204 protein-coding genes, 5 tRNA genes and 2 pseudogenes (2 of these 211 running past the window's edge) are annotated in these 225,586 nt (G+C 67.1%); 109 read left to right on the forward strand and 102 right to left on the reverse strand.

From position 1 onward, the window contains the following. The 4 genes in view from OVA13_RS00260 to OVA13_RS00275 are tightly spaced (at most 35 nt apart) and all read left to right on the forward strand, a layout consistent with a single transcriptional unit that may run on beyond the window. Positions 1-129: the 3' end of an HlyD family secretion protein gene (locus OVA13_RS00260; RefSeq protein WP_267791860.1), read on the forward strand. It extends 831 nt beyond the left edge of the window; the window shows 129 of its 960 coding nt (coding positions 832-960); the start codon falls outside the window, past its left edge; the stop codon is at positions 127-129. A 13-nt stretch (positions 130-142) separates the two neighbouring features. Next, entirely contained in the window at positions 143-1,069 is a 927-nt protein-coding gene (locus tag OVA13_RS00265) for an ABC transporter ATP-binding protein (protein WP_267793579.1), read from the forward strand. Next, entirely contained in the window at positions 1,066-2,151 is a 1,086-nt protein-coding gene (locus tag OVA13_RS00270; RefSeq protein WP_267791861.1) for an ABC transporter permease, read from the forward strand. Before OVA13_RS00265 ends, OVA13_RS00270 begins: the two co-directional genes overlap by 4 nt. Positions 2,152-2,186: 35 nt before the next feature. Further along, positions 2,187-2,618, forward strand: a complete 432-nt coding sequence (locus OVA13_RS00275; RefSeq protein ID WP_267791862.1) for a hypothetical protein — start codon at positions 2,187-2,189, stop codon at positions 2,616-2,618. Between the two features lie 6 nt (positions 2,619-2,624). Here the strand turns inward: OVA13_RS00275 and miaB are convergent, their stop codons facing one another. Continuing rightward, on the reverse strand, positions 2,625-4,061 hold the full coding sequence (gene miaB, locus OVA13_RS00280) for a tRNA (N6-isopentenyl adenosine(37)-C2)-methylthiotransferase MiaB (RefSeq protein WP_267791863.1): 1,437 nt from the start codon (positions 4,059-4,061) through the stop codon (positions 2,625-2,627). 206 nt (positions 4,062-4,267) lie between these two features. On the opposite strand from miaB, the gene OVA13_RS00285 reads away from it, so the two are divergent. The 6 genes from OVA13_RS00285 (at position 4,268) to OVA13_RS00310 (ending at position 9,335) form a co-directional block, all read left to right on the forward strand. Further along, complete coding sequence (locus OVA13_RS00285) at positions 4,268-5,194, forward strand: lytic transglycosylase domain-containing protein (protein ID WP_267793580.1); 927 nt, start codon at positions 4,268-4,270, stop codon at positions 5,192-5,194. Between the two features lie 169 nt (positions 5,195-5,363). Continuing rightward, entirely contained in the window at positions 5,364-5,975 is a 612-nt protein-coding gene (gene petA, locus OVA13_RS00290) for a ubiquinol-cytochrome c reductase iron-sulfur subunit (protein ID WP_267791864.1), read from the forward strand. Positions 5,976-5,978: 3 nt separating this feature from the next. Continuing rightward, positions 5,979-7,238: a cytochrome b gene (locus OVA13_RS00295; protein ID WP_267791865.1), complete on the forward strand. Its 1,260-nt coding sequence runs from the start codon at positions 5,979-5,981 to the stop codon at positions 7,236-7,238. Continuing rightward, on the forward strand, positions 7,231-7,977 hold the full coding sequence (locus tag OVA13_RS00300; RefSeq protein WP_267791866.1) for a cytochrome c1: 747 nt from the start codon (positions 7,231-7,233) through the stop codon (positions 7,975-7,977). Before OVA13_RS00295 ends, OVA13_RS00300 begins: the two co-directional genes overlap by 8 nt. A 180-nt stretch (positions 7,978-8,157) precedes the next feature. Continuing rightward, a complete protein-coding gene (locus OVA13_RS00305) occupies positions 8,158-8,793 on the forward strand; it encodes a glutathione S-transferase N-terminal domain-containing protein (protein ID WP_267791867.1) in 636 nt (211 codons plus the stop codon). A 98-nt stretch (positions 8,794-8,891) separates the two neighbouring features. Then, positions 8,892-9,335: a ClpXP protease specificity-enhancing factor gene (locus OVA13_RS00310; RefSeq protein ID WP_267791868.1), complete on the forward strand. Its 444-nt coding sequence runs from the start codon at positions 8,892-8,894 to the stop codon at positions 9,333-9,335. 27 nt (positions 9,336-9,362) lie between these two features. On the opposite strand, the gene OVA13_RS00315 is transcribed toward OVA13_RS00310, so the two are convergent. The 3 genes from OVA13_RS00315 to OVA13_RS00325 are packed head-to-tail and all read right to left on the reverse strand — an operon-like array spanning position 9,363 to position 10,841. Then, positions 9,363-9,698: a DUF3301 domain-containing protein gene (locus tag OVA13_RS00315; protein WP_267791869.1), complete on the reverse strand. Its 336-nt coding sequence runs from the start codon at positions 9,696-9,698 to the stop codon at positions 9,363-9,365. A 10-nt stretch (positions 9,699-9,708) separates the two neighbouring features. Further along, positions 9,709-10,575, reverse strand: coding sequence for a carboxylating nicotinate-nucleotide diphosphorylase (gene nadC / locus OVA13_RS00320; protein ID WP_267791870.1), 867 nt, complete (start codon positions 10,573-10,575; stop codon positions 9,709-9,711). Next, positions 10,572-10,841, reverse strand: coding sequence for a Trm112 family protein (locus tag OVA13_RS00325; protein WP_267791871.1), 270 nt, complete (start codon positions 10,839-10,841; stop codon positions 10,572-10,574). The genes nadC and OVA13_RS00325 overlap by 4 nt, the downstream gene beginning before the upstream one ends. A gap of 67 nt (positions 10,842-10,908) precedes the next feature. Between OVA13_RS00325 and purE the strand changes: the two genes are divergently transcribed. Next, complete coding sequence (gene purE, locus OVA13_RS00330; RefSeq protein WP_267791872.1) at positions 10,909-11,412, forward strand: 5-(carboxyamino)imidazole ribonucleotide mutase; 504 nt, start codon at positions 10,909-10,911, stop codon at positions 11,410-11,412. Continuing rightward, a complete protein-coding gene (locus OVA13_RS00335; protein ID WP_267791873.1) occupies positions 11,409-12,551 on the forward strand; it encodes a 5-(carboxyamino)imidazole ribonucleotide synthase in 1,143 nt (380 codons plus the stop codon). The genes purE and OVA13_RS00335 overlap by 4 nt, the downstream gene beginning before the upstream one ends. A gap of 68 nt (positions 12,552-12,619) precedes the next feature. Here the strand turns inward: OVA13_RS00335 and OVA13_RS00340 are convergent, their stop codons facing one another. Both OVA13_RS00340 and OVA13_RS00345 read right to left on the reverse strand, forming a co-directional pair. Continuing rightward, positions 12,620-13,045: a hypothetical protein gene (locus OVA13_RS00340; protein ID WP_267791874.1), complete on the reverse strand. Its 426-nt coding sequence runs from the start codon at positions 13,043-13,045 to the stop codon at positions 12,620-12,622. 167 nt (positions 13,046-13,212) lie between these two features. Continuing rightward, a complete protein-coding gene (locus OVA13_RS00345) occupies positions 13,213-13,806 on the reverse strand; it encodes a superoxide dismutase (protein WP_267791875.1) in 594 nt (197 codons plus the stop codon). A 160-nt stretch (positions 13,807-13,966) separates the two neighbouring features. Here OVA13_RS00345 and grxD point away from each other — a divergent pair, with 160 nt between their 5' ends. From grxD to ppnN, 5 genes are all read left to right on the forward strand, one after another. Then, positions 13,967-14,287: a Grx4 family monothiol glutaredoxin gene (gene grxD / locus OVA13_RS00350; RefSeq protein WP_267791876.1), complete on the forward strand. Its 321-nt coding sequence runs from the start codon at positions 13,967-13,969 to the stop codon at positions 14,285-14,287. Next, on the forward strand, positions 14,284-15,030 hold the full coding sequence (locus OVA13_RS00355) for an SDR family NAD(P)-dependent oxidoreductase (protein ID WP_267791877.1): 747 nt from the start codon (positions 14,284-14,286) through the stop codon (positions 15,028-15,030). Before grxD ends, OVA13_RS00355 begins: the two co-directional genes overlap by 4 nt. Next, positions 15,027-15,629, forward strand: coding sequence for a YhgN family NAAT transporter (locus tag OVA13_RS00360; RefSeq protein WP_267791878.1), 603 nt, complete (start codon positions 15,027-15,029; stop codon positions 15,627-15,629). The genes OVA13_RS00355 and OVA13_RS00360 overlap by 4 nt, the downstream gene beginning before the upstream one ends. 299 nt (positions 15,630-15,928) lie before the next feature. After that, positions 15,929-19,342: a TonB-dependent receptor gene (locus OVA13_RS00365; RefSeq protein WP_267791879.1), complete on the forward strand. Its 3,414-nt coding sequence runs from the start codon at positions 15,929-15,931 to the stop codon at positions 19,340-19,342. 124 nt (positions 19,343-19,466) lie between these two features. After that, a complete protein-coding gene (gene ppnN / locus OVA13_RS00370; RefSeq protein ID WP_267793581.1) occupies positions 19,467-20,855 on the forward strand; it encodes a nucleotide 5'-monophosphate nucleosidase PpnN in 1,389 nt (462 codons plus the stop codon). A 31-nt stretch (positions 20,856-20,886) separates the two neighbouring features. Here ppnN and OVA13_RS00375 read toward each other — a convergent pair whose 3' ends face one another. After that, on the reverse strand, positions 20,887-21,909 hold the full coding sequence (locus tag OVA13_RS00375) for a sensor histidine kinase (RefSeq protein ID WP_267791880.1): 1,023 nt from the start codon (positions 21,907-21,909) through the stop codon (positions 20,887-20,889). Between the two features lie 165 nt (positions 21,910-22,074). On the opposite strand from OVA13_RS00375, the gene OVA13_RS00380 reads away from it, so the two are divergent. From OVA13_RS00380 to OVA13_RS00405, 6 genes are read left to right on the forward strand one after another with little or no spacing between them, the layout of a single operon-like run. Further along, complete coding sequence (locus OVA13_RS00380) at positions 22,075-22,629, forward strand: GspH/FimT family pseudopilin (RefSeq protein WP_267791881.1); 555 nt, start codon at positions 22,075-22,077, stop codon at positions 22,627-22,629. Between the two features lie 29 nt (positions 22,630-22,658). Beyond that, on the forward strand, positions 22,659-23,138 hold the full coding sequence (gene pilV / locus OVA13_RS00385; protein ID WP_267793582.1) for a type IV pilus modification protein PilV: 480 nt from the start codon (positions 22,659-22,661) through the stop codon (positions 23,136-23,138). A gap of 38 nt (positions 23,139-23,176) precedes the next feature. Then, positions 23,177-24,130: a PilW family protein gene (locus tag OVA13_RS00390; RefSeq protein ID WP_267791882.1), complete on the forward strand. Its 954-nt coding sequence runs from the start codon at positions 23,177-23,179 to the stop codon at positions 24,128-24,130. Then, positions 24,127-24,648, forward strand: coding sequence for a pilus assembly PilX family protein (locus tag OVA13_RS00395; protein WP_267791883.1), 522 nt, complete (start codon positions 24,127-24,129; stop codon positions 24,646-24,648). Before OVA13_RS00390 ends, OVA13_RS00395 begins: the two co-directional genes overlap by 4 nt. Before the next feature lie 12 nt (positions 24,649-24,660). Further along, the gene (locus OVA13_RS00400; protein WP_267791884.1) at positions 24,661-28,047 is read left to right on the forward strand and encodes a pilus assembly protein; all 3,387 of its coding nucleotides are present in this window, start codon (positions 24,661-24,663) and stop codon (positions 28,045-28,047) included. A gap of 3 nt (positions 28,048-28,050) precedes the next feature. Continuing rightward, on the forward strand, positions 28,051-28,503 hold the full coding sequence (locus OVA13_RS00405) for a type IV pilin protein (RefSeq protein ID WP_267791885.1): 453 nt from the start codon (positions 28,051-28,053) through the stop codon (positions 28,501-28,503). Positions 28,504-28,706: 203 nt separating this feature from the next. Here OVA13_RS00405 and OVA13_RS00410 read toward each other — a convergent pair. Beyond that, positions 28,707-28,783: transfer RNA gene (locus OVA13_RS00410), tRNA-Asn, on the reverse strand. Between the two features lie 128 nt (positions 28,784-28,911). Then, positions 28,912-29,481 carry a GspH/FimT family pseudopilin gene (locus OVA13_RS00415; RefSeq protein WP_267791886.1) on the reverse strand — a complete coding sequence of 190 codons (570 nt, stop codon included), beginning with the start codon at positions 29,479-29,481 and terminating at the stop codon, positions 28,912-28,914. A gap of 158 nt (positions 29,482-29,639) precedes the next feature. On the opposite strand from OVA13_RS00415, the gene uvrB reads away from it, so the two are divergent. From uvrB to OVA13_RS00480, 13 genes are all read left to right on the forward strand, one after another. Continuing rightward, positions 29,640-31,655, forward strand: a complete 2,016-nt coding sequence (uvrB, locus tag OVA13_RS00420; RefSeq protein WP_267791887.1) for an excinuclease ABC subunit UvrB — start codon at positions 29,640-29,642, stop codon at positions 31,653-31,655. 142 nt (positions 31,656-31,797) lie between these two features. Continuing rightward, positions 31,798-31,872, forward strand: a tRNA-Val gene (locus OVA13_RS00425). A gap of 258 nt (positions 31,873-32,130) precedes the next feature. Continuing rightward, on the forward strand, positions 32,131-34,035 hold the full coding sequence (thrS, locus tag OVA13_RS00430) for a threonine--tRNA ligase (RefSeq protein ID WP_267791888.1): 1,905 nt from the start codon (positions 32,131-32,133) through the stop codon (positions 34,033-34,035). Positions 34,036-34,085: 50 nt separating this feature from the next. Next, positions 34,086-34,610 carry a translation initiation factor IF-3 gene (gene infC / locus OVA13_RS00435; RefSeq protein ID WP_324288293.1) on the forward strand — a complete coding sequence of 175 codons (525 nt, stop codon included), beginning with the start codon at positions 34,086-34,088 and terminating at the stop codon, positions 34,608-34,610. Between the two features lie 327 nt (positions 34,611-34,937). Then, positions 34,938-35,135 (forward strand): 50S ribosomal protein L35, encoded by a 198-nt coding sequence (gene rpmI / locus OVA13_RS00440; protein WP_162110557.1) that lies wholly within the window; start codon positions 34,938-34,940, stop codon positions 35,133-35,135. A 10-nt stretch (positions 35,136-35,145) separates the two neighbouring features. After that, on the forward strand, positions 35,146-35,505 hold the full coding sequence (gene rplT, locus OVA13_RS00445; protein WP_055936072.1) for a 50S ribosomal protein L20: 360 nt from the start codon (positions 35,146-35,148) through the stop codon (positions 35,503-35,505). Positions 35,506-35,632: 127 nt separating this feature from the next. After that, positions 35,633-36,628 carry a phenylalanine--tRNA ligase subunit alpha gene (gene pheS, locus OVA13_RS00450; RefSeq protein ID WP_267791890.1) on the forward strand — a complete coding sequence of 332 codons (996 nt, stop codon included), beginning with the start codon at positions 35,633-35,635 and terminating at the stop codon, positions 36,626-36,628. Between the two features lie 130 nt (positions 36,629-36,758). Further along, the gene (gene pheT / locus OVA13_RS00455; protein WP_267791891.1) at positions 36,759-39,137 is read left to right on the forward strand and encodes a phenylalanine--tRNA ligase subunit beta; all 2,379 of its coding nucleotides are present in this window, start codon (positions 36,759-36,761) and stop codon (positions 39,135-39,137) included. A 55-nt stretch (positions 39,138-39,192) separates the two neighbouring features. Beyond that, positions 39,193-39,492, forward strand: a complete 300-nt coding sequence (locus OVA13_RS00460) for an integration host factor subunit alpha (RefSeq protein ID WP_055936063.1) — start codon at positions 39,193-39,195, stop codon at positions 39,490-39,492. Further along, positions 39,473-39,829: a MerR family transcriptional regulator gene (locus OVA13_RS00465; protein WP_056878218.1), complete on the forward strand. Its 357-nt coding sequence runs from the start codon at positions 39,473-39,475 to the stop codon at positions 39,827-39,829. Before OVA13_RS00460 ends, OVA13_RS00465 begins: the two co-directional genes overlap by 20 nt. 88 nt (positions 39,830-39,917) lie before the next feature. Next, positions 39,918-39,994 (forward strand) — tRNA-Pro (locus tag OVA13_RS00470). Positions 39,995-40,090: 96 nt separating this feature from the next. Then, positions 40,091-40,561 (forward strand): cupin domain-containing protein, encoded by a 471-nt coding sequence (locus OVA13_RS00475; protein WP_267791892.1) that lies wholly within the window; start codon positions 40,091-40,093, stop codon positions 40,559-40,561. 102 nt (positions 40,562-40,663) lie between these two features. Next, positions 40,664-41,710 carry a TraB/GumN family protein gene (locus tag OVA13_RS00480; protein WP_267791893.1) on the forward strand — a complete coding sequence of 349 codons (1,047 nt, stop codon included), beginning with the start codon at positions 40,664-40,666 and terminating at the stop codon, positions 41,708-41,710. 45 nt (positions 41,711-41,755) lie between these two features. Here the strand turns inward: OVA13_RS00480 and dxs are convergent, their stop codons facing one another. From dxs to OVA13_RS00500, 4 genes are all read right to left on the reverse strand, one after another. Beyond that, complete coding sequence (dxs, locus tag OVA13_RS00485) at positions 41,756-43,663, reverse strand: 1-deoxy-D-xylulose-5-phosphate synthase (RefSeq protein ID WP_267791894.1); 1,908 nt, start codon at positions 43,661-43,663, stop codon at positions 41,756-41,758. Between the two features lie 234 nt (positions 43,664-43,897). Continuing rightward, a complete protein-coding gene (locus OVA13_RS00490; protein ID WP_267791895.1) occupies positions 43,898-44,551 on the reverse strand; it encodes an HNH endonuclease in 654 nt (217 codons plus the stop codon). Positions 44,552-44,663: 112 nt separating this feature from the next. Beyond that, positions 44,664-46,454 (reverse strand): acyl-CoA dehydrogenase C-terminal domain-containing protein, encoded by a 1,791-nt coding sequence (locus OVA13_RS00495; protein ID WP_267791896.1) that lies wholly within the window; start codon positions 46,452-46,454, stop codon positions 44,664-44,666. Positions 46,455-46,515: 61 nt separating this feature from the next. Beyond that, positions 46,516-46,995, reverse strand: a complete 480-nt coding sequence (locus tag OVA13_RS00500) for an LEA/WHy family protein (protein WP_267791897.1) — start codon at positions 46,993-46,995, stop codon at positions 46,516-46,518. A 553-nt stretch (positions 46,996-47,548) separates the two neighbouring features. On the opposite strand from OVA13_RS00500, the gene OVA13_RS00505 reads away from it, so the two are divergent. Then, a complete protein-coding gene (locus OVA13_RS00505) occupies positions 47,549-50,083 on the forward strand; it encodes a glycoside hydrolase family 3 protein (protein WP_267791898.1) in 2,535 nt (844 codons plus the stop codon). A gap of 139 nt (positions 50,084-50,222) precedes the next feature. Continuing rightward, on the forward strand, positions 50,223-51,677 hold the full coding sequence (locus OVA13_RS00510) for an MFS transporter (protein WP_267791900.1): 1,455 nt from the start codon (positions 50,223-50,225) through the stop codon (positions 51,675-51,677). A gap of 143 nt (positions 51,678-51,820) precedes the next feature. Here OVA13_RS00510 and OVA13_RS00515 read toward each other — a convergent pair whose 3' ends face one another. Beyond that, on the reverse strand, positions 51,821-52,531 hold the full coding sequence (locus OVA13_RS00515; RefSeq protein WP_267791901.1) for an rRNA pseudouridine synthase: 711 nt from the start codon (positions 52,529-52,531) through the stop codon (positions 51,821-51,823). A 97-nt stretch (positions 52,532-52,628) separates the two neighbouring features. Here OVA13_RS00515 and OVA13_RS00520 point away from each other — a divergent pair, with 97 nt between their 5' ends. Continuing rightward, positions 52,629-53,483, forward strand: coding sequence for a PA4780 family RIO1-like protein kinase (locus tag OVA13_RS00520; RefSeq protein WP_267791902.1), 855 nt, complete (start codon positions 52,629-52,631; stop codon positions 53,481-53,483). A 37-nt stretch (positions 53,484-53,520) separates the two neighbouring features. Here OVA13_RS00520 and OVA13_RS00525 read toward each other — a convergent pair whose 3' ends face one another. After that, a complete protein-coding gene (locus OVA13_RS00525; RefSeq protein WP_267791903.1) occupies positions 53,521-53,955 on the reverse strand; it encodes a hypothetical protein in 435 nt (144 codons plus the stop codon). A 93-nt stretch (positions 53,956-54,048) separates the two neighbouring features. Here OVA13_RS00525 and OVA13_RS00530 point away from each other — a divergent pair, with 93 nt between their 5' ends. Next, entirely contained in the window at positions 54,049-55,008 is a 960-nt protein-coding gene (locus OVA13_RS00530) for a GAF domain-containing protein (protein WP_267791904.1), read from the forward strand. Between the two features lie 10 nt (positions 55,009-55,018). On the opposite strand, the gene OVA13_RS00535 is transcribed toward OVA13_RS00530, so the two are convergent. Together OVA13_RS00535 and OVA13_RS00540 are read right to left on the reverse strand one after the other, a co-directional pair. Then, positions 55,019-56,740 carry a diguanylate cyclase domain-containing protein gene (locus OVA13_RS00535; protein ID WP_267791905.1) on the reverse strand — a complete coding sequence of 574 codons (1,722 nt, stop codon included), beginning with the start codon at positions 56,738-56,740 and terminating at the stop codon, positions 55,019-55,021. 197 nt (positions 56,741-56,937) lie between these two features. Beyond that, positions 56,938-57,013: transfer RNA gene (locus OVA13_RS00540), tRNA-Phe, on the reverse strand. 173 nt (positions 57,014-57,186) lie between these two features. Here OVA13_RS00540 and OVA13_RS00545 point away from each other — a divergent pair. Continuing rightward, on the forward strand, positions 57,187-57,636 hold the full coding sequence (locus OVA13_RS00545) for a DUF6491 family protein (protein ID WP_267791906.1): 450 nt from the start codon (positions 57,187-57,189) through the stop codon (positions 57,634-57,636). A gap of 53 nt (positions 57,637-57,689) precedes the next feature. On the opposite strand, the gene OVA13_RS00550 is transcribed toward OVA13_RS00545, so the two are convergent. The 3 genes from OVA13_RS00550 to ftsY all read right to left on the reverse strand — a co-directional run bounded on the left by OVA13_RS00550 (position 57,690) and on the right by ftsY (position 60,317). Continuing rightward, complete coding sequence (locus OVA13_RS00550; protein WP_267791907.1) at positions 57,690-57,959, reverse strand: oxidative damage protection protein; 270 nt, start codon at positions 57,957-57,959, stop codon at positions 57,690-57,692. 3 nt (positions 57,960-57,962) lie between these two features. After that, positions 57,963-59,039, reverse strand: a complete 1,077-nt coding sequence (mutY, locus tag OVA13_RS00555; protein ID WP_267791908.1) for an A/G-specific adenine glycosylase — start codon at positions 59,037-59,039, stop codon at positions 57,963-57,965. 93 nt (positions 59,040-59,132) lie between these two features. Continuing rightward, entirely contained in the window at positions 59,133-60,317 is a 1,185-nt protein-coding gene (gene ftsY, locus OVA13_RS00560; protein WP_267791909.1) for a signal recognition particle-docking protein FtsY, read from the reverse strand. Between the two features lie 123 nt (positions 60,318-60,440). On the opposite strand from ftsY, the gene OVA13_RS00565 reads away from it, so the two are divergent. The 7 genes and pseudogenes from OVA13_RS00565 (at position 60,441) to OVA13_RS00595 (ending at position 65,839) form a co-directional block, all read left to right on the forward strand. Beyond that, positions 60,441-60,740 (forward strand): hypothetical protein, encoded by a 300-nt coding sequence (locus tag OVA13_RS00565; RefSeq protein WP_267791910.1) that lies wholly within the window; start codon positions 60,441-60,443, stop codon positions 60,738-60,740. A 75-nt stretch (positions 60,741-60,815) separates the two neighbouring features. Continuing rightward, positions 60,816-61,454, forward strand: a complete 639-nt coding sequence (rsmD, locus tag OVA13_RS00570) for a 16S rRNA (guanine(966)-N(2))-methyltransferase RsmD (protein WP_267791911.1) — start codon at positions 60,816-60,818, stop codon at positions 61,452-61,454. Then, a complete protein-coding gene (coaD, locus tag OVA13_RS00575) occupies positions 61,451-61,960 on the forward strand; it encodes a pantetheine-phosphate adenylyltransferase (protein ID WP_267791912.1) in 510 nt (169 codons plus the stop codon). Before rsmD ends, coaD begins: the two co-directional genes overlap by 4 nt. A 42-nt stretch (positions 61,961-62,002) precedes the next feature. Continuing rightward, positions 62,003-62,497 carry a hypothetical protein gene (locus OVA13_RS00580; protein ID WP_267791913.1) on the forward strand — a complete coding sequence of 165 codons (495 nt, stop codon included), beginning with the start codon at positions 62,003-62,005 and terminating at the stop codon, positions 62,495-62,497. Between the two features lie 225 nt (positions 62,498-62,722). Then, entirely contained in the window at positions 62,723-62,971 is a 249-nt protein-coding gene (locus tag OVA13_RS00585) for a YfhL family 4Fe-4S dicluster ferredoxin (RefSeq protein ID WP_267791914.1), read from the forward strand. 148 nt (positions 62,972-63,119) lie between these two features. Then, positions 63,120-64,769 (forward strand): annotated as a pseudogene (gene ggt / locus OVA13_RS00590) (gamma-glutamyltransferase); the annotation flags it as partial. Positions 64,770-64,948: 179 nt separating this feature from the next. Beyond that, a complete protein-coding gene (locus OVA13_RS00595; RefSeq protein ID WP_267791915.1) occupies positions 64,949-65,839 on the forward strand; it encodes an MBL fold metallo-hydrolase in 891 nt (296 codons plus the stop codon). Between the two features lie 105 nt (positions 65,840-65,944). Here OVA13_RS00595 and upp read toward each other — a convergent pair whose 3' ends face one another. Both upp and OVA13_RS00605 read right to left on the reverse strand, forming a co-directional pair. Beyond that, on the reverse strand, positions 65,945-66,577 hold the full coding sequence (gene upp / locus OVA13_RS00600; protein WP_267791916.1) for a uracil phosphoribosyltransferase: 633 nt from the start codon (positions 66,575-66,577) through the stop codon (positions 65,945-65,947). Between the two features lie 109 nt (positions 66,578-66,686). Continuing rightward, positions 66,687-69,062, reverse strand: coding sequence for a TonB-dependent receptor plug domain-containing protein (locus OVA13_RS00605; protein WP_267791917.1), 2,376 nt, complete (start codon positions 69,060-69,062; stop codon positions 66,687-66,689). 199 nt (positions 69,063-69,261) lie between these two features. Between OVA13_RS00605 and OVA13_RS00610 the strand changes: the two genes are divergently transcribed. From OVA13_RS00610 to OVA13_RS00620, 3 genes are all read left to right on the forward strand, one after another. Further along, positions 69,262-70,395 (forward strand): phytase, encoded by a 1,134-nt coding sequence (locus tag OVA13_RS00610; protein ID WP_267791918.1) that lies wholly within the window; start codon positions 69,262-69,264, stop codon positions 70,393-70,395. Between the two features lie 20 nt (positions 70,396-70,415). Then, complete coding sequence (locus tag OVA13_RS00615) at positions 70,416-71,780, forward strand: purple acid phosphatase family protein (protein ID WP_324288237.1); 1,365 nt, start codon at positions 70,416-70,418, stop codon at positions 71,778-71,780. Positions 71,781-71,845: 65 nt separating this feature from the next. Continuing rightward, positions 71,846-72,430 (forward strand): inorganic diphosphatase, encoded by a 585-nt coding sequence (locus tag OVA13_RS00620; RefSeq protein ID WP_267793583.1) that lies wholly within the window; start codon positions 71,846-71,848, stop codon positions 72,428-72,430. A 72-nt stretch (positions 72,431-72,502) separates the two neighbouring features. Here OVA13_RS00620 and OVA13_RS00625 read toward each other — a convergent pair whose 3' ends face one another. Continuing rightward, positions 72,503-73,999, reverse strand: coding sequence for an aminotransferase class III-fold pyridoxal phosphate-dependent enzyme (locus OVA13_RS00625; RefSeq protein WP_267791919.1), 1,497 nt, complete (start codon positions 73,997-73,999; stop codon positions 72,503-72,505). A 119-nt stretch (positions 74,000-74,118) separates the two neighbouring features. Between OVA13_RS00625 and OVA13_RS00630 the strand changes: the two genes are divergently transcribed. The 7 genes from OVA13_RS00630 (at position 74,119) to secF (ending at position 80,919) form a co-directional block, all read left to right on the forward strand. Then, positions 74,119-74,550: an Lrp/AsnC family transcriptional regulator gene (locus OVA13_RS00630; protein ID WP_267791920.1), complete on the forward strand. Its 432-nt coding sequence runs from the start codon at positions 74,119-74,121 to the stop codon at positions 74,548-74,550. Positions 74,551-74,637: 87 nt separating this feature from the next. After that, on the forward strand, positions 74,638-75,699 hold the full coding sequence (queA, locus tag OVA13_RS00635; protein ID WP_267791921.1) for a tRNA preQ1(34) S-adenosylmethionine ribosyltransferase-isomerase QueA: 1,062 nt from the start codon (positions 74,638-74,640) through the stop codon (positions 75,697-75,699). Beyond that, a complete protein-coding gene (locus OVA13_RS00640) occupies positions 75,689-76,297 on the forward strand; it encodes a flavin reductase family protein (protein ID WP_267791922.1) in 609 nt (202 codons plus the stop codon). Before queA ends, OVA13_RS00640 begins: the two co-directional genes overlap by 11 nt. Before the next feature lie 44 nt (positions 76,298-76,341). Continuing rightward, entirely contained in the window at positions 76,342-77,490 is a 1,149-nt protein-coding gene (gene tgt / locus OVA13_RS00645) for a tRNA guanosine(34) transglycosylase Tgt (RefSeq protein ID WP_267791923.1), read from the forward strand. A 131-nt stretch (positions 77,491-77,621) separates the two neighbouring features. Further along, entirely contained in the window at positions 77,622-77,963 is a 342-nt protein-coding gene (gene yajC, locus OVA13_RS00650; protein WP_267791924.1) for a preprotein translocase subunit YajC, read from the forward strand. Positions 77,964-78,022: 59 nt separating this feature from the next. Next, positions 78,023-79,921, forward strand: coding sequence for a protein translocase subunit SecD (gene secD / locus OVA13_RS00655; RefSeq protein ID WP_267791925.1), 1,899 nt, complete (start codon positions 78,023-78,025; stop codon positions 79,919-79,921). A 14-nt stretch (positions 79,922-79,935) separates the two neighbouring features. Then, positions 79,936-80,919 (forward strand): protein translocase subunit SecF, encoded by a 984-nt coding sequence (gene secF, locus OVA13_RS00660; RefSeq protein ID WP_267791926.1) that lies wholly within the window; start codon positions 79,936-79,938, stop codon positions 80,917-80,919. Between the two features lie 238 nt (positions 80,920-81,157). Here the strand turns inward: secF and OVA13_RS00665 are convergent, their stop codons facing one another. Beyond that, entirely contained in the window at positions 81,158-81,979 is an 822-nt protein-coding gene (locus OVA13_RS00665; protein WP_267791927.1) for an inositol monophosphatase family protein, read from the reverse strand. A 95-nt stretch (positions 81,980-82,074) separates the two neighbouring features. Between OVA13_RS00665 and OVA13_RS00670 the strand changes: the two genes are divergently transcribed. The 3 genes from OVA13_RS00670 to OVA13_RS00680 all read left to right on the forward strand — a co-directional run bounded on the left by OVA13_RS00670 (position 82,075) and on the right by OVA13_RS00680 (position 85,978). Beyond that, entirely contained in the window at positions 82,075-82,869 is a 795-nt protein-coding gene (locus OVA13_RS00670) for an RNA methyltransferase (protein WP_267791928.1), read from the forward strand. Between the two features lie 110 nt (positions 82,870-82,979). Further along, complete coding sequence (locus tag OVA13_RS00675) at positions 82,980-83,861, forward strand: phosphate/phosphite/phosphonate ABC transporter substrate-binding protein (protein WP_267793584.1); 882 nt, start codon at positions 82,980-82,982, stop codon at positions 83,859-83,861. Beyond that, the gene (locus OVA13_RS00680) at positions 83,858-85,978 is read left to right on the forward strand and encodes a putative bifunctional diguanylate cyclase/phosphodiesterase (RefSeq protein ID WP_267791929.1); all 2,121 of its coding nucleotides are present in this window, start codon (positions 83,858-83,860) and stop codon (positions 85,976-85,978) included. Before OVA13_RS00675 ends, OVA13_RS00680 begins: the two co-directional genes overlap by 4 nt. 103 nt (positions 85,979-86,081) lie before the next feature. On the opposite strand, the gene OVA13_RS00685 is transcribed toward OVA13_RS00680, so the two are convergent. Beyond that, positions 86,082-86,705: an exopolysaccharide biosynthesis protein gene (locus OVA13_RS00685; protein WP_267791930.1), complete on the reverse strand. Its 624-nt coding sequence runs from the start codon at positions 86,703-86,705 to the stop codon at positions 86,082-86,084. A 1-nt stretch (position 86,706) separates the two neighbouring features. Further along, entirely contained in the window at positions 86,707-88,014 is a 1,308-nt protein-coding gene (locus tag OVA13_RS00690) for a hemolysin family protein (RefSeq protein ID WP_267791931.1), read from the reverse strand. A gap of 280 nt (positions 88,015-88,294) precedes the next feature. Here OVA13_RS00690 and OVA13_RS00695 point away from each other — a divergent pair, with 280 nt between their 5' ends. Together OVA13_RS00695 and OVA13_RS00700 are read left to right on the forward strand one after the other, a co-directional pair. Then, positions 88,295-88,921 (forward strand): DUF47 domain-containing protein, encoded by a 627-nt coding sequence (locus tag OVA13_RS00695; RefSeq protein WP_267791932.1) that lies wholly within the window; start codon positions 88,295-88,297, stop codon positions 88,919-88,921. A 12-nt stretch (positions 88,922-88,933) separates the two neighbouring features. Further along, positions 88,934-90,055 (forward strand): inorganic phosphate transporter, encoded by a 1,122-nt coding sequence (locus OVA13_RS00700; protein ID WP_267791933.1) that lies wholly within the window; start codon positions 88,934-88,936, stop codon positions 90,053-90,055. Between the two features lie 185 nt (positions 90,056-90,240). Here OVA13_RS00700 and OVA13_RS00705 read toward each other — a convergent pair whose 3' ends face one another. Then, entirely contained in the window at positions 90,241-90,651 is a 411-nt protein-coding gene (locus tag OVA13_RS00705) for a hypothetical protein (RefSeq protein WP_267791934.1), read from the reverse strand. A gap of 41 nt (positions 90,652-90,692) precedes the next feature. On the opposite strand from OVA13_RS00705, the gene OVA13_RS00710 reads away from it, so the two are divergent. Next, a complete protein-coding gene (locus OVA13_RS00710) occupies positions 90,693-91,031 on the forward strand; it encodes an MGMT family protein (protein WP_267791935.1) in 339 nt (112 codons plus the stop codon). 43 nt (positions 91,032-91,074) lie between these two features. Continuing rightward, entirely contained in the window at positions 91,075-91,719 is a 645-nt protein-coding gene (locus OVA13_RS00715; RefSeq protein ID WP_267791936.1) for a rhomboid family intramembrane serine protease, read from the forward strand. Positions 91,720-91,814: 95 nt separating this feature from the next. On the opposite strand, the gene OVA13_RS00720 is transcribed toward OVA13_RS00715, so the two are convergent. The 3 genes from OVA13_RS00720 to OVA13_RS00730 form a co-directional block, all read right to left on the reverse strand. After that, positions 91,815-93,833: a M13 family metallopeptidase gene (locus OVA13_RS00720; protein WP_267791937.1), complete on the reverse strand. Its 2,019-nt coding sequence runs from the start codon at positions 93,831-93,833 to the stop codon at positions 91,815-91,817. A 166-nt stretch (positions 93,834-93,999) separates the two neighbouring features. Further along, positions 94,000-95,256 carry an aminopeptidase gene (locus OVA13_RS00725; protein WP_267791938.1) on the reverse strand — a complete coding sequence of 419 codons (1,257 nt, stop codon included), beginning with the start codon at positions 95,254-95,256 and terminating at the stop codon, positions 94,000-94,002. 182 nt (positions 95,257-95,438) lie between these two features. Beyond that, the gene (locus OVA13_RS00730) at positions 95,439-97,523 is read right to left on the reverse strand and encodes a M13 family metallopeptidase (RefSeq protein WP_267793585.1); all 2,085 of its coding nucleotides are present in this window, start codon (positions 97,521-97,523) and stop codon (positions 95,439-95,441) included. Positions 97,524-97,781: 258 nt separating this feature from the next. On the opposite strand from OVA13_RS00730, the gene OVA13_RS00735 reads away from it, so the two are divergent. After that, positions 97,782-99,155, forward strand: coding sequence for an MBL fold metallo-hydrolase RNA specificity domain-containing protein (locus tag OVA13_RS00735; protein WP_267791939.1), 1,374 nt, complete (start codon positions 97,782-97,784; stop codon positions 99,153-99,155). A gap of 15 nt (positions 99,156-99,170) precedes the next feature. Here OVA13_RS00735 and OVA13_RS00740 read toward each other — a convergent pair whose 3' ends face one another. From OVA13_RS00740 to trxA, 7 genes are all read right to left on the reverse strand, one after another. After that, positions 99,171-100,877, reverse strand: coding sequence for a CHASE2 domain-containing protein (locus OVA13_RS00740; protein ID WP_267791940.1), 1,707 nt, complete (start codon positions 100,875-100,877; stop codon positions 99,171-99,173). Then, entirely contained in the window at positions 100,874-102,487 is a 1,614-nt protein-coding gene (locus tag OVA13_RS00745) for a FecR domain-containing protein (protein ID WP_267791941.1), read from the reverse strand. Before OVA13_RS00745 ends, OVA13_RS00740 begins: the two co-directional genes overlap by 4 nt. 264 nt (positions 102,488-102,751) lie before the next feature. After that, positions 102,752-104,563: a DUF885 domain-containing protein gene (locus OVA13_RS00750; RefSeq protein ID WP_267791942.1), complete on the reverse strand. Its 1,812-nt coding sequence runs from the start codon at positions 104,561-104,563 to the stop codon at positions 102,752-102,754. A 102-nt stretch (positions 104,564-104,665) separates the two neighbouring features. Next, positions 104,666-105,442 carry a queuosine precursor transporter gene (locus OVA13_RS00755; RefSeq protein WP_267791943.1) on the reverse strand — a complete coding sequence of 259 codons (777 nt, stop codon included), beginning with the start codon at positions 105,440-105,442 and terminating at the stop codon, positions 104,666-104,668. A 3-nt stretch (positions 105,443-105,445) separates the two neighbouring features. Continuing rightward, positions 105,446-106,117 (reverse strand): DUF502 domain-containing protein, encoded by a 672-nt coding sequence (locus OVA13_RS00760; protein WP_267791944.1) that lies wholly within the window; start codon positions 106,115-106,117, stop codon positions 105,446-105,448. 52 nt (positions 106,118-106,169) lie between these two features. Beyond that, positions 106,170-106,631: a DUF4442 domain-containing protein gene (locus tag OVA13_RS00765; protein ID WP_267791945.1), complete on the reverse strand. Its 462-nt coding sequence runs from the start codon at positions 106,629-106,631 to the stop codon at positions 106,170-106,172. A gap of 51 nt (positions 106,632-106,682) precedes the next feature. Further along, positions 106,683-107,537, reverse strand: coding sequence for a thioredoxin (gene trxA, locus OVA13_RS00770; protein ID WP_267791946.1), 855 nt, complete (start codon positions 107,535-107,537; stop codon positions 106,683-106,685). 230 nt (positions 107,538-107,767) lie between these two features. On the opposite strand from trxA, the gene OVA13_RS00775 reads away from it, so the two are divergent. Both OVA13_RS00775 and OVA13_RS00780 read left to right on the forward strand, forming a co-directional pair. Continuing rightward, positions 107,768-107,968, forward strand: coding sequence for a helix-turn-helix transcriptional regulator (locus tag OVA13_RS00775; protein WP_343228639.1), 201 nt, complete (start codon positions 107,768-107,770; stop codon positions 107,966-107,968). A gap of 38 nt (positions 107,969-108,006) precedes the next feature. Beyond that, entirely contained in the window at positions 108,007-108,552 is a 546-nt protein-coding gene (locus tag OVA13_RS00780) for a DUF998 domain-containing protein (protein WP_267793587.1), read from the forward strand. A 48-nt stretch (positions 108,553-108,600) separates the two neighbouring features. On the opposite strand, the gene OVA13_RS00785 is transcribed toward OVA13_RS00780, so the two are convergent. Beyond that, the gene (locus OVA13_RS00785) at positions 108,601-109,935 is read right to left on the reverse strand and encodes a metal-dependent hydrolase family protein (protein ID WP_267791947.1); all 1,335 of its coding nucleotides are present in this window, start codon (positions 109,933-109,935) and stop codon (positions 108,601-108,603) included. Positions 109,936-110,044: 109 nt separating this feature from the next. On the opposite strand from OVA13_RS00785, the gene leuS reads away from it, so the two are divergent. From leuS to rsfS, 5 genes are all read left to right on the forward strand, one after another. Beyond that, complete coding sequence (gene leuS, locus OVA13_RS00790; protein ID WP_267791948.1) at positions 110,045-112,684, forward strand: leucine--tRNA ligase; 2,640 nt, start codon at positions 110,045-110,047, stop codon at positions 112,682-112,684. A 108-nt stretch (positions 112,685-112,792) separates the two neighbouring features. After that, positions 112,793-113,344, forward strand: coding sequence for an LPS-assembly lipoprotein LptE (gene lptE, locus OVA13_RS00795; protein ID WP_267791949.1), 552 nt, complete (start codon positions 112,793-112,795; stop codon positions 113,342-113,344). Further along, positions 113,344-114,378: a DNA polymerase III subunit delta gene (gene holA, locus OVA13_RS00800; RefSeq protein WP_267791950.1), complete on the forward strand. Its 1,035-nt coding sequence runs from the start codon at positions 113,344-113,346 to the stop codon at positions 114,376-114,378. Before lptE ends, holA begins: the two co-directional genes overlap by 1 nt. A gap of 70 nt (positions 114,379-114,448) precedes the next feature. Further along, positions 114,449-115,123, forward strand: a complete 675-nt coding sequence (gene nadD, locus OVA13_RS00805) for a nicotinate-nucleotide adenylyltransferase (protein WP_267793588.1) — start codon at positions 114,449-114,451, stop codon at positions 115,121-115,123. A 31-nt stretch (positions 115,124-115,154) separates the two neighbouring features. Beyond that, positions 115,155-115,571 (forward strand): ribosome silencing factor, encoded by a 417-nt coding sequence (rsfS, locus tag OVA13_RS00810; RefSeq protein ID WP_267791951.1) that lies wholly within the window; start codon positions 115,155-115,157, stop codon positions 115,569-115,571. Positions 115,572-115,643: 72 nt separating this feature from the next. Here rsfS and OVA13_RS00815 read toward each other — a convergent pair whose 3' ends face one another. Beyond that, complete coding sequence (locus OVA13_RS00815; protein WP_267791952.1) at positions 115,644-117,179, reverse strand: alkaline phosphatase PhoX; 1,536 nt, start codon at positions 117,177-117,179, stop codon at positions 115,644-115,646. 121 nt (positions 117,180-117,300) lie between these two features. Here OVA13_RS00815 and rlmH point away from each other — a divergent pair, with 121 nt between their 5' ends. After that, on the forward strand, positions 117,301-117,771 hold the full coding sequence (rlmH, locus tag OVA13_RS00820) for a 23S rRNA (pseudouridine(1915)-N(3))-methyltransferase RlmH (RefSeq protein WP_267791953.1): 471 nt from the start codon (positions 117,301-117,303) through the stop codon (positions 117,769-117,771). 211 nt (positions 117,772-117,982) lie between these two features. Here rlmH and OVA13_RS00825 read toward each other — a convergent pair whose 3' ends face one another. Together OVA13_RS00825 and OVA13_RS00830 are read right to left on the reverse strand one after the other, a co-directional pair. Then, positions 117,983-118,648 carry an energy transducer TonB gene (locus OVA13_RS00825; protein WP_267791954.1) on the reverse strand — a complete coding sequence of 222 codons (666 nt, stop codon included), beginning with the start codon at positions 118,646-118,648 and terminating at the stop codon, positions 117,983-117,985. Between the two features lie 209 nt (positions 118,649-118,857). Then, complete coding sequence (locus OVA13_RS00830; protein WP_267791955.1) at positions 118,858-119,601, reverse strand: SIMPL domain-containing protein; 744 nt, start codon at positions 119,599-119,601, stop codon at positions 118,858-118,860. A 167-nt stretch (positions 119,602-119,768) separates the two neighbouring features. Here OVA13_RS00830 and OVA13_RS00835 point away from each other — a divergent pair, with 167 nt between their 5' ends. The 4 genes from OVA13_RS00835 to tldD all read left to right on the forward strand — a co-directional run bounded on the left by OVA13_RS00835 (position 119,769) and on the right by tldD (position 127,310). Further along, positions 119,769-120,365 carry a Maf family protein gene (locus OVA13_RS00835; RefSeq protein ID WP_267791956.1) on the forward strand — a complete coding sequence of 199 codons (597 nt, stop codon included), beginning with the start codon at positions 119,769-119,771 and terminating at the stop codon, positions 120,363-120,365. A gap of 8 nt (positions 120,366-120,373) precedes the next feature. After that, positions 120,374-121,867 carry a ribonuclease G gene (rng, locus tag OVA13_RS00840; RefSeq protein WP_267791957.1) on the forward strand — a complete coding sequence of 498 codons (1,494 nt, stop codon included), beginning with the start codon at positions 120,374-120,376 and terminating at the stop codon, positions 121,865-121,867. A 108-nt stretch (positions 121,868-121,975) separates the two neighbouring features. Then, a complete protein-coding gene (locus tag OVA13_RS00845) occupies positions 121,976-125,812 on the forward strand; it encodes a YhdP family protein (protein ID WP_267791958.1) in 3,837 nt (1,278 codons plus the stop codon). A gap of 55 nt (positions 125,813-125,867) precedes the next feature. Beyond that, on the forward strand, positions 125,868-127,310 hold the full coding sequence (gene tldD, locus OVA13_RS00850) for a metalloprotease TldD (RefSeq protein ID WP_267791959.1): 1,443 nt from the start codon (positions 125,868-125,870) through the stop codon (positions 127,308-127,310). Positions 127,311-127,473: 163 nt separating this feature from the next. Here tldD and yjgA read toward each other — a convergent pair whose 3' ends face one another. Continuing rightward, positions 127,474-128,022 carry a ribosome biogenesis factor YjgA gene (yjgA, locus tag OVA13_RS00855; RefSeq protein ID WP_267791960.1) on the reverse strand — a complete coding sequence of 183 codons (549 nt, stop codon included), beginning with the start codon at positions 128,020-128,022 and terminating at the stop codon, positions 127,474-127,476. Positions 128,023-128,127: 105 nt separating this feature from the next. Between yjgA and pmbA the strand changes: the two genes are divergently transcribed. Continuing rightward, positions 128,128-129,489: a metalloprotease PmbA gene (pmbA, locus tag OVA13_RS00860; protein ID WP_267791961.1), complete on the forward strand. Its 1,362-nt coding sequence runs from the start codon at positions 128,128-128,130 to the stop codon at positions 129,487-129,489. A gap of 155 nt (positions 129,490-129,644) precedes the next feature. Further along, positions 129,645-130,025 (forward strand): DUF4870 domain-containing protein, encoded by a 381-nt coding sequence (locus tag OVA13_RS00865; protein ID WP_267791962.1) that lies wholly within the window; start codon positions 129,645-129,647, stop codon positions 130,023-130,025. Positions 130,026-130,087: 62 nt separating this feature from the next. Here OVA13_RS00865 and OVA13_RS00870 read toward each other — a convergent pair whose 3' ends face one another. The 7 genes from OVA13_RS00870 to OVA13_RS00900 all read right to left on the reverse strand — a co-directional run bounded on the left by OVA13_RS00870 (position 130,088) and on the right by OVA13_RS00900 (position 138,140). Then, positions 130,088-130,966, reverse strand: coding sequence for a polyprenyl synthetase family protein (locus OVA13_RS00870; protein WP_267791963.1), 879 nt, complete (start codon positions 130,964-130,966; stop codon positions 130,088-130,090). Then, positions 130,956-131,216 carry an exodeoxyribonuclease VII small subunit gene (locus OVA13_RS00875; RefSeq protein ID WP_267791964.1) on the reverse strand — a complete coding sequence of 87 codons (261 nt, stop codon included), beginning with the start codon at positions 131,214-131,216 and terminating at the stop codon, positions 130,956-130,958. The genes OVA13_RS00870 and OVA13_RS00875 overlap by 11 nt, the downstream gene beginning before the upstream one ends. A 45-nt stretch (positions 131,217-131,261) precedes the next feature. Then, positions 131,262-132,569 (reverse strand): tRNA lysidine(34) synthetase TilS, encoded by a 1,308-nt coding sequence (gene tilS, locus OVA13_RS00880; protein WP_267791965.1) that lies wholly within the window; start codon positions 132,567-132,569, stop codon positions 131,262-131,264. Between the two features lie 46 nt (positions 132,570-132,615). Then, a complete protein-coding gene (locus tag OVA13_RS00885; protein ID WP_267791966.1) occupies positions 132,616-132,804 on the reverse strand; it encodes a hypothetical protein in 189 nt (62 codons plus the stop codon). Positions 132,805-132,925: 121 nt separating this feature from the next. Continuing rightward, entirely contained in the window at positions 132,926-133,675 is a 750-nt protein-coding gene (locus OVA13_RS00890; protein ID WP_267791967.1) for a tetratricopeptide repeat protein, read from the reverse strand. A 138-nt stretch (positions 133,676-133,813) separates the two neighbouring features. Further along, entirely contained in the window at positions 133,814-136,372 is a 2,559-nt protein-coding gene (locus OVA13_RS00895) for a TonB-dependent receptor plug domain-containing protein (RefSeq protein WP_267791968.1), read from the reverse strand. Positions 136,373-136,688: 316 nt separating this feature from the next. After that, on the reverse strand, positions 136,689-138,140 hold the full coding sequence (locus tag OVA13_RS00900; RefSeq protein WP_267791969.1) for a MocR-like transcription factor YczR: 1,452 nt from the start codon (positions 138,138-138,140) through the stop codon (positions 136,689-136,691). Positions 138,141-138,200: 60 nt separating this feature from the next. Between OVA13_RS00900 and OVA13_RS00905 the strand changes: the two genes are divergently transcribed. After that, complete coding sequence (locus OVA13_RS00905; RefSeq protein ID WP_267791970.1) at positions 138,201-138,893, forward strand: membrane protein YczE; 693 nt, start codon at positions 138,201-138,203, stop codon at positions 138,891-138,893. Continuing rightward, positions 138,893-139,726 carry a PhzF family protein gene (locus OVA13_RS00910; protein WP_267791971.1) on the forward strand — a complete coding sequence of 278 codons (834 nt, stop codon included), beginning with the start codon at positions 138,893-138,895 and terminating at the stop codon, positions 139,724-139,726. The genes OVA13_RS00905 and OVA13_RS00910 overlap by 1 nt, the downstream gene beginning before the upstream one ends. 109 nt (positions 139,727-139,835) lie before the next feature. Here OVA13_RS00910 and OVA13_RS00915 read toward each other — a convergent pair whose 3' ends face one another. The 4 genes from OVA13_RS00915 to OVA13_RS00930 form a co-directional block, all read right to left on the reverse strand. Further along, complete coding sequence (locus tag OVA13_RS00915) at positions 139,836-140,795, reverse strand: acetyl-CoA carboxylase carboxyltransferase subunit alpha (RefSeq protein WP_267791972.1); 960 nt, start codon at positions 140,793-140,795, stop codon at positions 139,836-139,838. Positions 140,796-140,903: 108 nt separating this feature from the next. Beyond that, entirely contained in the window at positions 140,904-144,461 is a 3,558-nt protein-coding gene (gene dnaE / locus OVA13_RS00920) for a DNA polymerase III subunit alpha (RefSeq protein WP_267791973.1), read from the reverse strand. A 188-nt stretch (positions 144,462-144,649) separates the two neighbouring features. Then, a complete protein-coding gene (locus OVA13_RS00925; RefSeq protein ID WP_267791974.1) occupies positions 144,650-145,048 on the reverse strand; it encodes a hypothetical protein in 399 nt (132 codons plus the stop codon). A 193-nt stretch (positions 145,049-145,241) separates the two neighbouring features. Beyond that, the gene (locus OVA13_RS00930) at positions 145,242-145,898 is read right to left on the reverse strand and encodes a DUF1232 domain-containing protein (protein WP_267791975.1); all 657 of its coding nucleotides are present in this window, start codon (positions 145,896-145,898) and stop codon (positions 145,242-145,244) included. 139 nt (positions 145,899-146,037) lie between these two features. On the opposite strand from OVA13_RS00930, the gene OVA13_RS00935 reads away from it, so the two are divergent. Both OVA13_RS00935 and OVA13_RS00940 read left to right on the forward strand, forming a co-directional pair. Next, on the forward strand, positions 146,038-148,215 hold the full coding sequence (locus OVA13_RS00935; RefSeq protein ID WP_267791976.1) for a tetratricopeptide repeat protein: 2,178 nt from the start codon (positions 146,038-146,040) through the stop codon (positions 148,213-148,215). Between the two features lie 56 nt (positions 148,216-148,271). Beyond that, positions 148,272-148,790 (forward strand): hypothetical protein, encoded by a 519-nt coding sequence (locus OVA13_RS00940; RefSeq protein ID WP_267791977.1) that lies wholly within the window; start codon positions 148,272-148,274, stop codon positions 148,788-148,790. Here OVA13_RS00940 and rnhB read toward each other — a convergent pair. From rnhB to OVA13_RS01010, 14 genes are all read right to left on the reverse strand, one after another. Next, on the reverse strand, positions 148,787-149,401 hold the full coding sequence (gene rnhB, locus OVA13_RS00945) for a ribonuclease HII (RefSeq protein ID WP_267791978.1): 615 nt from the start codon (positions 149,399-149,401) through the stop codon (positions 148,787-148,789). The two genes, OVA13_RS00940 and rnhB, sit on opposite strands and share 4 nt — an antisense overlap. Then, positions 149,398-150,597 (reverse strand): lipid-A-disaccharide synthase, encoded by a 1,200-nt coding sequence (gene lpxB, locus OVA13_RS00950; protein ID WP_267791979.1) that lies wholly within the window; start codon positions 150,595-150,597, stop codon positions 149,398-149,400. The genes rnhB and lpxB overlap by 4 nt, the downstream gene beginning before the upstream one ends. Then, entirely contained in the window at positions 150,594-151,382 is a 789-nt protein-coding gene (gene lpxA, locus OVA13_RS00955) for an acyl-ACP--UDP-N-acetylglucosamine O-acyltransferase (protein ID WP_267791980.1), read from the reverse strand. Before lpxA ends, lpxB begins: the two co-directional genes overlap by 4 nt. Next, positions 151,379-151,843 (reverse strand): 3-hydroxyacyl-ACP dehydratase FabZ, encoded by a 465-nt coding sequence (fabZ, locus tag OVA13_RS00960; protein ID WP_267791981.1) that lies wholly within the window; start codon positions 151,841-151,843, stop codon positions 151,379-151,381. Before fabZ ends, lpxA begins: the two co-directional genes overlap by 4 nt. A 2-nt stretch (positions 151,844-151,845) precedes the next feature. Beyond that, positions 151,846-152,862, reverse strand: coding sequence for a UDP-3-O-(3-hydroxymyristoyl)glucosamine N-acyltransferase (gene lpxD, locus OVA13_RS00965; RefSeq protein ID WP_267791982.1), 1,017 nt, complete (start codon positions 152,860-152,862; stop codon positions 151,846-151,848). Positions 152,863-152,979: 117 nt separating this feature from the next. After that, on the reverse strand, positions 152,980-155,460 hold the full coding sequence (gene bamA, locus OVA13_RS00970; RefSeq protein WP_267791983.1) for an outer membrane protein assembly factor BamA: 2,481 nt from the start codon (positions 155,458-155,460) through the stop codon (positions 152,980-152,982). Between the two features lie 122 nt (positions 155,461-155,582). Next, complete coding sequence (rseP, locus tag OVA13_RS00975; RefSeq protein ID WP_267791984.1) at positions 155,583-156,944, reverse strand: RIP metalloprotease RseP; 1,362 nt, start codon at positions 156,942-156,944, stop codon at positions 155,583-155,585. A 12-nt stretch (positions 156,945-156,956) separates the two neighbouring features. Beyond that, on the reverse strand, positions 156,957-158,141 hold the full coding sequence (gene dxr / locus OVA13_RS00980; protein ID WP_267791985.1) for a 1-deoxy-D-xylulose-5-phosphate reductoisomerase: 1,185 nt from the start codon (positions 158,139-158,141) through the stop codon (positions 156,957-156,959). A 1-nt stretch (position 158,142) separates the two neighbouring features. Then, positions 158,143-159,003, reverse strand: a complete 861-nt coding sequence (locus OVA13_RS00985; protein ID WP_267791986.1) for a phosphatidate cytidylyltransferase — start codon at positions 159,001-159,003, stop codon at positions 158,143-158,145. Beyond that, positions 159,000-159,758 carry a polyprenyl diphosphate synthase gene (uppS, locus tag OVA13_RS00990; protein ID WP_267791987.1) on the reverse strand — a complete coding sequence of 253 codons (759 nt, stop codon included), beginning with the start codon at positions 159,756-159,758 and terminating at the stop codon, positions 159,000-159,002. Before uppS ends, OVA13_RS00985 begins: the two co-directional genes overlap by 4 nt. Before the next feature lie 8 nt (positions 159,759-159,766). Then, the gene (gene frr, locus OVA13_RS00995) at positions 159,767-160,324 is read right to left on the reverse strand and encodes a ribosome recycling factor (RefSeq protein WP_267793589.1); all 558 of its coding nucleotides are present in this window, start codon (positions 160,322-160,324) and stop codon (positions 159,767-159,769) included. 77 nt (positions 160,325-160,401) lie between these two features. Then, positions 160,402-161,319: a cation diffusion facilitator family transporter gene (locus OVA13_RS01000; RefSeq protein WP_267791988.1), complete on the reverse strand. Its 918-nt coding sequence runs from the start codon at positions 161,317-161,319 to the stop codon at positions 160,402-160,404. A 103-nt stretch (positions 161,320-161,422) separates the two neighbouring features. Next, the gene (gene pyrH, locus OVA13_RS01005; protein WP_267791989.1) at positions 161,423-162,148 is read right to left on the reverse strand and encodes a UMP kinase; all 726 of its coding nucleotides are present in this window, start codon (positions 162,146-162,148) and stop codon (positions 161,423-161,425) included. 51 nt (positions 162,149-162,199) lie between these two features. Beyond that, the gene (locus OVA13_RS01010) at positions 162,200-162,556 is read right to left on the reverse strand and encodes a cupin domain-containing protein (RefSeq protein ID WP_267791990.1); all 357 of its coding nucleotides are present in this window, start codon (positions 162,554-162,556) and stop codon (positions 162,200-162,202) included. A 66-nt stretch (positions 162,557-162,622) separates the two neighbouring features. Here OVA13_RS01010 and OVA13_RS01015 point away from each other — a divergent pair, with 66 nt between their 5' ends. Continuing rightward, the gene (locus OVA13_RS01015) at positions 162,623-163,318 is read left to right on the forward strand and encodes an AIM24 family protein (RefSeq protein WP_267791991.1); all 696 of its coding nucleotides are present in this window, start codon (positions 162,623-162,625) and stop codon (positions 163,316-163,318) included. A 20-nt stretch (positions 163,319-163,338) separates the two neighbouring features. Here OVA13_RS01015 and OVA13_RS01020 read toward each other — a convergent pair whose 3' ends face one another. The 9 genes from OVA13_RS01020 to OVA13_RS01060 all read right to left on the reverse strand — a co-directional run bounded on the left by OVA13_RS01020 (position 163,339) and on the right by OVA13_RS01060 (position 173,205). Beyond that, the gene (locus tag OVA13_RS01020) at positions 163,339-164,838 is read right to left on the reverse strand and encodes a GGDEF domain-containing protein (RefSeq protein ID WP_267791992.1); all 1,500 of its coding nucleotides are present in this window, start codon (positions 164,836-164,838) and stop codon (positions 163,339-163,341) included. Positions 164,839-165,030: 192 nt separating this feature from the next. Beyond that, positions 165,031-165,909 (reverse strand): translation elongation factor Ts, encoded by an 879-nt coding sequence (gene tsf, locus OVA13_RS01025; RefSeq protein WP_267791993.1) that lies wholly within the window; start codon positions 165,907-165,909, stop codon positions 165,031-165,033. A gap of 196 nt (positions 165,910-166,105) precedes the next feature. Then, positions 166,106-166,918 (reverse strand): 30S ribosomal protein S2, encoded by an 813-nt coding sequence (rpsB, locus tag OVA13_RS01030; protein WP_267791994.1) that lies wholly within the window; start codon positions 166,916-166,918, stop codon positions 166,106-166,108. Between the two features lie 248 nt (positions 166,919-167,166). Further along, entirely contained in the window at positions 167,167-167,889 is a 723-nt protein-coding gene (locus OVA13_RS01035; protein ID WP_267791995.1) for a fimbrial biogenesis chaperone, read from the reverse strand. Positions 167,890-167,898: 9 nt separating this feature from the next. Next, a complete protein-coding gene (locus OVA13_RS01040) occupies positions 167,899-168,285 on the reverse strand; it encodes a hypothetical protein (RefSeq protein WP_267791996.1) in 387 nt (128 codons plus the stop codon). 150 nt (positions 168,286-168,435) lie between these two features. After that, entirely contained in the window at positions 168,436-169,473 is a 1,038-nt protein-coding gene (locus tag OVA13_RS01045) for a Csu type fimbrial protein (protein ID WP_267791997.1), read from the reverse strand. Next, positions 169,470-171,866: a fimbria/pilus outer membrane usher protein gene (locus OVA13_RS01050; RefSeq protein ID WP_267791998.1), complete on the reverse strand. Its 2,397-nt coding sequence runs from the start codon at positions 171,864-171,866 to the stop codon at positions 169,470-169,472. The genes OVA13_RS01045 and OVA13_RS01050 overlap by 4 nt, the downstream gene beginning before the upstream one ends. Positions 171,867-171,894: 28 nt before the next feature. Beyond that, complete coding sequence (locus tag OVA13_RS01055) at positions 171,895-172,689, reverse strand: fimbrial biogenesis chaperone (protein ID WP_267791999.1); 795 nt, start codon at positions 172,687-172,689, stop codon at positions 171,895-171,897. Positions 172,690-172,695: 6 nt separating this feature from the next. Continuing rightward, complete coding sequence (locus OVA13_RS01060) at positions 172,696-173,205, reverse strand: Csu type fimbrial protein (protein WP_267792000.1); 510 nt, start codon at positions 173,203-173,205, stop codon at positions 172,696-172,698. A 404-nt stretch (positions 173,206-173,609) separates the two neighbouring features. Between OVA13_RS01060 and map the strand changes: the two genes are divergently transcribed. The 7 genes from map (at position 173,610) to OVA13_RS01095 (ending at position 181,744) form a co-directional block, all read left to right on the forward strand. Next, the gene (gene map, locus OVA13_RS01065; protein ID WP_267792001.1) at positions 173,610-174,404 is read left to right on the forward strand and encodes a type I methionyl aminopeptidase; all 795 of its coding nucleotides are present in this window, start codon (positions 173,610-173,612) and stop codon (positions 174,402-174,404) included. Positions 174,405-174,439: 35 nt separating this feature from the next. Next, entirely contained in the window at positions 174,440-177,043 is a 2,604-nt protein-coding gene (gene glnD, locus OVA13_RS01070) for a [protein-PII] uridylyltransferase (protein WP_267793590.1), read from the forward strand. Next, complete coding sequence (gene dapD / locus OVA13_RS01075; RefSeq protein ID WP_267793591.1) at positions 176,940-177,914, forward strand: 2,3,4,5-tetrahydropyridine-2,6-dicarboxylate N-succinyltransferase; 975 nt, start codon at positions 176,940-176,942, stop codon at positions 177,912-177,914. The genes glnD and dapD overlap by 104 nt, the downstream gene beginning before the upstream one ends. Positions 177,915-177,921: 7 nt before the next feature. Continuing rightward, the gene (locus tag OVA13_RS01080) at positions 177,922-178,281 is read left to right on the forward strand and encodes an arsenate reductase (protein ID WP_267792002.1); all 360 of its coding nucleotides are present in this window, start codon (positions 177,922-177,924) and stop codon (positions 178,279-178,281) included. Continuing rightward, the gene (gene dapE / locus OVA13_RS01085; RefSeq protein WP_267792003.1) at positions 178,278-179,420 is read left to right on the forward strand and encodes a succinyl-diaminopimelate desuccinylase; all 1,143 of its coding nucleotides are present in this window, start codon (positions 178,278-178,280) and stop codon (positions 179,418-179,420) included. Before OVA13_RS01080 ends, dapE begins: the two co-directional genes overlap by 4 nt. A 255-nt stretch (positions 179,421-179,675) precedes the next feature. Beyond that, on the forward strand, positions 179,676-181,379 hold the full coding sequence (asnB, locus tag OVA13_RS01090; protein WP_267792004.1) for an asparagine synthase B: 1,704 nt from the start codon (positions 179,676-179,678) through the stop codon (positions 181,377-181,379). Next, positions 181,376-181,744: a nuclear transport factor 2 family protein gene (locus tag OVA13_RS01095; protein WP_267792005.1), complete on the forward strand. Its 369-nt coding sequence runs from the start codon at positions 181,376-181,378 to the stop codon at positions 181,742-181,744. The genes asnB and OVA13_RS01095 overlap by 4 nt, the downstream gene beginning before the upstream one ends. Positions 181,745-181,763: 19 nt before the next feature. Here OVA13_RS01095 and OVA13_RS01100 read toward each other — a convergent pair whose 3' ends face one another. Then, positions 181,764-184,163: a penicillin acylase family protein gene (locus OVA13_RS01100; RefSeq protein ID WP_267792006.1), complete on the reverse strand. Its 2,400-nt coding sequence runs from the start codon at positions 184,161-184,163 to the stop codon at positions 181,764-181,766. Between the two features lie 158 nt (positions 184,164-184,321). Here OVA13_RS01100 and bfr point away from each other — a divergent pair, with 158 nt between their 5' ends. Continuing rightward, entirely contained in the window at positions 184,322-184,807 is a 486-nt protein-coding gene (gene bfr / locus OVA13_RS01105) for a bacterioferritin (RefSeq protein ID WP_267792007.1), read from the forward strand. A 9-nt stretch (positions 184,808-184,816) separates the two neighbouring features. Here bfr and OVA13_RS01110 read toward each other — a convergent pair whose 3' ends face one another. The 5 genes from OVA13_RS01110 to OVA13_RS01130 all read right to left on the reverse strand — a co-directional run bounded on the left by OVA13_RS01110 (position 184,817) and on the right by OVA13_RS01130 (position 190,296). Next, positions 184,817-185,473, reverse strand: coding sequence for a thiopurine S-methyltransferase (locus OVA13_RS01110; protein ID WP_267793592.1), 657 nt, complete (start codon positions 185,471-185,473; stop codon positions 184,817-184,819). Between the two features lie 60 nt (positions 185,474-185,533). Then, on the reverse strand, positions 185,534-185,818 hold the full coding sequence (locus OVA13_RS01115; RefSeq protein ID WP_267792008.1) for a hypothetical protein: 285 nt from the start codon (positions 185,816-185,818) through the stop codon (positions 185,534-185,536). Positions 185,819-185,926: 108 nt separating this feature from the next. Next, complete coding sequence (gene parC, locus OVA13_RS01120; RefSeq protein ID WP_267792009.1) at positions 185,927-188,170, reverse strand: DNA topoisomerase IV subunit A; 2,244 nt, start codon at positions 188,168-188,170, stop codon at positions 185,927-185,929. A gap of 57 nt (positions 188,171-188,227) precedes the next feature. Further along, entirely contained in the window at positions 188,228-190,048 is a 1,821-nt protein-coding gene (locus OVA13_RS01125) for an SLC13 family permease (RefSeq protein ID WP_267792010.1), read from the reverse strand. 163 nt (positions 190,049-190,211) lie between these two features. After that, positions 190,212-190,296: transfer RNA gene (locus OVA13_RS01130), tRNA-Leu, on the reverse strand. 93 nt (positions 190,297-190,389) lie between these two features. Between OVA13_RS01130 and rnr the strand changes: the two genes are divergently transcribed. From rnr to OVA13_RS01145, 3 genes are all read left to right on the forward strand, one after another. After that, complete coding sequence (gene rnr, locus OVA13_RS01135; RefSeq protein ID WP_267792011.1) at positions 190,390-192,876, forward strand: ribonuclease R; 2,487 nt, start codon at positions 190,390-190,392, stop codon at positions 192,874-192,876. Positions 192,877-192,967: 91 nt separating this feature from the next. Beyond that, on the forward strand, positions 192,968-193,711 hold the full coding sequence (gene rlmB / locus OVA13_RS01140) for a 23S rRNA (guanosine(2251)-2'-O)-methyltransferase RlmB (protein WP_267792012.1): 744 nt from the start codon (positions 192,968-192,970) through the stop codon (positions 193,709-193,711). Positions 193,712-193,721: 10 nt separating this feature from the next. Next, the gene (locus OVA13_RS01145) at positions 193,722-194,927 is read left to right on the forward strand and encodes a DmpA family aminopeptidase (protein WP_267792013.1); all 1,206 of its coding nucleotides are present in this window, start codon (positions 193,722-193,724) and stop codon (positions 194,925-194,927) included. Between the two features lie 12 nt (positions 194,928-194,939). On the opposite strand, the gene OVA13_RS01150 is transcribed toward OVA13_RS01145, so the two are convergent. After that, positions 194,940-195,479: a type II toxin-antitoxin system RelB family anti-toxin gene (locus OVA13_RS01150; protein ID WP_267792014.1), complete on the reverse strand. Its 540-nt coding sequence runs from the start codon at positions 195,477-195,479 to the stop codon at positions 194,940-194,942. 111 nt (positions 195,480-195,590) lie between these two features. Between OVA13_RS01150 and rhtA the strand changes: the two genes are divergently transcribed. After that, the gene (gene rhtA / locus OVA13_RS01155; protein WP_267792015.1) at positions 195,591-196,481 is read left to right on the forward strand and encodes a threonine/homoserine exporter RhtA; all 891 of its coding nucleotides are present in this window, start codon (positions 195,591-195,593) and stop codon (positions 196,479-196,481) included. 1 nt (position 196,482) lies between these two features. Here the strand turns inward: rhtA and OVA13_RS01160 are convergent, their stop codons facing one another. The 11 genes from OVA13_RS01160 to pstS (OVA13_RS01210) all read right to left on the reverse strand — a co-directional run bounded on the left by OVA13_RS01160 (position 196,483) and on the right by pstS (OVA13_RS01210) (position 205,856). Beyond that, positions 196,483-196,983, reverse strand: coding sequence for an O-acetyl-ADP-ribose deacetylase (locus OVA13_RS01160; RefSeq protein WP_267792016.1), 501 nt, complete (start codon positions 196,981-196,983; stop codon positions 196,483-196,485). A 22-nt stretch (positions 196,984-197,005) separates the two neighbouring features. Continuing rightward, the gene (gene rnt, locus OVA13_RS01165) at positions 197,006-197,638 is read right to left on the reverse strand and encodes a ribonuclease T (protein ID WP_267792017.1); all 633 of its coding nucleotides are present in this window, start codon (positions 197,636-197,638) and stop codon (positions 197,006-197,008) included. A gap of 211 nt (positions 197,639-197,849) precedes the next feature. Next, a complete protein-coding gene (locus OVA13_RS01170) occupies positions 197,850-198,620 on the reverse strand; it encodes an HvfC family RiPP maturation protein (RefSeq protein ID WP_267792018.1) in 771 nt (256 codons plus the stop codon). Further along, positions 198,613-199,461 (reverse strand): HvfB family MNIO-type RiPP peptide maturase, encoded by an 849-nt coding sequence (locus OVA13_RS01175; RefSeq protein ID WP_267792019.1) that lies wholly within the window; start codon positions 199,459-199,461, stop codon positions 198,613-198,615. Before OVA13_RS01175 ends, OVA13_RS01170 begins: the two co-directional genes overlap by 8 nt. A gap of 66 nt (positions 199,462-199,527) precedes the next feature. Beyond that, entirely contained in the window at positions 199,528-199,914 is a 387-nt protein-coding gene (locus tag OVA13_RS01180; RefSeq protein ID WP_267792020.1) for an EF-hand domain-containing protein, read from the reverse strand. A gap of 149 nt (positions 199,915-200,063) precedes the next feature. Further along, positions 200,064-200,774, reverse strand: a complete 711-nt coding sequence (gene phoU, locus OVA13_RS01185) for a phosphate signaling complex protein PhoU (RefSeq protein ID WP_267792021.1) — start codon at positions 200,772-200,774, stop codon at positions 200,064-200,066. A 9-nt stretch (positions 200,775-200,783) separates the two neighbouring features. Then, positions 200,784-201,602 (reverse strand): phosphate ABC transporter ATP-binding protein PstB, encoded by an 819-nt coding sequence (pstB, locus tag OVA13_RS01190; protein ID WP_267792022.1) that lies wholly within the window; start codon positions 201,600-201,602, stop codon positions 200,784-200,786. Then, a complete protein-coding gene (pstA, locus tag OVA13_RS01195; protein ID WP_267792023.1) occupies positions 201,595-202,446 on the reverse strand; it encodes a phosphate ABC transporter permease PstA in 852 nt (283 codons plus the stop codon). Before pstA ends, pstB begins: the two co-directional genes overlap by 8 nt. Further along, positions 202,446-203,417: a phosphate ABC transporter permease subunit PstC gene (gene pstC / locus OVA13_RS01200; protein WP_267792024.1), complete on the reverse strand. Its 972-nt coding sequence runs from the start codon at positions 203,415-203,417 to the stop codon at positions 202,446-202,448. The genes pstA and pstC overlap by 1 nt, the downstream gene beginning before the upstream one ends. Positions 203,418-203,527: 110 nt before the next feature. Further along, entirely contained in the window at positions 203,528-204,622 is a 1,095-nt protein-coding gene (gene pstS / locus OVA13_RS01205) for a phosphate ABC transporter substrate-binding protein PstS (RefSeq protein ID WP_267792025.1), read from the reverse strand. Between the two features lie 220 nt (positions 204,623-204,842). Further along, a complete protein-coding gene (pstS, locus tag OVA13_RS01210) occupies positions 204,843-205,856 on the reverse strand; it encodes a phosphate ABC transporter substrate-binding protein PstS (RefSeq protein ID WP_267792026.1) in 1,014 nt (337 codons plus the stop codon). A gap of 439 nt (positions 205,857-206,295) precedes the next feature. Between pstS (OVA13_RS01210) and OVA13_RS01215 the strand changes: the two genes are divergently transcribed. Continuing rightward, complete coding sequence (locus tag OVA13_RS01215) at positions 206,296-207,594, forward strand: OprO/OprP family phosphate-selective porin (RefSeq protein ID WP_267792027.1); 1,299 nt, start codon at positions 206,296-206,298, stop codon at positions 207,592-207,594. 189 nt (positions 207,595-207,783) lie between these two features. On the opposite strand, the pseudogene OVA13_RS01220 reads toward OVA13_RS01215, so the two are convergent. The 4 genes and pseudogenes from OVA13_RS01220 to OVA13_RS01235 all read right to left on the reverse strand — a co-directional run. After that, positions 207,784-207,930 (reverse strand): annotated as a pseudogene (locus OVA13_RS01220) (hypothetical protein); the annotation flags it as partial. A 67-nt stretch (positions 207,931-207,997) separates the two neighbouring features. Beyond that, positions 207,998-208,660, reverse strand: coding sequence for an endonuclease III (nth, locus tag OVA13_RS01225; RefSeq protein ID WP_267792028.1), 663 nt, complete (start codon positions 208,658-208,660; stop codon positions 207,998-208,000). After that, entirely contained in the window at positions 208,657-209,043 is a 387-nt protein-coding gene (locus OVA13_RS01230) for a hypothetical protein (RefSeq protein WP_267792029.1), read from the reverse strand. Before OVA13_RS01230 ends, nth begins: the two co-directional genes overlap by 4 nt. Before the next feature lie 21 nt (positions 209,044-209,064). Continuing rightward, a complete protein-coding gene (locus OVA13_RS01235) occupies positions 209,065-209,847 on the reverse strand; it encodes an enoyl-CoA hydratase/isomerase family protein (protein WP_267792030.1) in 783 nt (260 codons plus the stop codon). A gap of 168 nt (positions 209,848-210,015) precedes the next feature. On the opposite strand from OVA13_RS01235, the gene OVA13_RS01240 reads away from it, so the two are divergent. From OVA13_RS01240 to OVA13_RS01250, 3 genes are all read left to right on the forward strand, one after another. After that, positions 210,016-210,717, forward strand: a complete 702-nt coding sequence (locus tag OVA13_RS01240; protein ID WP_267792031.1) for an FKBP-type peptidyl-prolyl cis-trans isomerase — start codon at positions 210,016-210,018, stop codon at positions 210,715-210,717. Between the two features lie 167 nt (positions 210,718-210,884). Continuing rightward, positions 210,885-211,685, forward strand: coding sequence for a CoA pyrophosphatase (locus OVA13_RS01245; protein ID WP_267792032.1), 801 nt, complete (start codon positions 210,885-210,887; stop codon positions 211,683-211,685). After that, positions 211,685-212,542, forward strand: coding sequence for a sulfurtransferase (locus tag OVA13_RS01250; protein WP_267792033.1), 858 nt, complete (start codon positions 211,685-211,687; stop codon positions 212,540-212,542). Before OVA13_RS01245 ends, OVA13_RS01250 begins: the two co-directional genes overlap by 1 nt. A gap of 34 nt (positions 212,543-212,576) precedes the next feature. Here the strand turns inward: OVA13_RS01250 and OVA13_RS01255 are convergent, their stop codons facing one another. Beyond that, positions 212,577-213,353, reverse strand: coding sequence for an enoyl-CoA hydratase/isomerase family protein (locus tag OVA13_RS01255; protein ID WP_267792034.1), 777 nt, complete (start codon positions 213,351-213,353; stop codon positions 212,577-212,579). Positions 213,354-213,391: 38 nt separating this feature from the next. On the opposite strand from OVA13_RS01255, the gene OVA13_RS01260 reads away from it, so the two are divergent. Further along, the gene (locus OVA13_RS01260; RefSeq protein ID WP_267792035.1) at positions 213,392-213,838 is read left to right on the forward strand and encodes a copper chaperone PCu(A)C; all 447 of its coding nucleotides are present in this window, start codon (positions 213,392-213,394) and stop codon (positions 213,836-213,838) included. 89 nt (positions 213,839-213,927) lie between these two features. Here OVA13_RS01260 and OVA13_RS01265 read toward each other — a convergent pair whose 3' ends face one another. Both OVA13_RS01265 and uvrA read right to left on the reverse strand, forming a co-directional pair. Then, positions 213,928-214,356 (reverse strand): acyl-CoA thioesterase, encoded by a 429-nt coding sequence (locus OVA13_RS01265; protein ID WP_267792036.1) that lies wholly within the window; start codon positions 214,354-214,356, stop codon positions 213,928-213,930. Beyond that, complete coding sequence (gene uvrA, locus OVA13_RS01270; RefSeq protein WP_267792037.1) at positions 214,353-217,298, reverse strand: excinuclease ABC subunit UvrA; 2,946 nt, start codon at positions 217,296-217,298, stop codon at positions 214,353-214,355. Before uvrA ends, OVA13_RS01265 begins: the two co-directional genes overlap by 4 nt. A gap of 442 nt (positions 217,299-217,740) precedes the next feature. Here uvrA and rplU point away from each other — a divergent pair, with 442 nt between their 5' ends. From rplU to cgtA, 3 genes are all read left to right on the forward strand, one after another. Beyond that, positions 217,741-218,049: a 50S ribosomal protein L21 gene (rplU, locus tag OVA13_RS01275; protein WP_055935657.1), complete on the forward strand. Its 309-nt coding sequence runs from the start codon at positions 217,741-217,743 to the stop codon at positions 218,047-218,049. Positions 218,050-218,061: 12 nt separating this feature from the next. Beyond that, positions 218,062-218,322 carry a 50S ribosomal protein L27 gene (rpmA, locus tag OVA13_RS01280; protein ID WP_142123858.1) on the forward strand — a complete coding sequence of 87 codons (261 nt, stop codon included), beginning with the start codon at positions 218,062-218,064 and terminating at the stop codon, positions 218,320-218,322. Between the two features lie 155 nt (positions 218,323-218,477). Continuing rightward, positions 218,478-219,533, forward strand: a complete 1,056-nt coding sequence (gene cgtA / locus OVA13_RS01285; RefSeq protein WP_267792038.1) for an Obg family GTPase CgtA — start codon at positions 218,478-218,480, stop codon at positions 219,531-219,533. A 124-nt stretch (positions 219,534-219,657) separates the two neighbouring features. On the opposite strand, the gene rpsT is transcribed toward cgtA, so the two are convergent. Beyond that, positions 219,658-219,927, reverse strand: a complete 270-nt coding sequence (gene rpsT / locus OVA13_RS01290; RefSeq protein ID WP_267792039.1) for a 30S ribosomal protein S20 — start codon at positions 219,925-219,927, stop codon at positions 219,658-219,660. Positions 219,928-220,040: 113 nt separating this feature from the next. Between rpsT and murJ the strand changes: the two genes are divergently transcribed. The 4 genes from murJ to lspA all read left to right on the forward strand — a co-directional run. Further along, a complete protein-coding gene (gene murJ / locus OVA13_RS01295) occupies positions 220,041-221,654 on the forward strand; it encodes a murein biosynthesis integral membrane protein MurJ (RefSeq protein ID WP_267792040.1) in 1,614 nt (537 codons plus the stop codon). 86 nt (positions 221,655-221,740) lie between these two features. Next, entirely contained in the window at positions 221,741-222,706 is a 966-nt protein-coding gene (locus OVA13_RS01300) for a bifunctional riboflavin kinase/FAD synthetase (RefSeq protein WP_267792041.1), read from the forward strand. Beyond that, complete coding sequence (gene ileS, locus OVA13_RS01305; protein WP_267792042.1) at positions 222,703-225,534, forward strand: isoleucine--tRNA ligase; 2,832 nt, start codon at positions 222,703-222,705, stop codon at positions 225,532-225,534. Before OVA13_RS01300 ends, ileS begins: the two co-directional genes overlap by 4 nt. Next, a protein-coding gene (gene lspA, locus OVA13_RS01310; RefSeq protein ID WP_267792043.1) for a signal peptidase II crosses the window boundary here: on the forward strand, positions 225,534-225,586 show its 5' end (the start). 451 nt of this gene lie beyond the right edge of the window; only the first 53 of its 504 coding nucleotides appear in the window; it begins with the start codon at positions 225,534-225,536; its stop codon lies beyond the right edge, outside the window. Before ileS ends, lspA begins: the two co-directional genes overlap by 1 nt.

A 225,586-nucleotide genomic window follows, 5' to 3' on the forward strand; every position in this document is an offset into this window, starting at 1 on the left:
CCGTACTTCGCGCTGACCGGCCAGGACGCCGAGCGGTTGAGCTATCTGGCGGAAATCAGCCTGGGCAGGGATGCCGCCGATCTGCCGGTGGGTGCGCCGCTGCAGGTGGTGTCCGATGGCGACGAATGACGACGGCCTCGCGATCCGCGTCCGCGGGCTGACCAAGCGCTTCGGCGCGCTGGTGGCGGTGAACGACGTCGACCTCGACGTGCCGCGGCGCCATGTCTACGGCTTCCTTGGCCCGAACGGGTCAGGCAAGTCGACGACCATCCGCATGCTGTGCGGGCTGCTGACGCCCAGCGCGGGCGACATCGAAGTGCTCGGCCTGCGCATTCCCGAGCAGGCCGAGCAGCTGCGCACGCGCATCGGCTACATGACCCAGAAGTTCTCGCTGTTCGAGGACCTGACCGTGCGCGAGAACCTGGAATTCCTCGCCGCCGTCCAGGGCATGGCCCGCGCGCAGGCGAAGCGGAGGATCGACGAGCTCGTCGAGCAGTACCACTTCCATGACCGGCAGAAGCAACTCGCGGGCACGATGAGCGGCGGACAGAAGCAGCGCCTGGCGCTGGCCGGCGCGGTGATCCACTCGCCGGAACTGCTGTTCCTCGACGAGCCCACCAGCGCAGTGGACCCGGAGTCGCGCCGCGACTTCTGGGAGAAGCTGTTCGAGCTCGCCGACGCCGGCACCACGCTGTTGGTGTCCACGCACTACATGGACGAAGCCGAGCGCTGCCACCGCATCGCCATCCTTGATCGCGGCGTACTGGTGGCCGACGGCACGCCCGACATGCTGACCGGCGAGCTCGCCGGCCGCACGCTGGTGGTGGAAGCCCCGGAACCCCGACGGGCGCAGAAAGCGCTGGTCGGACTGCCGGGGGTTCTCAGCGTGGCGCAGATCGGCAATGTGCTGCGCGTACTGCTGGCCGGGGCCGAACAGGCGACGGAGCGAGTCGCGCAGGGTCTGCGCGCAGCCGGCATCGAGGCGGACGTGTCCGCCGTGTCGCCCAACCTCGAGGACGTCTTCGTTTCCGCCACGCGCGACCAGCCGGCGCGCGAGGAGGCCGCATGAAATTCCAGCGCCTGATGGCCGTGATGGTGAAGGAGTTGCGGCAGATGCGCCGCGACCGCATCACCCTGGCGATGATCGTCGGCATCCCGGTGATGCAGCTGCTGCTGTTCGGCTACGCCATCAATACCAACCTGCGCGACCTGTCCGCCGGCATCGCCGACCAGTCGCGCACCGCCGCCTCGCGCGCGCTGGTAATGGACATCGTCGCCACCGGCGTGGTCGCGCCGACGCAGGAAGCCGCGACGCCGCAGGAACTGGTGCAGGCGATGCGCCGCGGCGAGATCAGCATCGGCATCGTCATCCCGCCGGACTACGAACGCCGCCTTGCCGAGGGGCGCGAAGCGGTGCAGATCTTCGTCGATGGCAGCGACAACGCGGTGCAGAGCGCCGCCGCGCAGCTGGCGCAGATGCCGCTGAATGGCAGCACGAGTCCGCTGGCGACGCGCGCGATCAGCGTGGTCGGCTTCTACAACCCGCAACGGCGCTCGGCGGTGAACATCGTGCCGGGGCTGATCGGCGTGATCCTGACGATGACGATGGTGCTGTTCACCGGCGTGGCCATCGTGCGCGAACGCGAGCGCGGCAACATGGAGCTGCTGATCGCCACGCCGGTGAGCAGCGCCGAACTGATGATCGGCAAGGTGCTGCCCTACGTGGCCATCGGCCTGGTGCAGACGACGGTGGTGCTGGCGCTGGGCATGTGGCTGTTCAACGTGCCGCTCGGCGGCAGCCTGCTGCATGTCTACATCGCCGCCTGCCTGCTGATCGTGGCCAACCTGACGCTGGGCCTGCTGATCTCGACCCGCGCGCAATCGCAGTTCCAGGCCATGCAGATGACGTTCTTCGTCTTCCTGCCCTCGATCCTGCTGTCGGGCTTCATGTTCCCGTTCGCCGGCATGCCGAAGGTCGTGCAGTGGATCGCCGAGGCACTGCCGCTGACCCACTTCCTGCGCCTGATCCGCGGCGTGATGCTGCGCGGCGCGAACCTGTGGGAGCTGTGGCCCGACGTGCTGGCCCTGCTGGCCTTCACCACGGTGATGATGACGGCGGCGATCCTGCGCTTCCGCAAGCGGCTGGACTGATAGGCTGACGCTCAATCCCGGACATGGAGTGGGCGATGGACGAAGCAGCGATCGGTGCCGTGGTGGACGCGATGTACGCCATGATCTCGGGCCCCGCGGGGCCGCGTGACTGGTCCACCCAGGACGCCGTCTTCCATCCCGACTGCCGGCAGATCCGCACGGGCGTCGATGCACAGGGCGCGCCGTGGCGCCTGTCTTTCTCGCTGGCGGAGTACCGCACCAACGCCGACGCGCTGTTGGCGGAGATGGACTTCTTCGAGGTCGAGACCGGCCGCGAAGTGCGCGTGTTCGGCAACATCGCCCACGTATGGAGCGCGTACGAAGCCCGCACGTCGCTCGACGACGCCGTGCCGGAGCGGCGAGGCATCAACAGCATCCAGCTCTACCGTGGAGAGGAAGGCTGGAAGATCATCCACATGATCTGGGACAACGAGCGCGACGGCGTGCCTCTGCCCGCCGTCGGCTGAGCGGCGTCAGTCGGCGCCGGCCACCCGCCCCCGCAGCGAGTTGGTCAGTGCCTCGGTGATCACCACGTCGACGAACTGGCCCACCAGGCGCGGATGGCCGGGGAAGTTCACCGGGCGCATGTTCTCTGTCTTGCCGGTGAGCTCGTTGGGATTCTTCTTCGACGGGCCTTCCACCAGCACGGACTGCACCGTGCCCACCATCGCCTGCGAGATCGATGCGGCGTGGGCGTTGATGTGCGCCTGCAACCGTTCCAGCCGCACATGCTTGACGGCATCCGGCGTATCGTCTTCCAGGTCCGCGGCCGGGGTGCCCGGGCGGCGCGAATAGATGAAGGAGAAGCTCTGGTCGAAGCCTACGTCCTCGATCAGCTTCATGGTCTTCTCGAAGTCCGCGTCGGTCTCCCCCGGGAAGCCGACGATGAAGTCCGAGCTGATCGAGATGTCCGGCCGCACCGCGCGCAGCTTGCGGATCTTCTGCTTGAACTCCAGTGCCGTGTAGCCGCGCTTCATCGCGGAGAGGATGCGGTCGCTGCCGGCCTGCACCGGCAGGTGCAGGAAATTGGCCAGTTGCGGCACGTCGCGATAGGCGTCCACCAGCGAGTCGCTGAACTCCAGCGGGTGCGAGGTGGTGAAGCGGATGCGGCCGATGCCGTCGATCTCCGCGATGGTGCGGATCAGCAGGCCCAGATCCGCGATCTCGCCTTCGCCATAGGGGCCGCGATAGGCATTGACGTTCTGGCCGAGCAGGTTGATCTCGCGCACGCCCTGGGCGGCCAGCTGCGCCACTTCCACCAGCACGTCCTCGAACGGGCGGCTGACTTCGGTGCCGCGGGTGTAAGGGACCACGCAGAACGAGCAGTACTTCGAGCAGCCTTCCATGATCGACACGAACGCCGAGGGACCTTCGGCGCGCGGCTCCGGCAGCCGGTCGAACTTCTCGATCTCGGGGAAGCTGATGTCCACCTGCGGCCTGTTCTGCTCGCGGCGGGCGCGGATCAGTTCCGGCAGGCGGTGCAGGGTCTGCGGGCCGAACACCAGGTCGACGTACGGCGCGCGCTTGACGATGGCTTCGCCTTCCTGGGAGGCCACGCAGCCGCCCACGCCGATGATGACGTCACGGCCACCGGCCTTGAGCGCCTTCCACCGGCCCAACTGGCTGAAGACCTTCTCCTGCGCCTTCTCGCGGATGGAGCAGGTGTTGACCAGCACCACGTCCGCTTCCTCGGGGTTGTCGGTCAGCTCCAGCCCATCGGAAGCGGCGAGCACGTCGGCCATCTTGGCCGAGTCGTACTCGTTCATCTGGCACCCGTGGGTCTTGATGTACAGCTTTCCGCGGACCTGGTCGGGCGCACGGGGGCGACCGACGGGCAGCGGAACGAGGGCGGGGTCGGTCACGGCAGGGCCGGCCGTGGTCGGCAGTGCGGGGGCTTGCGTCCCGGTCATGGCGCTTATTCCAGTCGGGTGGGCGGGCAGGACGCGTAGTTTACGCGCTGGGCGACGGCCGGTCCCGGTCATGGCCAGCGTTGATAGGGGACAACAGCCCGGCATGAAGGGGCCGGCGTCCGGCAGTCGGAACTCCGACCGGCCGCACAGATTGGAGGAAACCTTTGTTGGACAAGGACTTGGCAACCGCTGGCGAATTGGGGACACTGCGCGGCATGAGGGGGACTCTGACGCTTCTGGCCGCACTGGCCGCGTTGACCGCACTGCCGGCCAGCGCGGGCACGCTGTACAAGTGCACCGGCCCCGACGGCGTGCCGAACTACGTCAGCAAGCGCATCAGCGGCGCCACCTGCCAGGTGGTCAGCCAGTACACGCCGGATCGTAGCCGGCCTGCGCAGGTGTCTTCGGTTTCCCGCCCGACGGTCGCCTCCGCGGCACCCGCCGCCAGCGCGATGGGGGCGGCCACCACGCCGTCGCTTTCCGATTCCGCCACCGCCGTGGTCCCTGCCGCCGTGCCGACCGCGGCGTCCGCCCCGCCTGCCGCCAACACGCGCCGCGTGGTCAGCGGGCAGGTCTACTCCTACATCAAGGATGGCGTGCGCCACTACACCAGCAGCCGCCCGCGCGGCGGCACCCAGGTGGCCAGCCTGCGCACCATCAAGTACAGCTACATCGAGACCTGCTTCGCCTGCGGCAACCCGGGCGTGGATTTTGGACGGCTGCGGTTGAATACCGCCGCCTACCAGGCCGAAATCGCCGCGGCCTCGCGCGAGTTCGGCGTCGAAGAGGCCATCCTGCGCGCGATCATGCACGCCGAATCGTCCTACAACCCGATGGCGCTCTCGCATGCCGGCGCGCAGGGCCTGATGCAGCTGATGCCGGCCACCGCGCGGCGGTTCGGGGTCACCGATTCGTACAACCCCGGGCAGAACATCCGCGGCGGCGCGCAATACCTGGCGTGGCTGCTGAAGCGCTTCAACGGCAACCTGACCCTGGCCGCCGCCGGCTACAACGCCGGCGAGGGTGCCGTCGATCGCCACGGTGGCGTGCCGCCGTACAAGGAAACCCAGCGCTACGTGCAACGCGTCGCCGTGCTGGCCGACCGTTATCGTCAGGCCGTGTCCGCGCGCTGAAGCCCCTCGCGGCGTCGCCAGGCACGCCGCAAGCCCTTGATTTCACGGCGCCCGTTGTCGGTCGATTAAGCCATCCGTTACACTTTGCCGTCTTTTGCGGCCCGCACCGGTAACAGGGGTGCGGCCTTGGCAGCCTTTTTTGCTACCTGATTGTTTTGCGGAGTGCCGGATGGCCATCGATGGGGTCAATGGGCCTGTGAATACGGGCCGACGCCGGTTCCTGACTGCGACCACCGCTGTGGTGGGTGCAGTAGGAGCGGGCATTGCAGCTGTACCTTTTATCAAGTCGTGGAATCCGAGTGCGCGGGCCAAGCTGGCCGGCGCCCCGGTGACTGCCGACCTGACCGGCCTGCAGGAAGGCCAGCGCCTGATCCTGGAATGGCGCGGCCAGCCGATCTGGATCGTGAAGCGTTCCAAGGCGATCCTGGACGCGCTGCCCACGCTGGACGCCAACCTGCGCGATCCGCTGTCGCAGAACCTCGACCAGCAGCCTTCCTACATCAAGGGTGAGACGCGCTCGCTGAAGCCGGAGATCTCCGTGCTCGTGGGCCTGTGCACGCACCTGGGCTGCTCGCCGGAAATGGCGGCCGAGATCAAGCCCGAGCCGTACGATCCGGACTGGAAGGGCGGCTACTTCTGTCCCTGCCACAAGTCGCGTTTCGACATGGCCGGCCGCGTGTTCCAGGGCGTCCCGGCGCCCACCAATCTGGTGGTGCCGCCGCACTACTACCAGGATGAAAACACCCTCGTGATCGGTGTCGACCCGCAGGGGGCCGCGTAAGCCATGAGCAACGTAATTACCCGTACCGCCACGGGCGTGATGGACTGGGTCAACGCGCGCGCACCGGGCATGATGCCTGCGTACCGCAAGCACATGACCGAGTACTACGCGCCGAAGAACTTCAACATCTGGTACATCTTCGGTGTGCTGTCGATCGTGGTGCTGGTCAACCAGATCCTGACCGGCATCTTCCTGACGATGCACTTCAAGCCGAGCGCGGCGGAAGCCTTCGCCTCGGTCGAATACATCATGCGCGACGTGGAGTGGGGCTGGCTGATCCGCTACATGCACAGCACCGGCGCCTCGCTGTTCTTCATCGTCGTCTACATCCACATGTTCCGCGGCCTGATGTACGGCTCTTACCAGAAGCCACGCGAGCTGGTGTGGATCCTGGGCATGCTGATCTACCTGGTGCTGATGGCCGAAGCCTTCCTGGGCTACGTGCTGCCGTGGGGCCAGATGTCGTTCTGGGGCGCCAAGGTCATCATCTCGCTGTTCGGCGCCATCCCGGTGATCGGCAACGGCCTGACCGAGTGGATCATGGGCGACTACCTGCCCAGCGACGCCACGCTGAACCGCTTCTTCGCGCTGCACGTCATCGCGCTGCCGCTGGTGCTGCTGCTGCTGGTGGTGCTGCACATCTTCGCGCTGCATGAAGTGGGTTCGAACAACCCCGATGGCGTCGAGATCAAGAAGGGTCCGAAGGGCAACCGCTGGTCGCCGACCGCGCCTGCCGACGGCGTGCCGTTCCACCCGTACTACACGGTGAAGGATGGCTTCTACGTCGGTGGCTTCCTGATCCTGGCCGCCTTCATCATCTTCTTCGCCCCGGCGATGGGCGGCTGGTTCCTGGAGCACGACAACTTCACCGAGGCCAACAAGCTGGTGACCCCCGCGCACATCAAGCCGGTGTGGTACTACACCCCGTACTACGCAATGTTGCGCGTGGTGCCGGACAAGCTGGGCGGCGTGCTCGTGATGTTCGGCGCCATCGCGATCCTGTTCCTGGTGCCGTGGCTCGACCGCGCCAAGGTCAAGTCCTACCGCTACCGCGGCGTTCTGTCGAAGGTGCTGCTGGGCGTGTTCGCGATCTGCTTCGTGTGGCTGGGCAAGATCGGCGCCGGTCCGGGTACCGATCCGGTGGAAACCATCATCGGCCGCTTCCTGACCGCCTTCTACTTCCTGTTCTTCCTGACGATGCCGATCTGGACCAAGATCGACAAGACCAAGCCGGTGCCGGATCGGGTGACGACGCATGACTAAGACTTTCGCCTCTCGCCTAGCTGTCTTCGCCAGCGGGTTGCTGATCTCGATCTCCGTGTTCGCCGCCGAGGGTGGCGACAAGCTGCAGGCCGGCAACGACCTCGGCGACCGCGCTTCGCTGCAGCGCGGTGCGCAGCTGTACATGAACAACTGCTCCGGCTGCCACTCGCTGAAGTACATGCGCTATTCGCGCATGGCCGAAGACCTGGGCCTGACCGAAGACGAGGTGATGAAGAACCTCAACTTCACCGGCGCCAAGTTCGGCGAACAGATCCAGGTGTCCATGCCCACCGCCGCTGGCGAGAAGTGGTTCGGCAAGATGCCGCCGGACCTGAGCGTCATCTCGCGCGTGCGCGGCAGCGACTGGATCTATACCTACCTGAAGTCGTTCTACCTGGACGAGTCGCGCCCGCTGGGCTGGAACAACAAGCTGTTCCCGAATGCGTCGATGCCCAACCCGTTGTGGGAAATGCAGGGCCTGCAGCACGCCGAGTTCGGCAAGCTGGACGAAGCGACGGGCGAGCGCCCGGTGGTGGGCCTGAAGGTCACCCAGCCCGGCACCCAAACCGCGCAGGAGTTCGACCAGACCGCGCGCGACATCACCAACTTCCTGGAGTATGTCGGCGAGCCGGCGGCCCTGAAGCGCCAGAGCATGGGCGTGTGGGTGATCCTGTTCCTGGCAGCGCTGACGTTCCTGGCCTACCTGCTGAAGCAGGAGTACTGGAAAGACGTCCACTAAGGCGTCGCGCGTCTTCCGCCACGGTGCGGGCCAGCGGCCCGCACCGTAGTCGGCATCGCCGGGCATGGGGTTGCTTGGCTTTTCCCGGCGGGGATTGCACACTCAGGGACCGTGGCGACCGTCAGCAAGGGGCTGGCGGCGTCGGTGCGATCGGCGGATTCCGATCGTCGGAGAGCCGTGATGGCTGCGAGTCCACGTATGCGCAATACACTGACTTTGTTTTCCTCCACCGATGATGTGCTCTGCCACCGCGTGCGCCTGGTGCTGGCCGCCAAGGGCGTCAGCTACGACCTGGTGCCGGTGGATCCGCAGAACCCGCCCGAAGACCTCATCGATCTGAATCCCTACCACTCGGTTCCCACCCTGGTGGAACGCGACCTGGTGCTGTACGCCGCCTCGGTGGTCAGCGAATACCTCGACGAACGCTATCCGCATCCGCCGCTGATGCCGGTCGATCCGCTGTCGCGTGCGCGCCTGCGCCTGGCGATGCTGCGCATCGAGCACGACTGGGTGCCGCAGGTGCAGGCCATCCAGCTGGGCAACAAGGCCCAGGCCGAAGCCGGCCGCAAGCGCCTGAAGGAACTGCTGACGGCCTCGGTGCCGCTGTTCAAGGCGAGCAAGTTCTTCCTCAATCCCGAGATGAGCCTGGCCGACTGCGCCATGGCGCCGATCATCTGGCGCCTGCCGTCGCTGGACGTCCCGCTGCCCAAGGACGGCAAGGCCATCGAGGATTACGGCAACCGCATCTTCCGCAATCCCGGCTTTGTGCGCAGCCTGACCGATGCGGAAAAGAAGTTGCGCGAAATCCCGGCCTGACGACCGGGATCTGCGATCCGGCAAGGCGCGCATCGGACGGAATTCGTGGCGATCCTTTTCCATCGCATCCCCCATCACGAAGCGCGAACCCTTGCCCCATGAGCGACTCCACGCCCCGCATGACCAGCCATCGTCCGTACCTGCTGCGGGCGTTGAATGAGTGGATTGCCGACAATGGCATGACGCCGCACCTGCTGGTGGATGCGACCCTGGCAGGCGTGCAGGTGCCTGCCAGTGCGGTGAAGGAAGGCAAGGTGGTGCTGAACATCGCCGAGCGGGCGGTGGTGCGATTGATGATCGACAACGAGGCCGTCAGCTTCACCGCCCGCTTCGGTGGCGTGAGCTATCCGGTGCACGTGCCGATCAGTGCGGTGCTGGCGATCTACTCGCGCGAGACCGGGCAGGGGATGGCGCTGCCGGATGACATCGGGCCCACGCAGGAGCCCGATGGCGACGATGAACCTCCCTCACCCGAGACGCCGCCGACCGATGATGCGCCTGCCCCCGGGAAGCGCCCGTCCTTCCTGCGCGTGGTGAAGTAAGCCGCGCGCGACGCGGCGCCCGAGACCTCAATGCAGGTCGAGCGACCTGGCCGAAGGCATCACCGGGCCCACGAACGACACCAGTTCGCCCTTCCGCAGCACCAGCTTGCCGATGTGGCGGTCGATGCCATCGTGCGAGTACTCGAAGCGGAAGCTGCGTTCGAATCCCAGCCAGCCATCCTCGCCACGGCATACGCGCAGCCCGCTGGCATGCACGCTCTGGTCCAGCCAGATGACGCCGGCCGCCGTGCATGCATTGCGGCCGAGCGCACCGGCCCGTTCGGCGGCGGCACGCGCGGCGTTCCAGTAGGCGAAGAAGGCGCCGGCGGCGATCAGTGACAGGAGGGCGGTCAGCGGCGACATGGGCGGTGGCTCACGGCGCGGGGCCGAGTTTCATCGACAGGTCGATGGCGCGGACATGCTTGGTCAGGCCGCCGATCGACACGAAGTCCACGCCGTCCTCGGCGATGCCACGCAACGTGGTCAGGTCGACGCCACCGGATACTTCCAGCGGAATGCGACCGTTGAACGGCGCGGATTTCGCGCGACGGACCGCCTCGCGCCGCGTGGCGGCATCGAAATCGTCGATCAGGATGCGCTCGCAGCCCTCGCCGAGAGCCTCGTCGAGTTGCGCCAGTGTTTCCACTTCCACGATCAGCGGCAGCATGGGCTGGGCCTGCCGTGCGGCGCGGATGGCTGCGGTCAGCGACCCGGCGGCGCGCACATGGTTCTCCTTCAGCATCACCGTATCGAACAGGCCGATGCGATGGTTGTGTCCGCCGCCGCAGCGAACGGCGTACTTCTGCGCCAGGCGCAGGCCGGGCAGGGTCTTGCGCGTGTCCAGGATCACGCAGCCGGTGCCGCGCACGGCGTCGACGTAGGTGGCGGTGGTCGTGGCGGTACCCGACAGGGTCTGCATGAAGTTCAGTGCCGAACGCTCGGCGGTCACCAGCGCGCGGGCGCGCCCCGACAGCGTGGCCAGCACGGTACCCGCCGCGACGTGGTGGCCGTCGTGCACTCGCCAGTCGATGCGTACGTCCGGGTCCAGCGCGCGGTGGCAGGCGTCGAACCACGGCTGCCCGGCAACGACCGCCTCTTCCTTGCACAGCAGGTAGGCGATGTCGGCGATGTCCGGCAGCAGTGCCGCGGTCACGTCGCCGGACCCCACGTCCTCGGCCAGGGCACGGGCGACGTCCTGGTCGATCAGGCCGGCAGGCGGCGGGACAGGACGTCCGCTCATCGTTCGGGGAAATCGCCGACCTGGGTGGTGGCGATGGCTTCCTCGGCCAGCAGCACCGGGATGCCGTCGTCCACGCGATAGACGGTCTTGCGGTCGCGGGTCAGCAGCGCTTCGCGCAGCGGCTCGGACTGGGTGCTGTCATCCGTGCGCTTGATGCCGCCACCGGCGATGGCGCGGTTCAGGGCATCCAGTCCGCGCGCGTCGAGCAGCGACAGTGGCTGGCGGGTGGTGGGGCAGCAGAGGATGTCCAGCAGTTTGCGGTCCATGGGAAGGGGGACTCGGTCAGCCGTTCGGCGAGGAGGGTAGAATACGTCTTTGCGACCGAGGACGGCCATGACCGCCACCGTTTCCAGCCCCGTCGTGGGCATCGTGATGGGTTCCCGCTCCGACTGGGAGACCATGCAGCACGCCGCGCAGAAACTCGATGCGCTGGGTGTTCCCTACGAAGTGAAAGTGGTGTCCGCGCACCGCACACCGGACGTGCTGTTTTCCTATGCCGAATCCGCCGGCGGGCGTGGCCTGCGCGCGATCATCGCCGGCGCCGGAGGCGCGGCGCACCTACCGGGCATGCTGGCAGCCAAGACGGCGGTTCCCGTGCTAGGCGTGCCGGTGCAGTCGAAGGCGCTCAACGGCATGGATTCGCTGCTGTCCATCGTGCAGATGCCGGCCGGCATTCCCGTGGCCACGTTCGCGATCGGCAATGCCGGCGCCGCCAACGCGGCCCTGTTTTCCGCGGCGCTGCTGGCGCCCGAATATCCCGCCATCGGTGCCGCGCTGGCTGCCTTCCGCGCGCGCCAGACCGAAGACGTGATGGCCCACGACGACCCGCGCCAATGACCACGGTCGGCATCCTCGGTGGCGGGCAGCTGGCCCGCATGCTCGCGTTGTCCGGCGCGCCGCTGGGCCTGCGCTTCCTGGTGATGGACACCGCGGCGGATGCCTGTGCGGGACAGTTCGCGCCGCTGCTGGTCGGCGATTACCGTGACGAAGCGGCACTGGCCGAATTCGCATCGAAGGTCGACGTGGCCACGTTCGATTTCGAGAACGTGCCCGCGGAAAGCGCCGAGTGGCTGGCGCAGCGCGTCCCGGTGTTCCCGAACCCGCGCGCGCTTGCCGTCGCGCAGGATCGCCTGGTGGAGAAGACGCTGTTCCGCGAGCTGGACATCCCGGTCGGCGCCTTCGCCGATGTCGCTTCGCGCGAGCAACTGCAGGCCGAAGTCGAACGCCTCGGTGGCGCCTGCATCCTCAAGACGCGCCGGCTGGGTTACGACGGCAAGGGCCAGTTCCGCCTGCGTTCCGTGGACGACGTGGAGGCGGCATGGGCCGCGCTGGGTGCGCAGGCGGCGACCGTCGGCCTGATCGTCGAGGCGTTCATCCCGTTCGAACGCGAGCTGTCGGTCGTGGCCGTGCGCGGGCGCGATGGCGAGTTCCGCACGTGGCCGCTCACCGAGAACTGGCACGTCGACGGCGTGCTGTCGGCCAGCCTGGCACCGGCGCGCATCGATGAAGCGTTGGCCCACGCGGCGCGTGAGCATGCGCGCAAGCTGGCCGAAGCGTTGGACTATGTGGGCGTATTCGCGCTGGAACTCTTCCACCGTAATGGCCAGTGGCTGGCGAACGAGATGGCCCCGCGCGTGCACAACTCGGGGCACTGGTCGATCGAGGGTGCGGAAACCTCCCAGTTCCAGAACCACCTGCGCGCCGTGCTCGGCCTGCCGCTCGGCGATACCCGCGTGCTGGGACATGCCTGCATGTTGAACTGGATCGGCGACATGCCTGCCGCCGCGCCCGTGCTGCAGGAAGCCGGCGGTCACTGGCACGACTACGGCAAGGAGCCGCGCGCCGGACGCAAGGTGGGCCATGCCACGCTTCGGGACGACGACGCGACGTCGCTTGCGCACGCGCTCGCGCGGGTCGGGGTGGCGCTTGATCGGCAGGCGCAGGTGGCCCCCGTCATCGCGCGCCTGACGGACTGACGCGATACGCCGATCCCGCAAGGGAACGGCCGGGTCGACCGGCCGTTCTTCGTTGCACCTCCGCCACGTCAGCGGCAGCGACCGAAGCGGTCGGGCGACGCGCCCGGCCCACCCTTCGGGCCCGGTGGGTTCTCCCAGTTCGTGCCCCGGCCACCCCGCGGCCCCGGCGGATTGTTGTCCAGGTCGAACCAGCAACGCTTGGCCTGATTCCACAAGCCGTAGCGGGGATGCCAGTAGCCGTACTGGGGATTGAAGTAGTAGCCGTTCCTCACCACGACGAACTCATGACGCTTGCCGCCGTGCCGGTACCAGCGGCGGTCGGGCGATGCGCCGGGGCCGCCTTTCCAGCCCGGCGGATTCTCCCAGTTGGTGCCGCGGCCACCTGCCGGGCCCGGTGGATTGTGGTCGCGGTCGCGCGGTGCTGCGCTCGCCGTCGCGGACAGTGCCAGCAGGGCGGCGAGCAGGGAAACGGTCAAGCCAATGCGTGGTGCCATGTCGTGCTCCTCGGTGTGGGACTACGCCACCGGAAAGTGCTGGCGGCGGTCTTCGTTGACGAGGGCGCGAAGGGGGTTCATCCGGGGTCAAGGCGGGTGAAGTGTCCGCGCAAAAGAAAACGGCCGGGTTTCCCCGGCCGTTTCCGTGGTGCGTCGGTGCGGAGGGATCAGCGCAGGTTGCCGGCAACGAAATCCCAGTTGACCAGCGCCCAGAACGATTCCACGTACTTCGGGCGCGCATTGCGGTAGTCGATGTAGTAGGCGTGTTCCCACACGTCGATGGTCAGCAGCGGCTTGTCTTCGCCGGTCAGCGGGGTGGCGGCGTTGGAGGTGCTGGCCAGCGCCAGCGAACCGTCCGGGCGCTGCACCAGCCAGCCCCAGCCGGAACCGAAGGTGCCGATCGCGGTCTTGGTGAACTCTTCCTTGAACTTGGCGAAATCGCCGAAGGTCTTGTTGATCAGGTCGGCCAGCGCGCCGGTCGGCTCGCCGCCGCCAGCATTCTGACCCGAAGCCGGCTTCAGGCAGTTCCAGTAGAACGTGTGGTTCCACACCTGCGCGGCGTTGTTGAACATGCCGCCCTGCGACTTGCGCACGATCTCTTCAAGCGATGCATCGGCGAACTCGGTGCCTTCGATCAGCTTGTTGAGGTTGTCGACATAGGTCTTGTGGTGCTTGCCGTAGTGGAAGTCGATCGTCTCGCCGGAGATGTGCGGTTCCAAGGCGGTACGGTCGTAGGGCAGGGGGGGCAGTTCGATGGCCATGGCTCGATTCCTTACGCTAGGCGGGTCAAAAGCGGGTGGTGGTGCGCCGGCGGGGCGACGCGAGGGCTTACAATGGGCTTTCCGTCGGCAAGTGCCGGCGGAACGGACCGAAAGTGTACCCGACGGCGGTTGTCGTACCGTCAAGGAAGGAGAAATCAGCATGCCGGTGATGGAACGCATCCAGGCCGAAGTGGAAGGCCACCCCATCGTCCTTTTCATGAAGGGCACGCCGCAGTTCCCCATGTGCGGTTTCTCGAGCCGTGCCGTGCAGGCATTGCGCGATGCCGGCGCCGAACAGGTCTACACCATCAACGTGCTCGAGGAGCCGGAGATCCGCGCCAACCTGCCGCGGTTCTCCAACTGGCCCACCTTCCCGCAGCTCTTCATCCAGGGCGAGCTGATCGGTGGCTGCGACATCACGCTGGAACTGCATGAGTCCGGCGAGCTGCAGCGCATCGTCAGCGAGGCGCTGTCGCAGTGAGCCTGATCGGATTGCCGACCCGCGCACCGCGTGCGCTGGACCAGCGCGTCATTCTGGTCAGTGGCGCCCATGGCGGGTTGGGAAGCGCGGCGGCGCGCGCCTGCGCCGAAGCGGGCGCCACGCTGGTACTGCTGGGCCGCAAGGTGCCCAAGTTGAACCGTGTCTACGATGCGGTGGCGCAGGTCGGTGCCGAGCCGCTGCTGTATCCGCTGGATCTTGAAGGCGCCACGCCCGACGACTATGCCGAGCTGGCGGACCGCATCCGCGCCGAGCTGGGGCGCCTGGACGGCGTGCTGCACTGCGCAGCCGAGTTCAAGGGGCTGACCCCGCTGGAACATACCGACCCGGCCGCCTTCGCGCGGGTCATGCATGTCAACCTGACCGCGCCGTGGTGGCTTTCGCAGGCGTGCCTGCCGTTGCTCAAGCAATCGGGCGATGCGGCGCTGGTGTTCGCACTCGACGACCTGGAACGCGTGTCGCAGGCGTACTGGGGCGCGTACGGCGTGGCCGAGCACGGGCTGGCGTCGCTGGTCGGCATGCTGCATGCCGAGCTCGCATCCACCAGCGTGCGGGTGTCCGCGCTGCAGCCCGGTCCGATGCGCACCGGCCTGCGCGCACGCGCGTATGCCGATGACAACGACGCGCATGCCCGCGACGCCGGCGATTACGCGGCCGCGTGTGTCACGCTGCTGTCATCTGACGGCGTTGCGCACAGGGGGCGGACGTGGAAGGTTCGGGCATGACCGTCCTGTCGGCGGCGCTGCTGCTGTTCCTGATCCTGGATCCCCTGGGCAACATCCCGGTGTTCCTGAGCGTGCTGAAGCCGCTGCCCCCGCGCCGGCAGCGCATCGTGGTGATCCGCGAGCTGCTGATCGCGCTGGCCGTGCTGATGGGCTTCCTGTGGGGCGGCAAGTACGCGCTGGAAATGATGCACCTGCGGCAGGAGTCGGTGGCCATCGCGGGGGGCATCGTGCTGTTCCTGATCGGCGTGCGGATGATCTTCCCCCGGCCGGAAGGCCTCATGGGGGAGACCCCGGGCGGTGAGCCCTTCATCGTGCCGCTGGCCATCCCGCTGGTCGCCGGGCCGTCCGGCATGGCGGCCGTGATGCTGATGGGCAGCAATGACCCGTCCCGCCTGGCTGACTGGAGCCTGGCGCTGATGCTGGCCTGGGGCGCGACGGCGGCCATCCTGTTTTCGGCCACCGTCCTTTACAAGTGGCTGGGCCGCAGCGTGCTGACCGCCCTTGAGCGCCTGATGGGCATGCTTCTGGTCGCCATCTCGGTGCAAATGGTGCTGGATGGCATAGGCACCTACCTCAAGCTGACCCCTCCCAACATCTGACCGGACCCGCTGTGCCGCAGGGCGGATCGCCGCCTGCCGGACGGCGCTTGCGGCACTTCCACGTGCCTGCCCGGCCTTGCCGGACCACGTGCCTGCACCGTCATGTTGCGGTGCGGAAGATTGTCATGCCGCGGTCACAAAATGGTCCTATCGTGTTAACCTGTTATTAACCTCCGCGGACGCCGCGTGGGGCCATGGGAACCCGTAGCTCGCCCCCTCCGAATGGACCTGACCGGTCCTTCCTGCGTTCGCCTTGCCAGCCTGTTTCGCCACATAACTCCCGTACCGAGGTTTATCCAATGAACCAATCCCGCCGTCTCCGGATGTCCAAGCTCACCCTTGGACTTGTCGCCGCGCTCGCCGCCGCCCCCGTGTTCGCACAGAGCACCTCCGCCGGTGTCGGCGGTCTGGTCACCGACAACGGCGGCCAACCGGTCGTCGGCGCGGAAGTGACCATCACCCACGTCGAATCCGGCACGGTCAGCCGCGCCACCACCGACGCCAGCGGCCGCTACAACGCCCGCGGCCTGCGCGTGGGTGGCCCTTACCAGGTCAACATCACCAAGGCGGGCGCCGGTACCAAGACCGAAGACAACGTGTTCCTGCAGCTCAACCAGACCAGCACCATCAACGCCGCGCTGACCGGCGACCTGACCACGCTGGAAACGGTCACGGCGGTGGGCTTCTCCGGTGGTTCGGAAGTCTTCAGCGCGACCAAGATGGGTTCGGGCACCAGCGTCGACCGCGTCACCATCGAGAACCTGCCGTCGGTCAACGGCAACATCCAGGACTACATGCGCCTCGATCCGCGCGTGACCTTCAGTGACCGTGCCTCGGGCAGCATCACCGCCGGCGGTCAGAACCCGCGCTTCAACAAGATCACCATCGACGGCGTTTCGGCCAGCGACACCTTCGGCCTGGAAGGCAACAACATGCCGACCCAGCGCCAGCCGGTCTCGATGGAAGCCATCGAAGCCATCGACATCAACCTGTCCAACTACGACGTGACGATGGCCGGTGCCGCCGGTGCCAACGTCAACGCCGTCACCAAGTCGGGCACCAACGAATTCCACGGCTCCGTGTACGGCAGCTACCGCGACGGCGACTGGTTCGGCGATTACCCGGCGCGTATCGCCGGCAGCTCGCTCGACGTGACCGGCCTGCCCTTCGACGAATACGACGACGAGACCACCTGGGGCGTGACCATGGGCGGCCCCATCGTCAAGGACAAGCTGTTCTTCTTCGCCAACTACGAGAAGTTCAAGCAGACCAACATCGGCCCGGCCGGCAAGAGCCAGGGCACCAACCCGCTGGCGGCCGGCACCTCCGACTTCAGCGCCGCCGACCTGGCCGCCGTGCAGGACATCGCGCGCGACGTGTGGGGCTTCGAGCCGGGCGACCTGACCGGCGCGGGCGACACCGAACTGGAAGAGTACGCGCTGAAGCTGGACTGGAACATCAGCGACGCGCACCGCGCCAGCCTGCGCTACAGCAAGCTGGAGCAGAACCGCGTGCGTCCGGAAGCCTCGACCGCCAACGTGCTGTCGCTGAGCTCCAACTGGTACAACCACGTCAAGACCGTGGAAAGCTACGTGGGCCAGCTGTTCAGCGACTGGTCCGACACGTTCTCGACCGAGTTCAAGGTGTCCTACCGCGATTACTCGGCGGTCCGCGTCAACCCGACCACTGCGCCGACCATCCAGGTGTTCTTCGATGACGGCGTTACCGGCAACGGCAACGACAGCCCGATCGGCACCAACAACAACAGCTTCGCCGGCCTGGACGCGATCCGCCTGGGTACCGAGCGCAGCTCGATGGGCAACGCCCTGCTGACCGAGACCTGGAACTACTTCGGCTCGGCCACCTGGACGGTGGGCGACCACGACATCAAGTTCGGCGCCGAGTACAGCGAGAACGAGATCTACAACTTCTTCCTGCAGGACTACTGGGGCAACTACAGCTTCTACGTGCCGCGTCCGCTGGTGGGCGGCGTGCGCGTGTCCGATTTCAGCAGCTTGATCGGCGGTCGCTACTTCGACTACGACCTGCAGACCAATCCGACCAATGCGGACATGATCGCCGCGCGCTACAAGAACAAGAGCCTCGGCTTCTTCGTGCAGGACACCTGGTACGTCACGCCCAACCTGACGCTGACCTTCGGCGTGCGCGCCGACAAGCCCACCGCCAGCCCCGATGCCCCGTTCAACGAGTGTTTCTCGGCCGCACCCGGCACCGTCAATGCAGCCTGCGGCACGGGCTACACCGGTGGCTTCGGCATCGCCAACAACAACACCTACAACGGTGACTACATCATCCAGCCGCGCTTCGGCTTCAACTACACCTTCGACTGGGAGCGTCCGGCCCAGCTGCGCGGTGGCATCGGCCTGTTCCAGGGCGACGCGCCGCAGGTGTGGGTGGGTAATGCCTACAGCAACACGGGCATGAACTACATCTCGTACCAGAACTACACCAACCCCACGCTGGTTCCGTTCAGCGCCGATGGCCTGAACCAGAACGTGCCGCCGGGCGGCGCGGGCGTGCGCAACGTCAATGCCATCAGTGACGACTTCGAGCTGCCGTCGGTGTGGAAGGCCAACCTGGCGATCGACGTCGAGACGCCGTGGGACGGCATCGTGGCGTCGGCCGAGCTGCTGCTGACGGATGTCGAGAACGGCCTGTTCTACCGCACGCTCAACGTCGGCCCCGGCTACGTCGGCCCCGATGGCCGCGTGCTGTACTGGAACCCGAACAGCGCTCGTCCGTTCGGCAACACCAGCGCCGGTACCGGCGCGCTGGCACCCAATGGCGCGCGCACCGGCCGCAACACCTACTTCGGTGATGTCTTCCTGCTGGAGAACACCAACAAGGGCAAGGGCCAGCAGCTGACGGTCTCGCTGAGCAAGCCGGTGTCGGAAGACAGCGACTGGTCGTGGACCGTGGGCTACACCCGCACCAACGCCGAGGAAGTCTCCGCACTGACCAGCTCCACCGCGGGTTCGGGCTATGGTTCGCAGCTGGGCGCCAGCATCAACGAGCCGACCAGCAGCACGGCGCGTTACGAGATCAAGGACCGCTTCAGCGGTTCGCTGAACTGGTCGCACAAGTTCTTCGGTGATTACGCCACCCAGGTGGGCCTGTTCTACGAAGGCCGCAGCGGCCGTCCGTACAGCTACATCTTCAACGGCGACGCCAATGGCGACAACCGCACCTTCAACGACCTGTTCTACGTGCCGGCGGGCCCGGGCGACGTGCTGTTTGGCAACCTGAGCGCCACCGGCCAGTTCACGGCCGATCCGGTCATGGAGCAGGCGTTCTGGACGTGGCTGGAGCAGCAGGATGGCCTGAGCCGTTACGCCGGTACCTACGCGCCGGAGAACGGGTTCACCTCCAGCTGGGTCAACACGTTCGACATCCGCATCAGCCAGGAACTGCCGGGCTTCATGAAGGGCCACAAGTCCAAGATCTGGCTCGACATCCAGAACGTCGGCAATCTGATCAACGACGACTGGGGCCACATCATCGACTACGGTTTCAACGCCAACAATGCGGTGGCGTCCGTGCGCGGCATCTACAACGGCAAGTACGTGTACGGCTACCGCAGCGGCACGGAATTCGGCCAGTCGACGGCCCTGGGCATTCCGACCAACTCCGACAGCCAGACCAACGGCATCTCGCAGTGGTCGCTGTCGGTGGGTCTGAAGTACGAGTTCTGATCCGCAGGACGCCTGCGGCAAGCGATGCAGAACGGCCGGGGAAACCCGGCCGTTCTTTTTTGGGCGGGCTCCTCTTGTCCCCGGGACTGCGCTAAAGTCCCGCCTCTGACGACGAAGACAGGAAATTCCCATGAGTGAAACGGCATCGAGGGCGTTGCCGGTGCAGGACGCGCGGATCTACCCGCGTGGTGGCCTGGACGTGCTTTCCCGCGCCGAAGTGGCGCGCCTGCGTGACGCTTCCGCAGGCGGCATGCATGAACTGTTGCGCCGTTGCGCGCTGGCCGTGCTGACCAGCGGCAGCGCCTCGGACGACCCGCGCGCGGCGCGCGATCTTTACCCGGACTTCGACATCCAGGTGCTGCAGCAGGACCGCGGCGTCCGCATCGACCTGATCAATGCGCCGGCGGTGGCGTTCGTGGATGGCGAGATCATCCGCGGCATCGCCGAACTGCTGTTCGCTGTGGTGCGCGACCTAGCCTACACCGCGATCGAACTGGGCCCGGAGTATGCCGCCGACCTGGAATCCTCCGGCGGCATCACCAACGCCGTGTTCGGCCTGCTGCGCAATGCGCGCATCCTGCGCCCGGCCGATCCCAACCTGGTGGTCTGCTGGGGTGGCCACTCGATTTCGCGCGACGAATACCTCTACACCAAGCAGGTCGGCTACGAGCTGGGCCTGCGCGGACTGGACATCTGCACGGGCTGCGGCCCGGGTGCCATGAAGGGCCCGATGAAGGGCGCCACCATCGCCCATGCCAAGCAGCGCCGGCGCACCACGCGCTACATCGGCGTCACCGAGCCGGGCATCATCGCCGCCGAATCGCCCAACCCTATCGTGAACCACCTGGTCATCATGCCGGACATCGAGAAGCGCCTTGAGGCCTTCGTCCGCATCGGCCACGGCATCATCGTCTTCCCCGGCGGCGTGGGCACCGCCGAGGAGATCCTCTACCTGCTGGGCATCCTGCTGCACGAAGACAATGCCGGCCTGCCGTTCCCGCTGATCCTCACCGGCCCGACCATCGCGGCGCCGTACTTCGAGCAGATCGACCGCTTCATCCGGCTGACGCTGGGCGACGAAGCCGCCTCGCGCTACGAGATCATCATCGGCGACCCGGCAGCGGTGGCGAAGAAGATGATTGCCGGCATCAAGCGCGTGCGTGAATACCGCATCGAGCACAAGGATTCCTTCTTCTTCAACTGGGCCATCCAGATCCCCGAGGATTACCAGCAGCCCTTCATTCCCAGCCACGAGGCCATGGCGGCGCTGCAGCTGCGCCCCGGCCGCGTCGTGCACGACCTGGCCGCCGACCTGCGCCGCGCGTTCTCCGGCATCGTTGCCGGCAACGTCAAGGAGGACGGCATGCGCCGCATCGAGGAATTCGGCCCGTTCGAGATCCACGGCGACCCGGCGATGATGCAGGCCTTGGACGAACTGCTGCGCGCCTTCGTCGAACAACGACGCATGAAGATCGCGGGCGAGTACCAGCCCTGCTATCGCGTGGTGACCTGACAAAGCAGGGCTGCCCCGCGATGCCCCGGGTTCAAGTGGTCAGCGGTATCTTCACCGTGGCCAGGTAATGGCCGTCGGCGATGCGTGTTTCCACGCTGCCACGGCCTTGCGTCATGGCGTGCACGCGCGCGCGCACGGAGTTCAGGCCGACCTGGTGACCGGTGGTGGGGCGTACGGGCGCCGTGGGCAACGCGTTCCGGATGACGATCCATGCAGCATCATCGGTCTGTCCGACCTCGATGTGCACATCGCCGCCGGTGGAGGAAGGCTCCACGCCATGCCTGATGGCGTTTTCCACCAGCGGCTGGATCGAAAGGGCCGGCACTTTCACCGCCGGTAGCGCGTCCGGCAGTCGCCAGCCGACGCGGAGCCGGTCGCCGAAGCGCAGGCTCTCGATTTCCAGGTAGCGCCTTGCCAGCGCCAGTTCCTCCGTCAACGGTATCTCGCGCGGACCCGCCAAGGCGGCGCGGAAGAGATCCGCCAGATCCAACAGCAGGCGTTCGGCCTCGCCTGGCCGTTGGTGCACCAGGGCAGCCCCGGTATTGAGCGTGTTGAACAGGAAGTGCGGACGGATGCGAGCCTGCAGGGCTTCCAGCTCCGACTGCTTGGCGCGCACAGCCAGTTGGCGCGTGCGCCAGTGGTTCTGGAAAGCCGCCAACCCCAGCAAGCCGACTGTGATGGCGATCGCGGTGTAGCGCAGGAACATGCCCTGCCAATCAGTGGAGGCATCGCCGAAAAGCCCACGCATCAGCCACCAGGCCAGCAGGAAGATCGTCCATGCGGCGAGCAGGAGGAGGCCTAGCGCCGCGTAGGCCACGCGTTGTGGCCTTACCGACGAAAGGGGTCGCCTAAGCACGTACAGGCCACCCAAGGTAAGCAGGAGCACCCACTGCACGAGCAGTGAAGCCAAGCCGAAATAGGCCCAGCGATCGCTCTGTACGCCGGGAGCGAGCGCCAGCACCGTCGCCAGACCCTCCCCCGCGAGCATCGTCCAGATGATGACGGGTGCCTGCCAGAGCGCGTCCAGCGGGGTGGTGGGGGAGGCGGGGGCCATGCGTTTCCCATTGGAAGAGGGGGAGCCATGATGCCTTGCTTGTTGGCGCCGTGGCACGTATCTGGGCCGCTGGTGCCGGTTGTCTGGCCGTCCATCGGCTCCGGACTGGCGCTGGCATCCGCTTGCGCCTAGGGTTGCATCCACGCTCACTTGGGGATGCGGCGAATGCGTGTTGGCGACAATCCGAAGCGGTCTTCCATCGGCCTGCATGGCTGGCAGGCGGGCTTCAGCATGATCGAGCTGATGGTCACGTTGGCGGTCTTGGCCATCCTTATCGCGATGGCGGTCCCCAGCTTTACCTCCATCATCAACAACAATCGGCTGGCAGCCCAGGCGAATGAAGTGATCACCTCCCTGCAGGTGGCCCGGACAGAAGCGATCCGCCGCAATGAGCGTGTCGCTGTCTGTCGCTCCACTGACGGAGCTACGTGCAGCGCCGCCGCGGGTCCGTGGGATACGTGGATTACCCTGATTGTTCGGAACAACGAGGTGCTGCGTGTCAACACAGCGCGCGCTCCGGTCCTGGTGAACAGCCAGGATCTTGCGGTCACTTACGCAGCGGACGGGCTTGCCTATGAAGCAACTGGCATGCTGGCGGCCAATGCTTTTTCCGTCTGCATTCCGACTGATCAGCCCGCCACCAATCGTCGCTGGGTGAATCTCAACAGTGGCAGTCGTATCGAAACAGTCACCGACGGTAACGCCGGCGCCTGCCCTTGACGCATGATGACATCAAGATCATGAAGACTATGCGCCCCAGTTTCCGGTCATCTCCCTCCCGCCAGCGTGGTGCGGGCCTCATTGAAGTGCTGGTTGCCGTCCTCGTGATGGGCGTCGGCCTGTTAGGCATCGCCGCCATGCAGACCACGGCGTTGCGCAACAGCCAGAGTTCGTTGGAGCGCAGCCAGTCGGTGGTGCAGACCTATTCCATCCTCGAGGCGATGCGGGCCAACCGGGCCGACGCGTTGGCGGGCGCCTACAACACCAATGGTTGGATGTGTGCGGTGCCTGCGGGCGGCACTCCCGCAAACAACGATCGCGCTGCGTGGATCGCATCCTTGAAGGCGACGATGGGTGTTGCCGGCGACACCACCACCTGCGGACAGATCGTCTGCCAGAACACCGGCGCATGCACCATCACCGTGCGTTGGGACGACCAGCGCGCATCGGACGGTCCTGCAGCAGCAGGTTCGGCAACCCGCGACACCGTGACCCAGACCCAGCTGTGAGGACTGTTCGAATGCGGATTCCTTCTTCGCCCCGACACATGCAGGGCCTCAGCCTGATCGAGCTGATGATCGCGCTGGTGCTGGGCCTGCTGGTGGTGGGTGCCGCCATCGGTATCTTCATGTCCAACCGCCAGGCCTATCGCGCCACCGAAAGCGTTGGCCGCGTGCAGGAAGCCTCCCGCGTCGCTTTTGAAATGATGTCGCACGACATCCGCGAAGCGGGTGGCAACCCGTGCGACAAGGGCACTCCCGTCGCCAATGTGCTGAACGGCGCGGGCGCCGCGTGGTGGAGCAATTGGGTAGACGGCATCCGGGGCTACGACAATGGCGTCGCTGCACCGTTCGGCAACGCACCCACGCCCGTGCGCGTGGCCGGCACCGATGCCATCGAGTTGAAGTCGGGCGCGTCGGGCGGCGTCAATGTCACGGCACACGCGACGGGCGGCACGCCGCAGTTCACGGTCAACACGATCAACCACGGGTTCGAGACCGGCGACATCGCGATGGTGTGCGATGGTCGCCAGGCGGCCATTTTCCAGGTATCCAGTGCGGACTCGGGCACAAGCAACACGGTGCAACACGCCGAAGGCGGCGCCTCCCCCGGGAACTGCACTAGCGGCCTTGGCGTGCCCCTGCTCTGCGCCGCGGGATCCGTAAAAAAGACTTTCGGCCCCAACTCCACGATGGTGCGCATGTACGCCACCGCTTGGTATGTCGGCACCAATGCCCGGGGCGGCAGTTCGCTCTACCAGGTACGCCTGAACGGTGGCGCGCCCCAGGCGCAGGAGATCACCGACGGCGTCACCAACATGCAGATCACCTATCGCGAAGGTGGCGCCTATGTCGCGGCGGGTGCCGTGGCCAACTGGGCCAATGTGACCGCGGCGCAGATCACCATCACGCTGGAGAGTCTGGACAACGTCGGCCCTAATGGCCAGCGCGTGCAGCGTCAGCTCATCCACACTGTTTCGTTGCGGAACCGGAACGCATGAAGACCACCTCGTTTCCCTCGCGGCACCAACAGCAGGGTGCTTCCCTGATCGTGGTGCTGATTCTCCTTCTGGTGATGACGTTGCTGGGCCTGGCCGTGCTGCGCAGCACGTTGCTTGAGGAACGCATGACCGCCAACCTGCTGGACCGCAGCTGGAGTTTCCAGGCCGCGGAGGCAGCCTTGCGGAACGGTGAGGCGCTGGCGGCCACGCGTCCTGTCGTGCCTGGCGCCGGCTGTGCCGGCGGGGTCTGCTCGACGCCCGTCGCCACCGATACGGAGCGCTGGCGCACGGCCGGATTCAATGGCTGGGTCAACGCCGACGAGCAGGGCGACTGGACGAGCAGGCCGCAGTACTTCATCGAATACATGGGGGATGTCCCCACATGGCCGGGTTGCGACCTGCTGGACGAAGCAAATCGTTCGCCGCTCTGCCTGGCGCCTCGTTACCGCATCACGTCCACCAGCAGCGCCGCTGATCGCGCGCAGGTCGTGTTGCAGTCCAATTTCCTTGTGCAGTAAGCGGAGCCTGTCATGCACAGCACAAAATCCACCCCTCCTGTGCCGTCCCGCAAAGGCATGATGCAGCGCATCTCGCCGGGGCTGCTCGCATTCCTTGCTACCTTGTTGGCGCTGCCCGTCAACGCCGGTATCCAGATCCCTACTGATCCATTGACCACCGGTACGCGCGTGCCACCGAACATCCTGTTCGTTCTCGATGACTCCGGCTCCATGGGCGATACGTTCATGCCGGATGGGTTGGCAACAGGCTGGCCACGCCAGGCCTATACCCGCAACACTATTTATTACAATCCGGCGACCACCTATTTGCCGTGGCTCGACGCTGCCGGCAATCCGATGACCGGTGGGGTGAGCTATAACGCGGCGTACAGCAGCGTCGAGTTTGCGTCCGGCGGCACCACTGATCTACTGGCTGCGACCCAGACGTTCTATGTCCCCAAGAACTTGGCAGACACGTCGGCAACGTATTTGAACAACGAAGCTAACTATTATCGTTATCAGATCATAGCCACGACGGGGCGCGTGGTACGCAGCGAACTACTCAATAATGTTACCGGCAGTGCTGGCGTCACGGGCGTCGGCTGTACCAACAGCAACAATGGCTGGCAGTGGAAGAACTGTACTTATGCGCTGCCCACGACGGTGCGGAACACCGAAGCACTGGAACGAGCGAATTTCGCGACCTGGTATTCCTACCACCGCTCCCGCGGCAAGGTAGCGAAGGCCGGCGCTGGTCGTGCCTTCGCGCAGATCGGCAAAGACGTGCGTATGGGCTTCCGTACCATCCACAAGCGTTACAACGCGAGTATCACGGGCAACCCGATCACGCAGGCCAAACCGATCCCGGTGCTCTCAGCGCAAAATATCGGCCTGTTCATCGATGATCCCGCCGCTGCCGGCGGAGCAATCCGCAACCGCACATTCTGGTACGACCGGCTTTACAGCACCACTGCCAGCGATAACACGCCGCTGCGCGACGCGTTGAATCAGGCGGGCGTGTACTTCGAGACGGATACCACCGCTACCGGTCCTTGGGGGCCGCAGACGGGGGTCTCACAATATGCCTGCCGCCAGAATTTCACGATTCTAACCACGGACGGCTACCGTAACGATTCTTTCGGCAATGTCGTGGGCGAACAGGACAATGTTGCCGGCGCGCTGATCACTAATGATGCGGGTGCCAGTTACCAATATCAGCCTGCACTTCCTTATTCCAGTGCGTACTCCAACAACCTCGCCGACATCGCGATGCGCTATTGGAAGACCGACATGCGCACCGATCTCGACAATATCGTTGCCCCTTCCACCGAGAATCCCGCTTTCTGGCAGCACATGGTGACGTTCGCGATCTCCATCGGTGCGGGTGGCACGCTCAATCCGAAGACGGATCTGCCCTCCATCACTGCGGGCACGCGCAGCTGGCCAAATCCCGGCACGAATCTGACGCCGGAAACCATCGACGACCTGTGGCACGCGGCGGTCAATGGTCGGGGTGATTTCGTCGTCGCGAACAATCCCGATGAGTTCAGTGCCGCGCTCAACGAATCCCTTGCCGCCATTGTGCGTCGCACGGGTTCATTCTCGAACGTGGCCGCAAACTCGGCCCGTCTGCAAGCGGGTACCCGGCTATTCCAAGCGAGTTATGTGTCCGGTGTCTGGACCGGTGAACTGGTGGGGTTCGATCGACTGAATCCTCCTGAGCGCGGGTTTTCTGCCACGCCTGCATGGCGGGCCTCCACCGCCATGCCCGCCGCCGCGGATCGCAATATCTTCACGTCCAACGGTACCGCTGGCCTGGAGTTCCCCGCGTCCGCTACGGCGGCCCAGATTGCGGCGTTGACCCGCACTGGCGTGCTTAACTATCCGGTCACCGGAGCGCAGAATGCCGCCTATCTCGCCGGCGATCAATCGCTCGAGAAGGCGCGTGGTATCGGTGTGTTGAGGGACCGCACCCAGTTGCTGGGCGACATCGTTTCTTCGTCTCCCGCCTACGTGGATGACACGGGCACCATCTATGTCGGTGCTAATGACGGTATGCTGCATGCATTCAGTGCCGCAAATGGTCAGGAACTCTTCGGCTATATCCCGAATCTGGTCAACTGGTCGAGCTTGGGGAACCTGAGTAGGCCGGACTACGCGCACCAGTATTCTGTTGACGGTGCGGTCGTGGTATCGAGCCGCAAGCAGACACCTGGGCAGAACATCCTGGTCGGCGCATTGGGGCGTGGCGGCAAGGGCATCTACGCGTTGGACGTGACCAACCCAGCTTCGTTCGGGATCGGCAACTTCAAGTGGGAGCGTGCCGAAACCACCAACAATCTCATGGGGCAGGTGCTCAGCCGCCCGATCATCGCCAAGCTCAACAACAATGTCACCGCCGTCATCGTGGCTAATGGTCCGAATAGCACTGCCGAACGTGCGGCCCTTCTGATTTACAACCTCGACACCGGTGCCCTCATCGGTGAGATTGATACCGGTGCGGGCAGTGCGGCAGCGCCCAATGGGCTGTTCGCGCCCGTGGGTATCGACCAGGACTCGAGCGGCACGCTTGACTACGTGTATGCCGGCGACATGCTCGGCAATGTCTGGAAGTTCGATCTCTCCGCGGCAACCCGTGCCACCTGGGAAAACGCGGCGAGCCGGACCCGTCTGTTCACTGCGACGTCGCCGACCGGCACGGTGCAGCCGATCACAGGTGGCCTGACGCTTGGCATGAATCCGAGCACCTACAAGACGTGGGTGTTTTTCGGCACGGGCCGGTTCATCACCACCGGTGATGTGGCGGACAGGTCGGTACAAAGCCTGTATGGCATCGAAGACAGCTCCACCACGTTGACGCGTGCGGTGCTGACATCGCGCAAGACCGTCGTTGCGACCACCAAGGATGGGCAGCGTGTACGGGGATTCGAGGCCACGCAGGCGCTGCCCGTCACCTCGAAGGGGTGGTATATCGACCTCGTGCCTCCCAGCCCGCCCGGTGCTACGGAAGGTGAGCGTGTGGTGACGCCGCCGCAGATGGACGGCTCCGTGCTGGAAGTAAGCAGTATCATTCCCACCTCTACGAACGCCTGCCAGGCGGACGGGAGAGGCTATCTGAATGCATTGGATGCCTTCACGGGCACCAGTGCGAAGAAACCCTATTTCGATGTCGATGGAGACGGCGATTTCAGCGATGAAACGGTTTCCTATACTGATTCCAGCGGCCGAACCGTGGTCGTACCGATCGGCTCCGTCGATCTTGGGGTTGGTATGGTGACGCAGGGAAGTCTGTTCTCCGGCAATCCCGATGCCTTAGGTCTGATCTGTGCTGGCGGCTCCGCGGGTGGTGTCGGCTGCAGAGGCAAGAATGATCCGCGTAATGTGGGCCGGGTTTCCTGGCGCGAAATCAGACAGGAGTAATGGATGAAAACCGAATGTTTGGATCATGCCCACCAACGCGGCGCACCGCGCACTGATGCGGCGGGCTTCACGTTGATCGAACTGTTGATCGTGATCGCCATCGTGGCGATCCTGGCGACGATCGCCTACTCGACTTATCAGGACCAGATCGTCAAATCCCGGCGGTCTGCTGCAGCGGTGTGCTTGCAGGAGCGCGCCCAGTTCATGGAGCGGTTCTATTCCGCCAACATGACCTATGCAGGAGCGCCGAATCCCCCGGCCCAATGCGACGCAGAGGTCGCGCCGCACTACACGCTGCAGTTCCAGGCGGCGCCTACGGCGAAAGCGTACACCTTGCAGGCCGTGCCCCAGGCGGCCCAGGCCACGCGGGACACGCTCTGCGCGACCATCAGCCTTAACGCACAGGGCGTTCGTGGCGAGACTGGCACCGCTACTTCTGCCGCAGATTGCTGGTGAGGCGGGTGCACTTACGCGCGGCGTTGATCTGAAAAGGGGCCGAGAAATCGGCCCCTTTCGTCGTTCGATCTTGTAAGCGCGGCGATGACAGGGATCGACGCAGATCACGATCGGGGATGCAGCAGTGAAGATTCCGGATCGTTTCGTCCGCTCAGCACGAAAAAAAGGCCTGCATCGCTGCAGGCCTTTTCTTTGATCGTGTCTGGCGCCCGAAGTTGGACTCGAACCAACGACCCCCTGATTAACAGTCAAGTGCTCTAACCGGCTGAGCTATTCGGGCGGGGCGCGTATTGTAGCGGCCCGGTGAGCGGATCGGCAAGCCATCCAGCACTCGCGCCGGAACGGAACGCAGCCGGATGTACCATCGCGGCCGGAAGGTCCTTGAATCCGCTGGGAAAAGGCGCGCCGTCAGGGTGTGCAGGGCGTGTTTTCCTGTGCCCGCGAACTGCGGATCCTCCCGGTGTTGTTCACCACCACCAGCCCCTCCACCTTGCCGTCGTAGCAGATGCGCAGGGTCAGGTTGTTTCCCCCGCTCAGTCCATTGGGCTGGTAGCGCACGTGGCGCCGGCCTGCCGTGGACAGGATCTGCAGCGCCGGATGGCGGGGTGCGGGATCATTGCGGTACTGGTCGATGCTCTCGTCGGGCTGGCGGTTTCCGTCCGGGTCGCGGAATGTCAGCCAGCCGACACTCCAGTCGCTGTCTTGCCGACAGATCCCGTCGCCGTTGGAAGGGCAGACCACGGTAGGCGTGTTGTAGGTGATGGCGCTCACGCGGGCCGAGGCCAGGTGCGAGGTCAGCAGGTGCATGGCAGCATCCACGCGCTGGCGCTTCATCAGGCCGTGGTAGGACGGCACCGCCAAAGCGCTCAGCACGGCCACTACCGCCAGCGTGACGCTGAGTTCGATCAGCGTCAGGCCTCTGCTGTTGACTGAAACAGAACACCTCCCGTCGCGGGGAGGCAATGGCATCCTTGCCATGATGTCGCTCCTCTGTATCCCTTGATGGGACGGGTTCAGCTTCGCGGGCATTGCGGGCGGCTTCCATCGGAATTGACCGCGAACCCGCGTAGGAATTTGCCGCACCTGGCGGTCACGCGCGCGGCGATATACTGCCCAGTCGCCACCGGATCGCCCCCATGACCGACCGCTTCCAGCTTGTCTCCCCCTATTCGCCTGCGGGCGATCAGCCCCGCGCCATCGAGAAACTGGTGGCGAATTTCGAAGCCGGACTGGCCAAGCAGACGCTGCTGGGCGTCACCGGTTCGGGCAAGACCTACACCATCGCCAACGTCGTGCAGCAGATCCAGAAGCCCACGCTGGTGATGGCACCCAACAAGACGCTAGCCGCGCAGCTGTATGGCGAGTTCAAGGCGTTTTTCCCGCACAACGCGGTGGAATATTTCGTCAGCTACTACGACTACTACCAGCCCGAGGCCTACGTGCCCTCGAGCGATACCTTCATCGAGAAGGACAGCTCCATCAACGAGCACATCGAGCAGATGCGGTTGGCGGCGACCAAGACGCTGCTGTCGCGACCCGATGCGCTGGTGGTGGCCACGGTATCGGCCATCTACGGCCTGGGCGCGCCGGAAGACTACCTGTCGCTCCGCCTGATCCTATCCCTCGGCGAGCGGATCGACCAGCGCGAGCTGATCCGGCACCTGACCCAGTTGCAGTACACCCGCAACGAATACGAACTGCAGCGCGGCACGTTCCGCGTGCGCGGCGAGATCATCGATGTGCATCCCGCGGAAAGCGACAGCGAGGCGCTGCGCATCGAACTGTTCGATGGCGAGGTGGAGGGGCTCTCCCTGTTCGATCCGCTGACCGGCGAGACGATGCGCAAGCTGCAGCGCTACACGGTCTACCCGAAGACCCATTACGCCACGACCCGCGAGCGCGTGCTGGCCGCCATCGAAACGATCAAGGTTGAGTTGAAGGATCGCCTGGAAAACCTCTATGCGCAGAACAAGCTGGTCGAAGCGCAGCGACTGGCCCAGCGCACCCAGTTCGACGTGGAGATGATGGCCGAAGTGGGTTTCTGCTCGGGCATCGAGAATTACTCGCGCCACCTGACCGGCAAGGCGCCCGGTGAACCGCCCCCGACCCTGTTCGACTACCTGCCGGCCGATGCGCTGCTGGTCATCGACGAGTCGCACGTGACCATCCCGCAGATCGGCGCCATGTACAAGGGCGACCGCTCCCGCAAGGAGACGCTGGTGGAATTCGGGTTCCGCCTGCCGTCGGCGCTGGACAACCGCCCGCTGCGCTTCGAAGAGTGGGAAGCGCGCTCGCCCCGCAGCATCTATGTATCCGCCACGCCGGGCCCGTATGAGCTGCGGGAGTCCAACGGCGAAATCACCGAACTGGTCGTGCGTCCCACCGGCCTGATCGATCCGGAGGTCGAGATCCGGCCCGTCGGTACGCAGGTGGATGATCTCCTGTCGCAGATCAATGAGCGCGTGTCCTGGGGCGATCGCGTACTGGTGACCACGCTGACCAAGCGCATGGCCGAAAACCTGACCGAATACCTGGGCGAGCACGGCATCAAGGTGCGCTACCTGCATTCGGACGTGGATACGGTGGAGCGCGTGGAAATCATCCGCGACCTGCGCCTCGGCAAGTTCGACGTGCTGGTCGGCATCAACCTGCTGCGCGAGGGCCTGGACATGCCGGAGGTCTCGCTGGTGGCGATCCTGGACGCGGACAAGGAGGGCTTCCTGCGTTCAACCGGTTCGCTCATCCAGACCATCGGCCGCGCCGCCCGCAACCTGCGCGGCAAGGCCATCCTCTATGCGGACCGCATGACCCGGTCGATGCAGGCCGCCATCGACGAAACCGGCCGGCGCCGCGAGAAACAGGTGGAATACAACCTGGAGCACGGCATCACCCCGAAGTCCGTCGCGCGCCCGATCGTCGACATCCTGGAGGGCGCACGCAGCGAGGGCGAGGGGAAGTCCGGCCGCGGCAAGTCACGCCGCGTGGCCGAAGAGCCGGCCGAGTATGCGGTGATGGATCCGGCGCAGGCGGTGACCAAGATCAAGGCGCTGGAGCAGCAGATGTACCAGCACGCCCGCGACCTGGAATTCGAGGATGCGGCGCGCCTGCGCGACCAGATCCGGCGCCTGAAGGAGGCCAGTCTGGGCGGATGACGGATGGCGGCCGTTGCGCGGTTTGCCTCGCCCCCGGCGCGCGCCGGCATGTCGGCACCCCTGTCCGCGGGCATTTGGGGCGACCAGGTTGTCGGCGACCGCGCTTCCGGGCTAGAATTCGCGCCCCTGCAAAGGGCAGACCGGGCGGTTAGCTCAGCGGTAGAGCACTACCTTGACATGGTAGGGGTCACAGGTTCGAACCCTGTACCGCCCACCACGCTTCCACAGCGTGGCATCGTTTCCCTTTGTCGCCATCCGCAGCATCACGAGGTGGCCCGCGGAAACGCCGGCCGAGCGTGCGACATGAGCACTACCAACGCCTGAACCTGGTCCTGCCCGAGGCACTGCATCCCGTAGGCGCCCTCGTGGCGCTTTTTTCATGTCATTCGTTCATCCCTGAACAAGCGCCCGGCCATCCATGGCCGGACTTTCCAATGCCAGAGCCCTGTTCGCAGGCAACCGGATAGCCCTACCGATGATCACCATCACGCTCCCCGACGGCAGCCGCCGCGAGTTCGAAAACCCCGTGTCCGTCATGCAGGTGGCGCAATCCATCGGTGCCGGGCTGGCCAAGGCCACCGTCGCCGGTGCCGTCGATGGCGTGCTGGTCGATGCCAGCGACGTCATCGACCGGGACGCCAGCCTGCGTATCATCACGCCGAAGGACGAGGAGGGCCTGGAGATCATCCGGCATTCCAGTGCGCACCTGGTCGGCCACGCGGTGAAGCAGCTGTACCCGGACGTGAAGATGGTCATCGGTCCGGTCATCGCCGAAGGCTTCTACTACGACATCTACAGCGAGCGCCCCTTCACGCCGGAAGACCTCGCCGCGGTCGAGCAGCGCATGCAGGAGCTCATCGCGCAGGATTACGACGTCATCAAGAAGATGACGCCGCGCGCCGAGGTGGTGGAGGTCTTCAAGGCCCGTGGCGAAGACTACAAGCTGCGCCTGATCGACGACATGGGCCCGGAAGTGACGGCCATGGGCCTGTACTACCACCAGGAATACGTGGACATGTGCCGCGGCCCACACGTGCCCAACACGCGCTTCCTGAAGGCGTTCAAGCTGACGCGCATCTCCGGCGCCTACTGGCGCGGCGATGCCAAGAACGAGCAGCTGCAGCGCATCTACGGCACGGCCTGGGCCGACAAGAAGCAGCTGGACGCCTACATCCAGCGGATCGAAGAAGCCGAGAAGCGTGACCACCGCAAGATCGGCAAGCAGCAGGAACTGTTCCACCTGCAGGAAGAGGCGCCGGGCCTGGTGTTCTGGCACCCCAAGGGCTGGGCCATCTGGCAGGTGGTCGAGCAGTACATGCGCAAGGTCTACCGCGACAGCGGCTACCAGGAAGTACGCTGCCCGCAGATCCTCGACGTTGCCTTGTGGAAGAAGTCCGGCCACTGGGACAACTACAAGGAAAACATGTTCTTCAGCGAGTCGGAGAACCGCACCTACGCGGTCAAGCCGATGAACTGTCCGGGCCATGTGCAGGTCTTCAACCAGGGCCTGCACAGCTACCGCGACCTGCCGATCCGCTACGGCGAGTTCGGCGCCTGCCACCGCAATGAGCCCTCGGGCGCGCTGCATGGCATCCTGCGCGTGCGCGGCTTCACCCAGGACGACGGGCACATTTTCTGCACGGAAGACCAGATCGAGGCCGAGGTCACGGCGTTCCACCAGCAGGCGCTGAAGGTCTACGCCGACTTCGGCTTCGAGGACATCCAGATCAAGATCGCCCTGCGCCCTGAATCGCGCCTCGGCGACGACGCCACCTGGGACAAGGCCGAGACCGCCCTGCGCGCCGCCCTCCGCAGCTGCGGGGTGGAATGGCAGGAACTGCCGGGCGAAGGCGCCTTCTACGGCCCGAAGATCGAGTACCACCTGAAGGACGCCATCGGCCGCACCTGGCAGCTGGGCACGATGCAGGTGGACTTCATGATGCCGGGCCGCCTGGGGGCGGAGTACGTGGACGAGAACAGCCAGCGGCAGCAGCCGGTGATGCTGCACCGTGCCATCGTGGGCTCGATGGAGCGGTTCATCGGCATCCTGATCGAGCACCATGCCGGTGCATTCCCGTCCTGGCTGGCCCCCCAGCAGGCCGTGGTGATGAATATTACCGACGCCCAGGCCGATTACGTGGCCGAAGTCCGGAAAACCCTTGCAAATCAAGGGTTCAGGGTCTCGGCCGATTTGCGGAACGAGAAGATCGGCTATAAGATTCGCGAGCACACGCTGCAGCGGGTGCCGTACCTGCTGGTGGTCGGAGACCGCGAGAAGGAAAATGGCGCCATCGCCGTACGTACGCGATCGGGAGAGGATCTGGGCACCATGTCCGTTGACGCCTTCGCCGAACGTTTGCGGAATGAGCACGCCGCGTAGGCCAGCACCGGTCCTGAAGGACCGGCTTGATACCCTTTGGAGACTGCAACATCAGCATCCCTGACAACAAGCAAAACCGCAAGAATCACGAGATCCGCGTGCCGCGCGTGCGCGTGATCGGTTCGGATGGCGAAATGATCGGCGTGCTCACGCGCGACGAGGCATTGGCCATGGCCGAAGACGAGGGCATGGACCTGGTCGAGATCCAGCCGCAGGCGGACCCGCCGGTCTGCCGCATCATGGACTTCGGCAAGTTCAAGTTCGAGATGCAGAAAAAGGCCAACGCGGCCAAGAAGAAGCAGAAGCAGGTCGAGATCAAGGAACTCAAGTTCCGCCCCGTCACCGACGAGGGCGACTACCAGATCAAGATGCGCAACATCCGCCGCTTCCTGGAAGAAGGCGACAAGGTCAAGGTCAACATCCGCTTCCGTGGCCGCGAGATGAGCCACCAGGAGCTGGGTCGCGAGATGGCCGCGCGCATCGAGGCCGAGCTGGGCGACGAGATCGTCATCGAGTCCCGCCCGCGCCTGGAAGGCCGCCAGATGGTCATGATGATCGCGCCGAAGAAGAAGTGATGTCGGCAGCGTAGCTGCCGGTGCCACCCGCCTCCTTCGCCCCCGCGTTCGGGACGAGGCAGCGGGCGAGGGGAGGGCGCCGGAAGGCGCCTTTCGCTTTTCCGCCTGCAGCGCTAAGTGGCCGGATTTGCAAGAGAATTCGGCAGCGGGCATAATACGCGGCCCGGTACGCCGGGAGGCTGCTCGCAGCCGACGGACCCGTCGATGTTTCGTTTATGATTCAACGACTTACAAGCAGATTTGGGCAAGGATGGAAAGCGTGGCCGCATCCCATGGATGCATTGCTGCCGCCCGGATCAGTGACATAAACCCATCAAGGACATTGCAATGCCCAAGATCAAGACCCACCGGGCGGCGGCCAAGCGTTTCCGCAAGACCGCCTCCGGCAAGTTCAAGGCTGGCCACGCCAACCGTAGCCACATCCTCACCAAGAAGGCGACCAAGCGTAAGCGCGGCCTGCGTGCGACGAACATTGTTCGCGCCGAGGACAGCGGCCGTTTGAACCGCATGCTTCCCTACCTCTGAGGATTGAACAATGGCACGAGTTAAGCGTGGCGTGACGGCGCGTCGTCGTCACAAGAAGGTTCTCCACCTGGCCAAGGGCTACTACAACGCCCGCCGCAAGGTGTTCCGCGTCGCCAAACAGGCGGTGATCAAGGCGGGTCAGTACGCCTACATCGGCCGCAAGCAGAAGAAGCGCAATTTCCGTTCGCTGTGGATCACCCGCATCAATGCGGCGGCCCGCATCAACGGCCTGAGCTACAGCCGTTTCATGAACGGCCTGCTGAAGGCCGGCATCACCCTGGACCGCAAGGTGCTGGCGGATATCGCCGTGCACGACGCGACGGGTTTTGCGGCCCTGGCTGAAAAGGCGAAGGGCGCACTCGCGGCGTAAGCTGCGATCTCCACCGTAAACGCTGTACCGGCAGACCATCGCCGAACACGTGGGGAAGGGCGCGAGTCCTTCCCCATTGTTTTTTGTGGCCCCGGAAGACGAGGCCGGCACATCATCAGGACCTTCCATGAGTGACATCGACTCCCTGTCCACGCAGGCGCTGGCCGACATCGCCGCCGCGCCTTCGCCCGATGCGCTGGAACACCTGCGCGTGGCGCTGCTGGGCAAGAGCGGCAGCATCACCACGCAGTTGAAACAGCTGGGCGCCCTTCCGGGCGACCAGCGCAAGGCCGCGGGCGAGGCGATCAACCGCGCGCGCGACGCCATCTCCGATGCGCTCTCCGCACGCAAGGCGGTGCTGGACGACGCAGCGCTGCATGCGCGCCTGGCCGGCGAAACCCTCGATGTCACCCTGCCGGGCCGCAATCCCGGGCGGGGCGGCATCCACCCGATCAGCCGCACGCTGGAGCGCATCGCCGACATCTTCGGCCGCCTTGGCTACGAACTGGCCGACGGTCCGGAGATCGAGGACGACTGGCACAACTTCGAGGCGCTGAACTTCCCGCCGCACCACCCGGCGCGCGCCATGCACGACACGTTCTACTTCGGCGATGGCCGCCTGCTGCGCACGCATACCTCGGGTGTGCAGGTGCGCTACATGGATGCCCACCAGCCCCCATTGCGCATGATCGCGGCGGGCAAGGTCTACCGCAGCGACAGCGACCAGACGCATTCGCCGATGTTCCACCAGGTCGAAGGCCTGCTGGTCGATGAGCATTCCACGTTCGCCGACCTGAAGGGCACGCTGGCCGAGTTCGTGCGTGCGTTCTTCGAGCGCGATTTCGAGATGCGTTTCCGCCCGAGCTACTTCCCGTTCGTGGAGCCCGGCGCGGAAGTCGATATCGCCTGGCAGCAGCCCGATGGCAGCACGCGCTGGCTGGAGGTGCTGGGTTGCGGCATGGTGCACCCGAACGTGCTGCGCAGTTGCGGCATCGATCCGGAGCGCTACACGGGCTTTGCATTCGGCCTTGGCGTGGAGCGTTTCGCGATGCTCCGTTATGGCGTGAACGACCTGCGCGCGTTCTTCGAGAACGACGTGCGTTTCCTGCGGCAGTTTGCTTGAAAGCCGGTATTCGTGATGGTCGATTCGTGATTCGCAAACGCGACCCCCGGATCTCCGACACGAAACCGGCCGAATGCGTGATCTCGCTTTTCCGCATCATCCATCACGAATCACTCATCACGGCACCACCATGAAATTCTCTGAAAATTGGCTGCGCAGCCATGTTCCTACCCAAGCCACCCGTGAAGAGCTGGCGGCGACGCTGACGGCCATCGGGCTGGAAGTGGAGGAGGTCACCGCGCTGGGCGAGGGATTGGCGAACGTCGTCGTGGCGCGCATCGTCGACTGCGCCCGGCATCCGGAAGCGGACCGCCTGCAGGTCTGCCAGGTCGATGCCGGCCAGGGCGAGCTGCTGCAGATCGTCTGCGGCGCTCCGAATGCGCGCCCCGGCCTGCGCGCGCCGCTGGCGATGGTCGGCGCGAACGTGGGAGGCATCGCCATCAAGGCGGCCAAGCTGCGCGGCGTGGAATCCAATGGCATGCTGTGCTCGGCCAAGGAACTGGGCGTGGATGCCGATGCGTCCGGCCTGCTGGAACTGCCGGCCGACGCGCCCATCGGAGCCGCGATCGCCGACTACCTGTGCCTGCCGGATGCCAGCATCGAGATCAAGCTGACGCCCAACCGTGCGGACTGTTTCAGCGTGCGCGGTATCGCCTTCGACGTGGCGGCCGCATGCGGCAGCGACGTGGTCGCCTTCGATGCCACGCCAATGCCGGCGCTGACGGACAGGACGCTGGCGGTGGAACTGAATGCAGGCGCCGACGCGCCGCGCTATTGCGGCCGTGTGATCGAAGGCGTCAATGCCGCCGCCGCCACGCCGGTCTGGATGGCCGAACGCCTGCGGCGCAGCGGCGTGCGTCCGGTCTCCCTGCTGGTGGACATCACCCAGTACGTGATGCTGGAACTCGGCCAGCCGATGCATGCCTTCGATCGCAATCTGCTGATGGGTCCGGTGGGCGTGCGCCGATCGAAGAGGGGTGAAACGGTAAAGCTGCTCGATGGCCGCGATGCCGCACTCGACGACGATTTCCTGGTCATCACCGATGCCGACCGCGTGGTCGCACTGGCCGGCGTGATGGGGGGCTTCGACACACGCGTGACGGATGCCACCACCAACGTCTTCCTGGAGGCCGCGCATTTCGCTCCGTCCGCCATCATCGGCCGCGGCCGCAAGCTGGGCCTGCACACCGACGCCTCGCATCGCTTCGAGCGCGGCGTCGATCCGGAGCTTCCCCGCCAGGCCATCGAGGTGGCGACCCGCCTGGTGGTGGAACTGGCCGGTGGCACGCCGGGTCCGGTCACCGAGACAGAATTGCCCGAGCACCTGCTCAGGCCGGCAGCCATCCTGCTGCGCAGGGCGCGTATCGCACGCGTGCTGGGTATCGAGATCGCCGATGCCGACGTGGAGCGCATCCTGCGCGCGCTGGGCATGCAGGTGGTTGGCGTCGCTGACGGCTGGAACGTGGTCGCGCCCAGCCGCCGTTTCGACATCGCTATCGAGGAAGACCTGATCGAGGAACTGGCGCGCATCCACGGCTACGACCGGATTCCCACGACGTTGCCGGGCGGTGCCACGCGCATCGCCTCGCCCAGCGAGACGCGGGTGGAAGCGTCGACCGCGCGTCGCCAGATGGCGGCCCGCGAGTTCATCGAGACGGTGAACTATGCGTTCGTCGACGGCACCCTGCTCCAGCAGTGGGGTCTCACCGAAGGCGCCGTCCCGCTGGCCAATCCGTTGAGCGCCGAACTGGGCGTCATGCGTACCGCATTGCTGCCCGGGCTGGTGTCGGCGCTGCAGCGCAATGCCGCGCGGCAGGCCGGCCGGGTGCGCCTGTTCGAGATCGGCAACGTGTTCAGTTCGGCGGCCGAGCACGGTGCGGCGCCGCAGGAAACGCTGCGCGTCGCGGCCGCCGCCTGTGGCGACGCCGTCGCCGAGCAGTGGGGCCAGCCGGCCCGCAGGATCGACTTCCATGACCTGAAGGGCGACCTGGAAAGCCTGGCAACCCTCGCCGGTGCGACGCTGTCGTTCCAGCCGTCAACGGCCGGCTACGGCCATCCGGGGCGTTCGGCCGACGTCCATCGCGACGGCCGGCGGATCGGCTGGATCGGGCAGCTGCACCCGCGCCTGGCCCGCCTGCTTGGCCTGGATACGGATGTGGTGGCGTTCGAGGTGGATCTGGGGCCGCTCAGCGAACGGTCGCTGCCGCGTGCGACCGAACAGTCGCGCTATCCGTCCGTCCGCCGGGACCTTGCGTTCGTCGTCGCCGACACGGTGCCCTGGGCCGCCCTGGCCGAGACCGTGAAGCACGCCGCAGGCCCGCTGTTGCGGGACGTGCAGGTGTTCGACCGGTACGTCGGGCAGGGGGTCGAATCGGGTCAAAAGAGTCTCGCTATGGGCTTGATTTTGCAGGACAACTCACGCACTCTGACCGACCGCGATGTGGAGCAGGTGGTGTCCGCTGTGGTGTCGGCCATCGACGCCGGACACGGCGCCAGGATTCGCGGATGAGCGGTAGGCAGGTAGTGGCAGGGCCGGTGACGGTCGCAACGGGGAAGCAGTACCCATGGCGTTGACCAAGGCGGAAATGGCCGAGCGTCTGTTTGACGAAGTCGGCCTGAACAAGCGCGAGGCGAAGGAGTTCGTTGACGCGTACTTCGACGTGCTGCGCGAGGCGCTGGAACAGGGGCGCCAGGTCAAGCTTTCCGGGTTCGGCAACTTCGACCTGCGGCGCAAGAACCAGCGCCCGGGCCGCAACCCGAAGACCGGCGAGGAGATCCCGATTTCGGCGCGCACGGTGGTGACGTTCCGGCCGGGCCAGAAACTCAAGGAGCGGGTGGAAACCTATGCTGGATCCGGGCAGTAACCGCGAGCTTCCGCCGATACCGGCCAAGCGCTACTTCACCATCGGTGAGGTCAGTGAACTGTGCGACGTGAAGCCGCACGTGCTGCGCTACTGGGAGACCGAGTTCCCCAGCCTGGAACCCGCCAAGCGTCGCGGCAACCGCCGCTACTACCAGCGCCATGACGTGCTGATGGTTCGCCAGATCCGCAGCCTGCTGTACGAACAGGGCTACACCATCGGCGGTGCGCGCCTGCGCCTGGAGGGCGAGGGCGCCAAGCAGGAAGCCGCGCTGAGCCACCAGATCGTGCGCCAGGTGCGCATGGAGCTGGAAGAAATCCTGCAATTGCTGCGCCGCTGAACATCACATGGCATCCCATGCTGGGAGACGCCATGGAAATGCGGCTATAATGCGCGGCCCGTCGCAAGGCGGGCCGATCCGCGAGATTCGGGGCGTAGCGCAGCCTGGTAGCGCATCTGCCTGGGGGGCAGAGGGTCGTCGGTTCAAATCCGGCCGTCCCGACCAATCGCGGTTCAACATCAAGCCTGCGCACTGCGTGGGCTTTTTTGTGCGCACCCACCCCGTGGGGACAAACCCGCTGACCTCCGGATAGGATGGCCCATGCACCCGCGTACCGAAGCCCTGATCCAGACGCTGCAACTGGCCCCGCATCCCGAGGGGGGCTACTTCCGCCGCGTCTTCGAATCGGCCAAGCGCACCGAGGTCAACGGCATCGAGCGGCCCACGCTGACGGCGATCACCTTCCTGCTGCCGCAGGGCGTGGTGACGCGCTGGCATCGCGTGGATGCCACCGAGGTGTGGGGATGGCACGAGGGTAGCCCGATGGAGCTGTCGATGTTCGACCCGGAGACGCGCACGCTCAGCCGCGCGCAACTGGACACCTCCGCGCGCGGCGGCCAATGCCGCCAGGTGGTTCCGGCCGGGGTATGGCAGAGCGCCCGCACGCTGGGCGACTACACCCTGGTGGACTGCACGGTGTCACCGGGCTTCGCATGGAAGGGTTTCCAGTTGCTGGAGGCCGGCAGCGACGTCGCCCATCAGCTGCGCGAGGCCGGCGGCAAGGTAGCCTGAATGGTCGCGGCGAAAGCCGTACCGTCGCACGGAACTCCATGACATCCTGCCGGTCCCAACGGGCTGCGCGGGCGCGGCGCCCGCGACCAAGGAGTGCATCGGATGCGTTCGTACCGTCTTGTCCCGTGGATGATTCCCTTCCTGCTGTTTGCGACCGCGACGCTCGCGCAACCCCAGGAGCCGGCACCGTCCGATCCTCCACCGGGAGGGGCCGTTTCAGACGGTCCGGTCATCGAGATGGAGGCGGTGGTGGTCAGTGGCGTGCAGCCGGGCCCGGGCCTGTGGAAGGTGCGCCATGGTGATCACATCCTTTACGTGCTGGGCACGCAGTCCCCGTTGCCGAAGAACATCACCTGGCGCTCCGACGAGGTGACGCTGGCGCTGCAGCATGCCGATGAAGTGCTGGGTTCGCCGGGCATCACGGTGGATGCCGACGTGGGCTTCTTCCGCGGCCTGACGATGGTGCCTTCGGCGATGAAGGCGATGAAGAATCCGGACGGGGAAAAGCTGCAGGACGTGCTTCCGGCCGACCTGTATGCGCGCTGGTCCATGCTGAAACGGCAATACATGGGCCGCGATGGCGGCATCGAGAAGAAGCGCCCGCTGATCGCGGTCTTCCAGCTGTATCAGGAAGCGTTGTCGCGCTCGGGCATGAAGGAAACCGGCGTCATCGATCCCGTCATCAACGAGGTGCTGAAGGCGCGCAAGATGAAGCGCACGCCGACGGTGCTGAAGGTCGACATCGATGACCCGCGCGCGGCGCTGGCGGATTTCCGCAAGGAAACGCTGAAGGGCGAGGACCTCGCGTGTTTCCGCACCACGCTTGACGTGATCGAGAACGACCTGCCGCAGGTGGCCGCGCGCGCCAACGCATGGGCGGTGGGCGACTGGGCGGCGCTGCGTTCGACCGCGCGCGAAGACCAGCGACTGGCCTGCCTGTCGGCGTGGTTCAACACCGAGACGGCCCGCAAACGGGGGCTGACGGATCTGGAGCAGCGCATGCGCGCCACGTGGCTGGAAACGGCCGAAGGTGCACTGCGCCGCAACCGCATCACCTTCGCCACGCTGCCCGTGTCGCAGCTGGTCAAGGCGGATGGTTATCTGGCGCACCTGCAGGCGAAGGGATACGCGGTCGAGGCGCCCGAGTAGGCCGTTTGGCGGGCGCGATTGACGTCGCGCCTGCAGGTGAAGCTTTCAGCCTGCCGCGGTGAGCGGGGGCTGGCTTGAACCCAGCGCCGGCCAGCGGTTGAGTACCGCCGCCCGGATGCCGGCGGCATCGATGCCGGCCTCGGCCAGCAGGTCTTCGCGGCTGGCGTGGTGCTGGAATTCATCGGGCAGGCCGAGGTGCAGCATCGGCAATGCGATGCCCTCCGCATTCAGCAGTTCGGCCACGCCTGACCCGGCGCCGCCCATCACCACGTTGTCCTCGACGGTGACGAAGCCCTGGTGGGTGTTCGCCAGTTCCAGCAGCAGCGCCCGGTCCAGTGGCTTCACGAAACGCATGTTCACCACCGTCAGGCCCAATTCCCGGCCGACCTGTTCGGCGGCCGCAACGGTGGAGCCGAAAGCCAGCACGGCCACGCGGGAACCGTGCTCGCGCACCTGCGCCCTGCCGATCGGCAACGTGTCCAGCGTCGCCTGCAGTGCCACCCCGGGACCGCTGCCGCGCGGATAGCGCACGGCCGCCGGACCGGCGTAGTGGTAGCCGGTGCTGAGCATCTGCCGGCATTCGTTTTCGTCGGCCGGTGCCATCACCACCATGTGCGGTACGCAGCGCAGGTAGCTGAGGTCGAGGTTGCCGGCATGCGTGGCGCCGTCCGGGCCGACCACGCCGCCGCGGTCGATGGCGAACAGCACGTCCAGCTGCTGGATGGCCACGTCATGCACCAGCTGGTCGTACCCGCGCTGCAGGAAGGTGGAATAGATCGCCACCACCGGCTTGCTGCCTTCGCAGGCCATGCCCGCGGCCAGGGTCACCGCATGCTGCTCGGCGATGGCCACGTCGAAGTAGCGGTCGGGGTATTCCTTGCTGAAGCGCACCAGGCCCGAGCCTTCGCGCATGGCAGGCGTGATGCCCAGCAGTTTGGGTTCGGCGGCGGCCATGTCGCACAGCCAGTCGCCGAAGACGTCGGTGTAGGTGGGCTTCTTCGCCCCCGTCTTGCTGATCAGGCCTTTCTCGGGATCGAACGGCCCCACGGCGTGATAGCCGATCTGGTCACCCTCGGCCAGCTCGTAGCCTTTGCCCTTGGTGGTCAGGATGTGCAGCAGCTGCGGGCCCTTGAGGGTCTTCAGCATCTTCAGCGCGCCGACCAGCGCCTCGACGTCGTGGCCGTCGATCGGGCCGGTGTAGTGGAAGCCCATCTGCTCGAACAGCGTGGACGGCACGAACATACCCTTCCAGTGCTCTTCCCAGCGGCGCATGAAGCGCGCGGGCGGCTTCTTCTTGTCGCCCAGCAGCTTCTTGCCACCTTCGCGCAGCGCATTGAGCGTGCGGCTGCTGCTCAGCCGGCCGAGCATCTTGGTCAGTCCGCCGACGTTCTCGGAGATCGACATCTGGTTGTCGTTGAGGATCACCAGCAGGTTCGGTTCCGGCTCCATGCCGCCGGCATGGTTCAGTGCCTCGAACGCCATGCCCGCGGTCATCGCGCCGTCGCCGATCACCGCCACGACCTTGCGGTCGTCGCCGTGCTGCGCCAGCGCGATCGCCATGCCGAGTGCGGCCGAGATCGACGTGGACGAGTGGCCCACGCCGAAGGTGTCGTACTCGCTTTCCTCGCGCTTCGGGAACGGCGCCACGCCGTCCTTCTGCTTGACCGTGTGGATCTCGTCACGGCGGCCGGTGAGGATCTTGTGCGGATAGCACTGGTGGCCCACGTCCCAGACCAGGCGATCGACCGGCGTCTCGTACAGGTAGTGCAGCGCCACGGTCAGTTCGATGACGCCCAGGCCGGCACCGAAGTGGCCGCCGCTGCGCCCGACCGATTCGATCAGGTAACCCCGCAGTTCGTCGGCGATCGCCGACAGCTCGGTCTCCTCGAACTGGCGGAGGTCGGCCGGCGTCTTGATGCGGGACAGGCGGGGATAGCGGTCAGCGTCGATCATCACGGGGTGGGGGCGTCTTCCAGGCCGTCATTGTCCCCCCCCGGCGTGAAGCGGGGCAAGCAAACACGTGAAGCGGGTGTGGGGGCCGGGTTCAGGCGGCCCGTCGTGAGTTCGCCGGCTCAGCGGTTTGGGCAGGTTTTCCGGGCGCTCGCACGAGCCGGCGCCCTCGTCCGCGGCCCTCTGCGAGTCGTCGGGCGTCCACGCGGAAGCGCGGGTACCGCGTCCCGGCGCCGTTCAAGCGGAAAGCTTGGACTTCTTGGGCAGGTGCGCCTTCAGGAACGCCATCTGGTCGGCCAGGATGTTGCGGTTGGACAGGATCAGGTGTTCGATCCAGCTGGGCCGGTACGGGACCGCCAACAGCGGCATGTTCGCCTGCTGCGGGGTGCGGTTGCTCTTGCGCGAATTGCAGTGGAAGCACGCGGTCACCACGTTCTCCCAGACATCCCGCCCGCCCTTCGACAGCGGCAGCACGTGGTCGCGGGTCAGGTGCGGGCGGGTGAACTCGTGGCCGCAGTACAGGCAGAGCTGGGCATCCCGCGCGAACAGCGCGGTGTTGGTCAGCGTGGGCGTGGGCGACAGGGCCTGCGCACGCGCGTGGCCGCGCGAGGCCACGATGGGATGCAGTTCGATCAGGCTCTGCTCGCCGGTCATCCGGCAGATGCCGCCATGCACCCGTAGGCAGGGTTCACCGAGTGTCCAGGCGACGGCATCGCGTGCGTACAGGCAGGTGGCATCCTGCCAGTTGATCCAGTCCAGCACGCGGCCATGCGCATCCAGCGACAGCAGGCGGACGCTGGGCGGTTGGGAACGCAGGGACGAAAGGGGGGTGACCGGCGTGGCGGGGGTACCGGTTCCAACCAGGTGAAGCTGAGCTCTGTCTGCTTCCATGGAGAAGCAGGTTATACCCAAATGTTGACGAAATGTGTATCGGGGCGCGGATTTCGTCTGCCGGAACCGCACCGGGGCGCGATGCGTCGCGCCCCGGACATGCGGGTCGAGCTCAGTCGCCGAAGCGTTCGGAGGCCATGGTCATCAGCGATGCCGCGCCTGAATCGATCGCGGCCGCATGGGTCAGCGTGCGCGGCAGGATACGGGCGAAATAGAACTGCGCGGTTTCGCGCTTGGCCTGCTTGAAGGCATCGTTGTGCGCCGACGCGTCCGCTGCCGCCACGCTTCGCGCCCACCAGTAAGCCAGCACCACATACCCCGAATAGAACAGGTAATCGGTGCTCGCCGCGCCGATCTCCTCCGGATTGCTGGCGGCACGCTGCAGGATGTTCTTGGTCAATCCCGCCCACTCGGCGGCCTTCTGCTGCAGCGGATCGATGAACTCGGCCATCGCCGGGTTGTCCTGGTGCTGCTGCACGAAGGCATGCACGTCGGCCAGGAACAGCTTCAGCCCGGCCGCCTGCGTGGACGCGGTCTTGCGGCCCATCAGGTCCAGCGACTGGATGCCGGTCGTGCCTTCGTACAGCGTGGTGATGCGGGCGTCGCGCGCCAGCTGCTCCATGCCGTGTTCATGGATGTAGCCATGCCCGCCGAAGCATTGCAGCGCGTGGTAGGTGTTCTCGATGGACCATTCGGTCTGGCAGGCCTTCGAGATCGGCGTCAGGAAGCTGACCAGCGTATCCGCGCGCTCGCGTTCGGCCGGATCTTCCGCATGGTCCGCGATGTCGATCAGGGTGCCGGCGTGCAGCGCCAGCAGGCGGCTGCCTTCGACCAGCGCCTTCACGGTCAGCAGCATGCGGCGCACGTCCGGATGCACGATGATCGGGTCGGCCGGCTTCTCCGGGAACTTGGGCCCGCTCAGCGAACGCGTCTGCAAACGGTCACGCGCGTAGGCCAGGGCATTCTGGTAGGCGCGCTCGCTCAGCCCGACGCCCTGCAAGCCCACGCCCAGGCGGGCGGTGTTCATCATGGTGAACATCGCCTGCAGGCCCTTGTGGGGCTGGCCCACCAGATAGCCCTGCGCGCCGTCGAAGTTCATCACGCAGGTGACCGAGGCCTTGATGCCCATCTTGTGCTCGATGGAGCCGCAGCGCACTGCATTGCGTTCGCCCACGCTGCCATCGCGAGCGACCTTGAACTTCGGCGTGACGAACAGCGAAATGCCCTTCGCGCCCGGCGGGGCATCGGGCAGTTTCGCCAGCACCAGGTGCACGATGTTGTCGGTGAAGTCGTGCTCGCCCGCGGTGATGAAGATCTTGGTGCCGGTGATGGCGTAACTGCCGTCTGCGTTCGGTTCCGCCTTTGTCTTCAACAGGCCCAGGTCTGTACCGCAATGCGGTTCGGTCAGGCACATGGTGCCGGTCCAGCGGCCCTCGACCAGCGGCTTCAGGAAGACCTCGCGCTGCCAGTCTTCGCCGTGGTGCTTGAGGGCTTCGACAGCGCCGTGCGACAGCAGCGGGAAGTTGCCCCACGCCAGATTGCTGGCATTCACCAGTTCGTTGAGCGGCACGCCCATCGTATGCGGCAGGCCCTGCCCGCCGAAGTCGGGCGAGGCGGTCAGGCCGGTCCAGCCGCCCTCGACGAACTGCGCATACGCCGCCTTGAAGCCGGGGGGCGTGGTGACCTCGCCGGTGTCCTTGTCCAGCTGGCTGCCGACTTCATCGCCCACGCTGTTCAGCGGCGCAAGCACCGTCTCGGTAAAGCGGCCGGCTTCCTCCAGCACGGCGTCCAGGATGTCGCGCGTGGCATCGGTGTAGCCAAGAAGCTGGAACAGGGCCTCCACGCCCAGGACGTCGTACAGGGCGAAGCGGATGTCGGTCAGGGGAGCTTTGTAGGCGGTCATGCGGGCTTCCGGGCAAGGGTGCGAAGGGCTTTGCGTCGTGCAGCAGGCGGACGGTGCGGGATCAACGCAGCACGCCATCCAGTCCGGGCACGGGGTTGAGGGTGTTGCGGCTGTCCACGTCGAACTCGCGGCTCTTGCTGGCTTCTTCCGGCGTGGCGTTCACAGTTCCGTCGAGGGTGTAGGGCAGGGGGCGGCGACCTGCCAACGCATCGGCCACCACGATGCGGGCGGCACTGGTGGGCGAGAAGGCCAGCGTGACGACGTCCGCAGACTCCGGGCCCACTGACAGGCCTGGCGTCGCCTTCAGCGTGCCGGCATCCTGGTCTCCAACCTGCATGGCCAGGGTGACGGTGTCGAAACGCATCGGAATGCTGCTGTAGTTCTGCAGGCGCAGGTCGACCGACCATTGGCCGTCGGCCTTCACGGTCAGCTGCTGGATGCTGGCCGCGGGATCGGAAACACGCCGTACCCGGCCATCGCCGCATCCGGCCAGCAAGGCGGTCGCCACGATCAGGGCTGCCAATGACCAACGTCGATGCATGCCGCTACTCCATCATGGGGAAAGCGGCAGGATACTACGGCGTATGGCGCCGTTGATGCATCCGGTGCCCGCGCCGTCAGACGGGAATGCGTGGCGCGGCGAGGTCAGGTCTTGTTGCGCTGCGGCAGACCATTGTACGAAGTTGCCCAGGCGCTGGGCCGCCACATGCGGGCGAAGCACCGCGCTACCTGTCAGACGGTGAAGACGCGTGCCTGCTGCCCGGACGTGGTCGCCACCAAGGCCCTGGAGTCATCGTGCTGGTTGTTATGGAGGGTCGCTTTGTCGAGCCGCCCCTCGATCGTTTCGACGCCGAGGCGACGCGCGGGAATTCGATCTGGAAATTCGCGCAACCGTACTGCTGCAACGCAGCGAACTCTCCCTTCCCCCAGCCGGCGTGCGCACTGAATTCGAGCGTGGCCGAACGCGTGCATCAACTTTGTCATGAGCGAGTTGACAGCCATCCGTGGCTTCGATATGACAGCGCTGTCAAAACGGATTCCAGAGGACGTATGCCGCTCATGAATCGCTCCACTGACGCGAACGTGCCAGCCCGATGCGCGTGACCTTGCTGGCCGTGGGCCTGCTTGCCTGTCTTTCCTGTTCCGCCCAGAAGGAGCCGGGACAGACGTCGGCGGATGCAGAGTCCAGTGCGTCGGCGCAGCTGACGGACTGGCCTGCGCTGCGAAGCCGCATCGCCAGGGATCCGGCCATCGAGGCGCGCGCGGCGGAAATCCTCGCCAGCATGACGCTGGAGCAGAAGATCGGCCAGATGGTGCAGCCGGAGATCAAGTCGATCACGCCAGACCAGGTGCGCCAGTACTACATCGGCTCCGTACTGAATGGCGGTGGCTCCTGGCCCGGCATGGACAAGCACGCCAGCGTGCAGGACTGGGTCACGCTGGCCGATGCGTACTACGACGCCTCGATGAAGACCGATGCGGAGATTCCCGTGCCGGTGATCTGGGGCACCGACGCCGTACATGGCCACAGCAACGTGTATGGCGCCACCATCTTCCCGCACAACATCGGCCTGGGCGCCGCGCACGATGTCGAATTGATCGAGCGCATCGCGGAAGCAACCGGACAATCCACCCGCGCCACCGGCGTGGCGTGGACCTTCGCGCCGACCGTCGCCGTGGCGCAGGACGCGCGCTGGGGCCGTACCTACGAGAGCTATTCCTCCCAACCGGCGCTGATCCGCGAATATGCCGGGGCTTACGTCAAGGGCATGCAGGGCCTGCTGGACAAGGACGGCAATGTCGTCGCGACCGCCAAGCACTTCATCGGCGATGGTGCCACCGACGGCGGCAAGGACCAGGGCAACGCGCTGGTCACGCAGTCGCAGATGATCAACATCCACGGGCAGGGGTATTACGGCGCCATCGAGGCCGGCGTGCAGACCGTGATGGCGTCGTTCGACAGCTGGAACGACGTTGCCGCTGGCAAGGACTACGGCAAGATACATGGCGCCCGCGATCTGCTGACGGTGGCGCTGAAGGAGAAGATGGGCTTCGACGGTTTCGTCGTGTCCGACTGGAACGGCATCGGCCAAGTCGCCGGCTGTGCCGACGACAGCTGCCCGCAGGCGATCAACGCCGGCATCGACATGGTGATGGTGCCGGACAAGTGGAAGTCCTTCATCGCCAACACCATCGCGCAGGTGAAGTCGGGCGAGATCCCGCAGGCACGCATCGACGATGCGGTGTTGCGCATCCTGCGCGTCAAGCTGCGCGCGGGCCTGTGGGACCACAGGCCGTCGGCCAGCCAGCATGCGGGCAAGCCGGAATCACTGGTGCACCGCGACCTGGCCCGTCGCGCCGCGCGTGGGTCGCTGGTGCTGCTGAAGAACGACGGTGGCACGCTGCCGCTGAAGAAGGGCCAGCGCGTACTGCTGGTCGGCAAGAGCGCCGACAGCATCTCCAACCAGACCGGCGGCTGGTCGCTGACCTGGCAGGGCACCGACAACACCAATGCGGATTTCCCGAACGCGGACAGCATCGCCGCCGGCCTGCGCGAGCAGCTGGGTGACGGCAATGTCATCCTGCGCGACAGCGCCGAGGGCGTGGACCCCGCCAGCTACGACCTCATCGTCGCGGCCATCGGCGAAACGCCGTACGCCGAAACCAACGGCGACATCGTCCCCTCCGACACGATGGCGCATAGCCGTCGTCATCCGGAGGACCTCGCCACGTTGAAGGCGGCGGCGGCGACCGGCAAGCCGGTGGTCACGGTGTTCCTGTCGGGTCGCGCGCTGTACGCCAACGACCTGATCAACCTGTCCGACAGCTTCGTCGCCGCGTGGCTGCCGGGTACGGAAGGCAAGGGCGTCACCGACGTGCTGGTGGCGGGCGCGGACGGCAAGCCGGTGCATGACTTCCGCGGCAAGCTGACGTTCCCGTGGCCGGCGGTGGCCTGCCCGAAGGCGGACAGCACGCCGCAGTTCGCGCTGGAGTCCGGCTTGCGCTATGGCGACGGCAGCACCGTCGGCAAGCTGCCGGAGGACAGCGTGGCGAGCTGCGGCGAAGCGGCGGTCCTGGGCATTTTCAAGCAATCCGACATCGCGCCCTTCACCCTGCAGATGGAAGCCGGCGGCACGACGCAGGCGGTCGGCAACGACATGAACGCCACTCGGCGCTGGCCGCAGGCCAAGCCCGCGTTGCAGGTCGCCACCGTCCAGGTCAACACGCAGCAGGACGCCAAGGAAGTCACCTGGCTGGCACCGGCACGCTTCTTCGCCCGCAACCCGTCGAAGAACAACCTGGCCGCGATGGCGACGGCGCGCGGGGTCGTACAGTTCGACGTCATCGTCAAACAGGCCCCGGCCACGCCGGTGCGGTTCACGCTCGGCTGCGGCGCAGGTTGCGGCGCCAGCCTGGACCTGGCCGCCACGTTTTCCGGTGATGCCGTCGGCAGGAAGCAGACGGTCAAGGTGCCGCTGGCCTGCCTGGGCGAGCTGGGCGCAGACCTGGCCGGGGTGGATACGCCCTTCAGCATCACCGCCGACGCGCCGTTCGCCGCCGCCTTCACCAACATCCAGGTGGTCGCGGGTGGGGCGGATGACGCCGACGTGGTGAAGTGCGCACGGTAGGCCCGGACGTGCCCCGCGGACCGGTTGCCGTGGCGCGGGCTGACGCAGTGCAAGTTGCAATCGCCGCATGTCCCCGTAGGCTGGCGGCTCCGTCCGCCCACCGGGCTCCCGAATCCAACCCCAGCAGGCAACCCATTCAATGACGACACAACCCACCCGATGGTCGCAGTTCGGCGTGCTGATCACCGTGTTCTTCTTCTGGGGTTTCGTTGCGGCCAGCAACGACATCCTGATCCCTGTGTTCAAGAAGGCGTTCAACCTTACCCAGGCGCAGAGCCAGTACGTCGCCGTGGCGTTCTACGTGGCCTACACCGTCGGTTCGCTGATCTACGTCGCCATCTCCAAGTCCATCGGCAAGGACCTGCTGAACAAGATCGGCTACAAGAACGGCATCTGCCTGGGCCTGGTGATCTCCGCGCTGGGCACGCTGTTGTTCTACCCGGCGGCGAACACCGGCTCGTTCAACCTGATGCTGTCGGGTCTGTTCATCGTGGGCCTGGGCTTCTCGCTGCAACAGATCGCCGCCAATCCATTGGCGATCGTGATGGGGGACCCGAAGACCGGCGCGCAGCGCCTCACCCTGGCCGGCGGCATCAACAACTTCGGCACCACCATCGGCCCGCTGCTGGTCAGCGTGGCGATCTTCGGCAGCGTGCTCGCGGGCGGTACTGAAGCGAGCATCGAGAGCGTGAAGACGCCCTATCTGGTGCTGGGTGCGGCCTTCATCGTGGTCGCGATCTTCCTGAAGTTCTCCTCGGTGCCGAACCACATCGATCTGGAGGAGCTGTCGGAGACGGAGGCACAGGACAGCAGCAAGCTGATCCACAAGAAATCGGCACTGGCCTATCCGCAGCTCGTGCTGGGCATGATCGCCATTTTCGTCTACGTCGGCGTCGAGGTATCCACCATCAGCAATCTGCCCGCCTACCTGGAGTCCGAGGAAGGCCTTGGCCTGGACACCGCGATGATCGCGCCGTTCGTTTCGTTGTACTGGGCCAGCCTGATGATCGGCCGCTGGGGCGGCGCGGCGGGCGCCTTCAACGTCGGCTCGGGCGCAAAGCGCTGGCTCACCCTGTTGCTGCCTTACGTGGCGTTTGGCGTATTCCTGGCCGTGAATGCCATTGCGCGCCACGACGTGTCGCAATTCTTCGGCTATGCGGCGGTCATCGTGCTGATGATCCTCGCCACCCTCGCCAGCAAGGGCAATCCGGCACGCATGCTGCTGTACTTTGCTGTGTGCGGTAGCGCGGCGCTGCTGATCGGCATGTTCACCACCGGCTGGACAAGCGTGGTCGCCTTCATCAGCGTGGGTCTGTTCTGCAGCACCATGTGGCCGTGCATCTTCGCGCTGGCCATTACCGGACTGGGCAACAATACCAACCAGGGCAGCAGCCTGTTGATCATGATGATCATGGGTGGCGGCATCGTCAGCTTCGCGCAGGGCGTGCTGGCCGACAAAGTCGGCATCCACTACAGCTTCATCATCGGCGTGCTGTGCTTCGCCTACCTGGCGTTCTACGCGATCGCCGCCACGCGCACGCTGCGCAGGCAGGGCATCGACCTCGACAAGCTGGCTGCCGGCAGCGGGCACTGAGTGCGGTGCGCGCCGGAGAGAGGCCGGCGCGCATCCCCGAGCCACCGGTCCACTCTCCGGCCCGGTGGCTTTCTTGTGTCGATTGCCGTTCGCCAGCAGGACGGTGGGACTTCGCAGCCGCGCTGCCCTGCGAATAGCGACGCCTAGAAGCGCGTCCCCACCGGCAGGTAGCGCCATTGCCCCACCGGCATCTTCGCCAACGCGACGCGGCCGATACGCAGCCGCCGGATCGAAACCACGTCCAGCCCGCCCTCGCGGCAGCGGTGGCGCAGCTCGCCGGGCTGCACGTCCTTGATCGCGAAGCGCAGCCGCACCTCGTTCTGCCAGCTGACCTTGCACGGTGCCAGTCCCCGGCCCTGATAGGTGGCCACATGGCCGATGCGGCTGAGGGTGTACGGGTCGGTGCTGCCGCGGATCTCCACCACGAACTCCTGCTCGATCTGCGCATAGTCCTCGGTCAGGCGCCGCCACGCGCGGCCATCCTGGCTGAGCACCATCAGCCCGCTGGCCTCGGTGTCCAGCGGCATCAGCGGGGTCAGCCTGTGGAAGTGGCGCTTCAGCAGGCGCACGCCGCTGTCGTCTTCGCCCAGGTGTGTGGCCGGGGTCACGAGCGGTGCCGCCTCCTGCCACGCCACGCCTTCGGGCTTGTGCAGCAGCAGCGTGGCAGGCTCGGTGGCGGTCAGTTCGGCCGAGGGATCGATTTCCACCTGCTCGGTGGTGACCGGGTGCTGGGGCGTTTCCACGGTGACGCCGTCCACGGTGACCCAGCCCCCTTCGATGTACTGCTCGGCCTCGGTTCGCGAACAGCCGGTCAGTTCTGCGACGCGTTTGGCAAGGCGGATGGGTTCAGGCATGGGAAACACCGGCGTTTTCGGGTGACTAGTGTAAAGATAGCGGGGACGCGCAGCGGTGAATCCGTCGCCCGTCATCTCCTTTTCCCGCCAGGACCGCATGAAGACGCCCCCAGGACTGCAAGCGCTGATCGACGACGGCGTGATCGACCGCGTGCTGCGGCCGCTGAAGAGCGGCAAGGAAGCCTCCGTCTACGTGGTGGATGCAGGGGGCGAAGTCCGCTGCGCCAAGGTCTACAAGGACATGGCGCAGCGCAGCTTCCAGCAGCGCACGCTGTACCAGGAAGGTCGCAAGGTACGCGGCAGCCGCGAAGCCCGGGCGATGGGCAAGGCGACCCGCTACGGACGCAAGCAGCAGGAAGTGGCGTGGAAGAATGCCGAAGTCGACGCGCTCTACCAGTTGCGCGATGCCGGCGTGCGCGTGCCCGAACCGTTCGGCTACGTGCACGGCGTGCTGGTGATGGAACTGGTCGCCGACGCCACCGGACATTCCGCGCCCCGCCTCGGCGAAGTGGACCTGACGCCTGCGCAGGCGTGTGACTTCCACCGCTTCCTGGTACGCGAAGTCGTCAAGATGCTGTGTGCCGGGCTGATCCACGGTGACCTGTCCGAGTACAACGTGCTGGTGGGGGAACAGGGGCCGGTCATCATCGACTTTCCACAGGTCGTGAGTGCGGCGGGCAACAACGCCAGCCGGCGCCTGCTGCTGCGCGATGTCAATGCGCTCACCGCGCGCCTTGGCCGATACGCCCCGGAGCTGCTGGACACCTGGTATGGCGAGGAGATGTGGGCGCTGTACGAAGCCGGCACCCTGCATCCGGACACCGAGCTGACCGGCGTGTTCGCGCACGACACGTCGCGCGTCGACGTGGATGGCGTGCGCCATGCGATCGAAGACGCGCGCCAGGAAGCGATCATCCGCCAGCAGGGACGGGAAGCGGCGGCCGCGGAGTAGCCGGGATTCCGTCGCAGGCGAGTCGCAGCCCGGCGTGTCAGTCCGACCAGCGCGGCGGCACCGGCGCATGGGTGCGCGCGGGCACCAGCGCCATCAGGTAATCGGCGCGCTGCCTGGCCCACTGCGCACCCCAGCGTTGCCCCGCAGCCAGTGAGCGCACCGCCATGCTGGGTTTTTGCCCCGCCTGGTCCACCAGGAACACCTCAACCACCCACCCGGTCCGCTGCTGCCGGACTTCCAGCACGCGCACGTCATCCAGCATCAGCCGAGCACGCGTCGGAGTGACCGCCCAGGCAAAACGTTCCGGAAGCGTCGCGGGTTTGGACCAGAGCATGCCGTCTCCTTGATCGCCATCGCCGGTGTCACGCGATGCGTCTTGTGGAAGCGAAAATTGCGCACGCGCAGTCAATGAAGTGTTAACTGCTGTCAGATGGATCGCGTTCGGCGCGGTGTCGTCTTCCCGGCCGGGCATGCGTCACAGAATCGCTCCGGCGTCGCGCGTGTTGACGCGATCTGAATCCCGGCTCCGCCACCCTGACCGCCCATCATCGCGCGAACGAACAGGATGTCCGTGCATCACAACGTCACCGCTGTCACCCCCGAATCCGAGCGTCTCCGACAGCAGGCGCTGGACCGGCTTCATGTAGTGGACTCGCTGCCCGAGGCGATCTACGAAGACCTGGTGCGGTTGGCCGCCGCGGTGTGCGAGACGCCGATCGCCGTGGTGTCGCTGATCGATCGTGACCGCCAGTGGTTCAAGGCCCGTATCGGTATCGACGACCACGAAACCACCCGCAGCGCGGCGGTCTGCGATCACGCGATCCGCAACCCGGGCGAGCTCATGGAAGTGGGCGACCTTGCACAGGACGCGCGTTTCGCCGACTTCCCCATCGTGGCGGGCGATACAAAGGCGCGCTTTTACGCCGGCATGCCGCTGGTGACGCAGGAGGGTCAGCCCATCGGTACCGTCTGCGTGGTCGACCACGCGCCGCGCGCGCTGAGTGAGACGCAGCGGGCATCGCTGGAGGCGTTGGCGCGGGTGACCATGGCCCTGCTGGAGGCACACGGCCAGCGGCACCAGCAGGATGTGCTGGCCGCGCTGCAGGAGACCGCCGCGGCACCACAGACCGTAGAGGCAGGCACGGAGACGTCGGCGATCGCCATCCTCGAATTGCAGGGTTTTGCCGCCGCAGTGGACCGGTTGGGCGAGCGGGCGGTGGAGAAGATCCTGGCCTCGCTGGACCCCGTGTTCGACGCTTGCCTGCGCCATGATCTGGGCGATCGCATCAATCGCGTCACCTCGAGCCCGGAATTCGTCGCCATGCTGGTGGGCGGTGACGTGGAAGGCCGTCTGGCCGCGTTGCGCAACGCGGCCGCCGTGCAGAGTGCGCAGGTCGGCCTGACGGTGCTGATGGGTGCGGCGCTGTCGGATTCGGTGGGCAGTTCGCTGCAGGCGATGTATCTGGGGGCGGACGAGGACCTCAGCCTGCAGAAGGACGGATTGGGTTGGCAGTCGGCGGGGTGATGCCGCCGCTTCAATCCATGTACACGGCGACGCGATTCCTGCCGCGCGACTTCGCCTGGTAGAGCGCCTCGTCGGCCGCCATCAACATGTGCGCCCAGTCATCGCCCTTGGCGCCTTCCGCCACGCCGACGCTGATGGTGACGATGCCTGCCGGTCCTGCCGCATGGCGGATCGCCAGTGTCTCCACCGCGCGGCGGATGCTTTCCGCCTCCGCACCGGGCGGGTTCTCGACGGGTACCGGTACCAGGGCCAGGAATTCCTCGCCGCCCATCCTTGCCAGGCAGCCGCCGTAGGATTCCACGACCGCCATCGCGGCCGAGGCGACGGCCAGCAGGGCGTTGTCGCCGGCGACGTGTCCGTGCAGGTCGTTGTAGGCCTTGAAGTAGTCCACGTCGATCGCGATGGCGCGCACCGGATGCACGAGCATCCCGTGCCCGTCGGCGATGCCCGCCAGGTAGTGCTGCATGCCGCGCCGGTTGAGGCAGCCGGTAAGCGGATCCGCGCGGTTGACCCGGTCCAGCTCGGCATTGGCCGCGGTCAGTTCGGCCGTGCGCTCCTCGATTTCCTGCTCGCGGCTGCCCACCGTGTCACTGAGCGACTGCGCGAGTGCGCGCTGCTCCGCCAGCGATTTCACCAGCTCGCGGTTGGCGTCCTCAAGTTCGACGGCAAGGCTCGAGATGCGCTGCGCCAACGGCAGGAATTCCTGCGGAAGCGGACTGTCGATCACCGCATCCTTTTCCTTGGAGACCAGCGCGTGCAGCGAGGCGGACATGCTGAGCATGCCCGCGCGCAGGCTGCGCATCTGCCAGACGAAGGCCACCAGCACGCCGAGCAGCGAAAGCGCGAGGACGCCGAGCAGGCCCACGAAGCGGCTGCCCGCTGCCGAGAGCAGTGCGCTGTCGGGAGAAAGCAGCACCACTTTCCATCCGGAATCCAGCCGCGCGCACGCCGACCAGGCATCGCCGCCATTGCGCAGGATGCCGCGCAGCAGACGGGCTTTCTCGCTCAGGTCGCAGAGGTCCTTGTGGGGGTCCGAGCTGAGCGCGGAATCCAGGAAGCGGTAGGGCAGGGCTTCCGAACTGTGGATGACCCGGCTGTTGCGGTCGAGCAGCAGCAACTCGATGCCGCGGCCCTTCATGGCGCGCGTGCGGTGCTGGGTGAACGCGTCCACGCGGATCGAGCCCTGTACGACCCCGGCGAACATGCCATCGCGGGTGATCGGGGCCGATACCGCGATGACCGGATGCTTGCTGATCAGTCGTGCCCGGAAGGCATTGGAGACGTAGGACAGGCCGGTTTTCGCCGGCGTGGAGAAATAGTCCCGGTCCGTCACGTGGTCCCCGTGGAGCGGTACCTGCGGGTTTGTGGCCAGGATCAGTCCATCTGCATCCGTGGCCAGCGACGCGTCGAAGGCGGGATAGCGCGCCCTCAGCTGGTCAAGCGTGTCGCCCCAGGGCCGGGATGGTTCATGGAGGTCGGCGGCCAGCGCGACGCCTGCCTGGTGTGCCGAGATGAATTCGTCGATGGAACGCGACGTGGTGTTGGCGAGCACTTCCAGGCGTTCCCGCAGCACGCGCTGCTGGCTCCTGTATTCGTTGACCGCATGGATGATGGCCAGCCCCAGCGCGGGCAGCAGGCCCGCGACCAGCAGGGCCGCGCCAAATTGCCAGCGCAGCGAGCGGCCGGTTACGGCCCTGGCGGGCGCTTCCAGGTTGTTCCGAGTCGTTCGCATGCGGTCTGTGGGGTGCCGGAAGGAAAGCGGCAGCGTGCTCGCTGCAATTCCTGTTCCACTCTATCCAGCTCCTACGGTGGCGATTGCGACGCGATGCTCGTAACGGCGGCGGAGCGCCGGGTAGCGCGCGTCGGAGCCGTCCCGTATCACGGACAAAGAAAAGGGCCTGCATCGCTGCAGACCCTTCAAGTAACGAGTGGTGGCCCGGGGCGGATTCGAACCACCGACACGCGGATTTTCAATCCGCTGCTCTACCAACTGAGCTACCAGGCCAAAATCTGTCGCGGTACGGCAGGGCCGGCGCGAAGAGGGGCAATGATACGGACCGGCCGTGGCGATGGCAAGCCGGACAGGCGCTGAATGGGCTGTGGGCGCGCTGCCGCCGGTTTCCCCGGCGGGGTGCAAGATGTCCGCGGAATACAGCGCCTGCCTCCGAGGAGCGACCCATGAAGCCCCTGAAGATCCTGACCCTGCTGGCCGCGGTGACGAGCCTGGGCGCGTGCGCGACCGGCCCCCGCCAGACCGACGCCGAGCGCCTGGACATGTACCGCCGCCATGCCGGCGAGCCGGTCAAGCACTTCCAGTACTTCGGCACCCTCAACGGCTGGACGCCACTGGGCGATACCGCGCTGAGCGTGTGGACAAAGCCCAGCCAGGCCTATCTGCTGGAACTCACTGGCGCGTGTCCCGACCTGGACTACGCACCGTCGATCAGCGTCACCCAGCACATGGGTCGCGTCTCCGCGCGGTTCGACGACGTCATCCCGATGGGCGGCGGCACCGGCACCCTGCGCATGCCCTGCCGCATCGAGACGATCCGGCCGCTCGACGTGAAGGCGTTGCGTGCCAGCGAGAAGGAGATGCGCGAAGCCGCCGCGGTGGAACGCAAATCCTGATGCGAGGCCCGTTCCCGCGGCGTCGAAGCTGCGGTAAGCAAGCCCGGCCCTGGCTACGCCTCGGGCACGTAGCCTGCGGGTTTGTCCGCGCCGCCGGAGAACAGGAACTTCTCCAGCTCGGTTTCCAGGAAGGACCGGTGTTTCGGGTCGCGCGGAGACAGGCGGTTCTCGTTGATCAGCATGGTCTGGTGCGCCAGCCAGGCGGCCCATGCCGGCTTGCCGATGTTGGCGAAGATGCGCTTGCCAAGCTCGCCCGGGTAGGGCACGAAATCCAGCCCCTCCGCATCGCGTTGTTCGTAGTGGCAGAAGACGGTGCGAGACATCGGTCAGTTCCCCAGCAGTTTTCGGATCGGCGCGGGCAGGCCCAGCGAAGCGAGTTCGCCACGCGCGACCCAGCGCAGCATTTGACCCGTACCGGCTACGGGATCCTCATTGTCGCGCACCCTGTCGCGCAGGGCGACCTTGCGCAGGCGTAGCGGCTGCAGGTGCAGGCGGTAATGACTGAAGGTGTGCACGATGGGCGGCAGTTCCTCGGCCGCGTCGTAGTCGCCCTTCACTTCCCGGGCGAACCAGTCGCGCAGCGCGCTGTCGGTATCGGCCTGCGGCAATGTCCACAGCGAGGACCAGATGCCCGTGTCGGGGCGACGCTGCAGCAGGATCTCGCCAGCCGCATTCTCCAGCCACAGCGCCATCGCCTCGCGCTCCGGCAATGTCTTCGAGGGCTTGGACGTGGGCAGCACCTGGGTGAGCCCTTCGCGGCGCGCCACGCAGTCGTCCTGCAGTGGGCACACGGCGCAGGCCGGCTTCGCCCGCGTGCACAGCGTGGCGCCGAAGTCCATCTGCGCCTGCGTGTAGTCGGCCAGGCGGCCGTCGGGCACGTCACGCAGGTGCCGGTCCGCCAGCGCCCACAGTTGCTTTTCCACCGCCGGCAGGGCGGGCCAGCCGGCGATGCCGTGGAAGCGCGTCAGCACGCGTTTGACGTTGCTATCGAGGATGGGGAAACGGCCGTTCCACGCCTGCGCCAGGATCGCGCCGGCGGTGCTGCGCCCGATTCCCGGCAAGGCATGCAATGCATCGAAGTCGCGCGGAAGGTCGCCGCCGTGTCCGGCCACGCAGGCCTTCGCCGCGGCATGCAGGTTGCGCGCGCGGGCGTAGTAGCCCAAGCCGGCCCAGTGAGCCATCACGTCGTCGGCAGGCGCGGCAGCCAGGTCGGGCAGGGTGGGGAAGCGCTCGACGAACCGCAGGAAGTACGGGATGACCGTGGTCACCTGGGTCTGCTGGAGCATGATTTCCGACAGCCACACGCGATACGGCGTACGCGGGTGTTGCCACGGCAGGTCGTGGCGGCCGTGGCGGTCGAACCATCCCAGCAGGCGATGGGCGAAGGAGATGGCGCTGCTCACGCGGGACGACCCGTGTGAGCGACATCAGTCGCGATCGGGCGCCACGACTTCGTCATCGCGACTGACGTAGCTCCCGCAAGAAGTGGCTCGAGGTCAGCTGCCACCCAGCGCTTCCGGCAGCAGCGCGTCGACGAACGATTCCGCATCGAACACCCGCAGGTCTTCCAAGCGTTCGCCGATGCCGGCATAACGGATCGGAATGCCGAACTCGCGTGCCAGCGCGAACACCACGCCGCCCTTGGCCGTGCCGTCCAGCTTGGTGACCACCAGCCCGGTGACGCCGACAGCGGCATGGAACTGGCGCAGCTGCGAGAGCGCGTTCTGCCCCGTGGTGCCGTCGATGACCATCAGCACCTCGTGCGGTGCGCCCGCGTCGAGCTTGGCCAGCACGCGGCGGATCTTGCCGAGCTCGTTCATCAGGCCGGTCTGCGTGTGCAGGCGGCCGGCAGTGTCGGCGATCAGCACGTCGAAGCCGCGCGACTTGGCCGATTGCAACGCGTCGAATGCGACCGATGCGGCATCCGCATCCTGGCCCTGCGCGACGACGGGCACGCCGTTGCGCTCGCCCCAGGTCTGCAGCTGGGCGACCGCGGCGGCACGGAAGGTGTCGCCGGCAGCCAGCATCAGGCTGTGCCCGTCCTGCTTGAAGCGCCGCGCGAGCTTGCCGATGGTGGTGGTCTTGCCGACGCCGTTCACGCCGACGGTCAGGACGACAAAGGGCTTGCGGGTCGCATCGATCACCAGCGGTCGGGCGACCGGTGCGATCAGCGCGATCAGGTCCGCGCGAAGCGCCTTCAACAGAGCCTGTGCATCGGCGAACTCGCGCTGCTTCATGCGCTTGCGCAGGTCCTCGATGAGGCCGGTGGTAGCCGGTACGCCGACGTCGGCGGAGAGCAGGGCGGTTTCGATCTCATCCAGCAGGTCGTCGTCCAGGCGCGGGTTGCGCGTGAACAGGCCGGCCAATCCCAGTGCTGCGCTGGTGCGGCGCAGGCGGTCGCGCCAGCCGGGCTTGCCGGCCTCGGCGGCGGGCGGCAAGGGGGCGCCGCCTGCGCCCTGACCCGGATCTTCCGTCGGTGCCGGGATGGGAGCTTCGCGTGTCGGGCCAGGGCCGGCATCGCTCGCCCCTTCCCCGCTGGCGGGCGCTGAGGACGCCTCCAGGTCCGGCAGCGACTCCGCCGGCGCCCGCGGGAAGGCGGCAGCGAGTTCTTCGGGGCTGATACGGGTCTGGGCGGCGTCCTGGCCGTCCTGGGGCTTCTTGCGGCGGAAAAAACCGATCATTGCGGGGGGGATCTAAAAGAGGGGGACATGCTACCACCGGGGTGTTCCGCGCCCATGGATGGCGGCTAAAGACGCTCCGCTTGCCGCCGATAAGGACAGCAGGAATCCGTTTGGAGCTCATCCATGTCCAGCATGGCCGGCATTGCCGCCTCGGGCCTGCGCGCCGCGTCGCTGGGCATGCAGGCGGCCGCCCACAACGTGGCCAACCTGGCGACACCGGATGCGACGCGCCAGGGTGTGGCGTTGTCGGCGCTGGCGGGTGGGGGCGTGCAGGCGCAGCCGGTTGACGCCGCGGGCGACCCCGCCGCACCGATCGAAGACATGGCGGCAATGCTCGGTTACCGCGTACTGGCCGATGCCAGCGTGTTCGTGCTGAAAGTGGCGGACCAGACGCTGGGCAGCCTGCTGGACGTCCGCGCCTGATCCCCTGCCGCTGACCGCGCCCACGCAATCGCGGACAATGGGCGCCATGGAATCCACGCCCACCCGTTCGCCCGCATGAGGCCGCCTGCCACCAGGCCCGGCCCGGCGCGTGCACCCGTGGGCAACATCCGCATCATTGGGGGACGCTGGCGCGGCACGCGGCTGCCAGTGCCCGACCGGCCCGGACTGCGCCCCAGCAGCGACCGTGTGCGCGAAACGCTGTTCAACTGGCTGATGCCGGCCTTGCCCGGTGCGCGCGTGCTGGACCTGTTCGCCGGTACCGGGGTGCTGGGCCTGGAAGCGCTGTCGCGTGGCGCCGCCCATGCCACGCTGGTCGAGCGCGACCCGGGCCTGGCCCGCGCGCTGGACGAAGCGGTGGCGCGGCTGTCGGCACGGGAGAATGCCGTGGTGCAGGCGCAGGATGCCCTGGTCTGGCTGGGCCGGGCCGGGGCCGGCTTCGACATCGTGTTCCTCGATCCGCCGTTCGCCGATGGCCTGTGGGAACAGGCCGTCGCGCGCCTGCCCCCGCACCTGGCGCCCGGTGCCTGGGTCTACGTGGAGTCGCCCGCCGACATCGTGCCCGGCGTGCCCGCCGGATGGGCGCTGCACCGGGAGGGCCGTAGCCGCGACGTGCGCTTCGCCCTGTACCGGACCCCCGCCGGGCAAGGCGCTGCTACACTTCGCCCCGACGATTCGCCGGCGACGACTGAATGACTGTGGCACGCAACCGGACGGCGGTTTATCCCGGCACGTTCGACCCGATCACCAATGGCCATATCGACCTGATCGACCGCGCCGCGCCGCTGTTCGAACGGGTGGTGATCGGCGTGGCGGAAAGCCCCGGCAAGGGTCCGGCCCTGCCGCTGGCGCAGCGCGTGGCGCTGGCCCGCGACGCGGTGGCCAAGCATGCACACGTGGAAGTGCTCGGTTTCGACAGCCTGCTGGCCCACTTCGTCAAGGATGTGGGCGGCGGAGTGCTGCTGCGCGGCCTGCGCGCAGTGTCGGACTTCGAATACGAATTCCAGCTGGCCAGCATGAACCGCCACCTGATCCCCGAAGTCGAGACGCTGTTCCTGACGCCAGCCGAGCAGTACGGCTTCATCTCCTCGTCGCTGGTGCGCGAGATCGCACGGCTCGGCGGGGATGTTTCCGGCTTCGTGCCGCCGGGCGTGGCCGCCGCGCTGCAGGCGCAGTGGCAGCGCGGCCGCCATGGCGCATAGACACTCATACCAACAACAGTTCCAACAGGAGGGGGAAGACCCATGAAGAACATCGCAACCCGTATGCTGCTGATCGCGTGCCTCGTCGTGCCGTTCGCGGCATGCAAGAAGCAGGAAGAAGCCCCGGCTGAAGCGCCGGCCGCCGCGCTGGTCGCGCCGACCACCACCGGCGACGGCGAGTGGAAGGAGTACCTGAGCAAGGTCGTCGACAACAACATGGGCACCATCACCAACACGCCCTACGTCTACTACCTGCCGGCCGAAACCGATCCGGAATTCGAAGCCAAGTATGGCCGCCAGCTGGAGCAGGCCAAGGGTGCCGTGGCACGTGGCGTGAGCAGCGGCAACCTGATCGCGTTCGGTTCGCCGAGCAGCGCCAAGATCGCCGACCTCGCCGTGGCCGCCTTCACCGGCGTCGAAGCGGACAGCTTCAAGGGCGTGCGCGTGCTGTTCATCGGCCAGGCGGCCGACAGCGAGCGCGTCAAGGCTGCCGTGACCCCGAGCAGCGCCGAATACGTGTTCGTCGAAGCCAAGTGAGCTGTCCGCGCGTGGCCGCTCCGGCGGCCACGCCTTGGCGGAAAGGCCATCCCCGCGGTTTTCAACAGCCGAATGGCTGGTCAAGCGGGGATCCAGTGACTTCGAGCGAGCGTACCCGGCGTGACCGATGTGCGACGCAGGGCGACCGGCCTCCGGTGCCTCGGTTGAACACCGGAACGCAAGTCACTGGGACCCGGCCTCCGCCGGGATCACGGTAAACGGAACATGTCCCTCAAGATCAACGAACTCTGCGTCAACTGTGATGTCTGCGAGCCCGCCTGTCCCAACCAGGCCATCTCGATGGGCGAGAGCATCTATGTGATCGATCCGGCGCGCTGTACCGAATGCGTCGGCCATCATGACGAACCGCAATGTGTCGTCGTCTGCCCGGTGGAGTGCATCGATCCCGATCCGGCGTATCCTGAGACCCACGAAGAGCTGCTGGCCAAGATGCTCCGGCTGCAGGTGGTCTGACTTTCAGACCCCGCGCGTTCTTCGTCCCGGTTCCCGTCCAGGAGAAGTCGTGATCTTCCTTCGCATCGCCCTGCTGTCTTTCGTTTCCTTCGTCTCCCTTGTCCCCGCCGTGCTGGCCGCCGATGGCGCGAACCGCTCGGCAGCGACCCATCCCCCCGGCACCGCCATCGCCAGCGCGCATGATCTGGCCACGCAGGCGGGCCTGCAGATCATCGCGCAGGGCGGCAATGCCTTCGACGCCGCCATCGCGGTGTCCTCCACGCTGTCGGTGGTCGAGCCGATCAGCTCCGGCCTGGGCGGCGGCGGCTTCTTCCTGCTGCATGATGGCAAGACGGGCAAGGATGTCTTCATCGATGCGCGCGAAACCGCGCCGGCGGCGGCAACACCCGACAAGTATCTGCTGCCCAACGGGGACTTCAATCGCGACCGTGCGGAGAACGGGCCCTGGGCGGCCGGCATTCCGGGCCTGCCGGCCGCATTCGTGCACCTCGCCGAAAAATACGGCCGCCTTCCGCTGGAAACATCGCTCGCACCCGCCATCCGTGTCGCACGCGAGGGCTTCCCGGTCTATGCAAGGCTTGCCCGCGGTTATGCGGCGCGGCGCGAGGTGATGGAACGCTACAAGGGCACGCGCGAGGTATTCCTTGCCGGTGGGAAGCCGCTGCAGGAAGGTGACCTGTTCCGGCAGCCCGATCTGGCACGCACCCTGGAGCGATTGGCCGCGCAGGGCTTCGATGGTTTCTACCGCGGTGAAACGGCCAAGCGGTTGCTGGCCGGCGTGAAGGCCGAAGGCGGCCAGTGGACCGCGAAGGAACTGGCCGGTTACCGCGTTCGCGAACGCGAACCGCTCCGGCTCAAGTACAACGAATGGAACATCACCACCGCGCCGCCGCCGTCCTCCGGTGGCGTGGCGCTGGCGCAGATGCTGCAGATCCTGGATGCGTACGATCTGGCGAAGATGGACGAGGCGCAGCGCACCCACCTGGTGGTGGAGTCGATGCGTCGCGCCTTCCGTGACCGCACCTTCTACCTGGGCGATCCGGACTTCGTCGACATCCCGATGCAGACGCTGACCAGCCCGTTCTATGCCGCGGGCCTGCGCGCGACCATCAACCCGCGCAAGGCGACGCCCAGCGACCTGCTGTCGGGCGAACAGACACCGCTGGAAGACGAAGAGACCACGCACTTCTCCATCATCGATGCCGAAGGCAACCGCGTCGCGGCGACGCAGACGGTCAACCTGCTGTTCGGTTCCGGGCTGGTGGCGCCGGGTACCGGCGTGCTGCTGAACAACGAAATGGACGATTTCGCCCTCAAGCCCGGCACCCCCAATGCCTTCGGCGTCATGGGTTTCGAGGCCAATGCGCCGGAGCCCGGCAAGCGCATGCTCAGTTCGATGACGCCCACGTTCATGGAATCGCCGCAGAAGGTGGCGGTGCTGGGTACGCCGGGCGGCAGCCGCATCATCACCATGGTGCTGCTGGGCGTGCTGGGCTACGACGCAGGACTGGAAGCGCAGCAGGTAGCGGCGCTGCCCCGGTTCCACCACCAGTGGATGCCCGATCTGATCGAGGTCGAAAGCGAGGCGCTGTCGCCCGCCACCCGGCAGACGCTGGAAGCCATGGGCCATCGTTTCAAGGTGGCGGGATACGCCGCACAGGGTGGCCGCGGTTCCAGCCACGTGTGGGGCAACCTGCAGACGGTGGAATGGGACAAGGCCACCAACGTGCTGAGCGGCGGCAGCGACCCGCGCAGCCCGGTGGGCTCGGCGAAGGTGGTGGAATCCGCCAGCCCCTGAACAGGGGCGCGGCGCCCCTGTGGGAGCGACGCAAGTCGCGACTGCACGCCGTGCAGGCACGTGACGAGTGGCGCGTGCGGTTCAGACGGTCGCCCGATGCACCGGTACTGGCGTTTCCAGGGAGCGGTCGCGACTTGCGACGCTCCTACAGGGCAGAACGCAGGCGTAGAATCAGCCTCATGAAACTCTGGTCATTGCTGGGCAACTCCCAGAAACTCGACGGCGGCGCGATGTTCGGCAACGCGCCGCGCGCGATGTGGGAGAAATGGTCACCTCCGGATGCGCAGAACCGCATCGAGCTGGCCTGCCGCGCACTGCTCGCCACGCCGCTGAACGGGCGGACCGTGTTGTTCGAAACGGGCATCGGTGCCTTCTTCGAACCCAAGATGCGTGAGCGCTTCGGTGTGCAGGAGGAGCGCCACGTGCTGCTCGATTCGCTGCAACAGGCCGGCTTCTCGCACGAGGACGTCGACGTGGTGGTGCTCAGCCACCTGCATTTCGACCATGCCGGTGGCCTGCTTGCACCGTGGCAGGAAGGTCGTGCAGCGGAACTGCTGTTCCCCAATGCCACGTTCGTGGTGGGCGCCGGGCATTGGCAGCGCGCCTTGCAGCCGCATCCACGCGATCGCGCCAGCTTCATCCCGGAACTGCAGGGACTGCTGGAAGCCAGCGGCCGGCTGGAACTGGTGGCCGGTGATCGATCCCGCGCACTCGGCGACAGCGTGCGTTTCAGCTTCAGTGACGGCCATACGCCCGGCCTGATGCTGGCGGAGATCGTCGGCCCCGAGCGCATCGATGGTCAGCCGCACGGCGGCGTGGTGTTCTGTGCCGACCTGATTCCCGGTCGTTCCTGGGTGCACGTGCCCATCACCATGGGCTACGACCGCAATGCCGAACTGCTGATCGACGAAAAGCGCGCCTTCCTGGAAGACAAGCTCGCGCGCAACGTCCATCTGTTCTTCACCCACGATCCGGGCTGCGCGCTGGCGCAGGTGACCCGCGACGGGAAGGGAAAATTCGGCGTCGCGCACGAGGTCGCCGAACTGCACGCGCGCCCGCTGGCGGCGTGAAGCGGAATAATTGAAGTCGTGGGAGCGACGTGAGTCGCGACAGGGTGATGTCTTCGCGACTGACGTCGCGCCCACACCAAGACATTTCGCTATGACGGGAAACTCTCAGCCGATCCGCGTACCGAAGATGCGGTCGCCCGCGTCGCCCAGGCCCGGCAGGATATAGCCCTTGTCGTTGAGGCGCTCGTCGATGGCCGCGGTATACACCTCGACGTCCGGGTGTGCGGCTTCCAATGCCTTCAGGCCCTCGGGAGCGGCGACCAGGAAGATGCCCTTGATCCGCTTCGCGCCGGCCCGCTTCAGCATGTCGATGGTGGCGATGAGCGTGCCGCCGGTGGCCAGCATCGGGTCGAGGATCAGCGCATCGCGTTCCTCCAGCCGCCCCGTCAGCTTCTCGAAGTAGGGCACGGGCTGCAGCGTTTCCTCGTCGCGCTGCAGGCCCACCACGCTGACGCGCGCGGTGGGGATCAGCGCCAGCACGCCGGGCAGCATGCCCAGGCCCGCCCGCAGGATGGGCACCAGGGTGATCTTGGCGCCGGCGATCTTCTTCACTTCGACAGGTCCGGCCCAGCCCGCCATCGTCTCGGTGGTGAGCTCGAGGTCGGCCGTGGCCTCGTAGGCCAGCAGCGTGCCCAGCTCGGTCACCAGCTCGCGGAAATCCTTGGTGTTCAGGCCTGCGTTTCGCAGCAGGCCGATCTTGTGCTGGACGAGCGGGTGGCGGACTTCGACGGTCTTCATGGCGGCCTGCGGCGGGATGCGGTGCCGGAAGTCTGCATCAAACCTGGCAATCCCACAAAACAGGAAGCCGGCTTTCGCCGGCTTCCGTCTTGCAACCGCAACAGGTGGGTCAGAACGCCCAGCGCATGACCAGCTGGTAGCTCGGCCCGGCCTCTTCGGTTTCCAGTTCGTACTCGTCGTAGTCGCGGTCGATCTGGTCCTGCAGGGTGTTGAACTTGTCGAAGAACTCGTCCTTGCTGGCATCCAGAAGATTGTTGGCGCTCAGCCGCAGCGACACGTTCGTACCGAAGCGCTTCTCGACGAAGACGTCCAGTTCGCCGCCGTAGCGGATGATGGCCTCCTCGCCCAGCAGGCGCGTGTAGGCGTCGCCCTGCTTGCGATAGGTCGCGCCGAAGCTGGTGCCCCAGGCCGGGATGTCGTGGATGAACCCGACGTTGTAGACATACTTGGCCTGGTCGTTGAAGCGGCGCTCGCCCAGGAAGTCATCGACCTCGGACTTCACCCACGAGTAGTTGGCGAAGATGCCGGTGTTCTCCAGGCCGATGGCCGACAGCGGCGTCGACACGTCGAACTCGTAACCGTAGACCTTGCCGTCGCCGACGTTCGACGAGGTATACAGCCAGCTTTCCGCCGGCTCCTGCGCCATGGCATCGGCCAGGTCGACGGCGTCGCCGTCCTCGATCAACTCTTCCCAGATGTCCTGCATCTCTTCGCTGGGCACGCCGGTATTGACGATCTCGATGAGGTCCTTGACGTCGCGATAGAAGAAATTCAGCCCGACCACGCCCTTGCGGCCCAGGCGGTGTTCGAAGCCGAGGTCCAGTCCGTTGGCGGTTTCCGGGTCCAGCTCCGGGTTGCCGATGTAGTCGTTGTCGCCGAACTCGCCGTCCAGCAGGGCGGGCAGCAACTCGTTGAAGTTGGGGCGCTTGACGGTCTTGGCCAGCGACAGGCTGATGCGGTCCGCCTCGCCCAGGTTCCAGCGCAGGTTCACCGACGGCAGCAGTTCGTTGTAGTCCTTGCTGACGCGGCCTTCGCTTTCCTCGTCCTCGAGGTATTCCACCTCGGACTTGGTGGTCTCATAGCGCAGGCCGGCTTCCCATGAGAAGGCTTCGCCCTTGCCGCTGAGCATGATGAACGGGTCGAGGCGCTTCTCCTCGATCACCGAGGCCACGCTGCCGTCCAGTTCATAGTCCGCCAGGGATGCCGGGGTTTCGTCTTCCTCCTCGGCCTCCCACTCGTAGCTCACGTTCAGGCCTTCGCGCTTCTTGGTGCGATAGTCCACGCCGAACTCCAGTTCGGCGCCGCCGAGCGGACGCGCGTGGGTCAGACGGAAACCGGTCTCGGCATCCTTGGCGGTCACGGATTCGGCGCTGTAGACGGTCTCGTCCCATTCGGCGTCCGCGGGAATGCTCCAGGTGTCATCCCAGTTTTCCGCACCGCTCACGTAGACCTGTTCGCCCTCGGTGGTGGCCTGCGAATTCTCGAAGCGCGCGTAGTCCAGGCTCACGGCGGTGGTACCGCCCGCCATGTCGAACTTGTATTCCGCGCCCACGCCGTAGTTCTTCTGGTCGTACGGGTCCAGGCCCGGCACGCGGATGTTGATGGTCTCGTCATCGTCCAGTTCCTCTTCGAACGACACCTCGGTGACGTCGCGATCGGTCTTGACGTAGAAGCCGTCGATGCTGAAACGGCCCGTGTCGCCGACATCCGCGGTGTAGGACAGGTTGGCCGAATAGTCGCGGCCGTCCTTCACCTCGGTCTGGTCTTCCCAGCTGACTTTCTCTTCCTGGGTGTTGTCGGTGAAGCGGTCGGAGCGCTTGGTCTTGGCGCGGTACCGGTCCTGCACGTTGATGCCGGCCAGCAGGCGCCCACCGAGCGCTTCGAAAGAGGTGACGGCGCCGAAGGTCGGGTTGACCTCGCCATCGTCCCAGCGGTTCACGCCGACACGGATGTAGCTGCCGGTGAACTCGTATGCGTCGCGCAGCACGATGTTGATCGCACCGGCGATGGCGTCGCCGCTGCGGTTGGCGCTGGCGCTGCGCTTGATCTCGATGTGATCGACCATTTCCGCCGGGATGCGGTCGACGTAGAACGAGCGGTCGTCACCGGCACCCGGCACCTTCTTGCCGTTGATCAGCACCTGGGTGTAGCCGCCACCCAGGCCGCGCAGCTGCACGCCGTCGTATTCCATGATGTCCGAGCCGACGAAGCCGACGCCGGGCACGCGCTTCAGCATGTCACCGACGGTATTCGGCTCGAAACGCTGGAAGTACTCCAGGTCGTAGACCAGGGTCGGCGCGATGTCATCGGTGCGGTCGCGGTAGGCGATCTCGCCTTGCACCACCACGGTGTCCAGTTGCTTGGGATCGCCCGCGACACCGGCGTCCGGCGCCTGGTTCTGGGCGGTGGCGGCGAAGCTGGCCGGCAGCAGGGCAGCGCAGAACAGCACCTGCGAGAGCGAGGCGGCCAAGGCATTGCGTTTCATCGTGTGTCGTCCCCGTGACGAAAGTAAACGGCACTTTGTAAGCACGTCACATGGCGGCAACATGACACGCAGGTTCCCGTCGCATGACAGGTATCCGCGTGTCGTGCGTTGACACGAAAGCGTCACGAAGCCTGCGTAGAACATGACCGTTTGTTGACGCCTTCATGTCATGGGGAACCCATTGAAACCACGCCTTGCCTTGCTTGCAGTCCCGCTCCTGATCGCCGCGTGCGGCGGCAAACCCGCCACGCCGGCCACGCCCGTGGCGGAATCCGCCGCGCAGGTGCGCGAGAAGGAGCCGGACGAGAACGTCGAGAAGGACCCGCTGCTCAGCGAGGCGAAGATCGCCCACGTCGTCGTGCCCGAAGCCTTCATCACGGCGGCCACGCCGGCCGAGAACGTCGATTCACCGGCCAGCTGGCGTGCGGCGGACGGCACGCGCTGGTTGATCGCCACCGCCAAGGACACCCACCGCCTGGTCGTCTACGACGGCAGCACCGGCAAGCAACTGCGCACCGTTTCCGGTCCGGGCAGCGAGCTGGGCCAGATGCAGCGCCCGAACGGGATCGCGGTGATCGACGACCTCGTGCTGGTAGTCGAGCGCGACAACCGTCGCGTGCAGGTCTTCCAGTTGCCCGACTTCAAGCCGCTGCTCGTGTTCGGCGCGGAAGACCTGAAGCAGCCGTACGGCCTGTGGGTGCGCCCGCAGAAGGATGCCTACGAGGTGATCGTCAGCGACAACTACATGTCGCCGCAGAACGAAGACGCGCCGCCGCCGCTGGCCGAACTGGGCCAGCGCTTCAAGCGTTACCACCTGCAGCGCGTGGAAGGCGGCTGGAAGGCCAACCTGGCCGGCGCGTTCGGCGACACGGGCGAGAAGGGCGCGATCCGCATCGCGGAGTCCGTGTTCGGCGATGCGGCAAATGATCGCCTGCTGCTGGCGGAAGAGGATGTCGCCGTCGGCACGCGCCTGCGCGAGTACGGGCTGGATGGCACCTATCGTGGCCGCGACATCGGCGCGGACCTGTTCAAGGCACAAGCCGAGGGCATGGCGCTGGCGCAGTGCTCGGGCGCCACCGGCTACTGGATCGCCACCGACCAGTTCAAGGACCGCAGCGTGTTCCACGTGTTCGATCGCGCGACGCTGGCGTACAAGGGTGCATTCGCCGGCAACAAGACCGCGAACACCGACGGCGTATGGCTGGACCAGAGCGCCGACGCGCGCTTCCCGCAGGGTGCGTTCTACGCCGTCGACGACGACCAGGCCGTGGCGGCGTTCGACTGGCGCGACATCGCCAAGGCCTTGTCGCTGCCGGAGTGCCGCGCCGAATGAAGCGGGCAGGGGATGTGGGGATGAAGTGGGGACTGGCCGTGCTGTTGCTGGGGACCTGCGCGACGACGCTCGCGCAGGAAGTGACGACACGCCAGCCCGAACCGAATACGCGCGTACCGCAGGGCGTCGTACGCTACGCGCCGGGCGGGTTCCCCGACCGGATCGTGGCTTCGCCAGCGCAGGATGCCGCCACCGGCTTTTCGGTGGCGTGGCGCACCGGTACCGTCGTCCGTTCGCCCCGGCTGGAAATCGTCGTCGCCGGTGATTCGCCCGACATGGGCGAGCCTCGGCGGATCAACGCGACGAGCATGCCGCTGAAGACCGAAAACGGCGAAGCCCACCACCATCGCGCGGATATCGACGGCCTGCAGCCGGACACGCTGTATGCGTGGCGCGTGCAGGGCGACCGCACCTGGAGCGCCTGGCACCACACCCGCACGGCCGCCGCTGCAGGCGCACCGCTGACGCTGCTGTACTTCGGCGATACCCAGAACAAGAACGTCAGCCTGACCACGCGGGTCGTGCGCGAAGCGATGCGGGCCGCGCCCGACGCACGCCTGGCGCTGTTCGCCGGCGACCTGGTCAGCGGTGGCGACGGCGAGGACGACAACGAGTGGGGCGAGTGGTTCGAGGCGAACGAAGTGCTGCCGACCTCACTGGTGGTCGCGCCGGCAATAGGCAACCACGAATATTTCGAAGAGTTCGAGGACACGCCGCAGGAACGCCGCGTGCTGGGCGCCCACTGGCCGGTGACATTCGCGCTGCCGGGCAACGGTGTGGCGCAGGCGAAGCGCACGACCTACTGGTTCGACTACCAGGACGTGCGCGTGGTGGTGATCGACGGTACGTCGGCACTGGATCTCGGGACAGCGAAGGCGCAGGCGAGATGGCTGGACGGCGTGCTTGCCGTCAATCCGAAGCGCTGGAGCATCGTGCTGACGCACCAGCCGTTCTTCTCCCCGCGAGAAGGCCGCGACAACGTGCTGCTGCGCCAGCACCTGCTGCCGGTAATCCGCAAACGCAGGGTCGATCTGGTGCTGCAAGGACACGACCACGTCTACGGTCGCCTGAAGAACGAAGCGCCGACGCCGGTGTTCGTCGTGTCCGTCACCGGCGCCAAGCAGTACCGGCTCTCCGACGAGGCGCGCAAGACCATGCGGCCCGTCGCCGAGGATACCCAGCTCTTCCAGGTGCTGCGTTTCGACGGCCCGCGCCTGCGTTACGAAGCGCGCACGGCGACCGGCCGCCTCTACGATGCCTTCGAGCTTGTCGATGGCGAAACGGCGGGCAAGCAGCTCGTCGAGCGCGTGGAAGGCCGCATTGAGGAGCGCACCTGCACCCGTGCCGAGACCCTGAAGGGCCGCGCCGACCGGTGCTGGGAATGACAACCGCCACCGACCGCACCAGGACTTCCCGCATGCGAAAGCGCACCACTCCTTTGCTGCTCGCCATGATGCTCGCCGTGTCGGCGGGCGCCGCGCTTGCACGCGAGGCGCACATCCGCCACCCGTTCCTCGCCGAGCAACCCAAGGCCGCGCCGGAGGAGGTGCTGCTGGCGGTGGAGATCCCCGCCGGCAGCTTCACCAAGTACGAGATCAACGACGAAGGGCTGGTCTTCGTGGACCGGTTCCAGTCGATGCCGGTGGCGTATCCGGCCAACTACGGCTCGATGCCGCGCACGCTGGCCGGCGATGGCGATCCGCTGGACGCCCTGGTGCTGACGCGCGAGCCGCTGCATCCGGGCGTGCTGGTGAAGTTCCGACCGATCGGCGTGCTGCGGATGCTCGACGACGGCAAGCACGACGAGAAGATCATCGGCGTGCCCACCGACAAGGTCGACCCGACCTATGCCGGCATCCGCGACCTGGCCGACCTGCCGGAGATCGAGCGCCAGCGCATCGAGGCGTTCTTCCGCATCTACAAGGACCTGCCGAAGGGGCGCAATCCGGTGCAGCTCAACGGCTACGGAGATGCAAAGGAAGCCAAAGCGCTGATCCAGGCCTCGCTGGAACGCTTCGCCACGCAGAAGCCGTAAGGCGAAGCGGGCGGCTGCAGGAAAGAAAAAGGCGAGCCGAAGCTCGCCTTTTTCGTGCAGCGTCCGCGGAGATCAGGCCGCCGCAGCCTGGCTGATGCGAGGGCCTTCTCGCAGCGCCTTGCCCACCATGCCGACCAGCAGGTCGAGTTCTTCGCCGTCGATGGCGAAATGCGGGGTGAAACGCAGCGAATTGACACCGCCATGGATGACGTTCAGGCCCTGCTGGCGCAGCCACTCCTCGGTGGAGCCGGCGCCGTAGCACTTGAAGGCCGGCGACAGTTCGCACGAGAACAGCAGGCCAGTGCCCTGCACGTTGGTGATCAGGCCGCCGAGCTCCGCCTGCAGCTTCTGCAGCTTCTGCACTGCTTCGACACCGCGCTTGCGGATGTTCTCGCGTACCTGCGGGGTCAGCTGCGCCAGCGTGGCACAGGCGACGTCGAGCGCGCGCGGGTTGGTCGTCATGGTGTTGCCGTACACGCCCTTGCGGTACAGGCCGGCGGCGCGCTCGTTCACGGCCAGAACCGACAACGGGTACTGCGCGGCGTTCAGCGCCTTGGAGTAGGTCTCCATGTCCGGCGCATCCAGACCTTCGAAGCCCGGGTAGTCGACGATGGACAGCACGCCATGGGCGCGCAGGCCGGCCTGGATCGAATCGACCAGGAACAGGCTGCCATGGCTGCGGGTCAGTTCGCGCGCGGCGGCGTAGAACGCCGGCGGCACCGAGCGGCCCGGGTCGCCTTCGCCCATCACCGGCTCCAGAAACACGGCTTCGACGAACCAGCCCTTGGCCTCCGCATCGGCGAACGCCTGCTTCAGCGCGTCCACGTCGTACGGCGGGATGGCGATGACCGAATCCTCGCCGCGGTAGCTGGCCAGGTGCTGCTGGTAGGACTTGCGCGAGGAATCCGAATACAGCGCCGGGCGTTCGGTGCGGCCGTGGAAGCTGCCCTTCACCACGATGCGCTTGATGGTGCGGCCGGCATGGCGGCCGTCCGGATCGGTCATCAGCTTGCTGTTGATGTCGGCAATGCGTGCGGCCAGGCCGACGGACTCGGAGCCGGAGTTCAGGCACAGGAACTTCGCGAACGGACAACCGCCGCGGGTGTGGCCGATTTCCTTGCGCAGGGCGCGGTCGAAGCGCAGCTGCGACAGGCTGGGCGTCATGATGTTGGCCATCGCCTGCGGGCGCGCCATCGCGTCCAGCACGGCGGCGGGGGTGTGGCCGAAGCCGAGCATGCCGTAGCCGCCGGCGTCGTACAGCACCGCGCCTTTGAGGGTGACCACCCACGGGCCGCGCGCGGCCAGGGCGATGTAGGGGTTGATGGCGTCGTCGGCGTAGAAGTTGACGTAGCCGGACTGCACCGCGCGCAGCTGCTCGGCTTCGTCCAGGTCGAACAGTTCGGCGAACTCGTCCTTCAGCCGGGCATGTTCGGCCGCCGCGGCGTCGATGACCGCCGTCAGGTCCGGATGGGTCTTTGCCAGGCGCTCGATGGTGGCATCGTCCAGGCCGTGGGTCAGGCGTTCGCCCTGATGGGCGCGCAAGGGGGCAAGCGGGTCGGTCAGGGCCATGGCGGTCTCCGGCGGAAGCCTCAAACATCCCATTATCGGGATAAATTCGTCGCTTGGAAGTTGTGATATGCGCAGATTTAAGGGATATTTCGTCGAATCGACGAAACCGGCCCTTCAGAATGAAGCTGACCCGCGCTGACGAACAACTCCTCTCGCTGCTGCGGGAGAACGCCCGCGCCTCCACCGCCCTCATCGCACGCCGGCTGGACCTGTCGCGGACCACGGTGCAGAGCCGCATCGACCGGCTCGAGCGCGAGGGCGTGATCAGCGGCTACACGGTCCGCCTGCATGACGAATACGAACGGGGGACCATCCGCGCCCACATCATGATCACCGTGCTGCCAAAACAGATGACGTCGGTGGTGGCCGCGCTGCGGGCGATGCCGGAATTGCGCTCCCTGCAGTCGGTCAGCGGAGCTTACGACCTGGTGGCGATCGGCGCGGTACCGACCGTCAGCGACATGGACGTGCTGACCGACCGGATCGGCGCCATCGACGGCGTTGGCCGGACCACCTCGTCCATCGTGCTGTCCACCAAGTTCGAACGCTAGCCGGGCAGGGGCGAGGGCCGCCTCACGTACAATGCACGCCCCCGCCAGGCGCGGCGCGATGCGCCGGCCGGCCCCAGGTTCTCCCCCGTGAAGAAGTCCGATTTCCATTTCGACGTGCCCGATTCGCTGATCGCGCAGGCGCCGTTGCCCGAGCGTTCCGCCAGCCGCCTGCTGGTGGTGCCCGCGGGCCAGGCGCCGTTCGCGGATCGCCATGTGCGCGACCTGCCCGAATGGCTCAAGGCCGGCGACCTGCTGGTGTTCAACGACACCCGGGTGATCCCGGCGCGGCTGTTCGGCCAGAAGGCCAGCGGCGGCCGGGTCGAGATCCTGATCGAGCGCCTGTTGCCGGACAACGCGGCGCGGGCACAGGTGGGGGCCAGCAAGTCGCCCAAGCCGGGCAGCCGCATCCAGCTGGATGCCGGTGGCGAGGCGGAGGTGCTGGGCCGCGACGGCGAGTTCTACCAGTTGCGCTTCCATGTGCCGGACTCGCTGGAAAGCTGGCTGCTTTCCGCCGGACGCCTGCCGCTGCCGCCCTATATCCAGCGCGACCCCGGCAAGGACGACGACGAACGCTACCAGACCGTGTTCGCACGCGAACTGGGTGCCGTCGCCGCGCCCACCGCCGGCCTGCATTTCGACGACGCATTGCTGGCGACGCTGCGCGACCGCGGCGTGGAATTCGGCCACGTCACCCTGCATGTGGGCGCGGGTACCTTCCAGCCGATGCGCGTGGACAATATCCATGAGCACCACATGCACAGCGAGTGGCTCAACGTGGGGCCTGCGCTGGTCGAACAGGTGCGGGCCGCGCGTGCGCGCGGCAACCGCGTCATCGCCGTGGGCACCACGGTCGTGCGCGCGCTGGAATCGGCGATGCGGGAGGGCGAGCTGCAGCCGTTCGCCGGCGAGACCCGCATCTTCATCTTCCCCGGCTACCGCATCCGCAGCGTGGACGCGATGGTCACCAACTTCCACCTTCCGGAGAGCACGCTGCTGATGCTGGTCAGCGCGTTTGCCGGCAAGGCGCGCGTGTTCGCCGCCTACGAGCATGCGGTGCGCGAGCAGTACCGCTTCTTCTCCTATGGCGACGCGATGCTGCTGTTCCCGCAGGACGATGCGGCAGGGGTAGGGCAGCCGGATGCGCCTTGATTTCACGGCGCTGGGCGCGGCCGAAGCCTATCGCTGGCTGACCGCCACGGTCACGCCGCGGCCCATTGCCTGGGTTTCCACGCGCTCGGCCGAAGGGGTCGACAACCTGGCGCCTTTCAGTTTTTTCCAGGTGGTCTGCGATGCGCCGCCCACGCTGATGCTGTCGATCAGCCTGCGCGACGATGGCAGCCGGAAGGACACGCTGCGCAATGCGGAGCGCAGCGGCGAGCTGGTGATCCAGCTGGTATCGAAGGCACAGGCCGAAGCGATGAATGCGAGCTCGGCCATGCTGCCGCACGATGCCAGCGAATTCGTGCAGGCCGGCATTGCCGGCGTCCCGGCGGAGCGCGTTGCGGCGCTGCGTGTGGTGGGTGCGCCGGTGGCCTACGAATGCCGCGTCGCCGACATCATGCCGTATCCGGCCGGACGGCCTCGCCACCATCTGGTGTTCGCGGAGGTGTTGATGGCGCACGTCGACGACGCCGTGCTGGCCGATCCGCGCCATGTCGCCCCGGCATTGCTGGACCTGGTCGGGCGCTTGGGCGGCAGCCTGTATGCCACCACCCGCGACACCTTCAGCATGACCCGGCCGCGCTGAGTGCGCGCTCCCACTCCATCCGACGCACGAACAAGCAGATCGCCATGTCCCGAATGAGTTTCCAGAAGCTGGGCCAGGATGGCACCGCGCGACGCGGCCGCCTGACCTTCCCGCGCGGCACCATCGAGACGCCGGCGTTCATGCCCGTGGGCACGTATGGCTCGGTGAAGGGCATCCTGCCCGAGCACATCAAGGACCTCGGCGCGGAGATCATCCTCGGCAACACCTTCCACCTGTACCTGCGGCCCGGCCTGAAGGTGATGGAGGCGCATGGCGGCCTGCATGGTTTCGCGCGCTGGGACAAACCCATCCTGACCGACTCGGGCGGATTCCAGGTGTTCTCGCTGGCGCACCGCCGCAAGATCACCGAGGGCGGCGTGACCTTCGCTTCGCCGGTGGACGGCAGCAAGGTGTTCCTGGGGCCCGAGGAAAGCATGCACATCCAGCGCGTGCTGGGCTCGGACATCGTGATGATCTTCGACGAATGCCCACCGGTGAACGTCGATGGCAAGCCGGTGGATCCGCGCGTGGTGGAGCGCTCCATGGAGCTCTCGCTGCGCTGGGCCGAGCGCTCCAAGCGCGCCCACGAGGGCAACGACGCCGCCCTGTTCGGGATCGTGCAGGGCGGGGTGCACCCTGAGCTGCGCTCGCGCTCGGCGGAAGGACTGAAGGCGATCGGCTTCGACGGCTACGCGATCGGCGGCCTGGCGGTGGGCGAAACCGAGGACGAGCGCAACGCGATGCTCGACCATGTGCATCCGCTGCTGCCGGAGGACCGGCCGCGCTACCTGATGGGCGTGGGCCGACCGGAGGACCTGGTGGAAGCGGTGGCGCGCGGGGTGGACATGTTCGACTGCGTCATGCCCACCCGCAATGCGCGCAACGGCCACTATTTCACCTCGTCAGGCACGGTACGCATCCGCAATGCCAAGTACGAGCACGACCTGCAGCCCATCGAGCCCGGATGTGGCTGCTATGCCTGCCGCAACGGCTTCACCCGCAGCTACCTGCGCCACCTGGACCGCTGCAACGAGATGCTGGCGCCCATGCTGGGCACGCTGCACAACCTCTGGTACTACCAGCAGGTCATGGCCGGCATGCGCGCGGCCATCGAGCAGGGGCGGTTCCTGGACTTCCGTGCCGGGTTCTATGCGGCCCGCGGGATGGCCGTTCCCCCGCTGCAGGGGAGTTGACCGGCACGGTACCGGGAACCATCCCGCGGCGGTGCGGTCTCTTCCGGTTCGGGGCCGGGGATGGCCCGGACGGGGATGGGCCCCGCGTGGCATAATCCCCGGCTGCTTTTCAATTCTGAATGGATAAGTCCATGAATCTGCTTGATTTCTTCATCGCTCCCGCGTTCGCGCAGGCGGCACCCGCGGCCCAGCAGGGCATGGGGGGCTTTGGCCTGCTGATGCCAATCGCCCTGATCGCCATCATGTACTTCCTGATGATCCGTCCGCAGATGAAGCGCGCCAAGGAACACCGCGCCATGCTGGACAAGCTGTCCAAGGGCGACGAAGTCATCACCTCCGGCGGCATCGCCGGCGTGGTCACCGACATCGGCGACAACTTCATCACCGTCGAAGTGGCCGACAACGTGCGCCTGCGCGTGCAGAAGGCCGCCGTGGGCAACGTGCTGCCGAAAGGCACGCTGAAGTCCGCCTGATCCCATCCCCGTAACCTCTGCTGAGCGCATGCCCGCACGGGCGTGCGCGGGTCGCCCCGATGCTTGAATTCCCGCGCTGGAAATATGTCCTGATCCTCGTCGTCGTGCTGGCCAGCGCGCTGTATGCGCTGCCCAACATCTACCCGCAGGATCCTTCCGTACAGATCACCGCCAACCGCGGCTTCGCCATCGACGCCGCCCTGCGCGGCCGTGTCGACGCGGCGCTGAAGTCCGCCGGCGTGCAGGCCAAGGAAGTGGACACGGAGACCGGCAGCATGCTGGTGCGCCTGCCCAGCCTGGATGCGCAGACCAAGGCCAACGACGCGCTGCGGCAGGCACTGGGCGAGGACTACCTGGTGGCGCTGAACCTGGCGTCGACCGTGCCGGACTGGCTGGGCAACGTGGGCGCACGCCCGATGGTGCAGGGCCTGGACCTGCAGGGCGGCGTGCACTTCGTGCTGCAGGTCGACCAGAAGGCGGCGCTGGACAAGCGTGTGGAATCCTACGTGGAAGACACCCGCGTCACCCTGCGCGACAAGCGCATCAAGTACCAGTCGGTGGAGCGTCGTCCGAACAACACCATCGTGGTGACGCTGGCCGAAGGCGAGGACCTGCAGGCCGCGCAGAAGGCGCTGGCGGAAACGCTGAGCTCGCGCAGCAACAATGCCACCGCGCTGACGGGCGGCACCAGCCTGACCTACCAGGCGCTCGGCAACGTGATCACCATCGGCCTGCCCGAGAGCGAGCTTGAGCAGATCGCCGGCGATGCGATCGAGCAGAACCTCACCACGCTGCGCAACCGCGTCAACGAGATCGGCGTGTCCGAGCCCATCATCCAGCGCCAGGGCAACGACCGCGTGGTCGTGCAGCTGCCGGGCGTCCAGGACACGGCCGAGGCCAAGCGCCTGATCGGTGCCACCGCGACGCTGGAGTTCCGCGCCGTGGTGGAAGGCAATGCCGCCGATGCGGTGGCCAGCGGGAACATTCCGCCGGAAGCCAAGGTGTTCTACCTGCGTGACCCCGGGCTGGACGGCAAGCCGGTGCCGGTGCTGCTCAACAAGCGCGTGCTAGCCTCCGGCGATGAGATGGTCAACGCGCGCGTCGGCGTGGACCAGAACGGCCTGCCCGCCGTGGACGTCACCCTCAACAACATCGCCGGCCAGCGCATGTTCGACTACACCAGCGCCAACGTCGGCAAGCTGATGTCGGTGGTGTACATCGAGCGCGTGCCGCAGGTGACGGTGGTGGACGGCAAGGAAATCCGCACCGTGCGCGTGCGCGAGGAAGCCCTGTCGCCGACCCGCATCGCGGGCGTGTTCGGCAAGAACTTCCAGACCACCGGCCTGGAGAAGACCGAGGCCGACAACCTGGCCAAGCTGCTGCGCGCCGGTTCGCTGGCCGCGCCGATGGACTTCATCGAAGAGCGCGTGGTCGGCCCCAGCCTGGGCGCCGAAAACGTCAAGCGCGGTACGCAGGCGGTGATGTACTCGTTCCTGTTCGCGCTGGCGTTCTTCCTGGTCTACTACCGCATGTTCGGCCTGATCACCTGCATCGCGCTGCTGCTGAACCTGGTGATGGTGGTCTCGGTGATGTCGCTGTTCGGCGCCACCATGACCTTGCCCGGCTTCGCCGGCCTGGCGTTGACCATCGGCATGTCGGTGGACGCCAACGTGCTGATCAACGAACGCATACGCGAAGAGCTGCGTGCGGGGGTGCCGCCCCAGGCGGCCATCGCCACCGGCTACGACAAGGCGTCGGGCACCATCTTCGACTCCAACATGACCGCATTGCTGGCCGGTGTGGCGCTGTACGCGTTCGGCACGGGCCCGCTGAAGGGTTTCGCGGTGACCATGGTCATCGGCATCCTGACCTCGGTGTTCACTGCAGTCACCGTTTCGCGCGGCATCGCCACCCTGATCTACGGTGGCCGTCGCAAGCTGAAGTCCCTGGCCATCTGACGGGAGAGACAGACATGAGCCTTTTCCCGTTGCAACTGATCCCCAGCAACACCAACTTCAACTTCATGCGCGTGCGCTGGGTGTCGATCGCGATCGCGGTCGCGCTGACGCTGGCGGCGATCGGCGCCATTGCCGTGAAGAAGTTCAACTTCGCGCTGGATTTCACCGGCGGCACGGTGGTCGAACTGCGCTTCGAGACGCCGCCAGACGTGGATGGCGTGCGCGAGCGGCTGCAAGCCGCCGGCTACGGCAGCGCGCAGGTGCAGACCTTCGGTACCGGCAGTGACCTGCTGGTGCGCCTGCAGCCGCGCGAGGACGCAGGCACCGCCGTGGGTGCCGCAGGCGCCGAAGCCAGCAACCGCACCGCCGAGGATGTCGTGCGCCTGGCCTCCACGGAAGGCAACAAGGCCAAGGTGATGCGCAGCGAGTTCGTCGGCCCGCAGGTCGGCAAGGAACTGGCGTTGAACGGCCTGTATACCCTGCTGTTCGTGGTGGTGGGCTTCCTGATCTACATCGGCTTCCGCTTCGAATGGAAGTTCGCGATTTCGGCCATCGTCACGACCCTGGCGGACGTGCTGATCGTGGCGGGCTTCTTCGCCTTCTCCGGCATCGAGTTCGACCTGACCATCCTGGCCGGCCTGCTGTCGGTGATGGGCTTCTCGATCAACGACAAGATCGTGGTTTTCGACCGCGTGCGCGAGAACTTCCGCAACCTGCGTGCCGAGCCGATGGAGATCCTCAACCGCTCGATCAACCAGACGCTGTCGCGCACCATCATCACGTCGTTCGTGGCCTTCCTGACCGTGCTGGCGCTGTACCTGTACGGCGGCGGTTCGCTGGAAGGCATGGCGCTGTCGCAGATGATCGGCATCGTGCTGGGCACCATCTCCTCGATCTTCGTGGCGTGCCCGCTGCTGACCATCGGCTTCCTGGCCGTCAGCAAGCAGGACCTGATGCCCAAGGCCAAGGACGAGGCGGCGCTGGCGCGTCGCCCGTAAGCAGGCCGGTCATCGGTAAAGAAAAAGGCCGCGCATTGCGCGGCCTTTTTCTTGGGCGGCTTTCATTCCGGTGTGGGGGCGACGCAAGTCGCGACGGCAATGGTGGCGTCATTGCAAAGGCATTGACGCTACGATCGCCCTGGTCCGAAAGGATGTTGTCGGTGCCTTGGACGTATCGGGTACGACGTCGCGACTTGCGTCGCTCCCACGCCCGGCATCCCGTGCCACATGCCCTGGCTCAGCCGTTGAACGCGGCCGCGTAGCCCGAAGCGACGATGCTCTTCTGCAATGCCTCGGCGACCTTGAGGTTGCCGGCCACGATCTGGCGCGACAGGGCGGTACGGCCATCGATGCGGGTCAGGGCGGCGCCGCGGAAGTCGCAGACCTTGCCACCCGCCTCGCGCACCAGCAGCACGCCGGCGGCGATGTCCCAGTCCTTCACGCCGGCTTCGAAGTACGCGTCCGAGCGGCCGCAGGCCACGTAGGCCAGGTCGAGCGCGGCCGAACCGGTACGGCGGATGTCCTCGGCATGCACCAGCAGTTCGCGCACGCATTCCAGCTGCGCGCCGGCACGGGCGCGCTCGCGCGGGGGGAAGCCGGTGGTGATGACGGTGCCGACCAGGTCCTTGCGCTCGGCCACCCGGATGCGGCGCTCGTTGAGCTGCGCGCCGGCGCCGCGGCTGGCGGTGAACAGGTCGTTGCGCAGCGGGTCGAAGATCACCGCGTCGGTGGGCTCGCCGTTGTCCACCAGCGCGATGGACACGCAGTAGTGGGGGAAGCCGCGCAGGTAGTTGCTGGTGCCATCCAGCGGGTCGATCACGAAGGTGTAGCGGCCGTTGATCTGGGCACCGCTTTCCTCGCCGACGAACCCGTAGTCGGGGTAGGCGCGGCGCAATTCCTTGATGATGACCTTCTCGGCGTCCGAGTCGACTTCGCTGGCATAGTCCATCCGCTCCTTCTGCACCACGTTCAGCGCGTCCAGCTTGTTGATGCTGCGCAACAGCACGTTGCCTGCCAGGCGGGCAGCCTTGACCATGACGGTGACGACGGGCTTCTGCATGCGAACGGACCTCGGACAGGCGTAGGGTGGGGCGAACAAGTGGAAAAGAGCAGCACGGCGCAGAGGCCGGCCCGCGCAGTTTACCATTTACCCCCATGAATACGCCTGATTCCCCCCTGATTCCCTCGTTCGCGCCCGTGGCGGCGCGCCTGCGCATCGTTCTGGTCGGCACCCAGCACCCGGGCAACATCGGCGCCGCCGCGCGCGCGCTGAAGACCATGGGGCTGTCCCGGCTGGTGCTGGTGGCGCCGGAAGACTACCCGGCCGAGGAAGCCTTCCGCCGCGCCGCCGGTGCCGACGACCTGCTGGGTGATGCGCAGGTGGTGGCGACCCTGGCGGACGCCGTATCCGACTGCCACTTCGTGATGGGCTGCACCGCCCGCAGCCGGCGCGTGGCGCTGGAAGAACATGCACCACGCCAGGCCGGCGAACGGGCGGTCCATGCCGCCGCGCAGGGCGGGGAAGTCGCGCTGGTGTTCGGCCGTGAACGCACGGGACTCACCAACGAGGAACTGCAGCTCTGCCACGCCGCCGTGCATATCCCGGCCAACCCGGACTACAGCTCGCTCAACCTTGCCGCCGCCGTGCAGGTGCTGGCCTACGAACTGCGGCTGGCGCTGCTGGCGCTTCAGCAGGCGCCGGTCCCCGAGGCGCCACACCCAGACGAGGCGCCCGCCAGCCATGAACACCTCGAAGGCTTCTTCGCGCAGCTTGGCGACACGCTCGACGCGATCGACTTCCACAAGGGCCGTACGCCCGACTCCGCCATGCGCAAACTGCGCCGGCTGTACCTGCGCGCGAACCTGAACGAGCAGGAGGTGCGCCTGCTGCGGGGCATCCTGGCCGACGCACAGCGCATGGCCCGGCTGGCGCGTGGTCCGGCAGCCTGAATCACTGTCCCCGAATCACGTTTTCCGATAGTCTGCCGGCATTGTTTCGGGGGCCTAGATCGTTGCGTACAACCTGGATCAGCTTGGCGCTGGCCCTGATCGGCGCGGCCATGTTTCCCGCCAGCATCGCCCCCGCCAATGCCGCGGGCGATGGTCAGGTCCTGGTGCTGGGACGCATCAGCGACGACCCCAAGGCGCACTACGAACAGCTCAAGCCGCTGCTGGACTACGTGGTCCCGCGCATGCGCGATGTCGGCATCACCGAAGGCCGCATCCTGATGGCGCGTGATGCGCAGCAGATGAACAGCTACCTGCGCCGCGGCCGCGTGGACTGGGTCACCGAGACCGCCGGTACCGGCATGCGGCTGCAGGAACGTGCCGGGGCCCGTCCGCTGCTGCTGACCGAGCGCGGTGGCGTCAGCCGCTACCATGGCGTGTTCTTCGTGCGCCGCGACAGCGGCCTGGAACGGCTGGAAGACCTCAAGGGCCGTACGGTCGCCTTCCAGAACACCGCTTCCACCAGTGCCTACTTCGCCCCCTCCGTGGCCCTGCTGGATGCCGGCCAGCGCCTCGAGATCCTGCTGTCGCCGATGGATCGCCCGGCGCAGGACTCGGTCGGCTACGTGTTCGCGCGTTCCGAGCTGAACATCGCCGCGTGGGTGCACAAGCGCCTGGTCGATGCCGGCGTGGTCAGCAACCTGGACTGGGACGACGCTCGCCGGATGCCGCCCTCCTTCCGGCGCGATTTCCGCGTGATCCACGAAACCCAGGATTTCCCCCGCGCGCTGGAGATGGTGCGCGGCGACCTGGATCCGCGGGTCGAGGCACGCCTGCGCGAAGTCCTGCTCGAAGCCGCCAGCGATCCCGCGGCGCGCGAAGCCTTGAACACCTTCTTCCGCACCACCCGTTTCCTGCCGGTGGATCCCGTATCGCAGCAGGCGCTCGACCAGCTGCGCCGGGGCGTCACCCGCGTGCGCGAGCAGGTCGAATGAAGCCCCTGCGCTTCGGCCTGCAGGCACGCTTCCTGGTCGCGATGGCGATCATGCTGGCCGTGGTCATCGCCTTGCTGGCCACGCTGCTGCACAGGCAGAAGGTGATGCAGGCGGAGGTGGCGGAACTGGGCCGCGACGCCATGCACGGCATGGTCGAGGACAGCCTGCGCCGCCACGGCGAAGCCACGGTGGACCAGCTGGCCGATGCGCTGGCCAATCCGCTGTACTACTTCGACCTGGACGCGATGGGCAGCATCGTCCGTTCCGCGCAGAAAGAGCCTGACGTCAGCTACATCCTGGTGTACGACCCGCAGGGCCGCATCATCCACGACGGCAGTGCCGACATCGCGGTCTATGGCCAGCCGATGACCGATCCGCTGGCCTACGAGGCCATCAATGCGCAGCGGATGCACACGCAGTGGTCGGAACAGATCGTGGACGTGTCCGAGCCGATCATGGTCGGCTCGCAGCGCATCGGCGGGGTGCGCGTGGGGTATTCGGTCGCTTCGGTGCGCGCCTACGAGGACAAGGCCATCAACGCCGCGCGTGAACGCTTGAACGAACTGGGCGCGCGCCACTTGGGCTGGGTGGCGCTGCTGCTGCTGGCACTGGTGGGGGCCTGCGTGGCCATCATCCTGTACGTGCAGCGCACGCTGGTGCGCCCGGTCCGCCAGCTTGCACAGGCGGCGCACGCCATCGAAGTGGGCAACTACAACGCCGAACGCCTGGTCAGCGCGCGCCAGGACGAAGTCGGCGAGCTGGTGCGTGCGTTCGGCACGATGAGCGACAGCATCGCGCGGCACGACCGCGACGTGCGCCGCATGGCGTATACCGATTCGCTGACCGGCCTGACCAACCGCCTGGCCTTCCGCGAAAGCCTGGACCACCGCCTGATGATGCTGCGCGGCGCCGGCCGCCAACTGGCGCTGCTGTTCGCCGACATCGACGACTTCAAGCGCGTCAACGACACGCTGGGACACGAGGCCGGCGACGAAGTGCTGCAGCAGTTCGCGCACCGCATCCGCGATGCGGTGGAACTGATGGGCGGGGACGACGCGTTGCTGGCGCGCTTCGGCGGCGACGAGTTCGTCATCCTGATCCAGGACGGCGACGTGCGCAGCAGTGCGACGCGCCTGGCCGAGAAGCTGGTGGCGGAACTGGGGCGGCCGATCGTGGTGCAGGACCGCCAGGTGTTCCTGGGGACGTCCATCGGCATCACCCTGTTCCCCGAGGACGCATCCGGCGCCACCGCGCTGATGAAGAATGGCGACATCGCCATGTACCAGGCCAAGGTGGCCGGCAAGAACTGCTACCGCTTCTACAGCCGCGCGATGGACCAGGCGGTGGAGCGTCGCGTACGCATGGAACAGGAGCTGCGCGGCGCGTGGGAACGCGGCGAACTGAGCCTGCTGTACCAGCCGGTGTTCCGCCTGGCCGACAGCAAGATCATCGGCGCCGAAGCGCTGCTGCGCTGGCAGCATCCGGAACTGGGCATGGTGGCGCCATCGGTGTTCATCGACGTGGCCGAGCAGAGCGGGCTGATCGAAACCATCGGCCCCCGCGTGCTGCGCGCCGCCTGTGCCGCCGCCGCCCGCTGGAGCACCGATCGCGACGCGCTTGACCAGTTGTTCGTATCGGTCAACGTGTCGCCGCGCCAGCTGCGCAGCGGCGACCTGCCGGACGTGGTGGCCGAATGCCTGCGCGACACCGGCTTGGCCGCCTCGCGCCTGCACCTGGAACTGACCGAAACCGCGGTGATCAGCGACGAAGCGCATGCCAGTGCGCTGCTGGCCACGCTGCACCGTACTGGCGTGAAGGTGTGGCTGGACGATTTCGGCACCGGCTTCTCAGGCCTGAGCCACCTGCGCCGCGTGCCGGTGGATGGCGTGAAGATCGACCGCAGCTTCATCGCCGACATGCTGCGTGATCCCGACGACCTGGCACTGACCACGGCCATCATCGCGATGGCGCACTCGCTGGGCATCACGGTGGTCGCCGAAGGCGTGGAGAAGGAAGGCCAGTTCAACCTGCTGCGCGAGCGTGGCTGCGACCTGGCGCAGGGCTACTGGCTGGGTTACCCGGTCACCGCCGCCGAGTTCGCGCAGCTGGTGACCTGAAGCGGTTCCCTTGTGGGAGCGACGTAAGTCGCGAGCTTTCCGGGCGGTACAGGTGCGTCATCGCGACTTACGTCGCTCCCACACTTCCATCTTCTGCGGGAACTCAGAACCAGCGCGCGAACAGCTGCGTCAGCGATTCGACCAGGTTGCCTGACAGGAAGCCGAACACGACGATGGCGATGCCGCCTGAGATCCATGCGACCAGCAGCAGTGCGCCATCGCGCTCCAGCAGTGCCAAAGCGAACAGCAGCAGCAGGATGCCGAACACGTAGTTGGTGAAGGGGATCGGCAGTGCCAGCAGCAGGCCCAGCAGAATCAGCAGCAGGCCGGTGAAGCTGAGGGCGATGCGGTTGTCCAGGAAGGCCGCCATGCGCGGGCGCACCAGTTTCTCCAGCCGGCGCAACCACGGCGCCATGCGCTGCCGGAAGCGCATCATCGAGCTGCGGTGCGGGCCACGGCGGGCCAGGAACCGCGGTAGCCACAGCTTGCGCATGCCCAGCAGCAGCTGCGCGCCGACCAGGATCACCATCGGGCCACCGATCGCGCCACCGACGCCCGGCACCGGGATGAAGGCCGGCAGTACGCCCAGGAACAACAGCATGCCGAAGGCGGCAGGGCCGAAGTCCTTCAGCAGGTCGCCCAGGCGCAGCACATCGTCGGGATTGCCGGTGGCGAAGCCATCGAGCAGGGCGACCGTGCTCGTGTGGGTGGTTGCGTCGGCGGTCATGTCAGACGGCCAGGTCTTCGCCGTCGGTTTCCGGCAGTTTGTGCAGCAGCAGCTTGTCGATGCGCGCACCGTCCAGGTCCACGACCTCGAAACGCCAGCCCGCCCACTCCAGCCGCTCGCCGACGTGCGGGATGCGACCGAAGCGTTCGATCATCATGCCGGCCAGCGTGTTGTACTCGTCGTCGTCGGGCAGCGTCACGCCCCCCAGCAGTTCGCGCAGGTCGTCATTGGGCAGGGAGCCATCCACCAGCAGCGAGCCGTCGTCGCGCACCACCACCAGCGGGGCATCCTCGGTGTTCTCGCTGGCCTGCAGGCGGCCGATCACCGCGCCCATCAGGTCGCTCAGCGTCACCAGGCCCTGGATCTCGCCGTACTCGTCCACGACCAGCGCCAGCGACTGCTGTTCCTCGCGGAAGATCTCCAGCAGTTTCATGGCGTGGGTGGATTCGGACACGAACAACGGTTCGCGCAGGCCGCGGAAGATTTCCGGCGACGGGTCGGCGAAGCGGTCCAGCAGCGTCTTCACCTCCAGCACGCCGACCACGTCCTGGTCGCTGCCGCGGTAGACCGGGAAGCGCGAGAACTGGGATTCGCGCATGGTTTCCAGGTTCTCGGCATATTCCGCCGCCACGTCCAGCCAGACGATCTTCTTGCGTGGCGTCATCAGGCTGTCCGCGGTGCGGTCACCCAGCCGCAACACGCGGTTCATCATGTTGCGCTCGTCGACGTCGATGACGCCCTGCTCGTGGCTTTCGGTCACCAGCATGCGGATCTCTTCTTCCGTCACTGCATTGCGGTTGTCGTCGCGGATGCCAAGCATGCGCAGCACCAGCCGGTTGATCGCGCCGAGCACGAACACGATCGGCCGCGCGATGCGCGACAGCCAGTCAAGCGGAATGGCCACCGCGGCGGCGATTTTCTCGGCATTGGTCAGTGCCAGGCGCTTGGGGATCAGTTCGCCGAAGATCACCGAGCTGGCGGTGATCAGCGTGACCGCAGTGCCGAAGCCTATGCTCGTGGCGTACTTCTGAGCGTCCGGCCATATGCCGTCGATCCAGCCGGCGATGATCGCGCCTATGGAGTCAGCGCCTAACGAGCCAGCGAGCACACCAATCGCGGTGATGCCCACCTGCACGGTGGACAACAGGTTGTCGGGGTGTTCCGCCAGCGCAAGCGCGGTACGGGCGCCGCGGCTTTCCTGCGCCATCTGTTTCAGCTTCAGTTTCCGCGACGTCATCAGCGCCATCTCCGACAGGGCGAAGAAGGCGTTCAGGACGATCAGGAATGCGACGATCAGCAGCTCAAGCACGGCCGCCTCCGTTCAGGGCGGGGAGGGCCGGCAGGGCGGGCGGAGTCTGTCGCGGGGGACAGTGGGGGGAAGTAGGGTCGTCGTCCATAGGGTGCACCCGTCGGGCGCGGGGCGAGTTTAGCAAACAGGCGGCGGGCGGACGCGTGAAGCTGAACAAGACATTCGGCCAGGGCGGCCGTGCCGGCGTACCCCGGAGGGCGGGCAGACTGTCCGTGGGCGTCATGAAACCGTCATAATTCCGCCCCTGAAGCCGTCCATCCCGTGACGGTGGGACCGCCCGATGTTCTCCCTCCAGACGATCTTCGGCTCCGGCCAGCAGTTCTACACGCTGTTGGACGAGGCCGCCCAAGCCGCCCACGACAGTACCAAGGCCCTGCACACCATGATGAAGGCCACCGACCGCCAGCCGGCGCTGGATGCCTTCAAGCTGGCGCGCCTGCGCGAGCGCGCGGCCTCGGACAAGATCGGCAAGGCGCTGGTGGACAGCTTCATCACGCCGATCGAACGCGAGGACATCGAGGCGCTGGGCTCGGCGCTCTACAAGATCCCCAAGCAGGTCGAGAAGTTCGCCGACCGCTACTCGCTGGCCCTGCAGCACTTGGACGGCATCGACTTCGCGCCGCGCGCGGCGATGCTTGAACAGGCCGCCAGCGTGGTGGTCGACATGGTCCACGAAATCAAGAAGATGAACATCGACCGCATGACCTCGCTCAACGAGAAGCTGCGGGCGATCGAGAACGAGGCCGACCGGCTGATGCTGGAGCTGTACCGCGACATCTATTCCGGCCGGCTGGACCACCTGCAGATGTTCCTGTTGAAGGAGTTCTTCGAGATCCTGGAAAAAGCCATCGACCGCTGCCGCGAAGCCGGCGTGGTGGCGTACCAGATCGTCCTCAAGAACAGCTGACGGATCCCCATCATGCTTACTCTCGTGCTGGTGGTGATCCTGGCCGCGCTCGTCTTCGAGTTCATCAACGGCTTCCACGACACCGCCAACTCCATCGCCACCGTCGTCGCCACCAAGGTGCTGTCGCCGGGCCAGGCGGTGATGCTGGCCGCCGGCATGAACCTGATCGGCGCGCTGATGGGTACGGCCGTGGCCAAGACGATTGCGTCCGGCCTGGTGAACACCGAAGTGGTGCAGGTGACGTCGCAGGTCATCCTGTGCGCGCTGCTGGGCGGCATCGTGTGGAACCTGATCACCTGGTGGAAGGGCCTGCCGTCGTCGTCGTCGCATGCGCTGATCGGTGGCCTGTGCGGTGCCGCGCTCGCCGCCGCCCACAACGATTGGGGTGCGCTGATCTGGTCGGAGACACTGGGCGACTGGACCAAGAACAAGGGCATCCTGTGGAAGGTGGTGCTGCCCATGATCACCTCGCCGATCGCGGGCTTCCTGCTCGGCATCCTGGTGATGGTGGCGCTGTGGGGCCTGATCGCGCTGCTGGCGCGCGCCGGCGGCTGGCTGGGCCGGCTGGCCCGTCCGCATTTCGTCAACAAGTTCTTCGGCAAGGCGCAGATCCTGTCCGCGGCCTACATGGGCTACGCGCACGGCCACAACGATGCGCAGAAGACGATGGGCATCATCGCGCTGACGCTGTTCGGCGCCGAGGCCTCCGGCGCACTGGACGATCTGCCGACATGGCTGGCCTTCCTGCATCCGGGCAGCGCCGGCGAGCAGGACATCGCCACCTGGATCGTCATCACCTGCGCCATCGTGATGGCCCTGGGCACGGCGTCGGGCGGCTGGAAGATCATCAAGACCCTGGGCCACAAGATGGTCAAGCTGCATCCCATCAACGGCTTCGCCGCCGAAACCAGTTCGGCCACCATCCTGACGGTGGCTGCGCATTTCGGCATGCCGGTCTCCACCACGCACAGCATCTCCACCGCCATCATGGGCGTGGGCTTCGCCAAGAACCCGCGTGCGCTGAAGTTCAGCGTGATCGAACGCATCCTGTGGGCGTGGATCCTGACCATTCCCGCGGCCGGCGGCATCGCCTACGGGCTGCTGCGGCTGCTGGAGGCGCTGGGCTGGGCTTGAGGGTCGTGATTCGTGATGCGTGATTGGTGATTGGTGATTCGTCAGAGCGGAACTGTCGCCGGCCGCGAGAATCCACAATCAAGACGCAGAAAGGGCGGGTCCATGACCCGCCCTTTCTTGCTTTGCTTCTGCCAATCACCAATCACCAATCACCAATCACCAATCACCAATCACCAATCACGGCTTCAAAGCAGGTCGCCTTCCGCGGAGAGCGCGCGCTCCATGCTGTCGCCCAGGCCGCCGATCTCCAGCACCAGGCGATCCACTTCGGCCGGCGTGAGGCTTTCGTAGGGACGGTTCTCGCACAGCTGCAGGTACGGCACACCGTCGAGCTCACCGATGGCCAGGTAGCCCACGCTGCTCTGCCAGTTGAACGACAGCGCGCGGCGCGCGTCGATGCCGGTGATCGGTGCGATGACGGTGCTCACGCGCAGGTAGCCGCGCTCGTCGTCGTTGCCCAGTTCGGACAGGAAGATCGACTGGTGGCGCTTGCCGTTGCCCAGCGACAGTTCCACGCAGGCGACGTACGGATCGTGCATGGTCACCTTGTAACCCGAAGAATGCAGGTGTCCGCGGATCTGTTCGAAGTTCTGCATCGTGTGCTCCTGTGTTGCGGTTGCCGCTATCCTAGTCCGCAATGAGCGCGAAGTCTCCCGAAGACCGCATCCTGGCCGCGATCCGCGCGATTCCTCGCGGGCAGGTGGCCGGGTATGGCGAAGTCGCGCATCGCGCCGGCCTGCCGGGGCGCGCGCGACTGGCCGCGCGCATCCTGAGCCAGAACGACGACCCGGCATTGCCCTGGCACCGGGTCCTGCGCTCGGATGGACGCATCGCGTTCCCGGAAGGGTCCAAGGCCTTCCGCGAGCAGAGCCAGCGGCTGCATGCGGAGGGCGTCGCGGTGGTCAACGGCCGGGTGAAGCGCACGCGCAGGGAAGATGATCTGGACGCCGCGTTGTGGGGCCCCGGCAACCGTTAATGCGTCACCGGTATCATGCAGTGCAGTTGCCACGAGGATGCCCATGTTCCCCCGACTTCTCCCCGTCACCAAAGCATTGCTGATCGCCAATGGCGTCATCTACCTGCTTCAGCTGCTCATGGGCGGTGTGCTTGAGCAGTGGCTGGCGCTGTGGCCGGTGGGTTACGGCTTCATGCCCTGGCAGGTGTTGAGCTACGGCTTCCTGCACGATCCCTCGGGCCTGACCCATCTGCTGTTCAACATGCTGGCGTTGTACATGTTCGGCTCGCCGCTCGAGCAGACCTGGGGCCAGAAGCGGTTCCTCACCTACTTCCTCGTCTGCGTGGCGGGCGCGGGCCTGCTGCAACTGGGCGTGGGCTGGTGGACGGTCTGGAACGGTGGCATGCCGTACAAGACGGTCGGCGCGTCGGGGGGCGTGTTCGGCCTGCTGCTCGCCTACGGCATGCTGTTCCCCAACCAGCGCATGATCGTGTTCCCGTTGCCGATGGAAATCCGCGCGCGCACGCTGGTGATCTTCTATGCCGCCATCACGCTGCTGATGGGCTTCACCGGCCTGCAGCCGGGGGTTGCCCACTTCGCGCACCTGGGCGGCATGCTGTTCGGCTGGTTGCTGATCCGTTACTGGCGCGGGCAACCGCCTTTCGGCAAGCGCAGGCCACCGCCGCCGCGCATGCGCATCGTGAAGTGATGCGCTGGATGATGGAATGAAAAACGGCGCGGTTTCCCGCGCCGTTTTCGTTTGCCCTGCGCGGTTGCAACCGAAGTCGCAACCGCGGTGGGTCATCAGCGCCAGATCCTGATCTGCGCCGCTTCCTGCGCCTGCATCGGCTGGCCGGGCTTGCAGGTGAACGCCTGCGCGAACGACGGTTGCTGCACCAGCGGACCGTTGGCGCGCCACTGGCCGGGGGCATGCACGTCGACGGCGGCACGCTGCGCGCTCTCGGTTTCCGACAGGTGCTGCGCCCACAGCGTGGCCCAGGCCTTGTAGAACGACTGCTTGGCCGCCGCATTGGCCTGCGGCTGCGCGGTGCTGAAGGCGTCCCATGCCAGCTCGACGCCGGCGAGGTCGGCGATGTTCTCGTCCTGGGTCAGCTTGCCGTTGACCTTGACGTTCTTCAGGCCGGGGTACGCGTAGCCGTCGTACTGCGTGGCGACCTTGGCGGCGACGCCGTTCCAGGCGGCGACGTCGGCGGGCGTCCACCAGTCGCGCAGCTGGCCCTTGGCATCGACCATGCGGCCCTTGCTGTCGAAGCCGCGGCTGAGTTCGTGGCCCACCAGCGCACCGTAGGCGCCGTACAGCACGGCCGGCGGTTGCTTGGCGTCGAAGATCTCGTTCTGCAGCACGGCGGCGGTGACGATCAGGCGGTTCTGTGCGATGTCGTAGGCCAGTGCCGGCTGCTGCGGCAGGACATCCCAGCGGCGGTCGGCGTTGCCCTTCCCGATGCGCTTCATTTCCTCGCGGTGGCGCCAGGTGGACGCGATCAGCATGTTGCCGCCGAAACTGCCGCGGCCCATCGGTTGCACGCTGTAGTCCAGGTCGCGCCTGGGCGTACCGACTTCGATCTTCAGCTTGTCCAGCTTCGCCTTGGCTTCAGCCTTGGCCGCGTCGCTCATCCACGTGCTGCGCTCGATGCCGCGGCCCAGGGCATCACGCACCTGCCCGGCGATCTCCTCGGCGCGGCGCTTGTGTTCGGCCGGCACATAGCGGTCGGCGTATTCCTTGCCCAGCATCGGGCCGGCGGCCAGGTTGATGGCGCCCAGCACCTGTTCCCAGCGCGGTGCCGGCGCGGCTTCGCCGCGCAGCACGCGGCCACGGAACTCGAACTCGGCATCGCGGAACGGCTTGGCCAGGTACGGCGCCATCGCATCGCCCACGCGCCAGCGCAGGTAGGCCTTCCACTGGTCAGGCTTGAGGCTGGCGACCAGTCCGTCCAGGCGTTTGAACAACGCCGGGTCGGCCATCGAAACCGTGTCGTCGCTGACACCCTGTGCCTTGAGGAAGGCGTCCAGCTGCAGGTTGCGGTATTGCTTGCCCAGGTCCTTGGTCGGCACCGTGGCGTAGTTGGCGAACGGGCTGCGCAGGTCCACCAGCGGCTTGGACACCTGCGCCAGGCGGGTTTCCAGGTCGATGACCAGCGCCGACTCGGCGTCCAGTTTGGCCGCCGGCGTGCCAGTCAGCGCCAGCACCTGCTTGACGTAGTTGCGGTAGCGACCGAGCAGCTCGCGCGTATCGGCGTCGGTGCGGGTGTAGTAGGCCGGGTCAGGCAGGCCCAGGCCGCCCTGCATGAAGTAGCCGATATGGCGATCCAGCGCCTGCAGGTCCACGTCGGGGCTGAAGTTGAAGGCCACCGGGATGCCCACCTGGTGCAGCGCGGCGATGGCCGGCGCGACGTCCTTGGGCTTCTTGATGGCGTTGATGCGGTCCAGCAGCGGCGCGATGGGGCGCGAGCCGTCCGCTTCCACCGCGGCTTCATCCAGGCCGCTGGCCCAGAAGTCACCGAGCAGCTTCTGCACGTTGCCCTGCGGCGACTTCATGGCGCCATCCAGCAGGGTGCGCTGCTGCTGCAGCGTGCGGTCGCGGAACTGGCCCAGCACGCTGATGGCACCGGCGTCGGCCGGCAGCTTGTTCTGCTTCAGCCAGTCGGCGTTGGTGGCGGAATAGAAATCCGTGCACTGCGCGCTGACGGCGGGTGCGGATGAGCGCTTCTTGCGCTGCGCTTCGGCGTCGGGGGCGCCCAGGGTCAGGACCAGGGCGAGGGCGAGCAGGGTGGGGCGGCCGAGCGCGGTACGCGGGGTGGGCATCAGCAGTGTCCAGGTTCAGGGGTCGGGCGATTCTAGCAAGCTGCCTGTGTGCGCTCCGGCATGCGGCCGCGCAAATCCCGCTGTACTTGGCGGCCGATTCAGGCCGTGCGTCACAGAGCGCGCAGATGGCATCGGGGCGGCCGCCTTCAAGGCCGCCCCGTGCCCGTCACAGGTTGAGTTCGCCCTTGTCCACGATCACCTGGCCATCCAGCGTCACCGTGCTGCCCGGCAGGAAGAAAGTGACCCCGTAGGCCAGCGAATTGTTGCCACCGGCCCACGTGTTGTTGCCCAGGCCCATCGTGACGGTGCCCGCGGGCACCCAGTTGCCCACCTGGCTGGCCACCGGCAGCCTGACGTTGGGATTGATGCCCAGGTCGATGAACGACACTTCGTTCTTGCGCGGGTCGTTCACCGCATCGAACTCGGCCTTCAACGGCGCGAAGCCCGGCCCGTCGCCGGTCAGCGCCGTGACCTTGCCGCCGGCGACCGTCACGGCCAGGTTGTCGATGGCCTGCCCGCGGAAGTAGTCGCGTGTGGCGACGATCCTGCCCTCGCCCGTGCCGGCCACGGGCGTGGTGTAGACCTCGCCGGCCGGCAGGAAGACCTGCAGCGCCGCACCGCCCTGCTTGATGTCTTCCGGCGAGATGATCCCGTCGCTGACCAGCACCGGCCGCCCCTGGATGCGCAGGCGGTAGTCGGTGCCATTGGGGTGGGTGACGTGCAGTTCGTTGCCGGCCGCCAGCGCGCCTTTCACCGCCTGGCCGCGGGCCTGCAGGGCGCCGTAGTCGACGTTGACGCCTTCCCAGAAGGTCTTGCCGAGATCGGCTTCGGACATGCCCATGCGCTTGGCGCGCCAGGCGGTGGGATAAAGGCCGTTGCCTACCTGCACCTGCCGCACGTTCCGCTTCATGAGTTCCTGGCCGACGGCTTCGCCCGCCTGGCTGCGTGCGGCGACGCGTTGCGGGTCAGCGCCCTCGAACAGGTTTTCGGACGTCCCGTTGTCCACCGCGATCAGCACGTTGAATACGCCAGCCAGCTTCAGGTCCAGCGCGGGCGCCTGCGTGTCGAACTGTGCCGGCACGTCGAAGAACATCCGCTTGGCAAGGCGATCACTGGTGTATTCGATCATCGGGAACGCGCCCAGCTGGCGCACGTGCAACGCGATGTTTTCCAGCAGCTCGGCGTCGTGCGTCCGCCCGCTGATGATGACCGCATCGCCTTCCTTGACGGCCGCGTTGGCGACCAGCCGCTGGGCAAGCAGCTCCAGATCGACCGGTGGGGCGGGCGGTGCGGCGGGTGTCGCGTCGGCGGGCGACGGATCGGCGGGCGTACTGGCCGCCGCCGGGGTCTCCTGTTTCTGACAGGCGCTGGAAAGCATGCAGGCGAGCGCGAGGGCGAGCATCGAAGCGGTGTGGCGGGTCATGGCAGTCCTCCTCCGGGTGGTGGGAACACGGCCGCGTGACGCCCCTGCGCATCAGGCTGGCACTGTGGGGACGCCCGGAGTGCCGGCCAGCGGACAACCGCCGGGCGGACCGTAATGCGGGATGCGCAAAGAAAAGGCCCGGACATGCCGGGCCTTCGCTCGTCAACGCCGGGAGGCGTCGCTTACCAGATGACCACCTGCTGGTCGCCGGTGCGGACCATCGGCTCGCCCGGCTTGCACGAGAACGCCGCGGCGAATGCCGGCAGGTTGGACGGCGCGCCGATCGCACGGAACTGCGCCGGGGCGTGCTCGTCGGTGGCAATGCGGTTCTTCAGTTCTTCCGGGGTGAAGTTGCGGCGCCACACCGTGGCCCAGTTGAGGAAGAAGCGCTGGTCGCGCGTCAGGCCATCGGTCTTCGGGTCCGGCGTGTCGCCCGCGGCGGCCTTCATCGCGTCGTAGGCCGTGGCCAGGCCACCCAGGTCGGCGATGTTCTCGCCCAGGGTGTGCTTGCCGTTGATGGCCTGGCCCGCGTCGGTGCGGTAGCCATTGAACTGCGCGATCAGCTTGTCCGTACGCGAGGAGAAACCCTTGGCATCGGCCGGGGTCCACCAGTTCTCGAACTTCCCGGTGGCGCCGAAGCGGCTGCCCTGGTCGTCGTAGCCATGGGTCATTTCGTGGCCGATCACCGCGCCGATGCCGCCGTAGTTCATTTCATCCGACGCATTGGGGTCGAAGAACGGCGGCTGCAGGATGGCGGCCGGGAACACGATCTCGTTCTGCAGCGGGTTGTAGTACGCGTTGACCATCTGCGGCGGCATGCCCCATTCGGTGCGGTCGACCGGCTTGCCGATCTTGCCCAGGTTCCACTTGTAGTTGAACTGCTGCGCGGCCAGGACGTTGCCGATGTAGCTGTCGCGTGCGGTCGACAGGCCGGTCCAGTCGCGCCACTTGTCGGGATAGCCGATCTTGGTGGTGAAGGCCGCCTGCTTCTCCATCGCCTTGGCCTTGGTCTCGTCGCTCATCCAGGCGAGATTCTGGATGCGTGCCTTCAGCGCGGTGCCCAGGTTGGCCACCAGCGTCTCCATCTTCGCCTTCGATTCGGGCGAGAAGGCGACCTTGACGTACATCTGGCCGAGTGCTTCGCCACTCTGCGACTCGATGGTGCCCAGCACGCGCTTCCAGCGCGGCTGGATTTCCTTCTGGCCGCGCAGGGTCTTGCTGTAGAAATTGAAGTTCTCGTTGGCGAAGGCATCGCTCAGGTAGGGCGAGGCGCCATCGATCGTGTGGAAGCGCAGGTAGCTGCGCCAGGCCGACGGATCGGTGTCACCCAGCATCTTGCTGACTTCCTGGTGGAAGGCGGGCACGGCCAGCGAGAACTTCTCCTGCGGTGCCACGCCCTGCAATTCGAAGAACTTCGTCCACGAGAAGTTCGGCGTCAGCTTGTCGGCTTCGGCCAGCGTCACCGGGTTGTAGTACAGCGACACGTCGCGCGACATTTCCTCGTTCGACTTGGAGACCTTGGCCAGGCGCGTTTCGAACGCCAGGATGTCGCCGGCCTGCTTGGCCGCATCGGCCGCGGGCACGCCGGACAGTTCCAGCACCTTGGCGATATGCGCCACGTAGCCGTCGCGGATGTCCTTCTTGTCGGCATCGAAATAGAAGTTCTTGTCCGGCAGACCCAGGCCGCCCTGGAAGGCGTAGGCGAAGTTGGTGTCGGGCTTGTTGAAGTCGGCTTCCGCACCGAAGCCGAACAGGAACGCCTGGCCCTTGGCGGCGCTGTCGTTGAGGTACGCCACGATGGCGTCCTTGTCCTGCAGCCCGTCGATGGCGGTCAGCAGCGGCTTGATGGGCTCGATGCCCTGGGCATTGATCTTGGCTTCGTCCATGCCGGTGGCCCAGAGGTCGCCGACGATCTTCTCGACGCCGCTCGCGTTGGGCATGGCGGCGGCCTGTTCGGCCAGCTGCTTCTGCACGGCGGTGGAGCGTTCGGCCAGCATCTCGAACGCTCCCCAACTGGTGCGGTCGCTCGGGATGGTGTTGGCGGCCAGCCACTTGCCGTTCACGTAGCCGCCGAAGTCGGTGCAGGCGTTCTTGGTCGTGTCCAGGTCGCTGAGCTGGAAGCGGTTGACGCCGGGGAGGGTGCTTTCGTCCAGCTTCAGTTCCAGACCCGCGGGGGCCTTGGTGGCGGCGGTATCGGCGGCCGGCGCGGCCTCTTCTTTCTTGGCGCACGCGGCCAGCGCGGCAGCCACGGCGAGCGAAAGCATCAGGATCTGGGGTTTGCGGGCAATCACGGTCTACTCCGGCCCCGGACAGGGCAATGAAAAAGGAAAGCCCCGGTGGGGGCGTGCGCGCGACTCTACGCCTGTCGACGGGAGGGCAGGTGTGTCGAAGGTCATGGGGCGCCTCCTGAAACGCCTGGCCGCCAGGGTGATGAACGCGTCGCAACGCGACCACGGGTGAACCACCGTCTTTTCACCTCACACCCCCCAACCCCCATACTTCCCCCAGGCAAGGAGGGCAGTCCCATGCACGTCGAATTCCACGGCGCCGCCGGCGAGGTCACCGGTTCCATGCATCTCGTGCATGCGGCCGGCAAACGCGTCCTGCTGGACTGCGGCCTGATCCAGGGCAGCCGGGAGGCGGAGGCCCGCAATACCGAACCCTTCCCGTTCGACCCGTCCATGCTGGACGCGCTGGTGCTCAGCCACGCCCACATCGACCACATCGGTCGCGTGCCGCTGCTGGTCAAGCGTGGCTTCCGCGGCCCCATCTACACCCACCACGCCAGTGCCGAACTGATGGGGGTGATGCTGATGGATACCGCCTCCCTGTCCGCCTCCGACGCCGAGCGCGCGAACAGGGACCGCCGTCGCGGCGAACCCGAGGTGCAGCCGTTGTTCACCGCCGAGGACGTGCAGGCCACGCTGCGGCAGGTGCAGCCGCTGCCGTACGACCAGCGCACGGCAGTGGTGGCGGGCGTGGAAGTGGCGCTGCGCGATGCCGGGCACATCCTCGGCTCGGCCATCGTGGAGCTGTGGGCCGAGGGCCGCAAGCTGGTGTTCTCCGGCGACCTGGGTCCGAAGGGCACGCCCATCCTGCGCGACCCCACCGTGGTGAAGCAGGCCGACCTGCTGTTGATGGAATCCACCTACGGCGACCGCAACCACCGCGACCGGCCGGAAACGATCCGCGAGCTGGGCGACATCTTCGAGCGTGCCTGGCATGACCGCGGCAACGTGCTGATCCCGGCGTTCGCGGTGGGGCGCACGCAGGAGCTGCTGTACTGGTTCGCGCGGCATTGGGACGCGTGGAAACTGCAGCGCTGGCGCATTTTCCTGGACAGCCCGATGGCCGCCAAGGTGGTCGCCATCTATGGCCGCCACCACGGCCTGTTCGACGACGAGGCGCGCGACGTCTGGAAGCAGGCACCCAATCCGTTCCGCCTGCCCAACCTGCACGTGGCGGAAAACGCGCAGCAGTCGATGGCGATCAACCAGATCGAAAGCGGCGCCATCATCATCGCCGGCTCGGGCATGGCGAACGGCGGGCGCATCCAGCACCACCTGAAGAACAACCTCGGCCGGCGCAACGCGCACGTGGTGTTCGTCGGTTACCAGGCGCAGGGCACCCTGGGCAGGCGCCTGGTCGATGGCGCCCAATGGGTGCGCATCCATGGTCGCGATTACCGCGTCAATGCGCAGCGACACACCGTGGGCGGGCTGTCGGCCCATACCGACCAGCGTGGCCTGATGGACTGGTATGCCCATTTCCAGCCCTCGCCGCCGCTGGTGCTGGTGCATGGCGAAGACAAGGCGCGCGAAGCGCTGGCCGGAGAGATCGGCGAGCGCCACGGGGTGGAGGTCACGCTGGCGCGCCCCGGCATGCAGGTCGACGTGTAGGAAACGACAGCCCGCTCAGCCGCGCGTCAACGAGGCGCTGATGGGTTCCTGATCGCCGGTGTGGCTGAAGCTGCGGTTGCGGCCGGCTTGTTTGGCACGGTAGAGCGCGGCGTCGGCGCGGTCGAAGACATCTTCCGGCCCCAGGTCGTCGCCGGCCAGGTGGGTGTGGATGCCGATGCTGGTGGTGAAGGGCGGTGCGGCGGACGCACTGATGCCATGCGGGCGCGCCCCGATGTTCGCCAGGTCGACATGGATGGTGGTGGCGATGGTGGCGGCGGCCTGCGCCGTGGTTTCCGGCAGCAGCACCGCGAATTCGTCGCCCCCCAGCCGCGCGACCAGATCGCGGGGACGACGCGCCCGGCTGCGCAACACGCGTGCGAGCGCCTTCAGTGCCGCATCGCCCGCGGCATGGCCCTGGCTGTCGTTGAGTTGCTTGAAATGGTCGATATCCAGCACCAGCAGCGACAGCGGTTGTCCGGTCCGGCGCGCCGCGCGCAGTTCCTGGTCCAGCGCCGTGTCGAAGCGGCTGCGGTTGGCCAGTCCGGTCAGCGAATCGGACTGCGCCTGTCGCTGCGTGCGGCGCAACAGCCGGTACAGCCACAGCAGCGCGCCCAGCGCCAGCACGATCACGGCGGGGACGGGGGTGAACCAAAGATGGGCGAAGCGCAGCAGCATCACCGACAGCACGCCCGCGACCACCATCATCAACGCCACGGGCCGCCAGATGCGATGCAGGCCGCGCACGCCGCACAGTACCAGCGGGAGCGCCACGATCAGCATGGAGAGCAGCACCAGCCAGCCGTCCGGCATGGGCGTGATGGACGCATCCTTGACCAGCATGTTGAGCATCGCCGCCTGGTAGTCGGCGCCACTGATGGTGGAACTGGCAGCGTGGCCGGGGACCTTCACTTCAGGGCCCATGCCGACGGCGTTCATCCCCACCACCACCCAGTGGCCCCGCAGCATCGATGCCGGGATGCGCTGGTTGAGCACATCGGTGTAGGACACGTGGCGGAACGCGTTGGGCGGATCCGGGTAGGGGATCAGCACCTGATGGTCGCGCACCCACTGGTAAGGCGAAGGCGGCTCGCCCCCTGCCACCAGGCGCCGGCCGGGCAGGTCGGCGTTGTCCCGTGCCGGTGCTTCCAGCCGGAAAAGCGACAACGCCAGCGCAGGCCAATGCGGCGAGCCGAGCCCCGCGCGCAGGAACACACTGCGCGCCACGCCGTCGTCGTCGACCATCATCTCCGCGTGGCCCAGCGCAGCGGCGGAGGCCGCGAACTCCGGGATGGGCATCAATTCGACGCTCGCCCCGTTCATCTGCACGGGTTCGGCCAGCACCGGCAGCACCACGCGACCGTTGCGCGCCAGCGCCCGCGCCAGCAGCGCATCGCCCTCGGGATCGAACAGCGCGGGTTCGGACAGCAGCACGTTGAACGCCACGCCCTTGACCTGTGCCTGATCGAGGCGATCGATCAGTTGGGCGTGGGTCCGCCGGGACCAGGGCCAGCGTCCGAGCTCCGCCAGACTCTTCTGGTCGATGTCCACCACCACGATGCGGCCGTCGGCGGCGGGGGCGGCGCCGCGCGCCAGCATGTCGTAGACCGCGGCGTCGATGCGGCCCGTGATGCCGGACAGTGCGACCAGTGCCACCAGCGCAGCCGCACCCACCGCCGTCAGCAGGCGGTTCTTCAGTTTGGGGGCGGGCGAGGGGGTACTCACAATGCCAGCAGTATGAGCAATGCCCCCGCTCCGGCGCCAATCCTGCAGAGCCGGCAGGGCACTTCAACGACCTGGGGCGGCGGGAAGGGCCCTTCAAAGCCATCCACATCAATCGTTTGCGCCCGCAGGTACCAGGTGCCCGAGCGCAGATTCGGCAGGGTGATCTCCGCCTGGTCGACCACCTGGTCCACCTGCGGCGAGGTGAAATCCGGCGACCGTGACATCTGGAAGCGGTAGCGCTGGCCCGGCTGGCCGGCGGCCCAGCGGAACGTCACCTGGCGGCGGTCCTGTTCGGGCGCGCTGCTGTCGATGTGGGTCACTTCGGCCATGGGGCGCACGGTGAATGCCAGCGCGTCGCTGTACGGGCCGGCCTTGCCGCTGCCGTCGATGCTGCGGATGCGCCACAGGTAGTCGCCGGGGGGCAGGGGCAGTTGCACCGAAGTCCCGTCGTCGACCGTCGCCTGCGCAAGCAGCGGCGAGAAATCGGCGTTGGCCGCGACTTCGTACTGGTAGCGCTTGGCGGCGGGCGCCTGGGTCCAGCTGAACGCCACGTCGGGCGTGCGGATCACCGAGGTGGCGATGGGGGCGATGGTGTAGGGCGCTTCGGGCTGGCCATCGACGCTGAGCGGCGTGGTGGCATCCAGGCCCTGCAGTCCGTTGTCGGCCACCGCGCGCACCCGCAGGAAGTAGCCGCCTTCGTCGAGGGGTGGCAAGACGATGGAAGGCGTAGGGGTTTCCACGTCCGCCAGCAACGTGCCGAACCGCCGATCCTGGCTGACCTCCACGCGGTACGCGCGGGCGCCGTCCACCGCTGGCCACGCGAGCTCCGGGCGTGCGCGCACATGCCGGGGCGCCACGCGGCGAAGATCCGGGGCGGGCAACAGCGCCACGGGCTTGATGTTGGCCTGTCCGTCAGCGACCACGGTGCCGTAGCCGCGGCTTACCAGTGCACTGGCACGGCTGCGCGAACTCACCGCCACGCGGCCCTCGAGCACTTCGGTGCGCGTGCGCGCGTCCGCCGCTTCCACGCGGAAATGCGTGCCGCGAACCGCCGAGGAGGCGCTCGGCGTATCGACGATGAACGACGCCGCCGGGCCACGGGTGGGCTGCACGTCGTTGGCGATGCGGCCACGCTGCAGGCGCAGCCGGGTGTCGGCCATGCCGGAACGGCCGAAGCGTGTCAGACGGTCGAGCAGCAGTTCGCTGTCGCCCAGCAGCAGCAGCCGCGAACCATCGGCGAACTGCAGGCTGAGCGAGGCATCGGGGGAGGTCTTGAGCAATGCGCCGCTTCCCAGCGACATGCCCTGCCTGATCGCGGCATTGCGACCGTTGGCCACTGCGGTGGCGCTGCCGCGCACGGCCAGCACGCGGGCCTTGGCCGGTTGCCGGTGCAGCCAGGCCAACGGAATGCGCAGCGTCGAACCGGGTGGCAGCTGGTAGGGGTTGGCGATGCGGTTGTGCTCCTGCAGGCGTTTCCAGGACACGTCGGGCTTCAGGTATTCACCCGCCAGGTCCCAGATCGTGTCGCCCGGTCGCACGCGATAGGACCAGTCTTCGGCGAACGCCGGCAGCGACGCCAGCAGCAGACTGATGGCCAATCCCCACCGCATGCCCGGCCCGCCTTTACGTGCGAACTGCTTCACCTGTCTCTCCCCGCCGTCGTTATGTTGCAGCGGTCACAATTATAGAGGACAAGTACACGTGTTTTGGCCGGTTTCCCCGATCATTAACGTTTCGCTGAAACGCTTGCTGGGCGGGCGTTTCAGCCCGCCCATGCCCGTCATCTCAACTCACATTTAGCGCTCGGTGGAGGGCGAGGGCCGGCACCACTGGCTGGCGGTGCGTCGGCACCGCCCCCGGGTGCTCCGAAGGCGTCATTGCTGGCTGCGGATCCAGCGGTCGACCTTGGCCTCCAGCACGTCCAGCGGGACCGAGCCATCGCGCAATACTTCGGCATGGAATTCGCGCACGTCGAACTTCGCCCCAAGCACCTTTTCCGCCTTTGCGCGCACCGCCTTGATCTTCAGTTCGCCCATCTTGTAGGCCAGCGCCTGGCCGGGGATGGCCATGTAGCGCTCGGCCTCGGCGGTGGAGTGGCTTTCGCTCTCGGCCGAGTTCTCCAGCATGTAGGCGATCACCTGCTCGCGCGTCCAGCCCTTGCTGTGCAGTCCCGTGTCCACCACCAGCCGGATGGCACGCCACAGTTCGTTCTGCAGGTAACCGAAGTAGCTGTAGGGGTCGGCGTACACACCCAGGTCCTTGCCCAGCGATTCGGCATACAGGCCCCAGCCCTCGGAGAAGGCGATCTCGCTGCCGAAGCGGCGGAACATCGGCAGGCCCGTCAGTTCCTGCTGCAGCGCCAGCTGGAAATGATGGCCTGGGATCGCTTCGTGCAGATACAGGTCTTCGGCATCCCAGATCTTGCGCGTGGGCAGGTCATGCGTGTTCACGTAGAAGACCCCTGGCCGCGTGCCGTCTTCGCTGGGCCGCATGTACGAACCACCCGACGCCGATGCGGCGCGGAACGCTTCCACCGGACGGATCTCGAACGCGGCCTTCGGGATCAGCGAGAACTGCTCCGGCACCCGCGCATTGATCTTGTCTTCCAGCCCACGGTAATACGTCAGCAGTTCCTCTTCGCTCTTGAAGATGAAGCGCGGGTCGGTCTGCATGAACTTGAAGAAGTCCTGCAGCGTTCCCTGGAACTGCAGCGTCTTCATCACGCCGCGCATCTCGCCATGGATGCGCGCCACTTCGTCCAGGCCGATCTGGTGGATCTGTGCCGGGCTCAGGTCGGTGGTGGTGCTCTGCCGCGCGTTGTAGGCGTACCACGCCTCGCCGTCGGGCAATGCCGCCATGCCGGAGGTCTTGCGCGTGGCGGGCAGGTATTCGGTGACGATGAACGTGCGCAATTTCGCATACGCCGGCATCAGCGTGCCTTCGATCATCTGCCGGTAATCGGCGGTGATGCGTTGCCTGTCGGCTTCGCTGAAGGAAGTCGGCAGCTTGTTGACCGGACCCCAGAACAGGGTGTCCTCGGCCTTCGGCTTGATCAGCGCATCCAGCTGCGGCACCACTTTCTGCATCAGGGCGGTGGGCTGCACCACGCCCGCCTTAATGCCTTCGCGCATGTTGGCGATGGCCTGGTCGAACAGCACGGGCACTTGGGTGGCGCGCTTCTTCCAGTTGTCGTAGTCCTGCACGGTCTTGAACGGCTGGGCGCCGGTACCCGAACCCAGCTGCACGGCCATGCTGCCGATGTTGTAGAACTGGTTGATGGGCTGCATCCAGTCCGGAAACCGCTCGCCTTCCAGCTCCATCTTCGCGTCGCGCACGAAGATCTGGTAGCTCAGCAGATCCTGGCCGGCCAGGCCGTCGCTGCCGACGGCCTCGATCTTCTTCAGCCAGTCTTCGGTGAAGCGACGCGACGTGGCGCGGTACTCGGCCGACAGGAAGTTCGGCAACTGGTCGTTGTAGCGCGGATCGCCCTGGAACGTGGCGCCCAGCGGATTGAGTTTCAGCGATTCTTCCCAGTACTGCGCATACAGGCGGTCAAGCTGGGCGGCCTTGGGATTCGCCGTCGCCGTTGCGGGCGCGTCGCTGGTTTGGGCGGATGCCGGAAGCGCGGCGACGGGCAGGGCCAGCGCGATGGCGAGCGTCAACAGGGCGGGCAGGGGACGACGCATGGAGTGCTCCGGCAAGGTAAACCGCGAGCGTGGCGCATTCCCCCATGAGTGGACAGCGACGAAAGTCATGGTTTCGACGATGCCACTGCGGCATCGGCGGGGTCAGTCCGCGGAGGCTTCAGCCCGCAGTTCGCGCTCGCGCGCGTCGCCCAGGTAGCGCCGTATGCCGTGGCGCATCAGGTAAAGCAGGGGAATCAGCGCGATGGCGGCCAGCATCTTGTAGACGTAATTGACCGAACTGACCGCGAGGAACAGCGAAGTCGGCCATTTCTGCGGCCCCAGCACGAACGCGATGTAGATCACCACGAAGCTGTCCACCAGTTGCGAGATGGCGGTGGAGCCGGTGGCGCGCAACCACACCCAGCGTTCGCCGGTGGCATTGCGGATGCGGTGGAACACCGACACGTCGATCAGCTGACCGATCAGGAACGCGATGATCGACCCCACGATCGACCACATGCCCTGCCCGAAGATCGCCGCGAACGCCGCCTGGTAATCCGGCACGCCCTGGTCCTTCGCCGCGGTCACCCACCAGCCCGCGGGCGCGGTCGCGATGGCCAGGAAGGCGAACACGAAACCGAAGACGATCAGGGCCACTGCCAGCCACGAGATGAAGCGCACGCCGCGCTTGCCGTAGAACTCGTTGACGGTGTCGGTCATGATGAAGACGAACGGCCACAGCAGCGTGCCGACGGTGAAGTTCAACGAGCCGCTCTGGCCGAACAGGTTCCACTCCAGCGGCGCCATGCCCAGCGTGTCTTCCAGCGCGAAGATCTTGACGCCGATGAATTCGGCCAGCACCGCGTTGACGCAGAAGAAGGCCGCCAGGGCGATGAACAGTTTGACGGCGCGATCGTCCAGCGTGCGGCCCGGGGTCATGGGTCAGCGGTCCCCGGCGCGGGTGAAGGGCATGGTTTCCGGCGCCACGGCGCCACCTGAAATGATGAAGCTCATCGCCTGGTCCACCGTCCAGTCGGTGGGCGTCAGCAGTTCCACCGGCACGATTTCCAGGTAGCCGGAGGTCGGGTTGGGCGTGGTGGGCACGTAGACGGCGGCCAGTTCGCGACCGGACCCTTCTTCACGGATCACGCGGGTGACCAGGCCGACCGACTTCATGTCGCGGTGCGGGAAGTCGATCAGCACCACGCGCTGCGTGCTGCCCGGCTTGGTTTCCAGCATGTCCAGCAGCTTGCGCGCGCTGGTGTAGATGACGTTCGCCAGCGGCACGCGCGCGATCAGCGCTTCGAACCAGCCCAGCAGCCGCTGCCCGATCACGCGGCGGGTCAGCGCGCCCACGGCCACGATGACGAACAGCGTGGCGATCATCGCGATGGTGTTCTGCACCCATACGCCGCTGAACCAGCCCATCGCCTGCGGAAACCCCGCGGCGATCCGCTGCGACAGCGGCTCCACCCAGGGTTTGCTCATGTCCGAGAGCAGCACGAAGACGAACTTCACCACCACCCACGTCAACCAGATGGGGAGCAGGGTCAACAGGCCGGTCAGGAACAGCTTCTGCAGGGAGGGACGGGCGGCGTGGGGATCGGGGGGCATGACGGTATTGTAGGGCCATGCCACGGCAGCGTCGCCGGATCCTGCGCCCCGGTCAGGCGGGCTTGCGCGCTTCCGGTTTCAGGCGCACGTAGATCTGCTTGCGCACGCGGGCGACCACTTCGTTCTGCGCGTTGAAGATGTCCACCGGCATCCAGCGCAGGTGCTTCTGGCCGTCGGCGGCTTCGGCGATGATCTCGTCCAGCACCACGTTGTCCAGCCGGAACTCGGCGTGCACGACACCCTTGCCAGGCTTCACGAACTCGATCTCGCCGGCCTTGTCCCACACGAAGTAGTCGCGCCCCAGCCGCTCCTTCGCCAGGATCATCCAGAACGGATCGGTCATGGCGAACAGGCTGCCGCCGAAATGCGTGCCCACGTAGTTGCGGTTCCAGGGACGCATGCGCAGTTCGACGCGCGCGAACGTCCAGTCGTCGGCCATCTCGGTGACATGGATGCCACTGAACAGGAAGGGCGGCCAGACGTTGAAGATGTGCCGCAGGGTGCTGGGTTTCATGTACTGCTACGTGCGAAAAGGGGGTGCAGGGTAGGCGGCGGGCGCTGAAGGTCAGAACAACAGCGACGACATCCGGCGACGGTAGCGGCTCACCAGCGCGTCGTCCTCGATCACCCGGAATGCATCGATCAGGCTCTTGCGCGCCACGCCCTCGTCGAACGTGCGGTCGCGCTTCAGCATCTCCAGGAACTGCTCAAGCGCGGCTTCCGACTCGCCGGCCACCAGGTGATGCACACCCAGAAGATGGCGCGCCCGCAGATCGTCGGCGTTGGCGGCAATGGCCGCCTGCAGGATCTCGACCGGCGGCGCGTCCTTGAGGGCAGCGGAAAAGCCCAGCCGTGCGCGTGCGCGGATCGCGCGGTCATCGGTAGCCAGGTTGGCGGGCAGGCCGTCCAGCAGCGTTTCGGCTTCGGCGGCGGCACCGATCTTCAGCAACGCCAGGGCCAGGTCGAGTTTCAGTTCGGCCTTGTCCGGTTCGGCCTCGATGGCGTTGCGCAGCGCCAGCACCTGCGCATGCGGGTCCACCGGCGTGGTATCGGCGGCTTCTTCCTCGACTGCCGCCGGCTCGATGCCGTGCTGTTTCAGGAATTCACGCAGTTGCCCTTCCGGCAGTGCGCCGGGGAAGCCATCCACCAGCTGTCCCCCTTTCACCAGGAAGACCGTCGGCACCGAGCGGATCTGGAAGGCGGCGGCGATCTGCTGCTCCTTGTCCACGTCGACCTTGGCCAGTTCGAAGGCGCCGTTGTATTCGCCCGCCAGCTTTTCCAGCAGAGGCCCCAGCGTCTTGCACGGCCCGCACCAGGTCGCCCAGAAATCCACCAGCACGGGCACCTGCAGTGATTTCTGCAGGACCTCGGTCTCGAAGGTCTCGGTGGTGGCGTCGAACACGTGGGGCAGGTCGCTCATGGGGGTCCCGGATTCAGATTTAGCGCAGAGATGGTGTCTTGGGCGTCAGGATACAAGGCAATGTAAAAAGCGTTTGACATTGCCGGTTCGAAATGTAATGTATGAATTACATGAAGTCTGGCAGGAGTGACATGCTTGAGGATTCAGCCGTGGGGAGTGGGGGTGGGTGCCGGCATCGACGCGCAGGTGACATGGCCTGACCCGGGAGGCTGCCCGTGACTGGCACCCCCATCACCAACGACATCCGCCGCCTGCGCTTCGAGCGCGGCGAAATGACCCAGCAGGCGCTCGCCGACGCCTGTGCCGTGACGCGGCAAACTATCATCGCGCTGGAAGCGGGGCGCTACGCGCCTTCGCTGGAACTGGCGTTCCGCATTGCGCGGACCTTTGGCGTGGGCGTGGAAGAGGTGTTCCATTGGGAAGTGAAGTGAAGCGCGCGCTGCCGTATGCGGGCATCGCGGCGGTGGCCATGTTCGCCCTGGCACTGGCCGTGTTCGGCCAGTTCCTGCAGGGCTATTCGCAGGTGTTCCATCCGGTCGCGGTGCTGGGTGCGCAAGGCGTGCCAAGGGCCCTGGCCTTCAATATGGTGGCGTTCGTCGTGCCGGGGCTGCTGGCGGGCGTGGTGGCGATGGACCTGCGCCAGCGATTGCCGCGCGATGCGGGGTGGCCGCTGCGGGTGGGGACGCAGCTGGCGTTCCTGTCCGCGCTGGGCTTCATTGCGCTGGGACTGCTGCCGCTGGATCCGATGGACCTGCACAACCATGCCAGCAGCCTGCATGCGACGGCGTGGCTGCTGTGGTGGGTGGCGTTCGTGCCGGGCGCCTTCCTGATCGCCGCAGGGCTACGGGGCAAAAGCGCATGGCGCCGGCTCGCACGTGCCAGCGTGGCGGCGGCGCTGCTGGTACTGGCCACGGCATTGTTCGCCGTGGAACTGATGCCGGCGGGACTGGCGCAGCGGTTGGGCTACGCCGCGTGGCTGGGATGGTTGTGCGTGGCGGCCTGGCGGCCGCGCTAGTGTCGCGCCGGGTGCCGCGTCCTGCGCGGCGGCGTGGTCAAGTTCGTGTCATTGCGCTGGAATGTCGAGGCGTGGCTGCCTGTAGACCTTGCCGTCCTTCATCACGAAGTCGACCTTCAGCACGGCGTTGATGTCGGCCACCGGGTCGCCGGGTACCGCGATGATGTCGGCACGCTTGCCCGCTTCCAGCACGCCCTGGTCGTCCACGCCCAACACCTCGGCCGCGCGGATGGTGGCGGCCTGCAGCGCGACATTCGCTGGAATGCCGGCTTCGACCATGTAGAGGAACTCGCGCGCGTTGTCGCCATGCGGGCCCACGCCCATGTCGGTGCCGAACGCGATCTTCACGCCGTTGCGGTAGGCCTTGGCCGCGGTTTCCTGGATCAGCGCGCCGATGCGTTCGGCCTTCGGGCGTACCACGGCCGGGAAGTAACCGTCGATCTTCGCCTTCTCGGCGACGAAGCGCCCGGCCGAAATCGTCGGTACGTACCAGGTACCGTGCTGCTTCATCAGCCGCATGATCTCGTCGTCCATGTAGGTGCCGTGCTCGATGCTGGTCACGCCGCCGAGGATGGCGCGCCGCATGCCCTCCTTGCCGTGCGCATGCGCGGCCACGCGGAACCCGTAGTCGCGCGCGGTGTCGACGATGGCCTTGACCTCTTCCACGGTGAACTGCGGGGCATCACCGGACTTGGCGTAGCTCAGTACGCCACCGGTGGCGGTGATCTTGATGACGTCGCTGCCGTCCTTGTAGCGCTGGCGCACGGCCTGTCGCGCATCGTCGATGGAATTGATGACGCCTTCGGTAGGGCCGGGCGGGCCCATCAGATGGGCCAGGTGGGTGTTGAAGCCGTTGGTGGGGTCCGCGTGCCCGCCGGTGGTGGCGATGGACGTGCCGGCGGCGAAAATGCGTGGCCCCTTCACCGCGCCCTGGTTGACCGCGTCGCGCAGGTGCAGGGTCACGTCGCCGCCCAGATCGCGCACGCTGGTAAAGCCCGCCATCAGGGTCTTTTCCGCATAACCGACAGAGCGGTAGGCGAAGTCCACCGGGTCCAGGCGGAAGCCTTCCGAATAGCTCTGCGGGCTGGATTCGCCGTCCAGGTGCACGTGCAGGTCGGTCCAGCCCGGCATGCAGGTATGGTCCGAGAGGACGATGGAATCGGCATCGGCCAGCTTGGCCCGGCCCGGCAGCACCTCGGCGATCCTGCCATCGCGCACCAGTACCGTGTGTTCCCCGAGGATCCGCCCGCTGCGGGCGTCAAACAGCTTGCCGCAATGCACCGCCTGGGTCGTGGCAGTGGGCGGTTCTGCAGCCTGGGCGGGCAGGGCGTTCAGACTGGCAAGGGCAAAGGCGACGGCGGTGAGGCGGAGGCGTGGCGGCATGCGGGTTTCCCGGGTTTCGACCGGGCCATCCTAACCTGCGCCATGGCGGCGCATGGTGCGCTGCGGTACCCTTTGCGGCTTTGCCGTAGCCGCGTAGCACGCACCCGCCATGTCCACTGCCGCCGAACCCCTCTCCTACGACCCGAAATCCGTCGAGTCCCAGGCCCAGACCTTCTGGGAGACCCGCCGCGCCTTCGAGGTCGACGAGCAGTCGGACAAGCCGAAGTACTACTGCCTCTCGATGCTGCCGTATCCATCGGGCGCGCTGCACATGGGCCACGTGCGCAACTACACCATCGGCGACGTGATCAGCCGCTACAAGCGCATGACCGGCCACAACGTGCTGCAGCCGATGGGCTGGGACGCGTTCGGCCTGCCGGCCGAGAATGCCGCCATCAAGAACAGGACGGCGCCGGCCAAGTGGACCTACGCCAACATCGAGCACATGCGCACCCAGCTGAAGTCGCTGGGCTATGCCATCGACTGGTCGCGCGAGTTCGCCACCTGCCGGCCCGAGTACTACGTGCACGAGCAGCGCATGTTCACCCGCCTGCTGCGCAAGGGCATCGCCTACCGCAAGAACTCGGTGGTGAACTGGGATCCGGTGGACCAGACCGTGCTGGCCAACGAGCAGGTCATCGACGGCCGCGGCTGGCGCAGTGGCGCGGTGGTGGAGAAGCGCGAGATCCCGCAGTGGTTCCTGCGCATCACCGACTACGCCCAGGAACTGCTGGACGGCCTGGATGACCTGCCGGGCTGGCCCGACGCGGTCAAGACCATGCAGCGCAACTGGATCGGCCGCTCGGAAGGGCTTGAGATCGCGTTCGGCGTGGAAGGCGGCAACGACGTGCTGAACGTGTTCACCACGCGTCCCGACACGCTGATGGGCGTGACCTTCGTGTCGATCGCCGGCGAACACCCGCTGGCGCTGAAGGCCGCGGCGTCGAATCCGGCGCTGGCCGCATTCCTGGACGAACTGAAGCACGGCGGCGTGTCCGAGGCCGAACTGGAAACGCAGGAAAAGCGCGGCATGGATACCGGCCTGAAGGCCGTGCATCCGATCACCGGCGACAAACTGCCGGTCTGGGTGGCCAACTTCGTGCTGATGGGCTACGGCACCGGCGCGGTGATGGCCGTGCCGGGCCACGACGAGCGCGATTTCGAGTTCGCGCACAAGTATTCCCTGCCCATCCAGCAGGTGATCGCGCTGAAGTCGCCGCGCAACGAGGAAGAAAAAACCTACGACGCCACCACCTGGCGCGACTGGTATGGCGACAAGACCCGGGATGACCTGGAACTGGTCAACTCCGGCGAGTTCGACGGCCTGGATTACCGTGGCGCGTTCGAGGCGTTCGCCGAGCGTTTCGAGCGCAAGGGCCAGGGCCAGCGGCGCGTGAACTACCGCCTGCGCGACTGGGGCGTCAGCCGCCAGCGCTACTGGGGCTGCCCCATCCCGGTGATCTACTGCGACGCCTGCGGCGCGGTGCCGGTGCCGGATTCCGACCTGCCGGTGGTGCTGCCGGAGAACGTCACCCTGGACGGCGTGAAGTCGCCGATCAAGGCCGACCCGGAATGGCGCAAGACCAAGTGCCCGCAATGCGGTGGTGCCGCCGAACGCGAGACGGACACGTTCGACACCTTCATGGAGTCCAGCTGGTACTACGCGCGCTACACGTCGCCGGGTGCCCGCGACATGGTGGACAAGCGCGGCAACTACTGGCTGCCGGTGGACCAGTACATCGGTGGCATCGAACACGCCATCCTGCACCTGATGTATTTCCGCTTCTATCACAAGCTGCTGCGCGACGCGCGGCTGGTGGACAGCAACGAACCCGCCACCAACCTGCTGTGCCAGGGCATGGTCATCGCGGACACGTACTACCGCGAGAACGCCAACGGCAACAAGGAATGGTTCAACCCCGCCGACGTCAGCGTCACCCGTGACGAGCGCGGTCGCGTCACCGGCGCGGTACTGGCGGCCGATGGCCAGCCGGTGCACATCGGTGGCAGCGAGAAGATGTCCAAGTCGAAGAACAACGGCGTGGACCCGCAGACGATGGTGGAGAAGTTCGGCGCGGACACCGTGCGCCTGTTCTCGATGTTCGCCGCGCCGCCGGAGCAGTCGCTGGAGTGGAACGAGGCCGGCGTGGAAGGCATGGCGCGTTTCCTGCGCCGCCTGTGGGTGCAGGTGCAGAAGCATGTGGCCGACGGCAGCGCCATCGAGGCGCTGGACGTGGCCGCGCTCGGCGCCGAGCAGAAGGCGCTGCGCCGCAAGACCCACGAGACCATCGACAAGGTCGGCAACGACTACGGCAAGCGGCACAGCTTCAACACCGCCATTGCCGCCGTGATGGAGCTGTCCAACGCACTGGGCAAGTTCGACGATGCCAGTGCGCAGGGCCGCGCCGTTCGCCAGGAAGCGCTGGAAGCGGCGGTGCTGCTGCTCAACCCGATCACGCCGCACGCCAGCCACGCGCTGTGGCAGGCGCTCGGCCATTCGGAAACGCTGCTGGAAGACGTGGCGTTCCCGCAGGCCGACCCCGACGCGATGGTGCGCAACTCGGCGACCTTGGCCGTGCAGGTCAACGGCAAGCTGCGTGGCACCATCGAAGTCGCCGCCGACGCGCCGCGCGACGTGATCGAGTCGCTGGCCAAGGCCGAACCGAATACCGCCAAGTTCCTGGAAGGCACCACGATCCGCAAGATCATCATCGTGCCGGGCAAGATCATCAACATCGTCGCGGCGTGAATCCGGTGGGGAGCGGCGGCATGCCGCTCCCGCCGACCTTGCCCGGGCGTTCACCTGCGGTCGGGCTAGGCTATTGCCGCCCATGACGGGCTCGTCCAGACTTCCCCCATGACTGCATTCCGACTGCCCGCCCGCCTGCTCGCCTTCACCGCCGCCGCCCTGCTGCTTGCCGGCTGCGGCTTCCACCTGCGCAACAAGATCGCCCTCCCCGCGGACCTGGGACCGGTGCGCGTCGTGTCTTCCGCGGCCTACAGCGAACTGGCCACCAGCCTGTCGCGCGGCCTGCAGGCCGCTGGCGCCACGCCCGCGCCGCCGCTTGCGGAAGGCCAGACCACGGACGCCACGCCCGTGGCTACCTTGCGCGTCGTATCCGAGCGCTGGGGCGACCTGCCCATCGCCATCGACGAGGTCGGTCGCGCGCAGGAATTCAGCCTGCGCTATGCGGTGGTGTTCTCGTTCAAGAAGGCGGATGGCACCGACCTGGTGCCGCAGCAGGTGGTGGAGCTTTCGCGCGACTACGTGTCGCCGCCGGAAGACGCGACCGGCACGTCAACCGAACGCGAGGTGCTGGCCGACGAACTGCGCCGCGAGATGTCCGCTTCCATCCTGCGTCGCGTCGACGGCGTGGTGCGCTCGGGCCAAGTCACCCCGGCCCGCTGATGGAACTCAAGCCGGAACAGCTGGCCGCGCGCGGCGCGTCCGAGCCGCTGCATCCGGTCTACCTGATCGCCGGCCCCGAAACCCTGCGCGTGCTGGAAGCCGCCGACGCCGTGCGTGCGCAGGCGCGCGCGCAGGGCATCAGCGAGCGCGAAGTCTTCGATGCGGACGGCCGTGATTTCGACTGGGACACGCTGGATGCCGCATTCAATGCGCCCAGCCTGTTCAGCGCCCGCCGGCTGGTGGAAGTACGCCTGCCGGGCGGCAAGCCGGGCAAGGACGGTGCCGAGGTCATCACCGCGTTGTGCGCCAATCCACCGCCGGATGTGGTGCTGCTGATCACTGCCGGTGAATGGGGCAAGGCCTACCAGGGCAAATGGAGCGATGCCATCGCCCGTGTCGGCGTGGTCGCGGTGGCGTGGGCGATCAAACCGCACGAGCTGCCGGGCTGGATCGAAAGCCGCCTGCGCAGCAAGGGCGTGCGCGCGGATCGCGATGCCGTGCAACTGCTGGCCGACCGCGTGGAAGGCAACCTGCTGGCTGCCGCGCAGGAGATCGACAAGCTGGCGTTGCTGTCCGATGGCAGCACGCTCGACCTGGAACGCATGGAATCGCTGGTCGCCAACGCCGCGCGTTATGACGTGTTCCGGCTGACCGACGCGGTGCTGGCCGGGCAGGGCGCGCAGGTGTCGCGCATCATCGCCGGCCTGCGCGCTGAAGGCGACGTGGTCGCCGGCCTGATGCCGATGGTGGTGAAGGAACTGCTGCGTACCGCCGCGCTGGCCCGCGTGCAGTCCAATGGCGGCAACCTGGCGGCCGAGATGAAGGCACAGGGTATCTGGGAAGCCAAGCAGGCGCCGTTCAAGCGCGCGCTGCAGCGCCACGCCTCGCCTGCGCGCTGGGACCGTTTCGTGGCGGAAGCCTCAAAGATCGACCGCATTGCCAAGGGCCGCGGTGATGGCGATGCCTGGGTGGCGATGGAGCGCCTGCTGCTGGCCATCGCCGACGCCAAGGCGGTGCGGCTGCTGGTGGCCTGACGCGGTGTCGCGCCACAGCCCGCAACCGGCTTCCAGCGACGCCTCCGCGTCGGCCCGTTCCCCTTCGCGCCTGCAGCTCTACTACGGCGGCACCTTCGACCCCGTCCACAACGGCCATCTGGCCATTGCCCGTGCCGCGCGCGACGAACTGGGCGTGCCGGTGCATCTGATGCCGGCGGCAGACCCGCCCCATCGCGCGCCACCGGGCGCGGATGCGCTGCAACGGGCGCACCTGCTGGATCTGGCCGTGGACGGTGAACCGGACCTGCGGGTGGACCGTCGCGAGCTGCGGCGGGCCGAACGCGACCCTGCCGGGCGCTCCTACACCATCGACACGCTGCACGAACTGCGCGCGGAGTGGGGGACGTCGCTCCCGATCGCCCTGCTGATCGGGGCCGACAGCCTGATCGGGCTGCCCGGGTGGCGGGACTGGCGGGCGTTATTCGGACTCACCCATTTCGTGGTGGCCGAGCGGCCTGGCAGCCCACTGGATGCCGCCCTGCCCGATGCGCTCGCCGACGAGCTTGCTTCCCGCTGGGCGGACTCCCCCGCCGACCTGCTGCACGCGCCCGGCGGTCGCGTCTTCCGCCTGCGCCAGCCGCTGCAGCCCGAATCCGCCACCGACATCCGCCGGCGCATCGCCACCGGCGAACCCTGGCGGCACCTGGTGCCGCCGGCCGTGGCCGACGCCATCGCCGACGAAAGGTTGTACTCATCACGGGCCGTCGAGCCCGGTCCGCTATAATCCCGTCCGTATTCCCAGAGCCTGCAAGCCTTTGTCCAGCCAAGCCCAAGTCATCAAGACCCGTCTCCCCAGCCCCCCGCCGGCCGTGCCGGACCTGCTTGCCACGGTGCACGCCGCGGTGCAGGAACTGAAAGCCAAGGATGTCGTCGAGATCGATGTGCGCGGCAAGTCCAGCGTCGCCGACTTCATGGTCATCGCGTCAGGTACGTCCACCCGACACGTGAAGTCGATCGCCGACGAGGTGGTCAAGTTCGCCAAGAAGCTGGACGTGATGCCCCTGGGCGTGGAAGGCGAGCGCGAGGCCGAGTGGGTGCTGGTCGACCTGGGCGACGTGATCGTCCACGTCATGCTGCCGCGCGTGCGCGAGTTCTACGCGCTCGAACGTTTGTGGACCGTCGGCGACCAGCCGCCCGGCGACGTCGAGACGGCGGACGAGTCGCGGCTCTGACCTGAGTCACTACGAAAAAAAACGGCGCCGTCAGGCGCCGTTTTTTGTTTCCGGCAACGTCCGGCACGACCGTCAGAGCGGTCCCCGCTCCCACGGCCCACTGATGGCCACGGTGATGCCGGGCGTCTGCAGGTTGACGAACAGCGTGCGCGACAGCGGATCCCAGCACGCACCGCAGAATTCGCTTTCGCGATAGTCGCCTTCGGCGATCGTCTTGCCTGCGTTGGCGATCTGGGTGGAAGTCAGCTGCACATTGTTCTTGGCCAGGTAGAACGACTCGCCTGCGCGCGTCAGGCCGATCAGGCGTGCACCCGGGCCATAGGCGTCGGGACTTTCCCCGCCGTCTTCGCACAGCACCACGCCACCGCGCGCGCTGACCGTGATGTTGTCGGGATTGTGCGCGGCCAGCTGGTTGCCGCTGACGAACAAGGCCTTGATGCGCTGCGTGAACAGATCAAGCACCCAAACCGCGCCATTGCCACGGCCGCGACGCCCCTGCGCATCCACGCCGGTGCTGGTGTCCACGATGAACATCCTGCCGTAGCTGTACCAGATGCCTTCGCCACGGCTCATCCGCAGCGCGCCTTCGCTCCATGCCTGCGCGAAGGGCCCGCTGAGGGTCTCGCCGGCGCCGATGTCCGGAAATCCCGCCGGTGCGGCGATGGTGTCCAGGTCCGGGTCCGGAATGTCGACCCATTCCAGCGCGTATTCGTCGCCGATGTTGGCAACGCTCAGGTCGACGTTGCGACGGCCCCGCACGCGCGCAGCCTGCAGCCGTCCACCGTTCTCCAGCGAACCGTTGCGGCCACGGCGGTCGTTCGGGATGAAGCGGTACAGGCCGGACTTGTTGCGGTCGTCCTCGGTCAGATAGACGATGCCGGTGCGTGGATCCACCGCGACGGCTTCGTGGCTGAAGCGTCCCAGGCCCACGAGCGGCCGGCCCGTCGTCCGCTCGCTGTCCGCGTCCACCTCGAACACGTAGCCGTGCTTGTTGCCGGTGCTGGACGTGGCGTCGGTCTTGATCTCCTCGCAAGTGAGCCAGGTGCCCCATGGTGTCGGGCCCCCCGCGCAGTTCACCAGCGTGCCGCCGAGGCTGGGCTCCATGCGCGTCCACTCGCCATGCCGGTAACCCAGCGTGGTGGTGCCGCCCGCGGCGACGTCGCTGCCGCTGACGGTGCCGGTGTCGTACATGCCGGGGGCCCGGATGGGCGCGCCCGCGCCGCGTTCGTGGTTGCGGATCAGCACGTATTCCAGGCCATGGCCGCGTCCCTTGGAAGTGCGGCCATGGCGTGGATGCCGTACGCCGACCACTGCCATGCCGTCGTGGCGGTCGGGGCAGGGCTGGCCATCGTCCATGCGGTCGCCGCTCCAGCCAAAGGAGCGATAACTGAAACCCTGCGGCAACTGCAGCAGCGGCAGGCCGGTGGTGCGGTCCGCCACCGGCGCGAGCGGGCCATAGCGGCTGGGGACGGGTGAAAGGCGTACCGAAGCGGCAGCGGCCTGCGCCTGGCGTGCGTAGAGCGCACCCAGACTGCCCATGGCACCCATCGCCATGGCGGCGGCGCTGCCTTTCAGGACCTGTCGGCGGGCGGGATCGAAGCTGTGCATCGTACGACTCCTGCTGGCTGGGGGAGCCTGCGACGCTAGGCAGCGCGTGTAACCGATGGATGACAACCGCATGACGCGTGCGTCCTCGCCGACGAAAGTGCGATCGCACTATCATGCGTTCATGAAATGCCGACTCATCGCCACCGGTGAACGCGCGCCCAGCTGGGTGGCGCAGGGGTTCGCCGAATACCAGAAGCGGTTGTCGCACTGGCTTCCCTTCGACCTGGTCGAGATCGAACCCGGCCTGCGCGGCAAGGGACGGGATCCGCAGCGCGCCATCGAGGACGAGGGCAAGCGGGTGCTGGCGGCGCTGCCGAAGAATGCCTACGTCGTGGCGCTCGAAGTCACCGGCAAGCCGTATTCCTCCGAGCAGCTCGCGCAACGCCTGGAACATTGGCGCACGCTCGGCCGGGACATCGCGCTGTTGATCGGCGGTCCCGAGGGCCACGCACCGGACGTGCTGGCCGCGGCGCACGAGAAGTGGTCGCTCAGCCCGTTGACGCTGCCGCACATGCTGGTGCGGCTGGTGGTGGCCGAGCAGGTCTACCGGGCGGCAGCGATGCTGGCGAACCATCCGTATCACCGCGCCTGAGCGGCGGGATCGGCTGTAGGAGCGACGTCAGTCGCGACCGCAGAGCGACTTCGCCTTCAAGGCACGGTTTTTCCTCATCTGGGCGTGCTGCGACGGACTCGTGACGGCCTGGCGGGAACGATTGTCGGTGCGCGGATGCGATTGATGCCGCTCCCGCGCCCGGCAAAAAGCCCGCTTTTCAGCGGGCTTTTGCGTTTCGGATCAGCGGCGATTACTGCAGGGTGAAATCGATCGGCACCAGGCCGTAGGCCTGCACCGCCTGGCCGTTCTGCATGGCCGGCTTGAAGCGCCAGCTCTTCAGTACGTGCTGGCGGGCTTCCTTGTCCAGGTTGCGGTCGCCGCTGCTCTTCTCGATGAGCACTTCGATCGGCGTGCCGTCGGTGTCCACCAGCACGCGCAGCATCACGGTGCCTTCGGCGCGGTCGCGCAGGGCGGCGATGGGATAACGCGGTGCCGGCGCGCGGACATACTCCAGCGTCGCGGACGGCAGCGGGCCGCCGGTGACCACCGGGCCTGCGGTCTCGCTCGCAGGTTCGATGGCCACCTCGATGACAGGCACGGTGCCGTTGTCCACGATCACCGGCGTGTCCATGATCTGTGGGGTGATGGTCGGTCGCGTGGGAACGACCTGCGTCGGCGGGCGGGGCTGCGTCCGCTGCTGCATGACCGGCACGACTTCCGGCGGCTTGGGCTTTTCCTTGTCGATGATGCGGACTTCGGGCTTGTAAGGCTTGGCGACCACGGCGATCTGCGGGGCCGCCATCGGCATCAACAGCATCAGCAGGGCGGCGGCGTGCAGGGCGATGGCGGCGGCGATGGCGGCTATGCGGCCAACGTCGATGCGGGACTCGGAATCGAAGGGTAGTGCGCGAACCATGATCCACCTCCTGAGGGCTGTGAACGGAACAACGCTCGGCCGCGTGGAGTGGGGTTGCCAACGCCCCCGCGCCGCAAGCCCAGACTGTACTCCGCCGTAGGGTGGCTGCAAGGGGGCAGGCATTCGACTTTGGTGGGACGGGTTGGTGGCCCGTTCGCCCAACGAAAACGGCGCCCCGCGGGGCGCCGTCGTCTTCATTGCCGAAGGGCTCAGCGGCCCAGTTCGAACACGACGTCCAGGTTCACCGACACGGTGGTCTCGCCCGGCGAAACCGGCGGAGCACCGGCCGCATCGCGGGCTTCCATCTTGGCCATGGCCATCATCGGCACCGGGCGGAAGCCGCCGCCGCCTTCCGAGATGCTGACAATGCGGCGCACCTTGAGTCCCAGCGCCTTGGCGTAGGTCTCGGCGCGCGCCTGCGCCTTCTTCAGGGCGGCCACGCGGGCTTCGTCGTAGACCGGTTCCGGCTGGTCGATCTCGAAGCTCGGGCCGTTGATCTGGTTGGCGCCCACCGATGCCAGCCCATCCAGCACCTTGCCCAGTTTGGTGATGTCACGCACCTTCAGGTTGACGTTGTTGCTGGCCTGGTAGCCGGTGATCTTCGGCGCCTCGTTCTCCACGTAGCGGTACTGCGGGTTGAGGCTGATGCCACTGGTCTGCACGTCCTTGTCGGCGATGCCGGCCGCCTTGATCGCCGCGACCACCTTGGCCATCTGCTCGGCGTTCTGGCGCATCGCGGTGTTGCCGTCGACCGCCTGGGTGACCACGCCGGCGGAAATCGTGGCGACGTCCGGCACGCGCGACGCCTCGGCCTGCGCGGCGACATTGAGCAGGGTGCCGTCGGACGGAATCGCGTAGGCGGGGGCGGTCTGGGCGGAGCTGGTCATGGCGGCGGTGGTTCCCAGGGACAGGGTCAGGGCGAGCAGCAGGGGGCGGATCAGGGGCAGGTGCATGGAGTCTCCTTGTGTAGGCACGGGTCGGGGCGTGGGGCACCCGATCTTCTTCGACGCGCAAGGGTGTTCACGGTGACATGAACGCGCCGTGATCCCGTGCAGGGTTATGCCATGCCGGCCGTGATTAAGGTCCATTCAGTCAGGTGGCGCGGGTTATCCTTCCATGGATGCTCTACCTTGCCTCCCAATCGCCCCGTCGTGCCGAATTGTTGACCCGCCTGGGGCTCCGGTTCGGCCAGATCCCGCTGGACATCCCCGAACACCGCCAACCCGGCGAGCCTGCCGAGGAGTACGTGCGCCGGGTGGCACGCGAGAAGGCCGGCGCCGGCCTGCTGACGGTGGTCGCCACCCCGGGGGCGGTAGTGCTGGGCGCGGACACCGAGGTGATCCTGGACGATGAGGTCTTCGGCAAGCCCGCCGACGAAGCGGACGCGGCCGCCATGCTGCGCCGGCTCTCCGGGCGCACCCATCGTGCCGTGTCGGCGGTGGCGGTGGTCAGTGCCGGGCGCGAGGCGCAGGCGCTGGTGGTCACCGAGGTGAGCTTCGCCGAATTGTCCGACGACGACATCGCCGGTTACCTGGCGACGGGCGAAGCGATGGGCAAGGCGGGTGCCTATGGCATCCAGGGGCGCGCGGAACAGTTCGTCACCCGCCTGGCCGGCAGCTACTCGGCGGTGATGGGCCTGCCGCTTCACGAAACCTCGCAACTGCTGCGCGGGTTCGGCATCGTGCCGTCCGCCGCCCCCTCCATTTCCCGGGATTGAGCCACACCATGTCGGAAGAGATCCTGGTCAACGTCACTCCGCGCGAAACCCGCGTGGCCGTGGTCGAAAACGGCATGCTGCAGGAACTGCACATCGAACGCGGCTGGCGGCGCGGGGTGGTGGGCAACATCTACAAGGGCAAGGTGCAGCGGGTGATGCCCGGCATGCAGGCGGCCTTCGTCGAGGTGGGACTGGACCGCGCGGCGTTCCTGCATGCCAACGACATCGTGCGCGCCGCGCCGGCGGCGATCGTCGAAGGCGATGATGCGGCGCTCCCCGCCACGCCGCCGCCCGCGGTGCCGATCATGGACCTGATCCGCGACGGTCAGGACATCGTGGTACAGGTGGTCAAGGACCCCATCGGCAGCAAGGGCGCCCGGCTGACCACGCAGATCAGCATTCCGTCGCGCTACCTGGTGCTGTTGCCGCAATCCAAGGTCGTCGGCGTGTCCGCGCGCATCGAGGACGAAGGCGAGCGCCAGCGGCTGAAATCGGTCATCACCGAACTGTCCGCACAGCATGGTGGCCACGGCTACATCATCCGCACCAATGCCGAAGGCCAGCCGGCGGAAGCCTTGGCGGAAGATCTCGCCTACCTCTCACGGGTCTGGAACATCGTCGAGAAGCGCAGCCGCGAAATGCCGACGTGCAGCATCCTGTATGAAGACCTCAGCCTGCCGCTGCGCGCCGTCCGCGACCTGATCCGCAAGGACGTGGAGAAGGTGAAGGTGGACTCCAACGAGACGCACGAACGCCTGCAGGCCTTCGTGGCCAAGTACATGCCGGTGCTGGCCGAACGCATCGAACTGTACGCAGGCGAGCGCCCCATCTTCGATCTTTACGGGGTCGAGGATGAAATCGGCCGCGCGCTGGAGAAGCAGGTCCCGCTGAAGTCCGGCGGCTACCTGGTGATCGACCAGACCGAAGCGATGACCACCATCGACGTCAACACCGGCTCGTTCCTCGGCCAGCGCAACCTCGAGGAGACGGTGTACCGCACCAACCTGGAAGCGGCGCAGGCAGTGGCGCGCCAGCTGCGCCTGCGCAACCTCGGCGGCATCATCATCATCGACTTCATCGACATGGATGATCCCGAACACCGCCGCCAGGTGCTGCGCACGCTGGAGAAGGCGCTCGCCCGCGACCATGCCAAGACCACCGTGTACGAGTTCTCGCCGCTCGGCCTGGTGGAGATGACCCGCAAGCGCACCGTGGAAAGCCTGGAGCGCCAGTTGTCCGAGCCCTGCCCCGAGTGCAGTGGCCGCGGCAGCATCAAGACCGCCGAAACGGTGACCTACGAGATCTTCCGCGAGATCACCCGCGCCGTGCGCCAGTTCGATGCCGCGCGCCTGCTGGTGATCGCCTCGTCCAAGGTCGTCGCGCGCATCACCGATGAGGAATCGGCGGCGGTGGCCGAGCTGGAGGAATTCCTCGGCAAGTCGATCCGCTTCCAGGCGGACGATCAGTACCTGCAGGAGCAGTTCGATGTGGTGCTGCTCTGAAGCGGTGAGTCGTGATGGGGGATTGGTGATCCGTGATTGCGGGTCGCGACGCCCGCTTTCTCCAATCACGAGTCGCGAATCAACCATGACGGCGAACACAGCGCGCTGATGCCTACTCCCCTGCGCCGCCGGTTGCGTCTGGCCCGCCGTGGTGCCGTGTATGGCGTCGCGGTCGTGCTGGTATGCATGGCGGTGGTGCTGGGCATCGCCAGCCAGGTGCTGCCGCTGGTCGAGAACAATCCAGATCGCGTGGCAGCCTGGCTGAGCGCGCGCGCAGGACGGCCGGTGGCCTTCGACAACGTGAAGACGCAATGGACGCGGCGTGGCCCCCTGTTGCAACTGGATGGGTTGCGAGTGGGTGAGGGTGATGCCGGCGTGCGCATCGGCCAAGCCGAAGTGCTGGTGGCGATGTATGGCGGCCTGTTGCCCGGACGGTCGTTCACCGAGCTGCGTTTGCGCGGGCTGTCCCTGACTTTGCAGCGCGCCGACGATGGCACATGGTCGGTGCGCGGGTTGCCAGGCCAGCAGCAGGCCGTGACGGATCCGCTTGAAAGCCTGGAAGGCCTGGGCGAACTGCAGGTCATCGACGGCCGGCTGACCATCAAGGCGCCATCGCTGGGCTGGGACATCACCCTGCCGGAGATCGACCTGCGCCTGCGCGTGGACGGCGACCGGGTGCGTGCGGGTACGCGTGCGTGGATCCGCAAGGACGCCGCGCCGCTGAACGTTGCCGTCGATTTCGACCGCAAGGCGGGCGATGGCCGCGCCTACCTGGACGTGGCAGCGGAAGACATCGGCGCCTGGTCGCCGTTGTTGCGCTACGCCGGCGTGGTGGCCGAGCGCGGCAATGGCCGCGTGCGTGGCTGGACCGAGTTGCGCCGGCATCGGGTGGTGATGGTGACCGCCGAGGCGAAGGTGCAGCAGCTGGGCCTGCGTGGCGAGGCACTGCCTGGCGACAGCGGGATCCCGCGTGCACGGTTCGACCAACTGGAAGGCCGCATGCGCTGGCGGCTGGTTTCCGGTGGCTGGCGTTTCGATGCGCCGCGCCTGCGCGTGGTCAGCGGGCAGTCGGCGCAGACGCTGGACGGCCTGGTGCTGGCCGGCGGCGAGCGCTATGCGCTGCTGGCCGACCAGGTGGATGCCGCGCCACTGTTCGTCGTGCTCGGCCTGTCGGATCGCATCGAGCCCGGCCTGCGTGCCTGGCTCGCGAAAGCGCGGCCGGGCGCACGCCTGGCGCGGGTCTCACTGGCGGGGCGACGCGGCGGCGCGATGCACGGCGAAGGGCAGCTTCGCGACATCCGCTTCAACGCGGTCGGCGATGCGCCCGGACTGAGCGGTTTGGCAGGCGAGTTCAGCGGCGACGCGCAGGGCTTCGCCCTCACCCTGGATCCGGCGTCGCGCATGCGCTTCGACTGGCCGCGGGGATTCGGCGTGGCGCACGACGTCGCGCTGCAGGGCCGGCTGCTGGGGTGGCGCGAAGGCGCGGGTTGGCGCATGAGTACCAGCGCGCTGCACGTGCGCGGCAAGGATTATGGTGCGCATGTGCGCGGAGGCATCTGGTTCCAGGGCGATGGCACGCGGCCGTGGCTGGAGCTTGCCGCCGAGCTGGATGATGCGCCGGTGTCGGCGGCGCATGGATTCTGGATCCACCACAAGATGCCGAAGGCAGCCGTGGACTGGTTGAACGCGGCGCTGGTCGGCGGACAGGTGCGTGGCGGTCGTGCCATCGTCAGCGGCGATCTGGACGACTGGCCCTTCGTGAAGCAGAACGGTCGTTTCGAAGCCACGGCGCGGATCGACGGCGGCCAGTTCCAGTTCCAGCGCGACTGGCCTGCGCTGCAGCAGGTAGAGGCGGATGTCGCTTTCATCGGCAACGGCTTCTCGCTGCAGGGGCGCGGTGCGCTGGCCGGCGTGACGATTCCCGCGTTCCAGGCCGGCATCGAGGATTTCGGCCGGGCGGAACTCGCCATCGTGGCCAGGGCTGAATCCGATGCGGGCCAGATGCTGGCGCTGCTGCGGCAGAGCCCGCTGCACAAGAGCTACGGCGACACGCTGGACAACCTGCAGGCCAAGGGCCCGGTGTCGGCGACCTTCGACCTGCTGCAGCCGCTGCATGCCAAGTCGCCGCCACCCAAGAAGCTGGCCGGCATCGTCGATCTGAAAGGCACGCAGCTGGCCGACAAGCGCTGGAACCTCGCGTTCACCGGAGTGCGCGGCAAGGCGCGGTACGACGAGGGCGGTTTCGCCTCGGAGCCGTTGCAGGTCGTGCACCAGGGGCAGCCGGGCGTGCTGGGCCTGCGCGCGGGCAGTGGCACGCGCGATCGCGGCCAGGTATTCGAAGCCGACCTGACCGCCGCGCTGGACGCCGATGAGTTGCTGGACCGCGCGCCGGAAATGGGGTGGTTGAAACCCTACATGCAGGGCCGTTCGCAATGGACGGTGGGCGTGGCGATTCCGCGCACGGCGAGCGGCAAGACCGCGGCCCCCACGCAACTCAACCTGCGTTCGGACCTGCTCGGCACGGCGATGGACCTGCCCGCACCGCTGCGCAAGCCCGCCAGTGCCGCGCTGGCGACGACGGTCCGCGCGCCGTTGCCGATGGGCAGTGGCCAGGTCGACGTGGCCTTCGGCGACCTGCTGGCTCTGCGCGCGCGCGCCAGCGGCGACCAGACCGGCGTGCGCGTGGTGCTGGGCAGCAGCGTGGTCAACGAACCCGCACCGGTGTCCGGCCTGGTGGCCACCGGCCGCACCGGCACGCTGGATGCGATGGAATGGGTGGCGTTGGCCAAGGGCGGTGGCGAAGGCGGCAAGCTGCCGCTGCGCCATGTCGATGTCACCGCCGGACGGCTGCTGATGATCGGTTCGGCCTTTCCCGATACCCGCGTACAGCTTGCGCCCTCGCGGCAGGCGCTTGCAGTGACGCTGGAAGGCGACGCGTTGTCGGGCGCCTTGCTGGTGCCGGATGCCAAGGGCGCTGCGATCGCCGGCAGGCTGTCGCGCGTGCACTGGCGAAATGCAGGCGCCGCCGGTGGCAGTACACCATCGTCCGCCGGCACGCCCGCGACGGGGGCGAACGAATTCAATCCCGCCGAGATTCCGCCGCTGTCGCTCGACATCGACGACCTGCGATTCGGTGACGCGAAGCTGGGCGCCGCCAAACTGCGCACGCGCCAGCAGGGCGATGGCATGCAGGTGGAACAGCTGCAGCTGCGTTCACCCGGCCAGCAGATCGATGTCAGCGGCCAGTGGACCGGCATGGCCGCGACGGCACGCACGCGCCTGGCGGTGAACGTGAAGAGCCAGGACTTCGGCACGCTGCTGGAGGACCTGGGCCTGGGCGACCGCGTCGGCGGCGGCCACGGCGACATCGCGCTCGACGCCACCTGGCCAGGCAGTCCCGCGGCCTTCCAGCTGGCCACGCTGGAGGGCAACGTGAAGCTAGCCGCGCGCGATGGCCACCTGCTGGAGGTCGAGCCCGGCGCCGGACGCGTGCTGGGCCTGCTGAGCGTGGCCGAAGTGCGCCGGCGCCTGATGCTGGATTTCAGCGACTTCTTCTCCAAGGGTTTCGCGTTCAATCGCATCGACGGCAACATCCGCCTGTCCGGCGGCCTGGCCCGCAGCGAGCACCTGCTGATCGACGGTCCCGCCGCCGAGATACGCATCCGCGGCGATACGGACCTGCGTGCCGAACGTTTCGACCAGACCGTCGACGTGAAGCCGAAGTCGGCCAACGTACTGACGGCGGTCGGCGCCGTGGCCGGTGGACCGATCGGGGCTGCCGTCGGCGCCGTGGCGAATGCCGTGTTGAAGAAGCCGCTCAGCGAAATGGGCGCCAAGACCTACCGCGTCACCGGTCCGTGGAAATCGCCGAAAGTCGAAGTCGTGGGCCGCGAACAGTCGCGGGCCCCGGCCCTCCGCGGCAGCACCACCGCCGGCTCCCCCTGACCCCTGCGTGCCGTCGGCCTTGCCGCCAACGGCCAGCGCCCCCATCTGGATCACCATGACCCACGCCCTTGCCCTCGCCGAATCCCGTCTCCTCCTGCCCGCCGGCCTGGATCCGTCCGGCCTAGACCGTGCGTTCGGCACGCTGCTGGGGCCGGGCATCGACTTCGGCGACCTGTATTTCCAGCACGCCCGCCGCGAGAGCTGGACGGTGGAGGACGGCATCGTCAAGGACGGGGCGCACTCCATCGAACAGGGCGTGGGCGTGCGGGCGATTTCCGGCGAGAAGACCGGTTTCGCCTATTCCGACGACATCAACGCGCAGGCGCTGCTGGGTGCGGCGAACTCGGCACGCGCCATCGCGCGCGACGGTGCCGCGCATTCTCCGCGCACGCTGGTGCGCAGCGGCGGTCGCGCACTGTATTCCAGCGACGACCCGATCGATGCGATGGGCAATGACGCCAAGGTGGAAGCCCTGCGCGCGGTTGACCGCTACGTGCGCGCCGCCGATCCGCGCGTGCAGCAGGTGACCGTCAGCCTGTCGGGTGGCATCGACACCGTGCTGGTGGCGCGCAGCGATGGCGTGCTGGCCGCCGACGTGCGCCCGCTGGTGCGCCTGAACGTGCAGGTGATCGTGGAGCAGAACGGCCGTCGCGAATCCGGCTACGCCGGCATGGGCGGGCGTTACTCGTACACGGAACTCTTCGCCGACGGCAAGCCGGAAGACCTCGCGCGCGAGGCGCTGCGCCAGGCGCTGGTGAACCTGGACGCCATCGATGCGCCCGCCGGCGTGATGCCGGTGGTGCTGGGAAGCGGCTGGCCGGGCGTGCTGCTGCACGAAGCCGTCGGCCATGGCCTGGAGGGCGATTTCAACCGCAAGGGCACCAGCGTGTACGCCGGTCGCATCGGCCAGCGCGTGGCATCGCCCGGCGTGACCATCGTCGACGACGGCACGCTGCCGGGCCGCCGGGGTTCGTTGAACATCGACGATGAAGGCGCGCCGACGAACTGCACCACCCTGATCGAGGATGGCGTGCTGGTGGGCTACATGCAGGATTCGCTCAACGCCCGCCTGATGGGCATGGCGCCCACCGGCAACGGTCGTCGCGAATCCTTCGCGCACCTGCCCATGCCGCGCATGACCAACACCTACATGCTGGCCGGCCAGCATGATCCGGAAGACATGATCCGCTCGGTGAAGAAAGGCCTGTACGCGGTCAACTTCGGCGGCGGCCAGGTCGACATCACCAGCGGCAAGTACGTGTTCTCCGCGACCGAGGCCTACCTGATCGAGGACGGCCGGATCACCGCGCCGGTGAAGGGCGCCACGCTGATCGGCAACGGCCCGGAGACCATGCAGAAGGTGAAGATGATCGGCCACGACCTGGCCCTGGACCAGGGCGTGGGTGTCTGCGGCAAGGATGGCCAGAGCGTGCCGGTCGGCGTGGGCCAACCATCACTGCTGATCGAAGGGCTGACGGTGGGTGGTACGAAGGCGTGACGCGATGGGGCCTTGACCTTTTCCCTTCGGGAGAAGGTGCCCCGAAGGGGCGGATGAGGGTGTGGCGGAATCCATGATCCCTGCGCCGCATGGACTTCGCCGGGCCCTCGCCCCGTCCCCGCTTTCGCACGGGGACGTCCTTTGGTCGCCGAGGGGAGAGGGGCTAGGGCTCGTCGTCCCCGGTTTCGTCGCCGGCATCGGCCAGCAACTCGCGCAGTTCGCGGAACAATTCGCGGAACGCATGCGGCGGCTTGTTCTTCGCGCGTTCCTCGGCGGCATTGCGCACCAGTTGGCGCAGGCGCTGGCGGTCAGCGGACGGGTGTTCGGCCAGCAGGTCGGTCAGCGCGGCATCGCTTTCGGACAACAGGCGGTCGCGCCAGTGCTCGGCGCGATGCAGCTGCGCGGTCTCGCGGCGCGCGGCTTCGCCGTCTTCGTCCATCGCGTCGCGGATGGCTTCCAGCACCTCGTCGTCCTCGCGGCGCATCTGCTTGGCAAGGAACTGCAGCTGGCGCTTGTGCGCGATGTGCGAGGTGATGCGCTGCGTCTCGACGATGTGCGGCATCAGGTCTTCCGGGATCGGCAGCCGCGCCAGCTGCGCCGCGGGCAGGGCCACCAGCTTCTCGGCCAGGCTGCGGATCTCCAGCGCGCCTTCGCGCTGCTGGGATCGGCTGGGGCTATAGAATTCGCCGGTTTCGGGGTCGCGTCCGCGCATGGGTGAGGCCTCCACAACGTTCCGGGCGGGCGCTGCGCCGCTGGAACTCAAGAACAGGTGTCCGGCGGAACATCGCCGGATCGACAGGACCACAAGGATAAAGCATTGAACGCCACCCCCCTGACTTCCCCCGATGACAGCCTGGCCCGGCTGGAGCGGCTGACCGTGCTTTCGCAGCGCCTGCTGGAGCGCGCCGCGGCGCATGGCGCCACCCAGGCCGAGGTGAGCTGCAGCGAGGAAACCGGCCTGAACGTCAATGTCCGGCTGGGTTCGGTGGAGACCGTGGAATCCACGCGTGACCGCGGCATCGGGGTGACCGTCTATTTCGGACAGCGCAAGGGCAGTGCCAGTACCGCCGACCTGCGCGAGGAAAGCCTGGAGGCGACCGTGGCGCAGGCCTGCGCGATCGCCCGCTACACCGAGGACGATGACGCCGCCGGGCTGGCTGATGCCGCCCGGATGGCGCACGAGTTCCCGGACCTGGACGTGTGGCACCCGTGGGCACTGGATACCGACCACGCGGTGGACCTGGCGATGGCGTGCGAGGCGGCCGGCCGTGATGCCGATGCGCGCATCGAGAATTCCGACGGCGCCTCTGTCGGCAGCGGCGAAAGCCTGGCCGTGTACGCCAATTCGCACGGCTTTTTCGGCCGCGAGCGCGACACCCAGCACACCATCGGTTGCGCGCTGATCGCCGGGCAGGGCGACGGCATGCAGCGCGACGGCTGGTACAGCACCGCGCTGTCGCACCTGGACCTGCAGACACCCGAGGTGATCGGCAGGATCGCGGCGGAGCGCACCGTGTCGCGCCTGCAGCCGCGTTCGGTCAGCACCGGCGAGTATCCCGTGCTGTTCGCCGCGGAAGTGGCGCGTTCGCTGATCGGCCATCTGCTGGGCGCGGTATCGGGCGGCGCGCTGTACCGTCGCGCCAGTTTCCTGCTGGACCATGCAGGCAAGCAGATCTTCCCGTCATGGTTCGCGATCGAGGAACTGCCGCACTTGCGCCGCGGCCTGCGGTCCTCCGCATTCGACGCGGAAGGCGTGGCGACGACGCGTTCGCACCTGGTACGCGACGGCGTGCTGCAGCGTTACCTGCTGGGGAGTTATTCGGCGCGCAAGCTGGGCCTGAGCAGCACCGGCAATGCCGGCGGCGTGCACAACCTGCAGGTGAAGGCGAATGCGGGCGGTTTTGACAGCCTGCTGGGCGGCATGACCCGCGGCCTGCTGGTGACGGAACTGATGGGGCAGGGCGTCAACGGCGTGACCGGCGACTATTCGCGGGGCGCCGCCGGTTTCTGGGTGGAGAACGGCGCCATTTCCCATCCCGTGGACGGCATCACCGTGGCCGGCAACCTTAAGGACATCTTCAATCGCATCGATGCCGTCGGCACCGACGTGGACCCGCGCTCGCACGTGGGCGTGGGGTCGATCCTGATCGGCCGGATGACCGTCGCCGGCGAGGACTGAGACGCACCCTTCCGCGCCGGCGATGTGACCATTTCAGGCCACCGCGTGCGTGACCGTCAGCGGCACCGATTGACGTTATGCTTGCCATGGGGAACCCCTTGGGCCGCAGGTCCACGGGGTTGCAACCACTCTTTCCACGTACCGGGGAACATTGCATGAGCGAATTCGAGAACGTCACCGCACCGCCGCCGCCGCCGCCGTCGGGCAGCGCACCGCAGGAAGACCGCACCATGGCGCTGGTCGCGCACCTGCTGGGCATCTTCACCGGCTTCATCGGCTGCCTGGTCATCTGGCTGATCAACAAGGACGACGCATCCAAGGCCTTCGTCACCGACCAGGCCAAGGAAGCCCTGAACTTCCAGATCACCGTGGCCATCGCGTTCGTCATCTCGTGGATCCTGATGTTTGTGCTGATCGGTTTCCTCCTGCTGCCGGCCGTGGGCATCGCCAACCTGGTGCTCTGCATCCTGGCCGGCATCAAGGCGAACAACGGTGAGGCCTACCGCTATCCGTTCGCCCTGCGCCTGATCAAGTAACCGTCGGCGCACGTGCACGAAAAAGCCCGGCAATGCCGGGCTTTTTCTTTTCTGCCGGGCGCTCAGTGCGAGCGGTGGATGGCCAGCTCGCCCAGCGCGCGCAGGGCATCCGCATCCGCGCCATACGCCGCCAGCGCATCGCGCATCACCCGCGCAAGTTCCTCCAGCTTGGCCTTGGCGCCCTCCATTCCCAGCAGCGCGGGATAGGTGGACTTGGCCTGCGCCACGTCCTTGCCAGCCGTCTTGCCGAGTTGTTCCGAGCTGCCCTCGATGTCGAGGATGTCGTCGCGGACCTGGAAGGCCAGCCCCAGTGCGGTGGCGAAGGTGTCCAGTCGTGCCAGCGCAGCGGCATCGGCGTTGCCGGCCAGCGCGCCCATGCGGACCGCGGCGCGGATCAGCGCGCCGGTCTTCAGCGCGTGCATGCGCTGCAGCTGTTCCAGTGTCTGCTGCGTGCCGGTGGCGTCGATGTCCAGCGCCTGCCCCCCGCACATGCCGCCCGCGCCGGAGGCCTGCGCCAGCGTCGCCAGCCAGTCGACGCGCAGCTGCGCGGGCGCATCGGCCGATGCGAGATGTTCGAACGCCAGCGTATGCAGGGCATCACCGGCCAGAATCGCGGTGGCCTCGTCGAAGGCGACGTGTACCGTGGGCTTTCCACGGCGCAGGTCATCGTCGTCCATCGCCGGCAGGTCGTCGTGCACCAGCGAGTAGGCGTGGATCAGTTCCACCGCGGCGGCCGGCGCATGCAGCACGTCCTCATCCGCGCCCAGCAGCGTGCCGGCGGCATAGACCAGCCGTGCGCGCATGCGCTTGCCACCGCCCAGGACGGCATGCCGCATGGCGGCGTGCAGGCGCTGCGGGGTCGCCTCGGCGCGCGGCAGCAACGTGTCGAGGTGGTGTTCCAGCGCGGCCGCCCAGCGGGCGGACGCGTCGTCAGCGGCCATCGGGTGCGGGGGCGAACGTTTCGCCGCTGTCGGGCTGCTCCGGGTCGCTCAACAGGCGCACGCGCAGTTCGGCCTGCTCCAGCGCGGTCTGGCACTGGCGGTAGAGGCCCACGCCGCGTTCGTACGCGGCCAGCGACTCTTCCAGGCTCAGGTCGCCGTGTTCCATCTTCTCGACCAGTTTCTCCAGTTCGTCCAGCGACAACTCGAAATGGGCAACCGGGGAGGCGTCGGGGGTGCTCTTCTTTGCCATGGGCGAAGTGTGCGGACCCCGCCGCGCGAGGTCAACGCACGGGCGTCAGCCGCGTTGCCAGCGCAGGCTCGCTTCGTGCCGGCGCAGCCAGGCGTCGCAGTCGGCCGACAGCACCAGGTCGCCGGCGGCCCAGAGCGCCCCATCGGCGGTCCACAGCAGCGGCAACTGACGGCGTTCCCAGGGCGGGATGCCCTGTGCCTGCAGCACGTCCTTCAGGGCATGCGAGTGCGTGCGACCGGGCAGGGTGATGCGCTCCCCACCTTCCCGTGTACCCACGCGAAGCGCCACGTCGAAGAGGCTGCCGCCGTCCAGCGCCAGCACGCCGCCATCCGGCAATGCCAGCGGCGCACTGCCATCCCATCCGGCGTGCCATCCCCGCGGCAGGGCGTCGCGCTGGCGCTCGACGTGGAGCAGGTCACGCCAGCGGCGGACCACGGTGCCCTGCCAGGCGAACTCGGCGCAGGCATCCGCTGATGCGTTCAGCAGGTCGCTCTCGATGCGCGCCACGCCTAGCGCCGGCAGCGGGGGCAGTGCGTTTTCCTGCACCCATCGGCGCAGCACGCGGGCACGGCGGGTGGCGGGCAGGGCCGCGAGGACATCCGCCCGGAGTGCGGCCGGGTCGGCGGTGCGGACCTGCGCGAGCGCCTCCGCATCGCCCGCGTCCAGCAGCTCGCCGGCGTCGCGACACAACGCGGCACTGCGGGCGAACGCGTCGTCCGCATGCGGCCAGCGCTGGCGCAGCAGCGGCATCACCTGGTGGCGAAGGAAGTTGCGATCGAAGTCGAGCCGCTGGTTGCCGGGGTCTTCGATCCAGTCCAGCGCGTGCTGGCGCGCATGGCTCAGCAGGTGGGCGCGAGGCGTATCCAGCAGCGGACGCCACTGCCAGCCGCCTGCGAATGCGCGCCACGGACGCATCGCGGCCAGCCCATCCGGGCCGGACGCACGCAGGGCACGCAGCAGGAAGGTTTCGGCCTGGTCGTCCCGATGGTGGGCGGTGGCGAGGATTTCCCCCGGTGACAGTGCCTCGGCGAAGGCGCGATGGCGTGCACGCCGTGCGGCGCCTTCCGGGCCGTCGCCCGTGTCGTGTTCCACCTGCACGCGGACGATCAGCAGTCCGATGCCCATTGCCTCGCATGTGCGCTGGCAGTGGGTGGCCCATGCATCGGCATCCGCATGCAGTCCGTGGTGCACGTGCACCGCACGCAGGCCACGCGCCTGTTGTTGCGCGTCGGCAGCCAGGGCGTGCAGCAGCACGGACGAATCCAGTCCACCGCTGAATCCCAGGCAGACCGGTGCCTGCAGCCGGGGTGCGGGCAGGCGCAGGGTGGCGGAAGCGGGGCGTGGATGGTCCATCCCGCCATGCTAGCGGTTGCCATCTTCCGGTGCAGGAACCGGGGCGTTATTGCACGCGCTGCAGGATGAGGATGATGGCGCCCAGCCAGCAGGCGGTAACGAACAACCCCAGCACCAGATGCTGGCTGGTGCCTTCGCGGTGGAAGCGCCAGTGGTTGACGGCCAGCACGACGGCCAGCGGAACAGCGAACAGGGCCAGCGGCAACAACCACCAGGGATAGGCAAGCAGGTTCATGGCGCGTCTCCGGCGTGGGGCAGGGTGCCGGAGCGATCCGGCAGCGCCATCCTGACGGCAGCGCACGGCCTGCGCCTTGATCGTGATCAACGGCGCCCCACCGCCATCGCGGACGCGGCCGCTAGGCGGGGAGGCTTGCCAGTTCGCGCCGGGCCACCTCGATCCAGTCGCGCTGTTCGCGCTGGTAGTACCGTGGGGCAGCGTCGGAGCGGGTGATGATCTCCTGGAATACCTGGCGCGCCCGCGCGGCATCGCCGGTGCGCCGCAGCAGCAGACCGAAACGCGCCCGGGCTTCCTCGCCCGGGTAACCCTGCACGACTGCTTCGTATTCCTGGACGGCCGCGGCGGTGTCGCCCGTGTCTTCCACGGTGCGCGCATAAAGCAGGTGGCCATCGCTGGAACGGAACCCGGGATTGGCCTTGATCAGCGCATCCAGCGTGTCGCGGACCTGCTGCGATTCCCCCAGCCCGAACTGCGATTTCGCCAGGCCCAGCATCAGGTCCGGGTCGGTCGCATACAGGCCTTTCAGCGACTGCTGGTAGAGCTCGACCGCTTGCGCATAGTCGCCGCTGCGCAGGCTTTCCTCCGCCAGCCGGCGACGGTTCTCGGGCGTATCGGCGGCCTGCAGCAGGCGCGCGGCATCGCGCTTGTCGCGCTCGGGATCCAGGCGGTTGCGCACGCCGCGCACGGTGCGTCGGGCCGAGGGGTTGTGGCGCAGGTCGGGCAGGATCTCGGCGATGAAATAGGTCAGCACCGCGATATAGGAGAAGAGCAGCAGGATGAAGACCCAGTACAACGGGCGTCCGGTACGGACGACATGCACGCAGCAGGCGACCTGCAGCACGATGGAGAGGATGAAGACGGGACTCATGCGTGGGCGGCTCGAGGACAAGATGGCGGGCGGGCGGTGGCCCCTGCCAAGCTTCCTTCATCCGCGTGCGCCGCGCCAGATCTTGCTGCGGCGCCCCATGCAGAGCGGCCACCCGAAGGTGGCCGCCTGATCCGCAACTCAGAACTTCCAGCCTACGCGTGCGTAGTAGAAGCCACCGTTGAAACCGTACGGCGAGTGCACCGGATACTGCGCACCCGCAATGCCACCCCACGGGTTGTCGTCCGGCACTTCGTCGAACAGGTTCTGCGCGCCCACGTTGACATACAGGCCCGAGGCGAACTTCCAGCCCACCTCCGCATCCACGATGACCTTGCTGTCTTCGTAGATCGGCAGGCCGCCGTCGGCGGCCGAGATCACGCCGCTGTCCAGGTGGTCCTCGTACCACGAGCCGTAGTAGGCCACGCGCAGGTTGGCGTGGAAGACTTCGCGCTGGTGGTTGACGCTGAAGTAGCCCTTGGTCGTCGGCAGCGATTCCTCGATCTTGTACACGCGCGCTTCGTTGATGAAGTTGGCGTCGTAGCGGTCCACTTCGGTCTTGTTCCAGTTCGCCGCCAGCGAATACGTCGTGTCGCCCCCGAAGTGCTCGGTCTGGAGGCTGGCCACCACGTCCAGGCCGGTGGTGGTCGTGTCGAAGGCGTTGCCGAAGTAGGTCACCGACGTCAGCGAAGCCGCTTCCGGATTGCCCGAGGCCACCAGGGCGGCACGTTCGGCATCGGTCAGCTCGAAGCTGGTACTCAGCGCGATGCGGTCTTCCACCTTGATCTGGTAACCGTCCACCGTGACCAGCCAGTCACCGCTGTCCCACACCATGCCCAGCGACACGCTCTTCGAGTCTTCCGGCGTCAGCGCGCGTGCGCCTTTCAGCTGTGCGATCGGGTTGGTCGGCGGCAGCGTGGCGATGTCGATCAGCGCATTGCCTTCGAAGGCGGTGGTGATCTGGCTGATGTTGGCCTGGCCCGGCGTCGGCGCACGGAAGCCGGTGTTGACGGCGCCGCGCAGGGCGAAGGTCTCGCTGACATCGAAGCGGCCGGTCAGCTTGCCGTTGGTGGTGCTGCCGAAGTCTTCAAAATCTTCATGGCGAATAGCGGCGGCCAGCATGAACTGCTCGGTGAACTGCGCCTCCAGGTCCAGGTACACCGCCCAGTTGCTGCGGTCCCACTCGCCGGCGGTACGCGGGCTGAAGCCGTTGAAGCCGTTCGAGCCCAGCGCGAAGCCCTGCTGGGTCAGCGGGCCGATGGCGGTGGAAGCCGCGTCGCCGCCCTTCACCTCGAAGCTTTCCTCACGCCATTCCGCACCGGCCGACATGCGCAACGGTTCGGCGGTGAACGAGGTCTCGAAGTCACGACCGGTATCGAAGTTCACGCCCTTCTCGGTCTGCGTGTTGCCGCCCGGATGGAAGCGCAGGCCTTCCGGCTGCGCCGCGCCGAGCGAGGCGTTGACCGTGTTGTAGATGACGAAGTCGATGTCGTTGCGGCCGTAGGTCGCGCTGACATCCCAATGCCATGCGTCGCCCCACATGCCCTTCACGCCGCCCACCACCGACATGTCTTCCAGCGAGCCGCCGAAGCGCGGCGTGAAGCCGCCTGGCAGCGTGGACAGGAAAGTGAAGCAGTTGGCCGGCAGCGCGCCCACCGCCGTGCTGACCGTGCTGTAGGGGATCAGGTTGCCGTTCGCATCGCGCAGGGCGATGGTTGGGCAGCCGCCGGCCCCGGTGGTGTCGCCGATCAGCAGCGTTTCGCCGCCGTCGTTGGAGTACACGCCGGAACGCGCGGTCGGGTCGCGGAAGTAGAACCCGCCATCCACTTCGCGCTGCGCGTAATTGCCGAACAGGTAGACATCCACGCTGTCGCCGCTGATGCCCAGGTTGGCGACGAACTTGAAGTCGTCCTCCACCTTCGGCGAACCCCAGATCTGTGCCGGCTCCGGCACGCCCGGATAGCCCGCCGCGATGGCGGCCGCCGCGTCGTCGCGCTGCACGCTGCGCGAGGTGTCATCGGCTTCGCGCCATTCGGCGGTCAGCGTGGCGAAGCCGCGCGAGGTCAGCGGCAGGCCGATCTGCGCGGAGTACTGCGTGGTGAAGCCGTCGCCTTCGTAATACTGGCCGGCGAAGACCTCGGCCGTGCCGCCTTCGCTGATCTTCTTCAGGCCGAAGTTGATCACGCCGGCGATGGCATCGGAACCGTATTGCGCCGCCGCGCCGTCGCGCAGCACTTCCACCTGGTCAAGCGCCAGCGACGGGAACACCGAAAGATCCGGACCTTGCGAGCCGTCGGACAGGCCGTGGCCCAGGAAGGTGATGACGGCCGAGCGGTGGAAGCGCTTGCCGTTGACCAGCACCAGGGTGTTGTCCGGTGGCAGGCCACGCAGGTTGGCCGGACGGATCAGGCTGGCGGCGTCATCGATCGGGATGGTGCTGACGTTGAAGGAAGGCACCAGCACGCGCAGCTGGTCGAGCGCATCGGTCGCGCCCTGGTTGCGGAATTCTTCCGCGGTGATGATGTCGATGGGGACGGCGGACGAGGATACCGAGCGCGGCTGCGTGCGGCTGCCCAGCACGGACACCGTCTCCAGCGTGGCGGGGTCATCGGTCGTGGCCGGCGGGGTGGCCGGTGCTGCGGTCTGTGCGAGGGCCGTGTTGCCGGCCGACAGTACGGCGAGGGTCAGCGCCCATGTCACTGCGGAAGCCAGCCTGGTCTTTGAAACGCGTGCGCTTTTTTTCTCTCTCTGATTCATGCATACGCCCCTGGAAGTTGTGTGGTTGTACTGCTCTCTCTCTTCTCTCTCTCTCTGAGTGCGCAGCGGCCGTCACGGCATGCCGCGCTGCAACAACCATTAACAGGATTTAAACGTTCTAGCAATGAAAGAGTGATACGAGGCGCCAGACGGTTGAAGCCGGTCGCGTTTCTTCCATTCGGTGGGGATCGGGCGGGTATGGAAAGGCCTGCCGGTACGCACTCACGGCACGATAATGCGGGTTACTGAATTGCCCGGATCAGGCGATCAGGCGCCTTGAAGGCTCGCGCCGCCGCCTTGCTTCGGCCGCTTCGTCCGGCCACAAGGCAGCGATGCGCGTGATGGCATTGCGGAGGTCCTCTTCCGGCCTGGCGTAGGGAATGCGCAGCCAGTTGTCCGATCCCCCTTCCACGCTGAAGACGGGACCCGGCGCCAAGTGGATGCCGACATGTTCCATGTGCGCCGCCAGGCGCGTGGCGCTGCCATGCGGCATCTGCAGCCACAGGGTCAGGCCGCCGTCGGGCAACCTGAAACGCCAGCCTGGCAGGTGTTCGCGTACCGCCCCTGCCAACGCATCCCGGCGTTGCCGCAACTGCTGGCGTCGCAGCGCCAGCACGTCGCGGTCATCGAGCAACTCAGTGACGACCAACTGGTCGAACAGGGAACTGCCCAGGTCCATCTGCACGCGCGTGGCGACGATGCGGCCGACCAGCTCGCGCGGTGCGCGGATCCAGCCCACGCGCAAGCCGCCCCAGAACATCTTGGAGGCGCTGCCGATGGTGACCGCGTCCGTGGCGTGCGCGGCGAACGGCGCGGGCATCGGGTCTTCCGACAGGTGCGTCGGCTGCAGGGTTTCGTCGACGATGGCGATGGTGCGCGCTGCCCGCAATGCGCGGGCATATCGCGCGCGCTGGGCTTCGCCCATCAGGAATCCGGTGGGATTCTGGAAATCGGGGATCAGGTAGGCGAGATGCGGCGAGGTCTGCCGCAGCGTCGCTTCGATGCCGTCCATGTCCCAGCCGTCGTCCCCCAGCGCATTGGACAGCGGCGAGGTGATGAGGCGGGCACCCCCCAGTCGGAGCGCTTCGATCGCATTCGAATACACCGGCGATTCGATCATCACGCGATCGCCCGGGCGTGACAGGGCACGCGCGACGATGGCGATGGCCGACAGCGCGCCGGAGGTCACGATGATCTGCCCGGGCATGGTCGGCAACCCGCGCCGCGCGTATTCCTCCGCGATGCGGGCCTGCAGGCAGGGCAATCCCGAAGGCAGGTAGCCATCGCTGCCAAGGCAGGCCGGCAGGGCGGCGAGGGCGCGTTCGTACGCGGCGGCGACCCCGGGCGTTGCCGCGCCCGCGGCGCAGTTGAGGTCGATGGTGCCTTCAGCGGGCTGCCGGCTGCCCATGGCATGCAGCGCATGGTCGTGCGCGCGGCGCAGGTCGGGTGGCGACGCCGCATACGTTCCCGACCCTTGCCGGGCGGTGGCGAAGCCGCTGGCGATCAGGTCCGCATAGGCCCGCGTGGCCGTGTTGCGGGACACGCCCAGGGCGTCGGACACGCTGCGCTCACTGGGCAGGCGCGTGCCGATCGGGATGCGGCCATCCCCGATCAGTTCCTGCAGCGCCTGGCGCAGGCCACGGTAGGCCGGGGCGCGGCTGAAGCCTGCCACCAGCGTCGCCAGCCGGTCGGGAGCCAAGGATCGGTTCATGAGGCCACTATCGCATGATTGGCTCTATGCGGAAGAGCCAATTATCGGGATGGTAGCGCCATGAACACTCCCGTGAAATCGACGACGTCTCCGGCCGGGCTGGCCAACCTGGGGCCCTGGGCCCAATTGAAGGCCGGGCGGCTGCCCGAGCGTCTGCTGCGGCTGATGCTGGGCCTGTGGCTCTATGGCCTGGCCATCGCGCTGATGATTCGGGGGGGCCTGGGTGCCTCGCCCTGGGATGTCTTCCACCTTGGGCTCGCGCAGCACGCGCCGATCTCGTTCGGACTGGTCATGGTCGTGACCGCGGTGGGCGTACTGCTGGCGTGGATCCCGCTGCGCCAGATGCCGGGGCTGGGCACCGTGGCAAACACCCTGCTGCTGGGGCCGTTCGCCGACATGAACCTGGCACTCCTCGCCACGCCGGACCATCTGGCATTGCGCACCGGCTACATGCTGGGCGGCGTGCTGGTCTGCGCGCTGGCGACGGCGCTGTATGTCGGCGCACAACTGGGCCCGGGTCCGCGCGACGGGCTGATGACGGGCCTGGCGCGCCGGACCGGCTGGTCCATCCGCCGCGTCCGCACCGTCATCGAAGTCGCCGTGCTGGCCGTCGGCGTGCTGCTGGGCGGTACCGTGGGCGTCGGCACGGTGGTGTTCGCGCTGGGCGTGGGCCCGGCGACGCAGTTCTTCCTGCGCTATCTGGTCGTCAGGCTGGATGCGCCCACCCCTGCCGCACTCTCCGGAGACGCGTGATGAATACCTCCATCCAGCACTACAGCGCGTTCACCACCGATCCGCGCGGCGGCAACCCGGCGGGCGTGGTACTGGATGCGCGCGCGCTGGCCGACACCGACATGCAGCGGATCGCCGCGGACCTGGGCTATTCGGAAACCGCCTTCCTGCTGCTGCGCCCCGATGGCGAATTCGACATCCGCTATTTCAGTCCGCGTGCGGAGGTGAGCTTCTGCGGGCACGCCACCATCGCGGCGATGGTGGCGCATGCCGAGCGCCATGGCAGTGGCGAGCGCGTGCTGCACACACAGGCGGGCGAGGTGCGGGTGACGGTGGATGATGCCGGCATGGCCACGCTCACCAGCGTCGCGCCACGCGTGGTGCCGATGACGGACGACGCACTCGACCTGTCCCTCGCGGCACTGGATTGGCGCCGTGACGAACTCGATCCCGCATTGCCGCCCGCCGTTGCCTATGCGGGCGCCTGGCATCCAGTGATCGCCGCGGCCACGCGCGCGCGCCTGGCGCGGATGGACTACGCCTTCGACACGCTGGCCAGCCTGATGGCGCAGCACGGTTGGACGACGCTGGCGCTGGTCTGGCGCGAGAACGCGGGCACCTTCCATGCACGCAATCCGTTTCCGCCCGGTGGCGTGGTGGAGGATCCCGCCACCGGCGCCGCGGCCGCCGCGCTCGGTGCCTATCTCGCCGCGCGGGGAGCGCTGCCTGCGGAACGCTCGTTCGTCATCCTGCAGGGCGAGGACATGGGCCGGCCCAGCAGGTTGCAGGTGTCAGTGCCGGCGGACTCTGGCGCTGGCGTCCGGGTCAGCGGCACGGCGGTGGCGATCGCCTGAGCAGTCGCGACGCATGCGCGGGAAACGGCGCATCCTGTCGCGGAACGCCTGATGCGGAAACGCCGGGCGAGCCCGGCGTTTTCGTGCATTGCATGTCAGCGGTTTGCCTTCATGCCGCTTCGTAGGCCCCGTAACCGCGCAGGCGTGCGTAACGGCGCTTGAGCAGCTGGTCGACGGGCAGCTGTTCCAGCGCGTCCAGCTCGTTGAGCAGCACGGCTTTCAGGCGCGTCGCCATCTGCCGCGGGTTGCGGTGCGCGCCGCCGATGGGCTCGCGCACCACCTTGTCCACCAGGCCGAGCGACAGCAGCCGCTTCGCGGTCAGGCCCAGTTGCTCGGCCGCATCCTTGGCCTTGTCGGCCGACTTCCACAGGATGGACGCGCAGCCTTCCGGCGAGATCACCGAATAGGTGCCGTACTCCAGCATCAGCGTGCGGTCGCCGACGCCGATCGCCAGCGCGCCGCCGCTGCCGCCTTCGCCGATCACCGTGCAGATGACGGGGATTTTCAGCTCGGCCATTTCCATCAGGTTGCGTGCGATCGCTTCGGACTGGCCGCGTTCTTCCGCGCCCACGCCGGGGTACGCACCCGGGGTGTCGATGAAGGTCAGCAACGGCAGCTTGAAGCGCTCCGCCATCTTCATCAGGCGCAGCGCCTTGCGGTAGCCCTCGGGACGCGGCATGCCGAAGTTGCGGGCGATCTTGCTCTTGGTGTCGCGGCCTTTCTGGTGGCCGATGATCATCACGCTGCGGCCGTCGATGCGGCCCAGCCCGCCGACGATGGCGCTGTCGTCGGCATAGGCGCGGTCGCCGGCGAGTTCCTGGAACTCGTCGCAGAACACGCGGATGTAGTCCAGCGTGTACGGACGCGCCGGGTGGCGGGCCAGCTGCGAGACCTGCCACGGGCTCAGGTCGCGGAAGATCTGCGCGGTACGCACGCGCAGCTTGTCCTGCAGCGCGTGCACCTCGGCATCGACATTGACCGCCGGCCCGGTACTGGCGTTGCGCAGTTCCTGGATCTTGGCTTCCAGATCGGCGATGGGCTGTTCGAAATCGAGGTAGTTCGGATTCATCTGCGGGCCATGGGCCGGAAAGGGGGAAAGTGTAGCCGAAGCCGCTCCGCGGTCACGTACGGGGGGGTAGGGCCGTGACGGCGCGCACGCGCGGGTCCGGCCCGCGCCTCAACTGGTCCAGGGACGGTGGAACGCCGGCTTGGCGGTACGCACGCCGGGTAGGGCACGCAGCGCGTCCAGCAGTTCGGTATCCACGCGCACGGCCTTCTGTCCGTTGAGATCGAGCATGCCCGCGATCGGACTGTTGCCGGCATCCATCAGCAGGTCCACGCGCAAGGGCGTGCCGCCCGGGCGGTGCTTGGCCATCAGCGCGTCCACGCGTTCCCACAGGCCGGGCACGCGCAGGTCCAGCCGCAGCTGCAGGCGTTGCGCGTGGTGCTGGCACAGCTGCGCGTAGTCCCACACCTGGCGGATGCGCAGGCTGAAGCCGCCGCTGAATTCGTCCTCGCGCAGGCCACCCTTGATCACCAGGATGCGGTCGCGCGTGAGCAGTGGGCCGAACTCGGCCAGCGCATCGGAGAACGCGCTGCATTCGATGCGCCCGCGGCCGTCTTCCAGCTGCACGAAGACCTGGCTGTCGCCCTTGCGGCGCACGCCGATCACCTGGCCGGCGACCACCGCGCCCACTTCGGGGCGCCAGCCCTTCTTTTCGCCCACCGGTTGCGAGGCCCAGATGCGGTCCAGGTCGCCCAAGTCGGTGCCCACCAGCGAACGCAGGTCCTCGCGGTACGGATCCATCGGGTGACCGCTGAGGTAATGGCCCAGCGTTTCGCGTTCGCCATGCAGCTTCTGCGACAGCGGCCACTCGTCGGTTTCCTGCAGCTCGACGTGGATGTCGTCGGTGCCGCCGCTGGAACCGAACATGTCGACGATGCCCGCATTGCGGTTCTTGCTGAGCTGGTCGACGGCCTTCAGCACTTCCGGCAGCTGCAGCGCGAGCGAGGCGCGGTTCGCGCCCAGCGCATCCAGTGCACCGGCGTTGATCAGCGCCTCCAGCGCCCGCTTGTTGAGCTTGGAGGAATCGACGCGCTTGCAGAAGTCCAGCAGGTCGCGGAACGGGCCTCCGCTGCGGCGCGCGGCGACGACGGCCTCGCAGACGCCCTGGCCCACGCCCTTCACCGCACCCAGCCCGTAGCAGATGGTCCGCGCGTCGTTGGCCACGAACATGAAATCCGAATGGTTCACGTCCGGCGGCAGCATGGTCAGGCCCAGCCCGCGCGCTTCGTCGAGGAAGCCCACCACCTTTTCGGTCTTGTCCATGTCCGACGACAGCGTGGCGGCCATGAACTCGGACGGGTAGTGCTTCTTCAGCCAGGCGGTCTGGTAGGCGACCAGCGAATACGCGGCGGCGTGCGACTTGTTGAAGCCATAGCCGGCGAACTTCTCCATCAGGTCGAAGATTTCGTCGGCCTTGCGTTCGCTCACGCCGTCCTTGCCGGCGCCCTCGCGGAAGATCTCGCGGTGCTTGGCCATTTCGGCCGGCACCTTCTTGCCCATCGCGCGGCGCAGCAGGTCGGCGCCGCCCAGCGAGTAACCGCCGACGATCTGCGCCATCTGCATGACCTGCTCCTGGTAGACCATGATGCCGTAGGTCTCCTTGAGCATGATCTCGGTGCGCGGATCGGGGTACTGGAACTCCTCGCGCCCGTGCTTGCGCTCGACGAACGACGGGATCATGTCCATCGGGCCGGGACGGTACAGGGCGTTCAGCGCGATCAGGTCCTCGAACCGGTCCGGCTTGGCTTCCTTCAGCGCGCGGCGCATGCCCGAGGATTCGAACTGGAACACCGAGCCGGTGTTGCCGTTGGCGAAGATGTCGCGGTAGACGCTGGCATCGTCCAGCGGGATGGTGGCGATGTCGATCGGCTCCAGCCCGGTCTCCGCGCGGCGCGCGTTGATGGCCTTCACCGCCCAGTCGATGATGGTCAGCGTGCGCAGGCCCAGGAAGTCGAACTTCACCAGGCCGACCGCTTCCACGTCGTCCTTGTCGAACTGCGTGACCGGTGACTTGCCGCGTCCGCCTTCGTCGTGTTCGGCGTACAGCGGGCAGAAGTCCGACAGCGGCGACGGCGCGATCACCACGCCGCCCGCGTGCTTGCCGGCGTTGCGGGTGAGGTCTTCCAGCTGGCGCGCCAGGTCGATCAGGTCGCGGACATCGTCTTCGCTGTTGTAGCGTTCGATCAGCTCCTGCGAGGCCATCTCGCTGCTGCCTTCGCCCATCGCATCGCGCAGCGACACGCCCAGGATGTTGGGGATCAGCTTGGCGACGCCGTCGACCAGGCCGTAGGGGAAGCCGAGCACGCGGCCGGAGTCGCGCACCACGGCTTTCGCCGCCATGGTGCCGTAGGTGATGATCTGGCTGACGCGGTCGCGGCCGTACTTGGCGGCGACGTACTCGATGACTTCGTCGCGCCTGTCCATGCAGAAGTCGATGTCGAAGTCGGGCATCGACACGCGTTCGGGATTCAGGAAGCGCTCGAACAGCAACCCGTACGGCAGCGGGTCCAGGTCGGTGATCTGCAATGCCCAGGCGACCAGCGAGCCGGCACCGGAACCGCGGCCGGGACCGATGGGAATGCCATGGCTTTTGCCCCACTGGATGAAGTCGGCCACGATCAGGAAGTAGCCCGGGAACCCCATCTTGCAGATGGTGTCGAGTTCGAAATCCAGGCGCTTCTCGTAATCCTCGCGTGTGTGGCCGGGCGCCAGCGGATTCTTCTCGAGCCGTTTCGCGAGGCCCGCGTGCGACTGGCTGCGGATCCAGCTGTCCAGGGTTTCGTTGCTGGGTACCGGATAGGCGGGTAGGGCGTATTCGCCCAGTTTCAGTTCGATGTTGCAGCGCTGCGCCAGCGCCAGCGTGTTGTCGATCGCATCCGGCACGTCGGCGAACAGGGCGGCCATCTGCTCGGCCGACTTCATGTACTGCTCGGCGCTGTAGTCGCGCGGGCGCTTGGGGTCGTCAAGCACGCGCCCGGAGGAAATGCACACGCGCGCCTCGTGCGCCTCGAAACCATCGGGCGACAGGAAGCGGACGTCGTTGCTGGCGATCACCGGCAGGCTGCGCGCGGCGGACGCATGCAGGGCGAAGGCGTTGAAGGCTTCTTCGCCATCGCGCTGCGTGCGCGTCAGTTCCAGGTGCAGGTCGTCGCCGAAGCAGCGCTGCCAGTCGGCCAGGTGCTGTTCGGCCAGGTCGTGCCGTCCGCCCAGCGCCAGGCGGCCGGCCATGCTGGTGCGTCCGACGATGGCGAACAGGCCTTCATGGTCGGCCCGCAGCCATTCCGGATCGATGGCCACGCCGTCGGTGCGGTGGCCTTCCATCCAGGCGCGCGTCAGCAGGCGCGACAGCGACAGGTAGCCGGTGCGGTCGCGGCACAGCAGCGTCATCTGCCAGGGCGACTCGTTGCCTTCGACGATGCTGATGTCGGCGCCGGCGATGGGCTTCACGCCTACGCTTTCGGCAGCCTTGTAGAACTTGACCAGCGCGAACAGGTTGTTGCGGTCGGTGACGGCCAGCGCCGGCATGCCCAGTTCGACCGCGCGGCTCAGCACATTGGGCAGCTTGGCCTTTTTCGGGTCGGCCTGATCCGGCTTCTCGGGCACGCGGATGATGGAATCCGCCAACGAGAATTCGGTGTGCAGGTGGAGGTGAACGAAACGGGGAGACATGCCGACTCGGAATACTGTCGGGCCAGCGTAACGGCGGGGGTGGGGAGGGGCAAGGCTTGACATTGCCCCGGGCCGCGCAAAGCCCCGCGGTACGCAAAAAAAGAGCCGCCCCGGGGGGCGGCATTGGGGAAATCCCGAGGGCTCGGGTCGGGTACGGTGGGCGCGCCGGCGGGGCGCGCCCGGGTGTGTCAGTGGATGCGGAACAACGGACTGGGTTCGGGCACGTAGCTGCCGTCGCGCGCCTGGCGGTGGTGCGCGTGCAGGGCGGCCTCGGCAAGGCGCGAGACCTCCCAGTCGGCGCGGGTGTAATGCAGGTCGCGACGATCGCAGCCGCGCAGCTGTGCCTCCAGGTTGCCCAGCCGGCGGTAGTCCAGGTAGCTGGCGGTTTCGTCGGCCAGCAGCGTCCAGCTGGCTTCGTCGATGAAGCTTCCCTGCTGGTGCAGCTGGGCGACGATGCGCTCCAGGCGCGCGCGCAAGACCGGGTCGCTGCTCCAGTCACGGTCGGCCAGCATGCAGCGCAGCAGCTGCAGGCGTTCGCCGCCGATGGCGTGGGAAGGCGCTTCGTGCGGGGACGTTCGTTCGGGCATGGAGCGTGATGCGGATGACAGGGGAATGGACATGGAACACCTCACGGGGGATGGGGAGATCCCGACCTCCTTGCCGGTGGGATGCGGGATCATGGTGCCGGGTTGAACCCGCGTGCACGCCTGCTGGAAGCCACCGTGACCATGGACAGGGTGCCCCTGTCCACCCGATCGATGGCCGGCAAGGTGCCTTCGCTCAATGCACGCGGAAGCGGTCTGCTTCCACCGGTGCGTAACTGCCTTCGCGTACGTGGCGCCGGTGCGCGTTCAGTGCGGCTTCGTGCCGACGGGCGGCTTCCCACGCTTCGCGGCTGAAGGGCAGTTCCTGCGGGGCGCACCCGCGCAGGCAGGCCTCGAGCGTGCGCAGGCGCTGGAAGTCGCGGTAGCTGGCCACTTCGCGTGCCAGCGTGGGCCAGGCGGCTTCCACCACGATGGCGTCGTCCAGCCGGCCGACGCGCGGCAGCCAGTCCGGGATCAGGTCCTGCGGGTCGCCGGCATAGTCCAGCACCAGTTGCGCGCAGTCGGCGGCGTCGTTGGCGGCCTCCCACGCGGTGTCCCGGACCATCGCGGCGACCGATTCGAGCCGCGCAATGCGTTGGGCAATACATTCGGGCGCCGTGTCGCCCCCCGGCGCGGCCAGCTGCCGGGCGGCGGTGACCACCTGGTCCATCGCCAGCGGACCCTGGCGGCGCCCCAGCCGCGCCAGCAAGCGGTTGAAACGGTCCAGATCCACCGAGTTCAGGCGGTAGTGGCCGATGCTCTTGCGACGGCGCAGCAGGCTGAAGGCCGGCACCGAGTCCAGGATGGACGGCAGCGGGAAGGTCGGGTTCTGGATGTTCTGCAGGGTGTTCATGGTGTGCTCCAGGGAAGGAAGGGCGCCGCAATGCCGGCGCGCGGTCAGGTTCCCGGCAACGCACCCGCCGGTCATGAGGCAAGCGCGATCTTTCCGTCCCTGTTGTCTGATTCCATGAGGCAATCATGAGGAAGTGGCGATGAAGCCGGCGAATGACGGCCACGCCCCCGACAACGGCGCGGAGAACGGGCGTTACTGTTTCGACGGCGTGGTGGTCGACGAGGCCGCGCACACGGTGGTGCGCGACGGCCAGCCGCAGCCGCTGGAGCCGAAGGCATTCGCCGTGCTGCTGGCACTGGTCAGGCGCCCCGGCGAGCTACTGCCGCGCGATGAGCTGCTGGACAGCGTGTGGGGCCACCGGCACGTCACCCCGGGCGTGTTGACGCGCGCCATCGCCCAGCTGCGCAGCGCACTGGACGATGACTCGCAGCATCCGCGCTACATCCAGACCCAGCATGCCTTGGGCTATCGCTTCATCGGGTCGCTGCGGCCGGAGCGTCCTGCCGCGGAGGCAGCGCCCGCAGAGACGCACGACGCCGCCGGCAGCGACACGCCGCCGGTCGCCGCTGCCGTCGATCCCGACACGATCCGGCCGGCGACGGGGGAGGTGGCCGCACATCCCCCACGCCCGCGCTTGCGGCGCTGGCCCGCCTGGCTGGCAGCGGTCGTGTTGCTGGCCGTCGTGGTGCTCGGCTGGAAAGCATGGCGTCCGCCGGCGTCGACCGTGCCGCCTGCGGCCCCGTCGATTGCCGTGATGCCGTTCACCAGCGTCAGCGACAACCCGCAGGACACCTACTTCGCCGAAGGACTGGCGGTGGAAATGCACGACGCGCTGGCCAGCGTGCCTGGCTTGACCGTGGCCGCCCGCCTGCGCGACCCGGATGCATTCCAGCGCTCCGACGTGAAGGCGATCGGCAAGGCGATGGGCGTGGCGACGCTGCTGGATGCCACCGTGCGCCGCGATGGCGACCGCATCCGCGTCAACGCACGCCTTTCCGACACCGCCACCGGCGACACGGTGTGGAACCACCATTACGACCGCGCCATCACCGACGTGTTCAGCACGCAGAGCGAAATCGCCGAACAGGTGGTGCGGTCGCTGCTGGGCGCGCTGCCGGACATGAAGCGCGGCCTCGCCACCCGGCTGGCACCCACCCGCAACCTGGCGGCGTTCGATGCGTACCTGCGCGGACTGCACGCGCTGCAGGGAAGCGCCGGCAAACCGGATTCGGAAGGCGCCATCGGCTACTTCAACCAGGCGCTGGTGGCGGACAGCGGGTTCGCACGCGCGCAGGTGGGCCTGTGCCGTTCGCAGTTGTCGCGCTTCCGCATCCTGCGCGATGCAGAGGCGTTCAATCTCGCGAACGAAGCATGCCTGAAGGTGCGCGCGATGGATCCCGCCGAGGGCGAAGTGAACCTCGCCCTCGGCGACCTGCAGCGCGTGCAGGGCAACGGCAAGCAGGCCATCGCGCTTTACCGCAAGGCGGAGGAAGATCCGTCACTGCGCCCCGAGGCCAGCCTTGGCATGGGGCTGGCGTATGCGGAACTGGGCGACAGGGAACGTGCGGTCGAATACCTGGAGCGCGCCATCGCACTCCGTCCCGGCAACGCGAGCGCCTACAGCGAACTGGGCTACCTGCGTTACCTCAACGACGACGTGCCCGGAGCCATCGCCGCGTACGAGCAGGCCACGCTGCTGCGCCCGAGCTCCGCAGGCCTGTGGAGCACGCTGGGCGCGCTCTATTTCTACATGGAGGATCTGCCGGCCGCCGACCGCGCGCTGGACCGCTCCATGAAGATCGAGCCGACCGACGGCGCGCTGAACAACCTGGGCACGCTGCGCTTCCACCAGGGCGACCATGCGGGGGCGGCGGAGATGTTCCTGCGCGCCACGCGGCTCAGCGCGGGGGATTTCCTGATCTGGGGCAACCTGGGCGATGCGCTGCGCGCGGACCCCGCGACCGTGGGTGAATCGCGTGCGGCCTATCTGAAGGCCGCGACGATGGCGCAGCCTTACCTGGAACTCAAACCCAGCGACGCGCGCGCGACGGCATCGCTGGCATGGTACAGCGCGAACCTGGGCGAGGACGCGCGCGCCCGCGAACTGCTGGCACGCGCCGAGGCGCTGGGCACCGAACGCGCCGAAGTGGCGCTGCTCAATGCGCAGACCTTGATGCAACTCGGAGACGCGGCGGGTTCGCAGGAGCGACTGATGACCGCGCGCGATGCGGACATCAAGGAAATCCGCATACGCAGCAACGCATCGCTGTCACCGGCACCCGCCCCGGCGCTGCCGCGGCAGCCCGGCAAACGTTGAATCAGACAGGGGGCGACCTTCTGTCCCACGGAACGGGACCCAACCTGGAGCATGTCATGACAACCGAATCAGACCTTCGAGCCACGGGACCACTGGATGAGAATCCAATCGGGCTGCTCGACAATCCCGGCGATCAGATGTTGTGCCTGTTGATCCGGGTCGCGGCAACGCCACACGGACTGGTAGCGATTCCAAACCCGGCCACGGTGGCCATGGACGACAGAGTCTTATGGGTAGCCGACCCGGGCGTGGGACCTTTCAAGATCGGCATGGAGGCTGAGGACCTGCTCGAAGTACGGGGGGCCGATCACGTCGACGCCGATTCGCCCATGCCGTTTTCCGCCCTGGCGGCAGGCAGGGACACGTCGGCCGTCGCGGGACTGCCGAATGTGTGGCGCTCCGGTGCCAGTCACGTGGTCGGCGGATGGCCCACGCGCCCTGCGGAAATGCTGCGCTACCGGTTGTGGGAAGCCGGCAGCGACACCCCGGGGGCTGTCATGACGCTGTTCGTCACCAATGGGCGCCGCGAGCTTTTTGGTGCCAGTGGCACCGTAAGACCCAACGATCCGTTCTAGACGGGACCGCTCGCGTTCTGCCAGTCACGCACCGGCGCGAAGCTGCGCCGGTGCTGCACGCACGGGCCGTGCTGCGCCAACGCAGCAAGATGGGCCGGCGTGGGGTAGCCCTTGTGCACGGCAAAGCCGTACATCGGGAATGCGTCATGCATCGCGACCATCGCGCGGTCGCGCGAGACCTTCGCCAGGATCGACGCGGCCATGATCGCCGGATCAAGGCGGTCGCCGCCCACCAGCGTTTCGGCGGCGCAGCGCAGGCCTTTCGGCGCACGGTTGCCATCGATGCGCGCCAGTTCCGCAGCGGGCTGCAGGCCGGCGATGGCGCGCCGCATGCCTTCCAGCGTGGCCTGCAGGATGTTCAGTTCGTCGATCTCGCGTGGCTCCACGAATTCCACGCGCCATGCCAGCGCCCGCTCGATGATGATCGGGAAGAGCGCTTCGCGCCTGGCTTCACTGAGTTTCTTGGAATCATCCAGCCCCACGATGGGGCGTTGCGGGTCCAGGATCACCGCCGCCACCGACACGGGCCCGGCCAGTGGACCGCGTCCGGCCTCGTCGACACCGGCCACGCGTTGGAACGCCGGCGCGGGAAACAGGCTGCCGCTCTTCATCGTCCGACCAGTTCCGACACCGCGTCCGCGGCGCTCGACGAGGCATCCTGCCGGAGTGCTTCATGCAGGCGCAGGTATGTGGGCTGCAGCGCGGCAACGGCGTCGGGATGCCGGAACCACTGCAGCACCGCCTGGCCGAGCCGGTCAGGCGTGCAGTCGTCCTGCATCAGTTCCGGCGCCAGGTCCTCGCCCGCCAGCACGTTGGGCAGCGCGTAGCGCTCCACCTTCAGCATGCCCAGGCCCTTCACGATGCGATAGGTCAGCGGGGCGATGCGGTAGCCCACCACCATGGGGCGCTTGCACAGCATGGTTTCCAGCGTGGCGGTGCCCGATGCCAGCAGCACCACGTCGCTGGCGATCAGGGCATCACGCGCCTGTCCGTCGAGCAGCCGGCAACGCGGCAGCGTGTATCGTGGATCGGCCAGCAGGGTTGCCAGCGCCGCGCGGCACGCTGCATTGGCGGCAGGGATCACCACCTGCAGGCCGGGAATCTCTGCCGCCACCTGCCGTGCCGCCTCGAGGAAGGCTGGCGCCAGTCGATGGATCTCGCCGAGCCGGCTGCCGGGAAGGACGGCAAGCACGGGGGCTTCTTGGGCTAATGCCAACGTAGCGCGCGCCGCGGCGCGATCCGGTTGCAGCGGAATCTCGTCTGCCATCGGATGGCCGACGAATCGCGCATCCACGTGATGGCGCGCATAGATCGGAGGTTCCATCGGGAACAGGCACAGCACGCGGTCGGCGCTGTTGCCGATCTTCTCGGCGCGCTTCTCCCGCCACGCCCACACCGAGGGGCTCACGTAGTGGACGGTGCGGATGCCGCGCTGCTTCAGCCAGCGTTCCACGCCCAGGTTGAAGTCGGGTGCGTCGATACCGATGAACACATCCGGCTGCCAGTCAAGCACGCGCTGGCGGAAGGTCCTGCGCAGTGCCAGCAGTCGCGGCAGATGGCGCAGCACTTCGGCCAGGCCCATCACCGCCAGCTCGCCCGCGTCGAACCAGGTATCGCAACCGGCCGCGCGCATCGCGTCGCCGCCGATGCCCGCGAAGCGCGCCTGTGGGTAGCGCTTGCGCAGTTCGTCGATCAGGCCCGCCCCCAGTGCGTCGCCGGAGGATTCACCGGCCACCAGCGCGATGCGGACCACGCGATCGTCCGGCGCGAAGGGAGTCGGGGCGGGCTCCCTGACGATGGTCGTCACCGTTGCAACGGCCTTTCGCCGCTCTCGATGAAGTGCAGCAGGGCGCGCACGTCCTCGCTGGCCTGCGCCTGTTCGGCCAGCTGCTGCTTGGCTTCCGCCAGCGGCAGGCCGGCAACGTAAAGCGTGCGGTACGCGCGCTTGATGGCGCTGATGCGGTCGGCATCGAAACCGCGGCGCTTCAGGCCTTCGCTGTTGATGCCGCGCGGCCGGCCGGACGCTTCACCCGCCACCATCGTGAACGGCGGCACGTCGCCACTCAGCAGCACGCCCATGCCGATGAAGGCATGCGCACCGATGCGGCAGAACTGGTGCACGCCGGCAAAGCCGCTCATGATCACCCAATCCTCCACGGTCACGTGGCCGGCCAGCGTGGCGTTGTTGGAGAACACGCAGTGGTTGCCAACCTGGCAGTCGTGGGCGACATGGGTGTAGGCCAGCAGCATGTTGTCGCTGCCGATCCGGGTGATGCCGCCGCCGGTGGCGGTGCCGCGATTCAGCGTGACGAACTCGCGTACCTGGTTGCGGTCACCGATGACCAGCTCGACGCGCTCGCCCTTGAACTTCTTGTCCTGCGGATCGCCGCCGATGGCGGCATGGCCGACGAAGTGGTTGTCGCGGCCGATGCGGGTGGGGCCGGTGATGCTGCAGTGGGGCCCGATGAGGGTGCCGTCACCGATTTCGACCTCCGCGCCGATATGCGCGAACGGACCCACGCGCACGCCTTCGCCGAGGCGCGCGCCGGGATCGACGACGGCACTGGGATGGATGAGCGTGGAAGGATTCATGCGTCGGTCTTCGGGGTTTCGGCGCACAGCACGTCCGCCGTGGCCACTTCCTTGCCATCCACCTTGGCGACGCAGGTGTACAGCGTCATGTTGCGGATGACGCGCTTGATGTCCACGTGCAGTTCCAGCACATCGCCCGGCACCACCATGCGCGAGAAGCGCACGTTGTCCACCTTCACCAGGTAGAACAGCCGGTCGCCGTTGCAGAGGCCGCGCGACACCTGGGTCAGCACGCCGCCGGCCTGCGCCAGCGCCTCGATCACCAGCACGCCGGGCATGACGGGATGGCCGGGGAAGTGGCCCTGGAAGAACGGTTCGTTGATGGTGACGTTCTTGTGCGCGACGATGCGCTTGTGCGGTTCGAACTCGACCACCTTGTCCACCAGCAGGAACGGATAGCGGTGCGGCAGCACGCGCTGGATGGTGGCGATGTCGATGGTCTGCGGTACGTTTTCGGTCATGTTCATTCCTTGTCCGCCGCCAGCACGCGGCGGGCGAGCGTATCGAGTTGCTTGAAACGGGCGGCGTTCTTGCGCCACGTCCGGTTGTCGGTGAGCGGCGTGCCCGAGGAGTACTCGCCGGGCTCGGTGATGGAACTGGTCACCAGCGACATGGCGGTGATCACCACGCGGTCGCAGATCTCCAGGTGGCCCAGCACGCCCGCCGCGCCGCCGATCAGGCAGTAACGGCCGATGCGCGCGCTGCCCGCCACGGCGCTGCATCCCGCCATGGCCGTATGCGCGCCGACGCGCACGTTGTGGCCGATCTGGATCTGGTTGTCGAGGCGGACGTCTTCTTCCAGCACCGTGTCGTCGAGTGCGCCACGGTCGATGGTGGTGTTGGCGCCGATCTCGCAATCGTCGCCGATCACCACGCCGCCGAGCTGCGGCACCTTGATCCAGTGCCCACTGTCCATGGCCAGTCCGAATCCGTCGGCGCCGATCACCGCGCCGGGGTGGATGAGTACGCGACGGCCCACGCGCACGCGCGTGACCAGCGTGATGCGTGCGATCAGTTCGCTGCCGTCACCGACCTCGCAGTGATCGCCGATCACGCAGCCCGGCCCGATGATGCAGCCATCGCCGATGGTGGCGTGTGCGCCGACGGTGACGAACGGGCCGATGTGGGCGCCAGCCGCGATGCGCGCCGTGGGATCGATCACCGCACTGGGATGGATCCCCGCTTCGCGCACGGGCTTGATGTCGAACAGCGCGGCCATCTTGGCGAACGCGGTATAGGGGTCCTTGGCGATCAGCACGGCCCCCGGCGCCGCATCCGCATCTTCGGCACGCAGCACGACCAGCGTGGCCTGGCTGTCGGCCAGTTGGCCGCGGTAGCGGGAATTGGCCAGGAAGGCGAGTTGGCCTGCCTCGGCGCGCGCCAGGGTGGCGACGCCGCCGATGCGCAGCGTGCCGTCGCCGCGCAGCGTCAGCCCGAAACGCTCGGCAAGTTCGTCGGCTGAGAAGGTGGGGGTGGTCATAAGGCGCGTAGTTTAGCGCCTGCCGCCGCGGGGTTGCCGGGTGGGCGATCCAGGGACCCAAAACATACGGGGGGCTATGGAAGCCCCCCGTATCGTGTCACGCCCTTTCGGACGGGATCAGAACGCGCCGCCGAAGGTGAACTGCAGGCGTTCGATTTCGTCGCCGTCTTCCTTCTTGATCGGGAAGGCGTAGCTGATCGAGATCGGGCCCACCGGTGCGCGCCACAGCAGCGCCACGCCCGTGGAGGCACGCAGCTCGCCGGCATCGAAGTTGTCCACGCCGTCGAACACGTTGCCGAAGTCGAAGAAGGCCGACACGCGCGCCGCGTTGGAATCGAACAGCTTCGGGAAGATCAGCTCGACCGATCCGGTGGTCTTCAGCGAACCACCCAGCGGCTGGCCTTCGTAACCGCCGATGATCTCCGAGCGCGGGCCCAGCGTGTTGTCGCGGAAACCACGCACGGAACGCACGCCGCCGGCGTAGAAGTTCTCGAAGAAGGGCAGGCCGGTGGCGGTCAGGGTGCGGTCGATCGTCCCGCCGTCCGCGCAGGTCGGGTTGCTGCCGCCGGTCGCCGGATAGGTCTGGCCCGGGATCATCGGGTCCGAACCGTTGGCGCGGCAGATATAGCGGACCTGGTCAGAGCCGTAGCTGTCGCCGTAACCGATTTCGGCGCGCGTATTGAGCACGAACGCCGGGCTCAGCGACCAGTACTTGGAGAACTCGTAGTTGAGCTTGTAGTACTCGACCGTCGAGCCGGGCAGGGCGACTTCCGCCGACACGCGCTGGTACATGCCGCCGGTGGGCATGAAGAAGTGGTTGCGCGTGTCGCGCGCCCAGCCCAGTTCCGCGCGCCAGGCGTGGAAGGTGCGCTGGCCGACGGCATCGATGTAGTCGATGATCGACTGCGGCGTGGAGCCGGGGAAGGTCAGGATCTCGTTGCTGTCGATGCCGAACAGCAGCGACACGGTGTCGTTCTCGGTGATCGGCAGGCCCAGCACGCCCTGCGCCGCGGCGCTGGTGGTGGAGTACTGCGCGGTGTTGAAGTCCGAATAGTCGAACTCGCGCCACCACAGGTTGTAGCCCAGCGACATGCCTTCGTCGGTGAAGAACGGATTGGTGAAGGAGAACGAGTAACGCTGCAGGTAGTCGCTGCGCTGGGCTTCGACCGAGACGCGGTTGCCGCCGCCCAGGAAGTTGTTCTGCGACAGCTGGATCGAGGTGGTCAGGCCGGACAGCTGCGAATAACCCAGGCCGAACACGAAGCTGCCGGAGGTGGTTTCCTTGACGTTGAAGACCACGTCCACCTGGTCGCTGGTGCCGGGCACGGCGGGCGTTTCCACGTCCACCGTCTCGAAGTAGCCCAGCCGGTTGAGGCGGATCTTGGAGCGGTCGACGGCCGCCTGCGAGAACCAGCTGCCTTCGAACTGGCGCATCTCGCGGCGCAGCACTTCGTCCGACGTGCGCGTGTTGCCCTTGAAGACGATGCGGCGCACGTTGACGCGCGGACCGGGCACCACCTGCAGGTTGATCGCCACCGTGCGGTTCTCGCGGTCGATGGTCGGGATGGGGTTCACCTGCGCGAAGGCATGGCCGATGTTGCCCAGCGTGGCGGTGATGGCATCGGAGGTCAGCTCCAGCAGCACGCGCGAGAAGGTCTGGTCCTTCTTCACGATGACCAGCTTCTCGATCTCTTCCTTCGGCAGCACCGTGTCGCCGCTGACCTTCACGTCGGAGATCTTGTAGATCTCGCCTTCGGTGATGCCCGCGGTGATGAACATGTCGCGCTTGTCGGGGCTGATCGACACCTGGGTGGAGTCGATGGCGAAGTCCACGTAGCCGCGGTCGAGGTAGAAGGAGTTCAGGCGCTCGATGTCGCCGGACAGCTTTTCCTTCGAGTACTGGTCATCGCGGCGGTACCAGGACAGCCAGCTGGTCTCCTTGGATTCCCAGCCTTCCAGGATGTCCTCGGTGGGGAACTTCTCGGCGCCCACCACGTTGACGTGGCGGATCTTGGCGGCCTTGCCTTCCTTCACCGCGATGGTCACGTCGACGCGGTTGCGGTCCAGCTGGCTGACCGTGGGCGTGATCTCGACGTTGTACTTGCCGCGGTTGTTGTACTGGCGGGTCAGTTCCTGGGTGACGCGGTCCAGGCTGAGGCGGTCGAAGGTCTCGCCTTCGGCCAGGCCGATGTCCTTCAGGCCTTTCAGCAGGTCATCGGTCTTGATGTCCTTGTTGCCGGTCAGCGTCAGCTTGTTGATGGCCGGGCGCTCGGTGACCGTCACCACCAGGATGCTGCCCTGGCGGTCGAGCTTCACGTCCTCGAAGAAGCCGGTCTTGTACAGCGCGCGGATCGACTCCACGACGGTGCTCTGGGTGACGGTGTCGCCCCGCTCGATCGGCAGGTAGGTCAGCACGGTGCCGGCGGAAATGCGCTGCAGGCCGTCGATGCGGATGTCGGTGGCGGTGAACGCCTCGTTGCTGAGCGGTGCGGCCGCGGCGGGGGCCGGGGCCGGCTCCGTCGTCTGCGCGAGTGCCGGCATGGCGATGGCCGAGGCCAGGGCGAGGGCAAGCAGGCGGCGGGAGGGCAGTCGCGTCATCATCACATCCGATTGGGGTCGTTCCTGCAAGGCAGGGGTTTGCCGGGAAAGGGCTGGCGTAAGGCTTGCTGATGGAAAGCAGGCCGTTTTGGAGCGGGCCGGCATGAAAAAGTTCAAAGGCATCAAGTCACCAGACGGAGAATGTCGTTGTAGAACGCCAGGCCCATCAGGCCGGCCAGCAGGGCCAGACCCACATATTGCCCTGTTGCCATGGTGCGTTCACTCAACGGGCTGCCTTTGACCAACTCGATAAGGTAATACAGCAGGTGCCCGCCGTCCAAGACGGGGATGGGCAGCAGGTTGATGATGGCCAGGCTGAGGGACAGCAGGGCCAGGAAGTAGAGGAACCAGTCCGCGCCCCGCTGGGCGGTGACGTTGGCCGTCCGCGCGATGGTGATGGGGCCGGAAATGTTCTTCAGCGACGCGTCGCCGGTCAGCATGCGACGCATCATGCCCAGCGAATCGGTGGCCAGGTTGCGGGTTTCGCGGAAGGCCGCCGGTATCGCGGCCAAGGGACCGTACTGCTGGGTCGCGTCGTAAGGGGGGAGTTCCCGGGTTTTCGGCGACTCCAGGCCCAGGCCCCAGTAGGACGCGCCGGTTTCGGGATTGCGCATGGAGCGGGGGGTCAGCTCCAGCGCGAGGCGCTCGCCAGCGCGGTCGACTTCCACCATGGCGCTGCCGCCGCGCTCGCCCAGCGCCTTGACCAGATCGGGGATCTGGCCGAAGTCGCTCACCGGGTGGCCGTCGATGGCCGTGACCAGGTCGCCGGGCTTGATGATGCCGGCGGCAGGCCCGTCGGGCTTGACAGCCCCCACCAGCGCGGGGACTTCCCAGTGGCGCCATGCCAGCCCGGTCAGGGAGGCGACGTTTTCCTGGTCGAAGCCGACCGGCAGCCGCGACAGCGGCAGGACGCGGCTCTGGGTATCCCCGTTGGCCTTCTCGACGCGAACCGGCACGTCGGCACCGTCGATGGCGGCCTTGGTCAGCACCATGGAGGCTTCCGTCCACGTACCGACAGGACGGTCACCGATCGCCAGCAGCCGATCGCCACGTTCGAAGCCGGCGTCGGCGGCGATACCGTCCACGTTGCCCAGCGTCGCGGAAAAGTCCTGCTTGCCGATGACGAACATGGCCCACAGCAGGGCCACGCACAGGACGAGGTTGGCGATGGGGCCGGCGGCGACCACGGCGATGCGCTGCCAGACCGGCTTGCGGTTGAAGGCCTGGTCCAGTTGCGAGGCGGGGACGTTGCCCTCGGCTTCGTCCAGCATCTTCACGTAGCCGCCCAGCGGGATCGCGGCGAGGGCGAACTCGGTGCCATGGCGATCGCGGCGCGACCAGAACGGCTTGCCGAAGCCGACCGAAAAACGCAGCACCTTCACGCCGCAGCGGCGCGCCACCCAGAAGTGGCCGAACTCATGGAAGGTGACCAGCACGCCCAAGGCCACGATCATCCACCAGATCGAGCCCAGCAGGTCACTCATGGTTGTGCGTGCTCATGGTGTGTGGCCTGCAAGGTTGTGTTCGGTGACACGTCGGGCCTGCGCATCGGCGGCCAGCAACGCCTCCAGTGAATCGGCGGGCGTTGCGGGCAACGCCGCCAGGGAGGCTTCGACCAGCGCGGGAATGGATAGGAAACCGATTTCGCCCTGAAGAAAGGCTGAAACCGCCACTTCATTGGCCGCATTCAGCACCGCCGGGGCGGTGCCGCCGGCCTCCATCGCGTGCCACGCCAGGCGCAGGCAGGGGAATGCGTCGGTATCCGGCGCCTCGAACTCCAGTTTCGGATGCGCCAGCAGGTCCAGCCCACCGACCCCCGACGCGATGCGGTCGGGCCAACCCAGACCGACCGCCAGCGAGGTGCGCATGTCGGGAAGTCCCAGCTGGGCCAGCGTGGAGCCGTCCACGAACTCCACCAGCGAGTGCACCAGGCTCTGCGGGTGCACCAGCACGTCAAGGCGTTCGCGCGAGACGTCGAAGAGATGGTGCGCTTCGATCAGTTCCAGGCCCTTGTTCATCAGCGTGGCCGAGTCGACCGAGATCTTCGGGCCCATCGACCACTTGGGGTGCGCGACGGCCTGTTCGCGGGTCACCGCGGTCAATTCGGCCCGCGTGCGCCCACGGAAGGGACCGCCCGAGGCCGTCAGCACGATGCGCCGCACATCCGCCTGAGCCCGGCGTGAACGCAGGCACTGGAAGATGGCGTTGTGTTCGCTGTCGATGGGGATGATCTCGGCCCCCGCGGCATCGGCGGCGGTGGTCAGCAGTTCACCGGCCAGTACCAGCGATTCCTTGTTGGCCAGCAGCAGGCGCTTGCCCGCGCGCGCGGCCGCCAAGGTCGAGGACAGACCGGCGGCGCCGACGATCGCGGCCACCACGGTATCGCAGGCGTCGCTGGCGACCAGCTGGTCCAGTGGTGCATCGCCTGCATGGGGTTGGGTCGACAGGCCGGCGCCGGCGAGTCCGTCGCGCAGCGCGGCGAACAGTGCCGGGTCCGCAATCACGGCGTGCGCGGGTCGATGCGCGACGCACAGGGCCACCAGCGCGTCGACATTGCGGCCGGCGGCCAGCACGCTGGCCCGATAGCGGTCGGGGTGGCGGGCGATGACGTCCAGCGCGGACGCCCCGATCGAGCCCGTGGCGCCCAGCACCGCTACGTTGCGTAATGCCTGTTCGGCCATGTCAGAACCCGAACAGTTCCTTGCCCAGCGCGAACACCGGCAGCGCGGCGAGCACACCATCCAGCCGGTCCAGCACGCCACCGTGGCCCGGGATCAGGTCGCCGGAATCCTTGGCGCCCACGTGCCGTTTCAGCAGGCTCTCGAACAGGTCGCCCACTACCGAGAACAGCACGGTGAACACGGCCACCAGCAGCACGGCCGGCAGCTGCGCCGCGCCGGCGCCGGCGATCAGCGCGCCGGCGACGGCGACCAGCATGCCGGCGGCCAGGCCGCCCAGCAGGCCCTCGATCGTCTTGTTCGGGCTGATGCGCGGGGCCAGCTTGCGGGTGCCGAACCACCTGCCGCCGAAATGACGGCCGGCGAAATACGCCCCGCTGTCCGCTGCCCAGACGATGGCCAACGCGACGAACAGCCACACATGCCCGTTCGGCTGGCTCGCGTGGATCAGCCCCAGCGCGCACCACGCCGGCACGACGGCCAGGGTCCCGGCGGCCAGCTTGAACACGCGCGCCCAGGTCTCATGGTTCGAGGCAAAGGAGAAGCGGCCCAGCCAAAACAGCGCCAGCAGCCACCACACCACGCCCAGCAGCGACACCAGCCGCAATGGCACCAGGTCGGGCGACCCCTGCGAGGCCCACACCAGCAGCACCATCAGCAGCAGGTTGGTGGTCAGCAGCACCGTGCGTTGCAGGGTGTCGTCGATCTCCGCCAGCTTGAACCATTCCCACAGGCCCACCAGGAAGACCAGCGCGGCCAGCATGGCCAGCCATGACGTGGGCAGCAGCAGGATGGCGCCGATGGCGAACGGGGCCATCACCAGGGCGGCGATGACGCGGACCTTGGTCGCGCTGGGATTGCTCATGCGGGGAGTTTCTCCGTGGCGCCACCGGCCACCTGGGCACTGGTCAGGCCGAAGCGGCGTTCGCGTTGCGCATAGTCGTCCAGCGCACGCTGCAGCAGGGGTGCATCCAGGTCGGGCCACAGCACGTCGGTAAACCAGAGTTCGGTGTACGCCAGTTGCCACAGCAGGAAATTGCTGACGCGATGGTCGCCGCCGGTGCGGATGAACAGGTCCGGCGCCGGCAGGTCGGCCAGCGAGATGCGCGCCCCCAGAGCGGCTTCGTCGATGTCCTCCGGCTTCAGCCGCCCGGCCGCGACATCGGCGGCCAGCGCGCGCGCGGCCTGCGCGATGTCCTGCCGGCCACCGTAGCTGGCGGCAACGTTGAGGTGCAGGCGCGTGTTGCCGGCGGTCAGCGATTCCGCGACCTGCATGCGCTGGCGGATGTCGGCGGCGAAGCGTTCGCGTTCGCCGATGAAACGCACGCGCACGCCACGGCGATGGAGTTCTTCGACTTCACGGTCCAGGGCGCCGAGGAACAGCTTCATCAGCGCGCCGACTTCCTCTTCCGGCCGGCCCCAGTTCTCGCTGGAGAACGCGAACAGTGTCAGCGCCTGGACGCCGCGTTCCAGGCAGAAGTCGATGCAGACGTTGACCGCACGCGCGCCGGCACGATGGCCGATGGCGCGTGGACGGCGGCGACGCTCGGCCCAGCGCCCGTTGCCGTCCATGATGACGGCCAGGTGGTGGGGCACGGGCGGGGAGGCAGCAATGGACATGGCAGTCTTCAGACCGCCATCAGTTCCTGTTCCTTGGCCTTGACCACGTCATCGACGTCCTTGATGGACTTGTCGGTGAGCTTCTGGATCTCTTCCTCGGTCCGGCGCTCTTCATCCTCGGTGATCTGCTTGTCCTTCAGCAGATCCTTGATCTGCTGGTTGGCGTCACGGCGGATGTTGCGGATGGCGACCTTGGCGTCTTCGCCTTCCGAATGCACGACCTTGGACAGCTCCTTGCGGCGCTCCTCGGTCAGGGCGGGCAGGTTGAGGCGGATCGTGGTGCCCGCGGTGTTCGGTGTCAGGCCCAGGTCGGAAGCCAGGATGGCCTTCTCGACCGCACCCACCATCTGCTTCTCCCACGGGGTGATCGTCAGGGAGCGCGCATCGGAGACGGCGACGGTTGCAACCTGCGACAGCGGCATGTCGGAGCCGTAGTAGTTGACCTTCAGGTGTTCGACGAGCGCCGTGGATGCACGGCCGGTGCGGACCTTGACCAGCGTGTGGCGCAGCGCGTCGATGCTCTTGGCCATGCGCGCCTGTGCGTCTTTCTTGATGTCGTTGAGCATCGCGGATTCCATTGCAAAGCCTGTAAACGACCGATTATAGGGCGATTCGCCGCCGTTGCCGACCGTCCCGGCGGCGTTCAGTGCGAATGATGCGGCGCGGCATCGTGCAGATCGTGCTGGCAGGAGCCGCCGCGCTCGATCTGCAGGGTGGCGTGGTTGATGCCGAACCGGTGGTCGAGTGCATGGAGGGTGGTATCGATGAACGCATCGTTGTCGTCCCCGCGGGGACGGACCAGATGCGCGGTCAGGGCGATTTCGCCTGCGCCCAAGGGCCAGATGTGCAGGTGGTGCACGGCGGTGACGCCCGGCTGGGCACCCAGGAACGCCGCGACCGCCGCCTGGTCGATACCGGAGGGCACCGCGTCCATGGCGGCATTGAAGCTGTCGCGCAGCAGGCCGAACGTGCCCACCGCGATCACCACACCGATCAGCAGTGCGGTCGCCGGGTCCAGCCAGGCCCAGCCGAACACGGCCATGCCGATGCCGGCAAGCACCGCTGCCAGCGACACGGCCGCATCCGCCATCAGGTGCAGGAAGGCGCCGCGCTTGTTCAGGTCATGCGCATGGCCGTCCTTGACCAGCCACGCCGCGCCCAGGTTGACCACGATGCCCAGTGCCGCGACCACGATGACCGGCGTGGCGGGAATGGCAGGCGGAGCACTGAACCGGCGCACGGCCTCCCAGCCCAGGGCGCCGGAGAACACCATCAGCAGGATGGCGTTTGCCAGCGGCGACAGCAGGGTCGCGCGCCGCCAGCCATAGGTGTGGCGGCCGCTCGGGGGGCGCCGCGCCAGCGAGGCGGCGGCCCAGGCCAGGCCAAGCCCGAGCACATCGCCCAGGTTGTGCAGGGCATCGGACAGCAAAGCCAGTGAATTGGTGTAGAAGCCGTAACCCGCTTCCAGTGCCGTATAGGCCAGGTTGATCAGCGTGACCAGCGCGAAGGCGCGCGTCGCCGAGCCGTGCGGGTGATGGTGTGCGCCGTGTCCGTGTCCCATGGCGTCAGCGTGCCGTCGGTGCGGCGCGGACACTATTACAGCGAGGCATCAGGCCGGCGACCGTCGCGGGCGGATCCGCGGACGGCGCGCCAGTCGATGTGGCTCAACCCCGGCCCTTCACCAGTGTGCCGACGTGCTCCCCGCGCAGGATTCGCATCAGGTTGCCGGGCACGGACAGGTCGTAGATGCGCAGCGGCACGTCGCTGTCGCGGCACAGGGCGAAGGCGGCGGTGTCCATCACCTGCAGGTCGCGGGCGAGGACTTCGTCGTAGGTCAGCTGGTCGAAGCGCTTGGCGTCGGCGTGCTTGCTGGGGTCCTTGTCGTAGACGCCATCCACCTTGGTGGCCTTCAACAGCAGGTCAGCGCCGATCTCGATGGCGCGCAGCGCGGCGCCCGAGTCGGTGGTGAAGAAAGGATTGCCGGTACCGGCGGCGAAGATCGCGATGCGGCCCTTTTCCAGGTGGCGGATGGCGCGGCGGCGGATGTAGTCCTCGCACACGTCGTTGATCTTCAGCGCGCTCATCACGCGGCACTTGGCGCCAAGTTTTTCCAGCGCGTCCTGCATGGCCAGCGCGTTGATGACGGTGGCCAGCATGCCCATCTGGTCGCCGGTCACGCGGTCCATGCCGCCTGCCGCCAGGCCCGCGCCGCGGAAGATGTTGCCGCCGCCGATGACCAGGCCCACCTCGGCGCCGGCTTCGCGCGCCTCGATGATCTCGCGCGCGATGCGGCCGATCACCACCGGATCGATGCCGTAGTCTTCGGCCCCCATCAGCGCTTCGCCGGACAGTTTGAGCAGGATGCGGCGATAAGCGAGGGGTGCGGGCATGGGATTCTCGGCGTGGGGGCAACCAGGGCAATTCTAGCCGAGCGCGCCCCGTCAGTCGCCCGGTTCGTAGATCGCGTAGAGCTTGCGGGCGGTTTCCAGCACTTCCCAGGTACCGCTGAAACCCGCGGGCACCACGAAGCTGTCGCCGGCCACCAGCAGCGTTTCCTCGCCGTCATCGCCACGCAGGCGCACGCGGCCGCTCAACAGGTGGCAGAACTCGTGTTCCGTGTACTGCACGCGCCAGTGGCCGACGCCACCCTCCCAGACGCCACAGTGGAAGCGGTTGCCCGCATCGGAGTAGGCATTGGCCACCGCCTGCAGCGGCGTGCCGGCCAGCAGGCGGTCGGCGGGCACGGGTTCATGGGGAGCGTCGCCCAGCGTGTGCGACAGGCGGAGGATGCGGGGCATGGGCGGGGCCGGCCGGGAGTCCGCCGTATGATGGCGCTCCCGTTCCATCATGATCAAGGAAGCCCCATGAGCGTGCGTACCCTGCAGGAATTCCTCGCGTCCTCGAAAGAGAAGGATGCCAGTGCCGATGCTTTCGAACTGGAAAGCCCGCATCTGCTGGAAGTCCGGCTGAACGGCCTGGTCTGGGCCAAGGCCGGCGCGATGGTCGCGCGCAAGGGCAGCGTCAAGTTCACCCGCCAGGGCGTGCTGGAACAGGGACTCGGCAACCTGCTGAAGAAGGCCGTCAGCGGCGAAGGCATGCAGCTGATGAAGATCGAGGGGCAGGGACGCGTCTACCTGGCCGATGCCGGCAAGAAGATCACCCTGCTGCGCCTCGCGGGCGAATCGATCTTCGTCAACGGCAACGATGTGCTGGCGGTGGAATCGGGCATCGAGAGCCGCATCACCATGATGCGCAAGGTGGCCGGCATGCTGTCCGGCGGCCTGTTCAACGTGCGGCTGAGTGGCCATGGCATCGTGGCCATCACCTCCCACTACGAACCGCTGACCTTGCCCGTCAATGCGCAGACCGGCCCCGTCTTCACCGATCCGAATGCCACCGTCGCCTGGTCGGGCGGACTGTCGCCGGAAATCATCACCGACGTATCGCTCGGTACGCTGCTGGGGCGTGGGTCGGGTGAAAGTATCCAGCTGCGCTTCGCCGGCGAGGGTTGGGTGGTGGTGCAGCCCTACGAAGAGGTCGCGCTGCAGCCGAGGCCCTGACGCAGGGCGGCGGTCGCGCGTCAGCCGCCCATCGTCGCGCCGACCGCGACACGGTTGCGGCCCTCGCGCTTGGCGCCGTAGAGCGCCTCGTCGGCCGCGCGCAGCAGGTCGTCCACGTCCTGGTACTGGTCCAGCGTGCCTTGCGTGGCGAGGCCGGCCGAGAAAGTGATGTACAGCGGTGCGCCCGCAGGATGCGCCATGGCGAGCCCGGACACGTCGGCCAGGATGCGGCGCACGACGTGGGCAGCGGCGTCTTCGCCGATGCCGGGCAGCACGATCAGGAATTCCTCACCGCCATAGCGCGCCACGATGTCGCTGCTGCGCACATGCCTCACCAGCGCCTGCGCGAAGGTGCGCAGCACTTCGTCGCCGACCAGGTGCCCCCAGCGGTCGTTGACCTGCTTGAAATCGTCCAGGTCGATGAAGGCGATCGACAACGGCCAGCCGTGGCGGGTCGCCGTCTCGAACTCCTTTTCCAGCACGGTTTCCAGCTGCCCGCGGTTGTAGACGCCGGTCAGCGGGTCGCGGCGCACTTCCTCGGCCAGGCGACGGGCGCGGCTCTCCGATTCGTCGGCGTCCTTGCGCGCGCGCGCCGCATCCTGGATCTCGCGCAGGTTGCGCACCACCAGCAGTTCGCGCGCCTGGTCCAGCAGGGCTTCGATGCGGGCCGGCGCGCTGACAGGGATATCGAACAGGGCGCAGATCTCGGGAAGCATGGTGGCCATCTGCTCGATCACGCCGACGAAGGCCAGCTCGTCCAGTCCCAGTCGCGCGGCGGATTCGGCCGCAGCGCGTTGATGTGCGGCGTGCGTTGCCGCGGGATCGGCGGCAAGCCAGATGTCGGCGACCAGGCCGGAAACCGCCACGCAGGCGTGGAACGGGTGGCTGGATGCATCCGATTCGCTCTCGGAGATGGCCGTCTGCAGCAGCGCCGGCAGGTTCCAGTGCCGCGCCATCCAGTCGCCGACGGCGGCATGGTCGCTGCCGAAGCGCTCGCGTTCGGCCTCCCGCAGGCCGGCGCGGTCGTCGGCATGGCGGGCCAGCAGCACGGCGTAGTCGTCGGGGTGTACCTGCAGCAGGGCCAGCATGCCGATGTCCTGCAGCAGGCCGGCCAGCATCAGTTCTTCCAGCTTGCGCAGGCCGACCCGCTGGCCGAGCAGGCGGCTGGCGAGCGCGGCGATCACGCTGCGGCGCCACACGCGTTCCTGCGCCGCGGGATGGTGGCCACCGCGCGGCCCCTGGGCCAGCGAGAACCCCAGCGCCAGGGTCAGCGTCGCGTTGAGTCCCAGCAGCGTCAGCGCCTGGCTGAGGTTGTCCACCCGGCGCCGGCTGGCGTACAGCGGCGAGTTGGCGATGCGCAGCATGCGCGCGCTGAGGGCGGCATCCAGGCCGATCGTGTCGGCGGCGGTGGCCATCACCACGTCGGGGTCCTGTGCCAGTTCGATGATGCGCAGCGCGACGCCCGGCGGGCTAGGCAGGTTTCGGCAATTCAGCAACAGGGCTTCAAGGTCGGAACGCATCGCGAATGCGGCACTACACAGGTAAGGGCATGCAGCATGCCAGCAGAAGGCGACGGAATGTCACCTTTGTACCCAGTTTCGGCCCCGATCCGGCAAACTTTAGCGGGCGCGGCGCGAAGGGCCCGCAGGCATCAGAACGGAAAAAGCCGCGGTTTCCCGCGGCTTTCCCTGTGCAACGAAACGGACGGTGGCTTACGCCAGGCCAGCCTGCTTCATCACTTCGGCGGCGTAGTCTTCCACCACCTTCTCGATGCCTTCGCCAACAGCCAGGCGCTGCATGCTGACGACGTCGCCGCCGGCGGTCTTCAGCACGGCTTCCACCGTCTGGTTGGTGTCCAGCACGTACGGCTGGCCGTACAGGGTGACTTCGTTGACGATCTTGGCGATCTTGCCGCTGATGATCTTTTCCAGGATGTCGGCCGGCTTGTTCTTGTCCTTGTCGGACATCTTGGCCAGTTCGATTTCCTTTTCCTTCGCCACGAACTCGGCCGGCACGTCGGCGGCCTTGATGTGCGGGGGGTTCATGGCGGCCACGTGCATGGCCAGGCCACGCGCCAGCTCGGCGTCGCCGCCCTTCACTTCGACCAGCACGCCGATCTTGCCGCCGTGCACGTAGGCCGCGACGTTGTTGGCGCTGTCCACGCGCACCAGGCGACGGATCAGGATGTTCTCGCCCAGCTTGGCGATGGCGGCGGCACGGGATTCCTCGACGGTCTCGCCCGAGGCCAGCTTGGCGGCCTTCAGAGCGTCGACGTCGGTGGCGCCCGAAGCCAGCGCAGCCTGGGCCACGGCATCGGCGAACGCCAGGAAGTTGGTGTCCTTGGCGACGAAGTCGGTTTCGGAGTTGATCTCGACCAGCACGGCCTTGCCGCCGTCCTGCGCGACCGCGATGCGGCCTTCGGCGGCGACGCGGTCGGCCTTCTTGTCGGCCTTGGCCAGGCCCTGCTTGCGCAGCCACTCGGCGGAGACGTCGATGTCGCCGTTGTTCTCGGTGAGCGCCTTCTTGCACTCCATCATGCCGGCGCCGGTGCGCTCGCGCAGTTCCTTGACCAGGGAAGCGGTGATTTCCACGGGATTACCTCAATTTAGATTGGCAAAGCCCCTCTCCGTCGGAAGAGGGGTTGGGGTGAAGGTCCGGCGGGTCGCGACGCCTTCAGCGCCAACGTGCCTGCCGTACCCTCATCCGCCCTGCGGGCACCTTCTCCCGATGGGAGAAGGGATGAACATGAGCAGCCGCGCACTTTGGCGCGGCTGCATTGCAGCCGGATTACTCGGCGGCAGCGGCGTCGTCGGACTTCTTGGCGGCGGCCTTCTTGGCCGGCGCGCGACGGGCGCCCTTGGCGTCGCCTTCCGCACCTTCGACGAACTCTTCCTCGCGCACGGTGGCAGCGTTCGGCTGGGCGGCCTTGCCTTCCAGCACGGCGTCGGCAGCGGCACGTGCATACAGCTGCACGGCGCGGATGGCGTCGTCGTTGCCGGGGATGGCGTAGTCGACCAGGGCCGGGTCGTAATTGGAGTCGACCACCGCGATCACCGGGATGCCGAGCTTCTTGGCTTCCTTGATGGCGATGTCTTCATGGCCGATGTCGATGACGAACAGCGCGTCCGGCAGGCGGTTCATTTCCTTGATGCCGCCCAGCGAGGCCAGCAGCTTCTCGCGCTCGCGGCGCAGGCCCAGCACTTCGTGCTTGACCAGCTTCTCGAACGTGCCGTCGGTTTCGGCGGCTTCCAGTTCCTTCAGGCGGGCGACCGACTTCTTCACGGTGGCGAAGTTGGTCAGCGTGCCGCCCAGCCAGCGCTGGGTCATGAACGGCATGCCGCAACGCTCGGCTTCTTCCTTCACGGCCTCGCGCGCACTGCGCTTGGTGCCCAGGAACAGGATGGTGCCGCGCTTCTGCGCGACGCCCGAGATGAAGTTCATCGCGTCGTTGAACAGCGGAACGGTCTTCTCGAGGTTGATGATGTGGATCTTGCCGCGGGCACCGAAGATGTACGGTGCCATCTTGGGGTTCCAGTAGCGGGTCTGGTGGCCGAAATGGACGCCGGCTTCCAGCATCTGGCGCATGGTGACTTGGGGCATTGCATTAACTCCATCGATGGGGAACCCACCGTCCGGTTCAATGGGGGACGGCGCCGGTGAGGGCGGGGTTCCGGGGTTGGGCCTCCCTGCGGCTTCCGTTTCCGAACCCTTCAGCGAAGGGCACCCCGGCACGGGTTGGGGCAGCAGGTGTGGATTCGTCGGTGTGGCCCGACGTGGGCCGCGTTGGACGGGCAACCGCCCGGGCAAAGCCTGCGGAGTATAGCGGGCCCGGGGGTTCTGCCGCAAACCTACCGGGCCTGGGCGGCCGGCAGGGGGCGTTCGGTGCGGTCCTGGTTCACCTTGGCGACGAACTCGCCGTCCGCATACCCGCCCGGCCGTTCGGGTAACGCCCAGGTCTTGTACTGGCCGGGCAGCACGTAGCCGGCCAGGCGGTCGGCCACCGCCACGCGGCGGCCGTCGGCATCGCGATACCCCAGATCGGCCAGCCGGGCATGGGTGCTGCCATGGTTGTCCACCCGCAGCAGGGTGCGCCGGTCTTCGCGGGACAGCGAGGCGCTCAGGCGGGGGGCGCCGGGCGCGGCGGGGGCCACGAACACCGGCGCCGAGTAGCGCAGCACGGTCTGCTGGCCGGTGACGCCCGGCCGGGGCAGCTGGTCGATCAGGATGCGGTAACTGCCTTCCTGCGGCGTGGCGTCATCGCCCAGGCGGATCAGCCGCACCACCTGCCGCTGGCGGGGGGCGATTTCCATGATCGGGGGACTGACGGCCATGTCGCGCGTGGGCGTGAGTTTTTCCTGGCCCTCATGCTGGGTCCAGCGGTAAAGCCGCACCTGCGCGTGCAGGGGCTGGTCACCGGTGTTGCTGATGCTCAGTTCGGCACTCTTCTGTCCGGCGCCCAGGGTGAGCCAGCTGGGCGAGGTGCGCAGGCCGGTCGCCGCCGTGGTGGCGCAGCCCAGCCACAGCAGCACCAGGCAGGCGAGGGTGGGCAAGCGGCGGGCTGCCACGGCCATGGGAAACGATCAGAAGGTGATCGTCGCGATGCGGATCTGGTCCGTACGCGGGTCGGCGGGGAACGGCGCCGCTTCCGCCGGGAACAGGCGGGCGTCACGCTCGTGCGGGAAGGCCTGCAGGGTGGGGTCGGGCATTGCATCTGCAGGTCGTGCGTTGGACGGCGTCCACGGCGTCACCGCCAGCTGGTGCGGCATGAAGGCGCTGCAATCGACCTGGGCGGCATCGGACTGTCCGGCCGGCTGGGCGGACAGCGCGATGTCGCAGCTGTCCACGACCGTCAGGCTGATGCGCAGTTCCGCTTGCCGGTTCTGGCCATTGGCGTCGGCCGGCGAAGCGGATGCCATCGCCAGCAGCGCCAAGGCGCCCAGGGGCAGCATCAAGGGACGGAAACGCATGGCCTGACTCCTGTACCCACGCCGTCCTCATGACGAACGTGCTCTGGTCAGGCTTTCGGCCGGTAACGGGAAGAATTGAGCCCCGGCGGGTGCCGGGAGACGCGAACTGTGACCCCGGTCGCGCAGGAGGGGGCGGCGCGGCCCGGGGCTTCAGTAGGTCAGGGTGACCGTGATGGTGTCCGAATAGGTGCCGCCGGGCACGTTGCCCTGGGCGGGCACCCGCCCGTACACCGTCAGCGACTGCGCCGCATTGGTGCCGGTGCCGTTGATGCCGTTGTTGGTGGCATTGCCCCATCGGTTCTGGCGCGCGGCGTCCCGGTACAGCTCATAGGTGATGCGGTTGGCGCCGGACGCCATGCGCCGGCTATTGCCCGCCGCATTGACGCCGTTGTCCAGGTTGACCCGCCAGGCCGTGCCGTTGGGGCATTGCAGCTGGATGGTCGATGTCTGGTCGCGGTTGGCGCTCAGGGTGCCCGCGCTGCCGAAGTCCAGATCGGTGGCCACGACCACGCGGCAGGTATTGGCGAAGGTGGCATAGACCCCCGACCAGCCGAAAGCGGCATCACCGGCGCCACCCCCGAACCCGGCCACGCCATTGCGGCAGTCCGCCTCCGAGGGTGTTATCAGATAGCCGTAGCTGTAACGGACGATGGCGTTGGCGGGAAACCCCTGGAACGGAAAGGCCGCGGGCAGGTTCTGCCCGGCGGGGACGCGCCCGTACAGCGGTACCTGCGCCAGGTAGGTGCGGCTTTCCTGCACGTCGAACGCCAGGCTGTAGAGCGGATAGGTGCTGCCCAGCGGGCCTATCAGCTGCGTGCGCGCGGCATTGGAGTACAGGTCGTAATTCATGAAGGCGCCGTTGTAGTTGGTCATCCGCCGCGGCGCCATGCCGGTGGGATTGCCTTCGCCCACGAACACGCAGACGCGGAAGCGCGCCGCCAGTCCGAACGGTGCGTTGAAGCTGGCCTGGCAGTTGAGCGCGATGTTGGTCTGCGCATCGGTGTTGCCGGCCGCGGTGACCGTGCCGAAATTGAGCGTGGCCGCGCCGGATACCCAGCAGCTCTGCGCACGGGCGGTCGTCGGCAGCAGGCACAGGCAGGCCAGCAGCACCAGCAGCCCCAGCCAGGCGCACGTCCGCGGCCACGAGGCCGCCATGCCGGTAGCAGCGGGGGACGGATTCGATGTCATTGGCACTTCAACTCCCCAAGATCCAAGCGGCCTTCGCGCGCCGGCAGGGCCGGCAGTGGCGCCATGCACTCATTCCCCTTGTGGCGCACGCGCAGACGGGCGCCCTCGGGCGGATCCTGCAGGTACACCATCCCATCGTGGCCCACGATGGTGGTCGCAACGCGGTTGCCATCGGCCGATTCCATCCATGCGGTACTGCCTACGGGCAGCCATTGGCCGTCGACGCTCTTCACCGCCAACTGCACCGACAGCGAGCGCCGCATCGCGAATCGCGCCAGCATGCCGCTGCGGCTTTCCGGCACGGCCTCCATCTGCGTGCTGCCCAGTTGCATGTCGGCGGGCAGGTCCATGGGGTCGATGGAAAGCTGGTTGCGCTGCCAGGCATTCAGGCGATTGATGAGCAGCAGGCCGTTGTCGTCGGTCTGGCCGACCACGCGGTTTTCCAGCCGCACCGGCACGCCGGGTATGCCGCTGGTATCCACCAGCGCGAAGGCATCGTCGACGCGGCGCATGGCATAGGTGTGCCCCTGCATCCAGACCAGTCCACCATTGGCGCTTGCGTAGGCGACGGTGGACGAATCGATGTTGCCGGTTCCGCGCTGATGGTCCAGGCCCGCTGTCCACTGGCCGTAACGGCCCAGCTGGCTGACCTGCGCCTGGCCGCTGCGCGTGTCGCCGACGGTGGCCTGCGCGCGCCAGCCCCAGCCGCCCAGATCGCTGGGGACGGCGCGGTTGGCTTCCAGCGTCAGGCTGTCGGCATTGTCGGTATGGCGCAGCGATGCCGACACGCTGGTCATGCGGTCCAGTGGCATCGACCAGTAAAGGAAGGCGCTGTTGCCCGTATCGTTTTCCAGGTCGCGGTTCACGCTCAGGCTGAGCAGTGAATTGCCGGGCAAGGAACGCGACCAGTTGAGGCTGGCATATCGGCTCAGCCCGACCACGGGGTAATCCTGGGTGATGTAGCTCATTCCCCATTGCCCCAGCGAGGTGCTGACGCCGATGAACGCCTGGTCGGTGCGGCGCGGCAGGTCGGCCTGTTCCAGCAGGCTGGCGACATCGCGGAACTCCGCGCTGCGCCGCAAGGTGTTCAGCGACACGCTCAGCACGCGCGAATTCCACTGATAACCCAGTCCGTACTGATGGCCGGCCAGGTCGTTGCCGCGACTGCCCGCCAGCGAAGCATTGACCACGCCGCCGCGTTCGCCCAGGCGCATCACGCCCCCGATGCCGGCCTGCGCGATACCGCGGCTGCCTTCGGCGTGGCCTTCCAGGGTGATGCGATCGGTCAGGCCATAGCGGCCGGTGGCACTGAAGAGGGGATCGTCGCCGTACTCGAACGAACGCAGGCCGTATTCGCGCCGCGTCACGCCCAGGTCCAGCGACCAGTCGGACAGGCCCGCCTGCAGCAGTTCGGGCGAGCCATACATGGAAAAGCCCACGACGCGGCTCTGCCCGTTGATGTCGGTGATGACCAGCTGCGCCTGCCCGGCACCATTGAGCGAAGGCACGCTGTCGATCTGGAAGCGGCCCGGCTGCACGTCCTGCGTGGACTGCCGCAGTCCGTCGATGTACAGGTCGACGGTGGAAGGCAGCACCGCTTCGCCGGCGAACGAGGCCAGCGGCGTGGTGATGCGATAGGGCTGCAGGGTGAAGTTGCGTGCCAGCCGCACGCCGCCGATGCGGGTGGCGCGGGTCCAGTCCAGTGCGCCGGTGATGCTGTCGCCCACCGTCAACGACACCATCGTGTCGGGCAGGTCCAGCTGCCAGTACGTGTCCAGCCGTACGCTGCGGGTGCGCTCGACGGTGGCGGCGTCGCCGGTGTTGAAGCGGGTGGACAGGGTGTTGCTCCACACGCCCGGTCCCAGCCCGAACACGCGCAGTTCGCTGAAGCCGGTCAGCGTGCCGTAGTGCTCCGCGCGCTGGCCATAGAGGTCGTAGTTGAAGATCACGCCCGGTGCACGTGTGGCCGGGTCCACGCGCGGCCTGTCCGGTTGCACGAAGCCTACGCGCTCGGTCTCGCGGTCCAGCATGGCCACGGGTACGAGCAGCGCGATGGTTTGCGTGGCGGCATCGTATTCCGCCTGCACGCCCGGCAGTTCGGCCACCGCGACCAGCCCGCTGCTGTCCGCACTGCCTGACCAGCGCAGTCCGAGTTCGCGCAGGGTGGCAGCGCTGGCGTACAGCGCGCCGTCGCGGATGACGAAGCGCGCCAGGCGGCCGGTGGTCGCGCGATTCACGCTGACTTCCAGGTAGAGCTCCTGGTCGGTGGTGGCACCGGCGTCTTCCGCGCGCGGTTCCTGCACCAGCGACAGGCCGGACACGCCGGTGGCGGCGGACTGGCCGAGGGCGTGCGCGGCAGGCGGGCCGGGAGCGGCGATCGAAGCGCCTGCCATCCCCGTCCCGGCCAGCACGGCGCACACGCTAACGGCCAGTGCCGGGCAACGGCAGCGGCCGCTCTTCCTGGTCGTCATTGAATTTGGCCTGGAAGGTACCGCCGGTGCGGGCGGGCACGGGCAGGGACACGGTCCACTGCATCTGCTGGCCCGCCAGCACATAGCCCAGCAGTCCCGGTACCACCGGTGTGCGTTGGCCATCGGGGGCGACATGGGTCAACTGGCTGATGCGGATGCGCTGGCGTCCGGCATTGCGCAGGGTCAGTTGCGCCGATTCGCCCTGCGCCTGCCAGGACCCGCTCAGGGCAGACAGGTCGGTGGGAGGGCGCGTACCGGTCTGCGCCAGCGTCGGCGTGGCACCGGTCGGCAGGGCGAACACCGGCACCGAATAGCGCAGCAGGAACTGCAGGCCCGGCGCGTCCGGCGCCTCTTCCACAGGCAGTTCGTCGACCAGCAGTCGATAGGAGACTTCCTGCGCCATCGGCGAGATCTCGCGCCTGACGATGCGTACCAGCTGACGCTGGCCGGCGGCGATTTCGAGGATGGGCGGGCTGGCGACGAGCGCATCCGTCGCGGCCAGGGCCTCCGTGCCGTCGGCCTGCGTCCATTGCTGGACACGGACCTGTGCACGGATCGGCTGCGTGCCGCTGTTGCTCAGCCACAGCCCCTGGGCCTGCTCTTCAGGCGCGAACTCCAGCGAGATCGGCGTGACCTGCAGGCTGCCGGCAAGCGCCGGCAGCATGGGCAGGCACAGCAGGGCCGCCAGGGTGGCGGCCCCCAATCCCTGCCAGCGCGTCCGCAGGGAAGACAGGCCAACGTGCATGGTGGATCAGTAGGTGACGGTGGCGATGACCGTGTCGACGTACGTGCCGGCCGGTGCATTGGTGGACGGCACGCGGCCGAAAACCGGGATGGACTGGTTGGTGGCGTTGCCGGTGCCGGCGACGGTGTCCGTGCCGATCACGTTGCCCCAGAACAGGGTACGTCCGGAATCGCGGTACAGGCCGTAGGGCACGAAATTGGTGCCGTTCGCCATGCGGCGGTTGTTGGCGCTGGCGGTGGCGGACGTGGAGTTGGCGCCGGCATTCAGGCCGATGGTGTACGGCGTGCCGTTGGTGCAGTTGACCTGCAGCGTGCCCTGGGCGTCGACCGGTGCGCCGGTGCTGCGGGCCTGGGTGGCGAAGTCGATGTTGCTGGCCGACACGGCCTGGATGTCGCAGGACTCGGTGATGACGATCTGGACCTGGAACTGGGCGGTGTCGGTGGCGGCGTTGGCCGAGGCCGACATGCCGGCGGCAACCAGGGCGGTAGCGATCAGGGTGGTCTTGAACAGGTTCATGATTCTCTCGGCTTCGACGCAGGTGCGCCATTCAGGTGGACCGGCGGCTGCCGGGCGAAACGGGTGCAGCAGAATGCGTGCCAACTTTCTGACGGACGCCCCTTCGACCGACCGGCGGTGACTTTTGCCCGCTTTTGTGAAGGAGTTGGCAATATATTGAGCAAATTACTTCACGCGTTTACAACTTTTCGTCACTTTCAAGAGACCGAAAACGTCGTTGTGTGACTTCAGTCACATTATTTCCGGGGCTCGTTTTTGAAGGCGGCGACCGATGCAAGTCCTGTGCCGGACCCAGGGCGGTTTCTCGGCGGCCGAGTTTCCGCGGGGTGTCCTGCGCGCGCCACGCGCACCCTTGCCGCGCTGTGCCCGTTCAGCCTCTGCGGCAAATAAGCGATAATCCGGACATGGCAATCCAGCTCAAAACCCCCGAAGACCTCGAGAAGATGCGTGTGGCCGGCCGTCTGGCCGCCGAAGTGCTGCAGGTCGTCGCCGCGCACGTGAAGCCCGGCGTCACCACTGCCGAACTCGACCGCATCTGCCACGACCACATCGTCAACGTGCAGAAGGCCATTCCGGCCAACATCGGCTACGGCGGCGGGCACGGACGCATTCCGTTCCCGTCCACGGTCTGCACCTCCGTCAACAACGTGATCTGTCACGGCATGCCCAGCGAGGGCAAGCTGCTGAAGGAGGGCGACATCCTCAATATCGACGTCACCGTCATCAAGGACGGCTGGCATGGCGACACCAGCCGCATGTACTTCGTCGGCACGCCGTCGGTGATGGCCAAGCGACTGGTGGAGACCACCCGCGAGGCCATGTTCCGCGGCATCCGCGCGGTCAAGCCCGGCGCGACGCTCGGCGACGTGGGCCATGCGATCCAGCAGTACGCGGAAGGCGAACGCTTCAGCGTGGTCCGCGAGTACTGCGGCCACGGCATCGGGCAGATCTACCACGACGAGCCGCAGGTGCTGCATTACGGACGGCCCGGCGAGGGCGTCGTGCTCAAGCCCGGCATGACCTTCACCATCGAACCGATGATCAACGAAGGCACCCGCCACTCCAAGGTGCTGCCGGACGGCTGGACCGTGGTCACCAAGGACCGCAAGCTGTCCGCGCAGTGGGAGCACACGGTGGCGGTCACCGACACCGGCGTCGAAATCCTCACCCGCGTACCGGGTGACGACAACGACCTGTGAATAGTCCCGTAGCCGCGAACGGACTTGCGCCGCGGCTGCCGGACATCGGTCCCGACGCCGCCGACGATGCCGCCTGGTCGGCGGCGGCACGCACCTCGCTTTCGCACACCGACGCGCGCCTGGACAAGCGTTTCGACCAGAACGACGGCATGGACCGCGTGCTCGCGCTGCGCGCACGCGCGGTCGACCACCTGCTGAAGGAAGCTTGGGCGCGCTGCATCGGCGCGGACCTGCCGATGGCGCTGTTCGCCGTGGGGGGCTATGGCCGGGGCGAGCTGTTCCCGCATTCCGATGTCGACCTGCTGGTGCTGGCCAGCACCGAGACGCAGCAACAGCACCATGACGCGGTCGCGCGCTTCTTCGCGCTGCTGTGGGATGCCGGGCTGCCCATCAGCCACGCCGTGCGGTCGGCGGTCGAATGCACCAGCGCGGCCGCAGCCGACCAGACCGTGCTGACGGCGCTGATCGAGGCGCGCATGCTGGAGGGCGAGCCGGTCGACGATGCGCGCCTGATCGATGCGGTGTCCGCCGCGCTTGTCTGGCCACCGCGGGATTTCTTCGTCGCCAAGCGCGAGGAACTGCGCATCCGCCATGCGCGTTTCGGTGATACCTCCGACAACCTGGAACCCAACATCAAGGATGGCCCCGGCGGCCTGCGCGACCTGCACACGCTGGGCTGGATGGCGCTGCGCACGTTCGGGGTGCGCGACCTGGAGCCGCTGGTCGGCCTGGGCCACCTGGGCCAGGACGAAGCCGCCGCGCTGGCGCGCGAACGCCGTGCGCTGGGTCGCCTTCGCTACGGGCTGCACCGCGTTGCCGGACGGCCGGAAGAGCGCCTGCGTTTCGACTACCAGAAGACGCTCGCCCAGCAGCTCGGCTTCGTCGACGACGCCGAGAGCCTGGCGGTCGAGAAGATGATGCAGGGGTTCTACCGCAGCGCCGCCATCGTGCGCCGCATCAGCGACCGCCTGCTGCAGCGTTTCGAGGAACAGTTCGACGGCGAAGCGCTGGCCGAGCCGCTGGATGCACAGTTCGCGTCGCGTCGCGGCTATCTGTCCGCGCGCGACACGGGTTGGCCGCAAGGCGATGCCGCCCAGGTATTCGCGCTGTTCGCGACGTGGGCCGCGCACCCGCAGTTGCGCGGCCTGCATTCGCGCACCGCACGCGCGCTGGCCGAAGCGCTGCCGCGCCTGCCGTCCTACGAGGTGGCGGACACGGCGCAGCGCGAGGCGTTCATGCGGCTGCTGCGCGCGCCGCGCGCGGTGGAAACACTGACGCGGATGGCGCGGCTGGGCGTACTGGGGCAGTGGATCCCGGCATTCGCCCGCGTTTCCGGCCGCATGCAGTTCGACCTCTTCCACGTCTACACGGTGGACCAGCACACGCTGATGGTGCTGCGGAACATCGCGGCCTTCGCCGCGGGCCGGGCGGACGAGCGTTTCTCCATCGCGCACGAAGTCTGGCCGCGCCTGCGCAAGCCGGAGCTGCTGCTGCTGGCGGGCCTGTTCCACGACATCGCCAAGGGGCGTGGCGGGGACCATTCCGAACTCGGCGCAGTGGACGCACGCGAATTCTGCGCCGCCCACCAGCTGAGCGAGTCGGATACCGAACTGGTGGCCTGGCTGGTGGAACAGCACCTGCGCATGTCGGTGACCGCGCAGAAGCAGGACATCGCCGATCCCGACGTCATCCACGCGTTTGCCGCCCTGGTGAAGGACCGTGAGCGACTGGACTATCTGTACCTGCTGACCTGTGCGGACATCGCCGGCACCAGCCCCAAGCTCTGGAATGCGTGGAAGGACCGGCTGCTGGCCGACCTTTATTTCGCCGCGCGTCGCGTGCTGCGCGAAGGCCTGGAAAATCCGGTGGCCGTCAACGAGCGTCTGGCCGAAGCCCGCGGTGCCGTGCGTGCATTGCTTGGCATCCAGGGCGTGGGGCCCGAACGGGCCGATGCACTGTTCGCCGCCATGCCGGAGGAAAGCCTGCTGCGTTTCCGGCCCGAACAGCTCGCCTGGCAGGCGTTGGCCATCCAGGGCGCGGCCGCGGGCGAGACCCGCGTGCGCGCGCGCCACTTCGCCGATGATGCCGACGCGATGGAAGTGTTCGTGCATTCGCCGGATCGCGATGGCCTGTTCGCCGCCATCCTCGCCACGCTGGACCGCATGGGATTCGCCATCCACCAGGCGCGCGTGCTGGTTGGCCCGCACGGCACCATCTTCGATACCTTCGAGGTGCTTCCCGCGGACGCCTATGCGCCGCGTGCGCCGGCGGACGTCGAGCAGCGACTGGCCGAGGCCCTGTCCGGGCCGCTGGACGCGGTACGCACGTCGCGTCGTGCGGTGCCGCGGCAGCTGCGGCATTTCCGTTTCCCGCCGCGCATCGAATTCGGCACCACGCCCGATGGGCGCCGGACGGTGTTGAGCCTGGTCGCGCCTGACCGCCCGGGCCTGCTCTCGGACGTCGCGCAGGTGCTGCGGCGGCAACGCCTGCGCGTGCACGACGCGCGCATTGCCACGTTCGGCGAACGCGCCGAGGATATTTTCCAGATCACCGACGAGAACGACCAGCCACTCGCCGGCGAAGAACCCCGGCAGGCGCTGCGCGATGCGCTGCGCGCCAGCTTCGATACCCCACCATGAATGCCGCACAGGATTGTTGATGACCCGCAAGACGACCAAGACCGACGAACTGAAGTCCACCATCGAGAGCGCGTTCGAGCGCCGCGCCGAGCTGACACCGGCCGAGATCGAGGGCTCCACCCGCACCGCCGTGGAACTGGCCATCGATGGCCTGGAAAGCGGCAAGCTGCGCGTGGCCGAACCGGACGGCAAGGGGGGCTGGAAGGTCAACGAATGGCTGAAGAAGGCCGTGCTGCTGTATTTCCGCGTCAACGAGATGGAACTGGTGGAAGCCTATCCCGCGCCGTTCTGGGACAAGGTGGAGGCGCGCTTCGGCGCCTTCGACGAGAACGATTTCCGCAAGCTGGGCGTGCGCGTGGTGCCGGGCGCCATCGCCCGCCGTGGCACGTACTTCGGCAAGGATGTCGTGCTGATGCCCAGCTTCGTCAACATCGGCGCGTACGTGGGCGAGGGCACGATGGTCGATACGTGGGCCACGGTCGGCTCATGCGCGCAGATCGGCAAGCATTGCCACCTGTCCGGCGGTGCCGGCATCGGCGGCGTGCTGGAGCCGCTGCAGGCCAGCCCGACGATCATCGAAGACCATTGCTTCATCGGCGCGCGTTCGGAAGTGGTGGAAGGCGTGGTGGTGGGTCATCACAGCGTGATCGGCATGGGCGTGTTCATCGGCCAGTCCACGCGCATCTACAACCGTGCGACCAAGGAAATCACCTACGGCTACGTGCCGCCGGGCAGCGTGGTGGTCTCCGGCTCGCTGCCGGCCGCGGACGGTTCGCACTCGCTGTACTGCGCGGTGATCGTCAAGCAGGTCGACGAGAAGACGCGCAGCAAGACCAGCGTCAACGAACTGCTGCGCGGGCTGGCGGACTGAGCGCGCGATGACCACGATCTACGGCCTGAAGAACTGCGACACCTGCAGGAAGGCGACCAAGTGGCTGGACCGCTTCGGCGTGGCTTACACCTTCGTCGACTACCGCGACAACCGCCAGTCACCTGAAACGCTGAAGGACTGGGCAGAGAAAGCGGGTGGATGGGATGCCCTGATCAACAAGTCGTCGACGACCTGGCGGCAGTTGCCGGAGAACCGCAAGGCGCCCGGCTCGGAGGCGGAGTGGAAGTTGCTGCTGAAGGAGTACCCGCAACTGATCCGTCGTCCGGTGGTGGTGACGGGTGAAGGCGGCTTTTCACAGGGCTTCAGCGACAATGGCTTCAAGAAGATCTTCGGAGTCGGCGCGTGAGCGATGTGGTCGAACTGTCCAGTGAGCTGATCCGCCGCCATTCGGTGACGCCGGATGACGCCGGATGCCAGCAGGTGCTGGCGACGCGGCTGACCCAGGCCGGGTTCCACTGCGAATCGCTGCGCTTCGGCGACACCGACAACCTGTGGGCGGCGCATGGCACGGGTTCGCCGGTGCTGGTGCTGCTGGGACACACCGACGTGGTGCCGCCCGGCCCGCTTGATGCATGGACCAGCGATCCGTTCATTCCCACCGTGCGCGACGGCGTGCTGTACGGGCGTGGGACCGCCGACATGAAATGCAGCGTGGCCGCGTGCACCATCGCACTGGAGCGGTTTGTCGATGCGCATCCGGACCATCCGGGTACCGTGGCGTTGCTGGTCACGTCGGACGAGGAAGGCGATGCGCATGACGGCGTGAAGAAAGTGGCCGCGCTGTTCCGCGAACGCGGGCAGAAGATCGACTGGTGCATCACCGGCGAGCCGTCCTCCAAGGAGACGCTGGGCGACCTGCTGCGCGTGGGGCGCCGCGGCACCCTGACCGGCACGCTCAGCGTGCGGGGCGTGCAGGGCCATGTGGCCTATCCGCACAAGGCGCTGAATCCCATCCACAAGGCCTTGCCGGCGCTGGCGGAGTTGGCCGCGCGGCAATGGGACGAGGGTTACGAGACGTTCCCGCCGACCAGCCTGCAGATCTCCAACATCCATTCCGGCACGGGCGCCAGCAACGTCATCCCCGGTGAGCTGCAGGTGGTGTTCAACCTGCGCTTCAACCCCAGCTGGACCGCGGAGAAGCTGGAGCAGGAAATCGAAGGCCTCCTGCGCCGGCATGGCGTGGACTATCGCGTCCACTGGCACCGCGGCGGCGAGCCGTTCTACACGCCGGAAGGCCACCTGCGCGCGACGGCGCGTGCGGTGCTGGCCGAATTCGCCGGCGCGCCACCGGAAGAAAGCACGGCCGGCGGCACCTCCGACGCGCGTTTCATCGCCCCACTGGGGGCGGAGTGCATCGAGGTGGGGCCGGTCAACGCCAGCATCCACAAGGTGGACGAGCACGTCGCCCTTGCCGACCTGGAGGCGCTCCCCGGCCTCTACCAGGCGCTGGTGGAGCGGCTGATGCTCGCGGACCGGGCTGGCTGAGATACCGGGGCGGCGTGTTTCGCTTTCGGATGAAACAGTTGCCAAGCGGCGGCGCGACCGGTTACGTTCGCCCCATGCCCTGCCGCACCGCCACCAATAACAACCGCAACAACCTGCGCGCGAACAATCGTGCGCGGGCGATGCGGCTCTGCGACTAGGCAACGAAAGACCTGCCGGATACCAGAAACCCGCATCGCAAGATGCGGGTTTTTCCGTTTCTGGCGACCCCTTCGAACCCCACCCAGGAGTTTTCCCATGTGTTCCATCTTCGGCATCTTCGGCCTGCAACCCGGCGACGATCACGCGGCGCTGCGACGACAGGCGCTGGAACTCTCCCAGCGCCAGCGCCATCGCGGTCCCGACTGGAGCGGGGTCTATCTCGACGACGGTGCGATCCTGGTGCACGAACGGCTCGCCATCGTCGATCCGGCGGGCGGTTCGCAGCCCCTGCTGTCCGAGGACGGAGGCTTGGCGCTGGCCGTCAATGGCGAAATCTACAACCACCGCGAACTGAAGAAGGCGCTGGCCCAGCCCTATGCGTTCCAGACCGGCTCGGACTGCGAAGTCATCAATGCCCTGTACCGCGAGGACACACCGGCGTCGTTCCTCAACCGCCTCAACGGCATCTTCGCGTTCGCACTATGGGACAAGGCCAAGGGCAGGGTGCTGGTCGCGCGCGACACGATGGGCGTCTGCCCGCTGTACTGGGGCCATGACCGTGAGGGCCGCCTGCGCGTGGCGTCGGAAATGAAATCGCTGGTCGACAGCTGTGCCGACGTGGCGCAGTTCCCGCCGGGCCACTATTACGACAGTGCCAGCGGCGAGCTGGTGAAGTACTACCAGCGTCCCTGGCGCGACTACGACGCGGTCGCCGACGTGGAAGTGGACCGGCAGGAGCTGCGCGAGGCCTTCGAGCGGGCCGTGCACCGGCAGCTGATGACCGACGTGCCGTATGGCGTGCTGCTGTCGGGCGGGTTGGATTCGTCGCTGGTCACCGCGGTGGCCGCGCGCTATGCGCGCCATCGCATCGAGGAGGACGACAAGTCCGAAGCCTGGTGGCCGCGCCTGCATTCGTTCGCGATCGGACTGAAGGGTTCGCCCGATCTCGCGGCGGCGGCGGTTGCCGCGCAGGCGCTGGATACCGTGCACCACGGGTTCGAATACACCTTCGAGGAAGGACTGGACGCATTGCCGGAGGTCATCCGGCACATCGAAACCTACGACGTCACCACCATCCGCGCCTCCACGCCGATGTACCTGCTGGCGCGCCGCATCAAGGCGATGGGCGTGAAGATGGTCCTGTCCGGTGAAGGGTCGGACGAGATCTTCGGCGGCTACCTGTACTTCCACAAGGCACCCAACGCGCGCGAATTCCATGAGGAACTGGTGCGCAAGCTGGATGCGCTCCACAACTACGACTGCCTGCGCGCCAACAAGTCGATGATGGCGTGGGGCGTGGAGCCGCGCGTGCCGTTCCTGGACCGCGAGTTCATGGACGTGGCGATGCGGATGGACGCACGCTACAAGATGGTGGAAAAGCGCAGCACCGGGCCGGAACGCATGGAAAAAGGCATCCTGCGCGCCGCGTTCGAAGGTTATCTGCCCGATTCCATCCTGTGGCGCCAGAAGGAGCAGTTCAGCGATGGCGTGGGCTATGGCTGGATCGACGGGCTGAAAGCGCATGCCGAAGCACAGGTGAGCGATCGCGAGCTGGCCGCTGCCGCCAGGCGCTTCCCGGTCAATCCGCCGCTGACCAAGGAGGCCTACTACTACCGCAGCCTGTTCGAACAGTTCTTCCCGACACCGGCCGCGGCGGAGACGGTGCCTGGCGGCAAGTCCATCGCGTGTTCGTCGCCGGCGGCCATCGCATGGGATGCCAGCTTCGCGAACGCCGCCGATCCTTCCGGTCGCGCCGTCGCGGGCGTGCACGAGTCGGCCCTGCAGGCCTCGCCGACATGACGCCGTCCGAGGTCGTCCGCGAATGGGTCCGCCGTTTCAACGCGGCCGATGTGGAGGGACTGGCCACGCTCTATGCGGAAGATGCGGTCAACCACCAGGTGGTGACCGATCCGTTGCATGGCCGCGCGGCGATCACGTCGCTGTTCCGCACCGAATTCGCGCGCGCCACGATGGTCTGCGAGGTGGAGCAGATCCTGCAGGACGGCGAGTGGGCCGTGCTGGAGTGGCGCGATCCGCTGGGATTGCGCGGCTGCGGATTCTTCCATGTCCGGAATGACCGCATCGTCTTCCAGCGCGGCTACTTCGAGCAGCTCAGCTTCTTCCGGCAGCAGGGCCTGCCGGTACCGGATCGCTATCTGGCCTGAGCGCGGGTGGCCAGCCGCATCAGTTGACCTTCGGTCGCAGCGTGAGCGTGTATGCCGCGGTGCCCGGCAGGAAGGGCGTCGGGCGGCCGTGCACCCAGTCGTCATGGCCGGCGCCCCAGAACGGCGACATCGGGTGGCCACTCTGGCCGCCCGGCATGTGGATGATGCCGTCGGCTTCGTGCCCCGGCGACACCACCATGCGTTCGGACGCACCGAACGCAGGGCCTTGCACGCGCGGCATGGCGCCATCTCCGTCGAGGGGCTCGGCCGGCATGCAGAGCGAAGACTTGATGGCGCCGGGCAGGGCATTGGCGAGCGGGTGGCAGATCTTCGCGCTGTTGCGTTCGCCCCAACTGCGTTGTGCCAGCGGACCCGTTTCCGACAGGTCGTCGCGGACTTCACTGGCGGCATCTTCCATCAGGGCTTCCCAGCTGTCGAAGCGGCGCGACAGCAGGTGCATGGGGCGCTGTTCCAGCAACGGCCACACGATGCCTTCCAGTTGCGGCAGGTCGGGCATGATGAAGTCATCGCCCAGCGCCGCCTGCGCGGGCGCCGTCAGACCATCGGCGATGCGCGCATGCACGGCAAGGCGCCACGCACGCACGATGCGGTAGCTGACGGAGTCGGCGCTGGCGCGTCCTTCCCAGGTCTTGCCGGCCTCGGCGAGTGCCTTCATCGGGGAGCCCGCTGGTCGCCGCTTCGCTTCGTCCTGCAACAGGTCCCACCAGCGCTGCAGGAACAACGCGCGGTCGTCCAGCTGGATGGCCAGCAGATCCTTTTCGGTGAAGGTCTCCCTGGCGAACAATCCGTCGCGGATCTGCTTCGCGCGCGCGCCCAGCGCGTAGCCGCCGTCCCCTGCGCGCGCCAGCGCCGCGCCGTCCAGCACGCGTGCATTCGCGGTCCACAGACGGTGCTGGGTGGGCGCGGTGAGCACGGGTGCCAGCTGGGTGGACGTATCCCATGGCAGGCAGGCGATCGGCGCCGCCGCGGCGGCGTCCACGGCCGCTGCCGTGTCCTGCAGCGGTGACGGGCAGGCACCCGCGCGCGACGCCAGCGGCCCCAGGATGCGCCACGCGATGCGTCCGTTGTGGTCGGCGATGATCAGGTTCTGCGCGGGTGTCGCGGTGCGCTGCGCCACGGCGAGCGCGGCGGAAAGATCTCCTGCGCGTGCGAAATCGGACAGGCCGAAGTTCAAGGCACCCGGCTGGTGAGCCACCCAGCGCAGGGCAAGCGCGGGCCGGCTCGCGCCGGCTTCATGCATCACGGGTCCGTAGCGGCTCTCCGTTACCTCGAAACCGACGGCGTCCTGTCCGGCCACCTTGATGCTCTCCTGATGGCGCACGACCGCATCGCAGCCGGCCGCCGGTGGCGCGCCCTTGCCGCAGGGCCGCACCGGATACCAGTCCGCGGTATCCGCATAGCTGTTGGTGAAGCCCCACGCGACATGGCCGTTGCTGCCCACGATGACGGCCGGCAGGCCGGGCAGGGTGAAGCCGGAAACATCCACCCTGCCACCCGGCGCGCGGACATCCGGATAGCGCAGGCGTGCGCGGAACCAGATGTTGGGCGCGCGCAGGCCCAGGTGCATGTCGTCGGCGACGATGGCGCGGCCATCCGTTGTCAGGGCGCCGGCGACCGCCCAGTTGTTGCTGCCGGGCGTGCCCTTGTCGGCCAGGCGCCGATGCGTGGCGGCGTCGGGCATGGGCAGCTTGCGGAGATCCACCTGCTCCGCCGTCGGCAGCACGGCATTGCCGCGCGCTTCCCCGAACAGCGGGGCATCCCACTCGGTACCGTCATGCATGAGCAGTTGGTGCAAGGAGGACGGCACGTGCTGGCCGATCTTCCACAGCCCCAGTTCGCGCACGTTCTGCGAATCCTGCAGGTCGAAGTACATCGCATACCCGGTCAATGCCGAATCCAGGGCCTCCCAGCGCCGCGGCGTCTGCCGCAGCAGCAGGTACGGCCAGGGACGCGAGCGCAGGGCGCCCAGCCCGGCGTTGACGCCGTCGGCATAGGCTTGCAGTTGCGGCAGGCGATCGCCGGCGAAAGCCTCCAGGTCCTTGCCCACGCGCGCGCGGATCCGATGCACGCGCCGCTCCTTGTCCAGGTTGACCGCGATGGGGCCGAACAGCTCCGCCAGTTCACCCGCGGACGTACGGCGCATCAGGTCCATTTCGAAGTAGCGCTCCTGCGCGTGGACGTATCCCAGCGCCCGCAGCGCATCCGCTTCGCTGGCGGCGTCGATCGTCACCACGCCCAGTGCGTCGCGCTCGATCGACACGGGTGCCGTCAGGCCCGTCAGGGCCACTTCGCCCTCCAGCCGGGGCAGGCTGCCCCGCACCAGCCACCACGCCACCAGCACTGCCACGACGATGAGGGCCAACAGCAGCAGCGCGATGCGCCGGGTCCACCTGAGCATTGCGGAGTCCTTGTGGTCGGGAAGTCGGGGGCGGCCGATTATTCCACGGAAGCCATGACCGTCGTCGCCCCGGTGCGATGACGAACGCGAGTGATTCCGATTCGGTCATCGCGTGGCGCGATGGGTCATCATGCGCGCCTGATCAGCGGAGCTCCCCCATGAAAGGTCATCCCGACGTCGTCGACTACCTGAAGCAACTGCTGCGTGGCGAACTGGCCGCGCGCGACCAGTACTTCATCCATTCCCGCCGTTACGAGGACCAGGGACTGAAGGCGCTGTACACGCGGCTCGACCACGAGATGCAGGAAGAGACCCAGCATGCCGATGCATTGCTGCGCCGCATCCTGTTCCTGGAGGGCGACCCGGACATGCAGCCGACGCCGTTCGTGCCGGGCAAGACCGTGGAGGAAATGCTCCAGCGCGACCTGGAAGTCGAATACGAAGTCCGCGCCGCCCTCGCGAAGGGCATGGCCCTGTGCGAGCAGCACGGCGACTACGTCACCCGTGACATGCTGCTGGCGCAGCTGCAGGATACCGAGGAAGACCACGCGCACTGGCTTGAGCAGCAGCTGGGCCTGATCAAGCGCCTGGGCATCCAGCTGTACCTGACCTCCAAGCTGGACGAGAAGGGCGTCGGCGAATAAGCAGCGACGTCAGGCCCGGCGCAGGCGATAGACCGCCGTTTCCAGCGCGCTCAGGCCTTCTTCGCGGAAGCGCGGCTCCTGGTCCAGGATGTCGCGCCGCTCCAGCAAGGTGTGCCGCCACGGAGCGGCGAACAGTGTCTCGACTTCCTGCTGCGCCACCGAAAACGGCGGACCCGCCTTCTCGGCCTGCGCGTACTCGAGCGTGATCAACAGCCCCTGGCAGCCGGCAGGCAGCGATGCGTAGACCGTATCGCGATAGCGCAGGCGCAGGTCCGGCGGCAGTGCGATGAGGGCGGCGCGGTCGTACACGCCGGCCACGTCGGCGAGCAGGGCCGGGTCGAGCGCAAAGGCGTCGCCCAGGATGATCTCCACCGGCCCCGCGCTGAAATGCTCGCCGTAGCGGGTCGTAGTGCGTACGGGCTCCAGCCCGGCTTCCTCGAAGAACTGTGTCACCGCCAGCGGCGACAGCTCCACCCCGAGTACGCGATGGCCCTGCGCGGCCAGCCAGTGCATGTCCAGCGACTTGCCGCACAGCGGCACCAGCACGCGGCTGCCTGCGGACAGCTGCAGTGACGACCAGTGCTTTTCCAGCAGCGGCATCACGTCGTCGCGGTGGAAGCCGATCTGGCCTTCCTGCCAGCGCTGCAGCCAGAAGTCGGCGTCCATCTTCATGCTCCTCGTCGCGATCTCTTCGCTCTCAGTGTCCGAGCGCGATGACCCTGGCGGTCACTCGGTCACGGGGATTGTATGGCGAGCCGTCGACTCGTCGTAGCAGACGACGCAAACGATGGCCATGCCATTGTACTGTTTGAAGGCGTCTGTCATCCCGCCTTCAAGCTGGAACGTCTCCTCGCAGCGGTGGCACCACGCTTGGAGATCATGGGGGTCGCCGTTGTTCTCGACAAAACCGCACGGAGCAGGATCCCGTTGAACCAGGTGCCTGCAGACCACGGCTGAAACCCGTTTTCCATGCGGGCCGCAGTCAATCATCATCGGTTCGGTCGCGGTCATCGGTTACATATACCTACTGGATCACGAGTCCCATCGACCTTCTGCCGCGCCCCCTGGAACAAGGGCGAAGAAGATGGCGGACGCGCCGCAGCGCGCCCGTGCGCTGAACTATTGGACTTCCAGTCCATCGACTTTCTGCCACCCCCGCGGCAACAACCCGCCCCGGCTCGCACGCGCGCCGACATACTCGTCCAGGTCCTTGAACGACAGGCTCATCGTGCGCTGCCCGCTCTTCACCAGCAGGGTGCTGCCCGGGGAGACGGCGGCAATGGCGACCACGCGTTCGGTGCCCAGCTTGGCCTTCGGGATCTCGATGATCTTGTTGCCTTTGCCCTTGTCCAGTTCCGGCAGGTCGCTGATCGGGAACGCCAGCAGGTGGCCAGCACTGGTCACCGCGACGATGCGGTCGGCTTCGGTGTTCGCCACCGGTGCGGGCTGCAGCACTTTCGCGCCCGCGGTCAGGTTGAGCATCGCCTTGCCGGCCTTCTGGCGGCCGGTGAGGTTCTCGAAGCGGGTCACGAAGCCGTACCCGTGCGACGACGCCAGCACGAAGCGCGCATCGTTGTCGCCGGTGGCCAGCGTCTGGAACGAGGCGCCCGGTGCCGGCGAGAAGCGGCCCGTCAAGGGCTCGCCGTTCCCGCGCGCGGAGGGCAGGGTGTGCACGGCGGTCGAGTAGCTGCGCCCCTCGGAGTCGAGGAACGCCACCTGCTGCGTGCTGCGCGAGCGGACCGCGCCGAGCAGGCTGTCGCCGTCCCGGTACGACAGCGTGGCCGCATCCACGTCGTGGCCCTTGGCCGCGCGGATCCAGCCCTTCTCCGACAGCACCACCGTCATCGGCTCGCTGGCGACCAGTTCGGTCTCGTCCAGTGCCTGCGCCGCATCGCGCTGCACCAGCGGCGACATGCGCGCGTCGCCGAACTTCTTCGCGTCGGCGGTCAGCTCGTCCTTGATCAGTTTCTTCAGCTTGGCCTTGGAATCCAGCGTGGCGATCAGCTTTTCGCGCTCGGCGGCCAGTTCATCCTGCTCGCCGCGGATCTTCATCTCCTCCAGCCGCGCCAGCTGCTTGAGCCGGGTTTCCAGGATGTAGTCCGCCTGTTCCTCGCTCAGGGCGAAGCGTGCGATCAGCGCGGCCTTGGGCTCGTCCTCGGTGCGGATGATGCGGATCACTTCGTCCAGGTTGAGGAAGGCGACCAGCAGGCCCTCCAGCAGGTGCAGGCGGCGCTCGACCTTTTCGAGGCGATGCTTCAGGCGACGGGTGACCGTGTCGCTGCGGAACGCCAGCCACTCGGTCAGCAGCGTCTTCAGGTTCTTGACCTGCGGACGGCCATCCAGGCCGATGATGTTCAGGTTGACCCGGTAGCTCTTCTCCAGGTCGGTGGTGGCGAACAGGTGGCCCATCAACTGTTCGGCATCCACGCGGTTGGAGCGCGGGATCAGCACCACGCGCACCGGGTTGGCGTGGTCGGATTCGTCGCGGATGTCTTCCAGCCACGGCAGCTTCTTCGCGCGCATCTGCGCGGCGATCTGCTCGATCACCTTCGACGGCGACACCTGGTAGGGCAGGGCGTCGATCACCAGGTTGCCGTTGTCCTTGCGCCAGGTGGCGCGCGCGCGGACGCTGCCGTTGCCGGTTTCGTACATGGTGCGCAGGTCGGCGGGCGCGGTGATGATCTCGGCATGGCTGGGATAGTCCGGGCCGCGCACGTGCTCGCACAGGTCGGCCACCGTCGCATCCGGATCGTCGATCAGGCGGATGCACGCGCTGACGATCTCGTTGAGGTTGTGCGGCGGCACGTCGGTGGCCATGCCCACGGCGATGCCGGTGGTGCCATTGAGCAGCAGGTGCGGCAGGCGTGCCGGCAACCAGGTGGGTTCTTCCAGCGTGCCGTCGAAGTTGGGCGTCCAGTCCACCGTGCCCTGGCCCAGTTCGCCCAGCAGCACCTCCGCGATCGGGGTCAGCTTGGATTCGGTGTAACGCATGGCCGCGAACGACTTCGGGTCGTCGGTCGAGCCGAAGTTGCCCTGGCCTTCGATCAGCGGATAGCGGTACGAGAACGGCTGCGCCATCAGCACCAGCGCCTCGTAGCACGCGCTGTCGCCATGCGGGTGGTACTTGCCGATGACGTCGCCGACGGTGCGGGCGGACTTCTTGGGCTTTGCGCCGGCATTGAGCCCCAGCTCGCTCATCGAATAGATGATGCGCCGCTGTACCGGCTTCAGCCCGTCACCGATGAAGGGCAGGGCGCGGTCCAGCACCACGTACATGGAGTAGTCGAGGTAGGCGCGCTCGGCGTACTCGCGCAGCGGGATCTGCTCGAAGCCGTGGAAGGTGGGGCGGATCGTTTCGGTCATTGCGGAAGGCAGTCTGTGGATCGTGATTGACCCGGCCATTCTACCCGTCGCCCCGTGTCAGCCGTTGCTTCCCGGCAGCAGTGGACCATCCAGCCACAGCCAGCGGGCCAGCCAGGCCGTGGTGAACGCGATGGCGAGGGTCAGCGGAATGCCTACCCGCAGGAAGTCGCCGAAGGTGTATCGGCCCGGGTTGAGGATAAGCAGGTTGCCATGGTGGCCGATCGGCGTCAGGAACGAGGCCACCGCGCCCATTGCCGTGCAGACCACGAACGGCACCGGGTCCAGGCCCAGGCTGCTGGCCAGCGCCAGTGCGATGGGCGCCAGCAGCACCGTGGTGGCCGCGTCGGACAGGATCTGCGTCAGCAGGGCGGCGGTGCCGAACATCACCAGCAGCAGGGCAAGGGGCGACCAATGGGCTGCGTGGTTGAGCAGCAGGTCGGCCACCAGCGCTGCCGTGCCCGTCTTCTCCATGGCGATGCCCATCGGGATGACGCCGGCGATCATCACGAAGATGCGCACGTCGATCTCCTGATATGCGCGTTCGATGTCCACGCAGCGTGTCAGGACCATCGCCACCGCGCCTGCGAGGAAAGCGACATGCGGTGGCAGCAGCTCGGTAGCGGCGGCCGTTACCGCGGCCGCCATGATCAGCAGGGCCACCGGCGCGCGGCGGCGCGGTTTCTCATGGCCGCCGAACGGCATCAGCATCAGGAAGCCATGGTGCGTCGCCAACGGTTCGAAGTTCTGCTGCTGGCCCCACAACACCAGCAGGTCGCCTTCTTGCAGCACCATCTCCGACAGTTCGCCGTGCAACCAGCCTTCCCGGCGCCACAGGCCAACCACCACGACGCTCAGATTGCGCAGGAAATCGATGTCGGCCACGCTGCGGCCGACGAATTCCGAATGCGGCGCCACCACGGCCTGTACCAGTTGCTCCTCGCCCAGTGCCTCGGTCTTCGGGTCTTCGCCGGGCTTCTCGCCGTACTTGGCCACGGCATGCAAGGCCAGGCCAGGCTCGTTGCGGATGGAGGCGATCTCGTCGGGTGAAGCGCGCACCAGCAGCACGTCGCCCTCGGCCAGCCTGCTGTCCGGGCGCTGGTTGCGGCGGCGCATGCCATGGCGCAACCAGTCCACCACCTGCAGCCTGCCGTCGAACGCCTCCGCGAATTCGCCGCGGGTCTTGCCTACCCAGGGCGACGCTTCCTGCACCAGCAGTTCGGTGTAGTAGCGGTCAAGTTTCAGGTAGTCGCCCTGTGGCGTTTCGCCCTCGCGCCTGGGCAACAGCCAGCGGCTCAGCAACATGTAAGCCGTGCCAAGCACCACCAGCGCGGCGCCGATCGGGGTGACGGCGAAGATGTCCAGTGCAGGGAGGCCGGCACGCTTGATCAGATCGTTGGACAGGAGGAACGCTGGTGCGCTGAACAAGGTCAGCGTCGTGCCGAGCGAAGCCGCCAGCGACATCGGCATCAGCAGGCGTGAAGCCGCCAGCTTCTGTTCGCGCGCGATCCGCATCAGGATGGGCAGCATCATCGCGGTGACCATCACGTGGTGCGAGAACGCAGCCAGCGCCGCGGTGGCGGGCATGACGACGGCGATGGTGCGCCACTCGCTACCCCCTGCCGCCCGGCCGATGCCGGCACCAATGCGATCGGTGATGCCGGTGGCCGACAGGCCCGCCGAAAGCACGAAAACCGCCGCCACGATGATCGCCGGCTCGCTGGCGAAGCCCGACAACGCGTCCCTGGGTTCCAGGATGCCCGTCAGCGTCAGCGCAAGCAGGGCAAGCAAAGCCACCAGGTCGATGCGCAATCTTTCACTGATGAACAGCACCAGCGTGATCGCCAGGATGGACAGGAAGAGGATCTGTTGAAGTTCCATCCGCGAGAATCCGTATCACTTCGGCAGCGATGGGCGTTCGACTCTAACGCGCTGACGGACGCGTGTGCAGGGTGCAAGGCCTTCGTCGGCCGCAGGACAGCAGAGATCGCGTTTGATCGGCGCTAACGAAAAACCCCCGCTTGCGCGAGGGTCTCGTTATGCGTGGTGCCCAGGAGAGGACTCGAACCTCCACGGTTTTACCCGCTAGTACCTGAAACTAGTGCGTCTACCAATTCCGCCACCTGGGCAGGTGTGCAGGGCGCGAATTTTGGTGGGTACGCGCAGGATTGTCAACGCCTGATTTCGCGCGGCGTTATTCGGCCGGGGTGTACCATGGCCGGATGACCAGAAAAACCACGAGTGGCGGCGGTAAAACGCCAGCAGGAAAGTCCGGCAAATCCAGCGGTGCTGGCGCACGCGGGCATCAGGGCGGTACATCCGCCAAGTCCGGCAAGCCGGCGAAGAAATCGTTGCCCCCCTGGATGCCCGACCTGCCCGCCGGCAAGCCGCCGGCACGCGGCAGATCCGCGCCCGCGGCGCGAAGCCAAGGGCCGCGGCGCTCGCCATCCCCGGGGGGCGGCATCCACGACCCCCACGCCGCGCGCGAAGCGCAACGCTATGAGCAACCCATCGCCAGTCGCGAGGCCATCCTGGCCTTCCTGGAAGCCGCGGATGGTCCACAGACCGCAGAGCAGATCGCCGGTCCGCTTGGCCTGGACGCACCCGACCGCTTCGACGCGCTGAACAAGCGGCTGGGGGCGATGGTCCGCGATGGCCAGCTGGTGCAGAACCGGCGTGGCGGTTTCGCCCCGGTGGAGCAGACCGACCTGATCGCCGGCGTGGTGATCGCCAATCCGGACGGCTTCGGTTTCCTGCGCCCGGAGGCGGGGGGCGACGATCTGTTCCTGCCGCCCTATGAAATGCGCAAGGTCATGCATGGTGACCGCGCGCTGGCCAACGTCACCGGCATCGACCACCGTGGCCGCCGCGAGGGCAGCATCGCGCGCGTACTGGAGCGCCGCCTCAACCGCCTGATCGGCCGTTTCAGCCTGGAGGCCGGCATCGCCTACGTGGTGCCGGACGACAAGCGCATCCAGCGCAACGTCCAGGTGCCGCAGGATGCCACCGGCGGTGCGCGCGATGGCCAGCTGGTGGTGTGCGAACTGACCCAGGCGCCGGACGCGCGCCGTCCACCCATCGGCCGCATCATCGCCGTGCTGGGCGACAGCCTGACGCCTTCGCTGGTGGTGGAAGCGGCCATCCATGGCCACGACCTGCCGCACGAATTCCCGCAGGAAGTGCTGGACGAAGCCACCGCCGTGCCGCTGGTGATCGAGCCTTCGATGATCGGCAACCGCGTCGACCTGCGCGACATGCCGCTGGTCACCATCGACGGTGCCGATGCCAAGGACTTCGACGATGCCGTGTATTGCGAAAGCAACCGGCAAGGCCTGCGCATGAAGAACCGCAGCGGCTACCGCCTGGTGGTCGCCATTGCCGACGTATCGCATTACGTGCGTCCCGGCACCCCGCTGGACGACGAGGCGCAGAAGCGTGCGACCTCGGTGTACTTCCCGGGTTTCGTGGTGCCCATGCTGCCGGAGACCTTGTCCAACGGCATCTGCTCGCTGAACCCCAACGTGGACCGCATGTGCTTCGTCTGCGACATGCAGGTGAACAGCGAAGGCGAAGTCACCCAGTCCAAGTTCTACGAGGCCGTGATGCGTTCGCACGCCCGCCTGACCTACGACCAGGTCTGGAAGGCGGTCGGCGAGAACGATGCCGAGTCACGCGCGTCCATTGGCGCGCTGCTGCCGCAGGTCGAGCGCCTGCACGAGCTGTATGGCCTGTTGGCGAAGGCACGCGAGAAGCGGGGCGCGATCGAGTTCGAGACCTCCGAGGTCCGGTTCGAGCTGGACAACCGCGGGGAAGTCACCCAGGCCGGCATGTTGCAGCGGAACGACGCGCACAAGCTGATCGAGGAGTGCATGATCGCGGCCAACGTGGAAGCGGCCAGGTATCTGCTGGGCGCGCGCATTCCCGCGCCTTACCGCGTGCACGACCGGCCGCCGGAATCGAAGTACGCCGACCTGCTGGAGTTCCTGAAGGAGTTCAAGCTGAGCCTGCCGCCGTGGGCCAAGGTGCAGCCCCGCGATTTCACCCAGCTGCTGAAGAAGATCCGCGAGCGTCCCGATGTGGCCCTGCTGGAGTCGGTGGTACTGCGCAGCCAGAGCCTGGCCGTGTATTCGCCCGACAACGCCGGCCATTTCGGCCTGGCGCTGGAAGCCTATGCGCACTTCACCTCGCCCATCCGGCGCTACCCCGACCTGCTGGTCCACCGGGCCATCAAGTACGCGTTGACCAAGGGCAAGCCGGAGAAATTCCAGTACTCCCCGCACGAGATGGCCGCGCTGTCGCTGCAATGCTCGGAACGCGCGCGCCGTGCCGATGATGCGGAACGCGAAGTCGACGAGCGCTACCGTGCCGCCTGGATGGAGAAGCACGTCGGCGGCCAGTTCGATGGCGTCATCAGCGGCGTGACCAGCTTCGGCCTGTTCGTGGAGCTGGACCAGTCCAAGGTCAACGGCCTGGTCCACGTGACCCAGTTGCCGCACGATTACTACCACTTCGATCCGTTGCGGAAGACCCTGTCCGGCGAGCGCCGTGGCAGGTCGTTCCGGCTGGGCGACCGCGTGCGCATCATCGTGCTCAAGGCCAGCCTGGAGGAGCGCAAGATCGACTTCCGTCTTGTCGACGAGAAGGACGCCGCTGACGTGCCGCCGCCCCCGCGCGGGCAGCCGGCCAAGCGCAGGAAACAGAAGTACTGATCGAAGGGCATGCCGGAGCGGCGATGGCCGCGAAGCCTTCCGTGCATGCCCTGCCGCGCCCCCGGGCGCATCAACCTGACTGCAGCGAAAGATGAGCAAACAGAACCAATGGATCGTCGGTGTCAACGCGGTGGCTTCGGCCATCGAGAACGATGCCGAGAACGTGCGCGAAGTACTGGTTGAAGGCGGCAGCAAGAATCCGCGGCTGACCGAGATCGAAGAGAACGCGCGCCGCAAGGACATCGAAGTGCGCCGCGTCACCGCCCAGGCGCTCAGTGGCGTGGCGGGTTCGCTGCGCCACCAGGGCGTGGCCGCACGCTATGCGGCTGCCAAGACGTGGGACGAAGGCGAGCTGCCGGCGCTGGTCGAGGCCGCCGAAGGCAAGGCGCTGGTGCTGGTGCTGGACGGCGTGCAGGACCCGCACAACCTGGGTGCCTGCCTGCGCAGCGCCGCCGCCGCAGGCGTGACGGCGGTGGTGTTCCCGAAGGACAAGTCGGTCGGCATCAACGCCACCGTCCGCAAGACATCCGCCGGTGCCGCCGACCGCATCCCGGTGTTCGCCGTGACCAACCTGTCGCGCTGCCTGCGCGACCTGCAGCAGCTGGGTGTGTGGATCTACGGCCTTGCCGGCGAAGCGGAGCAGTCGCTGTATGCCACCGACCTGCGTGGCAACGTGGCGCTGGTGCTGGGTGGCGAGGGCGACGGCATGCGCCGCCTGACGCGCGAACACTGCGATGGCCTGGTGAAGATCCCGATGCCGGGCGACATCGAAAGCCTCAACGTTTCCGTGGCCACGGGCATCACCCTGTTCGAGGCCGTCCGCCAGCGCCTGTAGAGGAACCCACATGGCCCCTGTGTCGCCGTATCTGTTGCATCGACTGGCGGCACTGCTGCTGGGGCTGTCGGTGTTCGCCGCCTCGGCCCAGGAGGCGCCCCGCGTGCGCGCACGCGACCTGGGCGTGGCACCGGGCATCTTCGCGCCCGGCAAGCTCAACGCCATCACCGATGTCGACGGCGTGCGGGTAGGGCAGGTCACGCTGCGCGAGGGCGACACCGTGCGCACGGGCGTCACCGCCATCCTGCCGCATGCCGGCAACCCCTACCGCTCGCGGGTGCCGGCGGCCATGCATGTCGGCAACGGGTTCGGCAAGTTCATGGGCAGCACGCAGGTCAATGAACTCGGCGAGCTGGAAACCCCCATCCTGCTGACCTGCACGCTGTGCGTATGGAAGGCGGGCGATGCGATGGCGGCATGGTTGCTCGAGCAGCCGGACATGCAGCAGGTGCGGTCGATCAACGTCGTGGTCGGCGAGACCAACGACGGCGGTCTCAACGACATCCGTTCACGGCCGGTCACCGCCGAGTCCGTACGGCGTGCCCTGACCACCGCGTCGGCGGGGCCGGTGCAGGAAGGCAGCGTGGGTGCCGGTACGGGTACCGTGGCGTTTGGCTGGAAGGGTGGCATCGGCACATCGTCGCGCGTACTGCCGGCCTCGCTCGGCGGCTGGAAAGTCGGTGTGCTGGTGCAGAGCAATTTCGGCGGTGTGCTGCAGGTGGCAGGCGCGCCGGTCGGGCGTGAGCTGGACCGCTACGCCTTCCAGAACGCAGTCGCCGTGCAGGACGAACCCGTGCCACGGCAGCGGCCGGGTGCGGCGGACGACCGCGGCGATGGCTCGATCATCATCGTCATCGCCACCGATGCACCGCTAAGCGACCGCAACCTGCGGCGGGTGGCCTCACGCGCGATGATGGGGCTGGGGCGCACGGGCAGCTCCGCCTCCAACGGCAGCGGCGACTATGTCGTGGCGTTCTCGACCGCTGCATCTGTGCGTCGTGTGTTCGACGCACCGCGGCACACGACGACCGAACTGGCGAACGACGAGATGAGTGCCGTGTTCCAGGCCAGCGTCGATGCGGTGGAGGAAGCGGTCTACAACTCGCTGTTCATGGCGACCACGATGACCGGGAATGGGCAGACGGTCGAGGCGATTCCGCTCGACCGCGTACGCGACGTGCTGCGACGGCACGGCATCGCGCCGCCAGCCAGATGATCCTTCGCCCGGTCAGTGGACGACGTTGCGGATGAAGCGCAGCGGCTCGGAACCGTCGTTGCGGTAGGCATAGTCGCGGTTGCTGGGGAAGACGAAGAAGTCGCCGGCGTCGATGGCGCGGTCGCCCTCCGGCAGTTCCACCACCAGCCGGCCCTGGATGACGAAGAACATCTCGTGCCAGCCGGCCGGATCCGCCGCGGAGACGTAGCGGTCGCCGGGCATCAGCGTCCAGGCCCACAACTCCACATCGTGTGACGCCGGCGCGGTGGCCAGCAGTACGCCCTGCGAGCCGGGTATGCGCCCGCTCCAGGCCAGGGCTTCGATGCGGTCGAGGCGGGGGTTGTCCGGCGCCTTGACCAGATCGGCGAACGACACGCCCAGGGCCTCGGCAATCCGGTCCAGCGTGTTGAGACTGACATTGGCGTCGCCGGACTCGATGGCGACCAGCATGCGACGACTGACATCGGAGGCGTCGGCCAGTCCCTGCTGGCTCAGGCCGGCGCCCGTACGCAGGCGGCGGACGTTCTCGGCAACGTGTTCAAGTACGCTCATGGGCAGGGTTGCGCAATATATTGCGCATAGGCTAAGCTTCGATTGCGCAATATAGTGCGCAGTCGTCTTCCCCTACAAGCGCACGCCGCGTGCCGTCGTGCTGGTGCCGTCATGAACCCCACGTCCTCGTCCGGCGCCTCCTCGCGCTGGCAGCCCGTCGCCCTGCTGCTGTTCGCCATGCTGTCCATCCAGTCCGGCGCCTCGCTGGCCAAGAGCCTGTTCCCGGCCGTGGGTGCGACGGGCGCCACCGCGTTGCGGCTCGCACTCGCCACGCTCGTGCTGGCGGCCGTTTTCCGGCCCTGGCGCATGCGCGTGGAGCGGCACCAGTGGCCGTCGCTGCTGCTCTACGGTGTCTCGCTGGGGCTGATGAACCTCATGTTCTACAAGGCGCTGGAGACCGTGCCGCTGGGCATCGCCATCGCACTGGAGTTCACCGGGCCGCTGGCCGTGGCGCTGTTCGGCTCGCGCCACCTGCGTGATGTCGCCTGGGTCGTGCTGGCGGTGGTCGGACTGATCCTGCTGGTGCCGGAGAGCGGCGCGCAGTCCCTCGATCCGGTGGGAGCGGCCTATGCGCTGGGCGCGGGCGTGTGCTGGGCGCTGTACATCGTGTTCGGGCAGAAAGCCGGCAACGAGCATGGCCCGCAGACGGTGGCACTGGGCACCTTCATCGCCGCCGTCGTCGCGGTGCCGTTCGGCGTCGTGCATGCCGGCACCGACCTGCTGTCGCCCGCGTTGCTGCCGATCGCCCTGGGCGTGGCATTGCTGTCCACCGCGCTGCCCTACAGCCTGGAGATGATCGCGCTGACGAAGATGCCCACGCGCACGTTCGGCATGCTGATGAGCCTGGAGCCGGCGATCGGCGCACTGTGTGGCCTGCTGTTCCTGCACGAGCGGCTGTCATTGCTGCAGTGGCTGGCCATCGCCGCGATCATCCTCGCTTCCGCAGGAGCCGCGATGACGTCGCGGCCTCCGGTGGATGCCGCGGGCAGTGGCGAGGGTTAGGTCAGTCCAGCAGCGCCTGGTAAAGCGCCAGGTCGCCAGCCGAAAAACAACAGAAGGTCACGTCCATCGGCGCCGCTGCCACGGAGAGCGTCGCGCGCACCGTCTCGACCGCAATCCTCGCGGCATCGGCAGCGGGATAGCCATAGATGCCGGTGCTGATACAGGGGAAGGCGATGCGGTGCACGGCATGCCGTGCGGCCAATCCCAGACTGTTGCGATAGCAGTCGGAAAGCAGGTTCGCCTCGCCCTGGTCGCCGCCGCGCCACACGGGACCCACGGTGTGGATGACGTGGCGTGCCGGTAGCCGGTAACCACGCGTGATCTTCGCTTCCCCGGTGCGGCAACCACCGAGCAGGCGGCATTCGGCCACCAGGTCCGGACCCGCGGCGCGATGGATGGCACCGTCCACGCCACCTCCGCCCAGCAGCGAACTGTTCGCTGCGTTGACGATGGCATCCAACGGTAGCGTCGTGATGTTGGCCTGGATCGCGGTCAGCCGCATGCCGTCGCTCCTGCGGGTGAGGTCAGCCCAATGGTTTCGGCCAGCCGTTGGCGATCTTGCAGAACAGCCGCGCGGTCTGTTCGGCGTCGTAGACGGCCGAGTGCGCGTCGTCCGCGTTCCAGTCGAACCCCGCGGCCTGCACGGCGCGCGCCAGCACGGTCTGGCCGTACGCGACCCCGGCCAGCGTGACGGTGTCGAACACGCTGAAAGGATGGAACGGGTTGCGCTTGTGCGCCACGCGCGTGACCGCGGCGTTGAGGAACCCCAGGTCGAAGTGCGCGTTGTGGCCCACCAGGATCGCGCGCTGGCAGCCGTGCTTCTTCACCGCGGCGCGTACAGGCGCGAACACATGGTCCAACGCTTCCTTCTCGTGCCTGGCGAAGCGGAACGGGTGGTCCAGGTCGATCCCGGTGATCTCCAGCGACTTGGGATCGATCTCGGTGCCGGGCGCGGGGTGCAGGTGCACGCTCGACGTCGTCCCCAGCACCAGCAGTCCGTTCTCGTCCAGTTCCAGCGGAATTGCCGCCAGCTCGAGCAGGGCGTGGCGCGTGGCATCGAAGCCCCCCGTCTCCACATCGACCACCACGGGCAGGTAGCCGCGGAAACGCCGGGCCATGGGCGTGATGGTGGAGGCTTCTGTGGGGGTGTTGTCCATGCGCGACAGCGTAGCAGAGCCGGGGCGCTTCCCCGGCCAGCGACCTAACAGCCGCGGGGTATCCCTGCAGGAGCGACGTAAGTCGCGACCGTGAACTGTAGGGAACGGGAAATGTGGATCAGGGTGAATGAATGGACATCGAGGCAAAAAACCTTGCCGGCGTTGATCCGTCATGATCCATGCCCCGTGCTTTCCTGTTCCTGGTCGCGACTTACGTCGCTCCCGCAGGAAGGGCGGGGCGAGTGCCCAGCACGGTGCCTTCCGTGCGCATGCGTTCCAGCATGGAGGTGCCCTGGTCGAGGAAGTCCGCGAGGTCGTCCGCGCCGGCTTCGGCGGCCAGCGCACGCAGGATCGCTTCGCCGGTGTCGTCGGCCTGGCCAAGCAATTCCAGCAGCCGGTACACGAGCGGCGAGATCTCGGCGAAACGCACCGACTGCGACGCGTCACGCCGGACCAGGATCAGGGTCGGCGCTGCCGGCGCCGTGTCCGGCTGGAAATCCGGCCCGATACGCGACACCGGCCATTGGTAGGCCAGTGCGCGGACGAAGGGGGAGAGCAGGGGCACGCCGGTGCGCAGGTCGCCATCGGGATCGTGGGGTGGCACCTCGTCGTCGGCGATCTGCAACGCCAGTTCGATCCATTCGTAGTGGGCCAGCTCCAGCAGCCAGGGCGGTTGCTCCGCCGCGGCATCCGCGCGGCCTTCGACGTAGCGGATGAACTCGCGCCCCAGTTCGGGGAAAAGCGGCGTGTGGCTGCGGTGGTCGGCATGGAAACCACGTACCAGCGCATGCCAGCGCGTGTCGCCCAGTGTCTTGCGGATCACCGGGAAGTTGGCCGACAGCAGGCTTTCGATGTTGTTGTAGAAAAGGTCGCGGTAGATCGCCAGGCGCCGGTCCTCGATGCCGGGCGGCGGTGGATTGGCCTCGGGATCGCGCAGGTGGCGCGACAGCGCGAACTGTTGCGCGCGCAGCGTCTCAACCATGCGCGGCCTGCGTTGCCACGGTGGCGGCCTGCTGCGCGTGGCGTATCCGCTGCACTTCGTCCAGCAGCGTCGCCATGGGAGGGAAATTGAAGTCGCGCTCCAGCAGCGTGGGCCGTACGCCATGCAGCCGATAGGCGGCATCCAGCAGGTCCCACACCGCGTCCTTCACCGGGGCGCCGTGGGTATCCACCTTCAGGTCTTCGGCTTCGTCGTAGTGGCCGGCGATGTGGTACGACGCGATGCGGTCCGTGGGCATGCGTGCCAGGAAACCGTGCGCGTCGTAGCCATGGTTGATGGCGTTGACATAGACATTGTTGACGTCGAGCAGCAGGTCGCAGTCGGCTTCCACCAGCACCGCGGTGACGAAATCCACCTCGTCCATCGCCTGGAACGGGGCGGCGTAATACGACACGTTCTCCACCGCGATGCGGCGGCCAAGCAGGTCCTGTACGTGGCGGATGCGGCCGGCGACGTGCCGCACGGCCTCCTCGGTGAAGGGGATCGGCATCAGGTCGTACAGGTGACCGTCGTCGGCGCAGTAGCTCAGGTGTTCGCTGTAAAGGCGGACACCGTGCTGGTCCAGGAAGCGCCGGGTGCGGGCCAGGAAGGTGTCGTCCAGCGGCTCCACGCCCCCCAGCGAAAGCGACAAGCCGTGGCAGGTGATCGGATGGCGCGCGGAAAGGTCCGCGAGCGCCTCGCCCAGGCGTCCGCCCACCCCGATCCAGTTGTCGGGGGCGCACTCCAGGAAATCGAAGGCACCGGCCGGCGCGGCGCGCAGTTCGTCCAGCAGTGCCCGTCGCAGGCCCAGGCCGGCGGCGTCAGGAGGAAACAGGGGGCTCATCGCGTCCGGGTATCGCGGAACTCCGCCTTCCCGGGGGAAGACGGAGTCCACAGCGCGTGCAGGGGGTTACGGCGTGCCGTCGGTCTTCTTGCTGCCGCCGCACTTGCCTTCACCACATTTGCCTTCACCGCACTTGCCTTCGCCACCCTTGGCACCGGCATGAGCCTTGTGCTCGGCGGCGTCGATGAAGCCATCCTTGTTCGCATCGATGGTGGCGAACTTGTCCGCCTTGTCGGGATGCGCGGCAGAGAACTCGGCCTGGGACACCTTGCCGTCCTTGTCGCTGTCGGCCTTGGCCATGCCGCACTTGCCCTCGGCGGCCTTGGCGGTCTCGCCGGCCGACAACAGGTAACCCTGGGCCATCGGCTGCATGGCGAAGGCCGAACCCGACAGTGCGATGCCGCCCGCGAGGGCAATGGCGATGGCGGCGGGCTTGGGGGACGTCTTGGACATCGTGGTCTCTCCAGTGGAGTGCGGAACGTCCGCACGGAAGTGGCGCCAGTGTAGTCGCTGGACGTTATCAGTCCGTATGCGCCGCTTGTGGAAAGCATGCGCCCCGCCGGGGTGGCCGGGCGGGGCGCGATGTTGCGGTGCGGCGCGGTTCAGACAGCGCCGGTGGTGCTGGTCTCGTCGCGCTTGTCGCGGGGCGGCAGCGGCTGTTCGCCATGGACCAGGAACCAGACGTTCTCGGCGATGTTGGTCGCGTGGTCGCCGATCCGCTCCAGGTTCTTGGCCATGAACAGCAGGTGCGTGCACGGGGTGATGTTGCGCGGGTCTTCCATCATGTAGGTCAGCAGCTCGCGGAACAGGGCCGTGTAGTGCGCATCCAGTTCGGCATCGCGGGCGCGCACGTGCACGGCGTATTCCGCGTCGCCGTTCTGGTAGGCGGTCAGGGCGTCGCGTACCTGGCGGACGGCCAGCTTGCCGAGCGCGCGCAGGCCGGTGATCTGCGGCATCGGCGGCGAGACGTTGAGGGCGATGGAGCGCTTGGCCACGTTGGCCGCATAGTCGCCGATGCGTTCGATGTCGGCGGGGATGCGCAGGCCGGCGAGGATCTCGCGCAGGTCGCGTGCCATCGGGCCACGCAGCGCCAGGTGCATGACGTCATGACTGACCTGGTGCTCGATGGCGTCGATGGCCTCGTCGTTGGCGATGATGCGCTGGGCGGCCTTGTCGTCGCGGCGCTCCACCACGTCCAGCGCGGCCTCCAGCTGCGCCACGGCGGTTTCGCCCATGCGCACGATCTCGCCGACGATGCGGCGCTGTTCTTCGTCGTAGCTCTTCACGATATGGTCGTGCGGTTGGGTGTTCATCAGGGGTCCTCAGCCGAACCGGCCGGTGATGTAGTCTTCGGTCTGCTGCTTGCCGGGCTTGGAGAAGATCGTCGAGGTGACGTCGTGCTCCACCAGCTCGCCCAGGTACATGAAGGCCGTGTAGTCCGACACGCGCGCGGCCTGCTGCATGTTGTGGGTGACGATGGCGATGGTGTACTGGTGCTTCAGTTCCTCGATCAGCTGTTCGATCTTGCTGGTCGAGATGGGGTCCAGCGCCGAGGTCGGTTCGTCCAGCAGGATCACGTCCGGACGCAGCGCCACCGCGCGTGCGATGCACAGGCGCTGCTGCTGGCCGCCGGACAGGCCCAGCGCACTCTGCTTCAGCTTGTCCTTGGCCTCGTCCCACAGGGCGGCCTGGCGCAGGGCCTGCTCGACGCGGTTGTCCATGTCGGCCTTGCCCAGGCGCTCGTGGTGGCGGATGCCGTACGCGACGTTCTCGTAGATGGTCATCGGGAACGGCACCGGCTTCTGGAACACCATGCCCACCTTGCTGCGCAGGCGGTTCATCGGGTACTTGCTGTCCAGGATGTTCTCGCCGTCCAGCAGCACGCCACCGGTGGCGCGCAGCTTGGGGTACAGCGAATAGATGCGGTTGAACACGCGCAGCAGCGTGGACTTGCCACAACCGGACGGACCGATCAGCGCCGTCACGCGCTTCTCGGGGATCTCCAGGTTGATGTTCTTCAGCGCGTGGTAGTCGCCGTAGTAGAAGTCCAGGTCCTTGGCGGCCAGCTTCACCTTGGCCTGCGCGCTGTGCTCGTCGTGGCGCTGGGTGGCAACGACCGAAATGCGGGCCGCGTCATTCATGGGTCACCTTGTTTCGAAGAAGGATGGTTCGCGCAGCGAGGCTGAGCAGGAGGACCAGGGCGGTCACCAGGAACGCACCGGCCCAGGCCAGCGAGTTCCACGAGTCGTAGGGGCTCATGGCGTACTGGAAGATCACCATGGGCAGATTGGCCATCGACTGGTTGAGGTCGGTGCTCCAGAACTGGTTGTTGAAGGCGGTGAACAGCAGCGGTGCGGTTTCGCCGCTGATGCGCGCCAGCGCCAGCAGCACGCCCGTGACGATGCCCGGCAATGCAGAACGCATCAGCACCTGCGTGGTCACCTTCCACTGCGGCACGCCCAGCGACAACGCCGCTTCGCGCATCTGCTGCGGCACCAGCCGCAGCATCTCGTCGGTGGTGCGGACGATCACGGGAAGGGCGATGAACGCCAGCGCCACCGCACCCGCCCAGGCCGAGTAGTGGCCCATCTGCGCCACCATCACGGTGTAGATGAAGAGGCCCAGCACGATGGACGGCGCCGACAGCAGGATGTCGTTGACGAAGCGCACCGTTTCGCCCAGCCAGTGCCTGTTGGCGTATTCGGCCAGGTAGGTGCCGGCTGCCACGCCGACGGGCGTGCCCAGCAGGATGGCCAGCAGGCTCATCACCACGCTGCCGAACAACGCGTTCGCCAGGCCACCGGGTTCGTTCGGCGGCGGGGTCATCTGGGTGAACAGGTCCAGGTTGAGGCTGCTCATGCCCTTGGTGATCGTGGTCCAGAGGATCCAGACCAGCCACATCAGGCCGAAGATCGCGGCCGCGATGGACAGCGTCAGCGCGACGCCGTTCTTGACCTTGCGGAAGGTGTACAGGGACGCGGACATCAGTTGCCCTCCCGCTTGGCCAGCTGGCGCAGCATCAGGCGGGCGATCGCCAGCACGATGAAGGTCAGCAGGAACAGAGTGAAGCCCAGCAGCAGCAGCGAGCCCTTGTGCAGCGGGTCGGTGGCTTCGGCGAATTCATTGGCGATGGTGGAGGCGATGGACGTGCCCGGCTCCAGCAGCGCCGCGCTGATCGTGTAGGCATTGCCGATCACGAACGTCACCGCCATGGTTTCGCCGAGGGCCCGGCCCAGGCCGAGGAACACGCCGCCGATCACCGCCGAGCGCGTGTACGGCAGCACCACGTCCCACACCACTTCCCACTTGGTGGAACCCAGCGCGTAGGCCGACTCCTTCAGCCGGCCCGGCACGGTCAGGAAGACCTCGCGCATCACCGACGACACGAACGGGATCACCATGATGGCCAGCACCAGCCCGGCCGTCAGCATGCCGATGCCCAGCGGGGGACCGGACAGGACGGCGCCGATCACCGGCAGCTGCCCCAGGTTGTCATTGATCCAGGGGTAGACGTGTTCGCTCAGCTGCGGCGCCAGCACGAACAGGCCCCACATGCCGTAGATGATCGACGGGATGCCGGCCAGCAGCTCGATGGCCATGCCGACCGGCCCGCGCATCCACGCCGGCGCCACTTCGGTCAGGAACACCGCGATGCCGAAGCTCACCGGCACCGCGATCAGCATGGCGACACCGGCACTGACCAGCGTGCCGAACACCGGCACCAGCGCACCGAATTCGCGCGTGCCGACGTTCCATTCGGTGCTGGTGAAGAAGCCAAGGCCGAAGGTCTGCAGGGCTTCGCGGCCACCCCACAGCATCGACAGCGCAGCGGCGATCAGCGAGACCAGCACGAACATGCCGGCCGCGGTCATGGTCCAGCGGAACAGCTTGTCGGCACGCGCGTCACGCGTGGTGCGCACGTCCGACAGGGAAGCGGGGAGGGCGGTAGCGTTCATGCAACCCGGGAGCGGAGGGGAGGGGGTTCGTACGAAGTGGTCAAGTGCACGCTGTGGCGGTTACCGCGTGATGACACCGGGCGGCCCGATGGGGAGCCCGGTGCGATGGATCAGAGCTTGATCTCGGCGGCCCAGTAGGCCTCGATCTGGCTCACCAGCTCGGGGGGCAGCGGCACGTAGTCCAGTTCGTTGGCCTGGGCCTGGCCCTGCGAGTAGGCCCACTTGAAGAAGTCCAGCGTGTGCTTGGCCTTCGTCGCATCCTTGGGCTGCTTGTAGACCAGGATGAAGTTGGTGGCGGTGATCGGCCACGCCTGCTCGCCCGGTGCGTTGGTGATGACCAGGTTGAAGTCCTTGGCATTGGCCCAGTCGGCGCTGGCCGCGGCGGCGGCGAAGCTTTCGGCGGTGGGCTGCACGAACTGGCCGGCCGCGTTCTGCAGCGCCGCGTACGACATGTTGTTCTGCTCCGCATAGGCCAGTTCGACGTAACCGATGGAGCCCTTCAGCTGGCGCACGTAGGCGGCCACGCCTTCGTTGCCCTTGCCGCCCACGCCGCCGGGCCAGTTGACGCTGGTACCTTCGCCAACCTTCGTCTTCCACTCCCCGCTGACCTTGGACAGGTAGTTGACGAAGTTGAAGGTGGTGCCCGACCCGTCCGAGCGGTGCACGGTATTGATCTTGCCGGCCGGCAGCGCCACGCCCGGATTCAACGCGGCGATGGCCGGATCGTTCCAGGTGGTGATCTTGTGCAGGAAGATGTCGGCCAGCACGGTGCCGCTCAGCTTCAGCTGGCCCGGCTGCAGGCCTTCCACGTTGATGACGGGGACCACGCCGCCGATGACGGACGGGAACTGGCCCAGGCCGGCCTGTGCCAGTTCTTCGGAAGACAGTGGCTTGTCGGACGAACCGAAATCCACCGTGGCCGCCTTGATCTGCGCGATGCCGCCGCCGGAGCCGATGGACTGGTAATTGATCTTCGCGCCCGTGGCCTTGTTGTAGTCCGTGGACCAGCGCGCCATCAGCGGATAGATGAAGGACGCGCCGGCGCCGGTGATCTCCGCCGAAATCTGCTGGGTGCTGCCGCCGGTCGACGGGGCGGCGTTGCCGTCAGCGCCCGCCGCGGGGGCGTCGGGCTTGCCACCGCAGGCGGCGACGAACAGGACGGTGGCCAGGGAAAGGCCGGCAAGACGGAAGAGGCGGGCTGACATGGGCAGGCTCCAGGAGACGTGTCGTGTGTGATCCACGCTATGAAATGATGTTTTTGTTACAGCGTGATGACATGCCGGTCTCGCGCCGTCATGCGACGCTTCGCCGGGGGCATCGCCCCAAAAGAAAGGGCGGACCCGAAGGCCCGCCCGTGGATGCAAACGGAGGAGGGAGCGTTGCATCCGGCCCCGGCGCGGGGAGAGTCGCGCCGGGACATGCGGCTCAGTACTTCAGGTTGGCCTTCCAGTACGTCTCGATCTGCTGCACCAGGGCCGGCGGCAGCGGCACGTAGTCCAGCGACTTGGCCTGGGCGTCGCCGTTGGCGTAGACCCAGCGGAAGAAGTCGCGGGCATCCTTGTTGCCCTTCTTCGGCGCCTTGTACATCAGGATGAAGTTGGTGGCGGTGATCGGCCAGGACTGCGCGCCCGGCGCATTGGTCATGACCAGGTAGAAGTCCTTGGACTTGCCCCACTCGGCGCTGGCGGCGGCGGCGGCGAAGGATTCCTCGCTGGGCTGCACGTAGTTGCCGGCAGCGTTCTTCAGGCTGGCATAGGCCATCTTGTTCTGCAGCGCATACGACAGTTCGACGTAGCCGATGCCGCCCTTGATCTGCTTCACGTAGGCAGCGACGCCTTCGTTGCCCTTGCCGCCCACGCCGGTCGGCCACTGCACGGTGGTGCCTTCACCCACCTTGCTCTTCCACTCCGGGCTGACCTTGGACAGGTAGTTGACGAAGTTGAAGGTGGTGCCCGAACCGTCCGAACGACGCACGACGGTGATGCGCTGCGCGGGCAGCGTCAGGCCGGGGTTGAGCGCGGCGATGGCGGGGTCGTTCCAGGTCTTGATGGTGCCCAGGAAGATGTTGGCCAGGGTCGGGCCGTCCAGCTTCAACTGGCCCGGCTTCAGGCCGGCCACGTTCAGCACCGGCACCACGCCGCCGATCACCGACGGGAACTGCGCCAGGCCGTACTTGGCCAGTTCCTCGGGCTTCAGCGGGGCATCGGACGAACCGAAATCCACCGTGCCGGCCTTGATCTGCGCGATGCCGCCGCCGGAACCGATGGACTGGTAGTTGACGCGGTTGTTGGAAGCCTTGGCGTAGTCGGCCGACCACTTGGTCATCACCGGATACACGAACGAGGCGCCGGCACCGGTCACGTCGGCAGCCAGGGCATTGACCGAGAAGGCCGAGGCGAGCGCAAGCAGCGCAACGCGGGATTTGAGCGAGTTGAACACGTAAGTCTCCTGAGAGAAGGCAGGGTGGATCGGCACGGGCGTGCCCGTTGGCTGACCATTCCACGACGTTTGTGTGACAGATCGGTGTCTGCATTAAGTCAGTGGCATGACGGCGCGGGCGGGGCGCACGGCGGGCCGTTCCGCCCGCGCCATCGCGATCCGGGCAGTCCACGGCCTGCGCGCATCGGACTGTCATCACGCCGACGCGGTCGTCCAGCAGGCTGTGGAAGCGGTCGGCGCGCTCGACATCCATATAGAGAGGTGGCGCGGGCGGCTGGCTGCCCGCTGTCATATTTCAGTCACCTGATTCACATGTGACTGCAAGATTTCACACCCATCCTTAGCGCATCTTTGACGGGCGCTTAATGATTTCCGAAGGGAATCGGGGGCTCGCAAAGCGGCGAACACCTACTTATTCCACCCTTTGGAGAGTCCTCCCATGCGTTATTCCCTCTTGGCTGCCGCGCTTGCCGTCGCCATGGGCAGCACCAGCTTCTCGGCGTCCGCCGCCGACAACCGTGACCAGCAGATCGCCGAACTCAGGGCGCAGCTGGAAGCCATGCAGGCCAAGTTGGTGGAACTGGAAGAGCGCACCGACGCGCAGTCCGACGTCAACCTGGACACCGCGCAGCAGCTGGACAAGTTGAACACCGGCTCGCCCAAGATCGACACCAAGGGCGGCATCAAGGTCACATCGGCCGATGGCAAGTTTGAAGCCACGGTCGGCGGCCGCATCCATTTCGACACCTACGCCTTCGACCGCGACCTGGCCGCCACCACCGGCACCACCGAATTCCGTCGCGCACGCCTGACCCTGGGTGGCAAGGCCTATGGCTGGGAATACAAGCTGGAACAGGACTTCGGCGCCGGCACCAACCTGGACGGTCTGCGTGACGCCTACATCGCCAAGTCGGCACTGGGCGGCAAGTTCACCATCGGCCACTTCAAGCCCTACCGCGCCATGGAAGAACTGACCAGCTCCAACGAACTGCTGATGATGGAGCGTCCGTTCGCCTCGGCCACCGGCCTGTTCAGCGGTCGCCAGTTCCAGCAGGGCGTGGGCTACCTGCGTGCCGGCGAGAACTACACCGCGGGTGTCAGCGTGTTCAACCTGCGCGGTGCCGCCAACTCGCGCAACGAGGGTGTGGGTTCGGCCGGCCGCGTGACCTTCGCGCCGATCAACAACGACAACAACACCCTGCATTTCGGTGCGTGGTACAGCTACGAGAACGCGAACAACGGCTCGGACAACCTGGCTGCCACGTTCAACTACGCCGGCCGCCGGGGTCCCTCGCAGGCCATCGCCACCACCACCGGCGCCAGCCGCAACCAGGTGACGGCGTATGCGCTGGAAGCCGCCGGTTCGTTTGGCCCGGCGTTCTTCCAGGCCGAATACGCCGACGCCACCTTCGGCCAGCCGATCGGCGCCGACCAGGACGTGACCAGCTACTACGTGCAGGGCAGCTTCATGCTCAATGGTGGTCACAAGGGCTACAAGGCCGCGACGGGCGTGTTCGCATCGCCGAAGTACGTCGACAAGGGCCTGTGGGAACTGACCGCCCGCTACGACTACGCCGAGAACGAAACGCTCAACCGCGAAGTCACCAGCTGGATCCTCGGCATGAACTACTACGTCAACCCGAACCTGCGCTTCATGTTCAATTACACGCAGGGCGACAACGAAGTCACCGGCGACGAAACCGCCCAGTACGCACTGCGCACGCAGTTCGCCTGGTAAGCATCACGCCGGACGGAAGCGAAAAACCCCGGGCATGTCCCGGGGTTTTTTCTGGGTGGCTTTTTTGTAGGAGTGACGTCAGTCACGACCGCCAACCATGACCGCATGGGAACAAACAGCGTTCCGGCGATGACCGACGTGTTGCATGCATCACCTGGTTCCGCAGCCGCCGGGATGCACGGTCGCGACTTACGTCGCTCCTACAAGGGAGTTCGACTGCGGACATGCCAATGCCATGCAAGGCGTCTTGTCCTTGAACCGGCAGATGTCGCGGATGACGCATTGGGGGCAATCCGGTTTGCGCGCCTTGCAGACGTAGCGGCCATGCAGGATCAGCCGGCCCGCGATAGCAGGCAGGCGGCATGACGCCGAGGCCGCGCCAGCGGCAGACAATCCGGCCGCGTCAGAGCGTCTTGTCCTTGAACCGGCAGATGTCGCGGATGATGCATTGCGGGCAATCCGGTTTGCGCGCCTTGCAGACGTAGCGGCCATGCAGGATCAGCCAATGATGCGCATCCTGCATGAACTCCGCCGGCACCACCTTCAGCAGCCTGTCCTCCACCGCGCGCACATCCTTGCCGGGTGCGAGCCCCGTGCGGTTGGCCACACGGAAGATGTGCGTGTCCACGGCGATGGTGGGTTCGCCGAAGGCCGTGTTGAGCACGACGTTGGCGGTCTTGCGTCCCACCCCCGGCAGGGCCTCCAGCGCCTCGCGCGAGCGCGGCACCTTGCCGCCATGCTTGTCCAGCAGGATGGAACAGGTGGCGATGACGTTCTTTGCCTTGGCATTGAACAGGCCGATGGTGGAGATGTACTTCTTCAGGCCTTCCTCCCCCAACGCCAGGATCGCGGCCGGCGTGTTCGCGACGGGGAACAGGCGGCGCGTTGCCTTGTTGACGCCCACGTCGGTGGCCTGCGCCGACAGGGTGACCGCCACCAGCAGTTCGAACGGCGTGCTGTACTCCAGTTCGGTGGTGGGCCGGGGATTGAGCTCGCGCAGGCGCGAGAACAGCTCCACCACCTCGTCGCGCTTGAGCGTCGCGCTGCGTCGCGCCGTTGCCGTCATCGTTTCATCCGCTCGGCGGCCTTGGCTTTCGCGCGCGCCAGGATATCCGCTGCCGCACTGGGCAGGGCGGGTTTACGTTGCGCTGCCTGCGCATCCGGCTGCGGCGCCGCAGGACGTCGTGCATCGCGCTCGGCGGCACGCCGGGCCAGGCGTGCGTTCCGGAGGCGGTAGCGTTCGCGGGCATCCCACGCATCGCGTAGTCGGGCCTGTGTCCGCACCAGCAGATCGATGGCGTCGCGATCCGTCCCCTCACAGGTGCGGCAGGGTACATAAGCCATCAGCCCGGCCTCGATGGCGGCATCCAGGTCGTCGGCGGCGACCAGCGCAAGCAGGTGCCCTGCGTGTTCGCAGGTCGGGCAGGTGGGGAAGGTACCGGAGGGCATCTGTGCGGTCGCTTTCGGGGATCAGCGTCCGCCGAAGTCCGGTTTGCGGCGTTCCAGGAACGCGCGCGTGCCTTCACGCATGTCATCGGTGGCGAACATCAGGCCGAACTGCGCCGACTCGTACTGCAGGCCTTCCTCGATGGCGCATTCGCCACCGATGTTGACGATGTCCAGGGTCGCCCGCAGGGCGAGCGGGGCGGACGCCGCCAGTTGCGTGGCGAGCTTGTGCGTCTCGGCCTCCAGTTCCGTTGCTGCCACCACGCGGTTGACGATGCCCAGCTGCAATGCGCGCTCCGCGGTGATGGGCGCGCCCAGCAGGCAGAGTTCGAGCGTGGCGGCGCGGCCGGCCAGGCGCAGCAGGCGCTGGCTGCCACCGAAGCCGGGAATCAGCCCCAGGTTGATTTCCGGTTGGCCGACCTTGGCGGTATCGGCGGCGATGCGCAGGTGGCAGGCCATCGCCAGTTCCAGTCCGCCGCCCAGCGCGAACCCGTTCACCATCGCGATGACGGGCTTGGGCAGTGTCTCGATGGTGCGCATCACCTTCTGGCCACGCAGTGAGAAGTCGCGACCCTCGGTGGCGCGGAGATCGGCCATTTCCGCGATGTCGGCCCCGGCCACGAAGGCCTTGGGGCCCGCACCCGTCAGCACGACCACCCGCACCGACGCATCGCGTGCGGCCTGGTCGAATGCGTCCTGCAACGCATCCAGGGTGGCGCCGTTCAAAGCGTTCAGCTTGTCGGGCCGATTGACGGTGATGCGACGAACGGCATCCGCATCGGCGATCAGTACAGGGGTCTCGGACATGGGTTTTTCCGGGGGAAATTGTAAATTTTAGGTAAAGAGGGAACTCTGCGCCGGAGGCCCGGTCACAGGAGCCCGTCGTCAGTGGCGGTTAAGCGCCCCGGCGGCTATCCTAGCGCGTCCATTCCAGGCGGTACCGCCGCCCTTTGCCACCACCCGGAGATAGTTTTGATGAAGTTGCGTTCGTTAGTGGTCGCTGTAGCGGCATTCGCCATGGCAGGTAGCGCCCTGGCCCAGGACACGACGTCCGAGAAGGGCAAGCTGAGCTATTACTTCGGCTATGACTACGGCAACAACCTGGCCGAACTGACCGCCCGTGGCGAGCAGTTGGACATCAACTCGGTGGTCAAGGGCCTGCAGGATGCCTTCGGCAAGAAGCAACCGGCGCTCACCGCCGAACAGCTGAAGCCGGCGCTGGAAGCCTTCCAGAAGCGCGAACAGACGCGTGCCCAGCAGGCCAAGGCCGAGTACGACAAGGTCGCCGCCGAGAACAAGACCAAGAGCGACCAGTTCATGGCTGCCAACAAGGCCAAGGCCGGCGTGCAGTCGCTCCCGAGCGGCGTGCAGTACCGCATCCTGGAAGTCGGCAAGGGCGCCAAGCCCACGCAGGCCAGCACGGTGCAGCTGGAAGTGGCCGGTCCGTACCCGTTCGGCCAGAAGCCGGCCGAGGCCCGTCCGCCGCAGCAGATGAACGACCTGAAGCTCAGCGCGGTGGAAATGCAGGCCATGCGTGAAGTGCTGCAGCAGATGCCGGCCGGTTCGAAGTGGGAAGTGGCCCTGCCGCCGGACAAGGCGTACGGCGCCGACCCGCGCACGGGTTTCCCGCCGAACCTCGCCGTGGTCTTCGAAATCAAGCTCGTCAGCGTCAAGTGATGCAATGACACGTCCGCGCTTGGCGCGGACGCCTTGGTCATCGCGTCATCCCGGCCAAGGCCGGTTCGAGCCATGATGCTGTCACCCTGCGCCGGCCACCCAGCCGGCGCAGTGCTTTTTGCGGGGTCGAAGCGATTTCGCGCTACCCTCCGCAGGTGTCCGAGAACATGAATACCGCATTCCGCGCCGTGCTCAGCCCGTGCATCGGCGTCTGCAGACTCGATGACGACGGGCTTTGCGAGGGTTGCCTGCGCACCACTTCGGAAATCGCGCGCTGGTCGCAGATGAACGATGACGAACGCCTCCGGCTGATGGAAACCGTGCTGCCCCGGCGTGAAGAGGCGCGGCAGCCGTTCGACCTGCGGTTGGCCGAACGCGATCGCCTGCGCCACGCCCTGCATCCCCTCGATGCGGTGCCCGTCGGCGCGGGCTGGAATCATGAGGAACTGATCGACCTGCTGCCGCCCGGTCCGCTCGCGGATGCCGCGGTGCTGGCGGGCCTGGTGCCGCGCGCGCAGGGGACGCAGGTGCTGCTCACACGCCGTACCGACGGCCTGCGGCACCACGCCGGGCAGGTCAGTTTTCCCGGGGGCCGCATGGAAGCTTCGGACATCGATGCGGTGGCGGCCGCGCTCCGCGAAAGCCGCGAGGAAATCGCCTTGCTGCCCGCGCAGGTGAAGCCCCTGGGATTCCTTGATCCGTTCACCACCATCAGCGGCTTCCGCGTGATGCCGGTGGTGGCGGTGATCGATCCGGACTATGTGCCGACGCCGGAACCCAATGAAGTGGCGGACGTATTCGAAGTGCCGTTGGATTATCTGCTGTCGCCGGACAACCTTCGCCGCGTGGAGGTGGACTATCGCGGTCGCCGGCGCGCGGTGCTGGAATACGACTGGCCCGGCCAGCGCATCTGGGGTGCCACGGCGGCGATCCTGTTCAACCTGCGGCAGCGCCTGGAGGGCGTGTGATGCACTGGACCAGCCTGGTCGATGCCGACGCCCTGTCCGTGGCCTTGGGGGATCCTTCGCTGCGGCTGGTCGATGCGCGCTTCGTGATGCTCAACGCGGAGCCTGATGCAGGGCATCGGGCGTATGCCGAATCGCATCTGCCCGGTGCCGTGTATGCCGATCTCAATCGCGATCTCTCGGACCTGTCGAAGGTCGGGGAGGGGCGTCATCCATTGCCCGACAGCGACGCGTTCGCGCGCACGCTGGGCGGATGGGGCATCACCCCTGCCCATCAGGTGGTGGTTTACGACGCAGGCGATGGCAGCATGGCGGCGGCGCGTCTGTGGTGGATGCTGAAACTGCTGGGTCACGCGCGCGTGGCGGTGCTGGATGGCGGCATCGCCGCCTGGCGGGCACGTGGATTGCCCGAAACGCATGAGACGTCGGCCCATGCTCCCGTCGCCGCCTATCCGGCCAGATTCGATACCGGCCGCATCGTGACCTCCGACCAGGTGCTGCAACGCCTGGACGAAGACAGCGGCTGGCTGGTCGATGCGCGTGCCGCCGAACGTTTCCGCGGTGATGTCGAACCGATCGATGCCATCGCGGGTCATGTGCCCGGCGCGATCAATCGCCCGTTCGCCCTGAATCTTCGCGAAGGGCACTTCAAGCCGGCGGACGAACTGCGCGAGGAACTCTCGGCCCTGCTGGGTGACCGCCATCCCGCCGATACCGTGCTCATGTGCGGCTCCGGCGTCACCGCCTGCCATCTGCTGCTCGCGTTCGAGCATGCCGGACTGCACGGCGCCCGCGTCTATGCGGGCTCGTGGAGTGGCTGGATCAGCGACCCGTCGCGTCCGGTCGCGCGCGGCGGGTGACGACGGCATGGCGTCGCGCCATGCAGCTGACGGATCACTTCTTCAACTTGGCGACCAGCGCGTGCAGGGCTGCCTGGGTGTCGGGTGCGTGCCAGGCATCGACGAACCGCTCCAACTGGATGAGGCCCGGGTCGAGCGCCTCGATCAGGTCACGTCGTGCCAGTGCACGGGTCTGCAGCATCGGGTGGTGGGGCAGGCGCAGCAGCTTCTCCAACCAGGCGACGGCACGCGCGGTGACGTCCTGCTGGTCGACCAGCTCATCCACCAGGCCGATCTGCAGGGCATGCTCCGCCGGCACCATCTCGCCTGCCACCAGCAGGCGTTCCGCGCGGTACGGTCCGACCACGCGCCGCATCAGGCGCTGGATGCCCTCGGGCACCACCAGGCCCACTTCGGTTTCATTGAGGCCGATGGCGAACGGCCGCGCAGAATCCACGCTGCGCGCCATGACGCGGTAGTCGCAGCACAGCGCGAGCACGCAGCCACCCGCGGGTGCATGGCCGGTCAGGGCGGCCACCACGGGAATGCGGGATTCCGCCAGCGTGCGTGCCGCGCCGAAGAACGCCTGCCACGCATCGAGCAGCGCGGGGCGGTTGTCACCCAGTGACAGCAGGTAGGGCACGTCCATGCCGGCGGAGAAGATCTTCGGATTGCCCGCCAGCACGATGCCCCGCACGCCGTCGTCCAGCGCGCGGTTGATCGCCTCGATGAGGGCACGGCACAACTCGGTGTTGAGCGCATTCACCGGTGGGCGGGCGAGGCGGATCTCGCGGATGTCGCCGTGGTCAGTGGTCTCGATGAGGCCCGTCATTCACCTTCTCCCTGGAGTCAGGCCGTTATCATAGGCGCATGAACCGTCGCATCGAAATGATCTGCCTGTCGGCCGTGTTGATGGCGTGCGTGGGCTCCGCCCGTGCGGCGGAGTGCCTGCCCGTGGTTAAGGGTGCGTGGGTACGTCTGCCACCGGTCGCGGCCATGCCGATGATGGCCGGCTTCGCCCGCATCGAGAACCCGTGCCGCGCGCCGGCGGCGGTGGTGGGCGCAGAAAGCCTGGCCTTCGCGGATGTGTCGTTGCACGAGACGCGGGAAGAAGGCGGCGTCAGTCGCATGCGGGAAGTCGAACGTCTGCCCATCGCGCCAGGCAAGGCCGTGGAGCTCAAGCCCGGCGGACTGCACCTGATGCTGCATGGTGCCTATGCACCGGTGGCGATGGGCGAGAAGCCGGTAATCACGCTGAAACTTGCCGACGGCCGCGCCCTTCCTGTGGCGTTCGAGGCGCGCAAGACCGCGCCGTGAAACCGGCTGTGGTGGGAGCGACGTGAGTCGCGAGGACAGGGCTGGATAAAGCCTTCGCGACTCACGTCGCTCCCACAGATTCGCCTGTACTACTCCGACACCGCCCGGATCGCCGCCGGCAGTGGCGCGCTGTGGCCGGTCTGCGTATCCATCCAGACCACCACCACATTGCCGTCTGAATAGAGCACGCTGTCGTCCTTCGCCGACACGATGCGGTGGCCGATGGTGACGCTGCTGGTGCCAAGACGGTCCACGTACAGTTCCACCACCACGTCGTTGGGCCAGGTCAGCGGGCGCTTGTAGTTGATGTTGTTGGCCGCCACGACCGGTGCGATGCGATCGGTCATCGACACCTCCGGTACCGTCAGCATCCAGCGCACGCGTGCTTCTTCCAGATACGAAATGTACTTGGCATTGTTGACGTGGCCCATGCTATCCATGTCGCGCCAGCGCACGCTGATCGGGATCTTCGCCAGCAGCTTGCGGCCGGCGGCGTGGGCGTCGGGGCTGGAGCTCATCGTGCAACCTTCTTCGTCGTGGACTTGGTGGTTTTCTTGGTGGCGGACTTGCGCGGCGGCAGCACGTCGGGCTTGGCGACGGCGGCAGGCTTGCTGGCCTTGGGCGTCTTCGATTCCGGCAGCAGCTTGGCGAGGAAGCGACCGGTGTGCGACCCGGGATGCGCGGCGATGTCTTCCGGCGTGCCGGTGGCGAGGATCTGGCCGCCGCGATGGCCGCCTTCCGGTCCCAGGTCCACCACCCAGTCCGCTGTCTTGATGACGTCGAGGTTGTGTTCGATGATCACGATGGTGTTGCCGTCGTCACGCAGTTTGTGCAGCACGGCCAGCAGGTGCTCGATGTCGTGGAAGTGCAGCCCGGTGGTCGGCTCATCCAGGATGTACAGCGTGCGGCCTGTGTCGCGGCGCGAGAGTTCCTTCGACAGTTTCACGCGCTGCGCTTCGCCGCCGGACAGCGTGGTCGCGCTCTGGCCCAGCTTGATGTAGCTCAGGCCGACGTCCATCAGCGTTTCCAGCTTGCGCGCGATCGAAGGCACCGGCTCGAACAGGGTCAACGCGTCCTCGACGGTCATTTCCAGCACGTCGTTGATGTTGTAGCCCTTGTAGAGGATCTCCAGCGTCTCGCGGTTGTAGCGCTTGCCGTGGCAGACATCGCAGGGCACGTACACGTCCGGCAGGAAGTGCATCTCCACCTTGATCAGGCCGTCGCCCTGGCAGGCCTCGCAGCGGCCGCCGCGCACGTTGAAACTGAAACGTCCCGGCGAATAGCCACGTGCGCGCGACTCCGGCACCTGCGCATACAGTTCGCGCAATGGCGTGAACAGTCCGGTGTAGGTGGCCGGATTGGAGCGTGGCGTACGGCCGATCGGGGACTGGTCGATGTCGACGACCTTGTCGAACAGGTCGAGCCCGGTCACTTCGCGGTACGGCGCCGGCTTGTGCGAGGCGCCGTTGATCTCGTTGGCGGCCAGCGAGTACAGCGTGTCGTTGATCAGCGTGGACTTGCCCGAACCCGATACCCCGGTGATGCAGGTGAACAGACCGGATGGAATGTCCAGGTCCACGTCCTTCAGGTTGTTGCCGGTGGCGCCGCGCAGGTGCAGCGTCATCTTGGGGTTCGCCTTGTGGCGCGCCTTCGGCACTTCGATCTGGCGCTTGCCGGACAGGTACTGCCCGGTCAGCGATCGCGGCGACTTCAACAGGTCTTCCAGGGTGCCCTGGCCGACGATCTCGCCGCCATGCACGCCGGCACCGGGCCCGATGTCCAGCACGTAGTCGGCCATGCGGATGGCATCCTCGTCGTGCTCCACCACGATGACCGTATTGCCGAGATCGCGCAGGCGCGTCAGCGTACCGAGCAGCCGTTCGTTGTCGCGCTGGTGCAGGCCGATGCTGGGCTCGTCCAGGACGTACATCACGCCGACCAGGCCCGCGCCGATCTGCGAAGCCAGGCGGATGCGCTGTGCTTCACCGCCCGACAGCGTGTCGGCCTTCCTTTCAAGAGTCAGGTAATCCAGGCCCACGTCGACCAGGAAGCCCAGGCGCTCGGCGATTTCCTTGACGATCTTGCCGGCGATCTCGCCGCGCCAGCCGGGCAGGCTCAGCGAGGTGAAGAACGCCAGGGCTTCGTCCACCGGCAGGACGACAAGCGATGGCAGCGGCCGGTCGGCGACGAACACGTTGCGCGCGGATTTGTTGAGGCGCGCGCCCTGGCAATCGGGGCAGGGACGATCGCTGATGTATTTCGCCAGTTCCTCGCGCACGGCCGGCGATTCGGTTTCGCGGTAGCGGCGCTCCAGGTTCGGCACGATGCCTTCGAAGCGATGCTTGCGCTGCGTGCGCCCGCCCGATTCGGTGAGGTAGGTGAAGGTGATGGTCTCTTCGCCACTGCCGTACAGCACGGCCTGCTGCACCTTCTGCGGCAGCGACTGCCAGGGCGCGTCGGTGTCGAACTGGTAATGCTTGGCCAGCGACGCGATCAGCTGGAAGTAATAGGCATTGCGGCGATCCCAGCCGCGCACCGCACCGGCCGCCAGCGACAGCTCCGGATGCACGACCACGCGCGCAGGATCGAAGAACTGCGCCACGCCCAGGCCGTCGCAGGTGGGGCAGGCGCCGACCGGCGAATTGAACGAGAACAGGCGCGGTTCCAGCTCCGGCAGCGAGTAGTCGCAGACCGGGCAGGAATACTTCGACGAAAAGAGCAGCGGCGCGGCGTCAGGCTGGTCGAGCGACATCACCTGCGCCATGCCGTCGCCCAGCTTCAGCGCGGTCTCGAAACTTTCCGCCAGGCGCTGCTTGAGGTCTTCGCGCGGACGGAAGCGGTCGATGACGGCTTCGATGGTGTGCTTCTGGCGCAGCGCCAGCGGGGGCACCGCATCGATCTCGTGCAGTTCCCCGTCCACGCGCACGCGCACGAAGCCCTGCGCGCGCAGCTGGTCGAACACCTGCGCATGCTCGCCCTTGCGTTCACGGATCACCGGGGCCAGCAGCATGTAGCGTTGCTCGCCGTCCAGCACCAGCACCTGGTCCACCATCTGGCTGACCGTCTGCGCCTCCAGCGGATAGCCATGGTCAGGGCAGCGCGGCGTGCCCACGCGTGCGTACAGCAGGCGCAGGTAGTCGTAGATCTCGGTGATGGTGCCGACGGTGGAGCGCGGGTTGTGCGAGGTGGACTTCTGCTCGATGGAGATCGCCGGCGACAGGCCTTCGATGTGGTCCACGTCGGGCTTTTCCATCACCGACAGGAACTGGCGGGCATAGGCCGACAGCGACTCCACGTAGCGGCGCTGGCCTTCGGCGTAGATGGTGTCGAACGCCAGCGACGACTTGCCGGAACCCGACAGGCCGGTGATCACGATCAGCTTGTCGCGCGGCAGGTCGAGATCGATGTTCTTGAGGTTGTGCGTACGTGCGCCGCGGATGCGGATGAAGTCCATAGCCATCGGGTGGGGGGTCCGGAAAGCGAACAAGGAAGCGTAGCGATCTGCAGAGGTGGGGGCAAATACCGCCATTGCCAGCACGAGGGACACGCTCGGGTGGGGCGGGAGTCAGTCGGCTGGCGGCATGTCATGCGGGCAGCGACAGTGGGGCTGGCCAGGGCGTGATCGATCCTGGCTCAAGGTGGGTGGCAGCTGGGCATCGGATTAAGTGGTTGATTTACAATGAGGTCGCCGGATCGGAGGCGCTGGCGCTGCCTGTCCCGGTGCCAGTCTGGGGTGCAATGAGGACGGCATGTGTCCGCAATGTGGAGTCCCGGCGGTCGCCGTTCGAAGGCAGGCTGGGGGCTTGGTTGACCGTAACCCCATGAATCCACTAAAATTCCGCTTCTGTCCGCCCTTGCTGGCGAGGCAGGCATAAAATAACTACAGAACCGAGGTAATCCACATGTACGCAGTCGTAGTCACGGGCGGTAAGCAGTACCGCGTGATGAAGGGCGAGACGCTCCGCGTCGAGAAGCTCGAGGCCGAAGCCGGCAACGAGCTCACCTTCGACAACATCCTGATGCTGGGCGATGGCGAGACCATCAGCCTGGGCGACGCCCTGAAGGGCGCCACCGTCACCGCGAAGGTCGTCGGCCATGGCCGCGCCGACAAGGTGCGCATCATCAAGTTCCGCCGCCGCAAGCACCACATGAAGCGCCAGGGTCACCGGCAGCACTACACCGAAATCGAAATCACCGGCATCAACAAGTAAGGAGAAGCAGTCATGGCACATAAAAAGGGCGTAGGCTCATCGCGCAACGGCCGCGACTCCAACCCGAAGATGCTGGGCGTCAAGGTCTTTGGTGGTCAGGCGATCGATGCGGGCAACATCATCATCCGCCAGCGCGGCACCCAGTTCCATCCGGGTCCGGGCGTGGGCCTGGGTCGCGACCACACGCTGTTCGCGCTGGTCGACGGCAAGGTCGAGTTCTCGATCAAGGGCGCCAAGAAGCGCCGCACCGTGAGCGTGGTGACGGAAGCCTGAGGCTTTCGCACACGCCGAGCGAATGGCCCCGCCGCGTGCGGGGCTTTTCGTTTGCGGGCACCGCGGTCGGGGCCGGATCATGACCGCGACACCCTGACTTCAAGCCCGCTTCACGCACCTGTTGCACCTTTCCCCCATTACGTCAGTCCAATCCCATGAAACTCGTAGACGAAGCAGAAATTCAGGTCGGCGCCGGCAACGGCGGCAACGGTTGCGTGGGGTTCCGCCGCGAGAAGTTCATTCCGCTGGGCGGGCCGGACGGTGGCGATGGTGGCAACGGCGGCAGCGTCTGGCTGCAGGCCGATGAGAACCTCAATACCCTGGTCGACTTCCGCCACCAGACCCAGTTCCGCGCCCAGCGTGGCGAGAACGGCATGGGCCGGCAGATGTACGGCAAAGCCGGCGACGACCTGACCATCACCGTGCCGGTGGGCACCGTGGTGACCAATGTCAGTACCGATGAGGTGATCGGTGACCTCACCCAGCACGGCGACCGCCTGCTGGTGGCCAAGGGTGGCAAGGGCGGCCTGGGCAACATGCACTTCAAGAGTTCGATCACCCGCGCGCCGCGCAAGGCGACGCCGGGTGAAGAGGGCGAGGAACGTCTGCTGAAGCTGGAGTTGAAGCTGCTGGCCGACGTTGGCCTGCTCGGCTTTCCCAACGCAGGCAAGAGCACCTTCATCCGCGCGGTGTCCGCCGCCACGCCGAAAGTCGCGGATTACCCGTTCACCACGCTGTATCCCAATCTGGGCGTGGTCAGCGTGGAAGCACACCGCAGCTTCGTGATTGCCGACATCCCGGGCCTGATCGAAGGCGCCGCCGACGGCGCCGGACTGGGTGCGATGTTCCTGCGCCACCTGCAGCGCACCCGCATCCTGTTGCATCTGGTGGACATGGCGCCGATGGAAGGGGGCGTGGAAGACGTCGATCCGGTCGAGCAGGTGCGCGCCATCGAGCGCGAACTGGAGAAGCACGACCCGGAACTGCTGCAGAAGCCGCGCTGGCTGGTGCTCAACAAGGCCGACCTGATGTTCGAGGACGAGGCGAAAGAGCGGGCTGCCGAGATCATCGCCAGCCTGGGCTGGACCCAGCCGTGGTACCAGGTTTCGGCGATTTCCCGCGAGGGCACGTGGCCGATCATGAAGGACGTGATGGCGTTCTTCGACCGCCAGCGCGAGGATGCCGAGGAGGCCGCGCGCAATGAAGGCTGACGCGGCGCTGGCGGGCGCGATGGATCCCTCTTCGCCCGCCTGTGCGGGAGCGGTGGCCTTGAACGAGGCAACAAAAAACCCGGCCGAAGCCGGGTTTGTTTGTTTTCCCGTCAGTGCCGTCGTATCAGGCGGCCTGAAGGGCCTTGATGCGGGCGGTCAGGCGGCTCTTGTGGCGAGCGGCCTTGTTCTTGTGGATCAGGCCACGCGAGCTGAAGCGGTCCAGGATCGGCTGGGCAACGGCGAACGCCGCCTGGGCGCCAGCGGCGTCGTTGGCGTCCAGCGCCTTCAGCACTTTCTTGACGGCGGTGCGCAGCATCGAACGCTGACCGGCGTTGCGCGCATTGCGCACCACGGTCTGCTTGGCGCGCTTCTTGGCGGACTTGATATTGGCCACGTTGGGTTCCTGAAAGCTGGGAGAATGAGGTTGCGGGAAAATAGACAAAAAAGTATGGGCTATTCAGAGGCTTGCGTCAACATGGCCGGAAGGGCAGCGCCGGGGGTGTCCCGATGAGCGGCAACCGCCTGCTGCGTTCCACCGCCATTTTCAGTTCCATGACCTTCCTGTCGCGGGTCTCGGGGCTGGTGCGGGACCAGATCTATGCCCGGGTCTTCGGCGCCAACGCTGCGATGGACATCTTCTTCATCGCGTTCAGGATCCCCAACTTCATGCGGCGGCTGTCGGCCGAGGGCTCGTTCTCGATGGCCTTCGTCCCGGTGCTGGCCGAATACAAGGAAAAACACGGCCCGGACGCCGTCAGGGCACTGGTGGACCGGGTGGCGGGCGCGCTGACCGCGGCGCTGCTGGTGGTCACGGCCCTGGTGCTGGTGTTTGCCCCCCAACTGGCCCAGCTGATCGCCTCGCGGGTCACCGGGGACGAGCATGTCCTGCTGACGGACATGCTGCGGATCATGTTCCCGTATGCGCTGTTCATCTCGTTGGCCTCGCTGGCGGGCGGCATCCTCAACAGCTACCAGCGGTTCGCCATTCCGGCGCTGTCGCCGATCCTGCTGAACGTGGCGATGATCTCGGCGGCGCTGGCCGCGCAGGAATGGTTCGGCGGCTCGGTGGAAGTGCTTGCCTGGGGCGTGTTCGCCGCCGGCATCCTGCAGCTGGGGTTCCAGCTGCCGGCGCTGGCGAAGCTGGGGCTGCTGCCGCGCCCGCGGCTGGACCTGGCCCATGCCGGCGTGCGCCGGGTGATGACGCTGATGGTGCCGACGCTGTTCGGTTCCTCCGTGGTGCAGTTCAACCTGCTGTTCAACACCTGGGCGGCGGCGTTCCTCTTCAGCGGCAGCGTCAGCTGGCTGTACTACAGCGACCGCCTGCTGGAGTTCCCGCTGGGCATGTTCGGGGTGGCGATCGGTTCGGTGATCCTGCCGCACCTGTCCAGCCGGCATGCGGCCACCGATCCGGATGGTTTCTCGAAGGGTCTGGACTGGGGTTTCCGACTTTGCCTGCTGATCGGCATCCCGGCCTGCATCGGCCTGATCCTGTGCGCGGAGCCCCTGCTGGCCACGCTGTTCCAGTACCAGCGCTTCACCGCGTTCGACACCCGCATGAGCAGCTGGAGCCTGATCGCCCAGTCCACCGCCGTGCCGGCCTTCCTGCTGGTGAAGGTGCTGGCGCCCGCGTTCTATGCGCGGCAGGACACGCGCACGCCGGTGAAGTCGGCCGTGCTGTCGGTGATCACCAATATCGTGGCGACGACCGGCCTGCTCGCCGGCATGCTGGCCTGGACCGGGCCCGGGCAGGCGGCGCTGGCGAAGGCGGGCGGCAACTATCTGGATGCGCTGGCCCACGTGCCCGGGGCCCATGCCTTGCTGGCACTGGCCATCGCGATGGCGGGCTGGGTGAACGCGCTGCAGCTGGCGTGGCTGCTGCGCAAGGCCGGCGTCTACCGGCGCCAGCCCGGCTGGGGGCGCTGGCTGCGCCAGATCGTGCTGGCCGCGGTGACCATGACGGCCGTGCTGCTGGCTTTCCGCTGGGCCTGGCCGGTGTGGTCCGAGTGGGTCTGGTGGGAGCGTGGCTGGCGGTTGGCCGTCATGGTCGGTGCGGGCGGCGCGATCTACGGCGGCCTGCTGTGGCTGCAGGGCATCCGCCCGCGTGACCTGCGTGGGCATTGAGAGCGGGGAGGGGCGGCTATACTTCAAGGCTTGCCCCATTTCCCACCGGCCGGGCTGACATGCCCGGCCGCTCCACCCAGGTATCCATGAGCAGGCTGTTCCGTGACGTCGATGGCGGGCCCTTGTGTCCGCACGGTAGCGTGGTCTGCATCGGCGCCTTCGATGGCCTGCACTCGGGCCACCGCGCGCTGGTGCGCCATGCCGTGGCACGCGCGCGCCAGCTTGGCGTGGAGGCCGTGGTGCTGTCCTTCGAGCTGCTCCCGCGCGAGTTCTTCGCCCGCGACACCCCGCCGCCGCGGCTGACCCTGGCACGCGCCAAGGTGGAAGGCCTGCTGGAACTGGGCGCGGACCGCGTCGGCCTGCTGCGCTTTGATGCGCGGCTGTCGGCCATGAGCGCCGAGGATTTCGCCCGCACCGTGCTGGCGGGACGCCTCTCGGCACGGGAAGTCTGGATCGGACCGGAATTCCGTTTCGGCCACCGCCGCGGCGGCGATCTGGCCCTGCTGCAGGCAATGGGCAGCGAGCTGGGCTTCACCGCCGACGAGATCGCGCCCGTGCACGTGCAGGGCGAGCGCGTCTCCAGCACGCGCATCCGCGAAGCGCTGCGGGCCGGCGACTTCGCCGACGCCGCGCGCATGCTGGGCCGTCCCTACACCATCGGCGGCCGCGTGGTGCGCGGCAAGCAGCTGGGCCGCACGCTCGGTTTCCCCACCGCCAACCTGCGGTTCCCCAAGACGCCGGCGCTGTCGGGCATCTACGCCACCTGGGTACATGGCGTGGCCGCGCACCCGCTGCCGTCGGTATCCAGCTTCGGCACCCGGCCCACGGTGGACGGCGTGGAGCCGCTGCTGGAAGCCCACCTGTTCGACTTCGCCGGTGACCTCTACGGGCGCCATATCGAAGTCGAATTCGTCGCCAAGCTGCGCGACGAGCTGAAATTCCCCGATCTGCCCAGCCTCACCGAGCAGATGCATCGCGACGCCGCGCAGGCGCGCGCGTTGCTTTCCGCACAAGCCAACCGACATCCCGACGCAGGACGAGCCACCGCGTGAGCCAGGACTACAAAGCCACCCTCCACCTGCCCGCCACGGATTTTCCGATGCGCGGCGACCTGCCCAAGCGCGAACCCGACACGCTGGCCCGCTGGGAAAGCCAGGGCCTGTACGCGCAGCTGCGCGACAACGCCAAGGGCCGCCCGCTGTTCGTGCTGCACGACGGCCCGCCGTATGCCAACGGCGCCATCCACCTGGGCCACGCGGTCAACAAGATCCTGAAGGACATCATCGTCAAGTCGAAGTACCTGGCCGGCTTCGATGCGCCGTACATCCCCGGGTGGGACTGCCACGGCCTGCCGATCGAGATCGCCATCGAGAAGAAGTACGGCAAGGTCGGCGTGAAGCTCGATGCGGTCGAGTTCCGGCAGAAGTGCCGCGAATACGCCGAGTCGCAGATCGACATCCAGCGCAAGGACTTCAAGCGCCTCGGCGTGATCGGCGACTGGGACAACCCGTACAAGACGCTCGATTTCCGCTTCGAAGCCAACGAGATCCGCGCCCTGGCCAAGATCGTCGCCAACGGCCACCTGACCCGCGGCGTGAAGCCGGTGCACTGGTGCTTCGACTGCGGCTCGGCGCTGGCCGAGGCGGAGATCGAGTACGCCGACAAGGTGTCGCCGGCCGTTGATGTCGCCTACGCCGCGCGTGACGCGCAGGCACTGGCGAAGGCGTTCGGCGCCACGCTGCCCGCCGATGTCGAAGTCGCGCTGCCCATCTGGACCACCACGCCGTGGACGCTGCCGGCCTCGCTGGCGATCTCCATCGGTGGCGAACTGGAATACGCCCTGGTCGAAGGCCCCGCGCATGACGGCAAGCGTCGCTGGCTGGTGCTGGCCGATGCGCTGGCCGCGCGCGCGCTGCAGCGCTACGGCGTCAGCGACGTGGTCGTGCATGCACGGGTGAAGGGCAGTGCGCTGGAAGGCCTGCTGTTCGCGCATCCGTTCTACGACACGCGCGACATCCCCGTGCTGCTGGGCGACCACGTATCGGCCGAAGACGGTACCGGCGCCGTACACACCGCGCCCGGCCACGGCCAGGAGGACTATGTCGTCAGCAAGCAGTACGGCCTGCTGGACAAGTACACCGCCGCGCAGATCAATCCGGTCGATGGCCGCGGCGTGTACCTGCCGTCCACCCCGGCCGCGCATGGCGTCGAGCTCGCCGGCCTGCATATCTGGAAAGCCAACGACACCATCATCGACGTGGTGAAGCAGAGCGGCGCGCTGCTTGCCTTCAGCAAGCTGGAGCACAGCTATCCGCACTGCTGGCGCCACAAGACGCCCATCGCGTTCCGCGCCACGCCGCAGTGGTTCATCTCGATGGAGCAGGCCCACCTGCGCGCCGATGCGCTGGAAGCGATCAAGCAGGTCGGCTGGTTCCCGCAATGGGGCGAAGCCCGCATCGCCGGCATGGTCGACGGCCGCCCGGACTGGACCATCTCGCGCCAGCGCACCTGGGGCGTGCCGATCGCGCTGTTCGTGCACCGCGAAACCGGCGAGCCGCATCCGCGCAGCGTCGAGCTGATGCGCGCCGTGGCCGACCGCGTGGAGCAGGGCGGCGTCGATGTCTGGTACACGCTGGACGCGGCCGAACTGCTGGGCGACGAAGCGAAGGATTACGACAAGATCACCGACATCCTCGATGTCTGGTTCGATTCCGGCGTCACCCACGAAGGCGTGCTGCTGGAGCGTGGCCTCGGCAAGCCGGCCGACCTCTACCTGGAAGGCTCCGACCAGCATCGCGGCTGGTTCCAGTCCTCGCTGCTCACCGGCGTGGCGATCGACAAGGCGGCACCGTACAGGCAGTGCCTGACACACGGCTTCACCGTGGACGAACACGGCCGCAAGATGTCCAAGTCGCTGGGCAACGGCATCGAACCGCAGGACATCATGAAGACGCTGGGCGCGGACATCCTGCGCCTGTGGATCGCCAGCGCCGACTACAGCAACGAGATGTCGCTGTCGCAGGAAATCCTGAAGCGCAATGCCGATGCCTACCGTCGCCTGCGCAACACCGCGCGCTTCCTGCTCAGCAACCTCAATGGCTTCGATCCTGCGCGCGACCTGGTCGCGCCGGCCGACATGGTCGCGCTGGATCGCTGGATCGTGCACCGCGCCTACGAGGTGCAGCAGAAGATCAAGGCCGCCTACGACCGTTACGACTTCGCCGAGATCGTGCAGGCGCTGCTGAACTTCTGCAGCGTCGACCTCGGCTCGCTGTACCTGGACGTCACCAAGGACCGCCTGTACACCATGCGCGAGGATTCGCGCGGTCGCCGCAGCGCGCAGACCGCGATGTTCCACATCGCCGAGGCCTTCGTGCGCTGGGTGGCGCCGGTGCTCAGCTTCACCGCCGACGAGATGTGGGCCTATCTGCCGGGCGAGCGCGCCGGCAACGTGCTGTTCGCCACCTGGTACGACGGCCTGGCGCCGCTGCCGGCGGATGCCGCGTTGAACGCCGCCGACTTCGACCAGCTGCTGGCGCTGCGCGAGCAGGTCGCCAAGGTGCTGGAGCCGATGCGCGCCAACGGCCTGATCGGCGCCGCGCTGGAAGCGGAGATCACCGTCTCGGCGAATGCCGCCACCGCGGCGAAGTGGCAGCCACTGGCCGAGGAGCTGCGCTTCCTGTTCATCAGTGGCGACGTCACCGTGTCCGAAGTCAGCGCCGACGAGGTGTTCGTGCTGGCCCAGCCCACCCGCAAGACCAAGTGCGTGCGCTGCTGGCACTACCGCGCCGACGTGGGCAGCGTGGCGGCGCATCCGGAGCTGTGCGGTCGCTGCGTGGTCAACATCGACGGCGCCGGCGAAACCCGGGAGTGGTTCTGATGGCCGCCGCTCCCAAGCCCAACGCGCTGGTCTGGCTGCTGCTGTCGGTCGT

The organism is Pseudoxanthomonas sp. SL93 (assembly GCF_026625825.1).
GTDB lineage: Bacteria > Pseudomonadota > Gammaproteobacteria > Xanthomonadales > Xanthomonadaceae > Pseudoxanthomonas_A.

Bases quoted from the DNA above. Each gene is read 5' to 3' on its own strand.
- OVA13_RS00910 (WP_267791971.1), top strand. From the start codon at position 138,893: ATGAATACCTCCATCCAGCACTACAGCGCGTTCACCACCGATCCGCGC.
- tldD (WP_267791959.1), top strand. From the start codon at position 125,868: ATGACCCACGCCCTTGCCCTCGCCGAATCCCGTCTCCTCCTGCCCGCC.
- OVA13_RS00905 (WP_267791970.1), top strand. From the start codon at position 138,201: ATGAACACTCCCGTGAAATCGACGACGTCTCCGGCCGGGCTGGCCAAC.
- OVA13_RS00755 (WP_267791943.1), bottom strand. From the start codon at position 105,442: ATGACCCCGGGCCGCACGCTGGACGATCGCGCCGTCAAACTGTTCATC.
- thrS (WP_267791888.1), top strand. From the start codon at position 32,131: ATGATCACCATCACGCTCCCCGACGGCAGCCGCCGCGAGTTCGAAAAC.
- rpsB (WP_267791994.1), bottom strand. From the start codon at position 166,918: ATGCCCCAAGTCACCATGCGCCAGATGCTGGAAGCCGGCGTCCATTTC.
- OVA13_RS01100 (WP_267792006.1), bottom strand. From the start codon at position 184,163: ATGCTCAGGTGGACCCGGCGCATCGCGCTGCTGCTGTTGGCCCTCATC.
- uvrB (WP_267791887.1), top strand. From the start codon at position 29,640: ATGACCGACCGCTTCCAGCTTGTCTCCCCCTATTCGCCTGCGGGCGAT.
- OVA13_RS00580 (WP_267791913.1), top strand. From the start codon at position 62,003: ATGAAGAACATCGCAACCCGTATGCTGCTGATCGCGTGCCTCGTCGTG.
- OVA13_RS00815 (WP_267791952.1), bottom strand. From the start codon at position 117,179: ATGCACAGCTTCGATCCCGCCCGCCGACAGGTCCTGAAAGGCAGCGCC.
- OVA13_RS00630 (WP_267791920.1), top strand. From the start codon at position 74,119: ATGAAGCTGACCCGCGCTGACGAACAACTCCTCTCGCTGCTGCGGGAG.
- OVA13_RS00395 (WP_267791883.1), top strand. From the start codon at position 24,127: ATGAAGACCACCTCGTTTCCCTCGCGGCACCAACAGCAGGGTGCTTCC.
- OVA13_RS00710 (WP_267791935.1), top strand. From the start codon at position 90,693: ATGAGCGCGAAGTCTCCCGAAGACCGCATCCTGGCCGCGATCCGCGCG.
- OVA13_RS00870 (WP_267791963.1), bottom strand. From the start codon at position 130,966: ATGGCCGCTGACGACGCGTCCGCCCGCTGGGCGGCCGCGCTGGAACAC.
- OVA13_RS00465 (WP_056878218.1), top strand. From the start codon at position 39,473: ATGCTGGATCCGGGCAGTAACCGCGAGCTTCCGCCGATACCGGCCAAG.
- OVA13_RS01045 (WP_267791997.1), bottom strand. From the start codon at position 169,473: ATGACATCGAATCCGTCCCCCGCTGCTACCGGCATGGCGGCCTCGTGG.
- OVA13_RS01170 (WP_267792018.1), bottom strand. From the start codon at position 198,620: ATGGTTGAGACGCTGCGCGCGCAACAGTTCGCGCTGTCGCGCCACCTG.
- pstB (WP_267792022.1), bottom strand. From the start codon at position 201,602: ATGAATGACGCGGCCCGCATTTCGGTCGTTGCCACCCAGCGCCACGAC.
- OVA13_RS00915 (WP_267791972.1), bottom strand. From the start codon at position 140,795: ATGAATCCGAACTACCTCGATTTCGAACAGCCCATCGCCGATCTGGAA.
- OVA13_RS01260 (WP_267792035.1), top strand. From the start codon at position 213,392: ATGAACCGTCGCATCGAAATGATCTGCCTGTCGGCCGTGTTGATGGCG.
- OVA13_RS00940 (WP_267791977.1), top strand. From the start codon at position 148,272: ATGACAACCGAATCAGACCTTCGAGCCACGGGACCACTGGATGAGAAT.
- OVA13_RS00700 (WP_267791933.1), top strand. From the start codon at position 88,934: ATGCTTACTCTCGTGCTGGTGGTGATCCTGGCCGCGCTCGTCTTCGAG.
- OVA13_RS00685 (WP_267791930.1), bottom strand. From the start codon at position 86,705: ATGACCGCCGACGCAACCACCCACACGAGCACGGTCGCCCTGCTCGAT.
- OVA13_RS00625 (WP_267791919.1), bottom strand. From the start codon at position 73,999: ATGGCCCTGACCGACCCGCTTGCCCCCTTGCGCGCCCATCAGGGCGAA.
- OVA13_RS00495 (WP_267791896.1), bottom strand. From the start codon at position 46,454: ATGACCGCCTACAAAGCTCCCCTGACCGACATCCGCTTCGCCCTGTAC.
- OVA13_RS01230 (WP_267792029.1), bottom strand. From the start codon at position 209,043: ATGCCCTCCGGTACCTTCCCCACCTGCCCGACCTGCGAACACGCAGGG.
- OVA13_RS00405 (WP_267791885.1), top strand. From the start codon at position 28,051: ATGAAAACCGAATGTTTGGATCATGCCCACCAACGCGGCGCACCGCGC.
- OVA13_RS00380 (WP_267791881.1), top strand. From the start codon at position 22,075: ATGCGTGTTGGCGACAATCCGAAGCGGTCTTCCATCGGCCTGCATGGC.
- OVA13_RS00310 (WP_267791868.1), top strand. From the start codon at position 8,892: ATGAGCGACTCCACGCCCCGCATGACCAGCCATCGTCCGTACCTGCTG.
- OVA13_RS01115 (WP_267792008.1), bottom strand. From the start codon at position 185,818: ATGACCGCGACCGAACCGATGATGATTGACTGCGGCCCGCATGGAAAA.
- pstS (WP_267792025.1), bottom strand. From the start codon at position 204,622: ATGTCAGCCCGCCTCTTCCGTCTTGCCGGCCTTTCCCTGGCCACCGTC.
- OVA13_RS00520 (WP_267791902.1), top strand. From the start codon at position 52,629: ATGAAGACGCCCCCAGGACTGCAAGCGCTGATCGACGACGGCGTGATC.
- holA (WP_267791950.1), top strand. From the start codon at position 113,344: ATGGAACTCAAGCCGGAACAGCTGGCCGCGCGCGGCGCGTCCGAGCCG.
- rnhB (WP_267791978.1), bottom strand. From the start codon at position 149,401: ATGAAGAGCGGCAGCCTGTTTCCCGCGCCGGCGTTCCAACGCGTGGCC.
- dxr (WP_267791985.1), bottom strand. From the start codon at position 158,141: ATGGCCGAACAGGCATTACGCAACGTAGCGGTGCTGGGCGCCACGGGC.
- pheT (WP_267791891.1), top strand. From the start codon at position 36,759: ATGAAATTCTCTGAAAATTGGCTGCGCAGCCATGTTCCTACCCAAGCC.
- OVA13_RS00345 (WP_267791875.1), bottom strand. From the start codon at position 13,806: ATGGCCATCGAACTGCCCCCCCTGCCCTACGACCGTACCGCCTTGGAA.
- OVA13_RS00780 (WP_267793587.1), top strand. From the start codon at position 108,007: ATGTTCGCCCTGGCACTGGCCGTGTTCGGCCAGTTCCTGCAGGGCTAT.
- OVA13_RS00335 (WP_267791873.1), top strand. From the start codon at position 11,409: ATGACCACGGTCGGCATCCTCGGTGGCGGGCAGCTGGCCCGCATGCTC.
- OVA13_RS00375 (WP_267791880.1), bottom strand. From the start codon at position 21,909: ATGGCCCCCGCCTCCCCCACCACCCCGCTGGACGCGCTCTGGCAGGCA.
- OVA13_RS01215 (WP_267792027.1), top strand. From the start codon at position 206,296: ATGCGTTATTCCCTCTTGGCTGCCGCGCTTGCCGTCGCCATGGGCAGC.
- OVA13_RS00835 (WP_267791956.1), top strand. From the start codon at position 119,769: ATGCTCTACCTTGCCTCCCAATCGCCCCGTCGTGCCGAATTGTTGACC.
- OVA13_RS00315 (WP_267791869.1), bottom strand. From the start codon at position 9,698: ATGTCGCCGCTGACCGCCCTCCTGTCACTGATCGCCGCCGGCGCCTTC.
- OVA13_RS00545 (WP_267791906.1), top strand. From the start codon at position 57,187: ATGAAGCCCCTGAAGATCCTGACCCTGCTGGCCGCGGTGACGAGCCTG.
- yjgA (WP_267791960.1), bottom strand. From the start codon at position 128,022: ATGCGCGGACGCGACCCCGAAACCGGCGAATTCTATAGCCCCAGCCGA.
- OVA13_RS00745 (WP_267791941.1), bottom strand. From the start codon at position 102,487: ATGCGGTGGGGATTGGCCATCAGTCTGCTGCTGGCGTCGCTGCCGGCG.
- upp (WP_267791916.1), bottom strand. From the start codon at position 66,577: ATGAAGACCGTCGAAGTCCGCCACCCGCTCGTCCAGCACAAGATCGGC.
- coaD (WP_267791912.1), top strand. From the start codon at position 61,451: ATGACTGTGGCACGCAACCGGACGGCGGTTTATCCCGGCACGTTCGAC.
- OVA13_RS00550 (WP_267791907.1), bottom strand. From the start codon at position 57,959: ATGTCTCGCACCGTCTTCTGCCACTACGAACAACGCGATGCGGAGGGG.
- rlmH (WP_267791953.1), top strand. From the start codon at position 117,301: ATGAAATGCCGACTCATCGCCACCGGTGAACGCGCGCCCAGCTGGGTG.
- rlmB (WP_267792012.1), top strand. From the start codon at position 192,968: ATGAGCAAACAGAACCAATGGATCGTCGGTGTCAACGCGGTGGCTTCG.
- OVA13_RS00900 (WP_267791969.1), bottom strand. From the start codon at position 138,140: ATGAACCGATCCTTGGCTCCCGACCGGCTGGCGACGCTGGTGGCAGGC.
- OVA13_RS00530 (WP_267791904.1), top strand. From the start codon at position 54,049: ATGTCCGTGCATCACAACGTCACCGCTGTCACCCCCGAATCCGAGCGT.
- OVA13_RS00725 (WP_267791938.1), bottom strand. From the start codon at position 95,256: ATGACCCGCCACACCGCTTCGATGCTCGCCCTCGCGCTCGCCTGCATG.
- bamA (WP_267791983.1), bottom strand. From the start codon at position 155,460: ATGACGCGACTGCCCTCCCGCCGCCTGCTTGCCCTCGCCCTGGCCTCG.
- OVA13_RS01035 (WP_267791995.1), bottom strand. From the start codon at position 167,889: ATGGCCGTGGCAGCCCGCCGCTTGCCCACCCTCGCCTGCCTGGTGCTG.
- OVA13_RS01010 (WP_267791990.1), bottom strand. From the start codon at position 162,556: ATGCCCCGCATCCTCCGCCTGTCGCACACGCTGGGCGACGCTCCCCAT.
- OVA13_RS00720 (WP_267791937.1), bottom strand. From the start codon at position 93,833: ATGCCCACCCCGCGTACCGCGCTCGGCCGCCCCACCCTGCTCGCCCTC.
- uvrA (WP_267792037.1), bottom strand. From the start codon at position 217,298: ATGGCTATGGACTTCATCCGCATCCGCGGCGCACGTACGCACAACCTC.
- dxs (WP_267791894.1), bottom strand. From the start codon at position 43,663: ATGATCGACGCTGACCGCTATCCCCGCCTGTCCCGCATCAAGACGCCG.
- trxA (WP_267791946.1), bottom strand. From the start codon at position 107,537: ATGAGCGACCTGCCCCACGTGTTCGACGCCACCACCGAGACCTTCGAG.
- rpmI (WP_162110557.1), top strand. From the start codon at position 34,938: ATGCCCAAGATCAAGACCCACCGGGCGGCGGCCAAGCGTTTCCGCAAG.
- lpxD (WP_267791982.1), bottom strand. From the start codon at position 152,862: ATGACCACCCCCACCTTCTCAGCCGACGAACTTGCCGAGCGTTTCGGG.
- OVA13_RS00675 (WP_267793584.1), top strand. From the start codon at position 82,980: ATGTTTCCCGCCAGCATCGCCCCCGCCAATGCCGCGGGCGATGGTCAG.
- rseP (WP_267791984.1), bottom strand. From the start codon at position 156,944: ATGAGTGACCTGCTGGGCTCGATCTGGTGGATGATCGTGGCCTTGGGC.
- OVA13_RS00305 (WP_267791867.1), top strand. From the start codon at position 8,158: ATGGCTGCGAGTCCACGTATGCGCAATACACTGACTTTGTTTTCCTCC.
- OVA13_RS01050 (WP_267791998.1), bottom strand. From the start codon at position 171,866: ATGGCAGGCGCTTCGATCGCCGCTCCCGGCCCGCCTGCCGCGCACGCC.
- nth (WP_267792028.1), bottom strand. From the start codon at position 208,660: ATGACGGCAACGGCGCGACGCAGCGCGACGCTCAAGCGCGACGAGGTG.
- OVA13_RS01250 (WP_267792033.1), top strand. From the start codon at position 211,685: ATGCACTGGACCAGCCTGGTCGATGCCGACGCCCTGTCCGTGGCCTTG.
- OVA13_RS00925 (WP_267791974.1), bottom strand. From the start codon at position 145,048: ATGCCCGAACGAACGTCCCCGCACGAAGCGCCTTCCCACGCCATCGGC.
- purE (WP_267791872.1), top strand. From the start codon at position 10,909: ATGACCGCCACCGTTTCCAGCCCCGTCGTGGGCATCGTGATGGGTTCC.
- OVA13_RS00510 (WP_267791900.1), top strand. From the start codon at position 50,223: ATGACGACACAACCCACCCGATGGTCGCAGTTCGGCGTGCTGATCACC.
- OVA13_RS00415 (WP_267791886.1), bottom strand. From the start codon at position 29,481: ATGGCAAGGATGCCATTGCCTCCCCGCGACGGGAGGTGTTCTGTTTCA.
- frr (WP_267793589.1), bottom strand. From the start codon at position 160,324: ATGCTCAACGACATCAAGAAAGACGCACAGGCGCGCATGGCCAAGAGC.
- yajC (WP_267791924.1), top strand. From the start codon at position 77,622: ATGAATCTGCTTGATTTCTTCATCGCTCCCGCGTTCGCGCAGGCGGCA.
- OVA13_RS00695 (WP_267791932.1), top strand. From the start codon at position 88,295: ATGTTCTCCCTCCAGACGATCTTCGGCTCCGGCCAGCAGTTCTACACG.
- secD (WP_267791925.1), top strand. From the start codon at position 78,023: ATGCTTGAATTCCCGCGCTGGAAATATGTCCTGATCCTCGTCGTCGTG.
- OVA13_RS01265 (WP_267792036.1), bottom strand. From the start codon at position 214,356: ATGAGCTCCAGCCCCGACGCCCACGCCGCCGGCCGCAAGCTGCTGGCG.
- OVA13_RS01300 (WP_267792041.1), top strand. From the start codon at position 221,741: ATGAGCAGGCTGTTCCGTGACGTCGATGGCGGGCCCTTGTGTCCGCAC.
- OVA13_RS00515 (WP_267791901.1), bottom strand. From the start codon at position 52,531: ATGCCTGAACCCATCCGCCTTGCCAAACGCGTCGCAGAACTGACCGGC.
- fabZ (WP_267791981.1), bottom strand. From the start codon at position 151,843: ATGACCGAAAACGTACCGCAGACCATCGACATCGCCACCATCCAGCGC.
- OVA13_RS00565 (WP_267791910.1), top strand. From the start codon at position 60,441: ATGTCCAGCATGGCCGGCATTGCCGCCTCGGGCCTGCGCGCCGCGTCG.
- OVA13_RS00670 (WP_267791928.1), top strand. From the start codon at position 82,075: ATGAATACGCCTGATTCCCCCCTGATTCCCTCGTTCGCGCCCGTGGCG.
- OVA13_RS01055 (WP_267791999.1), bottom strand. From the start codon at position 172,689: ATGCACGTTGGCCTGTCTTCCCTGCGGACGCGCTGGCAGGGATTGGGG.
- OVA13_RS00460 (WP_055936063.1), top strand. From the start codon at position 39,193: ATGGCGTTGACCAAGGCGGAAATGGCCGAGCGTCTGTTTGACGAAGTC.
- pheS (WP_267791890.1), top strand. From the start codon at position 35,633: ATGAGTGACATCGACTCCCTGTCCACGCAGGCGCTGGCCGACATCGCC.
- OVA13_RS01060 (WP_267792000.1), bottom strand. From the start codon at position 173,205: ATGAACCTGTTCAAGACCACCCTGATCGCTACCGCCCTGGTTGCCGCC.
- leuS (WP_267791948.1), top strand. From the start codon at position 110,045: ATGTCCACTGCCGCCGAACCCCTCTCCTACGACCCGAAATCCGTCGAG.
- OVA13_RS00480 (WP_267791893.1), top strand. From the start codon at position 40,664: ATGCGTTCGTACCGTCTTGTCCCGTGGATGATTCCCTTCCTGCTGTTT.
- OVA13_RS00715 (WP_267791936.1), top strand. From the start codon at position 91,075: ATGTTCCCCCGACTTCTCCCCGTCACCAAAGCATTGCTGATCGCCAAT.
- OVA13_RS01125 (WP_267792010.1), bottom strand. From the start codon at position 190,048: ATGGAACTTCAACAGATCCTCTTCCTGTCCATCCTGGCGATCACGCTG.
- map (WP_267792001.1), top strand. From the start codon at position 173,610: ATGGCAATCCAGCTCAAAACCCCCGAAGACCTCGAGAAGATGCGTGTG.
- miaB (WP_267791863.1), bottom strand. From the start codon at position 4,061: ATGACCGGGACGCAAGCCCCCGCACTGCCGACCACGGCCGGCCCTGCC.
- pyrH (WP_267791989.1), bottom strand. From the start codon at position 162,148: ATGCCCGCACCCCTCGCTTATCGCCGCATCCTGCTCAAACTGTCCGGC.
- OVA13_RS01150 (WP_267792014.1), bottom strand. From the start codon at position 195,479: ATGAGCGTACTTGAACACGTTGCCGAGAACGTCCGCCGCCTGCGTACG.
- OVA13_RS00785 (WP_267791947.1), bottom strand. From the start codon at position 109,935: ATGCCGCCACGCCTCCGCCTCACCGCCGTCGCCTTTGCCCTTGCCAGT.
- OVA13_RS01175 (WP_267792019.1), bottom strand. From the start codon at position 199,461: ATGAGCCCCCTGTTTCCTCCTGACGCCGCCGGCCTGGGCCTGCGACGG.
- OVA13_RS01160 (WP_267792016.1), bottom strand. From the start codon at position 196,983: ATGCGGCTGACCGCGATCCAGGCCAACATCACGACGCTACCGTTGGAT.
- OVA13_RS00760 (WP_267791944.1), bottom strand. From the start codon at position 106,117: ATGCCCCCCGATCCCCACGCCGCCCGTCCCTCCCTGCAGAAGCTGTTC.
- lpxA (WP_267791980.1), bottom strand. From the start codon at position 151,382: ATGAATCCTTCCACGCTCATCCATCCCAGTGCCGTCGTCGATCCCGGC.
- cgtA (WP_267792038.1), top strand. From the start codon at position 218,478: ATGAAACTCGTAGACGAAGCAGAAATTCAGGTCGGCGCCGGCAACGGC.
- rsmD (WP_267791911.1), top strand. From the start codon at position 60,816: ATGAGGCCGCCTGCCACCAGGCCCGGCCCGGCGCGTGCACCCGTGGGC.
- OVA13_RS00295 (WP_267791865.1), top strand. From the start codon at position 5,979: ATGAGCAACGTAATTACCCGTACCGCCACGGGCGTGATGGACTGGGTC.
- asnB (WP_267792004.1), top strand. From the start codon at position 179,676: ATGTGTTCCATCTTCGGCATCTTCGGCCTGCAACCCGGCGACGATCAC.
- OVA13_RS01255 (WP_267792034.1), bottom strand. From the start codon at position 213,353: ATGACGGGCCTCATCGAGACCACTGACCACGGCGACATCCGCGAGATC.
- OVA13_RS00665 (WP_267791927.1), bottom strand. From the start codon at position 81,979: ATGCAGAAGCCCGTCGTCACCGTCATGGTCAAGGCTGCCCGCCTGGCA.
- OVA13_RS01015 (WP_267791991.1), top strand. From the start codon at position 162,623: ATGAGCGTGCGTACCCTGCAGGAATTCCTCGCGTCCTCGAAAGAGAAG.
- OVA13_RS00620 (WP_267793583.1), top strand. From the start codon at position 71,846: ATGATGCTCGCCGTGTCGGCGGGCGCCGCGCTTGCACGCGAGGCGCAC.
- parC (WP_267792009.1), bottom strand. From the start codon at position 188,170: ATGACCGAAACGATCCGCCCCACCTTCCACGGCTTCGAGCAGATCCCG.
- OVA13_RS00275 (WP_267791862.1), top strand. From the start codon at position 2,187: ATGGACGAAGCAGCGATCGGTGCCGTGGTGGACGCGATGTACGCCATG.
- OVA13_RS00475 (WP_267791892.1), top strand. From the start codon at position 40,091: ATGCACCCGCGTACCGAAGCCCTGATCCAGACGCTGCAACTGGCCCCG.
- pilV (WP_267793582.1), top strand. From the start codon at position 22,659: ATGCGCCCCAGTTTCCGGTCATCTCCCTCCCGCCAGCGTGGTGCGGGC.
- OVA13_RS00300 (WP_267791866.1), top strand. From the start codon at position 7,231: ATGACTAAGACTTTCGCCTCTCGCCTAGCTGTCTTCGCCAGCGGGTTG.
- OVA13_RS01240 (WP_267792031.1), top strand. From the start codon at position 210,016: ATGAAGTTGCGTTCGTTAGTGGTCGCTGTAGCGGCATTCGCCATGGCA.
- OVA13_RS01000 (WP_267791988.1), bottom strand. From the start codon at position 161,319: ATGGGACACGGACACGGCGCACACCATCACCCGCACGGCTCGGCGACG.
- OVA13_RS00525 (WP_267791903.1), bottom strand. From the start codon at position 53,955: ATGCCCGGCCGGGAAGACGACACCGCGCCGAACGCGATCCATCTGACA.
- petA (WP_267791864.1), top strand. From the start codon at position 5,364: ATGGCCATCGATGGGGTCAATGGGCCTGTGAATACGGGCCGACGCCGG.
- OVA13_RS00595 (WP_267791915.1), top strand. From the start codon at position 64,949: ATGAAACTCTGGTCATTGCTGGGCAACTCCCAGAAACTCGACGGCGGC.
- rpmA (WP_142123858.1), top strand. From the start codon at position 218,062: ATGGCACATAAAAAGGGCGTAGGCTCATCGCGCAACGGCCGCGACTCC.
- OVA13_RS00845 (WP_267791958.1), top strand. From the start codon at position 121,976: ATGCCTACTCCCCTGCGCCGCCGGTTGCGTCTGGCCCGCCGTGGTGCC.
- OVA13_RS00585 (WP_267791914.1), top strand. From the start codon at position 62,723: ATGTCCCTCAAGATCAACGAACTCTGCGTCAACTGTGATGTCTGCGAG.
- OVA13_RS01245 (WP_267792032.1), top strand. From the start codon at position 210,885: ATGAATACCGCATTCCGCGCCGTGCTCAGCCCGTGCATCGGCGTCTGC.
- ftsY (WP_267791909.1), bottom strand. From the start codon at position 60,317: ATGATCGGTTTTTTCCGCCGCAAGAAGCCCCAGGACGGCCAGGACGCC.
- OVA13_RS00885 (WP_267791966.1), bottom strand. From the start codon at position 132,804: ATGAACCTGCTTGCCTATCCCTGGTGGTTGTTGCCGCTGGCCCTGTTC.
- pstA (WP_267792023.1), bottom strand. From the start codon at position 202,446: ATGTCCGCGTCCCTGTACACCTTCCGCAAGGTCAAGAACGGCGTCGCG.
- rnr (WP_267792011.1), top strand. From the start codon at position 190,390: ATGACCAGAAAAACCACGAGTGGCGGCGGTAAAACGCCAGCAGGAAAG.
- tilS (WP_267791965.1), bottom strand. From the start codon at position 132,569: ATGGACCATCCACGCCCCGCTTCCGCCACCCTGCGCCTGCCCGCACCC.
- OVA13_RS00360 (WP_267791878.1), top strand. From the start codon at position 15,027: ATGACCGTCCTGTCGGCGGCGCTGCTGCTGTTCCTGATCCTGGATCCC.
- grxD (WP_267791876.1), top strand. From the start codon at position 13,967: ATGCCGGTGATGGAACGCATCCAGGCCGAAGTGGAAGGCCACCCCATC.
- OVA13_RS00985 (WP_267791986.1), bottom strand. From the start codon at position 159,003: ATGAGCAATCCCAGCGCGACCAAGGTCCGCGTCATCGCCGCCCTGGTG.
- OVA13_RS00535 (WP_267791905.1), bottom strand. From the start codon at position 56,740: ATGCGAACGACTCGGAACAACCTGGAAGCGCCCGCCAGGGCCGTAACC.
- OVA13_RS00830 (WP_267791955.1), bottom strand. From the start codon at position 119,601: ATGCACCTGCCCCTGATCCGCCCCCTGCTGCTCGCCCTGACCCTGTCC.
- bfr (WP_267792007.1), top strand. From the start codon at position 184,322: ATGAAAGGTCATCCCGACGTCGTCGACTACCTGAAGCAACTGCTGCGT.
- OVA13_RS00400 (WP_267791884.1), top strand. From the start codon at position 24,661: ATGCACAGCACAAAATCCACCCCTCCTGTGCCGTCCCGCAAAGGCATG.
- OVA13_RS00390 (WP_267791882.1), top strand. From the start codon at position 23,177: ATGCAGGGCCTCAGCCTGATCGAGCTGATGATCGCGCTGGTGCTGGGC.
- nadC (WP_267791870.1), bottom strand. From the start codon at position 10,575: ATGAGCGGACGTCCTGTCCCGCCGCCTGCCGGCCTGATCGACCAGGAC.
- OVA13_RS01095 (WP_267792005.1), top strand. From the start codon at position 181,376: ATGACGCCGTCCGAGGTCGTCCGCGAATGGGTCCGCCGTTTCAACGCG.
- rplT (WP_055936072.1), top strand. From the start codon at position 35,146: ATGGCACGAGTTAAGCGTGGCGTGACGGCGCGTCGTCGTCACAAGAAG.
- lptE (WP_267791949.1), top strand. From the start codon at position 112,793: ATGACTGCATTCCGACTGCCCGCCCGCCTGCTCGCCTTCACCGCCGCC.
- murJ (WP_267792040.1), top strand. From the start codon at position 220,041: ATGAGCGGCAACCGCCTGCTGCGTTCCACCGCCATTTTCAGTTCCATG.
- pstC (WP_267792024.1), bottom strand. From the start codon at position 203,417: ATGAACGCTACCGCCCTCCCCGCTTCCCTGTCGGACGTGCGCACCACG.
- rng (WP_267791957.1), top strand. From the start codon at position 120,374: ATGTCGGAAGAGATCCTGGTCAACGTCACTCCGCGCGAAACCCGCGTG.
- OVA13_RS01080 (WP_267792002.1), top strand. From the start codon at position 177,922: ATGACCACGATCTACGGCCTGAAGAACTGCGACACCTGCAGGAAGGCG.
- OVA13_RS00825 (WP_267791954.1), bottom strand. From the start codon at position 118,648: ATGGTTCGCGCACTACCCTTCGATTCCGAGTCCCGCATCGACGTTGGC.
- OVA13_RS01180 (WP_267792020.1), bottom strand. From the start codon at position 199,914: ATGTCCAAGACGTCCCCCAAGCCCGCCGCCATCGCCATTGCCCTCGCG.
- OVA13_RS00605 (WP_267791917.1), bottom strand. From the start codon at position 69,062: ATGAAACGCAATGCCTTGGCCGCCTCGCTCTCGCAGGTGCTGTTCTGC.
- OVA13_RS00890 (WP_267791967.1), bottom strand. From the start codon at position 133,675: ATGAGTCCCGTCTTCATCCTCTCCATCGTGCTGCAGGTCGCCTGCTGC.
- uppS (WP_267791987.1), bottom strand. From the start codon at position 159,758: ATGTCCATTGCTGCCTCCCCGCCCGTGCCCCACCACCTGGCCGTCATC.
- phoU (WP_267792021.1), bottom strand. From the start codon at position 200,774: ATGAACACCCAACCGCACGACCATATCGTGAAGAGCTACGACGAAGAA.
- OVA13_RS00640 (WP_267791922.1), top strand. From the start codon at position 75,689: ATGCGCCTTGATTTCACGGCGCTGGGCGCGGCCGAAGCCTATCGCTGG.
- secF (WP_267791926.1), top strand. From the start codon at position 79,936: ATGAGCCTTTTCCCGTTGCAACTGATCCCCAGCAACACCAACTTCAAC.
- OVA13_RS00340 (WP_267791874.1), bottom strand. From the start codon at position 13,045: ATGGCACCACGCATTGGCTTGACCGTTTCCCTGCTCGCCGCCCTGCTG.
- OVA13_RS01110 (WP_267793592.1), bottom strand. From the start codon at position 185,473: ATGGACGCCGACTTCTGGCTGCAGCGCTGGCAGGAAGGCCAGATCGGC.
- OVA13_RS00875 (WP_267791964.1), bottom strand. From the start codon at position 131,216: ATGGCAAAGAAGAGCACCCCCGACGCCTCCCCGGTTGCCCATTTCGAG.
- OVA13_RS00325 (WP_267791871.1), bottom strand. From the start codon at position 10,841: ATGGACCGCAAACTGCTGGACATCCTCTGCTGCCCCACCACCCGCCAG.
- dnaE (WP_267791973.1), bottom strand. From the start codon at position 144,461: ATGTCTCCCCGTTTCGTTCACCTCCACCTGCACACCGAATTCTCGTTG.
- OVA13_RS00705 (WP_267791934.1), bottom strand. From the start codon at position 90,651: ATGCAGAACTTCGAACAGATCCGCGGACACCTGCATTCTTCGGGTTAC.
- OVA13_RS01235 (WP_267792030.1), bottom strand. From the start codon at position 209,847: ATGTCCGAGACCCCTGTACTGATCGCCGATGCGGATGCCGTTCGTCGC.
- OVA13_RS00750 (WP_267791942.1), bottom strand. From the start codon at position 104,563: ATGCGTCGTCCCCTGCCCGCCCTGTTGACGCTCGCCATCGCGCTGGCC.
- OVA13_RS00270 (WP_267791861.1), top strand. From the start codon at position 1,066: ATGAAATTCCAGCGCCTGATGGCCGTGATGGTGAAGGAGTTGCGGCAG.
- OVA13_RS00930 (WP_267791975.1), bottom strand. From the start codon at position 145,898: ATGAACACCCTGCAGAACATCCAGAACCCGACCTTCCCGCTGCCGTCC.
- OVA13_RS00615 (WP_324288237.1), top strand. From the start codon at position 70,416: ATGAAGTGGGGACTGGCCGTGCTGTTGCTGGGGACCTGCGCGACGACG.
- OVA13_RS00500 (WP_267791897.1), bottom strand. From the start codon at position 46,995: ATGCATCGACGTTGGTCATTGGCAGCCCTGATCGTGGCGACCGCCTTG.
- OVA13_RS01145 (WP_267792013.1), top strand. From the start codon at position 193,722: ATGGCCCCTGTGTCGCCGTATCTGTTGCATCGACTGGCGGCACTGCTG.
- OVA13_RS00865 (WP_267791962.1), top strand. From the start codon at position 129,645: ATGAGCGAATTCGAGAACGTCACCGCACCGCCGCCGCCGCCGCCGTCG.
- OVA13_RS00365 (WP_267791879.1), top strand. From the start codon at position 15,929: ATGAACCAATCCCGCCGTCTCCGGATGTCCAAGCTCACCCTTGGACTT.
- rplU (WP_055935657.1), top strand. From the start codon at position 217,741: ATGTACGCAGTCGTAGTCACGGGCGGTAAGCAGTACCGCGTGATGAAG.
- OVA13_RS00735 (WP_267791939.1), top strand. From the start codon at position 97,782: ATGCACGTCGAATTCCACGGCGCCGCCGGCGAGGTCACCGGTTCCATG.
- rhtA (WP_267792015.1), top strand. From the start codon at position 195,591: ATGAACCCCACGTCCTCGTCCGGCGCCTCCTCGCGCTGGCAGCCCGTC.
- rnt (WP_267792017.1), bottom strand. From the start codon at position 197,638: ATGGACAACACCCCCACAGAAGCCTCCACCATCACGCCCATGGCCCGG.
- OVA13_RS00490 (WP_267791895.1), bottom strand. From the start codon at position 44,551: ATGGAAGCAGACAGAGCTCAGCTTCACCTGGTTGGAACCGGTACCCCC.
- tgt (WP_267791923.1), top strand. From the start codon at position 76,342: ATGTCCCGAATGAGTTTCCAGAAGCTGGGCCAGGATGGCACCGCGCGA.
- OVA13_RS00935 (WP_267791976.1), top strand. From the start codon at position 146,038: ATGAAGCCGGCGAATGACGGCCACGCCCCCGACAACGGCGCGGAGAAC.
- OVA13_RS01020 (WP_267791992.1), bottom strand. From the start codon at position 164,838: ATGCGTTCCGACCTTGAAGCCCTGTTGCTGAATTGCCGAAACCTGCCT.
- OVA13_RS00680 (WP_267791929.1), top strand. From the start codon at position 83,858: ATGAAGCCCCTGCGCTTCGGCCTGCAGGCACGCTTCCTGGTCGCGATG.
- OVA13_RS00505 (WP_267791898.1), top strand. From the start codon at position 47,549: ATGCGCGTGACCTTGCTGGCCGTGGGCCTGCTTGCCTGTCTTTCCTGT.
- OVA13_RS01040 (WP_267791996.1), bottom strand. From the start codon at position 168,285: ATGCGTTTCCGTCCCTTGATGCTGCCCCTGGGCGCCTTGGCGCTGCTG.
- OVA13_RS00765 (WP_267791945.1), bottom strand. From the start codon at position 106,631: ATGAAACCCAGCACCCTGCGGCACATCTTCAACGTCTGGCCGCCCTTC.